Annotated in this window: 175 protein-coding genes, 2 tRNA genes and 5 pseudogenes; 154 read left to right on the top strand and 28 right to left on the bottom strand. The window is 38.6% G+C overall.

The genetic code is table 11. The features are described 5' to 3' along the window. From A3I7_RS13920 to A3I7_RS0100820, 21 genes and pseudogenes are all read left to right on the top strand, one after another. Positions 1 to 72 (top strand): annotated as a pseudogene (locus tag A3I7_RS13920) (IS200/IS605 family transposase); the annotation flags it as partial. A gap of 523 nt (positions 73 to 595) precedes the next feature. Beyond that, complete coding sequence (gene uvrC, locus A3I7_RS0100920) at positions 596 to 2,374, top strand: excinuclease ABC subunit UvrC (RefSeq protein WP_018374908.1); 1,779 nt, start codon at positions 596 to 598, stop codon at positions 2,372 to 2,374. Positions 2,375 to 2,508: 134 nt separating this feature from the next. Beyond that, on the top strand, positions 2,509 to 3,597 hold the full coding sequence (locus A3I7_RS0100915; RefSeq protein WP_018374907.1) for an ABC transporter permease: 1,089 nt from the start codon (positions 2,509 to 2,511) through the stop codon (positions 3,595 to 3,597). Beyond that, positions 3,597 to 4,271: an ABC transporter ATP-binding protein gene (locus tag A3I7_RS0100910; protein WP_026217061.1), complete on the top strand. Its 675-nt coding sequence runs from the start codon at positions 3,597 to 3,599 to the stop codon at positions 4,269 to 4,271. Before A3I7_RS0100915 ends, A3I7_RS0100910 begins: the two co-directional genes overlap by 1 nt. 94 nt (positions 4,272 to 4,365) lie before the next feature. Beyond that, entirely contained in the window at positions 4,366 to 5,055 is a 690-nt protein-coding gene (locus A3I7_RS0100905; RefSeq protein ID WP_018374905.1) for a response regulator transcription factor, read from the top strand. Then, positions 5,048 to 6,112, top strand: coding sequence for a sensor histidine kinase (locus A3I7_RS0100900; protein WP_018374904.1), 1,065 nt, complete (start codon positions 5,048 to 5,050; stop codon positions 6,110 to 6,112). Before A3I7_RS0100905 ends, A3I7_RS0100900 begins: the two co-directional genes overlap by 8 nt. A 143-nt stretch (positions 6,113 to 6,255) precedes the next feature. Continuing rightward, a complete protein-coding gene (locus A3I7_RS0100895) occupies positions 6,256 to 6,564 on the top strand; it encodes an ArsR/SmtB family transcription factor (protein ID WP_018374903.1) in 309 nt (102 codons plus the stop codon). Between the two features lie 94 nt (positions 6,565 to 6,658). Next, on the top strand, positions 6,659 to 7,843 hold the full coding sequence (locus A3I7_RS0100890; RefSeq protein ID WP_018374902.1) for an NADH-dependent flavin oxidoreductase: 1,185 nt from the start codon (positions 6,659 to 6,661) through the stop codon (positions 7,841 to 7,843). A 307-nt stretch (positions 7,844 to 8,150) separates the two neighbouring features. After that, the gene (locus A3I7_RS13915) at positions 8,151 to 8,306 is read left to right on the top strand and encodes a hypothetical protein (RefSeq protein ID WP_018374901.1); all 156 of its coding nucleotides are present in this window, start codon (positions 8,151 to 8,153) and stop codon (positions 8,304 to 8,306) included. 220 nt (positions 8,307 to 8,526) lie between these two features. Then, positions 8,527 to 8,988 (top strand): MarR family transcriptional regulator, encoded by a 462-nt coding sequence (locus tag A3I7_RS0100880; RefSeq protein WP_018374900.1) that lies wholly within the window; start codon positions 8,527 to 8,529, stop codon positions 8,986 to 8,988. Next, positions 8,937 to 10,202, top strand: coding sequence for an acyl-CoA thioesterase/BAAT N-terminal domain-containing protein (locus tag A3I7_RS0100875; protein ID WP_245538830.1), 1,266 nt, complete (start codon positions 8,937 to 8,939; stop codon positions 10,200 to 10,202). Before A3I7_RS0100880 ends, A3I7_RS0100875 begins: the two co-directional genes overlap by 52 nt. Before the next feature lie 480 nt (positions 10,203 to 10,682). Then, positions 10,683 to 11,285, top strand: coding sequence for a nitroreductase family protein (locus tag A3I7_RS0100870; RefSeq protein WP_018374898.1), 603 nt, complete (start codon positions 10,683 to 10,685; stop codon positions 11,283 to 11,285). Continuing rightward, complete coding sequence (locus tag A3I7_RS0100865) at positions 11,285 to 11,713, top strand: ACT domain-containing protein (RefSeq protein WP_018374897.1); 429 nt, start codon at positions 11,285 to 11,287, stop codon at positions 11,711 to 11,713. The genes A3I7_RS0100870 and A3I7_RS0100865 overlap by 1 nt, the downstream gene beginning before the upstream one ends. Next, a complete protein-coding gene (pepV, locus tag A3I7_RS0100860) occupies positions 11,703 to 13,109 on the top strand; it encodes a dipeptidase PepV (RefSeq protein ID WP_018374896.1) in 1,407 nt (468 codons plus the stop codon). The genes A3I7_RS0100865 and pepV overlap by 11 nt, the downstream gene beginning before the upstream one ends. Positions 13,110 to 13,172: 63 nt before the next feature. Further along, positions 13,173 to 13,757 carry a uracil-DNA glycosylase family protein gene (locus tag A3I7_RS0100855; protein WP_018374895.1) on the top strand — a complete coding sequence of 195 codons (585 nt, stop codon included), beginning with the start codon at positions 13,173 to 13,175 and terminating at the stop codon, positions 13,755 to 13,757. A gap of 462 nt (positions 13,758 to 14,219) precedes the next feature. Beyond that, complete coding sequence (locus A3I7_RS0100845; RefSeq protein ID WP_018374893.1) at positions 14,220 to 14,846, top strand: TetR/AcrR family transcriptional regulator; 627 nt, start codon at positions 14,220 to 14,222, stop codon at positions 14,844 to 14,846. Positions 14,847 to 14,923: 77 nt separating this feature from the next. Beyond that, the gene (locus A3I7_RS0100840) at positions 14,924 to 15,442 is read left to right on the top strand and encodes an HdeD family acid-resistance protein (protein WP_018374892.1); all 519 of its coding nucleotides are present in this window, start codon (positions 14,924 to 14,926) and stop codon (positions 15,440 to 15,442) included. An 18-nt stretch (positions 15,443 to 15,460) separates the two neighbouring features. Next, positions 15,461 to 16,977 (top strand): annotated as a pseudogene (cls, locus tag A3I7_RS13000) (cardiolipin synthase). A gap of 11 nt (positions 16,978 to 16,988) precedes the next feature. Further along, positions 16,989 to 17,342, top strand: a complete 354-nt coding sequence (locus tag A3I7_RS0100830; protein WP_018374891.1) for a potassium channel family protein — start codon at positions 16,989 to 16,991, stop codon at positions 17,340 to 17,342. Further along, on the top strand, positions 17,342 to 18,532 hold the full coding sequence (locus A3I7_RS0100825; RefSeq protein ID WP_018374890.1) for a chloride channel protein: 1,191 nt from the start codon (positions 17,342 to 17,344) through the stop codon (positions 18,530 to 18,532). The genes A3I7_RS0100830 and A3I7_RS0100825 overlap by 1 nt, the downstream gene beginning before the upstream one ends. Before the next feature lie 175 nt (positions 18,533 to 18,707). Next, positions 18,708 to 19,223: a hypothetical protein gene (locus A3I7_RS0100820; protein ID WP_018374889.1), complete on the top strand. Its 516-nt coding sequence runs from the start codon at positions 18,708 to 18,710 to the stop codon at positions 19,221 to 19,223. 82 nt (positions 19,224 to 19,305) lie between these two features. Here A3I7_RS0100820 and mnmE read toward each other — a convergent pair whose 3' ends face one another. After that, positions 19,306 to 20,679 carry a tRNA uridine-5-carboxymethylaminomethyl(34) synthesis GTPase MnmE gene (mnmE, locus tag A3I7_RS0100815; RefSeq protein WP_018374888.1) on the bottom strand — a complete coding sequence of 458 codons (1,374 nt, stop codon included), beginning with the start codon at positions 20,677 to 20,679 and terminating at the stop codon, positions 19,306 to 19,308. A gap of 158 nt (positions 20,680 to 20,837) precedes the next feature. Between mnmE and rpiA the strand changes: the two genes are divergently transcribed. From rpiA to A3I7_RS0100770, 9 genes are all read left to right on the top strand, one after another. Continuing rightward, entirely contained in the window at positions 20,838 to 21,509 is a 672-nt protein-coding gene (gene rpiA, locus A3I7_RS0100810) for a ribose-5-phosphate isomerase RpiA (protein WP_018374887.1), read from the top strand. Between the two features lie 129 nt (positions 21,510 to 21,638). Beyond that, positions 21,639 to 22,850 (top strand): phosphopentomutase, encoded by a 1,212-nt coding sequence (locus A3I7_RS0100805; protein WP_018374886.1) that lies wholly within the window; start codon positions 21,639 to 21,641, stop codon positions 22,848 to 22,850. Between the two features lie 2 nt (positions 22,851 to 22,852). Beyond that, positions 22,853 to 23,209 carry an arsenate reductase family protein gene (locus tag A3I7_RS0100800; RefSeq protein ID WP_026217059.1) on the top strand — a complete coding sequence of 119 codons (357 nt, stop codon included), beginning with the start codon at positions 22,853 to 22,855 and terminating at the stop codon, positions 23,207 to 23,209. Positions 23,210 to 23,219: 10 nt separating this feature from the next. Next, the gene (locus A3I7_RS0100795) at positions 23,220 to 23,594 is read left to right on the top strand and encodes an MmcQ/YjbR family DNA-binding protein (RefSeq protein WP_018374884.1); all 375 of its coding nucleotides are present in this window, start codon (positions 23,220 to 23,222) and stop codon (positions 23,592 to 23,594) included. Positions 23,595 to 23,720: 126 nt separating this feature from the next. Beyond that, a complete protein-coding gene (locus A3I7_RS0100790) occupies positions 23,721 to 24,530 on the top strand; it encodes a purine-nucleoside phosphorylase (RefSeq protein ID WP_026217057.1) in 810 nt (269 codons plus the stop codon). A gap of 40 nt (positions 24,531 to 24,570) precedes the next feature. Further along, positions 24,571 to 25,275 (top strand): glutamine amidotransferase-related protein, encoded by a 705-nt coding sequence (locus A3I7_RS0100785; RefSeq protein ID WP_018374882.1) that lies wholly within the window; start codon positions 24,571 to 24,573, stop codon positions 25,273 to 25,275. After that, entirely contained in the window at positions 25,259 to 26,548 is a 1,290-nt protein-coding gene (locus tag A3I7_RS0100780) for a chloride channel protein (RefSeq protein WP_018374881.1), read from the top strand. Before A3I7_RS0100785 ends, A3I7_RS0100780 begins: the two co-directional genes overlap by 17 nt. Next, positions 26,505 to 27,215: a purine-nucleoside phosphorylase gene (gene deoD, locus A3I7_RS0100775; RefSeq protein ID WP_018374880.1), complete on the top strand. Its 711-nt coding sequence runs from the start codon at positions 26,505 to 26,507 to the stop codon at positions 27,213 to 27,215. Before A3I7_RS0100780 ends, deoD begins: the two co-directional genes overlap by 44 nt. Next, a complete protein-coding gene (locus A3I7_RS0100770) occupies positions 27,215 to 27,994 on the top strand; it encodes a hypothetical protein (RefSeq protein WP_018374879.1) in 780 nt (259 codons plus the stop codon). The genes deoD and A3I7_RS0100770 overlap by 1 nt, the downstream gene beginning before the upstream one ends. A 172-nt stretch (positions 27,995 to 28,166) precedes the next feature. Here A3I7_RS0100770 and A3I7_RS0100765 read toward each other — a convergent pair whose 3' ends face one another. Beyond that, positions 28,167 to 29,078 (bottom strand): LysR family transcriptional regulator, encoded by a 912-nt coding sequence (locus tag A3I7_RS0100765; RefSeq protein WP_026217056.1) that lies wholly within the window; start codon positions 29,076 to 29,078, stop codon positions 28,167 to 28,169. A 262-nt stretch (positions 29,079 to 29,340) separates the two neighbouring features. Between A3I7_RS0100765 and cpsA the strand changes: the two genes are divergently transcribed. From cpsA to A3I7_RS0100680, 17 genes are all read left to right on the top strand, one after another. Further along, the gene (cpsA, locus tag A3I7_RS0100760) at positions 29,341 to 30,810 is read left to right on the top strand and encodes an LCP family glycopolymer transferase CpsA (protein ID WP_018374877.1); all 1,470 of its coding nucleotides are present in this window, start codon (positions 29,341 to 29,343) and stop codon (positions 30,808 to 30,810) included. A 2-nt stretch (positions 30,811 to 30,812) separates the two neighbouring features. Continuing rightward, entirely contained in the window at positions 30,813 to 31,544 is a 732-nt protein-coding gene (gene cps4B, locus A3I7_RS0100755; protein ID WP_018374876.1) for a capsular polysaccharide biosynthesis protein Cps4B, read from the top strand. 12 nt (positions 31,545 to 31,556) lie between these two features. Then, entirely contained in the window at positions 31,557 to 32,243 is a 687-nt protein-coding gene (locus A3I7_RS0100750; RefSeq protein WP_018374875.1) for a Wzz/FepE/Etk N-terminal domain-containing protein, read from the top strand. Positions 32,244 to 32,258: 15 nt separating this feature from the next. Continuing rightward, complete coding sequence (locus A3I7_RS0100745) at positions 32,259 to 32,957, top strand: tyrosine-protein kinase (protein WP_018374874.1); 699 nt, start codon at positions 32,259 to 32,261, stop codon at positions 32,955 to 32,957. A 32-nt stretch (positions 32,958 to 32,989) separates the two neighbouring features. After that, positions 32,990 to 33,628 carry a sugar transferase gene (locus A3I7_RS0100740; protein ID WP_018374873.1) on the top strand — a complete coding sequence of 213 codons (639 nt, stop codon included), beginning with the start codon at positions 32,990 to 32,992 and terminating at the stop codon, positions 33,626 to 33,628. Positions 33,629 to 33,680: 52 nt separating this feature from the next. Then, a complete protein-coding gene (locus tag A3I7_RS0100735) occupies positions 33,681 to 35,141 on the top strand; it encodes a flippase (protein ID WP_018374872.1) in 1,461 nt (486 codons plus the stop codon). 9 nt (positions 35,142 to 35,150) lie between these two features. Continuing rightward, positions 35,151 to 36,260 carry a UDP-galactopyranose mutase gene (gene glf / locus A3I7_RS0100730; protein WP_018374871.1) on the top strand — a complete coding sequence of 370 codons (1,110 nt, stop codon included), beginning with the start codon at positions 35,151 to 35,153 and terminating at the stop codon, positions 36,258 to 36,260. Positions 36,261 to 36,272: 12 nt separating this feature from the next. Then, positions 36,273 to 37,064, top strand: coding sequence for a DUF4422 domain-containing protein (locus A3I7_RS0100725; RefSeq protein ID WP_018374870.1), 792 nt, complete (start codon positions 36,273 to 36,275; stop codon positions 37,062 to 37,064). Positions 37,065 to 37,073: 9 nt separating this feature from the next. Further along, complete coding sequence (locus A3I7_RS12260; RefSeq protein ID WP_018374869.1) at positions 37,074 to 38,255, top strand: hypothetical protein; 1,182 nt, start codon at positions 37,074 to 37,076, stop codon at positions 38,253 to 38,255. A 27-nt stretch (positions 38,256 to 38,282) separates the two neighbouring features. Continuing rightward, positions 38,283 to 39,275 (top strand): glycosyltransferase family 2 protein, encoded by a 993-nt coding sequence (locus A3I7_RS0100715; protein ID WP_018374868.1) that lies wholly within the window; start codon positions 38,283 to 38,285, stop codon positions 39,273 to 39,275. 3 nt (positions 39,276 to 39,278) lie between these two features. Then, positions 39,279 to 40,220 (top strand): beta-1,6-N-acetylglucosaminyltransferase, encoded by a 942-nt coding sequence (locus A3I7_RS0100710; RefSeq protein ID WP_018374867.1) that lies wholly within the window; start codon positions 39,279 to 39,281, stop codon positions 40,218 to 40,220. A 38-nt stretch (positions 40,221 to 40,258) separates the two neighbouring features. Beyond that, the gene (locus tag A3I7_RS0100705; RefSeq protein ID WP_018374866.1) at positions 40,259 to 41,305 is read left to right on the top strand and encodes a glycosyltransferase; all 1,047 of its coding nucleotides are present in this window, start codon (positions 40,259 to 40,261) and stop codon (positions 41,303 to 41,305) included. Between the two features lies 1 nt (position 41,306). After that, positions 41,307 to 42,299 carry a Stealth CR1 domain-containing protein gene (locus tag A3I7_RS0100700; protein WP_018374865.1) on the top strand — a complete coding sequence of 331 codons (993 nt, stop codon included), beginning with the start codon at positions 41,307 to 41,309 and terminating at the stop codon, positions 42,297 to 42,299. Between the two features lie 14 nt (positions 42,300 to 42,313). After that, positions 42,314 to 43,336 carry an acyltransferase family protein gene (locus A3I7_RS0100695; RefSeq protein ID WP_018374864.1) on the top strand — a complete coding sequence of 341 codons (1,023 nt, stop codon included), beginning with the start codon at positions 42,314 to 42,316 and terminating at the stop codon, positions 43,334 to 43,336. A 39-nt stretch (positions 43,337 to 43,375) separates the two neighbouring features. Then, the gene (locus A3I7_RS0100690) at positions 43,376 to 44,464 is read left to right on the top strand and encodes a glycoside hydrolase family protein (RefSeq protein ID WP_018374863.1); all 1,089 of its coding nucleotides are present in this window, start codon (positions 43,376 to 43,378) and stop codon (positions 44,462 to 44,464) included. 60 nt (positions 44,465 to 44,524) lie between these two features. Further along, a complete protein-coding gene (gene galU, locus A3I7_RS0100685) occupies positions 44,525 to 45,415 on the top strand; it encodes a UTP--glucose-1-phosphate uridylyltransferase GalU (RefSeq protein ID WP_018374862.1) in 891 nt (296 codons plus the stop codon). A 231-nt stretch (positions 45,416 to 45,646) separates the two neighbouring features. After that, positions 45,647 to 46,135, top strand: a complete 489-nt coding sequence (locus A3I7_RS0100680; RefSeq protein ID WP_018374861.1) for a YkgJ family cysteine cluster protein — start codon at positions 45,647 to 45,649, stop codon at positions 46,133 to 46,135. 399 nt (positions 46,136 to 46,534) lie between these two features. Here A3I7_RS0100680 and A3I7_RS0100675 read toward each other — a convergent pair whose 3' ends face one another. Next, positions 46,535 to 46,738, bottom strand: a complete 204-nt coding sequence (locus tag A3I7_RS0100675) for a cold-shock protein (protein WP_018374860.1) — start codon at positions 46,736 to 46,738, stop codon at positions 46,535 to 46,537. Positions 46,739 to 46,966: 228 nt separating this feature from the next. Here A3I7_RS0100675 and pynA point away from each other — a divergent pair, with 228 nt between their 5' ends. Next, positions 46,967 to 47,671 (top strand): pyrimidine 5'-nucleotidase PynA, encoded by a 705-nt coding sequence (gene pynA / locus A3I7_RS0100670; protein WP_018374859.1) that lies wholly within the window; start codon positions 46,967 to 46,969, stop codon positions 47,669 to 47,671. 390 nt (positions 47,672 to 48,061) lie between these two features. On the opposite strand, the gene A3I7_RS0100665 is transcribed toward pynA, so the two are convergent. Then, positions 48,062 to 48,931 carry a LysR family transcriptional regulator gene (locus A3I7_RS0100665; RefSeq protein WP_018374858.1) on the bottom strand — a complete coding sequence of 290 codons (870 nt, stop codon included), beginning with the start codon at positions 48,929 to 48,931 and terminating at the stop codon, positions 48,062 to 48,064. Between the two features lie 98 nt (positions 48,932 to 49,029). Between A3I7_RS0100665 and A3I7_RS0100660 the strand changes: the two genes are divergently transcribed. The 23 genes from A3I7_RS0100660 (at position 49,030) to A3I7_RS0100550 (ending at position 69,224) form a co-directional block, all read left to right on the top strand. Continuing rightward, positions 49,030 to 50,055, top strand: coding sequence for a YeiH family protein (locus A3I7_RS0100660; protein ID WP_018374857.1), 1,026 nt, complete (start codon positions 49,030 to 49,032; stop codon positions 50,053 to 50,055). Positions 50,056 to 50,355: 300 nt separating this feature from the next. Then, entirely contained in the window at positions 50,356 to 51,594 is a 1,239-nt protein-coding gene (locus A3I7_RS0100655) for an efflux RND transporter periplasmic adaptor subunit (protein WP_018374856.1), read from the top strand. Then, positions 51,594 to 52,304: an ABC transporter ATP-binding protein gene (locus tag A3I7_RS0100650; RefSeq protein WP_018374855.1), complete on the top strand. Its 711-nt coding sequence runs from the start codon at positions 51,594 to 51,596 to the stop codon at positions 52,302 to 52,304. Before A3I7_RS0100655 ends, A3I7_RS0100650 begins: the two co-directional genes overlap by 1 nt. Positions 52,305 to 52,315: 11 nt before the next feature. Then, positions 52,316 to 53,542: an ABC transporter permease gene (locus A3I7_RS0100645; protein WP_018374854.1), complete on the top strand. Its 1,227-nt coding sequence runs from the start codon at positions 52,316 to 52,318 to the stop codon at positions 53,540 to 53,542. A 208-nt stretch (positions 53,543 to 53,750) separates the two neighbouring features. Continuing rightward, positions 53,751 to 54,335, top strand: coding sequence for a VTT domain-containing protein (locus A3I7_RS0100640; protein WP_018374853.1), 585 nt, complete (start codon positions 53,751 to 53,753; stop codon positions 54,333 to 54,335). A 91-nt stretch (positions 54,336 to 54,426) separates the two neighbouring features. Continuing rightward, positions 54,427 to 55,176 (top strand): class I SAM-dependent methyltransferase, encoded by a 750-nt coding sequence (locus A3I7_RS0100635; protein ID WP_018374852.1) that lies wholly within the window; start codon positions 54,427 to 54,429, stop codon positions 55,174 to 55,176. A gap of 156 nt (positions 55,177 to 55,332) precedes the next feature. Next, a complete protein-coding gene (rpsP, locus tag A3I7_RS0100630) occupies positions 55,333 to 55,605 on the top strand; it encodes a 30S ribosomal protein S16 (RefSeq protein WP_018374851.1) in 273 nt (90 codons plus the stop codon). A gap of 14 nt (positions 55,606 to 55,619) precedes the next feature. Further along, complete coding sequence (locus A3I7_RS0100625; protein WP_012658259.1) at positions 55,620 to 55,859, top strand: KH domain-containing protein; 240 nt, start codon at positions 55,620 to 55,622, stop codon at positions 55,857 to 55,859. 353 nt (positions 55,860 to 56,212) lie between these two features. Continuing rightward, positions 56,213 to 56,284, top strand: a tRNA-Glu gene (locus A3I7_RS0100620). An 82-nt stretch (positions 56,285 to 56,366) separates the two neighbouring features. Continuing rightward, a complete protein-coding gene (gene rimM / locus A3I7_RS0100615) occupies positions 56,367 to 56,885 on the top strand; it encodes a ribosome maturation factor RimM (protein WP_018374850.1) in 519 nt (172 codons plus the stop codon). Continuing rightward, a complete protein-coding gene (gene trmD, locus A3I7_RS0100610; RefSeq protein ID WP_018374849.1) occupies positions 56,875 to 57,612 on the top strand; it encodes a tRNA (guanosine(37)-N1)-methyltransferase TrmD in 738 nt (245 codons plus the stop codon). Before rimM ends, trmD begins: the two co-directional genes overlap by 11 nt. Positions 57,613 to 57,663: 51 nt before the next feature. Next, a complete protein-coding gene (locus tag A3I7_RS0100605; protein ID WP_018374848.1) occupies positions 57,664 to 58,173 on the top strand; it encodes a GrpB family protein in 510 nt (169 codons plus the stop codon). Then, complete coding sequence (locus A3I7_RS0100600) at positions 58,174 to 59,190, top strand: NAD(P)/FAD-dependent oxidoreductase (protein WP_018374847.1); 1,017 nt, start codon at positions 58,174 to 58,176, stop codon at positions 59,188 to 59,190. Between the two features lie 147 nt (positions 59,191 to 59,337). Then, positions 59,338 to 60,081, top strand: a complete 744-nt coding sequence (locus A3I7_RS0100595; protein ID WP_277290744.1) for a DeoR/GlpR family DNA-binding transcription regulator — start codon at positions 59,338 to 59,340, stop codon at positions 60,079 to 60,081. Continuing rightward, positions 60,078 to 60,989, top strand: a complete 912-nt coding sequence (pfkB, locus tag A3I7_RS0100590; RefSeq protein WP_018374845.1) for a 1-phosphofructokinase — start codon at positions 60,078 to 60,080, stop codon at positions 60,987 to 60,989. Before A3I7_RS0100595 ends, pfkB begins: the two co-directional genes overlap by 4 nt. Next, positions 60,986 to 62,941 carry a PTS fructose transporter subunit IIABC gene (locus A3I7_RS0100585; protein ID WP_018374844.1) on the top strand — a complete coding sequence of 652 codons (1,956 nt, stop codon included), beginning with the start codon at positions 60,986 to 60,988 and terminating at the stop codon, positions 62,939 to 62,941. Before pfkB ends, A3I7_RS0100585 begins: the two co-directional genes overlap by 4 nt. Before the next feature lie 280 nt (positions 62,942 to 63,221). Next, the gene (locus tag A3I7_RS0100580) at positions 63,222 to 65,354 is read left to right on the top strand and encodes a Tex family protein (protein ID WP_018374843.1); all 2,133 of its coding nucleotides are present in this window, start codon (positions 63,222 to 63,224) and stop codon (positions 65,352 to 65,354) included. Then, positions 65,341 to 65,772 (top strand): SprT family protein, encoded by a 432-nt coding sequence (locus tag A3I7_RS0100575; RefSeq protein ID WP_083907180.1) that lies wholly within the window; start codon positions 65,341 to 65,343, stop codon positions 65,770 to 65,772. Before A3I7_RS0100580 ends, A3I7_RS0100575 begins: the two co-directional genes overlap by 14 nt. Positions 65,773 to 65,857: 85 nt before the next feature. Continuing rightward, positions 65,858 to 66,133 (top strand): PspC domain-containing protein, encoded by a 276-nt coding sequence (locus tag A3I7_RS0100570; protein ID WP_018374841.1) that lies wholly within the window; start codon positions 65,858 to 65,860, stop codon positions 66,131 to 66,133. 447 nt (positions 66,134 to 66,580) lie between these two features. Further along, positions 66,581 to 67,516 (top strand): HPr(Ser) kinase/phosphatase, encoded by a 936-nt coding sequence (hprK, locus tag A3I7_RS0100565; protein WP_018374840.1) that lies wholly within the window; start codon positions 66,581 to 66,583, stop codon positions 67,514 to 67,516. Further along, a complete protein-coding gene (gene lgt / locus A3I7_RS0100560) occupies positions 67,509 to 68,291 on the top strand; it encodes a prolipoprotein diacylglyceryl transferase (protein ID WP_018374839.1) in 783 nt (260 codons plus the stop codon). Before hprK ends, lgt begins: the two co-directional genes overlap by 8 nt. Before the next feature lie 14 nt (positions 68,292 to 68,305). Then, positions 68,306 to 68,722 (top strand): DUF948 domain-containing protein, encoded by a 417-nt coding sequence (locus A3I7_RS0100555; RefSeq protein WP_018374838.1) that lies wholly within the window; start codon positions 68,306 to 68,308, stop codon positions 68,720 to 68,722. A gap of 40 nt (positions 68,723 to 68,762) precedes the next feature. After that, positions 68,763 to 69,224 (top strand): YtxH domain-containing protein, encoded by a 462-nt coding sequence (locus tag A3I7_RS0100550; protein WP_018374837.1) that lies wholly within the window; start codon positions 68,763 to 68,765, stop codon positions 69,222 to 69,224. Between the two features lie 86 nt (positions 69,225 to 69,310). On the opposite strand, the gene A3I7_RS0100545 is transcribed toward A3I7_RS0100550, so the two are convergent. Beyond that, positions 69,311 to 70,795: a DUF1846 domain-containing protein gene (locus tag A3I7_RS0100545; protein WP_018374836.1), complete on the bottom strand. Its 1,485-nt coding sequence runs from the start codon at positions 70,793 to 70,795 to the stop codon at positions 69,311 to 69,313. Positions 70,796 to 71,425: 630 nt separating this feature from the next. On the opposite strand from A3I7_RS0100545, the gene ybeY reads away from it, so the two are divergent. The 15 genes from ybeY (at position 71,426) to A3I7_RS0100470 (ending at position 84,157) form a co-directional block, all read left to right on the top strand. Continuing rightward, entirely contained in the window at positions 71,426 to 71,923 is a 498-nt protein-coding gene (ybeY, locus tag A3I7_RS0100540; RefSeq protein ID WP_018374835.1) for an rRNA maturation RNase YbeY, read from the top strand. Next, complete coding sequence (locus A3I7_RS0100535; RefSeq protein ID WP_018374834.1) at positions 71,904 to 72,311, top strand: diacylglycerol kinase family protein; 408 nt, start codon at positions 71,904 to 71,906, stop codon at positions 72,309 to 72,311. The genes ybeY and A3I7_RS0100535 overlap by 20 nt, the downstream gene beginning before the upstream one ends. A 47-nt stretch (positions 72,312 to 72,358) precedes the next feature. After that, positions 72,359 to 73,258 (top strand): GTPase Era, encoded by a 900-nt coding sequence (era, locus tag A3I7_RS0100530; protein WP_018374833.1) that lies wholly within the window; start codon positions 72,359 to 72,361, stop codon positions 73,256 to 73,258. Beyond that, positions 73,258 to 73,680, top strand: a complete 423-nt coding sequence (locus A3I7_RS0100525) for a GNAT family N-acetyltransferase (RefSeq protein WP_018374832.1) — start codon at positions 73,258 to 73,260, stop codon at positions 73,678 to 73,680. The genes era and A3I7_RS0100525 overlap by 1 nt, the downstream gene beginning before the upstream one ends. A gap of 9 nt (positions 73,681 to 73,689) precedes the next feature. Next, entirely contained in the window at positions 73,690 to 74,166 is a 477-nt protein-coding gene (locus A3I7_RS0100520) for an NUDIX hydrolase (RefSeq protein WP_018374831.1), read from the top strand. A gap of 49 nt (positions 74,167 to 74,215) precedes the next feature. Beyond that, the gene (gene mutM / locus A3I7_RS0100515; RefSeq protein WP_018374830.1) at positions 74,216 to 75,037 is read left to right on the top strand and encodes a DNA-formamidopyrimidine glycosylase; all 822 of its coding nucleotides are present in this window, start codon (positions 74,216 to 74,218) and stop codon (positions 75,035 to 75,037) included. Next, the gene (gene coaE / locus A3I7_RS0100510; RefSeq protein WP_018374829.1) at positions 75,034 to 75,630 is read left to right on the top strand and encodes a dephospho-CoA kinase; all 597 of its coding nucleotides are present in this window, start codon (positions 75,034 to 75,036) and stop codon (positions 75,628 to 75,630) included. Before mutM ends, coaE begins: the two co-directional genes overlap by 4 nt. 16 nt (positions 75,631 to 75,646) lie before the next feature. Then, a complete protein-coding gene (locus A3I7_RS0100505; protein WP_018374828.1) occupies positions 75,647 to 76,480 on the top strand; it encodes a class I SAM-dependent methyltransferase in 834 nt (277 codons plus the stop codon). A gap of 119 nt (positions 76,481 to 76,599) precedes the next feature. Next, a complete protein-coding gene (locus A3I7_RS0100500; protein ID WP_083907176.1) occupies positions 76,600 to 77,817 on the top strand; it encodes a multidrug efflux MFS transporter in 1,218 nt (405 codons plus the stop codon). Next, positions 77,814 to 77,960 (top strand): 50S ribosomal protein L33, encoded by a 147-nt coding sequence (gene rpmG, locus A3I7_RS13470; protein ID WP_083907174.1) that lies wholly within the window; start codon positions 77,814 to 77,816, stop codon positions 77,958 to 77,960. Before A3I7_RS0100500 ends, rpmG begins: the two co-directional genes overlap by 4 nt. Before the next feature lie 134 nt (positions 77,961 to 78,094). Continuing rightward, entirely contained in the window at positions 78,095 to 78,331 is a 237-nt protein-coding gene (gene secG / locus A3I7_RS0100490) for a preprotein translocase subunit SecG (protein ID WP_018374825.1), read from the top strand. Between the two features lie 128 nt (positions 78,332 to 78,459). Beyond that, positions 78,460 to 80,817 (top strand): ribonuclease R, encoded by a 2,358-nt coding sequence (gene rnr / locus A3I7_RS0100485; RefSeq protein ID WP_018374824.1) that lies wholly within the window; start codon positions 78,460 to 78,462, stop codon positions 80,815 to 80,817. Positions 80,818 to 80,819: 2 nt separating this feature from the next. Beyond that, complete coding sequence (gene smpB, locus A3I7_RS0100480; RefSeq protein WP_018374823.1) at positions 80,820 to 81,287, top strand: SsrA-binding protein SmpB; 468 nt, start codon at positions 80,820 to 80,822, stop codon at positions 81,285 to 81,287. A 290-nt stretch (positions 81,288 to 81,577) separates the two neighbouring features. Continuing rightward, complete coding sequence (locus tag A3I7_RS0100475; RefSeq protein WP_018374822.1) at positions 81,578 to 83,251, top strand: GBS Bsp-like repeat-containing protein; 1,674 nt, start codon at positions 81,578 to 81,580, stop codon at positions 83,249 to 83,251. Between the two features lie 168 nt (positions 83,252 to 83,419). Beyond that, positions 83,420 to 84,157 carry a glucosaminidase domain-containing protein gene (locus A3I7_RS0100470; RefSeq protein ID WP_018374821.1) on the top strand — a complete coding sequence of 246 codons (738 nt, stop codon included), beginning with the start codon at positions 83,420 to 83,422 and terminating at the stop codon, positions 84,155 to 84,157. A 184-nt stretch (positions 84,158 to 84,341) separates the two neighbouring features. Here the strand turns inward: A3I7_RS0100470 and A3I7_RS0100465 are convergent, their stop codons facing one another. The 3 genes from A3I7_RS0100465 to yghU form a co-directional block, all read right to left on the bottom strand. Next, the gene (locus tag A3I7_RS0100465) at positions 84,342 to 84,584 is read right to left on the bottom strand and encodes a type B 50S ribosomal protein L31 (RefSeq protein ID WP_018374820.1); all 243 of its coding nucleotides are present in this window, start codon (positions 84,582 to 84,584) and stop codon (positions 84,342 to 84,344) included. Positions 84,585 to 84,682: 98 nt separating this feature from the next. Further along, positions 84,683 to 85,621, bottom strand: coding sequence for a DHH family phosphoesterase (locus tag A3I7_RS0100460; protein WP_018374819.1), 939 nt, complete (start codon positions 85,619 to 85,621; stop codon positions 84,683 to 84,685). 279 nt (positions 85,622 to 85,900) lie between these two features. Then, on the bottom strand, positions 85,901 to 86,692 hold the full coding sequence (gene yghU, locus A3I7_RS0100455; protein WP_018374818.1) for a glutathione-dependent disulfide-bond oxidoreductase: 792 nt from the start codon (positions 86,690 to 86,692) through the stop codon (positions 85,901 to 85,903). A gap of 355 nt (positions 86,693 to 87,047) precedes the next feature. Between yghU and A3I7_RS0100450 the strand changes: the two genes are divergently transcribed. The 14 genes from A3I7_RS0100450 to msr(D) all read left to right on the top strand — a co-directional run bounded on the left by A3I7_RS0100450 (position 87,048) and on the right by msr(D) (position 101,293). Continuing rightward, positions 87,048 to 87,491, top strand: a complete 444-nt coding sequence (locus A3I7_RS0100450; RefSeq protein ID WP_018374817.1) for a flavodoxin — start codon at positions 87,048 to 87,050, stop codon at positions 87,489 to 87,491. A 204-nt stretch (positions 87,492 to 87,695) separates the two neighbouring features. Further along, a complete protein-coding gene (locus A3I7_RS0100445) occupies positions 87,696 to 87,980 on the top strand; it encodes a chorismate mutase (RefSeq protein WP_018374816.1) in 285 nt (94 codons plus the stop codon). Continuing rightward, positions 87,970 to 89,196: a voltage-gated chloride channel family protein gene (locus A3I7_RS0100440; RefSeq protein ID WP_018374815.1), complete on the top strand. Its 1,227-nt coding sequence runs from the start codon at positions 87,970 to 87,972 to the stop codon at positions 89,194 to 89,196. Before A3I7_RS0100445 ends, A3I7_RS0100440 begins: the two co-directional genes overlap by 11 nt. A 129-nt stretch (positions 89,197 to 89,325) precedes the next feature. Next, positions 89,326 to 89,673, top strand: a complete 348-nt coding sequence (gene rplS / locus A3I7_RS0100435; RefSeq protein WP_018374814.1) for a 50S ribosomal protein L19 — start codon at positions 89,326 to 89,328, stop codon at positions 89,671 to 89,673. A 653-nt stretch (positions 89,674 to 90,326) separates the two neighbouring features. After that, complete coding sequence (locus A3I7_RS0100430; RefSeq protein WP_018374813.1) at positions 90,327 to 91,028, top strand: hydrolase; 702 nt, start codon at positions 90,327 to 90,329, stop codon at positions 91,026 to 91,028. Positions 91,029 to 91,105: 77 nt separating this feature from the next. After that, positions 91,106 to 91,177: transfer RNA gene (locus tag A3I7_RS0100425), tRNA-Arg, on the top strand. Between the two features lie 842 nt (positions 91,178 to 92,019). After that, complete coding sequence (gene aroA / locus A3I7_RS0100420) at positions 92,020 to 93,306, top strand: 3-phosphoshikimate 1-carboxyvinyltransferase (RefSeq protein ID WP_018374811.1); 1,287 nt, start codon at positions 92,020 to 92,022, stop codon at positions 93,304 to 93,306. Beyond that, positions 93,299 to 93,790: a shikimate kinase gene (locus tag A3I7_RS0100415; protein ID WP_018374810.1), complete on the top strand. Its 492-nt coding sequence runs from the start codon at positions 93,299 to 93,301 to the stop codon at positions 93,788 to 93,790. Before aroA ends, A3I7_RS0100415 begins: the two co-directional genes overlap by 8 nt. Next, on the top strand, positions 93,781 to 94,608 hold the full coding sequence (gene pheA, locus A3I7_RS0100410) for a prephenate dehydratase (RefSeq protein ID WP_018374809.1): 828 nt from the start codon (positions 93,781 to 93,783) through the stop codon (positions 94,606 to 94,608). Before A3I7_RS0100415 ends, pheA begins: the two co-directional genes overlap by 10 nt. Before the next feature lie 66 nt (positions 94,609 to 94,674). Then, on the top strand, positions 94,675 to 96,111 hold the full coding sequence (locus A3I7_RS0100405; RefSeq protein ID WP_018374808.1) for an LCP family protein: 1,437 nt from the start codon (positions 94,675 to 94,677) through the stop codon (positions 96,109 to 96,111). Positions 96,112 to 96,190: 79 nt separating this feature from the next. Further along, the gene (gene rlmD / locus A3I7_RS0100400; protein ID WP_018374807.1) at positions 96,191 to 97,546 is read left to right on the top strand and encodes a 23S rRNA (uracil(1939)-C(5))-methyltransferase RlmD; all 1,356 of its coding nucleotides are present in this window, start codon (positions 96,191 to 96,193) and stop codon (positions 97,544 to 97,546) included. A 390-nt stretch (positions 97,547 to 97,936) separates the two neighbouring features. Then, positions 97,937 to 98,107 carry a hypothetical protein gene (locus tag A3I7_RS0100395; RefSeq protein ID WP_014638243.1) on the top strand — a complete coding sequence of 57 codons (171 nt, stop codon included), beginning with the start codon at positions 97,937 to 97,939 and terminating at the stop codon, positions 98,105 to 98,107. Between the two features lie 385 nt (positions 98,108 to 98,492). Then, on the top strand, positions 98,493 to 99,710 hold the full coding sequence (mef(A), locus tag A3I7_RS0100390; protein WP_018374806.1) for a macrolide efflux MFS transporter Mef(A): 1,218 nt from the start codon (positions 98,493 to 98,495) through the stop codon (positions 99,708 to 99,710). A gap of 119 nt (positions 99,711 to 99,829) precedes the next feature. After that, complete coding sequence (gene msr(D) / locus A3I7_RS0100385; RefSeq protein WP_018374805.1) at positions 99,830 to 101,293, top strand: ABC-F type ribosomal protection protein Msr(D); 1,464 nt, start codon at positions 99,830 to 99,832, stop codon at positions 101,291 to 101,293. Between the two features lie 117 nt (positions 101,294 to 101,410). Here msr(D) and A3I7_RS0100380 read toward each other — a convergent pair whose 3' ends face one another. Genes A3I7_RS0100380 through A3I7_RS0100350 form a run of 7 tightly spaced genes read right to left on the bottom strand, consistent with a single transcriptional unit; the run spans position 101,411 to position 104,867 of the window. Further along, a complete protein-coding gene (locus A3I7_RS0100380; protein WP_018374804.1) occupies positions 101,411 to 101,710 on the bottom strand; it encodes a DUF5960 family protein in 300 nt (99 codons plus the stop codon). Continuing rightward, complete coding sequence (locus A3I7_RS0100375) at positions 101,697 to 102,065, bottom strand: hypothetical protein (protein WP_018374803.1); 369 nt, start codon at positions 102,063 to 102,065, stop codon at positions 101,697 to 101,699. The genes A3I7_RS0100380 and A3I7_RS0100375 overlap by 14 nt, the downstream gene beginning before the upstream one ends. Positions 102,066 to 102,077: 12 nt before the next feature. Continuing rightward, complete coding sequence (locus A3I7_RS0100370) at positions 102,078 to 102,413, bottom strand: DinB/UmuC family translesion DNA polymerase (RefSeq protein ID WP_018374802.1); 336 nt, start codon at positions 102,411 to 102,413, stop codon at positions 102,078 to 102,080. After that, entirely contained in the window at positions 102,410 to 103,825 is a 1,416-nt protein-coding gene (locus A3I7_RS0100365; RefSeq protein WP_018374801.1) for a Y-family DNA polymerase, read from the bottom strand. Before A3I7_RS0100365 ends, A3I7_RS0100370 begins: the two co-directional genes overlap by 4 nt. Before the next feature lie 4 nt (positions 103,826 to 103,829). Continuing rightward, positions 103,830 to 103,958, bottom strand: a complete 129-nt coding sequence (locus A3I7_RS14700; protein ID WP_018374800.1) for a hypothetical protein — start codon at positions 103,956 to 103,958, stop codon at positions 103,830 to 103,832. Then, positions 103,948 to 104,175: a hypothetical protein gene (locus tag A3I7_RS0100355; RefSeq protein WP_018374799.1), complete on the bottom strand. Its 228-nt coding sequence runs from the start codon at positions 104,173 to 104,175 to the stop codon at positions 103,948 to 103,950. The genes A3I7_RS14700 and A3I7_RS0100355 overlap by 11 nt, the downstream gene beginning before the upstream one ends. 2 nt (positions 104,176 to 104,177) lie before the next feature. Continuing rightward, positions 104,178 to 104,867 carry an XRE family transcriptional regulator gene (locus A3I7_RS0100350; protein ID WP_018374798.1) on the bottom strand — a complete coding sequence of 230 codons (690 nt, stop codon included), beginning with the start codon at positions 104,865 to 104,867 and terminating at the stop codon, positions 104,178 to 104,180. A gap of 170 nt (positions 104,868 to 105,037) precedes the next feature. Between A3I7_RS0100350 and A3I7_RS0100345 the strand changes: the two genes are divergently transcribed. Genes A3I7_RS0100345 through A3I7_RS0100330 form a run of 4 tightly spaced genes read left to right on the top strand, consistent with a single transcriptional unit; the run spans position 105,038 to position 110,615 of the window. Beyond that, on the top strand, positions 105,038 to 106,453 hold the full coding sequence (locus A3I7_RS0100345; protein ID WP_018374797.1) for a DNA cytosine methyltransferase: 1,416 nt from the start codon (positions 105,038 to 105,040) through the stop codon (positions 106,451 to 106,453). Continuing rightward, positions 106,450 to 107,595: a DNA cytosine methyltransferase gene (locus A3I7_RS0100340; protein WP_015057760.1), complete on the top strand. Its 1,146-nt coding sequence runs from the start codon at positions 106,450 to 106,452 to the stop codon at positions 107,593 to 107,595. The genes A3I7_RS0100345 and A3I7_RS0100340 overlap by 4 nt, the downstream gene beginning before the upstream one ends. A 1-nt stretch (position 107,596) precedes the next feature. Further along, the gene (locus tag A3I7_RS0100335) at positions 107,597 to 109,354 is read left to right on the top strand and encodes an McrB family protein (RefSeq protein WP_026217054.1); all 1,758 of its coding nucleotides are present in this window, start codon (positions 107,597 to 107,599) and stop codon (positions 109,352 to 109,354) included. Further along, a complete protein-coding gene (locus A3I7_RS0100330; protein ID WP_015057758.1) occupies positions 109,335 to 110,615 on the top strand; it encodes an LlaJI family restriction endonuclease in 1,281 nt (426 codons plus the stop codon). Before A3I7_RS0100335 ends, A3I7_RS0100330 begins: the two co-directional genes overlap by 20 nt. Positions 110,616 to 110,636: 21 nt before the next feature. Here the strand turns inward: A3I7_RS0100330 and A3I7_RS0100325 are convergent, their stop codons facing one another. Further along, positions 110,637 to 111,791, bottom strand: coding sequence for a hypothetical protein (locus A3I7_RS0100325; protein WP_018374795.1), 1,155 nt, complete (start codon positions 111,789 to 111,791; stop codon positions 110,637 to 110,639). Between the two features lie 345 nt (positions 111,792 to 112,136). Here A3I7_RS0100325 and A3I7_RS0100320 point away from each other — a divergent pair, with 345 nt between their 5' ends. Beyond that, a complete protein-coding gene (locus A3I7_RS0100320; RefSeq protein WP_018374794.1) occupies positions 112,137 to 112,706 on the top strand; it encodes a hypothetical protein in 570 nt (189 codons plus the stop codon). Between the two features lie 38 nt (positions 112,707 to 112,744). On the opposite strand, the gene A3I7_RS0100315 is transcribed toward A3I7_RS0100320, so the two are convergent. Genes A3I7_RS0100315 through A3I7_RS14695 form a run of 6 tightly spaced genes read right to left on the bottom strand, consistent with a single transcriptional unit; the run spans position 112,745 to position 117,034 of the window. Beyond that, positions 112,745 to 114,700 (bottom strand): DNA polymerase, encoded by a 1,956-nt coding sequence (locus A3I7_RS0100315; RefSeq protein WP_018374793.1) that lies wholly within the window; start codon positions 114,698 to 114,700, stop codon positions 112,745 to 112,747. Between the two features lie 48 nt (positions 114,701 to 114,748). Further along, a complete protein-coding gene (locus tag A3I7_RS14270; protein WP_018374792.1) occupies positions 114,749 to 114,916 on the bottom strand; it encodes a hypothetical protein in 168 nt (55 codons plus the stop codon). 18 nt (positions 114,917 to 114,934) lie between these two features. Next, a complete protein-coding gene (locus A3I7_RS0100305) occupies positions 114,935 to 115,483 on the bottom strand; it encodes a DUF2815 family protein (protein ID WP_018374791.1) in 549 nt (182 codons plus the stop codon). A gap of 4 nt (positions 115,484 to 115,487) precedes the next feature. Then, a complete protein-coding gene (locus tag A3I7_RS0100300; RefSeq protein ID WP_018374790.1) occupies positions 115,488 to 116,609 on the bottom strand; it encodes a DUF2800 domain-containing protein in 1,122 nt (373 codons plus the stop codon). Next, complete coding sequence (locus A3I7_RS0100295; RefSeq protein ID WP_018374789.1) at positions 116,602 to 116,925, bottom strand: hypothetical protein; 324 nt, start codon at positions 116,923 to 116,925, stop codon at positions 116,602 to 116,604. Before A3I7_RS0100295 ends, A3I7_RS0100300 begins: the two co-directional genes overlap by 8 nt. Then, the gene (locus A3I7_RS14695; protein ID WP_018374788.1) at positions 116,900 to 117,034 is read right to left on the bottom strand and encodes a hypothetical protein; all 135 of its coding nucleotides are present in this window, start codon (positions 117,032 to 117,034) and stop codon (positions 116,900 to 116,902) included. The genes A3I7_RS0100295 and A3I7_RS14695 overlap by 26 nt, the downstream gene beginning before the upstream one ends. 288 nt (positions 117,035 to 117,322) lie before the next feature. On the opposite strand from A3I7_RS14695, the gene A3I7_RS0100285 reads away from it, so the two are divergent. The 41 genes and pseudogenes from A3I7_RS0100285 to A3I7_RS0100080 all read left to right on the top strand — a co-directional run bounded on the left by A3I7_RS0100285 (position 117,323) and on the right by A3I7_RS0100080 (position 154,721). Then, positions 117,323 to 119,608, top strand: coding sequence for a phage/plasmid primase, P4 family (locus A3I7_RS0100285; RefSeq protein WP_018374787.1), 2,286 nt, complete (start codon positions 117,323 to 117,325; stop codon positions 119,606 to 119,608). Positions 119,609 to 119,890: 282 nt separating this feature from the next. Further along, the gene (locus A3I7_RS0100280) at positions 119,891 to 120,172 is read left to right on the top strand and encodes a VRR-NUC domain-containing protein (RefSeq protein ID WP_026217053.1); all 282 of its coding nucleotides are present in this window, start codon (positions 119,891 to 119,893) and stop codon (positions 120,170 to 120,172) included. After that, the gene (locus A3I7_RS0100275) at positions 120,153 to 121,529 is read left to right on the top strand and encodes an SNF2-related protein (protein WP_018374785.1); all 1,377 of its coding nucleotides are present in this window, start codon (positions 120,153 to 120,155) and stop codon (positions 121,527 to 121,529) included. Before A3I7_RS0100280 ends, A3I7_RS0100275 begins: the two co-directional genes overlap by 20 nt. Beyond that, on the top strand, positions 121,522 to 121,998 hold the full coding sequence (locus A3I7_RS0100270) for a hypothetical protein (RefSeq protein ID WP_018374784.1): 477 nt from the start codon (positions 121,522 to 121,524) through the stop codon (positions 121,996 to 121,998). The genes A3I7_RS0100275 and A3I7_RS0100270 overlap by 8 nt, the downstream gene beginning before the upstream one ends. Positions 121,999 to 122,192: 194 nt before the next feature. Next, entirely contained in the window at positions 122,193 to 122,375 is a 183-nt protein-coding gene (locus A3I7_RS0100265; protein WP_018374783.1) for a DUF6900 domain-containing protein, read from the top strand. Positions 122,376 to 122,420: 45 nt separating this feature from the next. Continuing rightward, a complete protein-coding gene (metK, locus tag A3I7_RS0100260) occupies positions 122,421 to 123,458 on the top strand; it encodes a methionine adenosyltransferase (protein ID WP_018374782.1) in 1,038 nt (345 codons plus the stop codon). A 30-nt stretch (positions 123,459 to 123,488) separates the two neighbouring features. Then, a complete protein-coding gene (locus A3I7_RS0100255) occupies positions 123,489 to 123,860 on the top strand; it encodes a hypothetical protein (protein ID WP_018374781.1) in 372 nt (123 codons plus the stop codon). A 24-nt stretch (positions 123,861 to 123,884) separates the two neighbouring features. Further along, entirely contained in the window at positions 123,885 to 124,250 is a 366-nt protein-coding gene (locus tag A3I7_RS0100250) for an HNH endonuclease signature motif containing protein (protein ID WP_018374780.1), read from the top strand. A gap of 298 nt (positions 124,251 to 124,548) precedes the next feature. Next, the gene (locus A3I7_RS0100245; protein WP_018374779.1) at positions 124,549 to 125,010 is read left to right on the top strand and encodes a hypothetical protein; all 462 of its coding nucleotides are present in this window, start codon (positions 124,549 to 124,551) and stop codon (positions 125,008 to 125,010) included. After that, complete coding sequence (locus A3I7_RS0100240; RefSeq protein ID WP_018374778.1) at positions 124,982 to 126,238, top strand: site-specific DNA-methyltransferase; 1,257 nt, start codon at positions 124,982 to 124,984, stop codon at positions 126,236 to 126,238. The genes A3I7_RS0100245 and A3I7_RS0100240 overlap by 29 nt, the downstream gene beginning before the upstream one ends. Then, positions 126,235 to 127,494 carry a DNA cytosine methyltransferase gene (locus tag A3I7_RS0100235; protein ID WP_018374777.1) on the top strand — a complete coding sequence of 420 codons (1,260 nt, stop codon included), beginning with the start codon at positions 126,235 to 126,237 and terminating at the stop codon, positions 127,492 to 127,494. The genes A3I7_RS0100240 and A3I7_RS0100235 overlap by 4 nt, the downstream gene beginning before the upstream one ends. Positions 127,495 to 127,587: 93 nt before the next feature. Beyond that, entirely contained in the window at positions 127,588 to 127,836 is a 249-nt protein-coding gene (locus tag A3I7_RS0100230; protein WP_018374776.1) for an Nmad4 family putative nucleotide modification protein, read from the top strand. 1 nt (position 127,837) lies between these two features. Further along, positions 127,838 to 128,050, top strand: coding sequence for a DUF4314 domain-containing protein (locus tag A3I7_RS0100225; RefSeq protein ID WP_018374775.1), 213 nt, complete (start codon positions 127,838 to 127,840; stop codon positions 128,048 to 128,050). A 13-nt stretch (positions 128,051 to 128,063) separates the two neighbouring features. Then, positions 128,064 to 128,282: a hypothetical protein gene (locus tag A3I7_RS0100220; RefSeq protein WP_228381536.1), complete on the top strand. Its 219-nt coding sequence runs from the start codon at positions 128,064 to 128,066 to the stop codon at positions 128,280 to 128,282. A 50-nt stretch (positions 128,283 to 128,332) separates the two neighbouring features. Further along, on the top strand, positions 128,333 to 128,806 hold the full coding sequence (locus A3I7_RS0100215; RefSeq protein ID WP_018374773.1) for a phage terminase small subunit P27 family: 474 nt from the start codon (positions 128,333 to 128,335) through the stop codon (positions 128,804 to 128,806). Next, a pseudogene (locus A3I7_RS12995) lies at positions 128,803 to 130,394 on the top strand (terminase large subunit). The gene A3I7_RS0100215 and the pseudogene A3I7_RS12995 overlap by 4 nt, the downstream one beginning before the upstream one ends. A gap of 70 nt (positions 130,395 to 130,464) precedes the next feature. Next, the gene (locus A3I7_RS0100205; RefSeq protein WP_018374772.1) at positions 130,465 to 130,722 is read left to right on the top strand and encodes a type II toxin-antitoxin system Phd/YefM family antitoxin; all 258 of its coding nucleotides are present in this window, start codon (positions 130,465 to 130,467) and stop codon (positions 130,720 to 130,722) included. Further along, on the top strand, positions 130,719 to 131,090 hold the full coding sequence (locus A3I7_RS0100200) for a type II toxin-antitoxin system death-on-curing family toxin (protein ID WP_018374771.1): 372 nt from the start codon (positions 130,719 to 130,721) through the stop codon (positions 131,088 to 131,090). The genes A3I7_RS0100205 and A3I7_RS0100200 overlap by 4 nt, the downstream gene beginning before the upstream one ends. A gap of 140 nt (positions 131,091 to 131,230) precedes the next feature. Continuing rightward, a complete protein-coding gene (locus A3I7_RS0100195; RefSeq protein ID WP_018374770.1) occupies positions 131,231 to 132,514 on the top strand; it encodes a phage portal protein in 1,284 nt (427 codons plus the stop codon). Further along, positions 132,507 to 133,202: a head maturation protease, ClpP-related gene (locus A3I7_RS0100190; protein ID WP_018374769.1), complete on the top strand. Its 696-nt coding sequence runs from the start codon at positions 132,507 to 132,509 to the stop codon at positions 133,200 to 133,202. The genes A3I7_RS0100195 and A3I7_RS0100190 overlap by 8 nt, the downstream gene beginning before the upstream one ends. A gap of 18 nt (positions 133,203 to 133,220) precedes the next feature. Then, on the top strand, positions 133,221 to 134,426 hold the full coding sequence (locus A3I7_RS0100185) for a phage major capsid protein (RefSeq protein ID WP_018374768.1): 1,206 nt from the start codon (positions 133,221 to 133,223) through the stop codon (positions 134,424 to 134,426). Positions 134,427 to 134,428: 2 nt separating this feature from the next. Further along, positions 134,429 to 134,686, top strand: a complete 258-nt coding sequence (locus A3I7_RS0100180) for a head-tail connector protein (RefSeq protein WP_026217052.1) — start codon at positions 134,429 to 134,431, stop codon at positions 134,684 to 134,686. Continuing rightward, positions 134,686 to 135,024: a head-tail adaptor protein gene (locus A3I7_RS0100175; RefSeq protein ID WP_018374766.1), complete on the top strand. Its 339-nt coding sequence runs from the start codon at positions 134,686 to 134,688 to the stop codon at positions 135,022 to 135,024. The genes A3I7_RS0100180 and A3I7_RS0100175 overlap by 1 nt, the downstream gene beginning before the upstream one ends. Next, on the top strand, positions 135,017 to 135,385 hold the full coding sequence (locus tag A3I7_RS0100170; RefSeq protein ID WP_018374765.1) for an HK97 gp10 family phage protein: 369 nt from the start codon (positions 135,017 to 135,019) through the stop codon (positions 135,383 to 135,385). Before A3I7_RS0100175 ends, A3I7_RS0100170 begins: the two co-directional genes overlap by 8 nt. A 6-nt stretch (positions 135,386 to 135,391) precedes the next feature. Next, entirely contained in the window at positions 135,392 to 135,718 is a 327-nt protein-coding gene (locus tag A3I7_RS0100165; RefSeq protein ID WP_018374764.1) for a hypothetical protein, read from the top strand. Position 135,719: 1 nt separating this feature from the next. After that, positions 135,720 to 136,289: a major tail protein gene (locus tag A3I7_RS0100160; protein WP_018374763.1), complete on the top strand. Its 570-nt coding sequence runs from the start codon at positions 135,720 to 135,722 to the stop codon at positions 136,287 to 136,289. 11 nt (positions 136,290 to 136,300) lie between these two features. After that, complete coding sequence (locus A3I7_RS0100155; protein ID WP_003054982.1) at positions 136,301 to 136,720, top strand: hypothetical protein; 420 nt, start codon at positions 136,301 to 136,303, stop codon at positions 136,718 to 136,720. A 182-nt stretch (positions 136,721 to 136,902) separates the two neighbouring features. Beyond that, a complete protein-coding gene (locus tag A3I7_RS0100150; RefSeq protein ID WP_018374762.1) occupies positions 136,903 to 139,761 on the top strand; it encodes a hypothetical protein in 2,859 nt (952 codons plus the stop codon). Next, positions 139,758 to 140,480 carry a phage tail protein gene (locus A3I7_RS0100145; RefSeq protein WP_018374761.1) on the top strand — a complete coding sequence of 241 codons (723 nt, stop codon included), beginning with the start codon at positions 139,758 to 139,760 and terminating at the stop codon, positions 140,478 to 140,480. The genes A3I7_RS0100150 and A3I7_RS0100145 overlap by 4 nt, the downstream gene beginning before the upstream one ends. Then, on the top strand, positions 140,480 to 145,027 hold the full coding sequence (locus A3I7_RS0100140; RefSeq protein ID WP_018374760.1) for a phage tail spike protein: 4,548 nt from the start codon (positions 140,480 to 140,482) through the stop codon (positions 145,025 to 145,027). Before A3I7_RS0100145 ends, A3I7_RS0100140 begins: the two co-directional genes overlap by 1 nt. 12 nt (positions 145,028 to 145,039) lie before the next feature. Further along, positions 145,040 to 145,246: a hypothetical protein gene (locus A3I7_RS0100135; RefSeq protein WP_018374759.1), complete on the top strand. Its 207-nt coding sequence runs from the start codon at positions 145,040 to 145,042 to the stop codon at positions 145,244 to 145,246. A gap of 5 nt (positions 145,247 to 145,251) precedes the next feature. After that, positions 145,252 to 145,620 carry a hypothetical protein gene (locus A3I7_RS0100130; protein WP_018374758.1) on the top strand — a complete coding sequence of 123 codons (369 nt, stop codon included), beginning with the start codon at positions 145,252 to 145,254 and terminating at the stop codon, positions 145,618 to 145,620. Continuing rightward, positions 145,598 to 145,993, top strand: coding sequence for a phage holin family protein (locus A3I7_RS0100125; protein WP_018374757.1), 396 nt, complete (start codon positions 145,598 to 145,600; stop codon positions 145,991 to 145,993). Before A3I7_RS0100130 ends, A3I7_RS0100125 begins: the two co-directional genes overlap by 23 nt. Before the next feature lie 6 nt (positions 145,994 to 145,999). Then, positions 146,000 to 147,469 carry an N-acetylmuramoyl-L-alanine amidase gene (locus A3I7_RS0100120; RefSeq protein WP_018374756.1) on the top strand — a complete coding sequence of 490 codons (1,470 nt, stop codon included), beginning with the start codon at positions 146,000 to 146,002 and terminating at the stop codon, positions 147,467 to 147,469. Between the two features lie 225 nt (positions 147,470 to 147,694). After that, positions 147,695 to 148,936 carry a recombinase family protein gene (locus tag A3I7_RS0100115; protein ID WP_018374755.1) on the top strand — a complete coding sequence of 414 codons (1,242 nt, stop codon included), beginning with the start codon at positions 147,695 to 147,697 and terminating at the stop codon, positions 148,934 to 148,936. Further along, on the top strand, positions 148,839 to 150,191 hold the full coding sequence (locus A3I7_RS0100110; RefSeq protein ID WP_211207755.1) for a recombinase family protein: 1,353 nt from the start codon (positions 148,839 to 148,841) through the stop codon (positions 150,189 to 150,191). Before A3I7_RS0100115 ends, A3I7_RS0100110 begins: the two co-directional genes overlap by 98 nt. An 81-nt stretch (positions 150,192 to 150,272) precedes the next feature. After that, positions 150,273 to 152,009 carry a hypothetical protein gene (locus A3I7_RS0100105; RefSeq protein WP_018374753.1) on the top strand — a complete coding sequence of 579 codons (1,737 nt, stop codon included), beginning with the start codon at positions 150,273 to 150,275 and terminating at the stop codon, positions 152,007 to 152,009. A gap of 358 nt (positions 152,010 to 152,367) precedes the next feature. Further along, positions 152,368 to 152,664: a 50S ribosomal protein L23 gene (locus A3I7_RS0100095; protein ID WP_018374752.1), complete on the top strand. Its 297-nt coding sequence runs from the start codon at positions 152,368 to 152,370 to the stop codon at positions 152,662 to 152,664. Positions 152,665 to 152,760: 96 nt separating this feature from the next. Further along, on the top strand, positions 152,761 to 153,726 hold the full coding sequence (locus A3I7_RS0100090) for a DUF4365 domain-containing protein (protein ID WP_018374751.1): 966 nt from the start codon (positions 152,761 to 152,763) through the stop codon (positions 153,724 to 153,726). 12 nt (positions 153,727 to 153,738) lie between these two features. Beyond that, complete coding sequence (locus A3I7_RS0100085) at positions 153,739 to 154,137, top strand: hypothetical protein (RefSeq protein WP_018374750.1); 399 nt, start codon at positions 153,739 to 153,741, stop codon at positions 154,135 to 154,137. Positions 154,138 to 154,340: 203 nt separating this feature from the next. Further along, positions 154,341 to 154,721, top strand: coding sequence for a hypothetical protein (locus A3I7_RS0100080; RefSeq protein WP_018374749.1), 381 nt, complete (start codon positions 154,341 to 154,343; stop codon positions 154,719 to 154,721). A gap of 233 nt (positions 154,722 to 154,954) precedes the next feature. Here the strand turns inward: A3I7_RS0100080 and A3I7_RS0100075 are convergent, their stop codons facing one another. Next, entirely contained in the window at positions 154,955 to 155,296 is a 342-nt protein-coding gene (locus A3I7_RS0100075; RefSeq protein ID WP_018374748.1) for a helix-turn-helix domain-containing protein, read from the bottom strand. Positions 155,297 to 155,455: 159 nt separating this feature from the next. Between A3I7_RS0100075 and A3I7_RS0100070 the strand changes: the two genes are divergently transcribed. Genes A3I7_RS0100070 through A3I7_RS0100060 form a run of 3 tightly spaced genes read left to right on the top strand, consistent with a single transcriptional unit; the run spans position 155,456 to position 156,992 of the window. Beyond that, positions 155,456 to 155,833: a zinc ribbon domain-containing protein gene (locus tag A3I7_RS0100070; RefSeq protein ID WP_018374747.1), complete on the top strand. Its 378-nt coding sequence runs from the start codon at positions 155,456 to 155,458 to the stop codon at positions 155,831 to 155,833. Between the two features lie 12 nt (positions 155,834 to 155,845). Next, the gene (locus A3I7_RS0100065) at positions 155,846 to 156,361 is read left to right on the top strand and encodes a zinc ribbon domain-containing protein (RefSeq protein WP_018374746.1); all 516 of its coding nucleotides are present in this window, start codon (positions 155,846 to 155,848) and stop codon (positions 156,359 to 156,361) included. 4 nt (positions 156,362 to 156,365) lie between these two features. After that, positions 156,366 to 156,992: a hypothetical protein gene (locus A3I7_RS0100060; protein ID WP_156812708.1), complete on the top strand. Its 627-nt coding sequence runs from the start codon at positions 156,366 to 156,368 to the stop codon at positions 156,990 to 156,992. 105 nt (positions 156,993 to 157,097) lie between these two features. On the opposite strand, the gene A3I7_RS0100055 is transcribed toward A3I7_RS0100060, so the two are convergent. The 4 genes from A3I7_RS0100055 to A3I7_RS0100040 form a co-directional block, all read right to left on the bottom strand. Beyond that, positions 157,098 to 157,394, bottom strand: a complete 297-nt coding sequence (locus A3I7_RS0100055) for a DUF5960 family protein (protein ID WP_018374744.1) — start codon at positions 157,392 to 157,394, stop codon at positions 157,098 to 157,100. Beyond that, entirely contained in the window at positions 157,381 to 157,752 is a 372-nt protein-coding gene (locus A3I7_RS0100050) for a hypothetical protein (RefSeq protein WP_018374743.1), read from the bottom strand. Before A3I7_RS0100050 ends, A3I7_RS0100055 begins: the two co-directional genes overlap by 14 nt. Next, positions 157,749 to 159,164 carry a Y-family DNA polymerase gene (locus A3I7_RS0100045; protein WP_018374742.1) on the bottom strand — a complete coding sequence of 472 codons (1,416 nt, stop codon included), beginning with the start codon at positions 159,162 to 159,164 and terminating at the stop codon, positions 157,749 to 157,751. Before A3I7_RS0100045 ends, A3I7_RS0100050 begins: the two co-directional genes overlap by 4 nt. Positions 159,165 to 159,299: 135 nt before the next feature. Then, positions 159,300 to 159,992 carry an XRE family transcriptional regulator gene (locus tag A3I7_RS0100040; RefSeq protein WP_018374741.1) on the bottom strand — a complete coding sequence of 231 codons (693 nt, stop codon included), beginning with the start codon at positions 159,990 to 159,992 and terminating at the stop codon, positions 159,300 to 159,302. Positions 159,993 to 160,925: 933 nt separating this feature from the next. Here A3I7_RS0100040 and A3I7_RS0100035 point away from each other — a divergent pair. The 5 genes and pseudogenes from A3I7_RS0100035 to A3I7_RS12250 all read left to right on the top strand — a co-directional run. Further along, positions 160,926 to 161,927: a hypothetical protein gene (locus A3I7_RS0100035; RefSeq protein WP_018374740.1), complete on the top strand. Its 1,002-nt coding sequence runs from the start codon at positions 160,926 to 160,928 to the stop codon at positions 161,925 to 161,927. A gap of 161 nt (positions 161,928 to 162,088) precedes the next feature. After that, positions 162,089 to 163,111 (top strand): RepB family plasmid replication initiator protein, encoded by a 1,023-nt coding sequence (locus A3I7_RS0100030; protein ID WP_169333800.1) that lies wholly within the window; start codon positions 162,089 to 162,091, stop codon positions 163,109 to 163,111. A 253-nt stretch (positions 163,112 to 163,364) separates the two neighbouring features. Further along, a complete protein-coding gene (locus A3I7_RS0100025) occupies positions 163,365 to 165,308 on the top strand; it encodes a DnaB-like helicase C-terminal domain-containing protein (protein ID WP_018374738.1) in 1,944 nt (647 codons plus the stop codon). Beyond that, complete coding sequence (locus tag A3I7_RS13905; RefSeq protein WP_018374737.1) at positions 165,305 to 165,469, top strand: hypothetical protein; 165 nt, start codon at positions 165,305 to 165,307, stop codon at positions 165,467 to 165,469. The genes A3I7_RS0100025 and A3I7_RS13905 overlap by 4 nt, the downstream gene beginning before the upstream one ends. 388 nt (positions 165,470 to 165,857) lie before the next feature. Further along, positions 165,858 to 166,874: pseudogene (locus A3I7_RS12250) on the top strand (recombinase family protein); the annotation flags it as partial. A gap of 125 nt (positions 166,875 to 166,999) precedes the next feature. On the opposite strand, the pseudogene A3I7_RS13900 reads toward A3I7_RS12250, so the two are convergent. Then, a pseudogene (locus tag A3I7_RS13900) lies at positions 167,000 to 167,162 on the bottom strand (IS4 family transposase); the annotation flags it as partial.

The following is a 167,162-nucleotide window of genomic DNA, read 5'->3' as shown; positions in this document are numbered from 1 at the left end:
AAACATGACCTCGCCCTAGATAAATTGAGCGTAAAAGAATACGAAGATCCCTTTAGGGATGATGGCAAGTAATACCAACGCCTCTTTAAGAGGCAAGTGACGAGTCAAAAGCAGTTAGGCTTGAACAAAGTGAAAGCCAGCGTCTTTAGGCGCTGGCTGGTGATGTGGGCTTATAGCCCCTGTTCAAACCACCCGTTAGACGGGTGGTCATGATTGGGTATCAATTGACAGCTAGAGGAGATGTTTTCTAACCTAGCAAGGACACTTATTTTTGATAAACGTTTATTTAAATTGTATCAAGTGTGTGCTGTCAAGCTTGAATCGGGCATGTCCTCCATTAAATCAGGATGAAATTCAACTCCAGAATCACTATTTGACCAGTATCAGAAATTCTGGATACAGTCATGAATTAAGTTACCTAGAATTTGAAACTTATGCCAATTGGGTTACTAGTTTTTGTCACTAACATTTAGGGAAAAATTCTTTAAAGAGGTTGATACGGAAGTATTGGCTTCTTTTTTTATTCAACCATGCGTACTTTATACTGAGGTGTTTTTACCTGGGTCTTTCCGGTATTTTTTGATAAAATAAAGCTATGAACGATTTAATCAAACATAAGCTGGAATTATTACCGGATAGTCCGGGGTGTTATATTCACAAGGACAAAAATGGAACTATTATCTATGTTGGAAAGGCCAAAAACTTAAAAAATCGGGTGCGCAGCTATTTTCATGGTAGCCACGACACCAAAACAGAACTTTTGGTGTCTGAAATTTCCGATTTTGAATACATTGTCACTGAGTCAAATACTGAAGCTCTTCTTTTGGAAATCAATCTTATCCAAGAAAATATGCCTAAGTATAACATTCGTCTCAAGGATGACAAATCCTATCCTTTTTTAAAAATCACCAATGAACATTACCCTCGCTTGGTGATTACACGACAAATCAAAAAGGATGGTGGTCTTTACTTTGGTCCTTATCCTGACTCGGGAGCCGCTACGGAGATTAAACGTCTCTTAGATAGGCTTTTTCCTTTTAAAAAATGTACTAATCCTCCCAAAAAAGTTTGTTTTTACTATCATCTAGGGCAGTGCCATGCTCACACTGTTTGCCATACTGATAAGGCTTACTGGGAGGAATTAAAGGAAGATGTCAAGAATTTCCTCAATGGTAAGGACGATAAGATTGTGAATGAGCTACGCCAGAAGATGACCAGGGCCTCGGAACTTATGGAATTTGAACGGGCGGCCGAATATCGTGATTTAATCGAAGCGGTTAATCTTTTGAGAACTAAACAACGCGTCATGAATCAGGACATGCAGGATCGAGACATCTTTGGTTACTATGTGGATAAGGGGTGGATGTGTGTTCAAGTTTTCTTTGTTAGACAAGGGAAACTCATCCAACGTGATGTTAATATGTTTCCCTATTACAATGAAGAGGAAGAAGATTTTCTGACCTTTATCGGACAATTTTATCAGGACAAGCGGCATTTTATTCCCAAGGAAATTTTTATTCCCAAGAACATTGACGAAGAATTGGTCAAGGCATTGGTTAATACTAAGATTATCAAGCCGCAGCGTGGCGAGAAGAAGCAGCTAGTTAATCTGGCCATAAAAAATGCTCGAGTTAGTTTGCAGCAAAAATTTGATCTTGTTGAAAAGGATCTAAAGAAAACACACGGTGCTATCGAAAATATTGGTAATTTACTCAATATTCCCAAACCTGTCCGCATTGAAGCCTTTGATAATTCCAATATTCAAGGAACAAGTCCTGTGGCTGCTATGGTGGTTTTTGTGGATGGCAAGCCAAGTAAGAAAGATTATCGAAAATTTAAAATTAAAACCGTCGTTGGCCCTGATGACTATGCTAGCATGCGTGAAGTGATCTATCGTCGCTATAGCCGTGTGTTAAAGGATGACTTGACACCACCTGACCTTATTATCATTGATGGCGGACAAGGGCAGGTCAATGTAGCGCGTGAAGTCATTGAAGATAAGCTGGGTCTAGATATTCCCATAGCTGGTTTGCAAAAAAATGATAAACACCAGACTCACGAACTCCTCTTTGGCAGTCCCTTGAAAGTGGTGCCCTTACCACGGCAATCTGAAGAATTTTTTCTTTTCCAACGTATTCAGGATGAAGTTCACCGCTTTGCTATTACCTTTCATCGGCAATTGCGTGGAAAAAATTCCTTCTCCTCAAAATTGGATGGTATTTCAGGACTTGGTCCAAAGCGTAAGCAGTTGCTTATGAAGCATTTCCGAAGCCTGCCCAACATCCAAAAAGCTAACATTGACGACATTGTTAATTGTGGTATTCCACGTGCTGTGGCACAAGAGGTCAAAGAAAGGTTAGATAGTCTTCAATAAAAATTATGCGGTGTTTACTTAGGCTGTTAATCTGAACATGTAGGCTGCTGAAACATTTTCTCATTTCCTGTAAAAAGGTCATATTAAGGTCACAAAGCTGTGCTATACTGCTTTGTGAATGGAGGAAATGTCATATGAAATATGCTTTTAAGGAAATATTGTTCTATAGGAAGAAATATTTCTTAGTAGAAGGTTTAGTTATTCTCATGATTTTTATGGTCATGTTCTTGTCTGGCTTGACTAATGGTCTTGGTCAAGCTGTTAGTTCGGGAATTGAGCAACTAGACACACAGTATTTTATCATCAACGAAGATGCTGAGGGTATCATTCCCTACTCAACCTTAACGGAGGCGCAGCAGGCGGACATTTTGGATTTAGATTTGTCTGATACTGAGGAGTTAAATATCCAACGTAGCACCTTGACGCTTCAAGGAGAAAAAGACAAGTTGGAAGTAACTTACTTCGTCCTCGGAAATGAGAGTACACTCTTGCCAAAATTAACCACTGGTAAATCATTTAGTAGCAAGTCTAATGGCATTGTTTTAGATGAGAGCTTTAAAGCAGATGGAGTTGAAGTTGGCGATAAGGTAAAAGATAAAAATGGCGAAACAAGCTTTGTCGTAACGGGATTTACCAAAGGTTATATGTATGGGCATAGTTCAGTTGGCTTTATCAGTCAAGCAAGTTATTCCTCCTTGGTTAAAGTCAGCAATCCCAATTATAGCTTCAGTCCACAGGTCATCATGAGCAAGGATAAGAGTTTAAAAACTGCCACCATTAGCAAGGCAGAGATTAAAACAAAATCAGAAATTATCAATAAAATTCCAGGATACTCAGCGGAACAATCCACCCTACAAATGATTCTTTGGGTACTTGTTGTGGCTTCGGTAGCCATATTAGCAGTTTTCTTTTACATTATCACTTTAGAAAAGCGCCAGCAATTTGGCGTATTAAAGGCTATTGGTATGCCGATGTCAGCCATTGCAAGTCAGCAAATCAGTCAAGTTTTCTTACTTTCTTTAATCGGGGTCATTTTTGGAGATTTATTATCACTAGCGATGGCTAGTATCTTACCAGTTAAAATGCCGTTTTATCTACAGTGGCAAAATATGGGCATTATTTCACTGGTATTTGTAGTCGTTACCGTTTTGTCTAGTTTGGTATCGATTCATCGCGTTTCTCGTATTGATCCAGTTGAAATTATAAATGGAGGTGAAGAATGATGCCAGCAATTTTAGACTTAAAAGATATCCAAAAAAGCTTTCAAGATGGGGAAGAAAAACGCACTGTTTTAAATAACTTACAACTTGAAGTGGCAGCGGGAGAATTCGTAGCTATTTTGGGACCGTCGGGTTCGGGTAAAAGTACTCTACTATCTATCGCTGGGGTTCTCATGTCAGCAGATAAAGGGCATATTATTTTGGACGGTCAAGACATTAGTCAGGCGACACAAAAAATCTGGACCAGTATTCGTCGTGAAAAAATTGGCTTTGTCTTTCAAAACCACCAGCTACTTCCTTACCTGACAGTTTATGACCAATTACTCATGGCAGCAAAGATGAGTCGGGTCAAGAATTTGGATCAACGCATAAAAGAGTTGTTAGATGATTTAGGCATTAGTGACTGCGCTAAAAAATTTCCTAAACAATTATCTGGTGGTCAAAAACAAAGGGCTGCGATTGCTAGAGCTTTCTTGGCTAAGCCTGCCTTGATACTTGCTGACGAACCAACGGCTAGCTTGGATGAAGCACGGGGTCGCCAAATTGCTGAATTACTTCAAAAAGAGACCAAGGAAAATCACTCGGCTGCGATTATGGTTACTCATGATGAACGAATTTTGGATGTAGTTGATTATGTTTATCGACTTAAAGAGGGTCAGCTTTTTCAAGAAAAGTAATGTGTGAAACACTTTTCTTATGATTTGATTGTTTAATCTCAGTCAGCACTATTTTTAGAAAACTGTTCGGTGTGTAGGGTAGGAAGGAGATGCTTTGCTTCATATTTTATTGGCAGAAGATGATCAGCTTCTTCAGCATTTACTGGCTACAGCCCTTCGTCAAGAGGGGTATCAGGTTAGCTTAGCTAATGATGGACAAGAGGCTTTGGATATTTTTGAACATGATTTTATTGATTTTTTAATTACAGATGTGATGATGCCCAAAGTGAATGGCTATGAGCTGATTGATAGCCTTAGGTTGACTAAGCCCGACTTGCCTATTTTAATCTTAACCGCTAAGGCTGGTTTGGAGGACAAGGAAAAGGGTTTCGGTTTTGGAGCAGATGACTATATGGTTAAGCCCATACAGCTTAAAGAACTCATTTTGCGGGTGGAATCGCTTTGTAGAAGAGCTCGACTTCAGACCAGTCAACGACTACAAATTGGAGCTTTGCTATTGGATCAAGAAGCTCTAACGGTGACGGATGGCGTCATAAGTACGAACTTTGCTCCAAAGGAGTTTCAAGTACTTTACAAATTGGTAGGGAACCCAAATAAAATTTTTACCCGACTAGATTTGCTTGATAGTATTTGGGGCATTGAAACTGACCATGATGAGCGGGTTGTTGATACTTGCATCAAAAAGATTCGGAAAAAAATTCTTCCCTACTCTCAAGTCTCCATCGAGACCGTCAGAGGATTAGGATACAAAGCTCTTGTCAGGGAGGAGAAGCTTGATGGTTAAAAAGTATTTTCGTTTGCCACTGAGAACCTATTTCACTTTTTTGTTTTGTGTGATTCTGTTTCTGTCCTGTCTTTTGTCAATTGTCTTGGTTTTGGGCATTTATAGCCTTTTTTACAAGGATATACCAACCAAGGAGAGTTTATATGTGCTGTCTTTCTGTACTTGTCTGCTGACCTTTCTTTTTGGCGCCTTAAGCATGTGGTTTGGGGCTTACCATTTTACCAAACCAATCGTTGAACTTAATCAGGTGGTTAAGGCAGCGGCTCAGGGGGATTACAGTCATACGATTGTGCGTAAACAATCCCTCCGTAAAGATGCTGATTACCTTAATAAAATTGATGAACTGGCTGAAAGTTTCAACAGTATGATCGGTACCTTAAGTCGGACGGACAGGATGCAAAAGGACTTTGTCAGCAATGTTTCCCATGAATTCAAAACTCCGTTGGCCTCACTAGTCAGTATTGCAGAATTGTTAGAAAATGGCGCGCTGAGTGAGAAGGAAGAAAAGACTTTACTCACTTTGCTAAAATCAGAGATCCTACGTCTGTCCAATCTATCCACTACCCTACTAGACTTGTCCCACTTGGATTATTTGGACAAGATGCCTCTAAATGAGATTGTTCGGATAGATGAACAGATACGCCATGCTCTCATTCTAATTACCGAAAAATGGACGGAAAAAGAGATTGATTTGACCTTTGATGCTCCAGCTACTAGTATCAGAACAAATGCTGACTGGTTGATGATGATTTGGATAAATCTTATCGAAAATGCGGTCAAGTATAGTAGTGATAGAGTACATTTGGAAATCTGCCTTCGGGATAGGGGAGATTTCGTAGAAGTTGTCATTTCAGACGATGGCATTGGCATGTCTAAAGAAGAACTAGAACATATCTTTGATCCCTTCTATCAGGCAGATGATTCGCGTCACATTTCAGGAAATGGCCTTGGTTTGGCACTGGTTAAGCGTATCTTGACACTCATGGAAGCTGACATTTCCTACCAAAGCCAAAAAGGACAGGGAACTCAGGTTAAACTCTCTCTACCAAAAAAATAGCTTATGGATTAATTCTTTTAAAAGGTTTTGAGATAAAATCCCTAGAAAGATCTGTTTCTATTGAAGGACCTTCTTTCTATATTTCCGAATTTCTATGTTGAGAAAAAGATTGACATATCGAGAAAAAACGATATAATGAACTTATGGAAACAATAGAAATCTTCAAAGCTTTAGCGAATGAACATCGATTGCAAATCTTAAAATGGTTAAAATCTCCCAAGGATTACTTTGTAAATGAAGGACATCCAGAGATAGATGAAGACAGTGTTGGAGTTTGTGTGGGAGAGATTCAGAAAAAACTGGGTCTGACTCAGTCGACAACTTCTCATTACTTGGCTATCTTGCAGAAAGCAAATCTTCTAACGGCCACCCGTATCGGCAAATGGACCTATTACCGTCGAAATGAGGAAACCATTTCTCAGCTCTGCCATTTGTTAGAAAAAGAGATTTAGAGTCAACTTTGACTCTTCTATTTTAGAATTATATATCGATAAAATTAGATATATCGTTTTGAGGTTCTATATTTTTAGAAAAAGGAGAAAAATTATGACACATCATGTAACAGACACAGTGACTCTTCGCCACGGGGCTCAACTGACTTCGCGTATTGCCATGGCACCTATGCAAACTCATTCAGGTAAGCGTGGTGGCTTTGTATCAGAAGACACCATTCGCTACTATGAAGCGCGCTCACAGGCGGCAAGTTTATTAATTTCTGAGTTTCACTATGTGAGTGAAAACGGTGGACCAGCTTATGTCCCAGGTTACCCAGAGCAACTTGGGGCTTATTCAGATGAGCACTTAGAAGGCTTGACACGGCTAGCACAGGCCTTGAAGAAAGATGGCAATAAAGCTGTTTTACAAATTCACCATGGAGGTCGTGCTGCTGTTGGGCGTGCAGTGAGTGGGGAAGATGTGGTTGCACCAAGTGCTATTGATTTCTCATTTTTAGACTATCCTGTGCGTGAATTAACACATGAAGAAATTTTGGAAATTATTGCGGATTTTGGTAGGGCGACCAAGCGTGCCATTCAAGCAGGTTTTGACGGAGTTGAGATTCATGGGGCCAATCACTACCTGATTCAACAATTCTTTTCTAGTTTATCTAATCATCGTACAGATGAGTGGGGAGGTAGTCTGGAGAAGCGCATGGCCTTTCCACTAGCAGTTGTTAAAGAAGTTAAACGTGTAGTGGCAGAAGCAGGACCAGAAAACTTTATTATCGGCTATCGAATTAGTCCAGAGGAAATTCACGGAGATGCGATTGGTTATACTTATAAAGAGTCCACCCAGTTGATTGCTCAGGTGGTGAAACAGGAGTTGGATTATATCCATCTATCACTTTGGGCAGGCTATGGGTCTGGCCCTGCAGATACAGATAAATCTTATGCTCAACTTTTCAAGGAAGTTATTGATGCCTCAACCAAGCTGATGATTGTTGGTGGTGTCTTCTCAGAAGAAGAGGCTCAAGATGCGGTTGAAAACTATGCGGACTTGATTGCAGTGGCACGTGGGACCTTGGTGGAGCCACAATTTGCTAAAAAAGTCCTAGAAGGTCATGGGGAGGAGATTCTTCATGAAATTAGTCCAGAAAGTTTAGACTATGTGACATGGACACCAGGGCTGAAAGAAGCCTTTAGTCGAGCAGATTCTCTAGGTTTACCAAAAATGCCTGGAGGAGAGAATATCTATCACCTCCACACAGGGCGGTTTGATATGTTTAAAAACTAGTAAGAGCATATAAAACATAAAAAATAAATGTCATGCTAATACTCAATGAAAATCAAAAGTAGCCTAGGAAACGAAGCCGACGATAGAACTTGAGTTCATCAAGGCAAGTTGACAACGGATAATTTTGATTTTCGAAGAGTATAAGTTTATGTTTACTAAACTTGTATATTATCAACGAAGTAAACATTTCGGAAATTAAACTTATTTCAAAAAATCAAAATCGTCTTAGACGTATTTGAGGAAACGGCTTGTAAAGTATTCAAATCTCTCTATTATAACTAGTAATTGGATAATTTGCAGAAGCGTTATGGTAGCAAAAAAAATTGAAAATATCTTGAATTTTACCCCAAATGTTAGAGAAAAATCTAACATTTGGGGTACTTTTCCTATGAAGTTAAACTATGAGAATAAGGTTGACATTAACAACTTAGGGACATTTGATCGGACTTGGTATAGCTTTTAGTCAAAAATTTGGTATTAATGAATTAAATCTAGAATATCTGGTTTGACTGATTGGTAAACATTGGCTAGAGAGTACTTGAAAAGGGGAAATGCTATTCGATAATCACTAAGATTTGCTCTGTATTTATATTAAACGGTGAAAAGGAGTTTTTGAAGAGTCGCTTTTTTCTTGACAGTCTATCTTGTATTTTGTTAATATACTTAACAAAAGGAGATGGCAGATGACTTATGACGATGTAATAGTGACCTTTAATCAATTTTTTAAGAAGTATCAAGAATTAGAATACAGACAGCACAAGATTGATGATTTAAATTTTGCTGAAGTAGAAACATTAGTTTTAATTGCAAGAAATCCCCAACTCACTTTAGCAGAAATTGCTAGAAAAAGACAGACTAGTCGAAGCGCGGTTACTCAACTAGTCAAACGTATGGAGACTAAAAATTATCTCAGTCGTGTTGAGAAAGATTCAAAACAATATACCTTTAACTTAACCAAAATCGGACAAAAAGTATATCAAAGCCACCAATACCAGCATGAGTATTTGGTTGAGCAATTAAATGGGGTTTTAGCTAATTATCCAGATACGTTCTATAGGCAATTATTTAGCCTAATGGCGGAGGTGGAAAAAGTATGGGAGGAATTGCCATGGGATACAAGAAATGTAAGCAAGCATGTCAAGTGATTGTCAAAGATGAAAGTAAACTTGCTGATGTTCCTATGGATATAGTTATAAAAAACTTACCTGTTTTTACAGAGGTTAAGCTTGTTCTTGAATTGGAAAACTATTACTGCATTAATGCTCCTATGAAACTTGATAAATCTGTTAAATGGCAATCATCTGCTGTCTTTTTGACAAGTGCTGATGGTGAAATTATTCTATCTCAAAGTCCAGCAATCAGAGGAGATTATAGGGGAATTAACCAAATGGCATTATTCGAAAGATTGCATCCTGAAAAAATGATAAGATCTTCGACTACCACTAGATTTAATGAAATACCTCTTAATGATTCTTTTGATTGTCAATTATTCGTTTACCAAGATGAACAACTTTTAGGAAAGTGTTCTTTTAAGAGATACTACCTTCAGAAAAATCTTACTTTCCAGAATGTTACCCTTAAAAGGCCTGTTGGTAGAGTATTTTATGGAAAAGAGTGGAAGAAAACACCAGCCATTATTGTACTTAGTGGAAGTGAGGGAGGGATTGAAAAAGCTCAAAATATTGCGCAACTTTTAGCAAGCAGAGGGTATGTAACATTAGCTCTAGCCTATTTTGGTATAGATGGTTTATCTAATCAGTTAAAGCGGATTCCTCTTGAAATTATAGAGGAAGCATTGAATTATTTGAAAAATTTAAAGTGTGTAGATTCTAATAAAATTGGGCTTTATGGTCGTTCTAAAGGTGCGGAGTTTGGCCTTCTAGCAGCTTGTTATTTTAACGCATTAAAAGTCCTAGTACTCAATGCTCCCACGGATTGTGTTTTTGAAGGTATTAACGGTATCTGGCCATCAGGAACATCTTCATGGACATACAGAGGGCTGGAATTAGCCTATACCAAATTTCAATGGTTACACTATTTGTTCGAGATTTTTACCCGAAAGAGGAAATTACATAAAAATGATGCTAGCCTTTTTCCAGTGGAGAAGTTGACCTCATCAGTTTTGTTTATTGCTTCTATAGCTGATGAGGTTTGGGATGCTTATGGAGCTGTCAAAAACATTAGAAGTAGGGTAGGTAGTGATTGTAAATATGCTTTCTTGGTAACGCCTCATCTTGGGCATATGAACACTGTCAGTTATCAACCAAATTTAAGGTATAAAAAAATGGATCCTGATTTACTTCAAGAGGATACAAGAATTAGTTGGAATGCTACTTTAGAACAGTTTAAGAAATTATAATAGACGTGTGAAGTCACAGTTTATTTTACTATTGTTTATCCCTCAAATTTTTACAGGACAAAAAGGGGTTGTCAGCGCCTGTCAGGGAGTTCTATGAGTCACTCAGTGCTTTTCAAACGACAGAATTAAGAAATAATGAAATTGCCAAGGGGCTTATTGCGTCATCTGGTCTATGGCTATAAGCTTAAAATGTAGGTTATACTCTTCGAAAATCAAAATTATCCGTTGTCAACTTGCCTTGATGAACTCAAGTTCTATCGTCGGCTTCGTTTCCTAGGCTACTTTTGATTTTCATTGAGTATTAGCTCTGCTTTTTCTGATATTTAGCAAAGATAGGGTGAATGGCTATATGTTTCATTTTGAGCGAGTGTGAAGTTCAAAAAGCTCTGCTATTTTCCAAGGAAATGATGCGAAAATGCTGAAAACTCTTTCAAAAAATGGTAGAATAGACCCATCTGATAGAATTAGAGAGGTTTCATCATGAAATTTTTAGAACTCAATAAAAAACGTCATGCCATAAAACATTTTACGGATCAAGCAGTGGATATTAAGGATGTTCGCACAGCAATTGAAATCGCTACGTTAGCACCCTCTGCTCATAATATCCAACCATGGAAGTTTGTGGTTGTAAAAGAGAGAAAACAGCAACTAGCAGAAGTGATGTATGGTGGCAATAAAGATCAAGCTCAGGAAGCACAATATGTTATTGCTATTTTTAGCGACACAGACCTTCCAAAACGATCACGTAAAATTGCTCGAAATGGGGTTAAAATTTTGTCTGATGATGCCTTGAGTCGCTATATGCAAGCCTACCCCACTATGTTTCAGCAGTTTAGCCCGCAAGTCACAAGCGACTATCTAGCTTTGAATATTGGTTTGGTGACGATGAATTTGGTTTTAGCGCTGACCGATCAAGGTTTAGCTTCAAATATTTTTCTTGGCTTTGATAAGACAAAAGTCAATGAAGTGTTAGAGATTGACCATCGTTTTCGACCAGAAGTCTTAGTGACAGTGGGGTATAGTGATGAAAAGGCTGAGCCAACCTATCGTTTACCTGTAGATGATATTATGGAGGTAAGGTAATGGCAGCCATCAAAGATTTAAATCAGCTTTTGGCGAGCATGGAGCCTGTTTTAAAAGAAGAGGTCTTTGTGTTTGCGACCTTGACTGCCTCGTCACAACTTCCTTTTGACTTGATTGAAGCGAGTATTAAGGAAGAGGAAGGTTTGTCAGTTCTTGTCACGGAAAAAGTTGCACAGGCCTATGGCTTAGAGGCTCAGTTTAGATCAGCTTGGATTACGCTAAATGTTCACTCTGATTTAGCTGCGGTGGGTTTAACAGCCGCCTTTGCAAGTGCATTAGGAGAAGTTGGTTTAAGTTGCAATGTGGTAGCTGGAAATTACCATGATCATATCTTAGTGCCCTATGATAAAGCAGATTTGGCAATGAGAACATTAAAAGCATTACAAGAAGTAGCACAGAAAGAGAGTTTAGAGAAATATGACAATTGATTTTAAAGCAGAGGTTGACAAACGCAAAGATGCCATGATGGAGGACTTGTTTAGCCTCTTGCGCATTAATTCAGAACGAGACGATTCTCAAGCTGATAGCACACATCCATTTGGACCTGGACCAGTCAAAGCTCTAGAGCATTTTTTGGCAATGGCAGAGCGTGATGGTTATAAAGCCCGCAACATTGATAATTACGCTGGTGATTTTGAATTTGGTGTGGGAGATGAAGTTCTTGGGATTTTTGCCCATTTGGATGTCGTACCAGCAGGCAGTGGCTGGGACACCAACCCTTACGAGCCAGTCATCAAAGATGGCAAACTTTATGCGCGTGGGTCATCAGATGACAAAGGTCCAACAATGGCTTGCTATTATGCTCTTAAAATCATCAAAGAACTTGGCTTACCAGTGTCTAAAAAAGTCCGTTTCATCGTTGGTACCGACGAAGAATCGGGCTGGGGTGACATGGACTATTATTTCACCCACAATGGTCTCAAAGATCCAGATTTCGGCTTCTCACCAGACGCAGAGTTTCCTATCATCAATGGTGAAAAAGGTAACATCACAGAGTATCTTCATTTTGCTGGTGATAATAGCGGAGCATTTACCTTGAATAGCTTTGCTGGCGGACTTCGTGAAAATATGGTACCTGAATCAGCAACCGCAGCCTTCACTGCAGATTTTGCGTTAGCAGATTTACAAGAAAAATTGAATGCATTTATTACAGAATATCCAGTGACAGCTGAGCTTAAAGAAGAAGCGGATCAATTTGTCTTGACAGTCTTTGGTAAATCAGCCCATGGTTCAACACCAGAAGCGGGAATCAATGGTGCCACTTATCTGGCCAAATTTCTCAATCAATTTGCTTTTGAAGGTTCTGCTAAAGCTTACCTTGACCTCACCGCAACTGTCCTTCACGAAGACTTTGCTGGTGAAAATTTAGGTGTAGCCTACACAGACGCTAAAATGGGGCCTCTAAGCATGAACGCAGGTGTCTTCAACTTTGATAAAACTTCTGCTGACAATACCATTGCGTTGAACTTCCGTTACCCACAAGGGACAGATGCTCAAACCATCAAAGCAGGTCTTGAAAAATTAGAAGGCGTTAGCAAGGTGACCTTGTCAGAACATGAACACACTCCTCACTATGTGCCTGCAGATGATCCATTGGTGGCAACGCTTTTGTCAGTTTATGAAAAACAAACTGGTCTCAAAGGTCATGAACAAATCATAGGTGGCGGAACTTTTGGACGTCTCTTAAAACGAGGCGTGGCCTTCGGTGCCATGTTCCCAGACTACACAAACACCATGCATCAAGCCAATGAATTCGCTGATGTAGAAGACCTTTACCGTGCCGCAGCCATCTATGCTGAAGCTATTTATGAGTTAATCAAATAATATAAACTAAGAGAGCTAAGACAATGATTTAGCTCTTTTAACTTATATGGTAAGGAGAAAATGATGACATCACTTGATAAGATTATTTTAGATATTATGGCTGATTCACAAAATCAGTCATTTACTAAGGCTGGTATTGAACCACTTTTTGCAGCGCCTAAGACCGCACGAATAAATATCGTTGGTCAGGCACCAGGTATTCGTGCTCAGGAGTCGCGTCTCTACTGGAATGATCCTTCTGGTGATAACTTGCGAGACTGGCTTGGGGTGGATCGCAAGACTTTTTATGAATCTGGTTATTTTGCAGTTATTCCTATGGATTTCTATTTTCCGGGCACCGGTAAGTCAGGTGACCTCCCTCCACGTAGAGGATTTGCGGAGAAATGGCATGATAGAATCTTGGCAGAGTTGCCAGATATTCAACTGACTATTCTTGTCGGAAGTTATGCTCAACATTATTATCTTCGACAAAAATCATCCATAAAATTGACTGATAATGTTAAAAACTATAAAGAGTTTTTACCAGACTATTTTCCTTTGGTTCACCCCTCACCTCGGAATAATATCTGGCAGAAGAAAAATCCGTGGTTTAAAAATGAGGTCATACCAGAATTAAGACAGCTGGTATGGAAAATTTTAGAGGAGTAATCGATAATACTTAGAACCTGCATTCACAGTTCAGCACTTCTATCGAAGGCTAGTTTTTAAGCTACTCATCGTTAGTTTTTTTCAAAATACAGTCAGTATTCTCTCAACAACCTGCCTTGATTAGCGAAAAACTATCTCTTATCAATAAGTACTTCACTTGTGTATACAGATTCTTAGATATTGACACATTTCTTGTAGCACATCGCTGATACCACCCATGTTATCTACTGTTTTAGAACTCAGAAACATGATGATGACCTGCATTGCTCCTGTCTCCATCTGTACTCCAAAAGAATCAAGTTTACTGATATGACCAAAAATGCCTCATATTGATATGTGAGACGTTTTTTTGATATATGTCTCCAGATTCATTTTTAATATGATTGTTATATATTGGTACAGATACGCTTGACATTACAGACTAAATGGTCTATAATTGTAAAAAAGCTTAGGAGAAGTAGGATGAAAAAAGAGTTAAAGACCAAGCTAACTCAGGAACGCATCATTGAAGCAGCCCTGTTCGAGTTTTCTCAAAAGGGCTATAAGGCCTTTGGGATCAATGAGCTCTGTAAAAATCACAAGATTTCAAAAGGGGTTCTCTATCACAATTTTGCTGGGAAGACAGAACTCTATCTGGCCTGCGTTAGAGAGAGTTTCCACAAGGCTGTGTCTATGATTCGCGGAGAGTCGGGGGAAGTGCCTAGTCTGGCAGACTATGTGGAACGCCGTCATCGCTTTTCCAAGGCCTTTCCTCACCATAGCCATATTTTTTTTGAAGCTTGGTTGATGACTCCAGCAGAAATCGCCGAGGAAGTGGCAAAGGAAAAGGCTGTTTTTGAGGATTTGAATCGCCAGGTTTCAGAAAAATTATTGGCGGAGTCCACTCTTAAAGATCATATCAGTCAAGAACAGGCTATGGATTACCTGACCTTTATCCAGCAGCTTTTTAGGAGTTACTACCTGACAGCCAGCGGGTCAGCTGAGTCTCCCTCTTTAGCTAGCCAATATGAAAGAGATCTCAACAAGGTTCTCCATCTGATGATTTACGGCATCTTAGACGATAAAGAGAAAGGGGGGATTCATGATTAGACGTCCAGTATGAGGTTTGTCCTCAACATAAAAAGAAAAGAAAACGATATACACTATTTATAGTTAGGAGAAAAATAATGTCGAAAAAATATTCATGGTTGTCCATTTTAGCAGGAGTTTTATCTATTCTGGCAGGTCTATATCTCTTGGTCAATCCCGCTCTAAGCCTTTTATCTTTTGCTTTCTTGTTTGCCTTGATCTTTATGATTAACGGAATTTCTGAAATTATCAAATTCTTTACAGCTGATGAAAAGAGTGGCTGGGACCTTTTTAGTGGTATTATGACTGTATTGCTGTCCTTCTGGCTCTTTTCAGGAAGTTTCCTTGAAAAAGTCACCTTCATCCCATTCATCTTTGCTTTCTGGGCTCTCTTTACAGGTATTTCAAAAACCATTATGAGTTTTGAAGTGAAAAAAGCGGACAAGAAGTTGGGGAATACTCTTCTTTGGACAGGTATTCTGGGTATTATCGCAGGGATCATCATGATGGGCCACCCACTCATGACAGGTATCTTTGTGACCTATACCATAGCCTTTGTCTTTATCTATCAAGGTATTGTGAGTATCATTCTCTATTTCAAATCTAAAAAAGCATAAGACAAGGAGGGTTCCAATATGGAGAAGCTGAAAAATATCCTCTTTAACAAGGTGACCATCGGGGCCATTCTGCTCTCGCTACAACTGGTCTGGCTCTTGCTCTTTTTCTACCAGTTAAGAAGTTACTCCACGGTGATTACAGCTATTTTTGGGCTTGTCAGTGTCCTCATGATGTTGGCTATTGTCAGCTCCAAGGATAATCCAGTTTACAAGATTGGCTGGCTCATCCTGATTGGCCTCATGCCCATGTTTGGAACCTTTCTTTACTTAATCTCTGCCAACAAGCAGCCCGCTAAAAAGCTGAGAAAGGCCATCCAAGAGTCAGAAGCCCGCATTGAGCAGCAGCTAGAGCAAGTCAGCTACCCGCAACAAAACCTCCCAATAGCAGATGAGGTCAAGGGTATTTCGGACTACATTGCCAGTCAGGGCACCTATGCCCGCCATGGCAACACAGATGTGGCCTATTTCAAACTGGGTGAGGACATGTATGCTTCCATGCTCAAAGATATGGAGCAGGCCCAGTCCTTCATCTTCTTTGAATATTTCATTGTCGGCCAAGGTCAAATGTGGGATGGGATGAAGGAAATTCTGATTCGCAAGGCTCAGGAAGGTCTGGATGTCCGTGTCATGTATGATGATTTGGGTTCTCTGATGGTCTTGCCAAAGGGCTTCAAGGCCGAGCTGGAGAGTCAAGGTGTCAAGGTGGTAACCTTTAACCCCATGGTTCCTTACCTAGCCTTGGGGATGAACAATCGCGACCATCGCAAGATCTTAGTCATTGATGGCGATGTGGCCTACAACGGGGGCATCAACATCGCGGATGAATATATCAACGTGGACAGCAAATTGGGCCATTGGAAGGATACTGGTCTGCGCTTGGAAGGGGATGGGGTTGCCAAACTGACCCTCATGTTCCTCTCGGTCTGGGATGCCTGCCGCAAGGAGCAGACCGATATTGCGGCCTATCTGCCTAGGAAGTCTGTAAGGGCCAAGGGCTATGTGCAGCCATTCTCCGATTCGCCTCTGGATGAGGAGCTGATTTCAGAGAACCTTTATATGGATATTCTTTGGAATGCCAAGGACTATGTTTACATCTTTACCCCTTATCTGATTATCGACCATGAAATGACACTGGCTCTGACCATGGCGGCCAAAAGAGGAGTGGATGTCCGCATCGTAGTGCCAAAAATTCCAGATAAGAAGGCTGTCTACACCCTGACTGAATCTTATTCCGACCGCTTCTGGAAGCAGGCGTTCGCTTGTATCGCTATACGCCGGGATTTATTCATGCCAAGAGCTATCTGGCAGATGATAAGGTCGGTGTCGTTGGGACCATCAACATGGACTACCGCAGTCTCTACCTGCACTTTGAATGCGGTACCTTCCTCTATGAAGTGGATGCGCTCAAGGACTTGAAACAGGACTATCTCGAAACCTTTGCGGTCAGTGAAGAAGTGCAGTTGAAGGAGCTGGGAGAAGGACTGCTGAAACGGACAGGTCAGGCTGTCTTGAGAGTACTGAGTCCGCTCTTTTAGGAGGAAATACCATGAAAGCTAATCTTAGAAAAAAGAAACCCTTGCAGGTCTTGTGGCACATTGTCAAGGTAACCCATTTTTCCAAGTTTATCCTGTCCTTTGTTTGTTATCTCTTTCTGGCAGCCCTGATTTTGCTTTTTACTGAACCTGCCATTGAGACATTCGGTGACAGTATTTGGTATTGCTTTGTTTCCTCAACCACGACTGGCTATGGAGACATTGTGGTGACTACCGCTATTGGCAGGATTGTCAGTGTTATCCTGTCTCTCTACGGCCTCCTCTTTTTCGGCTGTCTGTCAGGGATTGTGGTGACCTACTACATGGAGATGAACAAGCTCTTGCCCAAGGAGGATGACCAAAAGTGATGAAGAAACAAAATGTGACGATCCTGCTTTCTGGCTTCTGCTTGAGCAGTCTGATTGCCCTAGTTTCCTTTCTCTTTCTGATGGCTGAAAAATTTGGCAGCCATCTGCTCTGGGAAAGCTGGGGGCATTCTGTGCCCTTTCCCAGCCTTTATAAAGGCTTTTTGCTCTTGGTGGGCGGCCTCTTGGTCTTTGCACTTAAGAAAAAGTGGGGGAGTCTGCCTAGAAGCAGCCATGAGCTGATGGAGGAGCTGAAAGAAGAGCAGACGGTCAACTACCGCCATACTTGGCGCAGCCTGGTCTTGGCCCTGATTATCCTTGTCTTGGGAGCAGGAGTTGGGCCAGAGTCTCCCTTGCTGGGTGCAGTCATTGCCTACTCCATCTGGCAGGCGGACAAGCTCCGTTACCTGGAAGCTAATAGAGAGCAGCTGAAGCACCTGTCCCTCAAAGACAGGTTAGTGAGGCTTCTCCATCCCAGTCAATACCTGCTGACCTATCCAGCCAGTCAGAAGGGAACGGATAAGAAGAAGCGCTTGTTCTTCATTGTCAACGGCCTGATTATTTTTGTCCTGCTGATGCGGATGACCGAGCAGCCTTCCTTTATCACCAAGCTGGGTGACAGCCAGTGGCAGGCGGCGGAGTTGGTTCTGATTTTGCCCCTCATGTTCTACGGCCTCCTCTTTGGTACAATCTATCGTTGGCTGATGAAAAAGATAAAAGGAAGCTTGAAGAAATTGCCTTTGCCTCTGATTGGAAAAATCTTAATCGGTGCAGCTGCCATCTTTGGAGTGGCTGTTTTTGCTCCCTCCTTGCTCTTTTCAGGCCAGCATGCCATGCACTCAGTTGTGGAGATGGGTCTGGAGCTGCCAGTCCTAGTTTTGTTTGGCCTGTCCCTCCTCAAACTGATTTTCTTAGAAGTCTGTCTGGAAACAGGCTGGACAGGTGGGGATATTTTTCCTATCACCTTTGCTAGTATCCTGCAGGGCTTTGCCTTCGCTCAGTTGCTGCCGGGCTATGATCCCCTCCTTGTCGTTCTGGTGGTCAGCCTTTCCTTGGCGGTCACCTTGCTGCAGAAGGAGTGGCTGGCGGGTATCTTTATCTCCCTCTTTTTCCCGGTCAAACTCTGGCCCATTGCCCTCATCCTCATCTTCATTTTGCGGTGGTTGGGTACAAAAGTAAAGACTGGAGTTTGATAGCTTAATTTCTGAAAATGTATTCATATTTAGGCGAATTTCTAGCTTGCTTTCTTTTTTCAATCATATTATAATGAAATGAAAATCAAAATGATAGATGATTCTGAGCTATACTTCAATGAGTTGAGAAAGTGCGTTTTGGATTTCGGAGAATATAAGTTATTGGGAGCAGCTAATGAAATTTTTAACGATCATAAAAGCGCTGCCCTTGATTTTGATTGCAGGGGCAGTGGTTTATTTTTCAATTTATATTTGTATTGATAACGGTGCATGGGCCTATATTGTAGCACGTTTACTAGGTTTAGAGGAAAAATATGCCAATAACGTTGAATGGATAGCTATCGCAATTCAATCTCTCTTTTTCACATCAGATTGGTTCTATGCTCGTATTAGAGCATTTCTCAATCAACGTTTACAGCGTTCAAAAGGTCTCAATCATCAGATTTATCTAGGTTATAAAGCAGGTATTGAATGTTTAATGGCACTTCCAAAACGGACCATTTTATTCAGTGTTTACCTCTTACTGATAGTTGCGGAAAGTCTAGGACTGATTGCTAATGTTAAGGATTATACAGCGGTGATTGTTTTTATCATTGCCGTTGATAGAGTCACCAAGATTTGGCCGGAGGAAAAACAACGTCTCAAAAATTTTAGCAAAAAGGCTGCTAAACGAATCAAGAGTGTTAGTTAAAATAACGGTTTATTCAACAGAAACACGATAACCACGTCTATAAAAAAGTAAAGCGGAAACAGTTTATGGTCTCCGTTTTATTTTATTTTCCAAGGCAAAATTGACTAAAGAGTTGTGTAATGAGTTCTTCTGGTGCGGCATCACCAGTGATTTCTCCCAAGATTTCCCAGCAGCGAGTCAGATCTACTTGAAGAAGATCAACAGGCATGCCTAATTCTAGGCCATCATTCACAGCTTGCAAGCTTTCAACAGCTTTTTCAATCAGAGAAATGTGGCGGGCGTTTGATAAGTAAGTAGCATCTTGTTCAATGATGTTGGCGTTATCAAAAAAGAGTTGATTAATACGTTCTTCAATAAGGTCAATATTTTGGTTTTTCAAAACAGAAATACGGATGACATCACTAGGCAACTCATCAACTTCAATGACTTCTGGTAAATCAGTCTTATTGAGCAAGATGATGCGGTTACTATTTTGACTGAGTTCTAACAAAGTACGGTCTTGTTCAGTGAGTTTTTCTGCTGCGTTGAGGACAAGTAGCACAAGGTCAGCTTCGTTAAGGGCTTTTTTGGAACGTTCAACACCAATTCTTTCAACGACATCATCTGTTTCGCGAATCCCAGCGGTATCAACAAGTTTGAGAGGAACGCCTTTGATATTGACGTATTCTTCGATGATATCACGAGTGGTGCCTTCGATGTTGGTAACGATGGCTTTTTCTTCACGAAGAAGGTTGTTGAGCAGACTTGATTTACCAACGTTTGGTCGGCCAATGATGGCTGTAGAAAGACCTTCGCGCAAAATCTTACCACGGCGAGCTGTTCGTAGAAGATTTTCCAGAAGAGCCTGAAATTCTTGTGTCTTCTCACGCATGAGAGCAGTCGTCATCTCTTCAACATCATCGTACTCTGGATAGTCAATGTTAACTTCTACTTGAGCCAAGGTATTGAGAATTTCTTGGCGCGTGTTGTCAATCAGTTGTTTAAGTGATCCATCTAGTTGCTTGACGGCAATATTCATGGCTTTGTCTGTCTTTGCACGGATAATGTCCATGACAGCTTCGGCTTGAGTCAGATCTACACGGCCATTAAGAAAGGCACGCTTGGTAAACTCACCCGGCTCTGCCATTCTTGCGCCTTGGCGCAAAACTAGCTGTAAAATTTCATTGGTCACCGCAATACCACCGTGGGTGTTAATCTCCACCACATCTTCGCGTGTAAAAGTTTTAGGAGCCAACATGACACCAATCATCACCTCATCAAGGACTTCACCATTTTGCGGATCAACGATATGCCCATAATTTAAAGTATGAGAAGGAACCTTGCTGAGGTCTTTTCCTTTGAAGATTTTTTTGGTAATGGCTAGTGCATCGCTACCAGAGAGACGGATTATACCAATTGCTCCCTCTCCGAGAGGCGTAGCGATAGCAGTAATTGTATCGAATTCTTTAGTAATCATAGGACTATTGTAACGCAAAAGAACTTTGTAAGCAAGAAAATGAAGAGTGAGTAAACCCTCTATCTAACGAAGGAGGGAGGAAAATGTTTTCAAAAAAGAACTCAAAATGCTATAATATGTAATTGGAGAAAATAATCAAGCCTCACAAGGAGAGACAAATGGAAGAACTAAAAAAACTTGCTGGAGTTACAGCAGCGAAGTATGTTAAAAATGGTATGACGGTTGGTCTTGGCACTGGTTCGACTGCCTATTATTTTGTGGCAGAAATTGGACGTCGAGTTCAAGAAGAAGGGCTTGATGTTATTGGGGTGACGACCTCAAGTCAGACAACTGCTCAGGCTAAGAGTCTTGGTATTCCACTCAAGTCAGTTGACGAAATTGATTGTATTGACATCACCGTTGATGGTGCAGACGAAGTTGATCCAGATTTTAATGGGATTAAAGGCGGCGGCGGTGCACTCCTTATGGAAAAAATTGTGGCAACGCCAACTAAAGAATACATTTGGGTGGTCGATGAGAGTAAGATGGTTGAAAAACTTGGCGCTTTTAAATTGCCAGTAGAAGTGGTTCAATATGGTGCGGAGCGTATCTTCCGTGAATTTGCAGCAAAAGGCTACAAGCCTTCATTTCGTGAGAAGGATGGTCAGCGTTTTGTTACTGATATGAAAAACTATATCATTGACCTTGATCTTGGTGTCATTGAAAACCCTGTTGCCTTTGGTCAAGAACTTAAAGCTATGACAGGAATTGTCGAACATGGTCTTTTTAATGGCATGGTTGATAAGGTTATCGTTGCTGGTAAAAATGGCGTTCAAGTTTTAGAAAAGTAATTTCTTAGTCCTTTTACTTACTTTTAGTAATAGGCAGTTTGTTGCAAGTGGTGCTTGGATTATATCAAGTAAGCTAAAGCATATATAGGTTCTGGGTGCTAACCGTAACCACCCTTAGAAAGAAAAATAATGTCTAAATTTAATCGTATTCACCTCGTTGTTTTGGATTCTGTTGGAATTGGTGCTGCGCCAGATGCCAACAATTTTGTCAATGCCGGCGTTCCAGATGGTGCATCAGATACACTGGGACACATTTCAAAAACAGTCGGTCTTGATGTGCCAAATATGGCTAGAATCGGTCTGGGAAATATTCCACGTGAAACACCATTGAAAACTGTTCCATCTGAGAGCAATCCAACAGGTTATGCCACTAAGTTAGAGGAAGTTTCACTTGGTAAAGACACGATGACAGGCCACTGGGAAATCATGGGGCTGAATATCACGGAACCATTTGATACCTTCTGGAATGGTTTTCCTGAAGAAATCATCACAAAGATTGAAGCATTTTCAGGACGCAAAGTTATCCGTGAAGCTAACAAACCTTACTCAGGAACAGCGGTTATTGATGACTTTGGTCCGCGCCAAATGGAAACTGGTGAGCTGATTATCTACACATCAGCTGACCCAGTTTTGCAAATTGCTGCCCACGAAGATGTCATTCCGCTTGATGAATTGTACAGAATTTGTGAGTATGCACGCAGCATTACCTTAGAACGCCCAGCTCTTCTTGGACGCATTATTGCTCGTCCATATGTAGGAACGCCTGGTAACTTCACGCGTACAGCTAATCGTCGTGACTTGGCTGTTTCACCATTTGCACCAACTGTTTTAGATAAACTTAATGAAGCTGGTATTGATACTTATGCTGTTGGTAAAATCAACGATATCTTCAATGGTGCTGGTATTAACCATGATATGGGGCACAACAAATCAAACATCCATGGTATGGACACTTTGATTAAGACCATGAAGTTGGAAGAATTCACTTATGGTTTCTCATTCACGAACCTTGTAGATTTTGATGCTCTTTACGGACATCGTCGCAATGCGCACGGCTACCGTGATTGCTTGCATGAGTTTGATAACCGTTTGCCAGAAATCATAGCAGCTATGAAAGAAGATGATTTGCTGCTCATCACAGCTGACCACGGTAATGACCCGACTTATGCTGGAACTGACCACACCCGCGAATACATTCCCCTTCTGGCTTACAGCCCATTATTTACTGGTAACGGCGTCATTCCACAAGGACATTTTGCAGATATCTCGGCTACAATTGCAGACAATTTTGGTGTGGATACTGCTATGATTGGGGAGTCATTCCTACAGAGCTTAGTATAATCATGGAAAAGCTGAGAGTGTATTTCAACCCTGCTTGTAGCAAATGTAAGAAATTACAAGTGCTATTAGCCGGACAAGGGCTGGAAGTTGACTGGGTCAATTATCTGGAAAATCCCCTTTCAAGACTAGACATGGAGCGACTTCTGGCTAAAATGGAAGCTCGGCCTTTTGCCCTCATCAGATTGTCACCAGAAGAACAGTCCCAATTCTCCGAAGAAGACCTCCTTCAGTTGATGGTTGACAATCCAACCTTGCTCAACAGACCCATTATTGAAAGAGAAGATGCAGCTTTTCTCTGCAGACCACTTGAAATTATCCAAGAAAAAATGCCAGAATATGACTGGTCGGAGTATTTGTAAGGAGGCTACTATGTCAGTGGAAGAAATGGTTGAATTTTGTATAGCTCAGGGGAATAAACTAGCAGGTGCTCAAGTTTATTATCGTGAAGATTGGGATTGTTACTATTTTGATATTGCAGGCAAGTATTTTGGTTTGCTGTCAGCCAAGTCTGATGGAAAAAGTTTTATTACCTTAAAAAATTTACCCGAGGTCAATGAAGAACTGCGCGCAAGCTATCAAGCTATCCGACCAGGTTATTACACCAATAAAGTTCATTGGAATTCCATTGATTTGACCTCGGATGAGATTCGTAAAGAAATGCTGGCCTCACTCATTACAAGCTCCTACCAGCTCGTTGTCAGCAAGTTGCCTAAAAAGGTTCAAGCAGCCTTATTGGAAAAATGAACAATATTACAAAAATGTTGAAAGGAATGAATGTTTGGTTAAGAATTTAACTGAACACGCCCTATCAGCTGTGCAAGAAAGATGATTTTTGCGTTGCACGTCTGTGGGGCTTGGTATCTTAATTCTATGTCACTTTTAGAAAAAATTATTGAAACAAAAGACTTTTTGGTGGAGAAAGGACTCACCGAACCTGAGTTTGGCCTGATTTTGGGGTCAGGTTTGGGTGAATTGGCAGAAGAAGTCGAAAATGCCATTATCATTGATTATGCCGATATTCCAAACTGGGGCAAGTCAACCGTTGTTGGCCATGCTGGAAAGCTGGTTTATGGGGATTTGGCAGGCCGCAAGGTCTTGGCTCTTCAAGGACGTTTCCATTTCTACGAAGGAAATCCCATGGAAGTGGTGACCTTCCCAGTCCGTGTCATGAAGGCTCTAGGCTGTCAGGGTGCCATTGTCACCAACGCTGCAGGGGGTATTGGATATGGACCGGGCACATTGATGGCTATTACGGATCATATTAACATGACTGGTCAAAACCCATTGATTGGTCAAAATCTAGATGAATTTGGCCCACGTTTCCCTGATATGTCAAATGCTTATACAGCTGATTACCGCAAAGTTGCTCACGAAGTGGCTGATGAGATTGGAATCAAGTTAGATGATGGGGTTTATATTGGCGTTTCTGGGCCTTGCTATGAAACACCAGCAGAAATTCGTGCCTTTAAGACACTAGGTGCAGACGCGGTTGGTATGTCAACTGTACCAGAAGTCATTGTAGCGGCTCATTCAGGCCTTAAGGTCTTGGGAATTTCAGCCATTACCAATTTTGCGGCTGGCTTCCAATCTGAACTCAACCATGAAGAAGTCGTTGCGGTTACTCAGCAAATCAAAGAAGATTTTAAGCGCCTTGTAAAAGATATTTTAGCAGCTTTATAGTCTGACACTAAAAAATAGTATTGAAATACTAGGAGTTCTGATGAAGATTCATTTTATCGTACACGAAGTTTTTGAAGCACCTGGAGCCTACTGGGAGTGGGCTAGGAACCGTAGTCATGAACTTAGCCTAACCAAGCTTTATGAGGGAGAGCGTTTGCCAAAGGATTCTTCCGCTTATGACATGTTAATTGTTATGGGTGGTCCACAAAGCCCTAGGACGACACTTGCTGAATGCCCTTATTTTGATGCAGCAGCTGAGATTGCTTTGATACAAGAATTTATCACGGCTGATAAACCTATCATTGGAGTTTGCTTGGGAGCTCAGCTATTGGGCGAAGCCTATGGCGCAAAAGTTGAACACAGTCCTGAAAAAGAAATTGGCAACTTTTCGATTGTTCTTACTGGCTCTGGATTGGCAGATGAGCGACTAAAAACATTTGGACAAGGTTTGACAGTCGGTCATTGGCACGGTGATATGCCTGGTTTGACTGAGACGAGTGAGGTACTAGCGGTCAGTCAAGGATGCCCGAGGCAGATTGTCAAATACAGTGATAAACACTATGCTTTTCAATGCCATTTAGAGTTTTCAAAACCCTTAGTTGAAGCACTTTTGGCAGAAGAGGCTGATTATGATGAACAAGTTAAGACGCATTCATATCTTCAAGCTAAACATGATATTTTAGCCTACGATTATTCAGAAATGAATCATGTTTTAGAACAATTTTTAGATGCTTTCACAGAATAAACAATTTAAAAAGAGGGCTTACTGGTTACGTTTTAGCATTACACTCCTTTTAACTAGTATAGTAGCAGGAGTAGGTGGCATTTTACTTCATGACTTACTAGAATTGGTTGAAGGGATGATTTTTGGTCATGGGGAAAGTACAGGGGCACAGCCTGTCACAACCCTACAATTTACCATCATACTATTAGCTGGTAGTATTTCAGCATTCATTTGGTTTGTTTTACAAGATAAAAATCGTCAAATTATCTCAATCAAATCACAACTAAAGGCTGCTGATGACGGCGACCGTCCGATACTTTGGATACACTTGATACATATTTTTCTTCAAGTGGCTTCAGTCGGAGCTGGTTCACCTATTGGTAAAGAAGGTGCGCCACGAGAGCTTGGAGCTTTAGGAGCAGGTCGTATTTCTGACCGAATGGCATTGACCTTAAAAGACCGAAGGCTCGCTATCGTTTGTGGAGCGTCAGCAGGGTTGGCAGCTGTCTATCAGGTACCGATTGCCAGTATCTTTTTTGCTTTTGAAACACTCGGTTTAGGGCTATCATTTTTGAACCTTATTTCAGTTTCAGGCACAGTGATTCTAGCTAGTTTCATTGCGGGAACGGTTATTCCAGACACACCACTTTATCAATCGGGACAAGTCGTGCTCGATGCTAAAACATGCGGTCTTGCAGTGCTTCTAGCCATTCTTATCACCCCCTTAGCGCAGCTATTTCGCCACCTCACCCAAAAAGCCCAAGCTAGCAAAGTAACGACTAAAAGCATTTTGTGGAAACTTCCCCTAACCTTTTTACTTCTTGCATGTTTTTCTCTCTATTTTCCGGAGATTTTGGGAAATGGCGGAGCTTTAGCACAAGCTGTTTTTGATGGGACGGGTGTGTGGTATGCCTTAGCTTGCGTGGTTATTAAAGCTGTACTTGTTTTGCTGACGCTGAAAAATGGGGCTTACGGAGGTACTCTGACGCCATCATTTTCAATAGGCGCCGTCCTAGGATTCTTGATTGCAGTGCTGTGTCAGGTTGTTTTTCCAGAGTTATCGCTAATTTCGGCTATGTTAATTGGTTCAAGTGTCTTCTTAACCATTACCATGAATGCTCCCTTAACAGCTGTTGGTTTGGTTGTGTCGTTTACGGGACAATCTTTCACTGCTCTTCCAATTTTACTTCTCGCAGTTATCGTAGCCTTTGCTACAAAAACGATTATTGAACACATTGAAAGGAACTATTATGTCAATTCATATCGAAGCCAAACAAGGCGAAATCGCAGATAAGATTTTACTTCCAGGAGACCCCTTGCGTGCCAAATTTATCGCAGAAAACTTCCTTGAGGATGCCGTATGTTTTAACAATGTTCGGGGGATGCTTGGCTATACCGGAACTTATAAAGGTCACCGTGTTTCTGTGATGGGAACAGGTATGGGAATGCCATCCATCTCTATTTATGTGCGTGAGTTGATCGTTGACTATGGTGTTAACAAATTAATCCGTGTCGGAACGGCAGGTTCTATTGATCCAGATGTCCATGTGCGTGAACTGGTTCTTGCCCAAGCTGCAGCAACGAATTCAAACATCATTCGAAATGATTTCCCAGAATATGATTTTCCACAAATTGCGGATTTCAAACTTTTGGATACTGCCTACCACATTGCCAAAAAACTAGGGATGACAACACATGTCGGTAGCGTACTGTCATCTGATGTTTTTTACTCCAATATGCCAGAACGTAACATGAAACTGGGAACTCTTGGTGTGAAAGCCATTGAAATGGAAGCTGCCGCTCTTTACTATCTTGCAGCCCAACATCATGTTCAAGCACTTGGTATTATGACTATCTCTGACAGTCTTGTCCACCCAGAAGAGGATACAACTGCCGAAGAACGTCAAACAACTTTCACCGATATGATGACAGTTGGGCTAGAAACGCTCATCGCTGACTGATGTCTCACAACTATGAACACATAGACATCCTCTTGGATGTCTATGCTTATAATCATGCTTGGAAAATCGCAGAGCAAGTTCCAAATTTTCCTGAGCAAAGCCTCTATCTTCTGGAAATGCTGAAAGAGCGCAGAGAGTTGAACATTGATTTTGTTTTTAAACATAGGTTAGAAAATCAAACAATCAAAGACTTTTACAACTTTGAGCTGATTTCTAACGCCTATGAGGAAGAACTTTTAGCCAATTACATCTTTGATCTTGAAGCCAAGGTCAAAAATGGAGAAATCATAGACTTTGTCCGCTCAGTCAGTCCTATCTTGTACAGATTATTTTTTCGCTTAGTGCAAAAAGAAGTACCAGATATCAGACAATTTATTCATGATGCCAAAAATGATCAATATGACACATGGCTTTTCTTGAAAATGAAACAGAGTAACTACCAAATTTTTAATGACTACCTTAAAATTCGCCGTGATGGTAAAGTAACCTCTAAAAGCTTGGCTGATTTCTTACAATTTACTAGCCTTCCTAAACCTATTAAGAAATTAATTTTGGAACTTAGAGACTTTGAAAAATCTGTTCGCAATCCACTTGCTCACCTTATCAAACCTTTTGACGAAGAGGAATTACATCGGACAACAAACTTCTCATCTCAGGCTTTTCTAAATAAAATCATAGATTTGGCAATCTTTGCTGGAATACATTACGATCGGAAACACTTTTATTTTGACAGAGTTAATGCTATCATCAAAGAGAATCTAGCTATTGATAATTTTTAACAATCTAACATTAACAGTAAGTTATTATAGTATGCCTACACAAGAGACTTTACATCCTTACAAAAATCGCCATTCCAATTTAGTTGGAGTGGCACTTATATTTAATAAAAATGACTTAAATTTTCCAAAACAAGCCAGTCAGGCGAGGTTTCGAGTTTCAAGGAGGATTAGATTAGTCGGCATCGAATTTAACCTCTTCAAGTAAGTATTCAATAAAGCGCTCTCCCATCTTAGAAAGATTGGCTTTTTCATGACGGATATAGACAATGTCAATCATATCTTCAACATCAAGTGGGATAGACACGATATTGTCACCGTTGAGGTTGCTATTGAGGATGCCGGTTGCAGTTGTGTACCCATCCAGTCCAATCAAAAGATTGAACAAAGTTGCGCGATCACTCACGACAATAGACTTTTTGTGAGGAATCTGGGACATAATTTCTTCTGAAAAGTAGAAAGAATTATGAATCCCTTGATCGTAACTCAAATAAGGAAAATCTTCCAAGTCTTCAAGCGAAACCATCTGACGATCAGCTAAAGGATTGAATTTACTGACAAAAATATGAGGGCGTGCCTTAAATAAACTCGTGTAGGTCAAATGACTATCATCGAACAACTTAGTTAGGACATCGCGATTATAACTGTTTAAAAAGAGAACTCCGATTTCTGAACGAAAGTTTTTGACGTCATCAATAATTTCGTAGGTTCGTGTCTCACGCAAAAAAAGCTCATACTGAGACATATCAGTTCCTTTTAACAAGGAAACAAAGGCGTTGACAACAAAAGCATAGTGCTGAGCCGATACGCTGAAAAGTTCACGCGTAGTCGTCTTACTTTTATATCTCTCCTCCAGAAGTGCTGTTTGCTCAATGATTTGACGAGCGTAGGATAAAAATTCAACCCCATCCTTGGTGAGAGTGATTCCTTTAGGATTACGAATAAATATCTCAATTCCCATCTCTCGCTCAAGGTCACGAACGGCATTAGAAAGACTAGGTTGAGTGATAAACAGCTGTTTGGCGGCTTCATTCATACTTCCTGTTTCAACGATTTTTATAATGTAGTGTAATTGTTGGATTCTCATAGCATTAGTTTAGCTCAAAATGCCAATTGTGGCAAGCTTTTAGAACCCTTTTGATAAAAAAGAAGAAATTACATTTGTCATGGAAATGTAACAAAGACTGCCAGAAAGTTTCTAACTTATCATGAAATACTGATTTTAAGGGCTTTTGACAATTGTTTAAAAAATTAAGAAAACTGTAAGAATTTTTAAGGAATTGAAAAAATGTAAGTTAAATGGTATATTATACTGTGGATTAAGATATATTTAAGAAATGGAGACTGTAATGACCAAACGTTCACAAAGTCGAAAGAAGTCGGGTAAAGTATCTACCACTGCCATGATTGTCAATCTTGCCTTGTTAGCACTCTTCACAGTTTTAGGGGGAGTTGTTGTCTATATGACTTATCGGTACAACTTTCTGGCCTTCCATAACATCAATGTTATTTATACAGGAGTTTTGGTTGCTATCTTTATCTTGAGCCTTCTCGCAATCATATTCAAGAAAGCTAAGGTTCTAACTGGAATCGTCCTGGTTTTTTTCACAATTTTGACAGGTGTGACACTTTTTGGATTTAAATCGGCTATTGATGTTACTAGTAAATTTAATGAGACTGCTTCCTATTCAGAAGTTGAGATGAGTGTTGTCACATTAGCCGATAGTTCGCTAAATGATCTTTCAGAAGTAACAAGCTTGCAAGCACCCACAGGAGCTGACAAGAATAACATTGATGAGTTAATGACACAAATTCGTACAGACAAAGGTTTGGAATTGACACCAGAATCTGTAGATTCCTATCAAGTGGCCTATGAAAACTTGAAAAATGGCAGCAGTCAGGCTATGGTTCTCAACAGTGCTTACTCAAGTCTTTTAGAGATGAACTATCCCGACTACGCCTCATCACTAAAAACTCTTTACACTTACAAAATAACTAAGAAAGTGACGACTGATGCCAAACAGGCAAATGCTGACTCTTTCAATATTTACATTAGTGGGATTGATACCTATGGCTCAATCTCTACAGTATCTCGATCAGATGTCAATATCATTATGACTGTAAATATGAATACTCATAAGATTCTATTGACAACGACCCCACGGGATTCATATGTTAAAATTCCAGATGGTGGAGGCGATCAGTATGATAAACTCACACACGCAGGGATTTATGGTGTCGAAACTTCTGAGAAGACACTCGAAAATCTTTATGGTATTGATATTGATTATTATGCACGTATCAATTTCACAACATTCTTAAAGTTAATAGATCTTGTAGGTGGTGTTGAAGTTTATAATGACCAAGCCTTCACAAGTTATACAAACAATAAATTCTCATTTGAGGTTGGGAATATTACTCTGAAGACAGGGGAAGAGGCTTTAGCTTTTGTTCGGGAACGTTACTCACTACAAGGTGGAGATAATGATCGCGGCAAGAATCAAGAAAAGGTCATTGCTGCCCTTGTGAACAAGTTAGCTTCGCTAAATTCAATTTCTAACTTCTCAGCTATTATCAATGGCTTACAAGATTCTGTCCAAACCAACATGCCGCTAGATGCAATGATGAGTTTGGCTAACACTCAGTTATCATCTGGAAGTAAGTTTACTGTAACCTCACAAGCTGTGACTGGAACAGGCTCAACAGGTCAATTAACTTCATACGCAATGCCGACAGCTAGTCTATATATGATGCAACTTGATCAAGCCAGTGTCGCAACGGCTTCACAGGCTATCAAGGATACGATAGAAGGAAAATAAGTATGATTGATATTCATTCGCACATTATTTTTGACGTTGACGATGGTCCAGACACACTAGAGGAGAGTCTAGCCCTTATTAAAGAGAGTTACTCACAGGGGGTCAGAACGATTGTCTCAACATCACATAGACGAAAAGGGATGTTTGAAACGCCAGAAGAAAAGATTTTTGCAAATTTTTCAGTCGTCAAAGAAGAAGTCGAAAAAATCTATGATGATCTAACACTCTGCTTTGGTGGGGAACTCTACTACAGCAATGATATCCCAGAAAAATTATCTAAAAACCAAGTACCTCGGATGAATGGGACACGCTTTGCTTTGGTTGAATTTAGTATGACAACACCTTGGAAAGAAATTCATACAGGACTCAGTCAAGTGTTGATGCAGGGCGTGACCCCCATAGTTGCGCACATTGAGCGCTATAATGCTCTGGAATCTAACAAAGAACGTGTCAAAGAATTGATTGATATGGGATGTTATACTCAAATCAATAGTTCGCATGTGCTTAAACAAAAACTTTTTGGAGACAAGTATAAGGTTTTTAAAAAGCGTGCACGCTACTTTTTAGAAGAAGATTTGGTTCATTGTGTCGCAAGTGATATGCACAATACTGGTGAGCGTAAACCTTACATGAAAGAGGCTTATCAGATCATTTTTAAAGAATTTGGCAAAAAACGCGCCCATAATCTTTTTAAAAATAACCCTCAAACTTTGTTAGAAAATAATTATCTGTAAATAGGAGAAACTATGAACACGAAAGACAATGCAAGTATTGAAATTGACGTCCTTCAACTCTTGAAAAAACTTTGGAGCAAGAAATTCTTAATTATTTTTGTTACCTTATTTTTGGGAACACTGTCTCTATTAGGAAGTATTTTTATACTTAAACCATCTTACACTGCAACAACACGGATTTATGTAGTTAATCAATCTGGAGATTCAAACCTTAACCAAGACCTTCAGGCTGGTTCATATTTGGTCAATGACTATAAAGAAATTATCAATTCCCCCGAAGTTTTATCAGATGTCATTACTGATGCAAAGTCAAATCTTTCAACACAACAGTTATCAAAAATGGTTTCAGTGTCAATCCCAACTGACACACGCTTAATTGCCATTTCAGTTGAAAATCAAGATCCCAAGGAAGCAGCAAAATTGGCTAACAGCATTCGAAAGGTATCCTCTGAGAAAATCAAAACCGTTACCAAAGTGCAGGATGTGACAACACTTGAAGAAGCAGAAGTTCCTGATAAACCTTCCTCACCAAACATCAAGCGTAATGCTGTATTGGGGGCATTAGTAGGAGCATTCTTGGCTGTAGTAGGTGTCTTGCTTGGCGAAATCTTGGATGATCGTGTCCGTCGTGCAGAAGATGTTGAGGAAGTTTTAGGTTTGACTTTGCTTGGTATCGTGCCAGATATGAGTAAGATGTAGAGAGGAGATAAATTAATGTCACAATTTGAACTTGTGAGGGCTAAAGCTCAGACAATGCATCAGGCAGAGGAGTATTACAACTCCATCCGAACAAACATTCAGTTTAGTGGTCGTGAACTAAGAGTTTTAGCGCTTACATCGGTACAGCCCGGTGAAGGGAAATCAACAACTTCGGTTAATCTTGCTATTTCTTTTGCTAATGCTGGTTTTCGCACTCTTTTGATTGATGCTGATACGCGTAATTCAGTTTTGTCTGGAACCTTCAAAGCAGATAGCAGTTATCAAGGACTCAGCAGCTACCTTTCTGGTAATGCAGAGTTGTCAGATGTTATTGGTGATACCAGTGTGCCTAATCTGATGATTATTCCAGCTGGTCAGGTACCACCTAACCCGACATCGTTGTTGCAAAACGACAATTTTCATCAAATGATAGAGACTGTCCGTAGTCTATACGACTATATCATCATTGATACACCACCGATTGGTTTGGTCATTGATGCGGCTATTATCGCAAACAATGCAGATGCCAGTATTTTGGTCACTGAAGCGGGTGCTATTAAGCGCAGGTTTGTTCAAAAAGCTGTCGAACAAATGGAACAAAGTGGAACACAGTTCCTAGGGATAATTCTAAACAAGGTGAACAATACTCTTGAACGCTATGGGGCATACGGTAGCTATGGAGACTATGGCAACTATGGTAAAAAATCTAAATAAAATAAGAAAAGCTAAAATGGGAGTTTTATAAGGTGAAGACAAACAATAATATTCTTTATCATACTATCAAAAGATTTCTGGATATTATTATTGGACTCATAGGGACTGTAGTGTTGGTCTTTCCAATTTCTTTTATAATCTTCGTTGTTTATAAAATGAAGGGATACAAGGGGAGTATATTTTTCACACAAGTGAGAAATGGTCAGTATGGAAAAAAATTTAAGATTATTAAGTTTAGGTCTATGGTGGAAAATGCTGAAGAAGTACTAAAGTCAGATGAGGAATTGTATAAAAAATATATTCAAAATAGTTATAAATTGCCAGCCAATGAAGATCCACGGTTGACAAGTATTGGTAACTTTATTCGTAAAACTAGTATCGATGAATTTCCACAATTCGTAAATATTCTAAAAGGTGATATGAGTTTTATTGGACCAAGGCCAATTCTTGATAAAGAGTTGGAAGAGTACACTGCCGAAGAACAGAAAATATTATTGTCTGTTAAGCCAGGCGCTACTGGTTGGTGGCAAGTTTCTGGCCGAAGTGAGGTGTTTTATCCAGAACGTTGTGAACTTGAGCTTTATTATCCTAGAAATCAGTCTTTGGTTTTAGATTTAAAAATTTTCTTTTTGACGATAAAAAAAGTATTTACGCGGGAAGGAGCGCACTAACGATATAATCGAGACTTTTTAAAAGTTTTAAAATGATGTAAGCAAAGTGAATATGTTAAATAAAAATCATTTTCGAAATAATAATTCAATTAAGTTAAATATTGTTATGAATTTCATTCTAACAATATCTAATTTTATTTTTCCTTTAATAACTTTCCCTTATGTTTCTCGTGTCTTATTGCCAGTAGGAACAGGAAAGGTTGCCTTCGCAACATCAATTGTTTCTTATTTTGCTATGGTTGGGATGTTAGGGATTCCCACCTATGGGATTAGAGCTTGTGCGAAGGTTAGAGATAACAAAGAAAAATTATCCAAGACAGTACAAGAAATTATGGTTATCAACACCATAGCAATGACGTTATCACTGATTACCTACGTATTGGCTATTTTTTTGGTACCTCGTATGACTCAAGATAAAACTCTATTTATGATTAATATTGCTATGTTGGTATTTAATCTAATAGGTTGTGAGTGGCTATACAAAGCACTAGAACAGTATTCATACATTACCATTAGGTCTATTATATTAAAATTTATTTCGCTTATCCTGATGTTTCTTTTGGTTCATCAAAGGAGTGATTATGTCATTTATGGGGCAATTACGATTCTAGCTAGTGTGGGATCAAATTTTTTTAATTTTATCAATTTAAGAAAGTTTTTGCATCTTAAATGGTATTCTAACCTGAACTTATCTCAACACATCAAACCAATATTTAGTTTTTTTATGATGACTGTGGCAACAACCATTTATACCAATCTCGATTCTGTTATGCTTGGTTTCATGAAGGGAGATGAAGCGGTAGGTTATTACAATGCTGCCGTTAAAATTAAAACGATTCTCGTAAGCTTAGTAACCTCTATGGGAGCAGTGTTATTGCCGAGATTATCATTTTATATTAAAGAAGGTAGGGATAAAGACTTTAAAATTTTGACAGTACGATCGTTGCAGTTTGTCTGTTTTATTTCTATTCCTTTGTGGGTCTACTTTACTCTGTTTGCAAAAGAAGGTATTTATTTCTTATCTGGTAATGCTTATACTGGTTCAATTGTGCCTATGCAGATTATTATGCCAACCTTATTTCTAATTGGTATTTCAAATTTACTAGGTATTCAAATACTAGTACCAATGGATAGAGAGAACGATGTCTTAAAGTCTGTTAGTTTTGGAGCAGTTATCAACTTAATTGTAAACGCTATTTGTATTCCTAAATTTGGTGCTTCAGGTGCAGCATTTGGTACATTAGTTGCAGAGTTGTTTGTAACAATATATCAAATTTATGTGTTGCGAGATTTCCTAAATTTAATTATTTCGGACATTAAAATTTACAAAAATTTATTGGCAACTCTTTTAGCTTCCATTGTTTCTTTGATCGTTAGTATGGTGTTTAAGAGGATGTCAGATTTTCTAGTACTGTTGATTTCAGCAACAGTTTTTGGTACGATTTACGGAATTATAAATTTATTCTTAAAAGAAGATTTTACTATGTACTTAGTGAGATATGTAAAAAAATAGGAGAATGACATGTCAAATTATGATTATTTAGTTGTTGGTTCAGGGTTGTTTGGCGCAATCTTTGCACATGAAGCGGCTAGAAAAGGAAAAAAAATAAAGGTTATTGAAAAGCGTAATCATATTGCTGGTAATATTTTCACCAAAGAAGTTGAAGGTATTCAGGTGCATGAGTATGGTGCACATATTTTCCACACATCTGATAAGGAAATTTGGGACTATATTCAACAATTTGCAGAATTTAACCGCTATACTAATTCACCAATTGCAAACTACAAGGGTGAAATTTATAATCTGCCTTTTAATATGAATACCTTTAACAAACTTTGGGGAGTTGTCACACCTCAAGAAGCACAAGCTAAAATTGAAGAACAGCGTGCAGTTCTAAATGGTAAAACACCTGAAAATTTGGAAGAACAAGCCATCTCATTAGTTGGTACAGATATCTACGAAAAACTGATTAAAGATTACACAGAAAAACAATGGGGTAAACCTTGTACGGAATTGCCATCTTTCATCATCCGCCGTTTACCAGTACGATTGACATATGATAATAACTATTTCAATGATACCTATCAAGGTATTCCGATTGGAGGCTATACGCAAATTGTTGAAAAAATGTTGGCGCATGATAATATTGATGTTGAGACTGGTGTCGATTTCTTTGAAAATAAGGAACAATATTTGCAAGATTTTCCTAAAATTGTCTTTACAGGTATGATTGACCAATTCTTTGATTATCAACTCGGAGAGCTTGAATATCGTAGTCTGCGATTTGAAACCGAAACTCTTGATACAGATAACTATCAAGGAAATGCAGTAGTTAACTATACAGACTCGAAGACACCTTACACACGTATTATTGAACACAAACATTTTGAATTTGGTACACAAGAAAAGACTATCATCACCAAAGAACATTCTAAAACATGGGAGAAAGGTGATGAACCTTACTATCCAGTCAACAATGATCGTAACAACCACCTCTATAAGGAATACAAAAAGCTGGCTGAAAAACAAGGAAATGTCATCTTTGGCGGTCGTCTTGGACAATATCGCTATTACGACATGCATCAAGTCATTGCAGCAGCACTACAATGTGTGAGAAGTGAAGTGAAATAAGGGGAGATATCCTTGAAAAACGTTAAACTGATTATTGCAACGCATAAGAAATTTCGAATGCCTAAAGATTCTGAACTTTACCTTCCTGTTCATGTTGGACGAGAAGGTAAGGATGATTTGGGATATGTCGGTGATAATACTGGTGACAATATTTCAAACCTCAATCCTTACTACTGTGAGTTGACGGGTTTGTACTGGGCTTGGAAAAATCTTGATTGTGATTATTTAGGTCTAGTGCACTATCGTAGATATTTTACAAAGAAGAGTCAATCTTATAATGAAAACATTAAAATTGACGATGTTATTTTGTCCCAAAACGATATTGACAAATTATTGGACGAGGCAGATGTCATAGTTCCTAAGAAACGTAAGTATTATATTGAGACACTTTACTCACATTATGCTCATACACATGACTCAAACCATCTAGATCTGACACGACAAATTGTTAAAGAGTTGTCGCCAGATTATTTAGAGAGTTTTGACGATGTAATGAAACAACGTAGTGGCTACATGTTCAATATGTTTATTATGAAAAAAGAGCTAGTCAATACTTACTGTTCATGGCTTTTTCCAATTATAGATGAACTTTATAAATGTTTAGATATTAGTGGCTACTCAGCATTTGATGCACGATTATTTGGACGCGTGAGTGAGCGTTTGTTTAATGTATGGTTAAAGAAAGAAGATGTAACTATCAAAGAAGTTCCCTTCATGTATATGGAAAATGTTAATCTTTGGAATAAAGGGAAATCATTCCTAGAAGCTAAGTTCCTAGGGAAAAAATATGGTAAGAGTTTTTAGGGAGTAGGTATGAAAATCAAAATTGATCGAAAATCACTTAATGATTGGTTGGTTTACTGTGGTGTATCTCTGTATATAATAGTATCATTACTAATGACAACCTTTTTTTCAAAATATATTCCAGGAGCTCTTTACCATCTGGTTTCAATGCTATCAATCTTTTTGATTTTTTTACATAATATTCTGACTGTAAAAAAAGGAATAGGAACTTTTGGTGCAATCTTTACTTTAGGTATAATGAGTTTGTTAATTTACGCTTCCATAGGATCTTTTCAGACTTATATCTATTCATTGATTATTATCTTCCTACTAAGAGATTTTGATTTTAACAGGCTAGTAGCGATCGTACTACCTGTTATTGTTATCGTATTTGTTTTCGTTATTCTTAGTAGTAAATTAGGTATTGTTCAAGATTATGTTGAAATTTCAGCAACTCGTACCCGACACTATTTAGGTTTTCGTTATTCACTTTTCCCATCAACGGTAATGTTGAATATTGTAGGACTTTATATATACAGTAAGCAAGAAGCTATTACATATAAAAGTTTACTTTTGTTAACGTTATCTGTTCTATGGATATACTTACAGACTAATTCACGTCTAACAGCTCTATCAAGCTTAATTCTCTTGATTTTAGGACTTTTACTAAAATATTTTCCAAAGTTCTTAATAAAAATACGTTATCTCTTAACCATTCTTATTCCGTCGTATATCTATGGTGCAGTGGTGAGCTATATTATCGCTGGGAAATATATTACAGCAGGGAGTGGTTTGCGTGCCTTGAATAGATTTCTAGGTGGACGTATTTATCTAGCTAGTAAATCCCTAGCGTTCTATGGATTCGACTGGTTGGGTAAAAATATCCAATGGGTGGGAAATGGATTGAGTGAAGATGGTAAGAGAAGTACGATGTCATACCTATATGTAGATAATATGTACATTCAGGTACTACAAAAATATGGTCTTCTGTATTTGATCATTTTTGTAACACTTCTAACTCTCACTCTGTTTATTTTGTATAAACAGAGACAGTACTTATTACTATTAATTTTAAGCATTTTAGCGGCCCACGCTATGATTGATGATCTTACATTTAACTTGCATTATAACTTTTTCTTAGTTTTGTTAGCGCTCCCTTTTGCAGTGAAGTCTATGAAAATTTATAAAAAGGAAAGCATCAATCAATTGTAAGTACGGTTTACTGGAAAGGAACTATTTATGCCACCTTTAATCAGTGTTATTATTCCAATTTATAACGTTGAAAAGTATCTTGCGAGATGCTTGGACTCTGTAGTTAACCAGACACATAGTAATCTAGAAATTATTTTGGTTAATGATGGTACACCGGATGGTTCTATTACTATCGCTGAGGCTTATCAAGCCAAGGATAATCGTATTAAGCTGTTACACCAGGAAAATGCAGGTCTTAGTGAGGCTAGAAACACAGGAATCGCCGCCGCTACAGGTGATTACATTACTTTTCTAGATTCTGATGACTGGTTGGAACTGGATGCTTATGAGTACTTATTACATTTATTAGTTGCTAACACTGCAGATATTAGTATTGGAGGTATTAGACGGACGGAAACTGTGGTTTCTGAATTATCAAGTGAAAATCGAGTGGATGTTCTGACTCAAAAAGAATATGCAAAACGCTACTTCAAAATTGGTAGTCAGGAAATTCATTATTACGTCTGGAATAAACTTTACCGTCGAGACGTAGTTATTGGAGTTAAACAACCTAAAGGTTTGTATGCAGAAGATGTACCGTCTACCTTTATGTATATTTTAAACGCGTCAAAAGTTGTGATTTCAGATAAAGTAATCTACAATTATTTTGTCAATTTGGATGGACTTTCAGCAAAATTTAGTAATCGTCATTTCGATGTTTTGAAAGGCTGGGATATGGTTGTAGCCAAAGCGAATCAATCAGGAGATTCGGATTATCAGAATTGGGCTATTTTTAATCGTAAACGAGCCAACTTTGCCCTTTTGACAGAATTGTCATTTTCTGAGAATTATCGTCAGGTTAAGGCAGACAATGCGATTATGGTAGATGATTTGGCCAAAGCCGTCCGAAAAGATTGTTTGACCCTCTTAAAAGGCCCCATGCCTCTCAATCGTAAACCATTAGTCCTTGCTTTTGCTTTAAATTATAGTTTTACAGCTGGGGCTTTGAATAAATTATTGCAGTTAAAAAGAAGAGGATAAGAAATGAGGAAACACGCCTATTTGATAATGGCTCATGGTTCTTATGAACAATTGGGCTTCTTAATCAGTCTTTTAGATCATGAAAAAAATGATATCTTTCTTCATATTGATAAAAAGTCAAGCTTTTCCAAACTTGATCAGCAAATACTACAAGAAAAGGTTAAAAAATCTCAGTTAATATTTGTTCCTAGAGTGGCTGTTTATTGGGGTGGATATTCTCAAATAGAAGCTGAGATGAGCCTTTTTAGAACAGCCTCTCAGCATGGCGATTATTGTTTCTACCATTTATTATCTGGTATAGATTTACCACTTCAATCTCAAGAGACGATACATAGTTTTTTTGAACAACATCTAGATAAGGTCTTCCTGACCATGATGACTCTCGAGGGGGACAAAGAGAATATTGATCGTTTAAAATATTATCACTTATTTGGACGATTAACTCCTAGAACTTTTCCTGGAGTATTTGGAAAAGCATTCTTTAAAATCTATCGCAAAACGGAAGTGGTCATACAGAAGCTATTAAGAATCGATCGCTTGAAACGTGATAATCTGACACCAATAAAAGCAGCCCAATGGGGAAGTTTTCCTCAAGATATTATCAAGCTAGTAGTGGCATCAGAAAAGCAAATTGAGCAAACGTTTCAGCATAGTTTTATTCCAGATGAAGTCTTTATTCCACATTTACTTCATCAAAAAGGCTTGCTTGGACGTCTATATGATGATAGTTTGTCTTATAATCGAAAAGAAGATTTTCAAGGAAACCTTAGATATATCAACTGGTGGGATGGTAATCCTTATACTTGGACGGATAAGGTAGAAGATAGTAATACACTAGATGAAGCAAGAATGTTGGGATATTTATTTTCTAGAAAATTTAATGTTCTCTCTAGTCCAAAACTAAAGGCTAAGATTTTGGAGTGGACAGCGAGTGGAAATACTTAGTATTTTTGAACATAGAATTACTGAAAGAAGTATAAAAAATGAAAATTTATCAAATTGTTGAAGATTATAATAATGAAAAACATGCTGGGAGTAAAGCTACCAATGATGCGGTTGTTATTCTCAAAGAGTTAGGTGCAGAGGGAGTGCCTGTTTTGGTTGCCACGCGAGATCAAGGGATTCTAGGGAAGGTTAAGCGCCAAATTAAGTTTTATAAGGACTGGAAAAAAGTTTACAGCACTGTGGAGAGAGATTCAATTCTTATTTTGCAAAACCCTTTTAAAATCAGAGCTTTGGGACGTTTTCAAGTTTTGACAAAGCTAAAACAGGAGAAAGATATCCGAATTATTTCACTTATTCATGATGTAGAATTATTGCGTTATGATACTCCAAAGGCGCGAGCAGAATTTAAAGAAACTCTTGAAATAGCTGATCAGCTTATCGTTCATAATGATAATATGAGACAGTGGTTTATAAAACAAGGAGTACCTGAAAATAGACTGGTATCATTGGAGATTTTTGATTATCTCAGTGATAAATCATCGGATATTCCTACAGAATTTTCTAAAAAAGTAATTATTGCTGGAAATTTGGCGACAGAGAAGTCACCGTATGTTTATGAGCTCGGTAAGGTAGCGGATGTCGCATTCGATTTGTTAGGTGTATATTACGAACCAACTGAACAACCTAGCAACATCAATTATCGTGGAGCATTTCCACCAGATGATGTTCCAAATGAGCTGTCAAGTGGTTTTGGATTAGTTTGGGATGGACCCTCTGTTGAAAGTTGTGTAGGAGAAACGGGTGATTATCTTCGATATAACAATCCCCATAAACTTTCATTATATATATCTTCTTCTCTACCAGTTATTATTTGGTCAGAAGCAGCTGAAGCTAAGTTTGTTGAAAAGCATCAAGTGGGTATTACTGTGTCTTCCCTTCACGAATTGAAGGAAAAATTGGATGATATCACTGAAGAAGACTATCAGCAAATGGTTGATAATACAAAAAAAATAAAAGAACAATTGCAGGCTGGTCACTATTTGAAAACAGCAATCTCTACTGCGTTGAAACAGCTAGGAAAGTAATATGGAAAGTGCAATAGATGTCGTAGTGACTTGGGTTGATGGAACAGATCCCGTTTGGTTAGCTGAAAAGAAAGCCTACTCATCAGATGGAACTTTTGATGAAGCTGATAATACTCAGCGCTATAGACCGTCTGATTTATTTCGTTATTGGTTTCGTGGGATTGAGAAAAATGCCCCTTGGGTGAATAAAATCTTCTTCATCACCTACGGTCATGTTCCAGAGTGGTTGAATACCGATCATCCTAAGCTTCGAGTGGTCACTCACAAAGAATTTATTCCTGAAAAGTATTTACCAACGTATAACTCAGCAGTGATTGAGTTGAATCTTCATCGTATTGAAGAATTAAGTCAACGATTTGTTCTATTTAGTGATGATGTCTATTTGGTCAATCAGACTAGCCCTGAAGACTTTTTTGTTGGTGATCAAGTTAAAGATTTTGGCATCTACAAGCCGATTATTCCAAAGGAAAGTTTTAGTCATACGGAATTAAATAATACCATTGTGCTCAATAGACATTTCACTAATCATAAAAAGCGTGTCCTGAAGTCAGTTAGAAAATTTTTCCGTCTAGATTATGGTATGTTTAATGTTAATAATCTTTCTGCACTTCTTTATTCAGGAATCATGGGTTATAAAAGTTTTCATATAACAGTTCCTCATCTTAAATCAACTTTTAAAGAGATTTGGGAGTTGGAAGGGGAGTATTTGGATAAAGTTTGTCAACATCGTTTTCGGTCTATCGAGGATATTAACCACTGGGCAATGTCGCATTGGAATATTGAGAGTGGTCGTTTTGTTCCACAAAAGATTAACTTTGGACATTATTTTTCAGCAGAATCTGAAGATGAAATTGTCGAAGCAATGTTGAAGAATAAATATAAAGTGATCTGTATCAATGATGAAAATAACAATTATGATTATGAAGAAAGTTCTGCGAAAGTAAGGCAGGCTTTTGAGGAAAAATTCCCAGAAAAATCAGAGTTTGAAAAATAGAAGGAGTTATACTATTGAGTAGCGCAGAACGTATTGATTGGATTGATTTTGGCAAGGGGTTAACGGTTCTGATGGTCGTATTTGGCCATGTCATTTTAGGGTTGTTTGAATCAAATCGTTTTGAATCAAGCGAAACAGCACTTTTGTTCATTGTACAAGTTTTTTATCTCTTCCACATCCCTGTCTTTTTTGCATTATCAGGATTTTTCTTTAAACCAATCTTGGATTTAAAATGCTATTTTAAGTATATGAAGTATAAAACTATTGCACTTGGAATTCCTTACATTTTTTATTCAATTGTGCAGTTCATATTACAGAGTATTGGAGGAAGTACGGTCAGAAATCCTGCTTCTTTTTCGGAATTGCTAGGTATTTTTCATACACCGCTTGGAGTTTCGTGGTACCTTTATGTCTTATGGTGGATTTATGCTACCTTAGGTGTTCTAACACTATGGATTAAAAATCATAATTATCTGCTAACAGTGACTATCATAGCTTATGGAGTATCAATGATAGTGCCAGTTAAGATATATATTGTTCAGAAACTATTATTGTGGTCGTTTTTCTTTATTTTAGGTTACTGGTTAAGAAAATCCGAATTGACTAAGTTTTTGGAAAAACATTGGAAATTGATTGTGAGTTCAACTGTGCTGGTTATTGCTATTTTTATGCTATTTTGGGAATTGAGTAAACCAGATTTTTATATATCGTATGATACACCAGGTCTCTTAGGGTTGATATTTCCTATTTCCGTCTTTTTAGCTTTTGCGAGCTATCCTATTATGAATCGAACTAACAAATTTGGTTCGTATTTTAGAAGACTTGGGAAAGATAGTATAATAATTTATTTGTTACACGCACCAATAGTGAGTGTAACCAGGATTTTTCTTCTAAAACTGGGAATAGGTAATGTCTTCCTTCATATTTGTATTGGTTTATGTGCGGGTTGGTTTGGAAGTACTTTAGTTATCTATTTGACCTCTAAAATTCCATATAGTGATTTTGTATTTTATCCAGTAAAATATTTGAAAAAATAAGTTTGGTGTTACTTAGTGTTTTTTAGAAGGAGAACTATTTTGAGACTGTTTGGTGGGAGCTTTTATAAATCAAAAGTAGTTTTGGCAATAACCGTAATACTTTTTTTGCTTGGATTTATATTTTCTCATTTTATGATAAGTTCAGAAGTTCTTTACAGTTTTATGCCTGATGGTGATTGGACTCAGAATAATGGATTCATTTTTTATAAGGCAACAGTAGATAAGCCTAATAATCTGGATAAGCTAGTGTCTTATACTTCGAAAGAGATGCCTGGCAGAGATATGTCTCTGTGGCAAGATAAATCCGGTAGAATTTATGGTGCAGTCACAAACTATAACTTATCACAAGGTTTTGAAACGACAATTTATACTGGCTATGATGTCCATCATTTGACACCTCACTATGTTAATCTTGGTATTCGTAAAGTAGCAGAAGCAGAAGGAAGAGAAGTCCATCAAATCTGGGCACCAGAATTTTTTGAAGATAAAAGTAATCAATCCGTTTATTTGTTATCGGTTGCTAATGATAGAGGTCAAACGATTGATAAAAATAATGAAATTATTTTTCAACACAGTCTCTACATATCCCAAATGGACATGGATGATTTTATATCAAAGAAGTCTTGGAAGCTAAATTTGAAGTCTAGTAAAAACTACATTGATCCTAGTATATTTTACAGAAATGGAGTATACCATTTATTAGTCAAGGATGAATATCAAAAGACAATTGATTATTATCAGTCTAATGACCTTAAGAGTTGGAAGTTAATCAAAGAGGATTTTCTAAGCTTTGCATTGGGAAATCCTATTGATTATACGGAAGGCCAATTTATTTTACAATTGAACAAGACTTATTATATCTATTTTGATAAATATGAGGGGACTACAAATTTTCTTAAAAATCAATATGTGATTTCAACTAAAGATTTTAAAAATTTTACGAAACCAGTAGTTGTTACAGATAAAAATGAGACAATATTAAGACATGGATCAGGCATACTTTATGTGAAGAAACCTTATGCCATCATCATGGTTTTAAATTCATGTGGGGTTATTACTTCGCTATTATCAATATTATTTATAATAGATGATATGATAAGGTGGAAAAAAGCACATCAAAAAAGTTAATAAACTTAATTTTGTAAATTGAATATAATTGAATAAAGTTAAAATATTAAGGGATTATTTATGAAAAAAGTTAGAAAAGCTGTTATTCCAGCAGCAGGTTTAGGAACGCGTTTTTTACCAGCGACCAAGGCTTTGGCGAAGGAAATGTTACCGATTGTTGATAAGCCGACAATTCAATTTATTGTTGAAGAGGCTTTGAAGTCTGGTATCGAAGACATTCTTGTTGTGACTGGGAAGTCAAAACGTTCTATCGAAGATCATTTTGATTCAAACTTTGAGTTGGAATATAACTTGAAGGAAAAAGGGAAAACGGATCTCTTGAAACTTGTGGATGAGACAACAGGTATTCGTTTGCACTTTATTCGTCAGTCTCATCCGCGTGGTCTGGGAGATGCTGTCTTACAGGCGAAGGCTTTTGTTGGTAATGAACCTTTTGTGGTTATGCTTGGTGATGATCTTATGGATATCACAGATGAGAAAGCTCTGCCATTGACCAAACAACTAATGAACGATTATGAGCAGACATTTGCTTCTACAATTGCAGTAATGCCAGTGCCTCATGATGAAGTGTCTGCTTATGGTGTCATTGCTCCTCAAGGTGAAGGAGTTGATGGGCTGTATAGCGTTGAGACTTTTGTGGAAAAGCCAGCACCAGAAGACGCTCCAAGTGATCTTGCTATTATCGGTCGTTATCTGTTGACTCCAGAAATTTTCGATATTTTGGAAAATCAAGAGCCAGGGGCAGGTAATGAGATTCAACTAACAGATGCTATTGATACACTTAACAAAACACAACGTGTTTTTGCAAGGGAGTTCAAAGGAAACCGATATGATGTTGGGGATAAATTTGGATTTATGAAGACTTCCATTGATTATGCCCTTCAACATCCTCAGGTAAAAGATGATTTAAAACAATATATCATTGAACTTGGTAAAAAACTAGATAAGTAAAAATAAATTGGTCTGATTGAGAGTCAGCCAGTAATCTCAGAGGTTGTAGTTTGGAAAAGGATGATTTCTTTGCTGCTAGCCAGGAATTAACTATTTACTCTCTGGGAGGTTATAAAAATAGAAGAAGCTGGAATTATCCAGCTTTTTTGATGATATGTGAAGCTATGTTATAATGAATGTATGACAAGCTAGTATAAAATTTCCATTGTGGTCAATTAGAAAGAATGATTTATGACGATAGATATTGAAAAGTACCATGATTTGGCACAACAAAAGCAAGGAGAGCACCGTAAATTTTTGGCATCTCTGAAGAAAAAGGCTCCCAAAAATTTAGATCAGATTGTCCAGCAAGTTCATGGAGAAGTTTTTAGGGAGATAGATTGCACCCAATGTGCCAACTGTTGTAAAAGCTTAGGTCCTCTGTTTACCGAGGCAGATATTACCCGCATTGCCAAGCATTTCCGCATGAAATTACCTGTGTTTGAAGAACTTTACTTATGTGTTGATGAAGATGGTGATAAGGTTTTTCAATCCATGCCTTGTCCTTTTTTAGGGGATGATAACCTTTGTTCAATCTATGACGTACGACCAAAGGCGTGTCGAGAATTTCCTCACACAGATCGCAAGAAAATCTATCAAATCAATCACTTGACTATCAAGAATACTTTGACCTGTCCAGCAGCTTATCTTTTTGTGGAAAAGCTTAAAGAGAGAATTTGAGGCAAATAGTAAGGAGAAGTGGGAATCAAATAGAGGAAACATTTTTAAAATAGCCTCTGCTTGGTTAGTTATCTGAATTTTTCATTGGTAAATCTTACTCATCAAGGAGAACTGACAAAAACAGAGTGATTTTTGGCGAGTATGATATAGTCTTTTAGTTTGCTTTTAGTACAAGGTAACGGGCTGTAGGCAGTACTGGAGTACGGCAAGGCGAGTTCAAACAATCCAGTGGAGTGTTTGAACTCGGAAATAAGGAGACGGAGTTTCCTCTTACGTTGAAGAAATCAAAGATAAACTAATTGACTATACTAGTACAGCTAGGCATTAGGATACAGTGTCATGTGAGTAGGTAATATAAAAAGGAGCCATCAGCGATGTGCTCCTTTTCGCTTGGTCTATTTAACCAAGTTTTGTAATGTTTGTTGCTTGAAGGCCACGTTGACCTTGTTCAACATCAAATGCTACTTTTTCACCCTCGTTTAAGGATTTAAAACCATCGCTTTGGATAGCTGAAAAGTGTGCAAAGACATCAGGACCATTTTCCTGAGAAATAAAGCCAAAACCTTTTTCTGCGTTAAACCATTTTACTGTACCTTGTGACATCTGTATATTCCTCTAAATATTTATTTGTAAAAATTATTAAGAGGAAAACAAAAGATGAAACTGATACTTTAACTCTAAATCATTATTACTTAAGCCATCATAACAGTTTTTACATCATAAGTCAACTAAAAAGGCGATTGTAAAATAAGTCATTCTAATCTGGAAATATGGTATAATGTGGCTAGAGTGTTGTATTATCAATACATTTTTTAGAAAAGGAAAATTATTTTGTCTTACAAATTTCTACTATTCGATCTTGATCACACCTTGCTTGATTTTGATGCAGCAGAGGATGTGGCTTTGACAGAACTTTTGCAAGAAGCGCGAGTCGCTGATGTGCAGGCTTACAAGGACTATTATGTTCCCATGAATAAAGCCTTATGGGATGCCTTATCTTTGAAGCAAATTAGTAAAAAGGAAGTGGTTGAGACACGGTTTTCTAGGCTCTTTGCTCATTTTGGTCAAGAGGTTGATGGTAAGGCCTTTGCGCAACGTTATCAGACCTTTTTAAGTCAGCAAGGACAAACTTTTGATGGTGCCAAGGAACTTTTGGAGAATTTGGATGAACATGGTTATAGAGTTTTAGGTGCGACTAATGGTATCCAGTCTATACAAGAAGGGCGCTTAGCGGTTTCGGAAATTGGTGGATTCTTTGAACGTGTCTTTATTTCCGGAGCAACTGGATTGCAAAAGCCGGATAAAGCTTTCTTTGATTGGATTGCTTCGGATACTCTTGGATTTGACAATAGCAGAGCTTTGATGGTGGGTGACAGCCTTTTAGCAGATATTCAAGGTGGGAATAACGCTGGAATTGACACTGCTTGGTACAATCCAAAGGAAATTAGCAATGATAGCTCTGCCATTCCCACTTATACCATCAAAAATTATCAAGAATTGAAAAATTTGTTAGCACACAATGGAAATCCAAATTAAACTAACCTCAATGGGGGTGGGAAATAGAGCGAACTCGTTCGCAACAGCCGTATAGATCAGATTTGGAGTGTAAAACACAAACAAATATAACAATCAACCACTGCACTGAGTTGTTGACACTAACTCTATGAAGAGGTGTTGGACTTTTGCCTAGTCTCGTTGAAAGTTGAAAATGAAGTGACCCTAGTTCGTATCAATAGAACTTTGCTACTTTCAATTTTCGGTGAGCAAGCATTTAGCGTAACATTCATTCTAAGTCAACGATGTCTGTAGTTGATTTTTAAAGAGTTTCAAGTGGGAAGGATAGATTTTCTTGACCATGTTCCAACTCACAGTATTTTGGAAGTAACACTATAAAAGTACAAGAAGCTAGGGCCTGTGCCCTAGCTTTTACGGTCTAAAAAGGTTGAAAATGTCCTGATACTGTGTTTTAAACTGGCTATTTTTCCGCCAAATAAAAGTGAAATCATGGCTTATCGTCAGGTCTTTGATGGGAACAAGTACTAATTCGCCACGGTCCAGTTCTTGTTGAACAACACTCTGATAAACAAAGGTGAGACCTAACTGGTGCTTGACCAGACTTTTAATAGTATTGAGGTTACCAATTTCGATGATTTTGGCAAAATCGTGGACAGTTAAGTTTGCCTCTTTTAATGTTAACTCGAGTAATTCCCGAGTACCTGACCCCTCTTCGCGAATGATTAGTGGAAAGGTAAGTAAGTTTTCTAAGGTGACAGCTTTGCCATTGAAATCAAAAGTAGGTGAGGCAACAGCAACGAAAGGTTCTTTACGGTAAGGCAGAAAGTCATATTTATCTTTAGAAAAGAAGCCTTCAATTAAGGCAAAATCAATTTGTCCCTGATCAATGGATTTTAAAAGAGATTCGGTGTTATCAACTAGCATTTTAACTTGAAGGTTTTCATTTTCAGATAATATTTTTAGCAAAAGATCTGTCATGACAAATTCTCCAATGGTTAAGGTGGCTCCAAAATTAAGTGGAATATTTTCTTGTTTTTGCTTCGTTTTGAAATGTTGGAGGTCGTTGTTCATGGTAACAAGCAGATCTAGCAATTCTTTTCCTTGTTTGGTTAGTCGGCATTGTTTTCCCTTAAAGGTAAATAGTTTAAACTGGTAGTCATTTTCAAGGGCTTGGATATGTTTGGTTACTGCTGGTTGAGTGATATGCAAGTCTTTAGCCGCCTGGGTAAAATTCAGAGTTTCACAGACTTTGAGAAAGGTAAAAACACGAAAATCAAGCATAAAATCTCCTAACTATTCTTTTTTGTTATTGTATCATAAAAAATCATAATTTTATATTATGATAAGAAATGGTTATAATAGTTAAGAGAGGAGTTATCATGTTATCTATTCAGAAAAAAATTCTTGGAGTTTCCTTGTGCGTTCTTATTGCTGTACCAGCTTGGTTTCTTGGTCAATGGCTTCCATTGATTGGAGCGCCTGTTTTCGCTATTTTTATTGGTATGCTTGTTGGATTAGTTCATACCAAACGTGAACAGACCGCAGCGGGAATCGGCTTCACATCAAAATACATTCTACAAGCAGCAGTTGTACTGTTGGGGTTTGGACTTAATTTAGCTCAGGTTATGAAGGTGGGGCTATCTTCCTTGCCTATTATTCTTAGTACCATTACCATCTCGCTTCTGGTTGCCTATGGTTTACAAAAAGTCTTCAAGATTGATGTTAATACAGCAACACTTGTTGGTGTAGGCTCTTCAATCTGTGGAGGATCTGCTATTGCGGCGACAGCTCCAGTCATTAAAGCCAAGGATGATGAGGTAGCTAAGGCGATTTCGGTCATCTTCCTCTTTAATATCTTAGCAGCGCTGATTTTCCCAACTTTGGGAGATATGATTGGGCTATCTAATCACGGTTTTGCTATCTTTGCTGGAACAGCGGTCAATGATACCTCATCAGTAACAGCGACAGCGACAGCTTGGGATGCAATTCACCACAGTAACACCCTTGATGGGGCTACCATTGTCAAGTTGACCAGAACTTTGGCTATCATCCCTATTACATTAGGTTTGTCTTTCTATCAGGCCTATAAAGTTTCGGGCAATGGCAGAGCTTCTGAGAAAACTTTTAGTTTTAAGAGAGCTTTTCCGATGTTTGTTCTCTATTTCTTGCTAGCCTCAGTGATAACAACATTTGCCAGTTCGGTCGGCTTAAATACTGCCGTTTTTGAGCAGCTCAAGATCCTGTCAAAATTTTTTATCGTCATGGCAATGGCAGCTATTGGATTGAATACTAATCTGATTAGATTGGTAAAAACAGGGGGCCAAGCAATCGGTGTTGGTGCGGCTTGTTGGTTGGCAATTACAGCAGTCAGCTTGCTCATGCAAGCACTTCTTGGAACCTGGTAGGGTATCTTTTATAATGACATTAGGCTGATTAAAAATTGATTTTTCTATTACTAGCGCGGTCGATCGAGGAGGTTATCTCTATTTTGTCATTTTCACCAAGAGTGCATGATAGTGACTTTTCGTTTTATGAGGCCATAGAGCCTCTTTTTTCTTACAAAACTGTAAGGTCGCAAAGCCTTTATTTTCAGTATAATGAAACTGTCATCGGAGTAGTTGTCAGAATGATTAAATTCTTGACAAACTTCTAAAAAGATTTTATACTTGTTCTATAAAATTAATACAAAGTTTTTGGAGGAGATTATGTCCAGAAGAGAAAAGAAAAAAATGTCTAAAAAGACAAAGGGAATTATTGGTGGTGTTGGTGCTGTCTGTATCTTGGCAGTTGCAGGTTTGCTGTGGATTCAGCAACAACAGTCTAAAGCGTCAGCAACTAAAGTACCATACCAGTCAGAAAATGTTACAGAAGGTACAATAGCCTCATCAACTCTCCTATCTGGGAGTGTAAAAGCCTTGAATGAACAATATGTTTATTTTGATGCAACCAAGGGAGTAAATGCGACAGTAACCGTTGCAGTGGGTGATCAGGTAACAGCTGGTCAACAACTTGTTCAGTACGACAAAACTACTGTTCAGGCTGCTTATGATACGGCTGTTCGTAATTTAAACAAAGTTGGTCGTCAGTTGAATTATTTGAAAACCTATGGAAATCTTCCGCAGACAACAACCTCTACTGACGAAGAGACTGGAGAGACACAGACCGTTACTACCCAACCAACTGCCCAGCAGAATGCGGAATATAATCAGCAAGTTCAGGATTTGAACGATGCTTATGCAGATGCACAGGCAGAAGTTGATAAAGCTCAAGATGCAATCAATCAGACAATTATCACTAGCGATGTTTCAGGGACTGTTGTTGAGGTTAATAATGATATTGATCCCTCATCTAAAAATAGCCAAACTCTTGTTCATGTAGCAACAGAAGGACAGTTGCAAATTCAAGGAACTTTGACAGAGTATGATTTGGCAAATATCCATACAGGTCAAGCAGTTAAGATTAAGTCAAAAGTTTACCCTGATCAAGAATGGACTGGAACAATTTCATACATTTCAAATTATCCAAATCAAAATTCGGATTCTCTGAGTTCAGCGACTGGTGCTACTACAAGCACGTCCTCATCTTATGACTACAAGGTAGATATCACTAGCGAACTTGGCAATCTCAAGCAAGGATTTACTGTTTCTGTTGAAGTTGTTAATGAAAATAAATTTAAACTCGTTCCTCTATCAGCAGTCGTTTCGAAGAAAGATAAGCATTATGTCTGGGTTTATGATGACAGTACTGGTAAGGTTAAAAAGACTGAGGTGACTTTAGGAAATGCTGATGCAGAAAAACAAGAAGTTTTAACAGGACTTGAAGTTGGTCAAATAGTTATTTCAAATCCTGATAACGATTTGAAAGATGGTACTAAAATTGAAGATGTCCAGACAGCAGATTCAAGTAAAAAGACTAGCACCAAAGAATCTGAGGTGAGTAAGTAGTGACAGATGATCAAAAAGTTTTAATTCAATTAAACGATATTGTCAAGAGCTACCGCAATGGTGATCAAGAACTTCAGGTTTTAAAAGGAATTGATCTAACAGTCTATGAAGGTGAATTTTTAGCAATTATGGGGCCGTCTGGTTCTGGTAAATCAACGCTGATGAATATTATCGGCTTGCTTGACCGACCAACTTCAGGTGATTACGCCCTCAACGGTACTCAGGTTGAGGAACTAAGTGATAAAAAACTTGCTAAAGTGAGAAATGAGGAAATTGGTTTCGTTTTTCAACAATTCTTTCTTCTTGCAAAATTATCAGCTTGGCAAAATGTGGAAATTCCCCTAATCTATGCTGGAGTGAGTGTTCTCAAGCGTCGTCAGCTAGCTGAGCAATTTCTCAAAAAAGTTGAGCTCGGTGAGCGTATGAACCATCTTCCTTCAGAATTATCTGGTGGTCAAAAACAGCGTGTGGCAATTGCGCGTGCTTTGGTTAATAATCCGTCCATTATATTGGCGGACGAGCCAACGGGCGCTCTTGATACTAAGACCGGTGAACAGATAATGGACTTGTTGACTGCGCTAAATAGGGAGGGGAAAACCATTATTATGGTTACTCATGAGCCTGAGATTGCAGACTTTGCGACACGGAAAATTGTCATTCGTGATGGAGTGATTACGGCAGATACAACAGAAAGTGTCAGAATTGATTAGGGAGGAGTTTTATGGAAAATTGGAAATTCGCCCTTAGTTCAATTTGGGCTCATAAGATGCGGTCTATCCTGACTATGCTAGGAATTATCATTGGAGTATCCGCAGTCGTCATTATTATGGGACTTGGGAATTCCATGAAAAAAAGCGTTGCAGACAGTTATACAGGTGATAAAAAAGAAATTCAACTTTATTATCAAGCAAATGATGCTGAAGATGACCCCTATGCAGCATTTTATGGTTTTGCACAGTCTAGTTCGACCAAGATTAAGATGGAGTGGCTAGATCAGATTGCAAATACAGTTGATGGCATTGATTCTTATTATGTAACAAATAGTGCTTCATCTACCATATCTTATCAAAAGAAACAGGTGAAGGACTCGATGATTACAGGGGTTAGCAAAGATTACTTTAAAGTCAAAGACTATGACATTGTTGCAGGGCGTCAATTTCAAACCAATGACTATAATAAGTTTTCACGTGTTATTATGCTTGATACGGTGAGCGCAGATAGTCTTTTTGGTAAAGGTCAATATAAGGCTGCCCTTAACCAAGTTGTTAATTTGGGAGATAAGGATTATTTGGTTGTTGGCATTTTCAAAACTAAAACCAGTGCCATTTCTATTGGTGGTTTGAGTGGAAGTGCAGTCATGACCAACACACAAGTTGCCTCTGAATTTGGAACGGATGAGGTAGGGCAGATGTTCTTCCATATTACTGATGCCACTCAAAGCGCTACGATTGGTGAAAATGCAGCAAAATTACTGACTACTTTGGCACATGACAAAGACGGTGTTTATAAAGTTCCAGATAACAGTTCAATCTTAAATGAGATTAACACACAGTTTGGTATTATGACAACAGTTATTGGGGCAATTGCAGGTATTTCCCTCTTAGTTGGTGGTATTGGTGTTATGAATATTATGCTAGTATCTGTTACGGAACGCACGCGTGAAATTGGTTTGCGTAAGGCACTTGGTGCCACACGTGGTAAAATTTTGACACAATTTTTGATTGAATCCATTGTGTTGACTATCCTTGGTGGTTTAGTTGGTCTTGGTCTGGCTTACTGTTTGGTTGGCACTCTTGGACAGGCGCTTAGACTTCCAGGCGCAACAGTATCATTGAATGTCGCTGTTGTTGCTATTGCTTTCTCAGCAGGTATCGGTATTATCTTTGGTATTCTACCCGCAAATAAGGCAAGTAAACTTGATCCGATTGAAGCCCTTCGTTATGAGTAATTTTTAGAACCTGTATTCACAAGTGAAGTGCTTATAGATAAGAGATAGTTTTTTGCTAATCAAGGCAATTTTTTGAGGAATACTGGCTGTATTTTGAAAAAAACTAATGATGAGTAGCTGAAAAACTAACCTTAAATGAAAGTGCTGAACTGTGAATACAGGTTTTTAACTTTAAATAGCTTGAAAATCCCAGAATGGAGGTGAGTGTGTGTACGAATTAGGGAGAAAGGTCGTTAAATTTTTCAGCATTTTTTCAATTTTGCTGACAATCGCCTTTTTAGTTTATTTGGTGAGAGGCCTTGATATTCTTCATAATCCAAATGCTTTCGCACATTCATTAAGGAACCATTTATTGGTGGGAACGCTGGTATTTCTGCTTTTACAGATTATTCAAGTTGTTATTCCTATCATCCCAGGAGGAGTGACGACAGTAGTTGGTTTTATGGCATTTGGTCCTTTCCTTGGTTTTATCTTAAATTATGTTGGTATTATTATCGGAAGTATCATATTATTTGCCTTAACCAGACATTTCGGGAAAATGTTCATCTTATTGTTCATTGATGATAAAGCCTATAATCATTATGAGAGGAAATTATTTAGCCCGACTTATGAAAGATTTTTCATTCTAAATATGCTTTCGCCTATATCTCCAGCTGATATTTTGGTGATGATAACTGGACTAAGCAAAATGTCTTATCGAAAATTTATTCTTATCATTTTGCTAGCGAAGCCAATATCTATCTTAGCTTACAGCTATTTCTGGATATATGGTGGAAAATTATTTTTTAAATAATTTTTTAGAGAGTTGGGGAGAAGCTTTTGTAGCATTTTAAAAGTTTTACCTCACTCTCTTATTTGTTGTTGAAATTTGTTATAATAAAGCTATGACAATTGTGATAACAACGAGTTTGGGAGAAAATCTCAAACTACAAAAAGAAGCGCAGCTATTAGGTCAAAAATTGGGTTATTCCGTACTGAACCGTCGCAAGCAATCGGTGAAAAGTTTTTTGAAAGTTTATGATCATGTGCTTTTGGTTTACGAGAATAAGTTGGTATTGGTTAACCAAGATGGAAGTCAACTGGCTTTTCATCCAGATACAGCCATGCTTCGGATTAAGAGTGCTCACGACCCACTTTTGGAATTGCTTGGGCAGGAGAAACTATCAATCCTTGACACAACAATGGGATTGGCTAGTGACGCTCTAGTCATGGCTTACGCAGGGTATGAGGTAACAGCGCTGGAAAGTCAACCTCTCATTCACTTGATTGTTTCTAAGGGCTTGCAAACCTTTGAAACAGGAAATACATTACTGGATGAGGCTATGCGAACAATCAAGACAGAATGTATTGACAATATGTTTTATTTGCGAAGACAACCCAGCAAATCAGTTGATATCATTTATTGTGACCCGATGTTTTCAGAAACTATTACTGAATCAACTAACCTTTCTGGACTAAAACCCCTGGCTAATAAGAGTACGATTACTGACGAATGGTTAGTGGAGGCCGTGCGTGTGGCTAGAAAGAAAATCATTGTTAAGGCGCATTTTCGAGATAGTGTTTTTGAAGATTTTGGTTTTGATAGACAGAGCCGTCCTAATCAGAAATTTCATTATGGTGTGATAAAATTGTGAAGGATTGTAAAAACTGGTAAAAACTGGTAAAAACTTTTTATCTGTCAAGATTTTTTCTTGACACCTAGGATTCTTATGTTATAATAAATAAAGTAGTTTGATAGCTTTGCTATTGGACGCAAAGAAATAATAAAAAGAAATGAGATATTTTAAAAAATGGCAGTAAAAATCCGTTTGACTCGTATGGGTTCTAAGAAAAAACCTTTTTATCGTATCAATGTAGCAGATTCGCGTGCACCACGTGATGGACGTTTTATCGAAACTGTTGGAACATACAACCCGCTTGTTGCTGAAAACCAAGTGACACTTAAAGAAGATCGTGTTCTTGAGTGGTTGGCTAAAGGTGCGCAACCTTCAGATACAGTACGTAACATCCTTTCAAAAGAAGGAGTTATGAAGAAATTCCACGAACAAAAATTCTCAAAATAAGAAACTGAAAGCCTATGGATACCATTGAAAATCTTATTATCGCTATTGTGAAACCTTTGATTTCACAACCAGATAATCTTACTATAAAAATTGAAGATACACCTGAGTTTTTAGAGTACCATCTTGACTTAGATGCGCAAGACATCGGTCGTGTTATCGGGAAGAAAGGTCGCACGATTACTGCGATAAGATCGATTGTCTATTCGGTACCTACCCAAGGTAAAAAAGTACGTCTTGTTATTGACGAGAAATAAAAAGTTTGGAGCAGATCTTATGCGATTACTTTGTAATTGTATAAGACCTGTTTCTCTTTTTTATATTTGTAGTTTTTTGAAAACATTATCCCATATTGTTTTAAGTAAGGGAAATTGATAAAAGACAGATCGAAAGAGGACAACAATTTATTTTATGATTGATTCGCAGGGATTATTTTTATGTTCGTCATAATCGCATTCAAGCCTTTATGCATTTATGGAACTAGTCTGAATTTCATTGATATTTTAACATCACTAGGAGATAATTTCCATAGTAAGATAAAAAAGTAAAAAAAGGTATTGACAAGTGTTTTATTTTAGAGTAAAATAGTTTTTGTTCTGTTAATGAATATGGTCCGTTGGTCAAGGGGTTAAGACACCGCCTTTTCACGGCGGTAACACGGGTTCGAATCCCGTACGGACTATCTTAGCCAGTTGCTGAAAGTGACTGGTTTTTTCTTTCTTATCGTGGTAAAATATTTAAGATTAAATGTAGGTGGACATAATATGAAGTATTTTAATGTTGGAAAAATTGTCAATACACAAGGTCTTCAGGGTGAAATGCGAGTATTGTCAGTGACTGACTTTGCAAACGAGCGTTTTAAAAAAGGTGCTAAATTGGCACTTTTTGATGATAAAGATAACTTTGTCATGGAAGTTGAAATTGCTAGTCATCGTAAGCAAAAAAACTTTGATATTGTTAAATTTAAGGGTATGTATCATATCAATGCTATTGAAAAATTCAAGGGTTTTACTCTTAAAGTTGCAGAAGATGATTTATCTGAACTTGATGAGGGTGAATTCTACTATCATGAGATTATTGGACTTGAGGTTTATGAAGGAGATGTTCTAATTGGACAGGTTAAGGAAATCTTGCAACCTGGTGCTAATGATGTCTGGGTGGTCAAACGTAAGGGTAAGCGTGACTTGCTTCTACCTTATATTCCCCCAGTTATTTTAAATGTAGATATTCCCAACAATCGTGTGGATGTGGAAATAATGGAAGGACTTGACGATGAGGATTGATATTCTAACTCTTTTTCCAGAAATGTTTGCTCCCCTTGAACATTCCATTGTTGGCAAAGCTCAGGAAAAAGGGTTACTAGAAATCAACTACCATAATTTTCGTGAAAATGCAGAAAAAGCTCGTCATGTTGATGATGAGCCATACGGTGGTGGGCAAGGGATGCTTTTGCGAGCGCAGCCTATTTTTGACACGATTGAGAAAATCAACGCTCAGAAGCCACGTGTTATTCTATTAGATCCTGCGGGGCGTAAATTTGATCAAACTTTCGCTGAAGAACTGTCTCAAGAAAATGAATTGATTTTCATTTGTGGACACTATGAAGGTTATGACGAGCGGATTAAAACCCTAGTGACGGACGAAGTTTCTTTGGGTGACTTCGTTTTAACGGGGGGAGAGCTGGCTGCAATGACTATAGTTGATGCGACAGTGCGACTTATTCCAGATGTTATAGGAAAGAAAGCCAGTCATCAGGATGATTCCTTTTCATCAGGTTTGCTTGAATATCCTCAGTATACCCGTCCTTACGATTTTCGCGGTATGAAAGTACCTGATGTTCTTATGTCAGGGCATCATGAGAACATTCGTCTTTGGCGTTTGGAGCAAAGTTTGCGTAAGACTTTGGAGCGTCGTCCAGATTTATTAGAAAATTATGTTTTTAGTGAGGAAGAAGAGGTTATTTTTCGAAAGATTCTTGCAGAGAAAGGCATGAAAGCTAAAAATATGTGATATAATAGAAGGCATGCGGATTGTATGTCTCTTTATTTTTGTGGAGGTTTTATGCGGACAAAAGAGGTGATTGTTCTTCCCTACCAAGAGAGTTGGAAAGATGATTTTGAAAAAATTGCGCAAGAATTACGAACTGTTCTTAGTGAGTTAACTATCAGAATTGAGCATGTTGGAAGTACAGCTGTTGAAGGATTAGCAGCAAAGCCTATAATTGATATTGACCTTGTCATCTTATCAAAGGATTTTCCAAGTGTTGTTAAAAACTTGGCTACCATTGGTTATCAGCATGAAGGTAATCTAGGGATTGAAGGCAGGGAAGCTTTTACGTATTCTGGTAAAGAGCATTTGCAAAGCCATCATCTTTATGTTTGTCCTGAAAATTCACCCGAGTTGAAATGTCATCTTGCTTTTCGTGATTATATGCGTAGTCACCCTGCTGCTGTTAAGACTTATGGAGCTATTAAACTGAAAGCAGCGCAGCTATTTCCCAAAGATATCGAGAGCTATATGGCTTATAAATCATCAGTCATTGAAGAAATTTATAAGGAGTTGGAAAAATAAATGTCAGAAAATCGTGAAATATATGATATTACAATTATTGGTGGTGGTCCTGTGGGACTCTTTGCAGCTTTTTATGCTGGCTTACGTGGAATGAAAGTAAAAATTATTGAGAGTTTATCAGAACTTGGTGGACAACCTGCCGTTTTATATCCAGAAAAAATAATTTATGATGTAGCTGGATTTCCCACTATACCAGCAGGTGAGTTAGTAGAACGACTCATTGAACAACTAAAACGCTTTGAAGACCGTACTACTATTTGTTTAAAGGAAGAAGTGCTAAGCTTTGAAAAGACAGATAATCTTTTCACTATTCAAACAAACAGAGCGCAACATTTGTCAAAATGTATCATTATTGCCTGTGGTAATGGTGCTTTTGCACCACGTCCTCTGGGGGTGGACGGTGAAGAAGACTATGCTGACAATAACCTTTTCTACAATGTCCACAAGTTAGATCAGTTTGCGGGGCAGCGAGTGGTTATCTGTGGTGGTGGTGATTCGGCAGTAGATTGGGCAAATGCCCTTGATAAGATTGCCGATAGTGTAACCCTTATCCACCGTCGTGATGCTTTTCGTGCACATGAGCATAGTGTTGAGTTACTCAAAGAATCAGGTGTTCAAATTCTGACACCTTATGTACCTTTATCATTGAGTGGTGAAAATGGTAAGGTGACTAGTTTGACCGTGCAGAAAGTTAAGTCTGACGAGACGGTTGAATTGCCATTGGATTCCCTCATTGTTAGTTTTGGCTTTTCGACATCAAATAAAAATCTTAAAAACTGGAATATTGACTACAAACGCTCAAGCATTAACGTGTCTCCGCTTTTTGAAACGAGCCAAGAAGGTGTTTATGCGATTGGTGATGCAGCCGAATACGAAGGTAAGGTTGATTTGATTGCGACTGGTTTTGGAGAAGCACCGACTGCAATCAACCAAGCTATCAAATATATATATCCAGACCGTGATAATCGTGCAGTTCACTCGACCTCATTGATTCAGGACGAAACAGTGAAGGACTGATTTCTTTTGGAAATCGGTTCTTTTTTTTTTAAAATGACAGAAAATGATAGAAAATAGAAAAATTGTGAGAGAATTTGATAGAAAACGCTTGACATTGTTAAAAAATATAATATAATATAGCTGTAAACGATTTCAGGAGGTGATATTATTCTTAAGTCAAAACGCAAACAACTGATTATGGAAAAGATTACTGAAGATAGTTTTGTGACTTTAGAAGGGTTAGTTGAACTCTTACAAACATCGGAGTCAACAGTTCGCCGAGATTTGGATGAGTTGGAGGGTGAGCGTAAGCTTCACCGCGTTCATGGGGGGGCTGAACTTCACCACTCTCTTCGTGAAGAACTGACCAACAAACAAAAGTCTATCAAGAACGTTCATCACAAATCTTTGGTGGCTAATAAAGCATCGACTTTAATAAATGATGGAGATGTGATTTTTATTGATGCGGGGACAACAACAGAATTGTTAGTTGATCTTTTATATCAAGAGAATCTTACAGTAGTGACAGATTCTATTCATCATGCCGCCAAATTAGTTGATAAAAATTTTAAAACAATTATTATTGGTGGTTTTGTTAAGAATTCTACAGATGCTAGTATTGGTAGAGTTGCAGTTGAACAAATTTCTCAACTTAATTTTGATAAAGCGTTCATTGGTATGAATGGTGTTGATGAGGAATTTCTAACAACCCCAGATATTGAAGAAGCAGCAATTAAGAGAACTATTATTGAAAATGCACAAAAGTCATATGTCCTCCTTGATGCCACTAAGCTGGGACAAGTTTCTTTTGTCAAGGTAGCCCGGATTGAAGATGTAAGTCTTATTACAACAAAATCTGAGGGAGCCCTTCTAGAAAAAATTAAGGAGAAAACGGAGGTTATTGAAGTATGATTTACACTGTTACTCTCAATCCATCCATTGATTTCATTGTTCGTCTAGATCAGCTTGAGATGGGCGCAGTGAATCGCATGGACAGCGATGATAAATTTGCGGGTGGAAAAGGGATTAACGTCAGCCGTATCTTAAAACGACTGAATGTTGACAACACTGCCACAGGGTTTATCGGTGGTTTTACAGGACGATTTGTCGAAGATGGTTTGGTTGCAGAGTCTATCTCAACTCAGTTTGTCCATGTTGAGGAAGACACTCGTATTAACGTTAAAATTAAGGCGGGACAAGAAACAGAAATCAATGGTGCTGGGCCAACGATTTCAGGTGAAAAATTAGCTGAATTGGAAGCTATCTTGGCTGGTCTCACTAGTCATGATACAGTAGTATTCGCAGGTTCAGCTCCTGCAAGTTTGGGGAACAAAGTTTATAACACCCTCATCCCAATTGCTAAAAAAGCGGGTGCAGAAGTTGTTTGTGATTTTGAAGGACAAACTTTGTTGGATTCTCTTGCTTATAACCCACTCTTGGTGAAACCAAATAATCATGAGCTTGCAGACATCTTTGGAGTTGAATTAAATGGACTAGCTGATATTGAAAAATATGCCCGAGAAATTCTCGCTAAAGGTGCTAAAAATGTCATTATTTCGATGGCTGGTGACGGAGCTCTCTTAGTTACTCCTGAAGCAGCATACTTTGCCAAACCGATCAAAGGAAAGGTGAAGAACTCTGTAGGTGCTGGTGATTCTATGGTTGCAGGTTTTACAGGTGAATTTGTCAAATCGGGTAATCCAGTTGAAGCCCTAAAATGGGGAGTTGCCTGTGGGACAGCTACAACCTTCTCAGATGACTTGGCAACTGCTGAACATATCAAAGAAACTTATGAAAAAGTAGAGGTAGAAAAACTATGAAAATTCAAGACCTTTTGAAAAAAGATGTCATGCTTTTGGATTTGAAAGCGACTTCTAAAGAGGCGGCTATTGATGAGATGATTACTAATCTTGTCAATAAAGGAATTGTTAGTGATTTTGATACATTTAAGGCTGGTATCATGAATCGTGAAGCACAAATGACAACTGGTTTGGGAGAAGGTGTCGCAATGCCTCACAGCAAAAATGCTGCAGTTAAAGAAGCAACTGTCCTTTTTGCAAAATCAGCTAGTGGTGTTGATTATGAAGCGCTTGATGGTGCTCCAGTAGATTTGTTCTTTATGATTGCTGCACCAGATGGGGCTAATGATACTCACTTGGCAGCCTTGGCTGACTTGTCTAAATACTTGTTGAAGGATGGCTTTGCTGACAAATTACGTCAAGTAAAATCAGCTGATGAAGTGATTGCAACTTTTGATGCTGCTGAAGATGATAATAAAGCCACTGCAAACCAAACAACTACTCCAAAAGAAGGTCAAGATTTCATCGTTGCTGTTACGGCTTGTACAACTGGTATTGCACATACTTATATGGCAGAAGAATCCTTGAAAAAAGTAGCTGCTGAAATGGGTGTTGGCATCAAAGTTGAAACAAATGGTGCTTCGGGAGTCGGTAACAAATTGACTGCTGAGGATATCAAGCGAGCCAAAGGTGTTATCATCGCCGCTGATAAGGCTGTTGATATGCCACGTTTCAATGGCAAACCGTTGGTATCGCGTCCAGTAGCAGATGGTATTAAGAAAACTGAAGAATTGATCACTATTATCTTAAACGATCAAGCGGATGTTTACGTTGCTAAGGATGGTGCACAAGGTGAGGCTGCCTCGGAAGAAAAGTTAACTCTTGGTGGAGCTTTCTACAAGCACTTGATGAGTGGTGTGTCTCAGATGCTTCCATTTGTTATTGGTGGCGGTATTATGATTGCTTTGGCCTTTCTCTTTGATAATATCATGGGTGTTCCAAAAGATCAGCTATCCAATCTTGGATCATATCATGAACTTGCAGCAATCTTTAAAGGAATCGGTAGTGCAGCATTTGGTTTCATGCTTCCAGTATTTGCTGGTTATGTAGCTTATTCTATCGCCGAAAAACCTGGTTTGGTTTCAGGTTTTGTGGCTGGAGCTATTGCTTCAAGTGGTTTGGCTTATGGAAAAGTTGCTTTCGCTGCTGGTGGAGAAGCAACTGCTAGTCTTGCTGGTGTTCCTTCAGGTTTCTTAGGTGCACTTGTAGGTGGTTTCTTGGCTGGTTGGGTTGTTAACTGCTTGAAAAAATATGTCAAAGTTCCTCGTTCACTGGAAGGGGCAAAATCAATCCTTATCTTGCCGCTTCTTGGTGTTATGATCACAGGACTCTTGATGTTGGCTGTCAATATTCCAATGTCTGCTATCAACACCGCCCTTAATGATTTCTTGACGGGATTGTCAGGAAGTTCCGCTGTCCTTTTAGGCTTGCTAGTCGGTGGTATGATGGCTGTTGATATGGGTGGTCCAGTCAATAAAGCGGCCTATGTTTTTGGGACAGGAACTTTGGCAGCAAGTATTGCTGACGGTGGATCGGTAGTCATGGCAGCGGTTATGGCTGGAGGTATGGTTCCACCATTGGCTGTATTTGTCGCAACTCTTCTTTTCAAAGATAAATTTACTCAAGAAGAACGTGATTCAGGTTTGACCAATATCGTTATGGGGCTTTCATTTATTACTGAAGGTGCAATTCCATTTGGTGCTGCTGACCCAGCGCGTGCTATTCCTAGCTTTATGGTTGGTTCAGCTCTTGCAGGTGCACTTGTTGGCTTGGCAGGGATTAAACTGATGGCGCCACACGGAGGAATTTTCGTTATTGCACTTACTTCAAATCCGTTGCTCTATATTCTGTTTGTTCTAATTGGAGCTATCGTATCTGGTATTCTTTTCGGAGCTCTACGTAAAGCAAAATAAACTTAGTTTGGGTATAATCGGTTGGTTATCCTATCCAAAATCAGAGGCTGGACTTAAGTCCAGCCTCTTTTCTCATAGTCGGTATTTCTATTTTGTCTAGGATAGAACTGAAGTTCATCAAATCAGGACAACAATATCTGAATTTGATTTTCAAAGAGTATAAGCATGATCTCATCAACTATGTAGAAGATGGAAAACCTCTTTTTTATCGTATCGTTATAGGATACAAGCATTATGGTTACTTTGAGTTTTTTCCTAAATGTGCTATAATGAGGGAGTTATGGAAAATTCAAATATTAAAGAAATTGCCCAAAAATTGGGCATCAATGAACATCAAATTGAAAAGGTTTTAGAATTGACGAATGAGGGAAATACCATTCCTTTCATCGCACGTTACCGTAAAGAAATGACGGGAAATCTGGATGAGGTACAGATTAAGACAATTATTGACTTGGATAAGAGTATGACAACTTTGGCGGAGCGTAAAGTAGCAGTCCTCGCCAAAATCGAAGAGCAAGGTAAAATGACTCCAGAACTTCAACGGGCGATTGCCGAAGCTGATAAGTTGGCTGATGTTGAAGAACTCTATTTACCTTACAAGGAGAAGCGTCGTACGAAAGCAACCATTGCACGTGAGGCAGGTCTTTTTCCTCTGGCTCGCCTCATTTTACAAAATAAGCCATCCCTTGAAGCCGAAGCAGCGAGTTATACTAATGAAGCTTTCCCATCAACAGACAAGGCGCTCTCTGGTGCAGTTGATATTTTGGTTGAAGCATTTTCAGAGGATAATAAACTCCGTTCTTGGGTCTATAACGATATCTGGTCGTACAGTTTTATAGTTTCAAAACTTAAAGATGAATCTGCTGATGAGAATAAAACTTTTCAAATCTACTATGATTTCAGTGAAAAAGTTAACGAAATTCAAGGATACCGCATACTTGCTCTCAATCGTGGGGAAAAACTGGATATTCTAAAGGTTGGATTTGAGCATAATGTTGAGAAAATGTTACGCTTCATGGGAGCACGTTTTAAAGATAAAAACGTCTATATTGATGAGGTAATTAATCAAACGATTAAGAAAAAAATTGTACCAGCCATGGAGCGTCGTATTCGAACAGAATTGACAGAGAAAGCAGAAGATGGTGCTATCGGTCTCTTTTCTGAAAATTTGCGCAATCTACTCTTAGTTTCTCCTCTCAAAGGAAGGGTGGTACTAGGCTTTGACCCCGCTTTTCGTACAGGTGCAAAATTGGCTGTTGTTGACCAGACAGGTAAGCTTATGACGACCCAAGTCATCTATCCAGTACCGCCAGCTAGCAGAGTAAAAATTGAACAATCTAAAGTTGATTTAGCAGAACTAATCCGAACATTTGGTGTGGAAATTATTGCTATTGGAAATGGTACTGCTAGCCGGGAAAGTGAGGCCTTTGTGGCAGAGGTGCTCAAAGATTTTCCTCAAGTTAGCTATGTCATCGTTAATGAAAGCGGAGCTTCTGTTTACTCAGCTTCAGAGTTGGCTCGTCACGAATTTCTAGATTTGACCGTTGAAAAACGCTCTGCTATTTCCATTGCTCGGCGATTGCAAGATCCTTTGGCAGAACTAGTTAAGATTGATCCAAAGTCTATTGGTGTCGGTCAGTATCAGCATGATGTCAGCCAGAAAAAACTAGCGGACAACTTAGACTTTGTGGTTGATACGGTGGTAAACCAAGTCGGTGTTAATGTCAATACTGCCAGTCCTGCTCTCTTGTCTCATGTATCAGGATTGAATAAGACAATCTCAGAAAATATTGTTAAATATCGTGAAGAAAATGGCCGGATTCACTCCCGTGAAGAAATTAAAAAAGTTCCACGTCTGGGTGCCAAGGCATTTGAACAAGCAGCAGGTTTCTTGCGTATTCCCAATGCTGAAAATATTTTAGATAACACAGGGGTTCACCCAGAAAGTTATAAGGCTGTCGAAAAATTGCTGGGATTACTTGATATCGTTGAATTGGATGACTCAGCTAAGGCAAAACTGCTGGCAATCAATCTTGAGGAGATGGCGGAACAGTTGCAACTTGGTCAAGAGACACTTAAGGATATTATTGCTGACTTGCTGAAGCCAGGCCGAGATTTACGTGATGAATTTGAAGCACCAGTTCTCCGCCAAGACGTTCTTGATATTTCAGATCTTGAAATCGGTCAAAAATTGGAAGGAACGGTACGAAATGTTGTGGACTTCGGTGCTTTTGTGGACATTGGTCTTCATGACGATGGGCTCGTACACATTTCTCAGATGAGTAATTCCTTTGTCAAGCACCCAAGCCAAGTAGTGTCAGTTGGAGATGTTGTTACCGTTTGGGTGTCGAAAATTGATAAGGAGCGTGGCAAAATCAATTTGTCTTTGGTAGATTTGCGTGAACTTAACTGATTATGTGAAAAAGGTTTCAGAGGAAGATTTTGGTAAGCCGTTTAGGCATCAGGCAGTTTGGAATAGCCGATTACGTTCAACTGGAGGACGATTTTTTCCAAAAGATGGGCATCTGGACTTTAACATCAAACTGTATGAAGAATTTGGCCAAGAAATCTTCAGAAGGATTGTTCGGCATGAACTTTGCCATTACCATCTTTATTTTGAGAAAAAAGGCTACAGACATCAAGATACCGATTTTAAAACACTTTTACAAAAAGTCGATGGGCTTCGCTATGCGCCAAAATCTCAAAAAGAAGAGGCAAGTTACCATATCTACTGTTGTCAAAAATGCGGGCAACAGTATCCCCGAAAACGTCTAGTTGACACCAAAAAATTTCGTTGCGGAAGATGCCTAGGGAAGTTAAAATTGCAATAATGTTAAAATCAGTCGTAAGGCTGATTTTATTTTACCTGAAATGGGTTATACTAGTAACATAGAAATTGTTAGAGAGGATCAAAAGATGAAATCGACATTTTATAAAGTGCGAAAGGGAAAAGTCGTTGGTGGTGTTTGTGCAGGACTAGCGGATAAGTTTGGTTGGGATTTACCTTTGACACGTGTACTAACAGCCCTACTTATGTATTTTACAGGGTTTGGCATTGTTTTATATATCTTACTAGCAATTTTCTTGCCTTACAAGGAAGATATCATTCGAGAGGATTTTGGGACAGGACCACGTCGTCGAAAAGATGCAGATGTTGTTAATGATGACAATAATGACGGTTGGTTCTGGTAAATTTATCTTTACGTCTTAGACTGAGTCTAGCTGTTCTAGGTAATAACAGGAACCTAGTATTGCGTAGCTCTTACTTTTTAAGAATTCTACTCTTCGAAAATCGTCTTCAAACCCTGTTGACTTGGTTTGCTGATTGCAAATCTCCAGCGGAGTCTTGCGACAGTCTGCCCCCCGAAAACTAAAAAGTGGCAGCATTCTATTTTACACAGGGCTAATATAGATGATATTCGCTCTATTTCTAGACTTTGAAGGGCTGTCTAGTTTTCACAGAGTAATGACTATCCAGTGCCGATTAAACCGTTTATGATGATAGGACAGGGGCAGGCTCTCTGTCCTTTTTAGCAATATGCTTTTTGTTTTTTTATGTAACGAATTTTATTTTTCTGAAAATTGGTTAGCGCTTTCCTTTGAAGGTATTTATGGTATAATACTACCAAAGGAGAAATTATGGTAGTTACTGTAAAAATGCTAGTTGAAAAGGTCAAACTTTCTGTTATCTATGGTGATGAGGAACTTTTGGCTAAAGAAATTACAACAGCTGATATTTCGCGACCAGGTTTAGAGATGACTGGATATTTTGATTACTATTCCCCTGAGCGATTACAACTTTTGGGGATGAAAGAATGGTCCTATCTCATGAAGATGACGGAACATAACCGTTATCAAGTATTGATAGAAATGTTTAGACCTGAGACTCCTGCAGTTGTGGTTGCACGTAATTTGGATATTCCAGAGGAAATGCATCGTGCAGCGAAGGAAAGAGGATTAGCCATCTTGCAGAGTCATGTCTCTACTAGTCACTTATCCGGAGAGATGTCATGGTATTTGGATTCTTGTTTGGCTGAACGTACGAGTGTTCACGGAGTCCTCATGGATATTTATGGAATGGGAGTATTGATTCAGGGAGATTCAGGTATCGGTAAGAGTGAGACTGGACTTGAATTGGTTAAGCGTGGACATCGTTTGGTTGCAGATGATCGTGTAGATGTTTTTGCCAAAGATGAAGAAACGCTTTGGGGTGAGCCTGCTGAGGTTCTTAGGCATTTATTGGAAATTCGTGGTGTTGGTATTATTGATATTATGAGTCTTTACGGTGCCAGTGCTGTCAAAGATTCTTCACAAGTACAACTCGCTGTTTATTTGGAGAACTTTGAGTCAGATAAGGTCTTTGATCGTCTGGGTAATGGGAATGAGGAAATTGAATTATCGGGTGTTAAGATTCCTCGTATTCGTATTCCAGTTAAAACAGGTCGAAATGTCTCAGTTGTCATTGAGGCAGCAGCTATGAACCATCGTGCTAAACAAATGGGGTATGATGCGACTAAAACATTTGAAGAGCGCTTGACCCAACTAATTAGTCAGAATGAGGCCGCAGATGATTGATCCTATTGCAATTCAATTGGGGCCGTTAACGATTCGTTGGTATGCCCTTTGTATCATGTCAGGTGTAGTTTTGGCAGTTTATCTGGCTATGAGAGAAGCGTCTCGCAAAAAGATTAAGTCGGATGATATTTTAGACTTTATTTTAATAGCATTTCCTCTCTCAATTTTAGGTGCACGTCTTTACTACATTATCTTTGACTGGGATTATTACTCTACCCAACCTTTTATTGAAATGCTTGCTATTTGGCATGGTGGGATTGCCATTTATGGCGGTTTGATTACAGGAGCGATTGTTCTTTTTGCTTTTTCTTACTATCGTGTCATCAATCCAATTGATTTTTTGGATATTGCTGCACCAGGGGTGATGATTGCACAGGCAATCGGTCGCTGGGGTAATTTTATCAATCAAGAAGCCTATGGCAAAGCGGTTAAATCACTAGATTACCTTCCTGATTTTATTCGTAAGCAGATGTATATTGATGGTAGTTATCGAGTGCCAACTTTTTTATATGAGTCCTTGTGGAATATTTTAGGTTTTGTTATTATTCTCATTTTACGACGTAAGCCTCGGCTTCTCAAGCAAGGTGAAGTCGCTTGCTTCTACCTAATTTGGTATGGCTGTGGTCGCTTCGTGATTGAAGGAATGAGAACAGATAGTTTGATGCTTGGTGGTTTACGTGTGTCACAGTGGCTATCAGCAGTATTAGTTTTTACTGGATTTTTGCTAATGGTTTGGCGACGGTATAAAAAGTCTATTCCATATTATCAAAATTAGAAAAAGGAGAATTTATGGTTGGTATTGCTTTATTAATTATTGCGATTGCATTTGCTATTTTAATTGGTGTGTGCATTCCCGTTGTTATTAAATTTCACCGCACAGTAGAGGCTATAAATGAAACTATTGATGAAACAAAGCAAACCTTGAAGGTATTGTCAAGTGACATAAACATCACTCTTCATCAGACGAACGACATTTTAGCCAAGGCTAATGTTTTGGTGGAGGATGTTAATGGAAAGGTCGCAACAATCGATCCACTTTTTGTAGCAATTGCTGACTTATCTGAAAGTGTGTCTGATCTTAACACACAGGCACGCTATCTCAGTAAAAGAGCTACTTCAGCCACTTCGACTGCAGGAAAAGCTGGTGCAGCACTTGCTGTCGGTAGAGTTGCTTCAAAACTATTTTCTAAAAAAGGTAAATCATAGTTTACCAGTTTGAAAGATATTTTTTGTTTGGAGGAGAAAGATGAATAAATTTTTTAAAACAGTTATCGTAGGTGCCGTTTCAGGTTTTGCGGCAGCTTACTTCCTATCAACGGAAAAAGGTAAAGAAATCAAAGAACGAGCTACTAAAGCTTACGAAGCCTATAAAGAGAATCCTGACGAATACCATCAAAAGGCTAAAGAAAAAACCGCAGAATATACTAATTTGGCAACCGATACGTTTAATGACTACAAAGAAAGATTTGAATCTGGTGAGTTGACTGTTGATGACGTGCTTGCCACCGTTAAAACAAAAGGTGAAGATGCCTTGAACTTTATTGCTGAAAAGGTTTCTGAGATAACAGAAAATCAGAAACCAAATGATGATGTTACTGTTGATGCCGACTTTGATATTAAAGAAGACAACACTGAAGAAGATATCATTATTGATTACCCATCATCTGAAAGCAAAGACACTGAGAAAGATTCTAGTGATGAAGTTTAGTTAAAAAGAGTCAGGAACAAACTTATCCCCAACTAACGCAAAAGCAACGGTATAATACCGTTGCTTTTGCGTTATAGAGCCATGAATTATCTACGATAAAGTTTATCCTGTTCATAAACGGGGTCAAAGGTGACATTGATTCCGAGTTTTCGAAAGACATTTTTATCTTCTTCAGGTAGGGTAACTGTTGAGTGGGCTTCACTGCCTTTTAAGTTGGCTAATTGATTCATTGCGTGTCTTGCTTCAAGACTTACTTGTGCTGTAATGGCAAGGGCAATTAGGATTTCGTTAGAATGGAGTCTTGGATTTTTACTTCCTAGATAGTTGATTTTCAAATCTTGGATAGGAATGATGTATTCTGGTTCAATTAGCGGTGTTGTTTTATCAATCTGTGCTAAATTTTTAACGGCGTTAATAAGAACTGCAGCTGATGGTCCGAAAAATTCGGATGTTTTCCCCGTAACAATATCGCCATTTGGTAATTGCAGAGCTAGGGCAGCATTTCCAGTGGCTTCTTCCTTAGCACGAGCAGATAGGACTACCTGACGATCCTCAGGAGTGATGTTGATGTCATTCATCAAGAGCTCAATTTTTTTGATGGCTGTTTGAGTGACACGTTCTGCCTTGAAATCTACTAAGGTCTGATAGTAACGGCGAATGATTTCCTGCTTAGAGGCTTCAATAGCAGCTTTTTCATCAATGATGGAGAACCCAACCATGTTTACTCCCATATCGGTGGGAGAAGCATAAGGAGACTTACCTAAAATGCGTTCTAACATACGCTTGACAACGGGAAAAATTTCGATGTCACGGTTATAGTTTACGGTTGTTTTACCGTAAGTTTCTAAATGGAAAGGGTCTATCATATTGACATCATCAAGATCAGCAGTTGCGGCTTCATAAGCTAAATTGACAGGATGATGCAAAGGCAAATTCCAAACGGGGAAGGTTTCAAACTTGGCATAGCCAGAAGTCACGCCATTTATCTGGTCATGATAGAGATTGGACATGCAGGTGGCTAATTTTCCCGAACCAGGTCCAGGCGCTGTCACAACCACGAGATTTCGGCTAGTTGCGATGTAGTCATTTTTCCCCATGCCTTCTGAGGAAATGATATGATTAATATCTGTCGGATACCCTTTGATTGGGTAGTGGAGATAGGACGTGATGCCATTTTTTTCTAATTGTTTGCGGAAGTTATCGGCAGCGGGCTGTCCCGTGTATTGGGTGACAACAACTGAACCAACATAAATATCTAAATCTTTAAACTTATCAATAAGCCGAAAAACTTCCTGATCATAGGAAATGCCTAGGTCACCTCGTGTCTTTGAATGTTCAATGTTGTTAGCATTGATAGCAATGACAATCTCGACTTTTTCTTTTAGTTCTTGAAGGAGTTTTATTTTATTGTCAGGTTCATAGCCAGGAAGGACGCGGGAAGCATGAAAATCTTCCAGCATTTTACCACCAAATTCTAGGTAAAGTTTTCCGTCGAATTGATTGATGCGTTCCAGAATGTGATTGCGTTGCAAGTTTAGATATTTTTCAGAATCAAAGGCAATTGTTTTCATGTGATAGAGTGGGCGCGAACCCAAATCTTCCTTTCCAAAGTTAATACCTTATTATATCAAATTCTAAGTTTGATAGAAAATTTTTTAAGTAGCTAATTCAGTTACCCTCAATAAGTCAAAAAGAGTTCTCCTCACTTCCAAACATCTAGGTTCAGGCTAAAATAGTCCACTGGACTATTTTACTCCCACCCCCGCACATCTCAAAAGGTTCAGTGAACCTTTTGAGGTTGGAAATGAAGCGAACTCTGTTCGCATCAGTCGTAGAGGTCAGATTTGGAGTGTGAAACACGAATTGCTGAGATTTGCTTCGCAAACCTTATCTCCAACCTTTAACAGTCCACTGGACTGTTAAACCCAATCAACCACTGCGATGAGATGTTGACAAGAACTCTGAGAAGCGGTGCTGGGCTTTTTGCTCAGCCTCAATTTGGCTTGAGGTTTCTTCGTGCTCCCTTTTTCTTTCTTCTTGTGATATAATAAAATAGTTAGAGATATCGAAAACAAAGGGAAGGAATAAGGATAATCAGTGTCTACAAATTTGTGTAGGCAGTTGATTGAACATGACCACATGCTTGATGATACACCTCAAGCCTAATGTCGTTTTGTGGTTTACGTCCTTATATATTAATTATGTACGTTGAGATGTTTGATGAAACTGGTCAAGTTTCTGAAGAGATTAAGCAGCAGACGTTGGACTTGCTGAATTTTGCTGCTGAAAAGTTAGGCAAACAAAACAAGGAGATGGCTGTGACTTTTGTGACCAATGAGCGTAGCCATGAATTAAATTTGGAATACCGTGATACGGATCGTCCGACAGATGTCATCAGCTTGGAATACAAACCTGAGGTACCATTTGCCTTTGATGAAGAAGAGTTGAAAGATAATCCTGAACTGGTAGAGATGCTTGCTGAATTTGACAGCTATATCGGTGAACTTTTTATTTCTATTGACAAAGCGCGCGAACAGGCCAATGAATACGGTCACTCTTTTGAACGTGAAATGGGCTTTCTAGCGGTGCACGGCTTTTTGCATATCAACGGTTATGACCATTATACTCCCGAAGAAGAAAAAGAAATGTTCACCTTACAGGAAGAGATATTGACTGCTTATGGACTTACGCGACAATAATCCACAAAAAAAGTGGAAGAATAGAGATCTAGTCGCCAGTATGGAATTTGCGATTACTGGTGTGATTACAGCCTTTAAGGAAGAAAGAAACATGCGTAAGCATGCTATTTCGGCGATTTTGGTTACAGTTGCTGGAGCGATTTTTCAGATTACAGCCATTGAATGGCTCTTTCTACTCTTAGCTATTTTTTTGGTTATCACCTTTGAAATCATCAACTCTGCCATTGAAAATGTGGTTGACTTAGCTAGTAACTATCATTTTTCGATGTTGGCTAAGAATGCTAAAGACATGGCTGCTGGTGCGGTTCTAGTCATTTCTGGCTATGCTGTGGTGACAGGCTTAATTATTTTTGTTCCGAAAATTATTGCCATGATTTTTGGACAATAGCAGAGCTGTTAAGAAAAAAGACTTACTATATACAGAAAAGAGATTATATGACATTTAAATCAGGATTTGTAGCGATACTTGGTCGTCCCAATGTTGGGAAATCGACTTTTTTAAATCACGTCATGGGACAAAAAATTGCTATCATGAGTGATAAATCACAAACGACTCGTAATAAGATTATGGGCATTTACACGACGGAGACCGAGCAAATCGTCTTTATTGACACCCCAGGCATCCACAAGCCTAAGACGGCTCTAGGTGATTTTATGGTAGAGTCTGCCTATTCAACTTTGCGTGAAGTTGAGACAGTGCTTTTTATGGTACCTGCCGATGAAAAACGCGGTAAAGGCGACGATATGATTATGGAACGCCTTAAGGCTGCCAAAATCCCTGTTATCCTTGTTATCAACAAGATTGATAAGATACATCCAGATCAGTTGTTGGAGCAGATTGATGACTTCCGTAGTCAGATGGATTTCAAGGAAGTTGTTCCAATCTCGGCACTGCAAGGTAACAATGTTGAAACTCTGATGACCATTCTCAAGGATAATCTGGAAGAAGGCTTCCAATATTTCCCAGAAGACCAAATTACTGATCATCCGGAACGTTTCTTGGTATCTGAAATGATTCGTGAGAAGATTTTGAAACTGACTGAACAAGAAGTGCCACACTCTGTTGCCGTTATCGTTGACTCTATGAAACGCGATGAAGAGACCGATAAGGTTCATATCCGAGCAACGATCATGGTTGAGCGTGACAGCCAAAAAGGCATCATCATTGGCAAGCAAGGAGTTATGCTCAAGAAAATCGGCAAGATGGCTCGCCGCGATATTGAACTCATGCTGGGTGACAAGGTCTACCTCGAAACTTGGGTTAAGGTCAAGAAGAACTGGCGTGATAAGAAACTGGACCTTGCTGACTTTGGATATAATGAGAAGGAGTATTGATGATTAAACAAGTTGATAGCTACTCTTTGTCTGACTGGTCGGCCCTAGCGTCAACCGTTTGGCAGGCAGAAAGAACGCAGTTGGAAAAAGACTTTCAAAATGGAGTCTTCCCTTATGAGTTTCTCTTTTGGCAAAATGGTAGAGCGATTGCTTTTATCAGTCTATCTATCCGAAAGGACTATGTTGAAGGGGCAAAAACCAGTCCAGTTGCGTATCTGGAAGGTATCAGCGTTCTATCAGAATACCAGAGAAGTGGTATAGCGAAAAAACTAATTGATTTTGCGCGCCGATGGGCTAAAAATCAGGGTATCAGGCAACTGGCATCAAATTGTGAACTAGATAATCTGACTAGCCAAGCTTTTCATAGTGCAATAGGTTTTAAAGAAGTTAATCGGACTGTTAATTATGTGATAGATTTTTAAGGAGAATCCATGAACCAAGACTACATTTCCTACATACGCTCTAAGGTGGGGCATGACAAGGTCTTGCTGACTTTTGCAGGTGGTATTTTGTCAGATGATGAGGGGCGTGTGCTCCTGCAGCTACGCGGTGATAAAAAGACGTGGGCCATTCCAGGCGGCTCCATGGAACTGGGTGAGTCAACTCTTGACACAGCCAAACGTGAATTTTTTGAGGAAACAGGTATTGAAGTCGAGCCTATTCGTTTTCTTAATGTTTACAGTAATTTTGAGGAAACCTATCCCAATGGCGACAAGGTGCAGACTATTGTCATGATATATGAGTTCAAGGCACTGGAGGACTTTGATATTTCTGATTTTCACAATGAGGAAACCCTTCGTCTGCGTTTTTTCTCTAAAGAAGAAATAGCAGAGCTGGAAAGTGTGTCAGATAAGCATCGTCTCATGTTAGAAGAGTATTTTACAAATAGCTTTGCCATGGGGCATTAAAGGCTGGGCTGTGGCTCAGCTTTCTTGATAAAAACGGGAAGGAGAAATTATGCCTGAATTACCAGAAGTTGAAACAGTCAGGCGAGGCCTAGAACGGCTAGTTGTCGGTAAAACGATTGTTGCTGTTGAGGTGCGTGTGCCCAAGATGGTCAAGACGGACTTAGAAATCTTCAAGCTTGATCTTTTAGGACAGAAAATTAAAGCCATGCGTCGTCGTGGGAAATATTTGATTTTTGATTTAGGCGCTCAAGTGCTGATTTCTCATTTGCGAATGGAAGGCAAGTATCTGCTCTTTCCTGAACAAGTGCCTGATAATAAGCACTTTCATGTCTTCTTTCACTTAGTTGATGGCTCAACCTTGGTTTATCAGGATGTCCGTAAGTTTGGAACCTTTGAACTGCTGGCAAAATCAGAAGAAGAGGCTTATTTTATCAAAAAGAAAATAGGACCTGAGCCAAGCAAAAAAGACTTTAAACTGGCGCCTTTTGAGCGGGCTGTTTTGTCTTCTCATAAGCCAATCAAACCGCTGCTCTTAGAGCAAAGGCTTGTTGCTGGTCTGGGTAATATCTATGTGGACGAGGTGCTTTGGGCTGCTAAGGTGCATCCTGAGCGCCCGTCGTCTAGTTTGAAAAAGGCGGAAATCAAGCGACTGCACGACGAGACCATTCGTATTTTGCAGATGGGAATTGACAAAGGGGGCTCGACTATCCGTACTTATAAAAATGCTCTGGGTGAAGATGGAACCATGCAGGAATATTTGCAGGTTTATGGTAGAACAGGTGAGCCTTGTCCGCGCTGTGGAGCAGAAATTCAGAAAATCAAAGTAGGAGGACGCGGGACGCATTTTTGCCCGTCCTGCCAAAAACGATGACAAAGATTATTGGAATTACAGGCGGCATTGCCTCCGGCAAATCCACTGTCGCTGAGCACATTCGCCGAGCTGGCTACAAGGTCATAGACGCTGATCAGGTCGTGCATGAGCTGCAAAAAAAGGGAGGCAGACTCTATCAGGCTCTCATTCTTGCCTTTGGGACAGAGATTTTAGCGGCTGATGGGGAGCTGGACAGACCTAAATTAGCTCAGCTGATTTTTTCTAGCAAGGAAAATCAGGAAAAATCTGCCAAGCTGCAAAATCGGATTATCCGTGAGGAATTGGCAGGCAGGCGTGATGCTTTGGCTGCTAAAGAGTCTATCTTTTTTATGGATATTCCGCTTTTGCTGGAGCTGGACTATCAGGACTGGTTTGATGAAATCTGGCTGGTCTATGTAGATGAGGACAAGCAGTTAGAGCGCTTGATGAAGCGCAATCACTACAGTCTTGATGAGGCTGCTAAACGGCTGGCTGCCCAGATGCCCTTACAAAATAAGAAGAAATTTGCTCAGGTTATTATTGACAATAATGGCAGTCCGAAAGAGACTCTGCAGCAGCTCCAGCTGCAGTTAAAACGTTTAGCAGATGGTTGATTGAAAGGAAAAAGCAATGACTGAAAATTATTTTGAAGACAATCGTGTCAACTGGAATGACCGTGCCCGTCTGCATCAAGAGTCAGGCTACGGAATTGACAAGCTCTTAGAAGACAAAAGTTATATCACACCCGAGGTAGCTCAGGATAAGGATTTAATAGGAGAACTGACAGGTAAAGATGTTGTGCATCTCCAGTGCCATCTAGGGACAGATACTATTAGCCTGGCACGTCTAGGAGCTGAGCGTCTCGTCGGTCTAGACCTTTCTGATGAATCTTTGAAGCGTGCTAAAGAGCTAGCTGAAAAGGCCAATGCCAATATTGAATTTATAGAAGCAAATGTCTATGATGCTAGGTCAGCCATTGAGGGAGACTTTGATTTGGTGTATACGTCCTTGGGTGTCTTGTGCTGGCTGCCAGACGTTGCTACTTGGGGCAGAGTTGTTGCCAGCCTTTTGAAACCGGGCGGCAAATTTATCATTCGCGATGACCATCCCATGTTTATGACCCTTGATGAGGATATCAGTCAAGGCTTTAAAATCGAACAGCCTTATTTTGAACAGACAGAGCCTATGACTTGGGAAGACGAAGGATCTTATATTGAAGCAGATGAGTCTTCAGAAAAAATCCAGCATCCGCGCAATCACCAGTGGAACCATGCACTCAGTGAAATCATTATGGCCTTGATTGAAGCAGGTTTGCAGATTGATGTGGTTGATGAAAGTCAGCAATCCGCTTGGAATATCTGGCCGGATTTGATGGAAGAGCGTTCAGGCGGCTATGTCCTCAAAAAGGGTTCTCAAAATCTGCCCTTACAGTTTCTCATTGCCGCTCATAAGCCTAAAGTCTAGTCTTAACCGGCTGTGAAGGGAAATAAAAACAGTTTCAGATGAGACGGATTGCTAATCAAAAACAACTATTTTATGCTATAATAGTCCTTGGACTTTTTTTGGAAAGAAGATGATGACTAATCGATGAACAAGTAATCAGCCAAGTTAATTGGCAACAAAATTTACGAGTAGCTTGGCTTGGTAACTTTTTTACTGGGGCAAGCTTTTCACTTGTCATGCCCTTTATGGCACTTTATGTAGAAGAATTGGGTGCTCCAAAGAGTAAGGTAGAGTGGTATGCTGGTTTGGCGGTTTCTTTATCTGCCTTGGTTTCTGCGCTAGTTGCTCCTGTCTGGGGACGTTTGGCTGATCGTTATGGTCGTAAACCCATGATGATTCGTGCTAGCCTTGTGATGACTTTTACCATGGGAGGCCTAGCTTTTGCCCCGAATGTATTCTGGCTGCTTTTTCTTAGGATATTAAATGGTATTTTTGCAGGCTATGTTCCAAATTCAACGGCCCTGATTGCTAGTCAGGCACCTAAACAGCGTTCGGGATATGCCTTAGGAACTTTGGCGACAGGTGTAACGGCGGGATCGCTAATTGGACCACTGATGGGAGGGCTTTTGGCAGAGTTTTTTGGAATTAGACAAGTATTTCTCCTTGTTGGTGGAATCTTGTTGATTTGTAGTTTAATGACTATCTTTTTTGTTAAGGAAGATTTTGAAGTCATTGAGAGGGCAGATGTCATGCCAACAAGCGAAGTACTAAAGCGAGTTAGTAATAAGCAAATTTTATTTGGATTATTTATCACTAGCATGATTATTCAAATTTCTGCTCAATCAATTGCTCCAATTTTGGCTCTTTACATTCGTCATCTTGGTCAAAGTGAGAATCTCATGTTTGTTTCGGGATTGATTGTCTCTGCTATGGGCTTTTCTAGCATATTATCAAGTTCACATTTGGGGAAGATAGGCGACCGAATTGGGAATCATCGCCTCTTACTAGTAGCTTTATTTTATAGCTTTACAATGTATTTACTTTGTGCTCTAGCAAAAACTCCGATTCAGTTAGGAATCTTGCGTTTTCTGTATGGTTTTGGAACAGGGGCATTGATGCCAAGTATTAATTCACTTTTAACAAAGATTACCCCTCGCGAGGGTATTTCGAGGATTTTCAGCTATAATCAAATGTTCACTAATTTTGGGCAAGTTGTCGGACCTTTTGTTGGTTCTGCCGTGGCGACAGGTATGGGTTACCGTTCAGTTTTTTACATGACAAGTCTCATTGTTTTTATCAACTTTGTCTGGAGCATGATCAATTTTAGAAAATATGTTAAGGTTAAGGAAATTGTGTGAGAGTAAAAATTAATTTGAAATGTACATCTTGCGGCAGCAAGAATTATTTGACCAGTAAAAATAAAGTTAACCATCCTGATAAAATTCAGGTACCAAAGTATTGTCCCAAAGAGCGAAAAGTGACCTTACATGTTGAATCTTAGGACAAACTATGTTAAAATGATTAAGACCATAGTGGAGGAAAGGAATTGAACCCGTTTGAAAATGACTAAGAAGAGTTGAGCTGTTTATAACTTTTCTAGCAGCATCATTTTCAATGTTCTTGGTAGAAAAAATCATGTACAACTTACTATTGACAGTGTTGCTTGTTTTGTCTGTCATTATTGTGATTGCGATTTTTATGCAACCACAGAAAAATCCAAGCAGCAACGTTTTTGATAGCAGCGGTTCAGAAGCTTTGTTTGAACGTACAAAAGCTCGTGGCTTTGAAGCATTCATGCAACGTTTCACAGCAATTGCAGTCTTCTTCTGGTTGCTTATTGCTCTTGCGCTTGCCATTTTATCAAGTAAATAAGTGAGCTGGACAGTTTTCGTCTAGCTTATTTTTTTAACATATCTAAATAAATAAGATCCAAAAACTTTCCACACAGAATAAACGAGAGGAAATGCAAGTTGAATAAGATATCTTCTTGCAAGAATATTATGAAAGAACAAATTATTGCATATTTAAAGGAGCACGGAAAATCAAATGTTAATGACTTGGCATCTGGTCTTGATATGGCAGGTGCCAAAAAATTTCCATTTTTGATTAAAGAAATTTCCAAGTTAGAGAGCAAAGGGAAATTGCGTTTTGATAATGATGGCAATCTTGCTTTGCGTAGAAATGAAGAAAAACAAAAGCCAATCACAGTAAAAGGTATTTTTCGGGCTAATAAAGCGGGCTTTGGTTTTTTGAATGTTGACCAAGATGAAGAAGATATGTTCATCGGTCGAAACGATGTCGGTTATGCTGTTGATGGGGATACTGTAGAAGTAGTAGTTACTAAACCTGCAGATAGACTTAAAGGAACAGCTGCAGAAGCTAAGGTAGTTGCTATTGTCGATCGTAGTTTAAAGACTGCGGTCGGTCAATTTGTCCTTGACGATGAGCGTCCCAAGTACGCTGGTTATATCCGCTCAAAAAATCAGAAAATCCAACAAAAAATCTATATTAAGAAGGAGCCAGTGCTTCTTGATGGCACGGAAATTATTAAAGTTGATATTGAAAAATACCCGACCCGAAAACACGATTACTTTGTTGCTAATGTGCGTGATATCATTGGGCATCAAGGTGAAGTTGGCATCGATGTTCTTGAAGTTTTAGAATCTATGGATATTGTTTCTGACTTTCCAGAGGATGTTTTGTCAGAAGCCAATGCTATTCCAGATGCGCCTTCTGATAAGGATATGGTTGGGCGTGTGGATTTGCGTAAGGAAATTACATTTACTATAGATGGTGCCGATGCCAAAGACTTAGATGATGCGGTTCATGTTAAGTTGCTTGAAAATGGTCACTTTGAATTAGGCGTGCACATTGCTGATGTTTCTTATTATGTGACTGAAGGTTCTGCGCTTAATCGTGAAGCCTTAAACCGTGGGACTTCTGTCTATGTGACTGACCGAGTGGTTCCAATGCTGCCAGAACGTCTATCAAATGGTATCTGCTCTCTTAATCCCAATATTGATCGCTTAACGCAGTCAGCCATAATGGAAATTGATCGAAATGGTCATGTCGTTAGTCACCAAATTTGTCAGTCTGTTATCAAAACTACCTTCCGCATGACTTATACGGATGTTAACGATATTATTGCTGGAGATGAAGAACTTATTGAGCAGTATAAGCCCATTGTTCCATCTATTCATCACATGGTGAGTTTACACAAGATTTTAGAAAAGATGCGCACTCGGCGAGGAGCGCTAAACTTTGACACCAACGAAGCTAAGATTTTGGTCAATAGTAAGGGGATGCCTGTTGATATCGTCCTTCGTCAGCGAGGTTTGGCTGAGCGGATGATTGAATCCTTTATGCTGGCAGCCAATGAATGCGTTGCCGAACATTTTACACGACTGAAACTGCCCTTTATTTATCGTATTCATGAGGAACCTAAGGCTGAAAAAATTCAGAAATTCCTTGATTATGCTAGTATCTTTGGTGTTCAAGTACAGGGCACAGCTAATAAAATGAGCCAGTCGGCTTTGCAGGAATTTATGATGAAGATTGAAGGTAAGCCAGGAGCGGCGGTGCTCAATACCATGCTGCTGCGTTCGATGCAGCAAGCACGCTATTCAGAACACAATCATGGACATTATGGTTTAGCTGCGGAGTATTATACCCACTTTACGAGTCCAATCCGACGTTATCCGGATCTCTTGGTTCACCGTATGGTAAGGGAATATGGTCATTTGACTGCTGAAAAGGCAGAGCATTTTGCGCATATCATTCCTGAAATAGCAAGTCAAAGTTCAAGTTTGGAGCGGCGTGCTATTGATGCTGAGCGTGTTGTTGAGGCTATGAAAAAAGCTGAGTACATGGCTGAGTTCATTGGTGAGGAATTTGACGCTGTCATTGCCAGTGTGGTTAAATTTGGACTTTTTGTCGAATTGCCGAATACTATTGAAGGTCTTATTCATATCACGACCTTACCAGAATATTACCATTATAATGAACGTGCTTTAACTTTGCAGGGGGAAAAATCAGGTAAAGTTTTTCACGTTGGGCAACAAATCAAGGTAAAGTTGGTCAAGGCTGATAAGGATACCGGTGATATTGATTTTGAGTATCTTCCAAGTGATTTTGATATTGTTGAAAAAGTGTCGAAATCAGACAAAAAGGGAAAATCAAGTAGAAGTCGGTTATCTGATAGGCAGACACAGTCCAAAAATAAAAAGCGTCGCTCAAAATCCGAAAGCGACAGCAAATTAAGTCATAAGCGGTCAAATAAATCTACTTTTTCTAAGAAGAAAACCGCAAAAAAGCCTTTCTATAAAGAGGTGTCTAAGAAAGGTAAGAAGAGGAGGTAAGTATGGTCAAAGGTCAAGGAAATGTAGTGGCTCAAAATAAAAAAGCTAGACATGATTATACGATAGTGGATACTATTGAGGCCGGTATTGTGCTGACTGGAACGGAAATCAAGTCTGTACGGGCGGCTAGGATTCAGCTCAAAGATGGCTATGCCCAAATCAAAAATGGTGAGGCTTGGTTGGTTAATGTTCATATCTCACCTTTTGAACAAGGAAATATCTGGAATCAAGAGCCAGAGCGTACCCGAAAACTCCTGCTTAAGAAAAAAGAAATTGAGAGATTAGCTAATGAACTAAAGGGGACTGGGATGACATTAGTACCTTTAAAGGTTTATTTAAAAGATGGTTTCGCCAAAGTTCTTATAGGACTTGCTAAAGGGAAACATGACTATGATAAACGTGAGTCTATCAAACGCCGTGAACAAGATCGTGACATTAAGCGTCAAATTAAACATTATAATGCACGATAAAGACTAGTGCAGATACCATGATTGTATAACAATCAAAGTGTCTGTACTAGCTTTTTGATATGCCTTTAAAATAGTTAGATATACTAATACTCTTCGAAAATCAAAATTATCTGTTGTCAACTTGCCTTGATGAACTCAAGTTCTATCGTCGGCTTCGTTTCCTAGGCTACTTTTGATTTTCATTGAGTATAAGAAATGTTTCTTGATTTTTGAAAATAAATAAGCAATCTGACATTTTTTCCAGTTTCTCCCGAATAGAATAGGTGTATCAAATTTAAAGGAGAACCTATTTGAAGTTAATAAAATCTTTCTTATTTACAAGTTGTGTATTAGGGATGGTTGCTCTGGGGCAATCAGCATCAGCTGAAGAGATTGGTCAGGCAAATGTTAGTAAAACTGAATACAATACTTCCAGTCGAACATTTGATGTGCTTGTCTCAAGAAAAGCTGGCGGAAAAGCAATAAAAACCGTTGAAGTCGCAATCTGGTCAGAAGAAAATGGTCAGGATGATCTGAGATGGTATAGTAGCTCTGCTATTTCCAATAATCAAACCAAACTTCAGTTTAATATAGCTAATCATGGCAATCGCGCTGGCAATTATATTACCCATGTGTACACAACCTTTACAGATGGACAAAGAGTTGGAACTAATTTAGGCAGTGTAAACATTAAGACATCCCTAAATCCTGTTCAAGTTGTAGATGGGCAAGTTAAGATTTCCTCAACACTTGCTCCACCATCAAATGCTAAATTTCAGACAGCTGTTTGGTCGGATGAAAATGGTCAAGATGATATCAAATGGTACAATTGGGATACCACCAATCTTTCAGTAGCACTCAGTAATCATAAAGGTTATGGAACTTATCATGTTCACACCTACCTTAACCAAGATAATAAAATGCAAGGCTTGAGTGGTCAGAGTTTTACTTTGGAAAAACCAGCTCCAGCAAAAATTTCTACTCAAGTTACAAAAATATCAGATAAGACGGTTGATATCAGCATTAGCGGTCTGCCTAATTACATCTCTTCAGTGAAAATACCGACATGGTCAGAGGTAAATGGTCAAGATGACATCAAATGGTATCAGGCTCAAAAAGTAGGTGAGGGCAATTTTAAAGTTCGAGTCAATATGGTTGACCATGGCTTTGACCTTGGAACCTATCATGCGCATTTTTATGGGAAAAATAGCCAGACAGGGAATGAAGAAGGTCTTGCTGCGACAAGCTTTACTATTGACAATATCAGCGGATTGGAAAATCCTGTCATCAACTTAAACCAAACCAATTCAACTCAGGGATTGTTTACTGTATCAATCTTAGAGACTTTGATGTCAAAGAAAGTCATAAGTCTGAAGGTGGTTGTAACATCTAAAACTAACGTTAGCAAAACAAAAACCTATGAAGTAAAAACAAGCAATCAAAGGGCTAATATCTCTGTAGACCTCAAACAACTAACCACAACAGCTGACAATTTTTCAGTTACTGCCTATGCTATTTACTCTGATAACAGTCAGGCTATCTTTAATCTAGCAGAACAAAAATTCACACCATCAGTAGTAACGACACCTCAACCGTCAACGACTAATTCTGCTAGTCCACGAATCACGCGCTATATCAATGAAACCAATACTTATCCTGTTGGGCAGTGTACTTGGGGAGTGAAGACATTAGCACCTTGGATTCCAAATTATTTAGGAAATGCCAAGGAATGGACAAACGGAGCTAAAAATCTTGGTTTTAGAACTGGAACTACGCCTGAGGTTGGTGCTATTGCTGTTTGGCCTTACGATGGTGGAGGATATGGGCATGTGGCCTATGTCACAGCTGTAGAATCAAGCACTCGAATTCAGGTTAAAGAGGCTAACTATGCTGGGAACCAAAGTATTGCAAATTATCGTAACTGGTTTAACCCAACAGCCTCATGGTGTGGAGGAGGGACCGTCTTCTACATTTACCCTAATTAAATCCTAAGCTGGGGACCTCCTCAGCTTTTTAGTTATTTCTGTGGATAAGTTTGTCATTTTCTTTTATTTTATTGTGGAAAAAACATCAAATGTCATCAGATTGTCATGTTACCCTGTGGAAAACTTTGCTATAATTAAAAATAATACTTGTTGTCAGAGGGAGGTTTTATGACTAAAAAGATTTTATTTAAATTAGCTCTGAGTCTAGCCGCTGTAGTTGCTCTGGTCGGTTTGGTTATGGGAATAATGAGCGAAGAAGCTAGTAAATCTGTAACTGCTGAGACAGGTTATACTGGTCAGACAACTTCAGAATTTATTGCTTCAATCGGAGAATCTGCTCGTCAGATCGGTCAAGATTATAATATTTATGCCTCTGTTATGATTGCTCAAGCCATTTTGGAATCTAATAACGGACAATCAACACTCAGTCAGGCTCCTTACTATAACTACTTTGGAATCAAAGGGGATTATTACGGAAATTCTGTGACGATGCCAACTTGGGAAGATGATGGTACTGGCAATGTGTTTGAAATTGACCAAGCTTTTCGTTCTTATGGGACTGCCTCAGGCTCATTGTATGATTATGCCGCACTTTTGAGTACAGATACTTATGCAGGGGCTTGGAAATCAAATACAAATTCGTATGCAGATGCTACTGCAGCTTTAACTGGTTTATATGCAACGGATACCCTATATGCAACTAAACTCAACAGCATTATTGAAACTTATGGGCTGACAACCTATGATCAGCCACTCTATACTCAGGATTATTATCAATCGGGAATGCTATCAAGCGAGATTGGTAGTGGAGATTATGTTTGGAATGTACACAGAGGAGCTTATACAGACGTAGCTACTTTAGCTCAAGATGATGCATGGCTAGCCTACACAAGTGGAGGACAGTAGTTCAGGAAAACTTTTATGTGATCAAAAATTATTTTTTTAGACTACTTAACCAGTGTATAGAATTAATCAATCTGAAAAGACTCCTTATAAGGAGTTTTTTATGTCCCTAGGATAAGTAAAAAAACCATTCCTAACGAATAGGAATGGTTTAAAATCAACATTTTCAGCAATTTCAAAGCGCTGATTATTTGAGACCGTATTTCTTGTTGAAGCGGTCCACACGTCCGTCTGCTTGAGTGAATTTTTGACGACCAGTGTAGAATGGGTGTGAATCTGATGAAATTTCCACACGGATAAGTGGGTAAGTTTCACCTTCGAATTCTACAGTTTCTTTAGAAGACTTAGTTGATCCGCTAAGGAATTTGTAGCCCGTAGTTGTGTCAAGGAATACGACTGAACGGTATTCTGGATGGATATCTTTTTTCATTGTTAAAATTTTCCTTTCTGCCATGGCACTGTCCGCACCATAGTTATTTTTAACTACTCTAGTTTATCAAAAGAAGGGTATTTTGACAAGGTTTTTCTTTACTTTTTCAATAAATCTTTGATTTCTTGATAGATTTGCTCGTTTTCAGCTAGGCTGTAGGAATTGGCTCCGCTGGCTAAGGGATGTCCGCCACCGTCGTGGCGTTTTGCAATTTCATTAATGACGACGTTTTTGCTACGTAGGCGTACACGGTAAGATTGACCATCAGTTTGTTGGACGAAAATTGCCCATGATTGCACGCAATCAATTTTACCTGGGGTACTGACAATTGCTGATGTTTCAGCTTCAGTCACATCAAATGCTCTCATGGTTTCCTGCGTCAGGACAACCCGCGCAGCTCCATTTTCATCAACCTCAAGATTATCAAAAATGTAGCCTTGAAGCTTAGCAATTTTGAAGGGGAAACTATCCATCTGTCGTGAAATGGCTGAAAAATTGAAATTGTAACTGCGCAGGGTGCTGGCGATACTCATGGTCTTGCTGGTTGTGGCAGGATAGAGGAAGCGGCCGGTGTCACCTACAATGCCAGTGTAGAGGAGGCGAGCAGCGCTGTTAGAGAGCTCAAGGCCAGTCTTCAGAGCAAAATCGGTGATAATCTCGCTGGCGCTAGAGGCAGTTGTATCGACGTAGAGGAGGTCGCCGTAGACATCCTCGTTGGGGTGATGGTCAATCTTGATGAGGCAGTTGCCCTTGCCGTAGCGATCATCGTCAATGCGAGCTGTGTTGGCTGTGTCGGTCACGATAACCAGGGAACTCAAGTAGTCGCCATCAGTTACCTCATCCATTTCTGTCATCCAAGTCAAGGTTGGCTCGTTGATGCCAGTCGCAAGGATACGCTTGTTTGGGAAATTGTGGCGTAGCAGTTCACGCAAGCCGCACTGGCTTCCGATGGCATCAGGGTCAGGACGTTGATGACGGTGAATGATGATGGTGTCGTAGGTTTTGATTTGGTCTAAAATATCTTCAAAAGTGTTCATGAGTTTCCTTTACAAGTTTTTTATTATATAGTCTTTTAGTACAAGGCAACGAGCTGCAGGTTGCTAGAACAGCCTCTAGGCTGTTCTAGGTTGGAAATAAGACATGCGAAGCAAGTCACTTTCGTAAAGTACGGCAAAGTGAGTTCAAACAACCCAGTGGAGTGTTTGAAGTTGGAAATAAGGAAACGGAGTTTCCTCTTACGTTGAAGTAATCAAAGATAAACTAAATGACTATAACATGAAATAACCAACCCTGCTGGACTGGCTCAAATCAAATCGTTATTTAATACTTTTATAGTCAGCTTTCAATCCGCGTTTGACGGCTGGGCGGTCAGCAATGATAGCTGTCCAGCGTTGGAGATTTTTGTACTCTTTGACATTAAGAAAGATGCCTGCGCGCTCCCAGATTTTGTCCTCAGCCAGTCGGCCATACCATGACCAGATGGCAATATCAGCGATGGTGTAGCTGTCACCTGTGATGTAGGTTTTCTGCGCTAGTTCTTTGTCCAAAAGGTCTAATTGACGTTTAGCCTCCATGGCAAAGCGGTTAATAGCATATTCAATTTTTTCAGGGGCATAGTGAAAGAAGTGACCAAAACCTCCACCGAGAAATGGAGCTGCACCCGTTGACCAAAAAAGCCAGTTCAAGACTTCAGTGCGTTTTTCGAAGTCTTGAGGGATGAGCTTGCCAAATTTATCCGCCAAGTAAAGCAGGATTGAGGCAGACTCGAAAACACGGACAGGTTGGTCACCAGACTGGTCAAGCAGAGCTGGGATTTTAGAGTTAGGATTGATGGACACAAAGCCTGAGCCAAATTGGTCACCTTCTCCGATGTCAATCTTGTAAAGGTCGTAATCGGTATCTTCTACCCCTAACTCCTTGAGTTCTTCTAGCATGATAGTCGCCTTGATGCCGTTTGGCGTTCCCAGTGAATATAGTTGGAAAGGCTTATCACCTTTTGGCAAATGCTGTTCAAAGCGGCTACCAGCGGTTGGTTGATTGAGGCTCCCCCAAGCACCACCCATGCTGGTTGGGATTTCCCAAACTTCAGGTAAAATATAGTCTGACATAGTGTTTTCCTTTTTAATCGTTTTATTGGCATGCTTCGCTGTACTTTAGTACAGTTTAAAGTGGCCGAACTACACAAAAAATAATCTCAAAGACTATCTTTTCTTGTCTTAATCCTAACAGATTTTGAGAAGAAATTCAAAAATATAAGATGGTATTTCTAAAAATATGAATAGTGTACAGGAAGATTGAGTTCTCGTATTATTTAAGCATTTTCTACAGCAAATTCAGAATGTTGTTGGAATTTTTTTGGCGATTAAATAAAAATGCGGAGCTTTTGGTCAAAATTAAAAAATTATACGAGCCATTTCTTTAAAAATGTGCTAAAATAAGGGTAATTTACTTTTGGAGGAAATTATGGCTTTAGTTAAAATTGTCTATGCCAGCATGACAGGTAATACTGAAGAAATTGCTGACATCGTTGGAAATAAATTTGAAGAATTGGGTCACACGGTTGATATTGATGAGTGTACAACAGTTGATGCTGCAGATTTTGAAGATGCTGACGTAGCTATCGTAGCCACTTACACTTATGGTGATGGGGATTTACCAGATGAAATCGTTGATTTCTATGAAGATCTAGCCGATGTGGACTTGGAAGGAAAAATTTTTGGTGTTGTCGGTTCGGGAGATACCTTTTACGATTATTTCTGCAAGTCAGTTGATGAATTTGAAAACCAATTTGCCTTGACAGGTGCTATCAAAGGAGCTGACTCTATCAAGGTTGACTTGGCGGCTGAAGACGAAGATATTGAAAAATTAGAAGCTTTTGCTGAAACGATTGCCAACAAAATTGGATAAGGTAGCGTATCAGAAATTGTGGATATCGAAGAAATTTGATTTCTCAAACAAATCTTAGTTGCTAGCTGTTAATCTGAGACAGTCTATTCTATTCCTAGAGCGTTTCACTCTCACCTTTTACAAAGGGCGGAGCTTGAAAAAAGACTAGCTGGTCTAGTCTTTTTTTGCTATACTGGAAAGGAAGATGTAAAGGAGTGAATATAAATGGATTTGGAGCAGATTCGTCAAGAAATTGACGCTGTGGACAGTGAATTAGTTGTCTTGTTGGAAAAACGCATGCAGCTAGTTACTCAAGTGACGGATTACAAGAAGGCAACAGGGAAAGCTATTTTAGATAGCAGTCGTGAGGTAGCAGTTTTGAAAAAGGCTGCTACTTGTGTTCGAAATAAGGATTTTGAACAAACGATTGTGGCAACGTTTGCTGATATTATGAAGAATTCTAGAGATTATCAGTCTTCAAAGCTTGGAGAACAAGATAATGAACAGTAAAACATTAAAAGCTGCTGACTCACTTTCTTACAAAACTTTGCTAATTTTGGGAGTCATGGGACTGATTATCGGTCTTCTTGTGGGGACCGTTGATGCTATTTTTGGACGTGTACTTCTATTTTTATCAGATTTTAGAACGGCTCATGTCGGTATTCTCATCCCTTTTTTAGCTTTAGTAGGTCTTTTAATTGTCTTTCTCTATCAAAAATTTGGCGGTGAAAGCAGTAAAGGCATGAGTTTGATTTTTGAAGTTGGGCATGGTGATGAAGAGGTTATTCCTAAGCGTCTGGTTCCACTAGTGATGGTGACAACTTGGCTGACACATCTATTTGGTGGTAGCGCTGGACGTGAGGGGGTCGCTGTTCAGTTAGGGGCTACTATTTCACACTGGTTTAGCAGATTTTTTACTTTTAAAAATCATTCACGCATCTTTCTTGTCACGGGGATGGCAGCTGGTTTTGCTGGACTATTTCAAACACCTATGGCAGCTGTCCTCTTCGCCTTGGAAGTTTTATTGTTAGGGAATCTGGCTTTGGATGCCCTAGTTCCTGCGATTATAGCTGCTTTTACGGCTAGTACAATCTCGCATACTCTAGGACTTGAGAAATTTAGTCATGTGCTCTCAACGTCACTGAATATTGATTGGGTTGCTTTTTTTAAATTGATTGTGCTGGGGTTAATTTTTGGGCTAGTGGGAAATCTTTTTGCCTACAGTTTGGCAATAACTAAGTCAAAGATGGCTGAGCTTATTCCAAATGCCTATTACCGTATTTTGGGATTTGGTTTAGTTCTAAGCTTATTCTTTCTTATTCTACATTATGGTCGATACTCTGGCTTAGGTACTAATTTGATTTCAGCAAGTTTTGGAGGTCAAGAAATTTATGCCTATGACTGGTTTTTAAAACTCCTCCTTACTGTTATAACTTTGGCAGCAGGTTTTCAGGGTGGCGAAGTAACTCCTCTGTTTTCTGTTGGTGCCTCACTTGGCGTTGTGTTAGCAGGTTTCTTTCATTTGCCAGTAGAATTGGTTGCCGCAGCGGGCTATATCTCAGTTTTTGGCTCCGCAACCAATACCTTTTTAGCGCCCATTCTTATTGGTGCTGAGGTTTTTGGTTATGCTAATTTACCTGCTTTTTTCCTCGTATCAAGTTTTGCTTATATCGTTAATCGTAGACAGTCTATTTATGGACTTCAAAAAATACTAAAATTTGATTAAAATAATGATTGTGACTTTACAGTCTTTTGAAATTCTGATACAATAAGTTTTGTGTGTAATGGACACGCGAAAATACGGCTAATCCGCTGGGACAAGAACTTTATGATTAGCAAGATAGGAGAAAATTACATGAATCCATTAATCCAAAGCTTGACTGAAGGTCAACTTCGTACTGACATTCCATCTTTCCGCCCAGGTGACACAGTTCGCGTTCACGCAAAAGTTGTCGAAGGTAACCGCGAACGTATCCAGGTCTTTGAAGGTGTTGTTATTTCACGTAAGGGTCAAGGAATCTCAGAAATGTACACTGTCCGTAAAATCTCTGGTGGTATCGGAGTAGAACGTACTTTCCCAATCCACACTCCACGTGTTGACAAGATTGAAGTTGTTCGTTACGGTAAAGTTCGTCGTGCTAAACTTTACTATTTGCGTGCATTGCAAGGTAAAGCTGCCCGTATCAAAGAAATCCGTCGTTAAGATGAACCAGATTTGCTGGTTACTTGCGTAGAAAGCCCTAACTTTAGGGCTTTTTAATATTTTTCACTTTATTAATAGTTCCCATCTGGCTTATAGAGATATTTGGTTTTATATTCATACTCAATGAAAATTAAAATTAGACTAGACGACGTAGATGTAGATTGAACTGAAGTTCATCAAATCAGGACAACAATGTCTGAATTTGATTTTCAAAGAGTATTAAATAGCATATTCTATTTCTTTTTTGAGTGGAGTTTTTAAGTTATTTCCAGTGTAGTAAAACATCTAATACTTACCAAACAAAAACTAAAACACCAAATGTAATAATCTAGTCGCTAAATTGTTAAAAAGAGTTGCAATGTGTTTGAAGTGTGGTAAAATGAGACTGCCTTTTCTCTAATCAAAGCACCTTGTTTGGATTGGAACTAGATAAAAATCAGAAATGTTTTGCATGTTTTTACCACTTTTCAATTACTTGATGACTTTTTTGCAAGAAATAAACTTTTCTCTGTATATATGTGATTCTCAATGATATCAAAGGCAAACTGGGCGATGCTAATGTAGATAGAACTGAGGCCATCAATCAAAGTAATAATATCTGAGTTTTGATTTCTAAAGAATGTGAAAAAATAATCCTTAGCAAAGGAGTACCTATGACTGAATCTAAGAAAAAAATTCCTCATGTCTTTTCAGACCTACGTCAAGAAATTGTCGAAATGCCTGAAATCATCAAATCTTGCTCTGGCATACGCATTTATGGTCGTCGCATAAAATCCATTCTCTTTTCAACGGATGTTTCTATCATTGCAAATAATAATGCTGACGCAGTCTTGGCGGTGTACCCCTTCACCCCTGCTCCAACCATTTTAAAGAGTATTATGCTGGTGGCTTCAGTTCCCGTCTTAGTTGGTGTTGGTGGTGGTCTGACAACTGGAGATCGATCGGCTAATATGAGCTTATTTGCTGAGTCTGAAGGGGCTTTTGCTGTCGTTGTCAATGCCCCCACAGATGTCAAAACTATTCAAAAAATCAACCAGATGATTGATATTCCCATCATTTATACCGTTGTGTCCGAATTTACTGATATCGTCTCTCGAATTGAGGCAGGTGTGGATATTCTAAATATTAGCGGTGGTGAACAAACAAGTCAAATCATTAAAAAGATTCGTCAGGATTTTCCTGATTTTCCAATTATGGCAACGGGTGGGCCAACCGAAGAAACCATCCGTGAAGCTATTGAAGTGGGTGCGAATGCCATTACGATTACACCGCCAACAAATGGCGAGTTGTTCAAATCAAAGATGAAGAAATATCGTAAGCTAGCTAAAGAAGAAATGAGCAACAAAGAGGTATAGTAGTACACTTCAATTTTACCTTTTTTAAAAAAGCAGTTGCATTGTCATCAAGACTAAGGTAAAATAAAGAAGTTACGGTCCCCTTAGTTCAATGGATATAACAACTCCCTCCTAAGGAGTAGTTGCTGGTTCGATTCCGGCAGGGGACATAGTTAAAAGCAAAAGAGCCTAAAACAGGGGTTCTTTTGTTTTTTAGTACGACGGGCATGTCGTACATCTGGGGTGAAAGTTCTCCAAGGACACTTGCTACCAGTGAACCCAGTAGCGACTCCCGAGCCTGACTATCGCGAGGTAGCGGATTAAATGATTACTTATCTAATTGATTTTGTCTGCCCTATCACCTGGTCTGAAATGACGGTACTCGCGGAACGAATGTCGAAAGGGGCTGTTCATAAATATAGGACAGCACAGGCAGAATGGAATTTTATATAGGTAGATGTGGAACATGAAGAGGTTCCGCTGCAGTTTAGTTGAACCGCCATGTGCTGAACGGCATGCACGATGGTGTGAGAGGGGGTAGAGGTTAACCTCTACTCGATTTTTGATTATGAGTTAAGATTTAGGCGGATGTTTATTATTTTGCAAAAACAAAGTCAGAAGCTGCTGATCGGTTTTAATGAAGTTCTCTTCATTTCCAACAGTTTAAAACTTTTCTCCAGATTTTGGGGAGCTAGTCTGATTGCCTTGAGTATAAGTTGCAATTAAAATTGCCCATCTCGTTTATTATGTGCCATTCAAGAATGTTGCGTATTGTAAAATAAAAGCAATGAATTCCCTTAATTTCAGAGAGATCCAGAATAACATTGCTGTAAACGGAATCTTTTATGCCAAAGAAAGGCAAAAATAATTGTGAAGGAGAATAGTATTGAAATACTAAAATCCTCCCTTTTTCTCGGTCTGTCTTTGAAATGCAGTTTGTTGGAAAAATTGCTTAAATTTTCAGTTATTTTATGGTAGAATGGAAAGAAAATATGAGATGTCAGGGGTCTGTATGAAGTTAGTATCGAATGTGGCTAAGTTAAATGGAAAACTACGTGTGCCTGGGGATAAGTCCATCAGTCATCGCTCAATTATGTTTGGAAGTCTTGCTAAAGGCGTGACGAGAGTTCGTGATATTTTGCGTGGGGAGGATGTTTTGTCAACCATGCAAGTCTTTCGTGACTTAGGGGTTACCATTGAGGATGATGGTGACGTGGTGACGATACACGGCGTTGGTTTTAATGGTCTTAAAGCTCCGCAAAATAAATTAAACATGGGAAATTCTGGGACCTCAATCCGATTGATTTCAGGTGTTTTAGCTGGTCAGGACTTTGACGTTGAGATGTTTGGAGATGACAGTCTCTCTAAGCGCCCAATGGATCGTGTTACTATTCCCTTGCGCCAGATGGGCGTAGAGGTTTCAGGACAGACAGAACATGACTTGCCCCCATTAAAAATGCATGGTAGTAAGCATCTTACTCCAATCCACTATCAATTGCCTGTGGCATCTGCTCAGGTAAAATCCGCTCTGATTTTTGCTGCTTTGCAGGCAGAGGGGGAGTCACTAATTATTGAAAAAGAAAAAACTCGCAACCATACAGAGGATATGATTCTCCAATTTGGTGGTGACATTTCTGTTGATGGTAAAGAAATTCGCATTTCTGGTGGTCAAGAATTTCAGGGACAGGATGTTGTTGTACCAGGAGATATTTCTAGCGCCGCCTTTTGGTTAGTGGCTGGTTTGATTGTTCCTGATTCAAAAATTGTTCTTGAAAATGTTGGAATCAATGAAACCCGAACAGGAATTTTAGATGTCATTAAGGCAATGGGTGGAAACATCAAGCTTTCTCAGATTGATGAATTGGCCAAATCCGCAACAATTACAGTGGAAAGTTCTGACTTGCAAGGCATAGAAATTGGTGGCGATATTATTCCACGTTTGATTGATGAGTTGCCTGTGATTGCTCTACTTGCCACCCAAGCCAATGGAACGACCATTATCCGTGATGCTGAGGAACTGAAAGTAAAGGAAACGGATCGTATTCAGGTTGTTGCAGATGCTTTGAATAGTATGGGAGCTAATATTACGCCAACTGAGGATGGTATGATTATTCACGGAAAAACACCACTTCATGGTGCTGAAATTAACACTTTTGGAGATCATCGCATCGGCATGATGGCAGCTATAGCAGCTCTTTTGGTCAAAGAGGGCCAGGTTAGTCTGCAACGTGCAGAAGCCATCAACACCAGCTATCCAAGCTTTTTTGAAGATTTGAAAGGACTTATTCAGAATGGCTAAAATTTTACTTGGTTTCATGGGGGTGGGAAAAACTACCGTGGCTCACTATCTTAGCGGTCGGTTATTGGACATGGACACGATAATTGAGGAACGGATTGGTATGCCAATTGCTGACTTCTTTGCCAAAGAAGGTGAAGCGGCCTTTCGTCAGATTGAATCAGAGGTTTTAGAAGAACTTTTATCTCTTCAAGGAGACGTAGTTATCTCGACGGGCGGTGGTGTAGTTATTTCTCCAAAAAATCGGGACTTGCTCCGTCAAAACAGAAAATACAATGTCTTGTTGACGGCTTCCTTTGATGTCCTTTATGAGCGTATCCTTCAAGATAAACTTTCCAAACGTCCCCTCTTTTTGAATAATTCCAAGGAAGATTTCCAAAAGATTTATCAAGGTCGTATGGATTTGTATGACGGTTTGGCAGATGTCATTATTAACACTGACAATCGAACACCAGAAGAAATAGCAAGGTTAATTCAATGTATGTAGCTTATTTGGGGCCAAGCGGCTCGTTTACGCATAATGTGGCCTTGGAAACATTCCCAAATGAGGATTTGGTTTCTTTGCCAACAATATCAGAAGTTATCAAGGCTTATGAAGAAGGTCAGGTGGATCTTGCCATTGTTCCCATCGAAAATTCCATTGAAGGACCCGTTCATGAAACATCAGATTACCTTTTTCATAGCACCAATATTACAGCTGTTGCGGAAATCATACAGCCTATCAAACAGCAACTGATGGCAACGGCAAAGGATAAAAAAATTGAAAAGATTTTTTCGCATCCACAAGCGATTGCTCAGGGCAAAAAATATGTGACAGAAAATTATCCAAATGTTATAATTGAAGCAACACCCAGCACTGCCTATGCAGCTCGCTTGGTAGCGGCTCACCCTAATGATAATTTTGCTGCGATTGCACCACATGCGGCAGCTGATGAGTATGGTTTGGAAATCGTTGCGCAGGACATTCACGAAATAGAGGACAATTACACACGTTTTTGGGTTATTGGTCACTGTCGTGTCAATATTAATCTGCCCAAGATTGCAAAAACTATTTCGCTGGCGTTTACTCTTCCGGATAATCTTCCTGGAGCCCTCTATAAAGCCCTCTCGGTTTTTGCTTGGCGAGGGATTGATTTGACTAAAATTGAGAGTCGTCCGTTGAAAACAGTCCTTGGCGAATACTTTTTTATTATTGATTTTGATAATCATAATGAAAAACTAGTTTCTTTTGCACTTGAAGAGTTGCAGGCTATAGGTATTAGCTATAAAATTTTAGGACAATATAACGTTTATAAAATATCATAAGGTTCACCGTATCCTCCACCAAAGAAAAGTACGTATGAGAAAATAAAGAATGATTTGGAATGAGATATGTCAAACAATAGTAATTTAAACCATCACGAACAGCTCCGTTATCGCTATCTGCTCTCTAATTTGCGTTTTTTGAATGAATATGAGAAGCAAGAATTTGACTACTTGCGTCAAAAATCGGAGTTAAAACAATCGAATCACACCAGAGTTCAACAAGATAATTCATCCACATATTTACAGTCTGTGTATGACCAAACCATGGAAATAGATGTTGAAGAGCCAACCACCAACCTGCCTAGTAAGTTTACAGAACAAGGGTTGCCCATTTTCCCAACAGAGGATTCTAGATCTAGACGATCTACACGACATCAATCAAAGTTGAAATCTGAAAACCTTAATTCTTATCAGGAAGTCCCTCCCTATCCAGAAAGAATACCTGATGAAGTCTCAACCTCACCCGCTCCTAAAAAGGTGAAAAGACCGAAAAAAAAGCGAAAAAAAGGGAGAATTAAACGTTTCTTTCAACTATTGGCTATTTTACTTTTACTTGTTTTTGCAGGCATGATTTACATGTTTTATAAAGGAATGTCAGATGTCTCTAGCGGAAAAACTAATTATTCGCCTGCAGTTACAGAGGAATTTAATGGTGTTGATACAGCAGATGGTACTAATATTCTAATTTTGGGGAGTGATCAGCGGATCACTCAAGGGTCATCTGATGCTCGTACAGATACTATCATGGTTATGAACATCGGCAATAAGGATGGTAAGATTAAGCTAGTTAGTTTTATGCGTGATACTTTAGTTAATATTCCAAATGTTAGTTACGGAGATTCTTACGATCAAAAACTTAATGTAGCATTTAATATCGGTGAACAAGATAATAATCAAGGAGCTGAATTGATGCGGCAGACCTTGAAGAATAATTTTGATCTTGATATAAAATATTATGTTATGGTTGATTTTGAGACCTTTGCTGAAGCAGTTGACACACTTTTCCCAAATGGTGTCGAGATTAATGCTAAATTTCATACGATTAATGGGGAAGAAGTAAGTTCTGTTGAAGTGCCAAACGATATTGGGTTTGGAGATCAGTCTACTGCCTATCAAACGATCAAGGTGGGCAAACAACGGATGAATGGTCAAACACTTTTAAACTATGCTCGTTTCAGAAGTGATGATTCTGCTGATTTCGGTCGTACAGAACGCCAACAGCAAGTAATTTCAGCACTCATTAGTCAGGTTAAAGATCCGACTAAACTCTTTACCGGTTCAGCAGCCATTGGAAAAATTTATGCATTGACCTCAACCAACATTTCCTATCCTCTTCTTCTTAAGGAAGGACTATCAACGATGATTGGTGGTAAAGGTATCGAGCACATAACCGTTCCATCACAAGGAGATTGGGTGGATGAGTATGATATGTACGGTGGTTTAGGAATCTTGATCGATTTTGAAAAATATCAAGGACAATTAGCTGACCTTGGCTTACGGTAAATATGATATAATAGGGAGATGACAATCTCTCTTTTTTCATTTTGAAAATAGCAGAGCTTCGTAAGAGAAAGAGGAAAACATGTTACAAAAGAACGATATCGTAGAAGTTGAGGTTTCTGACCTTAGTCATGATGGTGCAGGTATTGCCAAAGTTGACGGGCTTGTTTTTTTTGTTGAAAATGCCTTGCCAACAGAAATTATACAAATGCGTGTGCTAAAAATTAAAAAGAATATTGGTTTTGGTAGGGTTGAAAATTATCTAACTAAGTCTGTCTTTCGTAATGATGCGGTTGATACAGCTTATTTACGTACTGGTATTGCTGATTTTGGTCACTTGGCCTATAGCGAACAACTTAAATATAAGACTAAGCAAGTTAGGGATAACCTTTACAAGACTGCAGGAATTTCTGATGTTGAAGTCTTGGAGACGATAGGTATGACTATTCCCTACGCCTACCGCAACAAAGCTCAAGTGCCTGTTCGTCGTATCAAGGGACAGTTAGAAACTGGTTTTTTCCGAAAAAACTCCCATGAATTAATGCCTATTGAAGATTATTACATTCAAAACAAGGAGATAGATAGACTGATTAATTTCACGCGGGATTTGCTGCGTCGCTTTGACCTCAAGCCTTACGATGAGAAAGAACAGACAGGCTTGATTCGTAATATCGTTGTTCGTCGTGGGTACTACTCAGGTGAGATGATGTTGGTTCTTGTCACGACACGTCCAAAAGTCTTTCGGATTGAACAGTTGATAGCAGAGCTTATTATTGAATTTCCAGAAGTAAAATCAATCGTTCAAAACATTAACGATAAAAACACCAATGCTATCTTTGGCGATGATTTTAGAACTCTTTATGGTAAAGATACAATTGTTGATAGTATGCTGGGCAATCAATATGAGATTTCGGCTCGTTCATTTTATCAAGTTAACACTGAAATGGCTGAAAAGCTTTATCAAACGGCTATCGATTTTTCAGATTTATCAGAGGATGATGTGGTTATTGATGCTTACTCAGGTATCGGGACGATTGGGCTTTCGTTTGCTAAAAATGTCAAAGAGGTTTACGGCGTCGAAGTAATTGAAGAAGCTGTGGAAGATGCCAAAAGAAATGCTGCGCTAAACGGTATTACCAATGCGCATTATGTCGCTGATTCGGCTGAGAACGCTATGGCACAATGGAACAGACAGGGCATCAAGCCTGATGTTATTCTAGTTGATCCGCCACGTAAAGGTTTGACCGAAAGTTTCATCAAAGCAAGCGCAGACATGTCACCAAGAAAAATCACCTACATCTCCTGCAATCCAGCTACCATGGCGCGTGACATCAAACGTTACGAAGAATTGGGCTATAAATTGCAAAAAGTGCAGCCAGTGGATTTGTTTCCGCAGACGCATCACATCGAGTGTGTTGTTCTGCTCGTAAGAGCCTAGAAACCTTTGAACGAAAGGGATAATGAAAAGCCTTGATTGCAAGGCTTTTTGTCGTATGGGGGGAAGTATCAGAGTGAGGAAATTTTTGGAATGAGTAGAAGTGATAGCTAGAAATTATTAGTTTTTATTTCCATTTACCCTGTGGGTACGTGTTTGTTTCCATTGACAAGGAGTTTGTGGGAATAGAAACGTACCCACCTTGTTTTAATCAAGTGAAGTGTAGTTGAAGGAAATCTGTTGAAAGCTATACTTCATTTTACCGAATAAGTAATAATTTAGGCAACTTCAAATCGATTAAAAAAAACTATTTTAAAGGTTAAGAGTAGACAAAAATTGTCCACTCTTTTTTGTAAACTCAATTTATCAATAAATGAAATGAGGGAATGTAAAATGAAATATTTTGAGGTTGAGTTAGAAAATCCTGATGAATTTTTTAAACTACAAACAGAAGATTTTGTGAAAGCTAATCGCTTGCTACTAAGGAAGATAATCCAGAGCGTTACAGTCTATGAAGAACACTTCGTCATATCCTTTAAATCTGGCATCGAATTGGAAGTATGAGACTCATTCCATAACTTTTATATTGAACATATCATCTTGTTGTGTTATACTATAAATTGATATAAACAAAGATGTAGGAGGAACCGAAACTATGACAGCCTCAATGCGTTTAAGATAAGCTGGCAATAAAAAAAGCAGAATCTATACCCGATGATAGGCTTTTTTGTTGTGCTTATTTATACGATATTGAGCATTCATTAGTTACGGTGAGGATATTGGTTATTTAACTATACCTTTATTTAACTATGTCTTTAATATGAATGTTTCCAAATTGTATGTATGCAGACCAAAAGCCACATTGTGGGGTTTGGCCTGCATTTTTTATTGCCTAGAATGCTATTCAAAATAGAAATTCAAGCAAAATAATATGCAGGAGATAATATAAATGGAAAAATACAACAATTGGAAACTTAAGTTTTATACAATATGGGCAGGGCAAGCAGTATCATTAATCACTAGTGCCATCTTGCAAATGGCGATTATTTTTTACCTTACAGAAAAAACTGGATCCGCGATGGTCTTGTCTATGGCTTCACTATTAGGTTTTTTACCCTATGCGGTCTTTGGACCTGCAATTGGTGTGCTAGTGGATCGTCATGATAGGAAGAAGATAATGATTGGTGCTGATTTAATTATCGCAGCAGCTGGTTCGGTGCTTACTATTGTTGCATTCTATATGGAGCTACCTGTCTGGATGGTTATGATAGTATTGTTTATCCGTAGCATTGGAACAGCTTTTCACACCCCGGCTCTCAATGCGGTTACGCCACTTTTAGTACCAGAAGAACAGCTTACGAAATGTGCAGGCTATAGTCAGTCTTTGCAGTCTATAAGCTATATTGTTAGTCCGGCGGTTGCAGCACTCTTATACTCCGTTTGGGAACTAAATGCTATTATTGCCATCGATGTATTGGGTGCTGTGATTGCATCTATTACGGTAGCAATTGTACGTATTCCTAAGCTGGGTGATCGCGTGCAAAGTTTGGACCCAAATTTCATAAGAGAAATGAAAGAAGGAATGGCTGTACTACGGCAAAATAAAGGATTATTTGCTTTATTACTCGTTGGAACATTATATATGTTTGTTTATATGCCAATTAATGCACTATTCCCTTTAATTAGCATGGATTACTTTAATGGAACACCTGTGCATATTTCTATTACGGAAATTTCCTTTGCATCTGGAATGTTGATAGGGGGTCTATTATTAGGGTTATTTGGGAATTACCAAAAGCGAATCTTATTAATAACGGCATCCATTTTTATGATGGGGATAAGCTTAACCATTTCAGGATTACTTCCCCAAAGTGGATTTTTCATTTTTGTAGTCTGCTGTGCAATAATGGGGCTTTCTGTTCCGTTTTACAGCGGTGTGCAAACAGCTCTTTTTCAGGAGAAAATTAAGCCTGAATATTTAGGACGTGTATTTTCTTTAACTGGAAGTATCATGTCTCTTGCTATGCCAATTGGATTAATTCTTTCTGCACTCTTTGCTGATAGAATCGGTGTAAATCATTGGTTTTTACTATCAGGTATTTTAATTATTTGCATTGCAATAGTTTGCCCAATGATAAATGAGATTAGAAAATTAGATTTAAAATAAACAATATTGGAGGGATATTTATGTATCTTATTTTCATGTAATTCTTCCTGCTAAAATCGCAGGGTTTTTCCTGCGTACAAGCAAATGAAAGCATGCGATTATAGACAGGAGGAAATGTTATGGAATTAATATTAAAAGCAAAAGACATTCGTGTGGAATTCAAAGGACACGATGTTTTAGATATAAATGAATTAGAAGTATATGATTATGACCGTATTGGTTTAGTAGGAGCAAATGGTGCAGGAAAAAGCACTTTATTCAAGGTACTTTTAGGAGAATTAATTCCCCCAGGATGTAAAATGAATCATCTGGGTGAACTTGCCTATATTCCCCAGTTGGACGAAGTAACTCTGCAGGAGGAAAAAGGTTTTGCACTTGTAGGCAAGCTAGGTGTTGAGCAATTAAATATACAGACCATGAGCGGTGGTGAAGAAACAAGGCTTAAAATAGCACAGGCCTTATCGGCACAGGTTCATGGTATTTTAGCGGATGAACCTACGAGCCATTTAGACCGTGAAGGAATTGATTTTCTAATAGGACAGCTAAAATATTTTACAGGTGCACTGTTAGTTATTAGCCATGACCGCTATTTTCTTGATGAAATAGTAGATAAAATATGGGAACTGAAAGATGGCAAAATCACTGAGTATTGGGGAAACTATTCTGATTATCTTCGTCAGAAACAGGAAGAACGTAAGAGTCAAGCTGCAGAATACGAACAATTTATTGCGGAACGTGCTCGATTGGAAAGGGCTGCGGAGGAAAAGCGGAAACAGGCTCGTAAAATAGAACAGAAGGCAAAAGGTTCTTCAAAGAAAAAAAGTACTGAAGGCGGAGGGCGTTTAGCTCATCAAAAATCAATAGGAAGTAAGGAAAAAAAGATGTATAATGCCGCTAAATCCCTAGAGAACAGGATTGCGGCATTAGGAAAAGTAGAAGCTCCGGAAGGCATTCGCAGAATTCGTTTCAGGCAAAGTAATGCATTGGAGCTCCATAATCCATACCCTATAGTCGGTGTGGAAATTAATAAAGTATTTGGGGATAAGGCACTGTTTGAAAATGCATCTTTTCAAATTCCGCTAGGAGCAAAAGTGGCGTTAACTGGTGGTAATGGAACCGGAAAAACAACTTTAATCCAAATGATCTTAAACCATGAAGAAGGAATTTCTATTTCACCTAAGGCAAAAATAGGTTACTTTGCACAGAATGGTTACAAGTACAACAGTAATCAGAATGTTATGGAGTTTATGCAGACGGATTGTGATTACAATATATCAGAAATTCGTTCTGTGCTAGCATCTATAGGGTTCAAACAGAACGATATTGGAAAAAGCTTATCTGTTTTAAGCGGTGGAGAAATTATAAAATTGTTGCTTGCTAAAATGCTCATGGGTAGATATAACATCCTAATAATGGATGAACCCAGTAACTTCCTTGACATACCAAGTTTAGAGGCTTTGGAAATACTAATGAAGGAGTACACCGGAACTATCGTGTTTATCACCCACGATAAACGATTACTCGAAAATGTAGCTGATGTAGTTTATGAAATTAGAGATAAGAAAATTAAGCTGAAACATTAAATTTTAGGTAGTCGCTGGTCAGTATAGTCTGTTCTGGCTGGCGACTCCATTGTTAAAGAGTATAAAGACTTGAGATTTTATGAAGATTAAAAATAGGAACAGTCAATTGAACTGCTCCTATTTTTCTGCTAAATATGTTGTAGTTTTCTTATATGTATAATGATAGATTAGTGGATTCTCATCTACGGTGCTTACGTCGAAAATGAAGAAGTGATCACGGTTATCTCTAGTCTTTTCCTTATTGAGGACAAAGTAATTCTTATGAGAAGTTGCCATTGTTTTGAGGATATCATCGGTCAGGAAGGTCAATGGAATATTCATATTGGAGTAGCGATAAAAGTCACGTTCAAAATCTTGGTAGCTCTCGCTGTAATAGTCCATTTGCAGGTGATTACGCTGAAATTCAAGCTGATTCATAAAGCACCTCCTCAACAAGTTCAATACAAATAATATCTTTCAATTTCAGATTGATGTGACCAGTTGGAGTTTTTATCAAAATGAAATCTTTGGTCAGACTTGGTATTGTTCCAGTGTAGGAAACACGCTTGTTTTTTTCAATCACTTGAATGCGCGTGTTTAGTTGGCTAGCGTATACTTGACTGAGGAGTAATAATTTCTTCTCTAGTGACAAATCTGACATGTACGTTACTTTGTTAGCATCATCAGAAAGAGCAGATGTATGCTCAGATAGGAAAAATCCCATCCATTTTTGCATCTTTGTATCCTGGTACTCTCTTGCTGACTGAAATGGTAAGTATGAACGGTCAATCATTTCAAATCCTTTCTATGTAGTCGCAAGTATATTTTTATCAAATTGAATCGTAAAACCTTGAATTTCCCCACCTGTATGATGTTCTTTAAAGCGATTGATTATCTCAGTATAGATCATCATAGAAGAGCTTGTTGGCTTAATGCTAAATGTAAATTCCAATGGTAATCGGTTTTCAGATTTAGCATGTACTAGTCGTATCGATATTTCAGTTGTTTTGAGTTTTCTCTGACGAAGTTTTGAAGTTGCTGTTTCAACGATTCCATGTAAAAATCTTTCAAGCATTTCAATATCATTACATCCTTTGCTACGGATTTCTGAAAATTGTACTGTATTTTTTTCTTGTTTCATTTTAATCCCTCCAATCCACCAGCGGAATGACCGCCGATAAGTTTACTGCGTTCAATAGTTCTGGAACCTTCAGTTAGGACGGTTCCTTTTTGTATGGCTAAAAAGCCAAACTGTTCTCTGACAACATCAATAGCTGTCTGAAGTCTATTCTCTTTTTCAATTTGTTCTACATCATCAAAGAGTGATAGTAGAGTATAGCTTTCATCTACGAAACCACTATAAGATACACCAATTTGTCTCACTGCACCAGAGGTGTATTTCTTTCGGAATAACTCAAGTACATGACCAATCATTGTTTTTGGAAGATTTGCGGGGTCAATTTTTTTCTGAACATTTATAGATTTTTTCATCTCAGTCCTAGAATAGCCAATATGGATTGAAACAACAGTTGCTTTCTTATGGGCTGAACGCAGTCGATTAGCAACCTGGTCAGCCATTTCAGCTAATACGATTTCAATTTCTCTTTGGGTTCTGTAATCTCTAGGAAGTACTTGTGAGTTACCCAATCCTCGTGATTTTGGTTTATAGGGTTCATGGACGTTGCTCTCGTCAACTCCATTGGCGTGAAACCAAAGTTGAACACCGACTTTACCGAATTCTTTTTTGAGAATATCAGGATTGAAATTGGCTAGTTCTTTGATTGAATGAATACCAAGTTTTTGTAAATGAATCTCGGTTTTACTACCGATCCCCCAAAAGTCTGTTAATTTTGGAATGGCCCATACCTTGGTTTCTACATCTTCGTATGACCAGTTAGCTCTCATTGTAGCAGTTTTCTTAGCTTCATTATCTAGAGCTAGTTTAGCTAGAAGAGGATTGGAATTGCTCATTCCCACAGTTGAGATAATACCTGTTTTACGGTAAATATCTCTCTGAATCATAGCCGAAATATTATCTAACTTATCTTTCCTTGACATGGACTTATCAGAAATAAAGTAAGAGAGTGAGCTAGTAAGGTCAATAAAGCCTTCATCGATCGAATAGGGGAGAATGTCATCTGGAGCAGCATAATCTTGAAAGATATGCTGAATCTCTAGATTCTTCTCAATATATCTGTCCATGCGTGGCGGAACAATGAGTGTACGCTTTGCCCAGTGTTCGATGAAAGATTTATACTTCGGTGATACCTCAAGACCTTGTTTCCACGCATTCTGGTAGCTGAATTTTCGAGTGTTTATATCAAATGGCAAGTCGTAGGAACGACCTACATTTGCTTTACCGAATACTTTTTTAAACATTGGAGAAGAAGCGAGAATCAATCCTGCCGAGTTGTCTGCACGGCTCATGACGCACAGTGATGTATAGAGTGGATGCAAACCTCTATCCACACATTCTACAGAAGCGTAGAAGGACTTCATATCGAGGAAGGCTATGTCACTTTGAGGTTCAATAGAATAGTCGATATAGCCCATAGGATTATCTTCTTTTGAGTTTTTCTAGCTCTTCGATAAGCTCACCGATGTAGTCCGTGATGTCGTATTCAAATTTGTCAGGGGTGAAGATAATACGTTCGTCTTTGATGTAAATCATTTCTTTAACATACATTGGTATTGTCATCCTCCTCGGTCATAGCAATCAAAATAGAATCCTCAATCAAAAATGCGTAGGGATAGATTGTTACGTCATCATTTTGAGGAATAAGAATTTCATCGAATCCTTCATTCTCTAGCCGCTCTTCAAAGTTGTCCATTTTGAAAATTTCAACTTTACAATCAGGATTGAAACCATATGTTCCAAGTTCTAAAATATCTTTTAATTTCATGACTACACTCCCTCGACAGGCATAAAGTGTCCAACAACTAGACCAACAATTCTCGGCTCATCTTCATAAGGGATGAACTTTTCAGGATAGTCCTTATTCAGGGAAACCATTCTGAACCCATATTCTTCGCGGTAGAGTTTTTTGATATAAACTGAGTCATTCCATGATAATGCATAGACAGCTCCATCATAATCGAATCCGTTCGAGCGAATAAGCGCGACTTCACCACTCTTATAAACAGGCTCCATAGAATCTCCCTCAATCCAAGCTGCAAAGTCGTAACCGTATTGTTCCTCATCGGAGTAGACAGTTTCAGTTTCAAACTCGTCAAAGAATCCTTCTCCGAGACCAGCAGATAGTTGAACATCTGATAGAACTTGTACTGAGAAGAGTGGAGTGACGTTTGAGGTTTGTTGTGAAAGTAGAAGCTCCTCCACATACTCCTCTGCCTTTACTTGGTTGTTAGGAGATAACTGAAGATAGTTATTGACGATATTGTATTCAGATTCAAAATAAGTGACTGGAACATCTAGGATTTTGGCGAGAGCTGTGAGGTTTTTCTGATTTGGGATAGATTTACCTGATTCCCACTTACTATAAGAAGCTCTATTGATATCCAATTTATTGGCAATTTCAGACTGATTTAAATTTTTTTCAATTCTTTTTTCTTTGAGACGAATTCCCGAAAACATGTTGCTCTACCTTTGTTGCTTTATTATGCAACAATTATATAAAAAAAAGATAAATTTTTCAAGAATAGAATAATTTCGTTCGTATCTAAAATTTTTAATTCCCAAAAAAGAATAAAAATTGACGCCTTTTTGGGTTTGTGGTATGATTGTACTTTAGAAAGGTAGATCATATGCTTAATGAATTTGAGTTCAGGGATTGGCTTGTATTAAATAAAAGTTATTCTCAGAAGGTAGTGAAAGATATAGTATGTCGTTTAAATAGAGTAAATAGATATTTAGGGTTAAATCAAAATTTAAAAATTGATAGTTATTATGAAATCATAGCGGATATTTCTGCATCATCTTCTGTAAAGTCACAGTTAAGACGATCTATTCGCCTTTATTTTGAGTTTTTAGAATTTTATCATTCCCATACAGAGCAGACAAATGAGATTACAAATCCAATTAAAGTTTGTTCCATGTTCTCTAATATTGGTGTAGCAGAAGCATATCTAGAAAAAATAGGATTTGATGTTGTTGTTGCTAATGAATTGGAGGAAAGGCGCGCAAAGCTATATTCTTCAATATATCCAAGGACTGAAATGATTGTCGGAGACATAACTAATCAAGACGTTTTTGATATGTTTGTAGAAAAAGCTAAAAGCAAAAATGTAGATGTCTTAATGGCTACTCCGCCATGTCAGGGTATGAGTACAGCTGGAAGGCAGCAGATAGATGATGATCGGAATATGTTGATTTTACCTGTTATTGATGCAGTAGAGTTAATCAATCCGAAATATGTTTTTATAGAAAATGTACCAATGTTTCTTAAAACGAGTATATTTGTTGAAGGCGAAAATAAATTAATTATTGATTTTTTACAAGAAAAACTATCAGAAAAATATCGCTTTAGTATTTCATCTATTGATGTGAGCGATTTCGGAGTCCCTCAAAGTAGGGAAAGAGCTATAATATTACTTACAAGAATAGATCTTGATTTAATTTGGGAAATTCCTACACCTGATGGCAAGAAGGTAACATTAAGAGATGCTATAGGACATTTACCAGATTTAGATCCTTTTATTAAGGATTTAAATGAGGAAGAACGTAATAAAATATTTCCGTTCTTTTCTGAGAAACGTGCTAAAGCGTTAAAAATTTCAAAGTGGCATGAGCCACCACATCATATTTTTAGGCAAGTGGAAGTAATGCAACATACGGCATCAGGGGAAACTGCATTTGATAATGAGGTATTTTATCCTCGAAAAGCTGATGGAACAGCAGTTAAGGGCTACAGAAATACCTATAAGCGGCAGAGTTGGGATCGCCCAGCTTATACAGTTACTATGGATAATAGAAAAATATCCTCTCAAAATAATGTTCATCCTGGGAGAAAAATTACTACCAAAAACGGAGAAAATATTTATTCAGATGCTAGGACTCTGACTTTATATGAAATAATGTTAATTATGACAATTCCAGAAAATTGGAATATTCCAGATAACGCTCCAGAGGCTTTTGTTCGCCGAATAATAGGTGAAGGGATTCCTCCACTTTTCGTAAAAAAAGTATTTAATAACTTATCTGGTATAAGAGGTATGGAATGATGGAAAAAATTAGGGGGTTGTCTTTATTCTCAAATGTTGGAGTGGCCGAGGCTTATTTCGAAGACATTGGAGTTGCTATCAAAGTGGCTAACGAGATAGATGAAAAACGTGCAAAGTTTTATGAGCATCTTTACCCAAAAACCAAAATGATTTGTGGTGATATTACAGATGATAATATACGCGATGAAATTGTAAATCAATCTATTGAAAATAAAGTAAATTTCATTATTGCAACACCACCGTGCCAAGGTATGAGTGAAGCTGGTTTGAGGAAAGAATTCGATGAACGAAATCAGTTGATTTTTTATGCAATAGATGTTATTAAGAGAATAAAGCCAGAATTTATTTTATTAGAAAATGTACCAAAACAATTGACGACAAAAATCGTGCACAATGATGAAATTATGTTAATTCCAGAGTATATCAAAATGGAACTAGGGATGGATTATAAATTTAACGATGACACTTTAATAAAAGCTAGGTATCAAGGTGTTCCTCAGTTACGAGAAAGAAATATTTATATTTTAGTTCGGAATGATATAGATATTAAATGGGAATTTCCTGAAGAATTGCCTGAAATCACTTTAGAAGAAGCGATTGGGGGGTTGCCATCTCTTGACCCAGAAATTCGAGAAGGAAAGGATATTACATTGAAAATGTTTCCGAATTTTGAAACGAAAAGACTAGAAGGATTAAAAGTTTCAAAATGGCACTATCCTCCTGTTCATTCGTTAAGGCATGTTGAATGGATGCAACATACTCCAACAGGTACTTCAGCAATATACAATAAAGAATATTATCCATGTAAGAAAGATGGAAAAAGAATAAAAGCACACCATAATAATTATAGACGGCAAAAATGGGATATGGCGGGTCGTACAATAACTCAAAATAATGGTGTAATCTCATCACTTGCTTGCGTACACCCAGGTAGGTTGATAAAAGGAACCAATTTATACTCGGATGCAAGAGTTCTAACAATTTATGAAATACTAATCGTAATGAGTTTGCCTCTAGACTGGAATATACCTGATTGGGCGAATGAGCGCTTCATTAGGCGAGTAATTGGAGAAGGGATACCATCAAATATGGTCAAACGAATAATGTTAGAGCTTTTGAAAAAATTAGATGGAGCGAGATAATATGGAAAAGATAGTAATGCCTAAAAATAGTGCACTTTTAAATGAAATTGAAGCAGTGCTGAAAATATACTATGAAGCAGACGGATGGTTACCCAATGAGGAGTACAAAATTCAATTAAAAGAACTAATTGGTGCTGATCAGTACTCTTCATCTTATACAAAGAAATCTCAAATAACTTCTTATTTTGGTTTTACGGAATGGCAAGATATAAATAATGCTCAGTCTCAAAGAAGAATTACAACAGCTGGAAAGAAGATGTACGAGGCTTTAATGGCATCCGATAAATCTGCGATGCAAGAAATCATTATGGATGCGTTGGAGAATATTAAATTTGGTAGAGATAATTTTGGAGTGCCATCAAGTAATTCTGACGTTGAACCACCCTCACTTTTTATTCGTGGAATCATTGATTTAGATTATCTAAGCTATAAAGAATTTGCTTATTTATTGAATTCTATGGTTGATCATGGTAAATCATACACAGAAAGCATATTAGAAGTGAGAGCCGCTAGGAATAAAGGAGGTGTAGTAGTTCCTGAAGAAGCACAGAAATATGTAGATTGTAAACCAATCATGATGTTGGAAAGATGGGGATTCCTAGAGATTTCAAAGAATTCAGAAGATAAAGGAATTGTAATAAATCCTTCAGTATTTGAAAAGTTTTCAGATCGATTGAAATCATTAAAAATTTATAACGTGGATAAATTTTTAGAAATAAATCAAGATGTGAGTAAATTAAGTAAGGAGAATATAATAAGAGGTGGAGAAAATATCCTCTTATATGGGGTTCCAGGATCTGGAAAAAGTTATAAAATTGCTACCGAATATTGTAATGATGAAAATAGAATGGAGCGATTAGTTTTTCATCCAGATTATATGAATACTGACTTTGTTGGTCAAATAATGCCTACTGTAAAAGATAATGGAGATATTACCTACCTATTTTCACCAGGGCCTTTTACAAGAATTGTGAAAAAAGCAATTGCTAATCCTAGTGAACACTATTATCTTGTAATTGAGGAGTTAAATCGAGGTAATGCTCCAGGAATATTTGGAGAAATCTTTCAATTATTGGATAGAAGTGTTAGTGGTGAGAGCGTGTACGGTATTAACAATTCAATACTTGCTACGGAAATTTATGGTGATAAGTCTCATCAAATTAAAATCCCTTCTAACTTATCGTTACTTGCAACAATGAATACCGCAGACCAAAATGTATTCACTCTTGATACAGCATTTCAACGTCGATGGACAATGGAAATGATTGAAAATGATGTTGATTTATCGAAATATGGGAATTATTTTATTGCAGATACACAATATTCTTGGAAAGTATTCAACAAAGTTATCAATAAAAAAATTCTTGAGACTAGTAGCCAGACTCTAACATCAGAAGATAAGCGAATGGGAGCATACTTTATTTCTGGCAATGTATTGAATATTGAACGGATACGCCAAGTACCAGCAGGTGATTCTGGTAAAGATTTCAATAAAAAGAATAAACGCTTTGCAGAAAAAGTTTTGAAATATCTTTGGGATGATGCCTTCAAGTTTAATCGTGAAGATATCTTTGATGTTGCTTTGTATCCAAGTTTAGAGGCAATTATTAAGCGATTCACGGATAATGATAATCCTGAAAATGGGCGTTTTGATGTTTTCGCAAAAGATATCAAAGAGGAGTTAGAAAATCTTAGGGAAGCAACTTTAATAGATAATAATATCGACACAGGAGAAGAAGATGCTGACAGTACCGAATAAATCCTTACTGGATATGTGTCGTGTTGCAACAAATATGGAAGGTGATACGTTTGTTGGTATTAAAGCTGAGATAATAGAAGGTGTACAAGAAGTTACTGTCAATTTTCCATTAGGTTTTGAGATTGCAAAAGATGCAGAAACAGCAAGAAGAGATATAATTGCCCTTGTTTCCGTCTTACAAGCTCATAATGATGAAGAGTCTCGCCTAAGAACTGTAGACGTGAATCAAGCTCTAAAAACGTTAAACTTTCCAATGGAGGCTTATACATTTGTTATACATGATTTTATTAATCGTGGTACATATTATAAGGAGACTGAAGAGTACTATATTCAAACTTTGGGAGGCCGCATTAACTGGTCGAGGACTATAAAACGTGTTCAACCAGTTGTTCAAGGAAATGGATTCAAATTTTTGAAAATGGAATCTAAAAAGCAAAGTGATACTGACATTACTCTTTTAACGGAAATAAACAAATTCTGTGTATATGAAGCGTTTCTAAATATGGGGTGGCTGTATCAGCTTCCTCTACCTGAAAAAGCTCGTATAAACTATAATAGATCTCAATTTGAGTCTATTATCAAAAAAAAGATGGCTACAACTTTTAATGATATGGAGAGAAGACTTTTCCAAAGTATGATTGACATACTTAATTATAAGGATAGGCAAGAGGAACCGGATAAGTTTTATTTTGGAACTAATAATTTCCAATTTATCTGGGAAAATCTAATAGATTATACATATGGAATTGCCAATAAAACTTCATATTTTCCTAGAACAAAATGGGATTTAGTTTTTGAGACAAAAACTTCAAAAGGGTATGCACTAGAACCGGATACTATTATGGTTTACAATGATAATGTTTTTGTATTAGATGCAAAATACTACAAGTTCGGTCAAACTAACTTAATGAAAGATTTGCCTCCGTCAACAAGTATTAATAAGCAAATTACATATGGTGAGTATGTGGCAAATCAAGATTCGCTAAAAGAAATACATGGACATAATTCAAAAGTATATAATGCATTCTTAATGCCATTTTCAAAGAGTCACGAAATTTTTCAAACAGACGGAATGTATCAATATATCGGAGAAGCTCTTGGTGAGTGGAAGGGTCAGGATAAAACTTATGAGCGTGTTCAAGGTATTTTAGTTGATGTAAAAACATTGGTACATAATTCTGCAAGAAATCGAACTCAGTATATTCAAGAATTATCCGATTTAATCTCCGAAAAGGTTGATGAAAAATTAGCAAATATGTAATAAGACTTTCAGTGATAATTTTCACTGAAAGTCTTTTTGTTTATTTCTATATCTTCTCTGAGAAGAAGCGTTCTTACAACTTTCAGAGCAATATTTTTTTATTGTATTTGACCTTTGAACATAAAATGGGGTGTTACATCCTACATTCTCGCAAATTTTGTACATAGCAATTTTAGGGTTTGAGTAAAATAAAGTGAAGTAAAATGCTGAAATTAAATCTGGTAAATTCCAATCAGGTAGTAGAGTATCTAAATTTATTTTAGGTTGCACTTTAGCTAATCCTCTATTAATTTCCAGTGCAAGTATTTCCTTTGACAAGATTAATAGTGCATTTTTCAATTCACTTGATTTCATAAAATTTGATAAGTCTTCATCTTCAAAATTTAAATTTGAATTTGAAATGTCGCAAATACCAACTTTACTGAAGAACAAATATATGAAGTCAATAATGTGTACTGTTATAGGTTCAAGATTTGCAGGCTTGTTTACATACAGATAAAAAATATCCTTTATAAAATCATCGTATTGGGAATTTTCAATTATGTCTTGATAAAGTGAAATATTTAAATCACATGTAAATCCATTTTCGGTAAATATATTCTCTACTTTTATGTACGTTGTTATTTTACCAGTTGAAGAGGTATGTCTGGATGTCATATCATTTAAGTTTTTTTCTGGTATTGAATTGCGAAGCCTATGAAATGGAAATAAAGAAGGGAATATGTATTTACTTTTTCCAAGATTTAGCTCTAATTGTGGCTTACCTATTAATAAGAATGTACTTAACAATAATTCTTTGTATTCAATAGATTTGGCGATATTGTTGAAAATCGATAAAAGAAGTTTAAGTCTGCTTTGAAATTCAAGAATGTAATTAAACTCAATGCTATCAAAATTTTCACTACTTTCCCAATCAAATAAAAATCCATATTTAGTTAAATAATCCATAAAGGTACTTTTGTTAATGGACAAGAACTCACCAAATGGATTATTTTTTTTTGTATCTACATTACTTGTAACAAGACCCGTTAAGCTATCAAAATTATATTTTGCATAATTAGGTTTAGGCAAATGTGAACAATATAATGTAAGAATCTCTTGACCAGAGTTCGGATCAAAAGTATCTGTTAATGAATAGTTTTCAATCTTATTTTCGAATGTAAATTTACTTTCCATATATAGCTTACTTTCAGGATTATTATAAAGTAATTTTAACCTAAAATAAATAAAAAAACAATAACGATATTATATAGTAATCGATTTAATCGTGAACTTCAATTACGGATTGTTTTCTATTACAATTTAACTATGAGATGAGATATCTCTAAACGATTATCATTACCAAAACTGAGTCGTGACGACGACCATAATTTCAGACGTTTTGGTATTGATTACTTTTTTCAGCTTGTGAAATTGGCTGACCGATAACATAGAGGAAAGTAACTATGCGGTCAAGAATATTTTTTGCATGCCTTGATTTGTCATGTGTACTTTCGGTATTAACTGGAAAGTCAATCAATCATGACAATCAACGTCAACTTTTTCAACTACTGCCAAGCTCAATCTTCATCAACTGGAGTACATCCAACTGAAAGTGAAGTACTAGCACCTATGTTTGTACAGGATTACTACATGACTTCACATCATTCAGGTTTGCTACGTGGCACGTTTCGTCAATGTCGTATCATGGGTATTTCAATACTAACTGCCTTTGTTCCAGTCGCAGAAGAGGACTATGAACAGATGGTCTGGTGGTATAACAACTCAGTTAATGATTATCTCAAAGATTTTCGTAAGCCAAGTAAAAATGCCCCTAAGATTTCATCATGGGAAGCATTCACAGAGAAACAAGATTTACCAGTAATTGATGATGGGATTGAGCTTTATCTATTCATGGATCAATTTGAGTTTTTGAAATCAAAACTTGCAGAATCAAACTTTCAAGCACCAGAAATTTTGGAAATGCTATTTGATGGTTATGAGAATAAGGAAATCTTTGAAAAACTAGGAGTTCAGAAATCTGCAGGCTATAAAAAAGTCAATAATACTAAGAAAGAAGGGTTTGAGCTTTACAAAGAATTAAATAAATAATAGAATCGCCATCTCAATTGTGAGGTGGCGATTTTTTGCTAATCTTTCTGATAGAATATGCATTCGTATCCATCGGCACGAAGGTTAATATCAGACATCCAGTCTGGTGCAATCCCCATTAATGATGCAATCTCATCAAGTTTTTGTTCCATTGGGCATTCGATTATTACTTCATCATGTACATGTCCTACAACTTTAAACTCTTTCAGTTGCTCCAAAGAGTAAGCAAGAATATCACGACTGATAGCCTGGACAATGTTCTCCACAAATTTGGGGCCGTAACTTTCGAGCCTCTCCCAACGTTTGGCAGTTCCAGTTCCTTCATAAGTGACAGACTCTCCACCGAATTGGTTCTCGTCAATTCTTGGTTTAATATATGATAATTTACGACCAGATGGGAGTGTAATGAATAGAATGCCGCTTCTTACATCAAATTGAATACCGTGAGTAGATGTTGGAATTTGTTCCTTTACAGCAGTCTTTACAGCATTATCGACATCCCACCATAAGAGAACGATATTGGGATTTGCTTGTCGCCATGAGTTAACAAGTGGTTGGAGTTCGTCCTCTGATAGTCCCATATCAAGTGCACCCATGGCTTTGAGTGCACCGACTGAACCACCATATCCGCAAGCAAGCTCCGCAATTTTCCCTTTTTGTCTCAATTTAGAATTTTGTCCATGTTTTTCAACTGGTACTCCAAACATCTGAGAAGCGGACATACAGTAGATGTCTTTTCCTAGATCAAATACCTTACTACGCCATCTCTCCCCTGCCAAGTGGGACAGGACACGAGCTTCGATTGCTGAAAAGTCGCAAACAATGAATTTCTTTCCTTTGCTAGGGACAAAGGCTGTTCGGATAAGTTGAGATAAGGTATCTTGTGTGTCGTAGAGTAGCTCAGTAGCTTCTAAGTCACCAGTTCTGAAAAGTTCTCTAGCTTCCTCTAGGTCAGGAAGGTGGTTCTGTGGTAAGTTCTGAAGTTGCACCAAGCGACCAGCCCATCGACCAGTTCGGTTTGCCCCATAGAATTGAAACATTCCTCTTGCTCGACCGTCCTTACAAACACAGTTCATCATGGCTTGATATTTGGAAACACTTGATTTGGCAGCTTGCTGCCGAAGTTTGAGGACTATTGCCGTTTTATCATCGACTGTTTTGAGGAGTTCTTTCACAGCTTTTTTGTCTAGCGAATCAGTATTTACTCCGTGATCTCGTAACCAGCCAATCATCTGCAGGACTGAGTTAGGATTTTCAAGACCTGTTAAAGCTTTTAGTTCCTCTTGGATTTTAACTTTGCTCTCTGAATCAATTTTTATAGCAGCTATTACAAAGTCCAAATCAATTCCAATTCCACGGTCGTTGATAATCTGATCCTGGAGGTACTCATCCCAAACAAAATCAGGAACTGGGAAGTTTTTCAGTCGTTCCTTGATGGCCAATTCGACCTCAACATCACGTCTGTTGTAATCGATAAAGGTAGCCCACTTGTCAGGCGCGTGATGAGGAAAGTTGCGAACTCGCCCTCCATTGACCTTAGTAGGCTTACAAGGTACGCAGAAGTAGCGAATGAGGTCAGCACCCTCTCTCATCTTTTGGTCTTTGAGTTTGAGAACTGTTCCAACTCCTTCAAGGGAGAGTGGGAGTCCTAAATAGGCGGACCAAATCATGCTACATCTCCATGAAACTGGAGATAAAAATTCATCTGATAACAATTTGGGTTGATATTTCTTGAGCCAGTTTGATAGACAAATTCGTTCAAATGAAGCGTTGAATGCCCATTTGATGACTCTATCGTCTACTAAAGCTTCAAGAATATCTTGTGGTAACTTCTCCTTAGTTAAGTCGTAAACAGTTACTGGTCCATTATCGACAGATACCGCAAATAAAAGGATTTCAAAACTGTTATCCTCCGCATAGCGATAGACACCAGATTTTCGTAAGTCAATTTCACAATAAGTTTCGATGTCAATGCTGAGTTCTCTAATTGGCATAGTACGTCCTTTCTGAAAAAGGTGACAGAAGTACTGCCACCTAAAGTTCTATTTGTTTTTTCGACTGAGTGGTGTTTGGCTAAGTTTTTCTTTATTTTGCTTTGCCTTTCGTTCCATTTCATTTCGAATATCATCTCTAATGGTCATATACCCGAAGTATAGTCCGATAAGCACCCAGAGGCCCATAATAGTACAAGTTAAAATAGTATACATCATCAATCTAATTCTCCATTTCTAGTTCAAAAAGTCATCATCGTCTTCTGTCGCAAAATCATCCTCAGCACGAGTGCGTCCTCCGAGGGGTTCCCCATCACGCAATTTTTGCAAGTTATTCAAACCGCAAGCAATCCCTTTATTGCCATTGGAATTAAATGCGTAGAAGGTGATAGAAGCACGTCCGTAGATGCCTGAATACAATTCTGATGTATCAATGATTTCTTGACGATTGCCGTCAACCACCCCAGGTTTGTGTGGAGAGTTGGCATTCACAAAGTAAGCATTTTTGTATGCTTCATCATCAGGGCGTTCAAGGTCACCATCACGAAGCGGTGTTTTCAGAGTAGATAATGCGGGTACAGATTTACCGTTGCCCTTGAGTTTTGACTCACCTTCTTTGTATGCTTGCTCAATAGCAGCCTTGATTTTGTTAATGGTGACAGTATCCTCTTTTGGGATGATGAGTGAGGCACTGTACTTGGGAATACTACCGTTAATCGATTTTGGCTCATTGGCATTTAAGTAGCTGAAGCGAGTGTTTGGTCCTGTAATTACTTTAGTTGTCATATAGTTAATCCTCTTTAAATTCATTTTTTGCTAGGTTCATCTCTTGACGGGTATCGTCAATTGGAACGAGTGTTGGTTTACCACTTGGTTTTATTATGAGACCACCAAGGAGATCATTAAAGGTTTTCTTGCCAAGTAACTTAGTCATGGCTGTAATGGTTAGTAGTTTCTTCTCATAAGGGTCATAGCCAGCTTCAATCACAGCTTGGCTAACAGCTGACTCATCTGAGAATTTACGAACAGAGCGACCTTCAACCAGTTTATATCCTGGGATAGGATGTCCATCTGTTGCTTGATTTAATGCATAAGCTTTGATGTCGTTTGCCCATGAAATCAACAAATCTAGTTTAGGCAAAATCTCTGCAATGTCCTCGTTATCAAGGGTATCTGGATTCGCAAACTCCATCTTGGCAAGAGCCAAATTATCCTCCGCACGCTTTCGACAGATATTCTTTAGTTTACAGAACTGGCAGTGTTTACCAGACTGCATCTCCCCTTCACCTTTGAATGCAAGTTCAGCTTTTGGAGCGAGTTCATTTTCAGCCCATTCAAGCAACTCTGTCTTTTCTATCTCAAAGGTAGATATGTTATGTTTTCGTGGTTGAAAGATAGTCATGGTGACTTTATCAAAATCATAAAGTCCATCAAACATCTCAAGAGCTCCTAAAGCGTAGCACATCATCTGAGAGTTGTGGTCTGCATCAACTAGAACACCAAGCCCGTGCTTGTAGTCAATTACCTGAAGAAGTCCATCCGCCACGATGATGCAATCCCCAGTTCCAAATCCTTCAGGTACCCACTTAGAAAAGTCCAGTCGTTGTTCGATAAGAACTGTAGGGTCACGAGAGTAGCCTCTGGCTTTCTCGACTTGTTCCATGACGTAGTTGCGGTATTCTTCAGCGCAATCCTGCATTTCATGATTGTAAAATGCTAAATCCTTAGTCGGATCACGCGCATTCCTACCTAAAGCTTTCTCGACTAGATAAGCACACAACTCGTGGGCATCCGTCCCTTCAAGAGCGAAATCAGAAGTTGTGTCTGGTAAATCTTCGGTGAGACGAACAGATGGTGGGCAGTTCAACCATCGGTGTGAAGCAGATGCGGATAGAATGGCATGGTTAGTCATTACCAATCCCTCCAGCTTCTTCAAGGACTGCCGCAAAGTGTTTAGGGTCAAGAGCTGATAGAGAAGAAGCACCGTAAGTATTTAGAAGAGCGCGAACCTCATTTTTAAACCCGTCTTTAGCTTTGGTCGCAAGGGCTGCACGGACATCCTCCAATTGAATTTCCTTTTGTGGTTCAGATTTGGGTGATATTGGTTCAGGAACTGTTTCATCATCAGTAGATAGGAGTTTTTTGAACTCATCCACCAATCGAAGGTAGTACTTTGCGGTTTCTTCCATATCATGAATTAGTCTATTCAGTTCTTTCATTTTGCTCATTACTTTCTTCCTCCATAATTTTTTTAGCGAGTAGTTTTGAGATGACGCTGATAGCTATGAGAGTATCAGCTACGTCTTCATCAGGTTTGATGTATGGTTCGTTTACCATATTTGGTCCTCCTATCTTACTAAGTAAGGTTTTTATTAAATTTTCCACTTTGCAAGAGATTTTTTTAGACATACCTCTTACACATTACTAAGTAGAACCAAGTGATGTTTTTCCGTTAGATTTGAAAAAATTTTTGAATATCAAAAAAGTTTCCTGTGCAATTTAATAGGAAACTTCTATTTTTTTGAATGTTTTTTTCTGAAAGAGCGGAAAAATTTGTCAGATTCTTACTTAGTAAGTTAAGAAGATATATTTCTAAAATTACTGCAAAAATATGGAGGGTGCATAATGCAATTTACCTTATCTCATTCAGGACAGAATGGGGTTCAGACAACCACGGTCTATCCCAATCAAGTTACTATTACTGATGAAATATCGCTACAAACTGTTGCGCAATTTGACCATGTGGCAGGGCTGTTTTTAAACAATACACGCTCAAATGCAAATTTCATTAAGTCGGACGTTTTGGTCATGGATATTGATAATGACCATTCTGAAAATCCAGATGAATGGATGACGGTCGAGCGATTAAAAGAAATCTTTGCGGATTACAATTTTGCCTTGGTAACTAGTCGAAGTCATATGCAGGCAAAGGCAGGAAAAGCTCCAAGACCAAAATATCATATTTACTTCCAAATCAATGAGGTAACTGATAAAGATGTCTACGTAGCTATGAAGGAAGAACTTTGTAATCAATACAAGTTTTTTGATGATAATGCCAAGGATGCGGCACGTTTCTTCTTTGGAAATCCAAATGCACAGGTTATATGGCATGATTCATGGCTAATTATTGATGAAGATTTGTTTCAAGCTGTATCTATTGATGACGAGGAAGATTTCGATGCAGACTTCTATACGCCACCAAATGGTCCAATCCAGCAAGGCAGTCGTAACTCTACCATGTCAGTCTTTGCAGCAAAAATTCTAAAACGTTTAGGAGTAACGCAAGAATCAAGAGATAGCTTTGATGAACAGGCTCAGAAATGTGTACCGCCACTTGATAAAGCAGAGTTAGATACCATCTGGGGTAGTGCTGTGCGATTCTACAATAGAACTATAAAAACATCTAAAGGCTACGTGGCTCCCGATGCTTTCAATAGAGAAACATTAAAACCAGATGATTACTCAGATGTAGGCGAGGCTGGTGTGCTTGCTAGAGAATATGCTAATAAGCTGGCCTACACCAACGCAACTGACTATCTTTACTATGACGGAACTCACTGGCGTGAGAATAAGCAGTTGGCACTAGGTGCAGTTGTACACTTTACTGATGAGCAACTTGCTGAAGCGAATGCACTCTTGGAATCTGCAGATAAGCAACTTCAGTCTTCAGGTATTGATGAATTAACCATAAAGGCTGGAGGAAAGCGTCTAGAAAATGCAGTCGAAACTCCACTTCAATTGAAATATTTAAAAGCTTATCTTGCAGCTAAAGAGTTTCATAAATTTGTTATGAAACATCGTGACTATAAGAATTTGATGGCTGTCTATAATACAGCCAAGCCGATGCTTTCAGTTGAATTGTCAGAATTAGATAGTGATAACTTATTACTCAATACCCCAGAGGCTACCTATGATTTACGAAAAGGAATAAATGGGCAACAAGAACACAATCCTGAAGATTATATAACTAAAATAACCGCAGTCTCCCCTAGTGATCAGGGAATGGGATTATGGCAGGAAACTTTAGCTACCTTTTTCTGTAATGACCAAGAATTAATTGATTATGTTCAAGAAATTATTGGTATGGCAGCTATCGGTAAGGTCTATCAGGAACACATGATTATTGCCTATGGAGGCGGAGCGAACGGCAAGTCTACTTTTTGGAACACCATCGCTCGAGTACTTGGAAGCTACTCTGGGAAACTATCAGCTGATGCCTTAACTATGTCAAACAAGCGAAATGTCAGTCCTGAGCTTGCTGAGCTTAAAGGTAAACGTCTGGTCATTGCTTCTGAGATGGCTGAGGGTATGCGGCTCAATACAGCCGTTGTTAAGCAGATAACCTCAACAGATGAAATCCAAGCTGAGAAAAAGTACAAGGACCCTTTTCACTTCGTGCCATCACATACGCTAGTTCTTTACACTAACCATCTGCCTAAAGTAGGAGCGAACGATGATGGAACGTGGCGACGTTTGCTTGTTATCCCATTTAATGCCAAAATCACTGGTCGCTCTGACATCAAAAACTTTGCGGACCATTTGTATGACAATGCAGCACCAGCCATCATGTCTTGGATTATCGAAGGTGCAGAAAAAGCCATCAAAGCGAACTTCAAAACAAATGTACCAGCTGCCGTATCAGCTTCCGTCAAAGCCTATCGTGAAGCAAATGATTGGTTAGGACACTTCCTTGGTGACTGTTGTCAAGTTGGCGACCAGTTGTCAGAAAAATCAGGAGAACTATACAGTCAGTATCGTGCTTATTGCGCCAAAAACATGGAGTATACACGCAGTACAACCGATTTTTATTCTGCACTTGAGCAGGCAGGGTTTAAACGAAAACGGACAAGTAAAGGTAACTTCATTCTTGGTTTGAAATTGGTAGAGGATGGCTATGATTTCTTAGATTAATGACCGACATTTTTTACGGTCTACCTCCACACCAGAGGTCGATAGAGATTGGAAACGTGTCGGTCGTTGCCCCTTTGTCAAAAACTAATAAATTCTAATTACTAGAACAAATTAGTTAAACGACCAACATGAGTGACATTTTTTGATTTTATGTAGGTCTATTATGGTCTTTTCTAAAACTATCCTATAAGCAAAAATTACTATAAAAAAGCCTATAAGAGGAGTTTTGGAAATGACTGCACTAGACCTACACACTTCAATTTGATGAAAGGATTTAGAACGATGAGAGAAAAGTACGTTGAGCAAGCCTTGGTGAAGTCTGTGAAAGCTAGAGGAGGCATTTGTCTTAAATGGGTATCGCCATCTTTTTCTGGTGTACCAGATCGTTTGGTGTTTTTACCTAAGGGTAAGTTTGGCTTGGTGGAAGTGAAGGCTCCTGACCAAAAGCCAAGGGAGTTACAAGTGTCAAGGCATAAACTGTTCGCACGGTTAGGTTTCAAGGTTTATGTGATTGACCGCATTGAGATGATTGGAGAAGTGCTAGATGAAATTGACATTACATAACTATCAGGTAGTCGCCAAGGACTTCATCATAGGTCACCCTTATGCAGCAGTCATATTAGACATGGGGATGGGGAAGACGGCTACAACCTTGTCTGCAGTGAATGAATTGATGTTTGACAGATTTGAAGTCACAAAGGTTTTGGTTATTGCCCCACTTCGAGTCGCAAATACTGTCTGGAGTGATGAGATTGAGCAATGGTCTGAGTTGCGTCACTTACGGTATTCGAAAATAGTTGGTACTCCCAAGCAACGAAAGGAAGCTCTTCAGAAAGATGCGGATATCTATATCGTCAATCGTGAAAACCTCCCTTGGTTGGTAGAACAATGTAGTCCCTATTTCAAGTGGGATATGGTAGTAATTGATGAATTGAGTTCTTTCAAGTCATGGCAATCCAAGCGTTTCAAAGCCTTCATGGCTATGCGACCTTACATGAAGCGAGTGGTTGGACTAACAGGAACACCGAGTTCTAATGGACTGATGGACTTGTTCGCAGAGTTTAAAGTCATTGATGGTGGGGAACGTCTTGGTCGATTCATTGGTGAGTTTCGTAGTCGCTACTTTGAAGAAGGTCGTCGCAATGGCAATATTGTCTATGAATACATCCCCATGGACTATGCGGAGTGTCAAATTCAAGACAAGATTAGTGATATAACCATTTCCATGAAAGCATTAGACTATCTGGAGATGCCTGAATTGATTTCAACCAAGAAACTGATGCGTATGACAGAAAAGGAAAAAGAAAAATACATTCAGTTTAAGAAAGAGTATGTATTGTCAGAGTTAGATGGACTAGAAGTAACTGCTTCCAATGCTGCAAGCCTTACGAACAAGTTAGTTCAGTTGTCCAATGGAGCCGTATATTCTGATGATCATACGGTTGTGGCATTACATGAACAGAAACTAGATGCCCTTGAAGATATCCTCGAATCCGCGAATGGAGAACCTGTCTTAGTTGCCTATTGGTTCAAACATGACTTGGCTCGGATTATGGGTCGTTTAGAAAAACTCAAGGTAAAGAGTCGGGTGTTGAAAACAGAAGAAGATATTCGTGAATGGAATAAGGGTAATGTTCCAGTTGGCTTACTTCATCCAGCTGGAGCAGGTCATGGGTTGAACCTCCAAAAAGGTGGTCACAACTTGGTCTGGTTTGGATTAACGTGGTCTTTGGAACTATACCAACAAACCAATGCACGACTTTGGCGTCAAGGTCAGGAGGCTGAGACAGTTGTTATCCAACACATTGTGACTGAAGGAACGATTGATGAGGAAATCCTTAAGGCATTAGAAAACAAAGATGCACAACAAGAACGGCTGATTGCAGCTGTTAAAGCACAAGTAGGAGGGGCAGATGGATAAGGCAGAGCACATACTGACGAATTACAATGAACTCAAAAGTGACTTGGAGATGTTAAAGTATCGTTTGGAACATTTCAAACCAGTGACAGAAAATGAGGTTATTGGTTCACTCGTTTTTGAAAAATCTGATGAACCTAGAGTTAAAAGTACACCTACCAATCGACGGTCAGAGATGATTGCACTGAATTTTCGTGAGAAGATGATTCAGGAAAATGAGGAACAATTGGCGGATTTATCGCAACGATATATCCGATTGGCTAATGACCTTGATAATTTTGAGATGGCTTTAAAATTTCTAAAGGGAGATTTGTATGATTTTGCGCAATCCATGCTTAAGACAGATAGTAATTGGGATAGTTTGATGAGAGAGTTTCATATTAGTCGAAGTACTGTTAGAAATTGGCGTCGTAAGGTCTTAGACCATGTTAGGGAAGTGAATATGAAGATGGGATTTTCTTTGGAAAAGTAACCTCTCCCTGACCTACCCTTGACCTACCAGTAACCTACCCCTGCACTAAGTGTGACCTAACATTGACCTCACTTTGTCAAAATTTGTGGTAGAATTGTAAGTGTCAAAAAAGATAAAAAATACCCAGTAATGACTGGATATATCTCCTTTTTAGAGTTAATATGTACACAACAAAAGAAGAGGAGAACAATACCATGACAAAGCGTCAACAAGAAAAACTCAATGCCATTTTAACAGAGATTGCTAAAGAAGAACTTCAAGTTGAAACTTTGGAAAAACGTTGGAGCGACAACCTCGATTTCTACGATGTTTCGGTTTGGGGAATCAAAAGAGCATTGGAGAGAGCCTACGAAGCAGGTCGTCAATCAGTAAAATAAACCAAAGCCTAGCCCAAGGGTTGGGCTTTTTTTCGTGGAGGAATTATGATTATTTCTAGTGAACAAGTGTCGGTTGGACACCCAGATAAAATCTGTGATCAGATTTCAGATGCCATTTTGACGGAGTGTCTAAAGTATGACAAATCAAGTCGAGTGGCAGTTGAGACCTTAATCAAAGATAACCAGGTTATAGTAGCTGGTGAAATTTCGACAAGACATTACATTAATCTCGAGAACATTGTTCGTCAGGTTGTCGAGCCACTTGGTTTGAAGAACGTCCAAGTAACAAATTTACTTGGGCTCCAAAGCTCAGATATTGCACAAGGAGTAGATAATGGTGGTGCTGGTGACCAAGGAATGATGTTTGGTTATGCGACAGACGAAACTCCTGAGTACCTACCACTTCCTTATGTTCTAGCAACCCGAGTCCTTGAGAAACTGATGTCGCTTGGTAACCCCTTACTTGGAAAGGATGCCAAAGCTCAGGTTTCCTACGACTATGAGAAGAATCGGATTGATACCTTTTTGGTTTCTATCCAACATACAGCATCGGCTGACTTGGATAAAGTGAAACGAATTGTGACAGAGGCAATGATGTCAGTTGCCCTTCGTTACCGTCAGAATCTAGATTTCAAAGTTCTAGTCAATCCAACTGGACGTTTTGTTCTTGGTGGCTCATTTGCGGATGCAGGAGTTACTGGTCGAAAAATTGTGGCAGATACCTATGGTGGTTTCGCACATCATGGTGGCGGTGCTTTCTCTGGAAAAGATCCAAGCAAGGTGGACCGCTCAGCTACATACATGGCACGAAAGATTGCTAAGGATATTGTTCGAGAAGGGTATGCGAAACGATGTGAAGTACAATTAGCCTATGCCATTGGAGTAGCCAAACCTGTTTCGGTGTATGTAGATACCTTTGGTACCAGTCGCTACACCGCAAAACAACTGGAAGGAATGATTCGTGAGCGTTATGATTTAACACCACGAGGTATCATTAAGGAACTTAATCTCTTGAATGTAGACTACACCGAGACAACTTGCTTTGGGCATTTCACAAAAGCCTATCTTCCTTGGGAGAAATAGTGATATAATTGAGAGTAAAGGAGTATTCATATGTCCAATCCTCAAGTATCATATATAACCGTATCACTTTTTAGTTTCATGTTGCCGATGATTTCAATTGACGTTAACGTAGAAGAAAAATTGGTAAGGATCCAAAAATTTCCTGAGACAGAAGCAGAGATAAAAACAATCTCCAATCTCCGATTATTTTTCTTCTTAAATCAATTAAAACGTGTGAAACTGTCTGAATGGAAGGAATATTATTCAAATGAGATGGAGATTTTAGATGGTACTCAGTGGAATGTATCATTTGTCATGAATGGAAGAACCTACAATTGCTCGGGCGATAATAATTTTCCAAGAGAATGGACGTTATTTTGTAGGGCAATAAATAGATTAGTAAAGTACAATTACCTTGAATAATTGTGCTTTTTCTTTGGAGGGAAAATGCCAAGAAGACCAAGCACACCTTGTAAACAAAATGGTTGTCCTAACCTAGTACCTTATGGACAGAAGTATTGTGAGAACCATAAAGCAAACTACCAACTGGATACCAAGTCAACCAGAGCCAAAGGATACAATGCCCAGTGGAATAAAGCACGACTTCGTTACTTAAAAGTTCATCCACTCTGTGTTCAATGTAAAGTCAAAGGTCGATTGACCAAGGCAATAGTGGTTGACCATATCACACCCCACAGAGGTGACCAAGAACTCTTTTGGAATCAAACCAACTGGCAAGCACTTTGTAAGTCTTGTCATGACAGGAAGACCAAGACGACTGACCGATATGTGGAGTATACGTATCGATTTTAGTCTTGGAGTTTCGTTACAAAAGTATCCAATTTTTAACCATATGGGGGAGGGGGGATGAAATCTCTAAACCCTTGGGAGACTAAGACCGACGCCCCCTCAAACGTGCAATTTCGCAAAATTCGCAAGCGGGTACATTTAAATCGCTCAATTATTACGTTCGTTCCCACCGTTATCACGTTTCTAATGTGGGGATGTAGCGTTCCCTAGTATGTCATTTTGGTAATAAAATAGTGAAAAAGGCTAGAAACAATGTAGAAAATAGTTGTTTTTAGTCCTTTTTTGCTGGAAAGGAAAACAAATGGACGAAAGTCAACGCAAACAAATCTGGAAAATGCGAGCAGAAGGTCTTGGCTATGGCTTAATCGGTAAGGCTACAGGACTATCTAGAGATTCTGTTAAAAAATACTGTAAACGAAATCCAGCATTGCTTGGTCATGGAGCGGCGACAAAGCAGATGGCAAAAGCCGACCAGAATGACGGACTCCGTTGCCCCCAGTGTTATCAAGCACTGAAAATTCATAAAATAGGAAGACCAAAGAAGTTCTGTTCGGATAAGTGTCGTAAGGTTTGGTGGACAACACATTCTAACGAACACGATAAATCAAAAACCGCATATGAAGATTTGACTTGCCAGCAATGTGGCAGGTCATTTTTATCTTATGCCAATCCAAATAGAAAATTTTGTAGCCATTCGTGTTACATCCAATCACGCTTTTATAAAGGAGAAACCAATGACAAGTCAACCAACAATGGAAATTAGAGAGATTCGATTATCTGAACTACACCCAGCCTCCTACAATCCTCGAAAAAAACTCAAAAAGGGTGACAAGGAGTATGAAAAGATTAAGCAAAGCCTACTCAAGTTTGGTTACGTTGACCCCATCATCGTCAATAAAGACTTGACGGTAATTGGTGGCCATCAACGATTAACTGTATTGAAGGACTTAGACTATGAAACTGCCAAATGTGTCATTGTCAATTTATCCAAGGAAGATGAAAAGGCACTGAACATTGCCCTTAACAAAATCACAGGTCAATGGGATGACCAGCTTTTGGCGGACTTGCTTTTGGATTTACAGGAATCGGATTTCAATCTCGACCTGACTGGTTTTGAACCACCAGAAATTGATGACATCCTATCAAATGTCCATGATAAAGACCTATCAGATGATGACTTTGATGTAGAAGAGGAATTAAATAAACCCACCTTTTCAAAACGAGGGGACATTTGGCAACTTGGTAAACATCGAGTGATTTGTGGAGACTCTACAAAAGCCAAAACATATGGCCAACTGTTAGGTGATAAAAAGGCAAATTTGGTTGTGACAGATCCTCCCTATAATGTTGACGTGGAAGAAACAGCTGGAAAGATTCTCAATGATAATATGCCAGATAGTGAATTTTACCAGTTTCTTTTTGACATGTTCACTCAGGTAGAAAAACATATAGAATCTGATGCCTCTATCTATGTATTCCATGCGGATACAGAAGGATTGAACTTCCGTAAGGCATTTAAGGATGCTGGTTTTTATCTCAGTGGGTGCTGCATTTGGAAGAAGAACTCATTAGTGCTTGGACGTAGTCCCTACCAGTGGCAACATGAACCATGTCTCTTTGGCTGGAAACAAAAGGGAAAACATCAATGGTTCAGTGACCGTAAACAAACAACCATTTGGGAATATGACCGTCCAATATCTAGTAAAGACCACCCAACAATGAAACCAATTCCGCTCATGGCCTATCCTATTCAAAACTCATCCATGCGTGGGACAATTGTTCTTGATCCATTCCTTGGTTCTGGTTCGACCCTAATGGCCGCAGACCAAACTGGAAGGGTTTGTTACGGCATTGAGTTGGATGTGAAGTTTGTGGATGTCATTGTCAAACGTTATATAGAGTCAACAGGAAATCATAACGTGACGGTGTTGCGTGATGGACAGACTTTGACCTTTGATGAAGCCTATTCAATGATGGAGGGGACGGTATGAGCCTAACCTTTCTTGATTTCTTTGCAGGAGTGGGTGGTTTTCGTCGTGGTTTGGAATTAGCTGGTTTCAAATGTATCGGTTACTGTGAAAAGGATAAATTTGCAAGAAAATCTTATGAAGCAATGTACGACACGAAAGGAGAATGGTTTCATGACGACATCACAAGCATTGACCCAACACAACTTCCAAAAGCAGATCTCTGGTGTGCGGGAAGCCCTTGTCAAAATGTGTCTATCGCAGGAAAGCGAGCAGGCCTATACGGTGAACGAAGTGGACTCTTTTTTACATTTGTTGACATCATCCAAAGCCAAGAGGAAGAAGATAAACCCGAGTGGATACTCCTTGAAAATGTTAAGGGACTTTTATCAAGTGGCGGGGGACGAGATTATCTCGACTATCTCTCTATCCTGGATGAAGCAGGGTACGACCTTGAGTGGCAAGTGTTCAATTCAAAAGACTACGGAGTTCCCCAAAATCGAGAACGCATCTACACTATCGGACATCTTAGAAGTAGAGGTCGACGAAAAGTACTACCTATCAGCGGAGAAAGCGGTAGCCATCTTAAGCAACTTGTAGGTGGTATGCAAAGCTATCGTGTCTACGACCCTAGTGGAATTGCCACAACCCTTGTTGGTGCGGGTGGTGGACTGGGAGCTAAGACTGGTCTTTATTTGATTGACCAATCTTTGACAGAACCAAAGTTGACAGATGAGGCACGTTGTATCACTGCACGATATACTGCTGGAGCTACAAAGCGGACGGCTATGAATTCTGGAGTACTCGAAATTCAACCTATTCTGACACCCAATCGAATCAATAAGCGTCAAAATGGACGTAGGCTCAAGGAACAGGATGAGCCAATGTTCACATTGACCTCTCAAGACCGCCATGGCGTTCTTGAAGGTATCAAGGTCAGAAATGGTACAAAGCAAGGTTATCAAGTTGCTGAGGTAGGAGATTCCGTGGATATATCCTATCCCAACTCTCCAACTAGACGAGCAAGAGTTGGGAAAGGAATCGCCCATAACCTATCATGCGGTGGTCAAATGGGTGCTGTGGTTTGGAATGATCGAGTTGTAAAAATCAGACGATTAACCCCTCGAGAATGTTTTCGACTACAAGGATTTTCGGATGATTTGTTCGAGAAAGCCCAAGCAGTAAACTCCGATGCCCAACTGTATAAACAAGCTGGAAATGGAGTGACGGTAACAGTTGTCTATGCCATTGGATGTGCCATTCTAGCAAGTGAAAAATAGTCGAAAATACCTTCAAAATAATCTATAAATGACTGGATATAAGTCTCCTTTAGAGTTAATATGTACACAACAAAAGAAGAGGAGAACAAAACCATGACAACAACACTTGAAAAACTCTATGAAACCTACCCAACAACTGCAAGTATCATTCCTTACAAGGAATGGGTTATCGTTGCATCCAAAGGAAACAAAGAAACAGTAGTTGAGATTTACGAAATCGTTGATAGCCTTGAAGAATTTGAATTATTTGAATGCCGACTTAACCGCATATACAAGGAATCAATAATTGTTACGGATCTTGGTCACGCTGTCAAGTGGGCATTCGATATGTTTGGAGAATAACATGGACTCAAAAATTTTCAATAACCTAAAGACAATCTATCCGGTTGGTACAAAGGTTAGATTAGTAAAAATGGATGATCCACATCCAGTTCCTAAAGGAACAATTGGTACAGTTATTGGAGTGGATGACATTGGTTCACTCTTAGTTAAGTGGGAAAATGGCAGTTGCCTGAATGTTTTATATGGAATAGATATCGTGGAAAAGGTAAAGTAAGATGTGGGAAATAATGACTCGAACGGTTGGTGATAGGCATTACGTTTGTGAATTTCTCCGTGAAGATACAACAGACCCGAGAAATATAGACGGTGCTTGGATTAGAATTCTGACAATAAAACGTGATGGTGAATATATCTACCAATATAGATATGGGAACGAAATAGATAACATGGACGATATTGACAGAACTGTCTGTCAGGCTGTTCTTGATAACTTTAATGAACTTTAAGAATGAACTCGAATTGAGTTCTTTTTTCTTACTCTAAAGGAGGTGAGATTGTGGCAATCAGGGGGCGAAAACCAAAGCCTACGAATATGAAAATACTTGAGGGAAATCCTGGTAAGCGACCACTTCCTACGAATGAAGTCAAACCCAAACAAAAAGCCCCACGTTGCCCACAGTGGCTTGAAGATGATGCAAAGAAGGAGTGGAAACGGATGGGAAAAATTCTCGAACAAATGGGAATTTTAACCGAAATGGACATGACTGCATTTGCAGGATATTGTCAAGCTTACGCACGCTGGAAAGAGGCGGAAGAGTTTCTTACCAAGCATGGCTCCATTATCAAAACCCCGAATGGCTATCTCCAACAAGTCCCTCAAGTCTCTATCAGCCAGACTAATCTCAAAATCATGCTTAAATTCTGTGAACAGTTTGGTTTAACACCATCAGCACGTAACCGTTTAGCGACGATGGATTCGGAAGTTGGTACTGGTGATGAAATGGAAGATTTGTTAGGAGGAATTTTATGAGCTATCATTATGAACCAAGTCCATTCATGCTTCCAACCTCACACTATGATAAGGTAAAGGCTGATAGGGCAGTAACATTTATCAATAACCTCTCCCATACCAAAGGCAAGTGGGCAGGAAAGCGATTTGATTTGTTGCCGTGGCAGGAACAGATTGTCCGTGACCTATTTGGAATTGTCAAGGAGGATGGTAACCGTCAGTTCTTAACAGCCTATATAGAAATTCCAAAGAAGAATGGTAAGTCTGAGCTAGCAGCGGCTATCGCTCTTTATCTACTATATGCGGATAATGAAGCCAGTGCGGAAGTTTATGGTGCGGCTTGTGACCGAAACCAAGCATCAATCGTATTTGATGTGGCCAAACAGATGGTGCAGATGAGTCGCCCCTTGGAAAAGCGTTCTAAGATAATGGGTGCTACCAAGCGTATTGTCAATTATTCTAATGCTGGGTTTTACCAAGTTCTTTCTGCAGAGACTGGGACAAAGCATGGACTAAACGTATCTGGCTTGGTCTTTGATGAAATCCACGCTCAGCCTAATCGCCATTTGTATGATGTATTGACCAAAGGGTCAGGAGATGCAAGGGAACAACCCCTCTTTTTTATTATCACGACAGCTGGAACAGATAGGAACTCCATCTGTTATGAATTGCATACTAAAGCATTGGATATTTTGAATGGTAGAAAGAAGGACACTTCATTCTATCCAGTGGTTTATGGATTATCCGATGAAGATGATTGGAATGATGAAGCGAACTGGAGAAGAGTCAACCCTTCACTAGGGCATACTATTGGGATTGACCGTGTTAGAGAAGCCTACGAACAGGCACTTGATAACCCAGCTGAAGAGAATGTCTTTAAGCAGCTCCGTCTAAATATGTGGACAAGTTCAAGTGTTGCTTGGATTCCAGAACATGTTTATGCGAAAGGCAATGCCCCAATTGACTATGTAGCTCTTAAAGGTCGTGATTGTTACGCAGGGCTTGACTTATCGAGCACATCTGACATTACAGCCTTAGTCTTAGTCTTTCCGCCACGGAATAGTGAGGAGAACTACATTATCTTACCTTTCTTTTGGTTACCAGAAGATACCTTGGAACTCAGATGTCGTCGTGACCATGTTCTGTATGATGTTTGGGAGCGTCAGGGCTATATCAAAACTACAGAGGGTAATGTTGTTCACTATGGTTTTATCGAAAAATTTATTGAAGACTTATCGGAAATCTATCATATCAAGGAAATAGCCTATGACCGTTGAATGCGACACAGATGGTTCAGAATCTAGAAGAGATGGGTTTGACCTTGGTGCCTTTCGGTCAAGGTTATAAAGACATGAGTCCACCGTCTAAGGAACTCTACAAACTTATGATGGAAGGTAAGATTCAACATGGTGGCCATCCAGTTCTGAAATGGATGGGACAAAACGTAGTCATGAGGCAAGACCCAGCTGGCAATATCAAGCCTGATAAGGAAAAGTCAGTTGAGAAAATTGACGGTATCGTAGCACTCATTATGGGACTGGACCGTTGTATTCGTCATCAAACCGATGAAGGAAGTGTGTATGATGAACGTGGTATATTAAGCTTTTAGGATGAAAACTACCTAAATAGGTTGAATATATCCTAAAAAGTGGTAGAATAGAGAAAAGGAGGATATTACCATGCAAATCAATATTGAAAACTTAGTCTCTATTTCTGAAGCAAATCAAAACTTTTCTAAGGTAGCTCGTATGGTCGATACGAATGGTACTGCAGTAATATTGAAAAATAACACACCAAAGTATGTATTAGTGGACTATCAGAGTCTAATTAAAGAGGAACAGGCAACCCCTACGGTTGTTGAACAATCAACTTTGGATGAAGTTGCGACTTCGGTTTTATCACGCCATCTTGATGCATTTAAGGAATTGGCAAAATGAAAGTATTAACTGTTGAACAGGTTATTGAATTACACACTAGGTTAATTCAAGCTACTGGGGGTTTAGATGGTGTTAGGGATGTTGGTTTAATAGAATCTTCACTATCTTCAGCTTTTAGTACTTATTTTGGTGTTGAGAAGTATCCAAGTATTGAAGAAAAGGCTGCTAGACTTTGTTATTCGCTAGTTAATAATCATGCCTTCCTTGATGGGAACAAGCGAATTGGAGTTTTTGTCATGATTATTTTCCTAGAATTAAATGGCATTATATTAAATCAGACTGATGATGAAGTAGTGAAGCTAGGACTTGGAGTAGCTTCATCAGAATTAGATTATGATGCAATTTTAGAATACATTCGGAATCATTAAAACTTTTCTTATTGAGGATATAACTTCAAGAAAGTGATAGAACATGGTATCTTCTTGAAGAAGGAGAGATGAAAACCATCTAAGAATAATCGAAAAGCACTTCAATTGAGGTGCTTTTTTCGTACTCAAAAGGGGGAACTATGGGACTACTAGATTTTCTGGGACGTAAGCGTGCTAGAGATAAACCACGAAATAGTTATGAAGGTCAGGACTTCTCATATCTGTTTGGACGAACGACCAGTGGGGAGAACGTAGATGAGTTTAAAGCTATGCAGACGACAGCTGTGTATGCTTGTGTCCGTATCTTAGCTGAAGCAGTTGCTTCATTACCCATTCATGTATATGAGAGAATGGCAACTGGAAAGGAGAAGAAGGTGGAACATCCCCTTTATTTTCTCTTACATGATGAACCTAACCCTGAGATGTCATCCTTTGTTTTTAGAGAAACCTTGATGACCCATCTACTGATATGGGGCAATGCCTATGTCCAGATTATCCGAGATAGGAGTGGACAGGTTATCAGTCTTTACCCACTTTTACCAGATAAGATGTCTGTTCATCGTGATGATAGTGGAAAGCTCTATTACAAATACAAGCGTCAGTCAGAAGAAAATCCTAACTTTAAGGAAAAGGGTAATGCTATCTTGAGAGCAGAAGATGTTCTTCATGTACCTGGTCTGGGTTTTGATGGCTTGATAGGTTATTCTCCAATTGCTCTTGCTAAAAATGCTATCGGTATGACCTTGGCAACGGAAAACTATGGGGCATCATTCTTTAAAAATGGTGCAAATCCTGGTGGCGTTTTGGAACACCCAGGCATTCTCAAAGATCCCAAACGAGTGAGAGATTCATGGAATGCAGTCTACAATGGGGTAACAAATGCCCATAAAGTGGCAGTGCTAGAGGAAGGGATGAAATACACTCAAGTAGGTATTCCTCCAGAAGAAGCCCAGTTTCTCCAAACTAGAAAATTCCAAATCAATGAAATTGCAAGGCTCTACCGCATTCCACCTCATATGGTTGGCGACTTGGAGAAATCCTCATTTTCAAACATTGAGCAACAATCTCTAGAATTTGTTAAATATACCTTAGACCCTTGGGTAGTTCGTCTCGAACAGGCTTTCAAGAGGTCTCTTTTTTTACCTGAGGAAAAGAAAACCTACTTTGTGAAGTTCAATGTAGATGGTCTTCTTCGTGGCGATTATCAGAGTCGGATGAACGGCTATGCGATTGGTAGACAAAATGGCTGGCTGTCGACGAATGATATTCGTGAACTTGAGGACTTGAATCTCCTTTCAGATGAGGAAGGAGGCAATCTCTACTTGATAAATGGAAACATGACGAAACTGAAGGATGCGGGTGGCTTTATGAAACAAGGACCAGTAGAACAAGAAACTCAATCTGAGGAGGATATAGATGCATAAGTTTTGGAATTTTACAGAAGATGATAGTGGTCGAACACTTCGTATTGAAGGACAGATTGCTGAAGAGACGTGGTTTGGCGATGAAGTCACGCCACAAGTATTTAAAAATGATTTACATGCAGGAAACGGAGACATCACCCTCTGGATTAATAGTCCGGGGGGTGATGTTTTTGCGGCTGCACAAATCTATAACATGCTGATGGATTACAAAGGTGATGTCCATGTAGTGATTGATGGATTAGCCGCAAGTGCTGCTAGTGTCATTGCCATGGCAGGTACAACGGTTTCTATGAGTCCAGTTGCCATGATGATGATTCACAACCCTTGGACTGTGGCACAAGGTGAAGCCAAGGACATGCAGAAGGTTATTGAAATGTTGGGAGAAATTAAGGAATCCATCATCAATGCCTATGAACTAAGAACAGGACTTTCAAGAACCAAACTCTCGCACCTCATGGACTCAGAGTCTTGGTTCAATGCCAAAAAGGCTGTTGAACTAGGCTTTGCGGACAAGATTCTCTTTGACAAACAAGATAAACAAGGAATGGATACTGAGAGTTATTCTTTCAGTCGAAAAGCTGTCCAACAAGATTTACTTGTAAAAATGCAGGCGAAACTTGAAGTCCAACAACCAAAGAAAACAATCCCTATCAATCAGTTGGAAAAACGATTGAATTTGCTCAATTAACGAAAGGAATATGAACTCATGTCTAAATTACTTGAATTGAAAGAAAAACGTAACCAAGCTTGGCAACAAGCAAAAACCTTCCTTGACTCTGTTCGTTCAGAAGACGGACTGGTATCAGAGGAAGATTCCAAACGCTATGATGAAATGGAAGCAAAAATCAACCTCTACAATCAAGAGATTGCTCGGTTGGAGCGTCAAGAAAAGATTGACCTTGAACTTTCTCAACCAGCATCACAGGCTCTAATTGGGCAGCCCACTACAGTTTTGAATGATAAGTCTACTGAAGAGGAAAAGAAAGGTGTAGCTTCAGATAGCTATGCCAAGACATTTTGGACAAGTGTCCGAAAACGTCACTTCTTTGATGTCAAGGATGTCCTTCGAGTAGGAGAAGATACCGAAGGTGGTCACCTTGTCCCTGATGAATATGAGAAGAAACTGGTTCAAGGATTACAAGAAGAGAATTTCTTCCGTAGCCTTGCGACTGTTATCAAAACATCTAGTGGTGAGCGTAAGATTCCTGTTGTGACTGGACATGGTTCAGCATCATGGATGGATGAAAATGGTCTTTATCCTGAAACAGAAGAAACCTTTGGTCAGGTGACACTAGACTCTCATAAGATTGGGACTGCCATTCGTATTTCAGAAGAGTTGCTTAACGATTCAGTCTTTGACCTTGAATCCTATATGACAGCTGAATTTGCTCGTCGCATTGGAACGGAAGAAGAAAAAGCATTCTTGATTGGTGATGGTTCTAAGAAACCAACTGGTATCTTTACTCAGGCAGAAGTTACAGGTCCAACGACTGCTACAAAGGATATTACCTTTGACGATATGATTGAACTGTATCATTCTCTACCAGCACCGTATCGTAAGAATGCTGTTTGGATTTTACATGATACGACTGTCAAAGCTATCCGTAAACTCAAGGACAACAATGGTAATTACATTTGGCAGCCATCCACTCAAGCTGGACAACCAGATCTGATTTTAAATCGTCCATACTACACATCGACATTTGCTCCACTACCTGAAGCAGGAAATAAAGCCATTGCGTTTGGTGATTTCTCTTATTATTGGATTGCGGATCGTCAGGGACGTACCTTCAAACGTCTGAATGAACTCTATGCCAATAATGGACAGATTGGTTTTCTTGCTTCACAACGTGTGGATGGTAAGTTAGTCCTACCTGAAGCCGTTAAGACACTAACTGTGAAGGCTAAGTAATGATGGTTAGTTTAGCAGAAGCAAAACAGTATCTCAAAGTGGAACACGATGATGAGGATGGACTGATTGAGCAGTTGCTCGAAACCAGTCAACAACTCTGTGAAGATATTTTGCGTCAATCAATTTATTCAGAAGTTCTAAAGACGGCAATCCTATATGGGGTTGCCTATCTTTATGAACATAGAGAAGATGCAAATCATAAGGAGTTGAAAGAAACGCTTTATCACTTGTTGTTGGCTGAACGAAAGGATGTGTTCTGATGAAGATTGCACCTTTGAGGGAACGATTGTCATTTCATGTTCGACAGATTGTTCAAGATGAGATTGGCAATGAAACTTCGACCTGGATAGCTTTATTTGAACGATGGTGTTCTTGTCGTCCACTCACCTTGACCGAAAGGGATGGGAGTGTGACAAAACTGGAACAAGAGAAAGTCCAGTTCACCCTCAGGTATGAAAAGGCGATTCTTGGACTTCATTCCTTAACGACTCACATTCAATTTCGAGGTCAAACCTATGAGATTGAGTCGATTGATGGAGATACAGTGCCAAGGCAACTGATTTACATCGTTGCCATTAAGGAGGAGAGTTATGACTAAAATTGGACTGGATGCACTAGAATCTGCCATCGCAAATGAGCTGGCGGAATTTGTAGAGGATACAACAGAGGTGATGCGTGAAGTTGTAGAGGAAGTCACCCAGGAATCCATCGTAACCTTGAAAGCAACGTCACCTAGAAAGAGTGGTTCTTATGCCAAAGGGTGGAAGAGTAAAGCGACGATTGATACCAGTACAGGACTAACCAAGACCATTCATAATCGAACGCCAGGTCTGACACATCTCTTAGAAAATGGTCATGCCAAAAGCTCTGGTGGGCGAGTTGAGGGTATAAAGCATATCGCTCCCGTTGAGAAACAAGCGATACAATCCTTAGAAGAAAAGCTGAGAAAGCGAGTGTGATAGGACATGTTACTGAGCGAATTGTACGCCATTCTCAAAGAATTACAGTTTCCTCTTGCCTACCATCATTTTGAAGAAGGGAGTCGTCCAAGACCACCGTATCTAGTTTATTTGGTGACTGATTCAGAAAATCATGGTGCAGACAATTGGTCTTATCATAAGCAGACTAACCTGCTAGTGGAACTCTATACCACTAAGAAAGATTTAGCAATTGAACAAAAGGTGGAGTCATTATTTGACAGCCACCTTATTTATTTTGAAAAAGTAGAGACCTATATCTCATCAGAGAAACTCTACCAAATAACCTATTACATCACATTACATGGAGGATAATATGGCTGAAAAGAATAAGGTCACCTTTGGACTACAAGATGTCCATTGGGCAGAAGTTACAAGCGAAGGTTCTGATGGTACGTTGACATACGGCAATGTAGAACGACTTCGTGGTGCTGCAGAATTAACCCTTGAACCAACAGGAGATAAGGGTTCTTATAAGGCAGACAATATCAATTTTTATACAACAGAGTCAAATGATGGCTATGAGGGAACACTAAAAGTTGCCCTTCTAACGCAGGAATTTTTGACACGAGTCCTTGGAGAACAGTTGGATGCGACGACAAACACCATTTCAGAGATCGCAAACAGCGAAAAGAAAAATTTTGCGTTGATGTTCCGTTTTGAAGGGGATAAAAAAGAAACATTACACGTTTTGTATTATTGTTACGCATCTCGTCCGACTGTTGGTTCAAAAACCAAGTCTGGTTCAGATATCAATGAGGTAGAGTTGACCTTTACTGCCAGTCCTCGCCCACTTGATAAGGTTGTACGTCGACGAACAACAGAGGAAACGAGCGATGAGATTCGTGAAAACTGGTTCAAGGCAGTTTTTGAGCCTCGTAAGTAAGGGAGAAGGCAATGAGAGAAAGTATTACCATAGCAGGCACGACCTACGAGTTAGCAACCAATGCCTATACCCCAATCGCTTATAAAGAGCAGTTTGGTAAGGATTATTTTCAAGATTTATTCTCGATGGTAAATAGTCAAGCAATCTTGGCAAAACTTGACCAGTTAGAAGATGGAGAGGAATTACAGGCACATCATATTGATGTTTCTATTCTGTCTGATTTCGATATGACATTTTTCCATCGAATCTTTTGGGTCTTTGCGAAGTCAGCCAATCCACGAGTGAAACCATTTGTGGATTTTTATATGGAGATGGAAGAATTTCCAGTGCAGGAAGTAGCCCCTGTCTTGATGAATATGTTGAACCAAGGGATGTCAACCAGAAAAAAGCAGATGAAACAGAAACAGCGAGTGAAGAAATCTTCACAGTAGAGAGTTATTTCTCCTGTTGTAAGGAGACTGGTCTGACTATTGACGATTTAAAACATATCTCTATTGGGATGGCACTTGACTACCAAACGGACTATGTGGAGATGCGTACTCGAGAAACTTCTCAAACACGCCCAGCAACTCAAGCTGATTTTGATAATTTCTGATGGTAGAAAGGAGGGACTATGGCAGGAAACATAAAGGGAATTACGATTGAAATTGGTGGCGATACTCAACCCTTACAAGATGCCTTAAAGGGTGTAAACAAACAAGCATCTGAAGCTACCAAAGAACTAAGACAAATTGATAAGGCTCTCAAGTTTGATACAGGCAATGTCACCCTCCTTACTCAAAAGCAGGAAGTCTTGGCAAAACAAGTCGAGACAACCAAAGAAAAATTGGCAACGCTCCGTCAAGCCCAATCACAGGTGGAAGCTCAATTTAAGGCTGGGGATATTGGGGCAGACCAGTACCGTGCCTTTCAACGTGAGGTGGAAACTACTCAAAGGTTGCTAACGTCCTATGAAACTAAGTTAGCTGATGTGTCATCAACACTTGAGAATCACGGTCGAGCTAGTAGTTCAGCGACTCAACAATTAGATAAACTCCAAGTGGAGCAGGGGCAGTTAGCAAGTGAGATGAACAAGGTCACATCTCAATTTGAGTTACAAGAAAGTGCTTTGTCATCCAATAGTTCCGAAGCAGAACGCAATGCCATAGCCCAACAAAAGATTGGAGCACAGTCAGAAATTGTTTCTAAACAGATTTCCAATCTCGAAAAGCAACTAGCCCTGACAAAGAGTGAATATGGTGAGAATTCCATTGAAGCGAATAAGATGGAAGCTGAGTTGAACCAAGCAAAGACCGCTCTCAATAACTTGAACAACGAGATGGATGAGACTAAATCCTCTGCCGATGGTGCTCAGGATGGCATGAAAGCCATGTCTGACACCATTCGGGCTGAGGCACTTCAAGCGACCAGTGAGAAGCTAGCAGACATCTCTCAGAAAATCTTCGAAGTCGGAACAGAGTCCATGTCTGCGGCAGCTCAACTTCAAGCCAGTAATGCCCAATTCTCTACCGTATTTGGGGATATGGAGAATGCTGCTAAGGATGCCCTCAATAAGATTGGGGAAGAGATGGACATTGTTCCAGAGCGTCTTCAAGGCTCCTTCACTCAGATGGCTTCCTTTGCCAAAACCTCTGGAATGGATACGGCTCAGGCTTTGGATCTGACCACTCGTGCCACCAGAGCAGCGGCTGATGGGGCAGCATTTTACGACAAATCCATCGAAGAAGTCACCGAAAACCTACAGTCCTTCCTCAAAGGAAACTATGAAAATGACGCAGCTCTAGGTATTTCTGCGACAGAAACCACTCGTAATGCAGCGGCGAACAAGCTCTATGGAAAGTCCTTCAATGAACTATCAGAAGCTCAGAAGCAGTTAACCCTCCTTCAAATGGTAGAGGACGGCAATGAACTCTCGGGAGCCTTGGGGCAAGCTGCAAGGGAATCAGACGGACTGGAAAACGTTCTGGGTAACTTAAGACAGTCTGGAACTAATGCTCTAGCCGCAATCGGTCAACCGATTCTAGAGATGCTTATTCCAGTCTTTCAAAGTTTGGCAGACATTGTTAGTCAACTAGCGACTTGGTTTACCAACTTATCCAGTCCCATCAAGGAAGTCGTCATTATCTTCACAGGAATTTTAGCCGTGGTAGGGATGTTACTTCCGGTTTTCTTGGGCTTACAGGTTGCGGCAGTCGCTATGGGGACAACCGTTGTTGGAATGATAACGGCATTTTTGCCGATTGTGGGGATTATTGTTGGTATTGTAGCTGCCATTACCTTACTGATTGTTGGGTTAAAAGAACTCTGGACGAATCACGAAGGCTTTCGAACGGCCGTGACGGAAATCTGGAATAGTATCTATGCCTTTCTGTCCATGATCATCCAGCAGATTACAAGTTTTGTCATGTCCATCTGGGGAACGTTAACCACATGGTGGACTGAAAACCAGCAATTGATTCTAAATGCTGCAACCACGGTATGGAATGCCATCACTACGGTTATTCAAACGGTGATGACTATTCTTGGACCGCTCATCCAAGCAAGTTGGGAGAATATCAAACTCATCATCACAGCCGCTTGGGAGATGATAAAGATTGTTGTCGAGACTGCTATCAATGTGGTACTTGGTATCATCAAGGCAGTCATGCAGGTTATCACTGGTGATTGGACTGGCGCTTGGGAAACCATCAAACAGGTCTTGTCGATAGCATGGGAGGGCATCAAGTCCCTTATTTCCTTAGCCCTCAATTTCATCACCCAGTACATCTCAACTGCTTGGACAGGTATCAAGAATACCATCTCAAATGTACTATCTGCCATTAGTTCTGTCATTTCATCCATTTGGTCAGCTATTCAATCAACAATATCCAGTGTCCTGTCTGCGATTGGTTCAACAGTATCAACTATATGGAATGGTATCAGAAGTACCATATCCAACATCTTGAATGGTATATCTAATACGGTTTCATCTGTTTGGAACGGTGTGAAAAATACCATTTCAAGTGCTATCAATGGTGCAAGAGATGCCGTAAGTAACGCTATTAATGCCATCAAAAATCTCTTCAACTTCCAAATTCGCTGGCCGCATATTCCCCTCCCTCACTTTAGGGTGTCAGGATCTGCTAATCCTCTTGATTGGTTGAAGGGTGGTATTCCAAGAATTTCTATTGATTGGTATGCCAAGGGAGGTATCTTAACCAAACCAACGGCATTTGGAATGAATGGTAATAGCCTGATGGTTGGTGGTGAAGCAGGAAAAGAAGCGGTGTTGCCTTTGAATGAGCAAACCTTGGGTGCGATTGGTCGAGGAATCGCAAAAACCATGACAAGCAACCTGCCAACCATTCACATCACCATTACTGGAAATACTGTAAGAGAAGAGACTGACCTTCATCGACTTGCGGAGATGGTTGGAGAGAAACTAGTATATGAATTAGAACGTCAACAAGGATTGAGAGGAGTGAAACCATGATTAGACATAATGCATTAACCATTGGTGGAGTATCCACGAGTTCTTTTCCTTTTAAGGTAATCGTGGAAGATAGTCCTTCAATCACAGTAAGCGAAAGTAAAACGCAATTGATAGAACACCAAGGCCTGTCAGGAGCGGTTCTTCAATCCAATCCTCGCAGAAGTGTCATGGAACTGAGCTACACCCTCTATCTTGTTAAACCTAGTGAAGAACAGTTATTTTTCTTTTTGAAGCTATTTTTGAAAGAAGGATTTTGGCTTGAGAACGCTAGTTTCAAGACTATACGATTTTGGTGTTACAAGGTTTACCATACTCCAGTTCAAAAGGATAAGTTGGGGGTGTATGAGCTTAAGGTTACCTTTTCTTGTCACCCAACCAAGTGGTTCAAAACGACGACCTCGCAGGTGTTTAGAACCAGTGGTGTTTTGCGATGTCAAGGTTCAGCCATCGCTTTTCCAAAGATTACCATAAACGGCAACTCAACTAGTGAAACTAGCTTTACGATTGGGGATGATGTCATCCGCTTGGAGCGATTACAAGAAACACTCATTATGGATAATAATCCTAGTCAGCCAAGTTTTAAGACACAAAGAGGTCAGCCTGTAAAATGGTCTGGTGATTTTATCTCCATTGATGCAGGCAGGAATGACTCTGTTGGAGTTGTCTTAGGTGCTGGCATCACATCATTAACAATAGAAATGAATTGGGGGTGGGCTTAGTGCTATCTTTATTAGATAAAACCGTTCGAACGGCAAAATGGCATGGGAAACCACTTCCTGAGACCATTAAGGCAAGCGTCAAAGAAACATTGAATGGAGATTTTGTCTTGAACTTTACCTATCCGATCACAGATAGCGGACTATTTCGAGAGTTAAAAGAGGACTACCTCGTTCGTAGTCCAGTTCCAGTATTGGGACACCAATTGTTTCGGATAAAGAAAGTCATTGAAGGAGACACCAGTCTTGAAGTTGTGGCCTATCACATATCAGATGACATCATGACAAGGTTGGTATCGCCATTTAGGTGTGAACAGGTACCCTGTGCAACAGCACTATCAAGCATGGTCATGGCAAGCAAGTCTCCATTGGGAGATTTTTCTTTTACCAGCGACATTGTCAAAAACAGAACCTATACAACAGATAAGGAACAGACGCTATACTCCAGCCTGTTGGATGGCAAACATTCTATTATTGGAACTTGGGAGGGGGAACTGGTTCGTGATAATCTTGCCCTAACTATAAAGAGTGAGCGAGGACAAGACCGTGGGGTAGTCGTCTCTACTCACTACAATTTGAAAAAGTATCAGAGAACAAAAGAAAGTTCACAGATTATCACTCGAATCCATGCCACTTCAAGGTTTAAACAAGAGGGGCAGGATAGGGAAACTGAACTTCAAGTCACAGTAGACAGTCCACTGATAAACTCCTATCCTTTCATCAATGAGGTGACCTATACCAATAATAACCTCAGATCTCGTCAAGAGTTAATAGAGTGGGCTAGTAGCAAGTTTCGCTTAGAGGGAATTGATAAACCAAAAGATGCCATCATCATTGAGGCATTTGAGTTAGATGGTCAAACGGTTCATCTAGGCGATACAGTGACTTTAAAAAGCAAGCTACACGGGATTGATGTGAGGAAGAAAGCCATCGCCTATGATTATGATCCTTTAGCTAAGAATTACCGCTCTATCACATTTGATGATAAGGCAAGTATCGGAACAGGTAAAACTGGCGGTAGCTTAAGTACACTAGCAAATAATCTCCTTGATGGGAATAGGCGGAGTGAGGATGTTGCCGTTGAAATTGCCCTTGAGAATGCCAACAGAGCCTTTGATGCGGAATTTGAGAAACGTCAAGTAGTCATTGATAACGCTATCGAACAGGCTCAAAGTCGTGGGGAGGTCTATGCGGACCGATTAAAGTCCAGCATTGATAGTGAACTTTCTTCTATCCACCAACAGATGCGGCAACAGGAAGAGGAGCAGCAACGCACAACTCGTGATTTAATGGCAAAGGCTGGGGTAAATACCAACCTAGCCACAGAAGCCAAACAAAAGGCAGAACAGGCTCAAACTGGGGCAACTGAAGCCCTCAGAAGGGCAGAACAAGCCAAACTTGATGCCATTAATGAAGCTAACCGATTGACTTCAACGGAGCGTAGTCAAACAGAGTCAAAAATTGCGACAGCTAAATCACAAGCTATCTCTGAAGCTAGTCGTTTGGTTGATGTAGCAAAATCACTGTTGAGTGGACAGTTGGCTACTGTAAGTACAAGTCTCTCGCAAACCAAGGAGGATATAAAACTTCTTGCGAGTAAGCAACTGGTGGATAGTCTGACTGGTCGAGTAACCGGTGCAGAATCCATGATTCAAGTGCAAGCAGACCAAATTTCCCAGCGTGTTAAAACCAATGATTTTAACCAAGCAAAACAGAGAATCGAAACTGCCGAGTCATCTATTACGCAATTGGGTAATCGCATAACAACTGAAATCAGTCAGGTGGATGCGAAAATTCCAACTAGCCTAGATGGCCTAAATTTGATGACTGGTACTCGTGATTGGTCGAATAGAGGAAATGCCTGGCATATAGGAAACAACTGGTCTACCGAAACAGAGAATTTCAGAGGACTGGTTGTTCGTTCAACCCAAGCAGGGTTTAACGGAAGTCATCAGAATATTGTTGTGAAAGCAGGAGATGTCATTACTTTTAGCTTTTATGCCAAAGCGAATCAGCCACTTTCTTCCATCAAAGTTTCAGCGATTTGGACTGGTTCGAGTGTTTATCGATCTCCAGTCGCAAGAGTGAGAGAATCAGACGATATCATTTCTGTCACCAGTGACTGGAAACGCTACTGGAAAACAGTTCATGTCTTATCTGATGGATCACTCCAATTTCGGACAGAGTACAATGGCAGCACTATCCCAAATGGCAATAAATTCTATGTGGCAGGATTGAAAGTCGCAAAGACCTCACTAGACACAGGCTATTCAGAAAATCCAGCAGATATTGCTGGTGAATTGAACACCCAACGGACACTCATCACTCAAACAGCTTCTGGTGTAGAGCAGGTTTCTACAAGATTAACCGAGGCAAGTGGCAGGATTTCAAGTAGTGAAACCCAGATTCGACAATTAGTTTCGGATGTATCCTCAAAGATTAGTCAAACGGATTTCAATAGCTTGAAACGAACAGTTGAGGGACATACTACATCCATCCAACAAACACAACAATCTATTTTGCTTAAGGCTGATAAGACCGTTCTTGAAGGGGTCAAAACAACCGCTGACAATGCCCTGGCTAAGGCCAATACAAATGCAAGTCAGATTACTCAAACAAAGGCAGACTTACGGATTGCCAATGATGCCATTTCACAGAAAGTCGCAAAGACGGATTTTAATAACTTGACTGGTCGAGTAGCAAGTGCAGAATCCACTATACGTACACAGGCTGGGCAAATTGAACAACGACTAACAAGTACACAAGTTGAATCAGCTATTAACTCAAAAGGTTACCAAACCAAGTCACAGGTAGATTCCAATATTACTGGTCGTGGCTATCTAACCAGCAGTTCTCTCCAGCCCTATGCGACGACAACTAGTGTGCAGAATTTGGTTAGAACCACCTATGATAGTTTTACCCAGCGAATCAGTCAAACGGAAAGCAGAATCCCTACCTCAGTTTCGCATCGCAACTTAATAGCTGGTACTTCAGACAGATGGAGTGCTTATCAGACGATAAATACCAATAGTAACTGGATAGCCTCTTTAGGAAGAGTTCAATTTGGAGATAGTAGTGGTATCTATGTTGGATCAAAAGTTCATTTATATGTTCATGTCTCAGCGGATGAGATTACATTTGACCCTGCGGTGACGACACGTACTATGAAACTCCAAGGTCCAATTTTGGATAGTCAAAATGCTTGGACATGGACCAACTGGAATTTGTATCACCCTTTCTACAATAAGTGGAGCAGCAATCTGACAACTGGTAACAATTATCGGTTAATCAAACTAACCTCTACCGTCACGCAAGAGATGTACCAACATTCTAAAGGATTTGAACTTCAAGTCAGAATAGATGGAGTTAAAACTGGTAAGTTCCATGTAAGAGCTTTAATGATATCAACTGGTGATATCTTTCCAGACTATTGGACACCGTCATTAGACGACTTTACGACAGTAACCGCCTTTCATGAAGTGCGGGATACTGTAAGTAGTCATACTCGAACAATTGGAGATCACACCAATCAAATCAGTCAGGTTGTTCAAACGGCTAATGGGATAGTGACACGAGTCGGAAATCTAGAAACAAGTCGAGCGACCACAGCCACAGTAAATGCCATTCAAACACAGGTTTCAACACTTGCAGGATCGTGGTCGGTTCGAAATCTGACCAGTGCAGGAACAGTATTGAGTCAGCTCAATCTCAACAAGGATGGGACAGTCAAAATTGATGGAAAACTCGTTCAAATTACAGGCACGACCTATATCCAAGATGGTGTGATAGCGAGCGGTAAGATTGCCAGTCTTGATGCAGGCAAGATTACGTCAGGCATCATCTCTGCAGCTCGAATTGGAGCAGAAGCTATCACTGCGGATAAGTTAAAGGTCGACCAAGCTTTCTTTACCAAGTTTATGGCGACGGAAGCCTTTCTCAAGCAGTTGTTTGCCAAATCAGCCTTTATAACCCAAGTGCAGTCAGTAACCCTATCAGCCAACAAAATTTCTGGAGGTATTTTGTCAGCAATCAACGGAGCTATGAAAATCAATCTATCACTTGGTAACATCAAGTTCTTTACAAACTCTCCATCCATTTCTCGTGAGATTAGTGGTTACCCTCACCAATGGGTTTCCTTTGAGACAGGAACATCAAACGGTAAGCCTTGTGGTGTAACCATTATCGGTTCGAATCGATGGAACAACTGGAATGCCAATGACGGTGGCTTTGTAGGGATTCGAGCATGGAACGGTACTGATACCGACCAAATTGATGTGGTGGGCGATAAGGTACGTTTAGCTAGTGCTCCATATACCAATCCAGATGGCTGGGAAATTGTAACATTGCCTAACCGATTGAGTATTGATGCATTTAAAGCTTCTGACCGCCCAAGCTCCATTTTGAATATCGGTGATATCCGCATCTATCGAAATGGGACAACCTATGTCAGCTTGAAAGACGTACTTCATCAATTCAATCACAATTTTAAACACTTAGTAAACATCACAGGTCGAGGTGACGTCATATTGACATGGGATACGATTAAATAAAGGAGTTCACAGATGAATCTAGAACAAATCAACCAATCACTAAAACTAACCATTCAGGAACTTGTGACCAAGCTATCTGATGAAATCACCGCTAAGAACCTCATTGCCATCCAATTGGTGGAAAAGGATGAGGAACTTAGCCTATTGCGTAAAGAAAAACAGGAATTGACTGAGCTATTAGAAGTTCAGACAAAACCTGAAGAAAGGAAAGGAGAATAGTTCTCATGGCACTTCTCAATATTGACAAAGTAACAGAACCATTTGATTTGGAGACAGCTCTCACTTACATGCGTAAGAATGGAGAATTCATTCGTTGTAAGACAGGAGAGCAGGATTTTTACATGTATCTTGAAGAAGTAAGGCGGCCTGCCATTAAAAATGGAAAGCGGCAGTTGGTTACAACAGAAACAGTTTGGGCTTTTAATCAGTGGGGTAGTACGACATTAACTCTGAACCTTTCTGATTTATTCCATGAATGTTTTTATCTGATGCGGTTTGATGAGAACGGTCAACCGGATTGGTCAGACCCTACCATTGTACAGGAAGGTTCAGTAGAAAGCGAGGTGACCGATGAAGGAACTGTTAACTCTTAATAAGATTTTATTTTCCATGATTGGAGGCTTGATTGGTAGTCTATTTGGGGAGTTAGACGGCATCTTATATGCTTTACTTGTCTTCATCATTATCGACTATCTTACAGGAATATTTGCGGCAATTGTAGAGAAACAATTATCGAGTAGTATTGGTTTTCGTGGCATCTTTAAAAAGATAGCCATTTTATTTTTAGTTTCACTAGGTCATTTAATTGATACTGCAATCATCAAGCAGGGTGGAACGATTCGAACCATGGTCATTTTCTTTTATCTCAGTAATGAGGGGTTAAGTATTCTAGAAAATACCGTTCGAATTGGTCTACCAATACCTGAGAAACTACAAGCAATCTTAAAACAAATCAACGAGAGGTGAGAAGATATGGGAAAACATCTAGTCATTTGTGGTCATGGTCAAGGGCGAACAGGCTATGATCCTGGAGCTGTGAATACCAAACTAGGCATCACAGAAGCAGGAAAGGTTCGAGAATTAGCCAAGATCATGTCTAAGTACAGTGGACAACAGATTGATTTTATTACCGAACAAAATGTTTATGATTATCGGAGTATTACTAGTATTGGTAAGGGATACGACTCGATTACTGAATTGCACTTCAATGCCTTTAATGGTAGTGCAAAAGGAACAGAAGTCTTGATTCAATCTTCCTTAGAAGCGGATAAGGAAGATATGGCTATCCTATCTCTTCTTTCACGTTATTTCCAAAATCGTGGCATTAAGAAGGTAGATTGGCTCTATAATGCCAACCAAGCAGCAAGTCGTGGATACACCTATCGTTTGGTGGAAATTGCCTTCATTGATAATGAACAAGATATGGCGATTTTTGAAAAGAAGAAAGAGGACATTGCGAAAGGTCTTGTATCAGCAATAACAGGAGTTGAAGTCAAGACAATAGTTCCCTCGCCCCCCAGTTCAACTGTTGGGAGTTCAGGAACTCCTTCAAAACCAATCTATCTTGTTGGTGATAGTCTTAGGGTGTTGCCTCATGCGACTCATTATCAGACTGGTCAGAAAATTGCCAACTGGGTCAAGGGGCGAACCTACAAAATCATCCAAGTGAAGAATGTTCACCAGTCCAACAGTAAGAGAGCTTATCTACTTGATGGAATCAAGTCATGGGTGCTTGAGCAGGATGTAGTAGGAACAACTAAAGGCCATAGTGAGCAGACCTATCAAGCACAGAAAGGCGATACGTATTATGGAATCGCTCGGAAGTTTGGTTTAACAGTTGATGCTCTTCTTGCGATTAATGGCTTGAAGAAGACGGATATTTTAAGAGGTGGACAAACTCTAAAGGTCAATGCGGCTTCAAGGACAACAACCGCTATTCCAACCAGTGTTGCCAGTCGTGTGGTTGCGTCAGCATTATCCAAGGTCGGTCAAAAGGTGACTGTTCCATCTAACCCTTATGGTGGACAGTGTGTTGCCTTGGTGGATAAGATTGTTCAAGAACTTACGGATAAGAATATGTCCTATACTAATGCCATTGATTGTTTGAAGAAAGCAAAATCGAATGGTTTTCAAGTAATCTACGATGCTTGGGGTGTGAATCCTAAAGCAGGTGATTTTTATGTCATTCAGACGGATGGTTTGGTATATGGTCACATTGGTGTCTGTGTGACGGATTCAGACGGAAAAAGTATTGATGGCGTGGAACAGAATATTGATGGATATTCTGACCATAATAAGAACGGTATCAATGACCAATTGGAAATAGGTGGCGGTGGTATCACTCGTCGTGTAAAACGTCAATGGATGGCGGATGGCTCACTCTACGATTCAACTGGAACAGTTAAACTCGGTAAAGTTGTAGGTTGGTTTAGAATTTCATAATTAAGATATAAGCCTGGTGGAAACATCAGGCTTTATTTTTTTTGTCTTTTTTTTTCAATAAGTGCGGAAAAATTACTCCAAAACCTACCTAGTAAGGTAGGAGGAATATTTGTATTCCATGAACTGTGGCATAAATTTATCAGGTCGAAATAGTTGGTCTGATAACTTGACTAATATTCCCTTTAGAGTGATATATAGTGTGCCATTACATAGGAAGGAGAGTAAATGTCCGTAAAGAAGATTAGAGTCAATAGACAAAAACATAGGAAGAGGGTCTGTGCCTACATTCGAGTTTCGACGACTAATGGAAGTCAGTTAGAATCGTTAGAAAATCAGAAACAGTATTTTGAAAACCTGTATTCCAATAGAGACGATATTGATTTTGTAGGTGTTTATCATGACAGAGGTATATCTGGTTCTAAGGATAATCGTCCAAATTTTCAAGCCATGATTGAAGATTGTCGTAAAGGTATGATTGATATTATTCATACCAAGTCAATTGCTCGATTTGCTAGAAACACGGTTACAGTTCTTGAAATTAGTCGTGAACTGAAGGCAATAGGAGTAGACATTTTCTTTGAGGAACAAAACATTCATACCCTTTCTAGTGAAGGGGAAGTGATGCTTTCAGTATTAGCTAGTATTGCTGAGGACGAGTTGAGGAGTATGAGTGGCAATCAACGTTGGGCATTTCAAAAGAAATTCCAACGAGGAGAGTTGGTCATTAACACCAAGCGATTCTTAGGATACGATGTTGACGAAAACGGTGAGTTGATTATCAATCCTGAAGAAGCCTTAATAGTAAGGGAAATATTTGCACTTTACCTTGCAGGAAATGGTACACATCGCATTGCCAAACAGTTAAATGAAAAGGGAGTTGCGACTGTCACAGGTGCTAAATGGCATGATACCACGATCCGTCAAATGTTAAGCAATGAAAAATACAAAGGTTCAGTCTTACTGCAGAAGTATTTCCATGATGGTGTGAATGGTCCTAAAAAATTGAACCAAGGCGAACTTGAACAATACTTGATTGAAGATAATCATGAAGCCATTATTTCAAAAGAAGATTGGCAAGCAGTTCAGGACAAATTAAATAGTAGAAGATGGCAACAAGGTAGAAACAAAACCTATAAATTTACGGGGTTATTAAAGTGTCAGCATTGTGGTTCGACTTTAAAGAGACAAGTTTCTTACAAGAAAAAAATTGTTTGGTGCTGTTCCAAATACATAAAAGAGGGAAAAGCAGCTTGTAAGGGGATGCGTGTGCCAGAAGTAGATATCTCAAATTGGACAGTAACCTCGCCAGTAACAGTAATAGAAAGGGATAGAGATGGGGAAAAGTATTACAGTTATTCCAGCCAAGAAAGTGCAGACCAGTATTCTTCATCAGGACAGGAAGAAAATCAAGGTAGCCGCATATTGTCGAGTGTCCACAGACCAAGAAGAACAGCTATCAAGTTATGAAAACCAAGTTAATTATTACCGAGAGTTTATCTCAAAACACGAAGATTATGAGTTAGTTGACATCTATGCGGATGAGGGCATCTCAGCAACCAATACCAAAAAACGTGATGCTTTTAATCGCTTGATACAAGATTGTAAGGCTGGTAAGGTGGATAGGATTTTGGTCAAGTCGATCAGTCGCTTTGCCAGAAACACCCTTGACTGCATTAAGTACGTCCGAGAGTTGAAAGAACTTGGTGTTGGTGTGACTTTTGAGAAAGAGAATATTGACAGCCTGGATTCCAAAGGTGAAGTTCTCCTTACAATCCTTTCTTCCTTAGCACAGGATGAGTCACGCTCTATCTCAGAGAATGCGACGTGGGGAATTCGTAAGAAGTTTGAACGTGGGGAAGTTCGGGTGAATACCACAAAGTTCATGGGTTATGACAAGGATGAGAATGGTAGGCTTATCATTAACCCTCAGCAAGCTGAAACTGTAAAATACATATACGAGAAATTCTTAGAGGGGTATAGTCCTGAATCCATTGCTAAGTATTTGAATGACAATGAAATACCTGGTTGGACGGGAAAGGCAAATTGGTATCCAAGCGCAATACAGAAAATGCTTCAAAATGAAAAGTATAAGGGTGATGCCTTATTACAAAAGACTTTTACAGTTGATTTTTTGACTAAGAAACGGATTGCCAATGATGGTCAAGTTAACCAATACTATGTAGAAAATAGCCATGAAGCTATTATTGACAAAGACACTTGGGAATTAGTACAGTTGGAATTGGCAAGGAGGAAAGCCTACCGAGAGGAGCATCAGCTCAAGTCCTATATCATGCAAAATGACGATAACCCTTTTACAACTAAGGTGTTCTGTAAAGAATGTGGTTCAGCCTTTGGTCGAAAGAACTGGACCACCAGTCGAGGTAAACGCAAGGTTTGGCAATGTAACAATCGATATAGGGTCAAAGGACAGATTGGCTGTCAGAATAACCATATTGATGAAGAAACGTTAGAGAGAGCCGTAGTAATGGCTGTAGAACTATTGAGTGAGAACGTGGATCTGTTGCATGGGAAGTGGAATAAGATTCTAGAAGAAAATCGTCCGCTAGAAAAGCATTATAGTACGAAGTTGGCTGAAATGATAAACAAGCCTTCCTGGGAATTCGATTCGTATGAGATGTGTCAGGTATTGGATAGCATTACAATTTCAGAAGATGGGCAGATAAGTGTAAAATTCTTAGAGGGGACAGAGGTAGACTTGTAAGTGACTGTGACTGAAAGGTTGCAGTTTTTTTCGTTTTTAGTGGTATAATAGCCGTATAAATCATAATTGATGGTGAATTACATGGAAAATAATTTGAATTTCGATATTTACGAGCATCACTTTGGAGCATTATATTATCACATAAAATCTTTGATTGGGGAATCCCCTATCTATGATGAAACTATTGATGAGGAAGATTTAATATTTCTTCCCTCGAAGCATCTATTTGATATTGGAAATGTAGAATTTAATAGGTTCAAAGCTCAAGAATCAGAGTACCGTTCTTGGATTGAAATATATATCTTTAAAATCATCAAAAATATTTTAGAGCGAAAATCAATCTTCTTTGAGGAACATTATTATGGAGATGGAACTGAGGCATACTCCATGTTGCTTTGCCCTAATGGCATACGAGTTGAAGTATTTTTTCTTTATGATATTTCATATGAAAGTGCTAGCAATACGGATTATGATAAAATTTCAAAATCTCTTCATGCTAAGGCTGATAATGTTGATGAAATCCATATATTTATTTTACGTGATGCAATACATTTTGTGGACTTAGCTAACTTGGTGAATGGGAATAGTGAGTTAAATCAAAATGGTTTAGTAAAAGTCTTCCCAATAAAATCATTCTTTTTACAGTATTTTGATGAAGCAGAATATAATTCTTTTATCAGTTTCGCAAGAGAGTTTCATGAACGAATCATGAGTGAAATAACTTATAAAACGGTAATTATCCCAAGTAAAAATACATTATCAGCTTTTCGAACAAAAAAGTCCGAAATGTTACAAACTATGGATTATAAAGCAATATTCGACTATGGTAAATCAGGATTCCTTACAAATGAAGATTTTTTGAAAGTTGAAGGGAAGTTTTTAGAGAATAAGATGTATCTCGCAATGACTGGCAAAAATGATTTTTCAGAGAGTTTCATCAGTGCTGAATGGTTATTTGATATTTATAGCCATTCGATGGGTGAGTTAGAATTAACAGGTATAATATCAGGGTATCTAAAGTCAATAGAACAATTAATGTATAAGATAGTTCAACTTAATATTGATAAGGGATTTTCTATAAGATCAAACAGACAAAACGGAAACCGAAGGATTCAATATACTAAAGACAATGCTGAAATGATTGATAGTACGTTAGGGTCATTGAATGAATTCATTACCTCGAAAGAAGCAAAATTAGCTTTATCAGCAAAAGTCAGAGGCTGTATGAATCATGCAATTTCACAATGGACAAGATATCAACGAAATGGGTATTTTCATAAACATAATCTATATAAACAGGATAATAAAATCGATGAGATAAGATCGTTAACACTATTTTTATACTTTATCATATTAGGCGGGTTGGAGTTTTCAAGTATACAACTGAAGGAGTTGGGAATACATGATAAAGAGGTAATAGTGAAAGAAAAGTTTAACATTGACTCAGTGTATATAAATTTCAAGAATTGGTTTAATAAAGCTTTAAAGTTTGATTTACCAATTGAAATTCCAGGTCTAGTGTTCATGGTAAGTTCTCATAATGGGGAGTGGCAACTTAATGCATATTTGCTCAAAGTGTTTGATAGAAAAAAATATATCTCCCAAAAATATCAACTGTTAAATGGAGAACATTTGGAATTGAGTCACTTATATAATGTGCAATCTTTAAATTTGTTTGCTGCAGATATTGCTGAACTACAAGTAGTCGATTTGGTTGAGAAATTATTGGATATTTACAAAGCTGAACATAAGATTTTAATGAATAAAATAAGTGGGATTGTCCTATATTGTCGGAAAATTGAAAAACTAGTTCATTAAAAAAAGACAAAGTCAGTATAGACTTTGTCTAGAGTTGAGCCTTATCGTTTAAACATTTGGATGATATCCTTGACAGCATATATGATGTCACGAACACTACGAGTAGTATTCTGTATGTCCTTGACGATATTAAGGATGTCCTGGTCACTTAAATTCTTCATGGAATTATTCTCCTTTCGAATAAGATAAAGAGAACATCGATACTCAACAGGAACATTATAATATTTTTTTATCTAAATAACAATAGATTTAAGAGCAGTAATGATTACGTTTCATAGTGTAATTTAAATTTTACCTTGGTCATTTCGTTCCATAATATGGGTAAGACCTATCACCACATGTGGAGACGGTTGCACTATTGTCCAAACTAGATGTAGATCATCATGTCAACATCGAAATTGATGAGGAAGATCTTAAGGAAATCCAAGTAAAAAAGGATGCGACTTATCCAGAAATTAAAGACTATGTTTCAAAAAAATATGGATTTAAAGTTTCTAGTCTCTATATTGCACAAGTGAAACGACAGTTTGGTTTGGTTGAGCGAGAGAATTATAATAAGTCAAATAAGTTGAAAAGTGAGCAACGTGTTCCAAACTGTCCTCCTGAAAAAGTCGAGGCCATTAAGGATGCCTTAGCTTGGTTTGGTATGATATAGTTGTTATTATTTATTTTAGTTAATTTCAAATAAAAAGTATCCCAAAAGTTAGTCTGATGTTAACTTTTGGGGTATAGTTCAAGATGAGGTAGTTTTATGAGTAATTCAACTGAACGGGAAGGTGTATTTCATTGCGGTAAAATTGCTGCACGTAACAAATGGATTTTTAGAGAGCAGCCTATTGATGATATAGGAATAGATGCCCATATGGAATTTATTGAGGATGATAAACCAAGACAACTTCTTGCTTTACAAATTAAGTCTGGTCCAAGTTGGTTTAAGGAGAAAAAAGATGACTGTATCATCTTTAGAAATATTAATGAGAGGCAGTATAATTATTGGACTATGAATTCTCTACCTTGCATAATTGTTCTATATAATACAGATGACAATATGTGCATATGGCAAGAATTAACTACGGATACAATTAAACGCACCAAAGATGGAACTGGTAAAGGATTTTATGTAGAAGTCCCTCTAAATCAAATTTTTTTGGATGAATCATCTAATAAGAAACTCCTTTCTTATTCAAATTTACCGCAACATATACAGAACTATAACTTTTTATTATCTCAGAAAAGATTTATGGAAATTATCCAAAATGGTGGTGAAGTTAAACTCCATTCAAAAGAGTGGGTTAATAAATCAAGCGGTAGAGGTGAAACAAAATTAATTGTCAACGATGGAGAAAAAGTAAAGGAATACTCGTATCCATATTGGTTTCCATATACTCCTTACACGGAGGTGTTCCCTAAGTTATTTCCATGGGCTAATTTTTCTTCCGATGAAGACTTTGTTGAGGAAGAGGATGAGAAACTATGGAAGCAATATCATTGTTACTATGATCAAGAAATTGAAAAGTGGTTAGTTGTTGGGGATACATTTGAGGAATTTCGCCAGAAATTAGATCCAATGCGGTACATTGACCATGTTGGTGAAGTTGCAGAATTTATGTTAGTTCTCAGTTTAAATGAACTAGGCAGAGCATTCTTAGAAGTAGAGCAGTTTGTATCACAAAATCGCCCGTATGCAAAAGCAAGACCAGAATCAAAAGATAAATAAAGGAGCATTATCATGAAAAAGCTTAAACTTAATAGTGATATGAAATCAGAAAAAACTATAGATGGATATAGACTAAATCCTACTGAGAAGTATGTTATTAATTTAGATGATGAAATGGAATTTGCGATAGCAACAATGCAAGCAGTCCATATGTTAGGCTTTCCTCCAGCGTTTAAAAATTGGCATGCTTGGCTATTCGAGAATGGTTTTAGTACGGAAACACCAAATCCAACAAATGAGTTTGTAGCAAAGTTCTATGGAGTTGAACCTCTTTGGAAAACTCCATATTCAATAGGGATTGTCGTAAAAGCAGAAGGAGATGATGATTACTACATTGTCATGGAATGTAGTAGTAAAAATTCAGGCTTTAAACATACACAAATTATCCTTACTATGGGTGGATGTATGTGAAATATTGTTATAAAATATTTTATTCTCTCTCTTTATAGAGAGATTTTTTAATTTAATAAATGTGGCATAATAATATTATACTCAACGAAAATAAAAATAGACGAGGTGACAAAGCGGAAAGTTTATTGTCTTAAGGTAAGCTGAAGTCAATAAAGTATAATTTTGATTTTCAAAGAGTATTAAATATAAAGAGGAGAAAAATTATGCTGACAAAAAATGGTTTAGATTTGAGAAGTAATATCGTTTTTGCTGTTCTTCTACAATCTTTTTCAAAATTTGAAGGAAAGATTACGAGTGAATGTAGTAAAACTGTCAGATATTTCTATTTAATCATGAAGAATTGGACTGTTGAAATTCAGTTGAAGAAAAATGGTACGATTATTATATACACTTATGATGGTGATGAGCATAAAGCTACAGTGTATCCCGCTTCAGGGTTAACACCAGAAGAACTTCAAGATTTTTTGAATTCATATTTGAATCTTGCATTAAGCATAGGTTTTGAGCAACTCGTAGATATTTTGTCTAATTTAAAGTCAACGAGTCGTAACAGTTTTATAGTTCATGCAAGGCAAGATATCTAAAATCATGATTCTTTACTTTCTTAATTATTTAGAATACTACGACATCATTCATAGATAAAATCTTTAAAAAATTTTTTCTTGGATTATTTAATATTTTTTATCACAATTTCGAGCACACTTTCTGTTAATCAAAAACACAAAAATTATTTATACCCATTTTCAGGTTAAATAATTTTTGTGTTCTTATTTATATTCAAATGCAGTTAGAAAAAATATTAGTAATGTTCAAGTTGTTATAAAGTATCGATAGAAACAATCTCTTCAAATGCTTCTAAATATTTTTTACGCTTTTCAGGGCTAATTGTCATCATATATTTCTGAAATCTTTCAACTGATGGATCGTTAGCTCCATTGATTTCGTCTTTGTAGCCATCGAAGAAGCTTTGCATAGACAGTCCAAACCCATCTATAATTTTTTCTAACGTATTCACTGTTATATTAGAGCGTTCTCCACGTTCAATTTTTGCAATTGAGGAGATATCTAACTGGGCTGCTTCAGCCAATTGTTCTTGTGTTAATCCAAATTCTTTTCTTAAGGTTTGAATCCTTTTAGCGACAAATTGATCCAGAGTCATAATCTGCCCTCCCTGTATTTAAGGATATAGATTTTTTGGAACAGTTTACAGATACTAAAAGGTTTAAATAACTATCCTTAAAAGGATAGTTTATGGTATAATATCTATAGTATATTACATAAAGTATACTTAAAATAACATAAGGGTGAGGTAAAGATAATGTTTTGCTCAAAATGCGGTGCTAAAAATAATGCGAATAGTAAATTTTGTATGTCATGTGGGAACACACTTCAAAAAGCCAATACTACAAATAATAGTCAGCCAGTAATGAATAACAATGTGCAGCCTACTAACAAACTAGGTCAATCTCCTGATTTTTACACTTATTTGTCAGCTGCTCTGATTGCTTTAACACTATTATTATGGGCAATAAAACCTGGTATCGGAGTTATTTCTGGGTTATTCTCTGTGATTGCAGCATTAATGGGAAGAAAACATACTACAAATCGTTCATTACATACAATGATATTGATTATTGCTTTGGTTCTGACCTTTGCAGTGTTTTTAGGCATGGTAAATAGTTATAATAGTCTCTAGTGGAGGGTTAGAATGTCATTTTTAGACGAACTTACATCAAAACTTACTGATGCTAAAACGATAGCTAGTCAGAAAACTCAAGCATTGACTCAGAATGTAAAAATTCAAAATATAGTTCTAAAAGAAAAACGGAAACGGGATGATTTACTCAAGTCACTAGGTTCCGTATATTATGAGAAATATCGAGATGATATTGATATTGAATTTCAAGAGCTAGTTTCGCAAATTAAACTTTGTGATGAGACGATTCAATCTTATACAGTTGAAAATTCATTAAAAACTGACCAGTGTGCTTCCTGTGGTAAATTTATTGAGAAAGGGTTATCTTTTTGTCCTCATTGTGGACAAAAGCTGAATCAATCAGAAGAAGTAGTACAAGTTTCTAATCAAGAAATGACCTCATCTGCAATTGATACTTTTGAAAGCATCGAAGTAGCTGAAGAAGTAAATCAAGCATTCTGTACCAATTGTGGGGCAACGTTAGCTGATGGTGCTCTATTCTGTGTTGAGTGTGGTAGTAAGGTTTAAAATAATGAAGAAGATATTGGTAATAAGTGCCCTACTATTAGGGTTGGTATTTTTAGTAAAAGTATTTCTATTTGATTCAAACAAAGGACCAGTTGTAGTTCAAGGGATTGTTCAAGATAATTATGATCTTGAGATGACTATTGACCTTATCAATGCGGATACTGGTGATGTTGCAAAAACCTTTAAAATTAATGAAGAAAATCATTGGGTTCAAAAAGCTAATGTCCCCGTTGGAAATTATAAAATTGAAGCCTCTATAGATGGACTTTCTCCACGCTCTCTTACTAAAGTAAAAGGAACTCTGATGACAAAAGAGGTTGTGGTAAATCCAGAAGTTAAAGGAAATGTTGATAAAACCCCACGTTTTGTTGCTATGGAGGGAAGCAAGGATTATCTTTCGGATTTCTATGGAATGGTAGATTTTCAGCGTACAGATGGCAGTATGCTAAAAGGTGAAATTTCACGTGAAAAGATGGAACAGCACTATCAAGAATCAATTGCTATGCAAGGCTTTAGCCAAGCACAGGTGCAACAATCTAGAGGACACTCTAAAACCATTTTCTCTTTACTCGTTCTCCTAATTTTAGGGGGCGGATGCGGCTATTACTTCTTTAATCGAAAACAGTCGTAATTATAATATTTTCATTCAATTAATTGTTTAAATAATGCGAAAATGGGCTAGTACGAAGCGAACTAGCCCATTTCTTATTAGTAGCCTAAATTGCTGTTAGGTATTTCAAGAGAAGAGCTGAAGACTTGTTTTTAAATAGACAAACTTCCGAATTAGCTTTTCTTCCTCTACAGGTTTAATATCAAAGATGAAGTAGTGGTCCCTATTATCCTTAGCATTCTCTTTATTGAGCTTGAAGTAGTTATGTTGGGATTTGGACATGGTTAAGAGAATGTCATCTGTTAAGAATGTTAAGGGAATGTCTAAGGCAGAGTAACGATAGAAATCCGTCTCAAAGCGACGATAGCTATCGCTAAAATAGTCCATTTGTAACTCATTACGATGAAAGTCAAGCCGATTCATGCAGGGGCGCCTCCTCCAAAAGTTCAATAGCAAGCATATCTTCAAGCGCGATAGTGATATGCCCATCAGTCGATTTCACTAAAACATGGTCACTTGTGAGCGTTAGGACGTTACCAATGACATAGTTTAAATTGTTCTTTTCTTTTACTGTGATTCGTGCGGTCAGTTGATTGACATACAACTGACCTAGCAGCAGATGTTTCATTTCCATAGTTAATTCAGACTGATAAGTCCTTCTACTCGCATCATCAGAAAGAGCAGCAGTGTGCTCTGACAAGAAAAATCCCATCCATTTTTGCATCCCAACATCTTGATATTCCCTTGCTGATTGAAAAGGTAAATAAGAACGATCTATCATTTTAGTCCCTCTAATCCTCCAGCGGAGTGTCCGCCGATGAGTTTACTTCTTTCAATATTTCTGGAACCTTCTGTAAGGACGGTTCCTTTTTGTATAGCCAAAAAACCAAATTGTTCCCTAACAGTATCAATGGCTGCTTGGAGTCTTTCTTCCTTTTCTATCGTTTCAACATCATCGAAAAGTGATAGGAGTCCAATGCTTTCATCGACAAAGCCACTGTAGAATACGCCGATATTTCTCACGGCCCCAGAGTTATATTTACTGCGGAATAACTCCAGTACATGATTCACCATTGTTTTTGTTAGATTGGCAGGCTCAATTTTCTTTTGCGCCATAATAGGTCGCTTCCTCTCTATTTTTGAGTAACCGACTTGGATAGATACTACCGTGGCCTTTTTGTGAGCCGCTCTTAATCGATTCGCTACCTGTTCTGCCATTTCCGATAAGACGGTCTCAATCTCTCGTTTTGAGTGATAGTCACGAGGTAAAACCTGAGAATTACCTAGACCGTGAGACTTGGGTTTGTAAGGCTTGTGAACATTACTCTCATCTACACCGTTGGCATGGAACCACAATTTAACGCCGACTTTTCCAAATTCTTTTTGAAGTGTATCTGGATTAGCATTAGCCAGTTCTTTGATAGAGGTGATGCCCAATTTATGGAGTCGTTTCTCTGTACGTCTGCCAATACCCCAGAAGTCAGTTAGGTGTGGAAGAGACCAAAGTTTTGATTCGACATCTTCATAAGACCAATTGGCTCGCATGGTCGGTGTCTTTTTCGCTTCATTATCAAGAGCTAATTTAGCTAGTAGTGGGTTAGCATTGCTCATACCAACAGTTGAATAGATCCCTGTTTTTTCCCAGATATCATGTTGTAATTTGGAAGATAGTACATCCAGTTTCTGCTTTCGATTCAATGAGTTATCTCTGATGAAGTAGTTGAGAGAAGAGGTTAGATCAATAAAGCCCTCATCAATAGAGTAGGGAAGAATGTCATCAGGTGCAGCATAGTCTTGAAAGATATGCTGAATTTCGATGTTTTTCTCAATATAGCGATCCATCCGGGGAGGGACAATCAGTGTTCTTTTAGCCCAGCTTTCAATATAAGAGATATACCTGGGTGAGATGTCAAGTCCTTGGCGTTTAGCATTATAGTAATTGAACCTTCTCGTCTGAATATCAAAGGGTAAATCGTAAGCACGTCCGACATTGTTTTTTCCAAAGACTTTTTTAAACATGGGAGACGATGCTAAAATTAACCCCGCAGCGTTTTCAGCTCTACTCATAACGCACAGAGAAGTGTGCAAGGGATTTAATCCACGGTCAACACATTCTACACTGGCATAGAAAGACTTCATATCAACGAAAGCTATATCAGATTGAGGTTCTTTGGAATAATCAATATAGCCCATGGTTTTAGTTCCTCCTTATCTCCTTCTAACTTTCCAGTTCATCGATATGATCTGTTATCTCATATTCAATATGTTGTGGTGCAATGTAAATATGCTCTTTACTACAAATGATAGTTTTAGCAGGTGGTATCACAATCAGCTTCTTATAGTGGGCATGAAGTGACTGACGACTAATCCAACAATACGTGGCTGATCCTCATAGGGGATAAATCGATCAGGATAATCATCATTTAGAGATACCATCCGAAACCCATTTTCTTCTCGATAGAGTTTCTTGATATAGACGGACTCATTCCATGACAGTGCATAGACAGCCCCGTCGTAATCAAAACTACTGGCACGAATAAGAGCAACTTCACCATCTAAGTATACAGGTTCCATGGAGTCTCCTTTAATCCAAGCAGCAATATCGTAGTTATATTGTTCTTCGTCTGAATAAACGGTTTCTGTCTCATATTCATCAAAGAGAGACTCACCAAGACCAGCAGAAAGAGCCACATCAGATAGGACCTCCACAGAAAACAGTGGAACAATGTCACCATGTGATTGTTGTTTTTGAAGCAATTCTTCAGCATAGCCATCAACCTTTTTTTGATTATCCGAAGAGAGCTGGAGGTAAGTACTAACAATCTTGTATTCAGATTCAAAGTAAGTTTCTGGAACTTTTAAGATGGTGGCTAGTTGTTGGAGATTCTTTTGATTTGGCTTAGTCTTTCCGTTTTCCCAATTAAAATAGGAGGAACGGTTGATATGAAGTTTATCTGCCACAGCAGATTGTGAATAACCTAAAAGCATCCGCCTCTCTTTTAAACGATTTCCCGAAAACATAGAACCTCCTGAATCATCTGTTGTTTTATAAACTAACAAATATTATAAAATATCTTTTGGATTTATACAAGATATAAACATAATATAATCGTCAGTAGATGAGGAATATGATATTACTTATTTATGATTTTCAGAATTAATCTACAATAAGTCAATAGTCCTATAAATAGTGAAGATTATTATATTTATTGTTATACGTGTTTAGCGTAGATTTTAATCACGCTAAACACGTAATTATAGTTCCTAAGGATTAACAGTATCGTTCTAAATATTTTTAAATGTCCATTTTTTTAAAATTATAAAAAGTGGCATAATAAGTATGGATAATTGATGTAGTAGAGACCGATTAAAGAGAGGTAACTCTCAATGAGAATTAAGAGAGACTTGAGGTCGAAAATCTAGAACCAGTTTTAGTTGAAAAAAGGTAAAAGAAAAATAGTAAAAATAACTAGGTAAAAAAAGCGTAATCCTAATGGGTAATTTTAAAACTAAGGATAGATATACTTCATTGATTAAAAATAAAATAGAAAATTTATTATAAGATTCAATATCAGAAATCAAAAGTATTATAGGTAAACAAAAATAGGCTAAGAACAAAGAAAATAAACAAGAAAATGAAAAATGATAAATAAGAATTTCAGCTGAAATACTATTGATTCGATTGCGAAGTTCAAGCACAAGTCTATCACACAAAAAGAAAAAATGCGGGAGAAGTTAATACGCTTTTTCGGCAAATATTACTCAAGTATATTTGAGCAAGTTGTAGCTCTCACAACTATTACCAAAGAGCATGGTTATCTGCTTAGCCGTTAAAAATTAAGCAGCACCCTGCACAAGGGAAGATACAATTTTTGCGGATAAAGGTGCTACGCCACAAAAGATTCTTTAACAGAATTGTTGAGTTAAGATTATTAAGTAAGGTAGGTGAAATAGATGTCCAGAAAGAGACGAAGCCGCTCCGAACGTCGAAAGGCTAAACAGCTGGCTATTAAGAGACAAAAAAGTGCATTTGCTACAAAGTGGGGACGCTACGAGTACATCAGAGCACTCGGGTTGAAAAATTTGACCCAGCGTTATAAAGAAGGAAAAGGTAAGAAAAGACACCAAACTAAGAAAACAGGTGAAGATATCCAGTTGATTCACACTGACCGCACACTTCATAATTATGCTGGATCATGGGATCGGTTTAGCTTATTTGTAGCAGGAATAATATCTGAGGAAGAAATGGGAGCAATTGAAAGTTTAGATAAACTTGAAGATTATATAATCCTAGTCAATCAATATCTTTGTCATTGTATGAAAAGTGGATTATCAGCTGCTACTCAAGCAACTTATAAGGCTGCACTATCGAAGGTACTTGGTGTGTCATCTACTAATTTTGTACCTACCAAACCTCGATATCGAGCAAATAAGACTAATAATAGAAATAAAGATACTGATTTAAGGTTATCAAAAGAAAGTAATGCTTACTGGTATAAGATTGTTTCAGCAACAGGGTTGAGAAAACGTGAATTATTATCAATTACTGGTGATGCATTAGTACAGAGAGATGATGGTCAATACTATCTACATATCCTTGGTAAAAAACATAAGTCGAAAGGACATCGTGATAGGTGGACTCCGATTTTAACACGCAACGAAAATGAATTACAAGAAATTGTTGAAATATTCCAACTTGCAGGTAAAAAACGAGTTTTTAACGTACCATCTGCCCTGAAGCCACACAAATATCGTGCAGATTATGCATGTCGATTGTATCGAAAAATTGCACGTGATCCTAGAAAGATTGCTAATCAAGGAGAGGTGGTAAAGTTACGAAAGGAGCTTAGTGGTATTTGGTTGGATCGTAAAGCATGCAAAGTGGTATCGCGTGCTTTAGGACATTCCCGGGCAGATGAGTTTCAGAAGTCATATGCATATAAACTTTGGAGTTGAAATAGCGTATCTTTTTAAAATTCTTTTTAAGGCATACTTATAGGCGAGAATTAAATAAAACTAACTTTAGAGTGAGTCATTGGCAATATGTCGATGACTCTTTTTTTGTTATCAAAATTTTATTTAAGGCTCAAAAACAAACCAAAAGGCAGGCCTTAATATTGAAAGAGACTCAAAAAGAAATATGCAAACTAGAGACTAAATTAACATTACAAACTGAACAGGACCATCCTCAAATTGTAGGTATTTTGAATACACCTACACTTAATCAATTGTTTAGTATCAAGCGTAATCAAGAGCCGAATGAAATTAATAAATTACTAGGAAATGAAGCTAGATTTGAATTGATGTCAGCGGATGAGAATCACCCAGCTGTTCTGTTTATCGGTCATTATGAACAAAACAAATGGATTAAATTACGAACGAAAAAATTATTAGACTTTTTAGCTATGCGTTTTTCTGAAAAAAACTCCTATAAAGAAAAAAATTCAAAAATAAATGCTAACGTGACTTTCACGCTGGAAGAGTATGCCGCCATTTTAGGGAAAACCCATCCAAGTAGCACATCAACTAAGAAAGATGTAAGACGTATCTTGAAAGAGGCATTAGTGACAATAAATAGTTATTCGATTGAAACATATGAAAAAAGAAATGCAGAAGTGAGATATTTTAGCAAGATGCCTATTTCTCAGGACTATTCTGTAGACAATGGTGTTTATACAGTCATATTTAGTGATAAGTTTGCTGAATTTCTAAATACTAGCTATATCATGCAATTTCCACTTTTGCTATTTTCTCTTGATGAGCGTGGATCTAATGCATATTCAATAGGTAGAAAATTAGCATTACATCAAAGTATTAAAAATAACCGGAAAAAAAGAACAAGCCATATCATTTCTGTCAAGAGTTTACTTAACGTTGCCCCTGAGATTCCGTCAATTGATGATGTACGGAAGAACAATGGTTCTTGGAGTAAACGAATTGAAGAACCACTGACTGATGCATTAGATAAATTGGTTGGTCAAGTTAATTGTAAGAGTAAGAAAGTAGGAATTGAACTTCTAGAATACTGGGAATTCTGTAATTCAAAAGGGACTTCTATTTCCAATGAGCAGTTAGCAGATATCAATTATTATATTTTCAGCGAGCTATATGTAAAGTTCTCAGTGAAAGGTATTGACTAGTAGAGTATAGACTAAGGGGAAGTTTGATTAGGAATAGGGGGATGTTGCTTTTGGGAAAGGGGGATGTTCGATTAGTATAAAAATTTTTTCAGCTTGATATATCAAGGGTTATAAAGCGTCATAATTTCAATACTAGTAATACTAGCAACTTCATTTTCAGTCCAAATTGAAATTTGGCTGAAATGCTAAACTATCCCCGTAAAGAAAAAGCCGGTTTTCTCTTTATAGGAATTCTTTTAGAAAAGGGGACTGTATGCCGCTAAATCAAATTAAAAATCAGTTAACTAACTATGTTAAGGGATTGACTGAGCATAGTATAAAAGGGAATCGAAAAGGATACATTTGCCCACTATGTGGCAGTGGCACTGGAAGGAATAAAACTGGGGCACTTTCAATCGATAAGGACGGATTGAGATGGAAATGTTTCTCATGTGGGCGTGGTGGAGATATATTTGATCTTATTGGATTTGTCGAAGGGATTGATAATTTTTCTGATCAGTTGAACCGAGCAAGTGAAATATTTAATATTCCACTCGGAAATTATTCTCAATATGACTTTACTAACCATCACAACGATTTAAATAAGAAGTATAAAACAATATCAGAAAAAGAAGGTCAAGATTTCATTGACTTCTATAAAGAGGCTCATGCACACATTAATGAGACAGATTACGCACATAAACGTGGTTTGAGTGACGAGACTTTAAATCGTTTTATGATTGGATATGTCAAAAATTGGAAACATCCAAATGCTTCTGAAAATATAACTGGAAGTCCCAGACTCATCATTCCAACCGCTAGAGATAGTTATTTTGCTCGGGATACTAGAGATGAGATTCCAGAATGTCAGCAAAACTATGCAAAATCAAAAGTTGGAAAAGTTAATATTTTCAATGGAAATGCACTGAAAAAAATTTTTGAAAAACCAATTTTTATTGTGGAAGGTGAAATTGATGCTTTGAGCATCATGGAAGTTGGCGGAGTAGCGGTTGGATTAGGAGGTACTAGTAATATTCAGAAGTTACTTAAAACATTAGAAGGCACGAAACTTCAACACCCATTGATTCTTTCACTAGATAATGATAGTGCTGGACGAGAGATGCAGGAGAAACTGGCGCATCAGCTAAAAGTAAAAGGAATTCCTTATAAAATTGCCAAGCTTACGGTAGGAGATATTAAGGATCCAAATGAGATGCTTGTTACAGATCGTCAGACTTTTTCTAAACTTGTTGCTGAAGCCTCTAACATTCCACAAGATGAAAAAGAATGCCACTTAAATCTATCAACTAATAGGCATCTTCAAAATTTTGTGGATGAAATCGCTGATGGTGATAATGCTCTTTTCATTCCAACTAATTTTAAAGGTCTTGACAAACTATTGGACGGTGGTCTATATGATGGATTGTATATAGTTGGTGCGATCTCATCGCTTGGCAAAACTACAATAGTTACTCAGATAGCAGATCAGATTGCTGAGCAAGGATATGATGTTTTGATTATTAGTCTAGAGATGGCTCGAAAGGAGATTATGGCTAAGAGCATCAGTCGTAATACAGTAAAAGAAGTTATGACAAATGATGGTGATATACGTAATGCAAAAACAGTTCGAGGCATTACGACAGGTAGTCGGTATGAAAATTACAACTCAGAAGAAATCAAATTAATCCAAAATGCAGTTAAGAGCTATAGTCAGTATGCAAATCATATTTATATCGTTGAGGGAATTGGCGATATTGATGTTGATAAAGTAAGGACTATAGTGAGTAACCATCAGAAATTTACAGATAATACACCTGTCGTTGTTATTGATTATTTACAGATTCTTGCACCATTCAATGAACGTGCAACAGATAAGCAAAATACAGACAAGGCAGTTATAGAACTTAAACGGATAAGTCGTGATTTTAAGACACCAGTCATTGCTATTTCAAGTTTTAATCGAGATAGCTACAACAATATAGCCAGTATGCAATCGTTTAAAGAAAGTGGTGCGATTGAATATTCAAGTGATGTACTTATTGGACTTCAATTTAAAGGTGTAGGAGAGATTGGTTTTGATGTAAACGATGCAAAGTCAAGAAATCCGCGAGAAATTGAACTTGTTATCTTAAAAAATCGAAATGGAAGGGCTGGCACGAAGATAGGTTTTGATTTCTATGCAATGTTTAACTATTTTGATGAGAAGAAAGAATCATGAAAATTCTGACTAAATTATCTATTTGTAATATTAGTTACAAAGAGAAGAATGGTTATTCTACTGCAGAGGAAGTTACTGGTATTTGGCGACTGCACAATGTTGCAGCAATAGTTGTAGACGAAGATGTAGTTTTGACTTTTCATAATTTGAATGAAGAGTAGAGAAATAATCTAGAAGAAGATATTGGATTTAGAGTATGTAGAGAGAGTGTTATCAAAAGCATGAAAATTTTCTGAAATAATTATTTAAAAAGTTACTTTTGATTTCTAGTAGAAAAATGAAAGGAGGCCAACGAATGATTTTATTACAATTTGAAATTAAAAAAATAAATTCAATACAGTTGGTCTCGGGTTGTTCGGGAGGTCTTGTATGGATGACTTAGCAAGATTTGTCGAAGAGATGCTAGAAAAATATGGTAAAAAAGTTGAAGAAAAAATAGAGAAGGAGAATGATGATGAATGATGGATACTTGTGTATTATATATGAAAAATATATAATTACTTAAGAAAACGTGTTTAACTGTCCAAACTTTTTTGAAGGAGAAAAAACTTGGTAAAGAAAACAGCATATGTTTACACACGAGTATCTACAGGTATGCAAGTAGATGGATATTCGCTTGGCGCTCAAGAAGAGAGAATTAGACAATATGCTAAGGCCTATGATATAGAAATTGTCAACACCTATGAGGATGCTGGTAAGTCAGGAAAATCCATAATTGGTCGTGGGCAATTTATGGCGATGTTAGATGACATTGAATCTGAAAAGGATAATGTGGACTACGTTCTAGTTTTTAAACTATCTCGCTTTGGACGAAATTCTGCCGACACACTCAAATCTCTTGAAATTATGGAAGCTCATAATGTTAATCTGATTTGTGTAGATGATGGGCTGGATAGTTCAAAAGATGCGGGGAAGTTAGTCATCACAATTTTGTCAGCAGTAGCAGAAATGGAGCGAGAAAATATTCTTGTACAAACAATGGCTGGACGAAAGCAGAAAGCACGTGAAGGCAAATGGAATGGTGGCTTTGCGCCGATGGGCTATTCTATTTCAGATGGTGTTTTACAAATTAATGAGGAAGAAGCAGAGTCTATAAGACTGATATTTGATCTGTATGCTAATACAGATATGGGTTCGAATAAATTAGCTCAATATCTTGTTAATTTAGGAATAACAAAACCTATTCGTCAAAATGGTAAGAGTCCTTACTATTCAGCTAACGTGATTCGCAACATTCTTAAAAATCCGGTATATAATGGAAAAATTGCTTTTGGAAGACGTCATACAATAGTAGACTCTAAGACCCAAAAAGCCAGAATTACAAAATCAGACAGCTATATCTTGGCTGACGGACAACATGAAGCACTCATTGATGATGAACTTTGGGAAAAGACTCAAAACAAGCTTAAAGCACAGAGTAAAAAATATGAAAAAGTAAATAGACCCAAGAAGGAACATGTTTACTTATTATCTGGTATTTTAAGATGTCCTAAATGTGGTGCAGGTCTGTATGGGAACATCTCTAAAAAGAAAAATAAAAATAAAGATGGGGAATATTACCAATGTCATTAAGTTAAGCATTTGACCAATTAAAGAAACTATTCCCGTCTGAGCAGTTCATGACAAAACGGGAATAGTTTTTGTATTTAGGGCGCACAAAAAGGAGGTTTTTTAACCCTATTTTTCAACTATTATGTTACTCTATAAGTGAAACTTACAGGTAGCTGGCTTCGTATTTTTCTTCGGAATGTTCGATTGGGTCGAATAATAGATAGGTGCTTGGCAATGTAGGTTTCTAATTGGAAGGAAGTGAGTTTGTCTCTAAGAAATTTTCGACAGGCATAAACAGCGTCT

The organism is Streptococcus orisratti DSM 15617, assembly GCF_000380105.1.
GTDB lineage: Bacteria > Bacillota > Bacilli > Lactobacillales > Streptococcaceae > Streptococcus > Streptococcus orisratti.
The sequence above is the reverse complement of the archived record's forward strand: the minus strand, read 5'-3'. Positions and strand labels throughout refer to the sequence as shown.

Excerpts from the sequence above, each read along its gene's own strand:
- lgt (WP_018374839.1), top strand. The coding sequence starts at position 67,509 with ATGATTGATCCTATTGCAATTCAATTGGGGCCGTTAACGATTCGTTGG.
- A3I7_RS0100580 (WP_018374843.1), top strand. The coding sequence starts at position 63,222 with ATGGAAAATTCAAATATTAAAGAAATTGCCCAAAAATTGGGCATCAAT.
- A3I7_RS0100120 (WP_018374756.1), top strand. The coding sequence starts at position 146,000 with ATGGGAAAACATCTAGTCATTTGTGGTCATGGTCAAGGGCGAACAGGC.
- A3I7_RS0100300 (WP_018374790.1), bottom strand. The coding sequence starts at position 116,609 with ATGACTAACCATGCCATTCTATCCGCATCTGCTTCACACCGATGGTTG.
- A3I7_RS0100085 (WP_018374750.1), top strand. The coding sequence starts at position 153,739 with ATGAAAAAGCTTAAACTTAATAGTGATATGAAATCAGAAAAAACTATA.
- mutM (WP_018374830.1), top strand. The coding sequence starts at position 74,216 with ATGCCTGAATTACCAGAAGTTGAAACAGTCAGGCGAGGCCTAGAACGG.
- rpiA (WP_018374887.1), top strand. The coding sequence starts at position 20,838 with ATGGAAGAACTAAAAAAACTTGCTGGAGTTACAGCAGCGAAGTATGTT.
- A3I7_RS0100340 (WP_015057760.1), top strand. The coding sequence starts at position 106,450 with ATGATGGAAAAAATTAGGGGGTTGTCTTTATTCTCAAATGTTGGAGTG.
- A3I7_RS0100070 (WP_018374747.1), top strand. The coding sequence starts at position 155,456 with ATGTTTTGCTCAAAATGCGGTGCTAAAAATAATGCGAATAGTAAATTT.
- rnr (WP_018374824.1), top strand. The coding sequence starts at position 78,460 with ATGAAAGAACAAATTATTGCATATTTAAAGGAGCACGGAAAATCAAAT.
- A3I7_RS0100735 (WP_018374872.1), top strand. The coding sequence starts at position 33,681 with ATGTTAAATAAAAATCATTTTCGAAATAATAATTCAATTAAGTTAAAT.
- A3I7_RS0100350 (WP_018374798.1), bottom strand. The coding sequence starts at position 104,867 with ATGTTTTCGGGAATTCGTCTCAAAGAAAAAAGAATTGAAAAAAATTTA.
- A3I7_RS0100665 (WP_018374858.1), bottom strand. The coding sequence starts at position 48,931 with ATGCTTGATTTTCGTGTTTTTACCTTTCTCAAAGTCTGTGAAACTCTG.
- A3I7_RS0100520 (WP_018374831.1), top strand. The coding sequence starts at position 73,690 with ATGAACCAAGACTACATTTCCTACATACGCTCTAAGGTGGGGCATGAC.
- A3I7_RS0100320 (WP_018374794.1), top strand. The coding sequence starts at position 112,137 with ATGACAATCAACGTCAACTTTTTCAACTACTGCCAAGCTCAATCTTCA.
- A3I7_RS0100080 (WP_018374749.1), top strand. The coding sequence starts at position 154,341 with ATGCTGACAAAAAATGGTTTAGATTTGAGAAGTAATATCGTTTTTGCT.
- A3I7_RS0100255 (WP_018374781.1), top strand. The coding sequence starts at position 123,489 with ATGTCCAATCCTCAAGTATCATATATAACCGTATCACTTTTTAGTTTC.
- A3I7_RS0100365 (WP_018374801.1), bottom strand. The coding sequence starts at position 103,825 with ATGGGCTATATCGACTATTCTATTGAACCTCAAAGTGACATAGCCTTC.
- A3I7_RS12260 (WP_018374869.1), top strand. The coding sequence starts at position 37,074 with ATGAAAATCAAAATTGATCGAAAATCACTTAATGATTGGTTGGTTTAC.
- A3I7_RS0100715 (WP_018374868.1), top strand. The coding sequence starts at position 38,283 with ATGCCACCTTTAATCAGTGTTATTATTCCAATTTATAACGTTGAAAAG.
- A3I7_RS0100315 (WP_018374793.1), bottom strand. The coding sequence starts at position 114,700 with ATGCCAATTAGAGAACTCAGCATTGACATCGAAACTTATTGTGAAATT.
- A3I7_RS13915 (WP_018374901.1), top strand. The coding sequence starts at position 8,151 with ATGGTAGCAAAAAAAATTGAAAATATCTTGAATTTTACCCCAAATGTT.
- A3I7_RS0100185 (WP_018374768.1), top strand. The coding sequence starts at position 133,221 with ATGTCTAAATTACTTGAATTGAAAGAAAAACGTAACCAAGCTTGGCAA.
- A3I7_RS0100230 (WP_018374776.1), top strand. The coding sequence starts at position 127,588 with ATGACAACAACACTTGAAAAACTCTATGAAACCTACCCAACAACTGCA.
- A3I7_RS0100655 (WP_018374856.1), top strand. The coding sequence starts at position 50,356 with ATGTCCAGAAGAGAAAAGAAAAAAATGTCTAAAAAGACAAAGGGAATT.
- A3I7_RS0100395 (WP_014638243.1), top strand. The coding sequence starts at position 97,937 with ATGAAATATTTTGAGGTTGAGTTAGAAAATCCTGATGAATTTTTTAAA.
- A3I7_RS0100295 (WP_018374789.1), bottom strand. The coding sequence starts at position 116,925 with ATGAGCAAAATGAAAGAACTGAATAGACTAATTCATGATATGGAAGAA.
- A3I7_RS0100680 (WP_018374861.1), top strand. The coding sequence starts at position 45,647 with ATGACGATAGATATTGAAAAGTACCATGATTTGGCACAACAAAAGCAA.
- A3I7_RS0100895 (WP_018374903.1), top strand. The coding sequence starts at position 6,256 with ATGGAAACAATAGAAATCTTCAAAGCTTTAGCGAATGAACATCGATTG.
- A3I7_RS0100430 (WP_018374813.1), top strand. The coding sequence starts at position 90,327 with ATGACTGAATCTAAGAAAAAAATTCCTCATGTCTTTTCAGACCTACGT.
- A3I7_RS0100155 (WP_003054982.1), top strand. The coding sequence starts at position 136,301 with ATGAGAGAAAGTATTACCATAGCAGGCACGACCTACGAGTTAGCAACC.
- A3I7_RS0100165 (WP_018374764.1), top strand. The coding sequence starts at position 135,392 with ATGTTACTGAGCGAATTGTACGCCATTCTCAAAGAATTACAGTTTCCT.
- A3I7_RS0100445 (WP_018374816.1), top strand. The coding sequence starts at position 87,696 with ATGGATTTGGAGCAGATTCGTCAAGAAATTGACGCTGTGGACAGTGAA.
- era (WP_018374833.1), top strand. The coding sequence starts at position 72,359 with ATGACATTTAAATCAGGATTTGTAGCGATACTTGGTCGTCCCAATGTT.
- A3I7_RS0100550 (WP_018374837.1), top strand. The coding sequence starts at position 68,763 with ATGAATAAATTTTTTAAAACAGTTATCGTAGGTGCCGTTTCAGGTTTT.
- rlmD (WP_018374807.1), top strand. The coding sequence starts at position 96,191 with ATGTTACAAAAGAACGATATCGTAGAAGTTGAGGTTTCTGACCTTAGT.
- A3I7_RS0100225 (WP_018374775.1), top strand. The coding sequence starts at position 127,838 with ATGGACTCAAAAATTTTCAATAACCTAAAGACAATCTATCCGGTTGGT.
- A3I7_RS0100235 (WP_018374777.1), top strand. The coding sequence starts at position 126,235 with ATGAGCCTAACCTTTCTTGATTTCTTTGCAGGAGTGGGTGGTTTTCGT.
- A3I7_RS0100150 (WP_018374762.1), top strand. The coding sequence starts at position 136,903 with ATGGCAGGAAACATAAAGGGAATTACGATTGAAATTGGTGGCGATACT.
- rimM (WP_018374850.1), top strand. The coding sequence starts at position 56,367 with ATGAAGTATTTTAATGTTGGAAAAATTGTCAATACACAAGGTCTTCAG.
- A3I7_RS13905 (WP_018374737.1), top strand. The coding sequence starts at position 165,305 with ATGAAAATTCTGACTAAATTATCTATTTGTAATATTAGTTACAAAGAG.
- A3I7_RS0100415 (WP_018374810.1), top strand. The coding sequence starts at position 93,299 with ATGGCTAAAATTTTACTTGGTTTCATGGGGGTGGGAAAAACTACCGTG.
- A3I7_RS0100865 (WP_018374897.1), top strand. The coding sequence starts at position 11,285 with ATGGCAGCCATCAAAGATTTAAATCAGCTTTTGGCGAGCATGGAGCCT.
- A3I7_RS0100405 (WP_018374808.1), top strand. The coding sequence starts at position 94,675 with ATGTCAAACAATAGTAATTTAAACCATCACGAACAGCTCCGTTATCGC.
- A3I7_RS0100870 (WP_018374898.1), top strand. The coding sequence starts at position 10,683 with ATGAAATTTTTAGAACTCAATAAAAAACGTCATGCCATAAAACATTTT.
- A3I7_RS0100195 (WP_018374770.1), top strand. The coding sequence starts at position 131,231 with ATGGGACTACTAGATTTTCTGGGACGTAAGCGTGCTAGAGATAAACCA.
- A3I7_RS0100525 (WP_018374832.1), top strand. The coding sequence starts at position 73,258 with ATGATTAAACAAGTTGATAGCTACTCTTTGTCTGACTGGTCGGCCCTA.
- aroA (WP_018374811.1), top strand. The coding sequence starts at position 92,020 with ATGAAGTTAGTATCGAATGTGGCTAAGTTAAATGGAAAACTACGTGTG.
- A3I7_RS0100545 (WP_018374836.1), bottom strand. The coding sequence starts at position 70,795 with ATGAAAACAATTGCCTTTGATTCTGAAAAATATCTAAACTTGCAACGC.
- A3I7_RS0100325 (WP_018374795.1), bottom strand. The coding sequence starts at position 111,791 with ATGGAAAGTAAATTTACATTCGAAAATAAGATTGAAAACTATTCATTA.
- A3I7_RS0100180 (WP_026217052.1), top strand. The coding sequence starts at position 134,429 with ATGGTTAGTTTAGCAGAAGCAAAACAGTATCTCAAAGTGGAACACGAT.
- A3I7_RS0100240 (WP_018374778.1), top strand. The coding sequence starts at position 124,982 with ATGACAAGTCAACCAACAATGGAAATTAGAGAGATTCGATTATCTGAA.
- A3I7_RS0100370 (WP_018374802.1), bottom strand. The coding sequence starts at position 102,413 with ATGAAACAAGAAAAAAATACAGTACAATTTTCAGAAATCCGTAGCAAA.
- A3I7_RS0100040 (WP_018374741.1), bottom strand. The coding sequence starts at position 159,992 with ATGTTTTCGGGAAATCGTTTAAAAGAGAGGCGGATGCTTTTAGGTTAT.
- A3I7_RS0100465 (WP_018374820.1), bottom strand. The coding sequence starts at position 84,584 with ATGAAAAAAGATATCCATCCAGAATACCGTTCAGTCGTATTCCTTGAC.
- A3I7_RS0100245 (WP_018374779.1), top strand. The coding sequence starts at position 124,549 with ATGGACGAAAGTCAACGCAAACAAATCTGGAAAATGCGAGCAGAAGGT.
- A3I7_RS0100710 (WP_018374867.1), top strand. The coding sequence starts at position 39,279 with ATGAGGAAACACGCCTATTTGATAATGGCTCATGGTTCTTATGAACAA.
- A3I7_RS0100175 (WP_018374766.1), top strand. The coding sequence starts at position 134,686 with ATGAAGATTGCACCTTTGAGGGAACGATTGTCATTTCATGTTCGACAG.
- A3I7_RS0100800 (WP_026217059.1), top strand. The coding sequence starts at position 22,853 with ATGGAAAAGCTGAGAGTGTATTTCAACCCTGCTTGTAGCAAATGTAAG.
- A3I7_RS0100855 (WP_018374895.1), top strand. The coding sequence starts at position 13,173 with ATGACATCACTTGATAAGATTATTTTAGATATTATGGCTGATTCACAA.
- A3I7_RS0100330 (WP_015057758.1), top strand. The coding sequence starts at position 109,335 with ATGCTGACAGTACCGAATAAATCCTTACTGGATATGTGTCGTGTTGCA.
- A3I7_RS0100285 (WP_018374787.1), top strand. The coding sequence starts at position 117,323 with ATGCAATTTACCTTATCTCATTCAGGACAGAATGGGGTTCAGACAACC.
- A3I7_RS0100250 (WP_018374780.1), top strand. The coding sequence starts at position 123,885 with ATGCCAAGAAGACCAAGCACACCTTGTAAACAAAATGGTTGTCCTAAC.
- A3I7_RS0100440 (WP_018374815.1), top strand. The coding sequence starts at position 87,970 with ATGAACAGTAAAACATTAAAAGCTGCTGACTCACTTTCTTACAAAACT.
- A3I7_RS0100505 (WP_018374828.1), top strand. The coding sequence starts at position 75,647 with ATGACTGAAAATTATTTTGAAGACAATCGTGTCAACTGGAATGACCGT.
- A3I7_RS0100700 (WP_018374865.1), top strand. The coding sequence starts at position 41,307 with ATGGAAAGTGCAATAGATGTCGTAGTGACTTGGGTTGATGGAACAGAT.
- A3I7_RS0100910 (WP_026217061.1), top strand. The coding sequence starts at position 3,597 with ATGCCAGCAATTTTAGACTTAAAAGATATCCAAAAAAGCTTTCAAGAT.
- A3I7_RS0100845 (WP_018374893.1), top strand. The coding sequence starts at position 14,220 with ATGAAAAAAGAGTTAAAGACCAAGCTAACTCAGGAACGCATCATTGAA.
- A3I7_RS0100625 (WP_012658259.1), top strand. The coding sequence starts at position 55,620 with ATGGATACCATTGAAAATCTTATTATCGCTATTGTGAAACCTTTGATT.
- A3I7_RS0100025 (WP_018374738.1), top strand. The coding sequence starts at position 163,365 with ATGCCGCTAAATCAAATTAAAAATCAGTTAACTAACTATGTTAAGGGA.
- A3I7_RS0100105 (WP_018374753.1), top strand. The coding sequence starts at position 150,273 with ATGGAAAATAATTTGAATTTCGATATTTACGAGCATCACTTTGGAGCA.
- rplS (WP_018374814.1), top strand. The coding sequence starts at position 89,326 with ATGAATCCATTAATCCAAAGCTTGACTGAAGGTCAACTTCGTACTGAC.
- A3I7_RS0100090 (WP_018374751.1), top strand. The coding sequence starts at position 152,761 with ATGAGTAATTCAACTGAACGGGAAGGTGTATTTCATTGCGGTAAAATT.
- A3I7_RS0100825 (WP_018374890.1), top strand. The coding sequence starts at position 17,342 with ATGAAGAAACAAAATGTGACGATCCTGCTTTCTGGCTTCTGCTTGAGC.
- A3I7_RS0100375 (WP_018374803.1), bottom strand. The coding sequence starts at position 102,065 with ATGATTGACCGTTCATACTTACCATTTCAGTCAGCAAGAGAGTACCAG.
- A3I7_RS0100135 (WP_018374759.1), top strand. The coding sequence starts at position 145,040 with ATGAATCTAGAACAAATCAACCAATCACTAAAACTAACCATTCAGGAA.
- A3I7_RS0100355 (WP_018374799.1), bottom strand. The coding sequence starts at position 104,175 with ATGAAATTAAAAGATATTTTAGAACTTGGAACATATGGTTTCAATCCT.
- A3I7_RS0100220 (WP_228381536.1), top strand. The coding sequence starts at position 128,064 with ATGACTCGAACGGTTGGTGATAGGCATTACGTTTGTGAATTTCTCCGT.
- A3I7_RS0100450 (WP_018374817.1), top strand. The coding sequence starts at position 87,048 with ATGGCTTTAGTTAAAATTGTCTATGCCAGCATGACAGGTAATACTGAA.
- A3I7_RS0100600 (WP_018374847.1), top strand. The coding sequence starts at position 58,174 with ATGTCAGAAAATCGTGAAATATATGATATTACAATTATTGGTGGTGGT.
- A3I7_RS0100570 (WP_018374841.1), top strand. The coding sequence starts at position 65,858 with ATGAAATCGACATTTTATAAAGTGCGAAAGGGAAAAGTCGTTGGTGGT.
- A3I7_RS0100125 (WP_018374757.1), top strand. The coding sequence starts at position 145,598 with ATGAAGGAACTGTTAACTCTTAATAAGATTTTATTTTCCATGATTGGA.
- A3I7_RS0100705 (WP_018374866.1), top strand. The coding sequence starts at position 40,259 with ATGAAAATTTATCAAATTGTTGAAGATTATAATAATGAAAAACATGCT.
- uvrC (WP_018374908.1), top strand. The coding sequence starts at position 596 with ATGAACGATTTAATCAAACATAAGCTGGAATTATTACCGGATAGTCCG.
- A3I7_RS0100345 (WP_018374797.1), top strand. The coding sequence starts at position 105,038 with ATGCTTAATGAATTTGAGTTCAGGGATTGGCTTGTATTAAATAAAAGT.
- A3I7_RS0100915 (WP_018374907.1), top strand. The coding sequence starts at position 2,509 with ATGAAATATGCTTTTAAGGAAATATTGTTCTATAGGAAGAAATATTTC.
- cpsA (WP_018374877.1), top strand. The coding sequence starts at position 29,341 with ATGACCAAACGTTCACAAAGTCGAAAGAAGTCGGGTAAAGTATCTACC.
- cps4B (WP_018374876.1), top strand. The coding sequence starts at position 30,813 with ATGATTGATATTCATTCGCACATTATTTTTGACGTTGACGATGGTCCA.
- deoD (WP_018374880.1), top strand. The coding sequence starts at position 26,505 with ATGTCAATTCATATCGAAGCCAAACAAGGCGAAATCGCAGATAAGATT.
- mnmE (WP_018374888.1), bottom strand. The coding sequence starts at position 20,679 with ATGATTACTAAAGAATTCGATACAATTACTGCTATCGCTACGCCTCTC.
- smpB (WP_018374823.1), top strand. The coding sequence starts at position 80,820 with ATGGTCAAAGGTCAAGGAAATGTAGTGGCTCAAAATAAAAAAGCTAGA.
- A3I7_RS14700 (WP_018374800.1), bottom strand. The coding sequence starts at position 103,958 with ATGTATGTTAAAGAAATGATTTACATCAAAGACGAACGTATTATCTTC.
- A3I7_RS0100075 (WP_018374748.1), bottom strand. The coding sequence starts at position 155,296 with ATGACTCTGGATCAATTTGTCGCTAAAAGGATTCAAACCTTAAGAAAA.
- A3I7_RS0100145 (WP_018374761.1), top strand. The coding sequence starts at position 139,758 with ATGATTAGACATAATGCATTAACCATTGGTGGAGTATCCACGAGTTCT.
- A3I7_RS0100115 (WP_018374755.1), top strand. The coding sequence starts at position 147,695 with ATGTCCGTAAAGAAGATTAGAGTCAATAGACAAAAACATAGGAAGAGG.
- A3I7_RS0100305 (WP_018374791.1), bottom strand. The coding sequence starts at position 115,483 with ATGACAACTAAAGTAATTACAGGACCAAACACTCGCTTCAGCTACTTA.
- pfkB (WP_018374845.1), top strand. The coding sequence starts at position 60,078 with ATGATTTACACTGTTACTCTCAATCCATCCATTGATTTCATTGTTCGT.
- A3I7_RS0100130 (WP_018374758.1), top strand. The coding sequence starts at position 145,252 with ATGGCACTTCTCAATATTGACAAAGTAACAGAACCATTTGATTTGGAG.
- A3I7_RS0100555 (WP_018374838.1), top strand. The coding sequence starts at position 68,306 with ATGGTTGGTATTGCTTTATTAATTATTGCGATTGCATTTGCTATTTTA.
- A3I7_RS14270 (WP_018374792.1), bottom strand. The coding sequence starts at position 114,916 with ATGATGTATACTATTTTAACTTGTACTATTATGGGCCTCTGGGTGCTT.
- A3I7_RS0100820 (WP_018374889.1), top strand. The coding sequence starts at position 18,708 with ATGAAATTTTTAACGATCATAAAAGCGCTGCCCTTGATTTTGATTGCA.
- A3I7_RS0100830 (WP_018374891.1), top strand. The coding sequence starts at position 16,989 with ATGAAAGCTAATCTTAGAAAAAAGAAACCCTTGCAGGTCTTGTGGCAC.
- A3I7_RS0100035 (WP_018374740.1), top strand. The coding sequence starts at position 160,926 with ATGTCCAGAAAGAGACGAAGCCGCTCCGAACGTCGAAAGGCTAAACAG.
- glf (WP_018374871.1), top strand. The coding sequence starts at position 35,151 with ATGTCAAATTATGATTATTTAGTTGTTGGTTCAGGGTTGTTTGGCGCA.
- A3I7_RS0100470 (WP_018374821.1), top strand. The coding sequence starts at position 83,420 with ATGACTAAAAAGATTTTATTTAAATTAGCTCTGAGTCTAGCCGCTGTA.
- A3I7_RS0100785 (WP_018374882.1), top strand. The coding sequence starts at position 24,571 with ATGAAGATTCATTTTATCGTACACGAAGTTTTTGAAGCACCTGGAGCC.
- A3I7_RS0100900 (WP_018374904.1), top strand. The coding sequence starts at position 5,048 with ATGGTTAAAAAGTATTTTCGTTTGCCACTGAGAACCTATTTCACTTTT.
- trmD (WP_018374849.1), top strand. The coding sequence starts at position 56,875 with ATGAGGATTGATATTCTAACTCTTTTTCCAGAAATGTTTGCTCCCCTT.
- A3I7_RS0100275 (WP_018374785.1), top strand. The coding sequence starts at position 120,153 with ATGAAATTGACATTACATAACTATCAGGTAGTCGCCAAGGACTTCATC.
- A3I7_RS0100805 (WP_018374886.1), top strand. The coding sequence starts at position 21,639 with ATGTCTAAATTTAATCGTATTCACCTCGTTGTTTTGGATTCTGTTGGA.
- A3I7_RS0100190 (WP_018374769.1), top strand. The coding sequence starts at position 132,507 with ATGCATAAGTTTTGGAATTTTACAGAAGATGATAGTGGTCGAACACTT.
- pheA (WP_018374809.1), top strand. The coding sequence starts at position 93,781 with ATGTATGTAGCTTATTTGGGGCCAAGCGGCTCGTTTACGCATAATGTG.
- A3I7_RS0100605 (WP_018374848.1), top strand. The coding sequence starts at position 57,664 with ATGCGGACAAAAGAGGTGATTGTTCTTCCCTACCAAGAGAGTTGGAAA.
- A3I7_RS0100205 (WP_018374772.1), top strand. The coding sequence starts at position 130,465 with ATGCAAATCAATATTGAAAACTTAGTCTCTATTTCTGAAGCAAATCAA.
- A3I7_RS0100745 (WP_018374874.1), top strand. The coding sequence starts at position 32,259 with ATGTCACAATTTGAACTTGTGAGGGCTAAAGCTCAGACAATGCATCAG.
- A3I7_RS0100780 (WP_018374881.1), top strand. The coding sequence starts at position 25,259 with ATGCTTTCACAGAATAAACAATTTAAAAAGAGGGCTTACTGGTTACGT.
- yghU (WP_018374818.1), bottom strand. The coding sequence starts at position 86,692 with ATGTCAGACTATATTTTACCTGAAGTTTGGGAAATCCCAACCAGCATG.
- A3I7_RS0100335 (WP_026217054.1), top strand. The coding sequence starts at position 107,597 with ATGGAAAAGATAGTAATGCCTAAAAATAGTGCACTTTTAAATGAAATT.
- secG (WP_018374825.1), top strand. The coding sequence starts at position 78,095 with ATGTACAACTTACTATTGACAGTGTTGCTTGTTTTGTCTGTCATTATT.
- A3I7_RS0100200 (WP_018374771.1), top strand. The coding sequence starts at position 130,719 with ATGAAAGTATTAACTGTTGAACAGGTTATTGAATTACACACTAGGTTA.
- A3I7_RS0100890 (WP_018374902.1), top strand. The coding sequence starts at position 6,659 with ATGACACATCATGTAACAGACACAGTGACTCTTCGCCACGGGGCTCAA.
- A3I7_RS0100160 (WP_018374763.1), top strand. The coding sequence starts at position 135,720 with ATGGCTGAAAAGAATAAGGTCACCTTTGGACTACAAGATGTCCATTGG.
- A3I7_RS0100880 (WP_018374900.1), top strand. The coding sequence starts at position 8,527 with ATGACTTATGACGATGTAATAGTGACCTTTAATCAATTTTTTAAGAAG.
- A3I7_RS0100270 (WP_018374784.1), top strand. The coding sequence starts at position 121,522 with ATGGATAAGGCAGAGCACATACTGACGAATTACAATGAACTCAAAAGT.
- A3I7_RS0100840 (WP_018374892.1), top strand. The coding sequence starts at position 14,924 with ATGTCGAAAAAATATTCATGGTTGTCCATTTTAGCAGGAGTTTTATCT.
- hprK (WP_018374840.1), top strand. The coding sequence starts at position 66,581 with ATGGTAGTTACTGTAAAAATGCTAGTTGAAAAGGTCAAACTTTCTGTT.
- A3I7_RS0100770 (WP_018374879.1), top strand. The coding sequence starts at position 27,215 with ATGTCTCACAACTATGAACACATAGACATCCTCTTGGATGTCTATGCT.
- A3I7_RS0100460 (WP_018374819.1), bottom strand. The coding sequence starts at position 85,621 with ATGAACACTTTTGAAGATATTTTAGACCAAATCAAAACCTACGACACC.
- A3I7_RS0100645 (WP_018374854.1), top strand. The coding sequence starts at position 52,316 with ATGGAAAATTGGAAATTCGCCCTTAGTTCAATTTGGGCTCATAAGATG.
- A3I7_RS0100535 (WP_018374834.1), top strand. The coding sequence starts at position 71,904 with ATGGACTTACGCGACAATAATCCACAAAAAAAGTGGAAGAATAGAGAT.
- A3I7_RS0100765 (WP_026217056.1), bottom strand. The coding sequence starts at position 29,078 with ATGAGAATCCAACAATTACACTACATTATAAAAATCGTTGAAACAGGA.
- A3I7_RS0100045 (WP_018374742.1), bottom strand. The coding sequence starts at position 159,164 with ATGGGCTATATTGATTATTCCAAAGAACCTCAATCTGATATAGCTTTC.
- A3I7_RS0100635 (WP_018374852.1), top strand. The coding sequence starts at position 54,427 with ATGACAATTGTGATAACAACGAGTTTGGGAGAAAATCTCAAACTACAA.
- A3I7_RS0100790 (WP_026217057.1), top strand. The coding sequence starts at position 23,721 with ATGTCACTTTTAGAAAAAATTATTGAAACAAAAGACTTTTTGGTGGAG.
- A3I7_RS0100875 (WP_245538830.1), top strand. The coding sequence starts at position 8,937 with ATGGGAGGAATTGCCATGGGATACAAGAAATGTAAGCAAGCATGTCAA.
- A3I7_RS0100675 (WP_018374860.1), bottom strand. The coding sequence starts at position 46,738 with ATGTCACAAGGTACAGTAAAATGGTTTAACGCAGAAAAAGGTTTTGGC.
- A3I7_RS0100660 (WP_018374857.1), top strand. The coding sequence starts at position 49,030 with ATGTTATCTATTCAGAAAAAAATTCTTGGAGTTTCCTTGTGCGTTCTT.
- A3I7_RS0100585 (WP_018374844.1), top strand. The coding sequence starts at position 60,986 with ATGAAAATTCAAGACCTTTTGAAAAAAGATGTCATGCTTTTGGATTTG.
- A3I7_RS0100060 (WP_156812708.1), top strand. The coding sequence starts at position 156,366 with ATGAAGAAGATATTGGTAATAAGTGCCCTACTATTAGGGTTGGTATTT.
- A3I7_RS14695 (WP_018374788.1), bottom strand. The coding sequence starts at position 117,034 with ATGGTAAACGAACCATACATCAAACCTGATGAAGACGTAGCTGATACT.
- A3I7_RS0100280 (WP_026217053.1), top strand. The coding sequence starts at position 119,891 with ATGAGAGAAAAGTACGTTGAGCAAGCCTTGGTGAAGTCTGTGAAAGCT.
- metK (WP_018374782.1), top strand. The coding sequence starts at position 122,421 with ATGATTATTTCTAGTGAACAAGTGTCGGTTGGACACCCAGATAAAATC.
- A3I7_RS0100170 (WP_018374765.1), top strand. The coding sequence starts at position 135,017 with ATGACTAAAATTGGACTGGATGCACTAGAATCTGCCATCGCAAATGAG.
- pepV (WP_018374896.1), top strand. The coding sequence starts at position 11,703 with ATGACAATTGATTTTAAAGCAGAGGTTGACAAACGCAAAGATGCCATG.
- A3I7_RS0100265 (WP_018374783.1), top strand. The coding sequence starts at position 122,193 with ATGACAAAGCGTCAACAAGAAAAACTCAATGCCATTTTAACAGAGATT.
- galU (WP_018374862.1), top strand. The coding sequence starts at position 44,525 with ATGAAAAAAGTTAGAAAAGCTGTTATTCCAGCAGCAGGTTTAGGAACG.
- A3I7_RS0100050 (WP_018374743.1), bottom strand. The coding sequence starts at position 157,752 with ATGATAGATCGTTCTTATTTACCTTTTCAATCAGCAAGGGAATATCAA.
- A3I7_RS0100055 (WP_018374744.1), bottom strand. The coding sequence starts at position 157,394 with ATGAATCGGCTTGACTTTCATCGTAATGAGTTACAAATGGACTATTTT.
- A3I7_RS0100750 (WP_018374875.1), top strand. The coding sequence starts at position 31,557 with ATGAACACGAAAGACAATGCAAGTATTGAAATTGACGTCCTTCAACTC.
- A3I7_RS0100065 (WP_018374746.1), top strand. The coding sequence starts at position 155,846 with ATGTCATTTTTAGACGAACTTACATCAAAACTTACTGATGCTAAAACG.
- A3I7_RS0100795 (WP_018374884.1), top strand. The coding sequence starts at position 23,220 with ATGTCAGTGGAAGAAATGGTTGAATTTTGTATAGCTCAGGGGAATAAA.
- A3I7_RS0100380 (WP_018374804.1), bottom strand. The coding sequence starts at position 101,710 with ATGAATCAGCTTGAATTTCAGCGTAATCACCTGCAAATGGACTATTAC.
- coaE (WP_018374829.1), top strand. The coding sequence starts at position 75,034 with ATGACAAAGATTATTGGAATTACAGGCGGCATTGCCTCCGGCAAATCC.
- ybeY (WP_018374835.1), top strand. The coding sequence starts at position 71,426 with ATGTACGTTGAGATGTTTGATGAAACTGGTCAAGTTTCTGAAGAGATT.
- rpsP (WP_018374851.1), top strand. The coding sequence starts at position 55,333 with ATGGCAGTAAAAATCCGTTTGACTCGTATGGGTTCTAAGAAAAAACCT.